Origin of the sequence: Anoxybacillus sp. LAT27 (assembly GCF_022030075.1) — a bacterium.
GTDB lineage: Bacteria > Bacillota > Bacilli > Bacillales > Anoxybacillaceae > Anoxybacillus > Anoxybacillus kestanbolensis.
Genome location: NZ_JAIWYK010000440.1, coordinates 53,641 through 251,138, shown reverse-complemented (window position 1 = coordinate 251,138; position 197,498 = coordinate 53,641). Strand labels below are relative to the sequence as shown.

220 protein-coding genes, 1 tRNA gene, 3 pseudogenes and 2 riboswitches (1 of these 226 running past the window's edge) are annotated in these 197,498 nt (G+C 41.5%); of the genes and pseudogenes, 194 read left to right on the top strand and 30 right to left on the bottom strand.

Annotated elements, in window-relative coordinates:
* Positions 1-95: 95 nt before the first annotated feature.
* The 10 genes from LD028_RS15365 to LD028_RS15320 all read left to right on the top strand — a co-directional run bounded on the left by LD028_RS15365 (position 96) and on the right by LD028_RS15320 (position 7,682).
* Positions 96-1,160, top strand: coding sequence for a type III polyketide synthase (locus tag LD028_RS15365; RefSeq protein WP_237812276.1), 1,065 nt, complete (start codon positions 96-98; stop codon positions 1,158-1,160).
* Positions 1,157-1,663: an isoprenylcysteine carboxyl methyltransferase family protein gene (locus LD028_RS15360; RefSeq protein WP_226373753.1), complete on the top strand. Its 507-nt coding sequence runs from the start codon at positions 1,157-1,159 to the stop codon at positions 1,661-1,663. Before LD028_RS15365 ends, LD028_RS15360 begins: the two co-directional genes overlap by 4 nt.
* 59 nt (positions 1,664-1,722) lie before the next feature.
* Complete coding sequence (locus LD028_RS15355; RefSeq protein WP_237812275.1) at positions 1,723-5,355, top strand: dynamin family protein; 3,633 nt, start codon at positions 1,723-1,725, stop codon at positions 5,353-5,355.
* Positions 5,348-5,620, top strand: coding sequence for a YpbS family protein (locus LD028_RS15350; RefSeq protein WP_006318612.1), 273 nt, complete (start codon positions 5,348-5,350; stop codon positions 5,618-5,620). The genes LD028_RS15355 and LD028_RS15350 overlap by 8 nt, the downstream gene beginning before the upstream one ends.
* Before the next feature lie 60 nt (positions 5,621-5,680).
* Entirely contained in the window at positions 5,681-5,821 is a 141-nt protein-coding gene (locus LD028_RS15345; RefSeq protein WP_006318610.1) for a hypothetical protein, read from the top strand.
* A 50-nt stretch (positions 5,822-5,871) separates the two neighbouring features.
* A complete protein-coding gene (locus LD028_RS15340) occupies positions 5,872-6,393 on the top strand; it encodes a peroxiredoxin family protein (RefSeq protein WP_006318601.1) in 522 nt (173 codons plus the stop codon).
* An 80-nt stretch (positions 6,394-6,473) separates the two neighbouring features.
* The gene (locus tag LD028_RS15335) at positions 6,474-6,605 is read left to right on the top strand and encodes an FbpB family small basic protein (RefSeq protein ID WP_077428929.1); all 132 of its coding nucleotides are present in this window, start codon (positions 6,474-6,476) and stop codon (positions 6,603-6,605) included.
* Positions 6,606-6,639: 34 nt separating this feature from the next.
* Entirely contained in the window at positions 6,640-6,783 is a 144-nt protein-coding gene (locus LD028_RS15330) for an acid-soluble spore protein N (RefSeq protein WP_004890310.1), read from the top strand.
* A gap of 126 nt (positions 6,784-6,909) precedes the next feature.
* The gene (gene tlp, locus LD028_RS15325; RefSeq protein WP_237812274.1) at positions 6,910-7,134 is read left to right on the top strand and encodes a small acid-soluble spore protein Tlp; all 225 of its coding nucleotides are present in this window, start codon (positions 6,910-6,912) and stop codon (positions 7,132-7,134) included.
* Between the two features lie 128 nt (positions 7,135-7,262).
* The gene (locus tag LD028_RS15320; RefSeq protein ID WP_012574986.1) at positions 7,263-7,682 is read left to right on the top strand and encodes an acyl-CoA thioesterase; all 420 of its coding nucleotides are present in this window, start codon (positions 7,263-7,265) and stop codon (positions 7,680-7,682) included.
* Positions 7,683-7,700: 18 nt separating this feature from the next.
* Here the strand turns inward: LD028_RS15320 and LD028_RS15315 are convergent, their stop codons facing one another.
* A complete protein-coding gene (locus LD028_RS15315) occupies positions 7,701-7,988 on the bottom strand; it encodes a HesB/YadR/YfhF family protein (protein ID WP_237812273.1) in 288 nt (95 codons plus the stop codon).
* Between the two features lie 164 nt (positions 7,989-8,152).
* Between LD028_RS15315 and LD028_RS18040 the strand changes: the two genes are divergently transcribed.
* The 34 genes and pseudogenes from LD028_RS18040 to LD028_RS15150 all read left to right on the top strand — a co-directional run bounded on the left by LD028_RS18040 (position 8,153) and on the right by LD028_RS15150 (position 38,924).
* Positions 8,153-8,284 carry a hypothetical protein gene (locus LD028_RS18040; protein WP_255707176.1) on the top strand — a complete coding sequence of 44 codons (132 nt, stop codon included), beginning with the start codon at positions 8,153-8,155 and terminating at the stop codon, positions 8,282-8,284.
* Positions 8,285-8,308: 24 nt separating this feature from the next.
* Complete coding sequence (locus LD028_RS15310) at positions 8,309-9,247, top strand: magnesium transporter CorA family protein (RefSeq protein WP_237812272.1); 939 nt, start codon at positions 8,309-8,311, stop codon at positions 9,245-9,247.
* A 146-nt stretch (positions 9,248-9,393) separates the two neighbouring features.
* Positions 9,394-10,830, top strand: a complete 1,437-nt coding sequence (locus tag LD028_RS15305) for an NAD(P)/FAD-dependent oxidoreductase (RefSeq protein WP_237812271.1) — start codon at positions 9,394-9,396, stop codon at positions 10,828-10,830.
* 107 nt (positions 10,831-10,937) lie between these two features.
* Positions 10,938-11,927, top strand: coding sequence for a biotin synthase BioB (bioB, locus tag LD028_RS15300; protein ID WP_237812270.1), 990 nt, complete (start codon positions 10,938-10,940; stop codon positions 11,925-11,927).
* A gap of 579 nt (positions 11,928-12,506) precedes the next feature.
* Positions 12,507-13,762: pseudogene (ltrA, locus tag LD028_RS15295) on the top strand (group II intron reverse transcriptase/maturase).
* Positions 13,763-13,862: 100 nt separating this feature from the next.
* Entirely contained in the window at positions 13,863-15,005 is a 1,143-nt protein-coding gene (gene hemW, locus LD028_RS15290; protein ID WP_004889451.1) for a radical SAM family heme chaperone HemW, read from the top strand.
* Positions 15,006-15,082: 77 nt separating this feature from the next.
* A complete protein-coding gene (gene hrcA, locus LD028_RS15285) occupies positions 15,083-16,117 on the top strand; it encodes a heat-inducible transcriptional repressor HrcA (protein WP_237812269.1) in 1,035 nt (344 codons plus the stop codon).
* Positions 16,118-16,183: 66 nt separating this feature from the next.
* Positions 16,184-16,765 carry a nucleotide exchange factor GrpE gene (gene grpE, locus LD028_RS15280; protein ID WP_077428820.1) on the top strand — a complete coding sequence of 194 codons (582 nt, stop codon included), beginning with the start codon at positions 16,184-16,186 and terminating at the stop codon, positions 16,763-16,765.
* Positions 16,766-16,778: 13 nt separating this feature from the next.
* Positions 16,779-18,596 carry a molecular chaperone DnaK gene (gene dnaK / locus LD028_RS15275; RefSeq protein ID WP_237812268.1) on the top strand — a complete coding sequence of 606 codons (1,818 nt, stop codon included), beginning with the start codon at positions 16,779-16,781 and terminating at the stop codon, positions 18,594-18,596.
* A gap of 131 nt (positions 18,597-18,727) precedes the next feature.
* Positions 18,728-19,849, top strand: a complete 1,122-nt coding sequence (gene dnaJ / locus LD028_RS15270; RefSeq protein ID WP_237812267.1) for a molecular chaperone DnaJ — start codon at positions 18,728-18,730, stop codon at positions 19,847-19,849.
* A gap of 24 nt (positions 19,850-19,873) precedes the next feature.
* Positions 19,874-20,812: a 50S ribosomal protein L11 methyltransferase gene (prmA, locus tag LD028_RS15265; protein ID WP_237812266.1), complete on the top strand. Its 939-nt coding sequence runs from the start codon at positions 19,874-19,876 to the stop codon at positions 20,810-20,812.
* A gap of 14 nt (positions 20,813-20,826) precedes the next feature.
* Positions 20,827-21,576, top strand: coding sequence for a 16S rRNA (uracil(1498)-N(3))-methyltransferase (locus tag LD028_RS15260; protein WP_237812265.1), 750 nt, complete (start codon positions 20,827-20,829; stop codon positions 21,574-21,576).
* A gap of 10 nt (positions 21,577-21,586) precedes the next feature.
* Entirely contained in the window at positions 21,587-22,939 is a 1,353-nt protein-coding gene (gene mtaB / locus LD028_RS15255; RefSeq protein WP_171699701.1) for a tRNA (N(6)-L-threonylcarbamoyladenosine(37)-C(2))-methylthiotransferase MtaB, read from the top strand.
* A 100-nt stretch (positions 22,940-23,039) separates the two neighbouring features.
* Positions 23,040-23,213, top strand: coding sequence for a 30S ribosomal protein S21 (rpsU, locus tag LD028_RS15250; RefSeq protein ID WP_003393897.1), 174 nt, complete (start codon positions 23,040-23,042; stop codon positions 23,211-23,213).
* Between the two features lie 14 nt (positions 23,214-23,227).
* Positions 23,228-23,671 carry a GatB/YqeY domain-containing protein gene (locus LD028_RS15245; RefSeq protein WP_003393899.1) on the top strand — a complete coding sequence of 148 codons (444 nt, stop codon included), beginning with the start codon at positions 23,228-23,230 and terminating at the stop codon, positions 23,669-23,671.
* Between the two features lie 86 nt (positions 23,672-23,757).
* Positions 23,758-24,420, top strand: a complete 663-nt coding sequence (locus LD028_RS15240; protein WP_237812264.1) for an NfeD family protein — start codon at positions 23,758-23,760, stop codon at positions 24,418-24,420.
* Positions 24,417-25,406 carry a flotillin-like protein FloA gene (gene floA, locus LD028_RS15235; RefSeq protein WP_012574511.1) on the top strand — a complete coding sequence of 330 codons (990 nt, stop codon included), beginning with the start codon at positions 24,417-24,419 and terminating at the stop codon, positions 25,404-25,406. Before LD028_RS15240 ends, floA begins: the two co-directional genes overlap by 4 nt.
* Positions 25,407-25,413: 7 nt before the next feature.
* The gene (locus tag LD028_RS15230; RefSeq protein ID WP_237812263.1) at positions 25,414-25,752 is read left to right on the top strand and encodes a hypothetical protein; all 339 of its coding nucleotides are present in this window, start codon (positions 25,414-25,416) and stop codon (positions 25,750-25,752) included.
* A gap of 53 nt (positions 25,753-25,805) precedes the next feature.
* Positions 25,806-26,090 carry a sporulation protein YqfC gene (gene yqfC, locus LD028_RS15225; RefSeq protein ID WP_004889469.1) on the top strand — a complete coding sequence of 95 codons (285 nt, stop codon included), beginning with the start codon at positions 25,806-25,808 and terminating at the stop codon, positions 26,088-26,090.
* 11 nt (positions 26,091-26,101) lie between these two features.
* Positions 26,102-27,289: a sporulation protein YqfD gene (yqfD, locus tag LD028_RS15220; RefSeq protein ID WP_237812262.1), complete on the top strand. Its 1,188-nt coding sequence runs from the start codon at positions 26,102-26,104 to the stop codon at positions 27,287-27,289.
* Positions 27,290-27,292: 3 nt separating this feature from the next.
* Positions 27,293-28,255, top strand: a complete 963-nt coding sequence (locus LD028_RS15215) for a PhoH family protein (protein WP_237812261.1) — start codon at positions 27,293-27,295, stop codon at positions 28,253-28,255.
* A gap of 56 nt (positions 28,256-28,311) precedes the next feature.
* On the top strand, positions 28,312-28,779 hold the full coding sequence (gene ybeY / locus LD028_RS15210) for an rRNA maturation RNase YbeY (RefSeq protein ID WP_129000576.1): 468 nt from the start codon (positions 28,312-28,314) through the stop codon (positions 28,777-28,779).
* A gap of 6 nt (positions 28,780-28,785) precedes the next feature.
* Positions 28,786-29,172 (top strand): diacylglycerol kinase family protein, encoded by a 387-nt coding sequence (locus tag LD028_RS15205; RefSeq protein WP_237812260.1) that lies wholly within the window; start codon positions 28,786-28,788, stop codon positions 29,170-29,172.
* Between the two features lie 67 nt (positions 29,173-29,239).
* Positions 29,240-30,148: a GTPase Era gene (gene era / locus LD028_RS15200; RefSeq protein ID WP_237812259.1), complete on the top strand. Its 909-nt coding sequence runs from the start codon at positions 29,240-29,242 to the stop codon at positions 30,146-30,148.
* 99 nt (positions 30,149-30,247) lie between these two features.
* Positions 30,248-30,391 carry a YqzL family protein gene (locus tag LD028_RS15195; protein ID WP_237812258.1) on the top strand — a complete coding sequence of 48 codons (144 nt, stop codon included), beginning with the start codon at positions 30,248-30,250 and terminating at the stop codon, positions 30,389-30,391.
* Positions 30,392-30,410: 19 nt separating this feature from the next.
* Positions 30,411-31,172 (top strand): DNA repair protein RecO, encoded by a 762-nt coding sequence (gene recO / locus LD028_RS15190; RefSeq protein WP_237812257.1) that lies wholly within the window; start codon positions 30,411-30,413, stop codon positions 31,170-31,172.
* A gap of 91 nt (positions 31,173-31,263) precedes the next feature.
* Positions 31,264-31,893 (top strand): transcriptional regulator CcpN, encoded by a 630-nt coding sequence (ccpN, locus tag LD028_RS15185; protein ID WP_171699729.1) that lies wholly within the window; start codon positions 31,264-31,266, stop codon positions 31,891-31,893.
* Positions 31,894-31,905: 12 nt separating this feature from the next.
* Positions 31,906-32,712, top strand: a complete 807-nt coding sequence (locus tag LD028_RS15180) for a pyruvate, water dikinase regulatory protein (RefSeq protein WP_237812256.1) — start codon at positions 31,906-31,908, stop codon at positions 32,710-32,712.
* 296 nt (positions 32,713-33,008) lie between these two features.
* On the top strand, positions 33,009-34,823 hold the full coding sequence (gene dnaG, locus LD028_RS15175; protein ID WP_237812255.1) for a DNA primase: 1,815 nt from the start codon (positions 33,009-33,011) through the stop codon (positions 34,821-34,823).
* Positions 34,816-35,934 (top strand): RNA polymerase sigma factor RpoD, encoded by a 1,119-nt coding sequence (gene rpoD, locus LD028_RS15170; RefSeq protein ID WP_077428797.1) that lies wholly within the window; start codon positions 34,816-34,818, stop codon positions 35,932-35,934. The genes dnaG and rpoD overlap by 8 nt, the downstream gene beginning before the upstream one ends.
* A gap of 74 nt (positions 35,935-36,008) precedes the next feature.
* Positions 36,009-36,542, top strand: coding sequence for a hypothetical protein (locus LD028_RS15165; RefSeq protein ID WP_237812254.1), 534 nt, complete (start codon positions 36,009-36,011; stop codon positions 36,540-36,542).
* A gap of 109 nt (positions 36,543-36,651) precedes the next feature.
* A complete protein-coding gene (gene cccA / locus LD028_RS15160; protein WP_237812253.1) occupies positions 36,652-37,014 on the top strand; it encodes a cytochrome c550 in 363 nt (120 codons plus the stop codon).
* Positions 37,015-37,098: 84 nt separating this feature from the next.
* Positions 37,099-37,809 (top strand): tRNA (adenine(22)-N(1))-methyltransferase, encoded by a 711-nt coding sequence (locus LD028_RS15155; RefSeq protein ID WP_255706828.1) that lies wholly within the window; start codon positions 37,099-37,101, stop codon positions 37,807-37,809.
* Positions 37,806-38,924, top strand: a complete 1,119-nt coding sequence (locus tag LD028_RS15150) for a Nif3-like dinuclear metal center hexameric protein (protein ID WP_237812252.1) — start codon at positions 37,806-37,808, stop codon at positions 38,922-38,924. The genes LD028_RS15155 and LD028_RS15150 overlap by 4 nt, the downstream gene beginning before the upstream one ends.
* A 9-nt stretch (positions 38,925-38,933) precedes the next feature.
* Here LD028_RS15150 and LD028_RS15145 read toward each other — a convergent pair whose 3' ends face one another.
* Both LD028_RS15145 and LD028_RS15140 read right to left on the bottom strand, forming a co-directional pair.
* The gene (locus LD028_RS15145) at positions 38,934-39,881 is read right to left on the bottom strand and encodes a 4-hydroxy-3-methylbut-2-enyl diphosphate reductase (RefSeq protein WP_006317874.1); all 948 of its coding nucleotides are present in this window, start codon (positions 39,879-39,881) and stop codon (positions 38,934-38,936) included.
* A 67-nt stretch (positions 39,882-39,948) separates the two neighbouring features.
* Complete coding sequence (locus LD028_RS15140; RefSeq protein WP_237812251.1) at positions 39,949-40,410, bottom strand: YqfQ family protein; 462 nt, start codon at positions 40,408-40,410, stop codon at positions 39,949-39,951.
* Positions 40,411-40,559: 149 nt separating this feature from the next.
* Between LD028_RS15140 and LD028_RS15135 the strand changes: the two genes are divergently transcribed.
* Positions 40,560-41,840, top strand: coding sequence for a DEAD/DEAH box helicase (locus LD028_RS15135; RefSeq protein WP_237812250.1), 1,281 nt, complete (start codon positions 40,560-40,562; stop codon positions 41,838-41,840).
* A 13-nt stretch (positions 41,841-41,853) separates the two neighbouring features.
* Entirely contained in the window at positions 41,854-42,741 is an 888-nt protein-coding gene (locus LD028_RS15130; protein ID WP_006317877.1) for a deoxyribonuclease IV, read from the top strand.
* 22 nt (positions 42,742-42,763) lie between these two features.
* Here LD028_RS15130 and LD028_RS15125 read toward each other — a convergent pair whose 3' ends face one another.
* Positions 42,764-43,018: a DUF2624 domain-containing protein gene (locus LD028_RS15125; RefSeq protein ID WP_237812249.1), complete on the bottom strand. Its 255-nt coding sequence runs from the start codon at positions 43,016-43,018 to the stop codon at positions 42,764-42,766.
* Between the two features lie 84 nt (positions 43,019-43,102).
* Here LD028_RS15125 and LD028_RS15120 point away from each other — a divergent pair, with 84 nt between their 5' ends.
* Genes LD028_RS15120 through LD028_RS15105 form a run of 4 tightly spaced genes read left to right on the top strand, consistent with a single transcriptional unit; the run spans position 43,103 to position 46,072 of the window.
* The gene (locus tag LD028_RS15120; protein WP_237812248.1) at positions 43,103-43,978 is read left to right on the top strand and encodes a YitT family protein; all 876 of its coding nucleotides are present in this window, start codon (positions 43,103-43,105) and stop codon (positions 43,976-43,978) included.
* 58 nt (positions 43,979-44,036) lie between these two features.
* Positions 44,037-44,792 carry a metal ABC transporter ATP-binding protein gene (locus tag LD028_RS15115; RefSeq protein ID WP_237812247.1) on the top strand — a complete coding sequence of 252 codons (756 nt, stop codon included), beginning with the start codon at positions 44,037-44,039 and terminating at the stop codon, positions 44,790-44,792.
* Between the two features lie 14 nt (positions 44,793-44,806).
* Positions 44,807-45,640 carry a metal ABC transporter permease gene (locus LD028_RS15110; RefSeq protein ID WP_237812246.1) on the top strand — a complete coding sequence of 278 codons (834 nt, stop codon included), beginning with the start codon at positions 44,807-44,809 and terminating at the stop codon, positions 45,638-45,640.
* Between the two features lie 6 nt (positions 45,641-45,646).
* The gene (locus LD028_RS15105; protein WP_006317883.1) at positions 45,647-46,072 is read left to right on the top strand and encodes a Fur family transcriptional regulator; all 426 of its coding nucleotides are present in this window, start codon (positions 45,647-45,649) and stop codon (positions 46,070-46,072) included.
* A gap of 2 nt (positions 46,073-46,074) precedes the next feature.
* Here the strand turns inward: LD028_RS15105 and LD028_RS15100 are convergent, their stop codons facing one another.
* Positions 46,075-46,650: a hypothetical protein gene (locus LD028_RS15100; RefSeq protein WP_237812245.1), complete on the bottom strand. Its 576-nt coding sequence runs from the start codon at positions 46,648-46,650 to the stop codon at positions 46,075-46,077.
* A gap of 130 nt (positions 46,651-46,780) precedes the next feature.
* Between LD028_RS15100 and LD028_RS15095 the strand changes: the two genes are divergently transcribed.
* Positions 46,781-47,113, top strand: coding sequence for a DUF4190 domain-containing protein (locus LD028_RS15095; RefSeq protein ID WP_237812244.1), 333 nt, complete (start codon positions 46,781-46,783; stop codon positions 47,111-47,113).
* A gap of 21 nt (positions 47,114-47,134) precedes the next feature.
* On the opposite strand, the gene ispG is transcribed toward LD028_RS15095, so the two are convergent.
* A complete protein-coding gene (gene ispG / locus LD028_RS15090; protein WP_004889502.1) occupies positions 47,135-48,229 on the bottom strand; it encodes a flavodoxin-dependent (E)-4-hydroxy-3-methylbut-2-enyl-diphosphate synthase in 1,095 nt (364 codons plus the stop codon).
* Between the two features lie 79 nt (positions 48,230-48,308).
* Positions 48,309-48,620, bottom strand: coding sequence for a type IV pilus assembly protein FimV (locus LD028_RS15085; RefSeq protein WP_004889503.1), 312 nt, complete (start codon positions 48,618-48,620; stop codon positions 48,309-48,311).
* A 163-nt stretch (positions 48,621-48,783) separates the two neighbouring features.
* Between LD028_RS15085 and LD028_RS15080 the strand changes: the two genes are divergently transcribed.
* Positions 48,784-50,508 carry a methyl-accepting chemotaxis protein gene (locus LD028_RS15080; protein WP_237812243.1) on the top strand — a complete coding sequence of 575 codons (1,725 nt, stop codon included), beginning with the start codon at positions 48,784-48,786 and terminating at the stop codon, positions 50,506-50,508.
* 12 nt (positions 50,509-50,520) lie between these two features.
* Here the strand turns inward: LD028_RS15080 and LD028_RS15075 are convergent, their stop codons facing one another.
* Positions 50,521-51,294 carry a DUF1189 domain-containing protein gene (locus LD028_RS15075; RefSeq protein ID WP_077428780.1) on the bottom strand — a complete coding sequence of 258 codons (774 nt, stop codon included), beginning with the start codon at positions 51,292-51,294 and terminating at the stop codon, positions 50,521-50,523.
* 118 nt (positions 51,295-51,412) lie between these two features.
* On the opposite strand from LD028_RS15075, the gene LD028_RS15070 reads away from it, so the two are divergent.
* From LD028_RS15070 to phoU, 9 genes are all read left to right on the top strand, one after another.
* Positions 51,413-51,486 (top strand) — tRNA-Ile (locus LD028_RS15070).
* Positions 51,487-51,653: 167 nt separating this feature from the next.
* Positions 51,654-52,262: a superoxide dismutase SodA gene (gene sodA / locus LD028_RS15065; protein ID WP_012574541.1), complete on the top strand. Its 609-nt coding sequence runs from the start codon at positions 51,654-51,656 to the stop codon at positions 52,260-52,262.
* A gap of 91 nt (positions 52,263-52,353) precedes the next feature.
* The gene (locus tag LD028_RS15060) at positions 52,354-53,568 is read left to right on the top strand and encodes an MFS transporter (protein ID WP_237812242.1); all 1,215 of its coding nucleotides are present in this window, start codon (positions 52,354-52,356) and stop codon (positions 53,566-53,568) included.
* A 60-nt stretch (positions 53,569-53,628) separates the two neighbouring features.
* On the top strand, positions 53,629-55,782 hold the full coding sequence (locus tag LD028_RS15055) for a peptidoglycan D,D-transpeptidase FtsI family protein (RefSeq protein WP_237812241.1): 2,154 nt from the start codon (positions 53,629-53,631) through the stop codon (positions 55,780-55,782).
* Between the two features lie 113 nt (positions 55,783-55,895).
* Entirely contained in the window at positions 55,896-56,858 is a 963-nt protein-coding gene (locus LD028_RS15050; RefSeq protein ID WP_237812240.1) for a PstS family phosphate ABC transporter substrate-binding protein, read from the top strand.
* Between the two features lie 75 nt (positions 56,859-56,933).
* Positions 56,934-57,884 (top strand): phosphate ABC transporter permease subunit PstC, encoded by a 951-nt coding sequence (pstC, locus tag LD028_RS15045; RefSeq protein ID WP_077428776.1) that lies wholly within the window; start codon positions 56,934-56,936, stop codon positions 57,882-57,884.
* Between the two features lie 2 nt (positions 57,885-57,886).
* On the top strand, positions 57,887-58,768 hold the full coding sequence (gene pstA / locus LD028_RS15040) for a phosphate ABC transporter permease PstA (RefSeq protein WP_237812239.1): 882 nt from the start codon (positions 57,887-57,889) through the stop codon (positions 58,766-58,768).
* Positions 58,769-58,794: 26 nt separating this feature from the next.
* On the top strand, positions 58,795-59,604 hold the full coding sequence (pstB, locus tag LD028_RS15035; protein WP_006317903.1) for a phosphate ABC transporter ATP-binding protein PstB: 810 nt from the start codon (positions 58,795-58,797) through the stop codon (positions 59,602-59,604).
* Positions 59,605-59,657: 53 nt separating this feature from the next.
* Positions 59,658-60,317, top strand: a complete 660-nt coding sequence (gene phoU, locus LD028_RS15030) for a phosphate signaling complex protein PhoU (RefSeq protein WP_006317904.1) — start codon at positions 59,658-59,660, stop codon at positions 60,315-60,317.
* Between the two features lie 29 nt (positions 60,318-60,346).
* Here the strand turns inward: phoU and LD028_RS15025 are convergent, their stop codons facing one another.
* Together LD028_RS15025 and LD028_RS15020 are read right to left on the bottom strand one after the other, a co-directional pair.
* Complete coding sequence (locus tag LD028_RS15025; protein ID WP_237812238.1) at positions 60,347-60,760, bottom strand: endolytic transglycosylase MltG; 414 nt, start codon at positions 60,758-60,760, stop codon at positions 60,347-60,349.
* Entirely contained in the window at positions 60,757-61,074 is a 318-nt protein-coding gene (locus LD028_RS15020) for a hypothetical protein (RefSeq protein ID WP_237812237.1), read from the bottom strand. The genes LD028_RS15025 and LD028_RS15020 overlap by 4 nt, the downstream gene beginning before the upstream one ends.
* A 144-nt stretch (positions 61,075-61,218) precedes the next feature.
* On the opposite strand from LD028_RS15020, the gene LD028_RS15015 reads away from it, so the two are divergent.
* The 6 genes from LD028_RS15015 (at position 61,219) to LD028_RS14990 (ending at position 67,420) form a co-directional block, all read left to right on the top strand.
* Complete coding sequence (locus LD028_RS15015) at positions 61,219-63,603, top strand: sugar phosphate nucleotidyltransferase (protein WP_237812236.1); 2,385 nt, start codon at positions 61,219-61,221, stop codon at positions 63,601-63,603.
* An 80-nt stretch (positions 63,604-63,683) separates the two neighbouring features.
* A complete protein-coding gene (gene rpmG, locus LD028_RS15010) occupies positions 63,684-63,833 on the top strand; it encodes a 50S ribosomal protein L33 (protein ID WP_004889517.1) in 150 nt (49 codons plus the stop codon).
* 54 nt (positions 63,834-63,887) lie between these two features.
* Positions 63,888-64,457, top strand: coding sequence for a 5-formyltetrahydrofolate cyclo-ligase (locus LD028_RS15005; protein ID WP_237812235.1), 570 nt, complete (start codon positions 63,888-63,890; stop codon positions 64,455-64,457).
* A gap of 160 nt (positions 64,458-64,617) precedes the next feature.
* Positions 64,618-65,568 carry an L-lactate dehydrogenase gene (locus LD028_RS15000; RefSeq protein WP_077428769.1) on the top strand — a complete coding sequence of 317 codons (951 nt, stop codon included), beginning with the start codon at positions 64,618-64,620 and terminating at the stop codon, positions 65,566-65,568.
* 77 nt (positions 65,569-65,645) lie between these two features.
* Complete coding sequence (locus LD028_RS14995; RefSeq protein ID WP_255706825.1) at positions 65,646-65,831, top strand: hypothetical protein; 186 nt, start codon at positions 65,646-65,648, stop codon at positions 65,829-65,831.
* A gap of 35 nt (positions 65,832-65,866) precedes the next feature.
* On the top strand, positions 65,867-67,420 hold the full coding sequence (locus LD028_RS14990; protein WP_309240412.1) for a rhomboid family intramembrane serine protease: 1,554 nt from the start codon (positions 65,867-65,869) through the stop codon (positions 67,418-67,420).
* Here LD028_RS14990 and LD028_RS14985 read toward each other — a convergent pair.
* Positions 67,391-68,251 (bottom strand): hypothetical protein, encoded by an 861-nt coding sequence (locus tag LD028_RS14985; protein WP_237812233.1) that lies wholly within the window; start codon positions 68,249-68,251, stop codon positions 67,391-67,393. The two genes, LD028_RS14990 and LD028_RS14985, sit on opposite strands and share 30 nt — an antisense overlap.
* 163 nt (positions 68,252-68,414) lie before the next feature.
* Between LD028_RS14985 and LD028_RS14980 the strand changes: the two genes are divergently transcribed.
* From LD028_RS14980 to LD028_RS14960, 5 genes are all read left to right on the top strand, one after another.
* On the top strand, positions 68,415-69,818 hold the full coding sequence (locus tag LD028_RS14980; protein WP_064221267.1) for a spore germination protein: 1,404 nt from the start codon (positions 68,415-68,417) through the stop codon (positions 69,816-69,818).
* A gap of 109 nt (positions 69,819-69,927) precedes the next feature.
* The gene (locus LD028_RS14975) at positions 69,928-70,161 is read left to right on the top strand and encodes a YqgQ family protein (RefSeq protein ID WP_006317940.1); all 234 of its coding nucleotides are present in this window, start codon (positions 69,928-69,930) and stop codon (positions 70,159-70,161) included.
* On the top strand, positions 70,146-71,111 hold the full coding sequence (locus LD028_RS14970) for an ROK family glucokinase (protein WP_237812232.1): 966 nt from the start codon (positions 70,146-70,148) through the stop codon (positions 71,109-71,111). The genes LD028_RS14975 and LD028_RS14970 overlap by 16 nt, the downstream gene beginning before the upstream one ends.
* A gap of 265 nt (positions 71,112-71,376) precedes the next feature.
* Positions 71,377-73,239: an LTA synthase family protein gene (locus LD028_RS14965; protein ID WP_035019481.1), complete on the top strand. Its 1,863-nt coding sequence runs from the start codon at positions 71,377-71,379 to the stop codon at positions 73,237-73,239.
* An 84-nt stretch (positions 73,240-73,323) separates the two neighbouring features.
* Positions 73,324-74,193, top strand: coding sequence for a M14 family metallopeptidase (locus LD028_RS14960; RefSeq protein WP_237812231.1), 870 nt, complete (start codon positions 73,324-73,326; stop codon positions 74,191-74,193).
* Positions 74,194-74,219: 26 nt separating this feature from the next.
* Here LD028_RS14960 and LD028_RS14955 read toward each other — a convergent pair whose 3' ends face one another.
* Positions 74,220-74,405 (bottom strand): DUF2759 domain-containing protein, encoded by a 186-nt coding sequence (locus tag LD028_RS14955; RefSeq protein ID WP_006317944.1) that lies wholly within the window; start codon positions 74,403-74,405, stop codon positions 74,220-74,222.
* 132 nt (positions 74,406-74,537) lie between these two features.
* On the opposite strand from LD028_RS14955, the gene LD028_RS14950 reads away from it, so the two are divergent.
* Entirely contained in the window at positions 74,538-75,170 is a 633-nt protein-coding gene (locus tag LD028_RS14950; RefSeq protein ID WP_237812230.1) for an MBL fold metallo-hydrolase, read from the top strand.
* A gap of 114 nt (positions 75,171-75,284) precedes the next feature.
* Positions 75,285-76,388: a class I SAM-dependent methyltransferase gene (locus tag LD028_RS14945; protein WP_237812229.1), complete on the top strand. Its 1,104-nt coding sequence runs from the start codon at positions 75,285-75,287 to the stop codon at positions 76,386-76,388.
* 29 nt (positions 76,389-76,417) lie between these two features.
* Here LD028_RS14945 and LD028_RS14940 read toward each other — a convergent pair whose 3' ends face one another.
* Together LD028_RS14940 and LD028_RS14935 are read right to left on the bottom strand one after the other, a co-directional pair.
* Positions 76,418-76,660, bottom strand: coding sequence for a DUF2626 domain-containing protein (locus tag LD028_RS14940; RefSeq protein ID WP_004889537.1), 243 nt, complete (start codon positions 76,658-76,660; stop codon positions 76,418-76,420).
* Between the two features lie 69 nt (positions 76,661-76,729).
* Entirely contained in the window at positions 76,730-77,428 is a 699-nt protein-coding gene (locus LD028_RS14935) for a helix-turn-helix transcriptional regulator (RefSeq protein WP_006317950.1), read from the bottom strand.
* A gap of 188 nt (positions 77,429-77,616) precedes the next feature.
* On the opposite strand from LD028_RS14935, the gene LD028_RS14930 reads away from it, so the two are divergent.
* The 10 genes from LD028_RS14930 (at position 77,617) to LD028_RS14885 (ending at position 82,756) form a co-directional block, all read left to right on the top strand.
* A complete protein-coding gene (locus tag LD028_RS14930; protein ID WP_237812228.1) occupies positions 77,617-77,988 on the top strand; it encodes a Spx/MgsR family RNA polymerase-binding regulatory protein in 372 nt (123 codons plus the stop codon).
* Between the two features lie 108 nt (positions 77,989-78,096).
* Positions 78,097-79,167 carry a competence type IV pilus ATPase ComGA gene (gene comGA, locus LD028_RS14925; RefSeq protein WP_237812227.1) on the top strand — a complete coding sequence of 357 codons (1,071 nt, stop codon included), beginning with the start codon at positions 78,097-78,099 and terminating at the stop codon, positions 79,165-79,167.
* Positions 79,151-80,182: a competence type IV pilus assembly protein ComGB gene (comGB, locus tag LD028_RS14920; protein ID WP_237812226.1), complete on the top strand. Its 1,032-nt coding sequence runs from the start codon at positions 79,151-79,153 to the stop codon at positions 80,180-80,182. The genes comGA and comGB overlap by 17 nt, the downstream gene beginning before the upstream one ends.
* Before the next feature lie 12 nt (positions 80,183-80,194).
* Positions 80,195-80,491, top strand: coding sequence for a competence type IV pilus major pilin ComGC (gene comGC / locus LD028_RS14915; protein ID WP_284693479.1), 297 nt, complete (start codon positions 80,195-80,197; stop codon positions 80,489-80,491).
* Positions 80,484-80,921, top strand: coding sequence for a competence type IV pilus minor pilin ComGD (gene comGD, locus LD028_RS14910; RefSeq protein ID WP_237812224.1), 438 nt, complete (start codon positions 80,484-80,486; stop codon positions 80,919-80,921). The genes comGC and comGD overlap by 8 nt, the downstream gene beginning before the upstream one ends.
* Positions 80,905-81,213: a competence type IV pilus minor pilin ComGE gene (gene comGE / locus LD028_RS14905; protein WP_237812223.1), complete on the top strand. Its 309-nt coding sequence runs from the start codon at positions 80,905-80,907 to the stop codon at positions 81,211-81,213. Before comGD ends, comGE begins: the two co-directional genes overlap by 17 nt.
* A complete protein-coding gene (gene comGF, locus LD028_RS14900; RefSeq protein ID WP_237812222.1) occupies positions 81,210-81,632 on the top strand; it encodes a competence type IV pilus minor pilin ComGF in 423 nt (140 codons plus the stop codon). Before comGE ends, comGF begins: the two co-directional genes overlap by 4 nt.
* Positions 81,604-82,020, top strand: a complete 417-nt coding sequence (comGG, locus tag LD028_RS14895; protein WP_237812221.1) for a competence type IV pilus minor pilin ComGG — start codon at positions 81,604-81,606, stop codon at positions 82,018-82,020. Before comGF ends, comGG begins: the two co-directional genes overlap by 29 nt.
* Positions 82,021-82,034: 14 nt before the next feature.
* Positions 82,035-82,541: a shikimate kinase gene (locus tag LD028_RS14890; protein WP_237812220.1), complete on the top strand. Its 507-nt coding sequence runs from the start codon at positions 82,035-82,037 to the stop codon at positions 82,539-82,541.
* Positions 82,542-82,567: 26 nt separating this feature from the next.
* Entirely contained in the window at positions 82,568-82,756 is a 189-nt protein-coding gene (locus tag LD028_RS14885; protein WP_019416934.1) for a YqzE family protein, read from the top strand.
* A gap of 14 nt (positions 82,757-82,770) precedes the next feature.
* On the opposite strand, the gene LD028_RS14880 is transcribed toward LD028_RS14885, so the two are convergent.
* Positions 82,771-83,541 carry a YqhG family protein gene (locus tag LD028_RS14880; protein ID WP_237812219.1) on the bottom strand — a complete coding sequence of 257 codons (771 nt, stop codon included), beginning with the start codon at positions 83,539-83,541 and terminating at the stop codon, positions 82,771-82,773.
* The gene (locus tag LD028_RS14875) at positions 83,528-85,171 is read right to left on the bottom strand and encodes a DEAD/DEAH box helicase (RefSeq protein WP_237812218.1); all 1,644 of its coding nucleotides are present in this window, start codon (positions 85,169-85,171) and stop codon (positions 83,528-83,530) included. The genes LD028_RS14880 and LD028_RS14875 overlap by 14 nt, the downstream gene beginning before the upstream one ends.
* Before the next feature lie 187 nt (positions 85,172-85,358).
* Positions 85,359-85,447, top strand: a riboswitch (glycine riboswitch).
* Between the two features lie 141 nt (positions 85,448-85,588).
* Here LD028_RS14875 and gcvT point away from each other — a divergent pair.
* The 3 genes from gcvT to gcvPB are packed head-to-tail and all read left to right on the top strand — an operon-like array spanning position 85,589 to position 89,488.
* Positions 85,589-86,683, top strand: coding sequence for a glycine cleavage system aminomethyltransferase GcvT (gene gcvT / locus LD028_RS14870; RefSeq protein ID WP_237812217.1), 1,095 nt, complete (start codon positions 85,589-85,591; stop codon positions 86,681-86,683).
* A 17-nt stretch (positions 86,684-86,700) separates the two neighbouring features.
* A complete protein-coding gene (gcvPA, locus tag LD028_RS14865; RefSeq protein WP_237812216.1) occupies positions 86,701-88,047 on the top strand; it encodes an aminomethyl-transferring glycine dehydrogenase subunit GcvPA in 1,347 nt (448 codons plus the stop codon).
* Entirely contained in the window at positions 88,040-89,488 is a 1,449-nt protein-coding gene (gene gcvPB, locus LD028_RS14860; protein WP_006317984.1) for an aminomethyl-transferring glycine dehydrogenase subunit GcvPB, read from the top strand. The genes gcvPA and gcvPB overlap by 8 nt, the downstream gene beginning before the upstream one ends.
* Positions 89,489-89,732: 244 nt before the next feature.
* Here gcvPB and LD028_RS14855 read toward each other — a convergent pair whose 3' ends face one another.
* On the bottom strand, positions 89,733-90,104 hold the full coding sequence (locus LD028_RS14855; RefSeq protein ID WP_035019487.1) for a rhodanese-like domain-containing protein: 372 nt from the start codon (positions 90,102-90,104) through the stop codon (positions 89,733-89,735).
* A 127-nt stretch (positions 90,105-90,231) separates the two neighbouring features.
* On the opposite strand from LD028_RS14855, the gene LD028_RS14850 reads away from it, so the two are divergent.
* The 7 genes and pseudogenes from LD028_RS14850 (at position 90,232) to LD028_RS14820 (ending at position 97,552) form a co-directional block, all read left to right on the top strand.
* Positions 90,232-91,068 (top strand): lipoate--protein ligase family protein, encoded by an 837-nt coding sequence (locus tag LD028_RS14850; RefSeq protein WP_006317987.1) that lies wholly within the window; start codon positions 90,232-90,234, stop codon positions 91,066-91,068.
* A gap of 160 nt (positions 91,069-91,228) precedes the next feature.
* Positions 91,229-93,181 (top strand): annotated as a pseudogene (locus LD028_RS14845) (vitamin B12-dependent ribonucleotide reductase); the annotation flags it as partial.
* Positions 93,182-93,445: 264 nt separating this feature from the next.
* Positions 93,446-94,273, top strand: a complete 828-nt coding sequence (locus LD028_RS18120; protein ID WP_237812215.1) for an HNH endonuclease — start codon at positions 93,446-93,448, stop codon at positions 94,271-94,273.
* An 86-nt stretch (positions 94,274-94,359) separates the two neighbouring features.
* Positions 94,360-94,968 (top strand): annotated as a pseudogene (locus LD028_RS14835) (vitamin B12-dependent ribonucleotide reductase); the annotation flags it as partial.
* A gap of 107 nt (positions 94,969-95,075) precedes the next feature.
* Positions 95,076-96,101, top strand: a complete 1,026-nt coding sequence (splB, locus tag LD028_RS14830; RefSeq protein WP_237812214.1) for a spore photoproduct lyase — start codon at positions 95,076-95,078, stop codon at positions 96,099-96,101.
* A gap of 69 nt (positions 96,102-96,170) precedes the next feature.
* The gene (gene mntR, locus LD028_RS14825; RefSeq protein ID WP_009373920.1) at positions 96,171-96,599 is read left to right on the top strand and encodes a transcriptional regulator MntR; all 429 of its coding nucleotides are present in this window, start codon (positions 96,171-96,173) and stop codon (positions 96,597-96,599) included.
* Positions 96,600-96,673: 74 nt separating this feature from the next.
* The gene (locus tag LD028_RS14820; RefSeq protein WP_237812213.1) at positions 96,674-97,552 is read left to right on the top strand and encodes a patatin-like phospholipase family protein; all 879 of its coding nucleotides are present in this window, start codon (positions 96,674-96,676) and stop codon (positions 97,550-97,552) included.
* 15 nt (positions 97,553-97,567) lie between these two features.
* Here the strand turns inward: LD028_RS14820 and LD028_RS14815 are convergent, their stop codons facing one another.
* Both LD028_RS14815 and LD028_RS14810 read right to left on the bottom strand, forming a co-directional pair.
* A complete protein-coding gene (locus LD028_RS14815; RefSeq protein ID WP_237812212.1) occupies positions 97,568-97,909 on the bottom strand; it encodes an SA1362 family protein in 342 nt (113 codons plus the stop codon).
* Positions 97,910-97,929: 20 nt separating this feature from the next.
* Positions 97,930-98,859, bottom strand: a complete 930-nt coding sequence (locus LD028_RS14810) for a DUF1385 domain-containing protein (RefSeq protein ID WP_237812211.1) — start codon at positions 98,857-98,859, stop codon at positions 97,930-97,932.
* Between the two features lie 115 nt (positions 98,860-98,974).
* On the opposite strand from LD028_RS14810, the gene LD028_RS14805 reads away from it, so the two are divergent.
* Genes LD028_RS14805 through efp form a run of 4 tightly spaced genes read left to right on the top strand, consistent with a single transcriptional unit; the run spans position 98,975 to position 101,663 of the window.
* Complete coding sequence (locus LD028_RS14805; RefSeq protein ID WP_035019491.1) at positions 98,975-99,538, top strand: YqhR family membrane protein; 564 nt, start codon at positions 98,975-98,977, stop codon at positions 99,536-99,538.
* A 38-nt stretch (positions 99,539-99,576) separates the two neighbouring features.
* Positions 99,577-100,023, top strand: a complete 447-nt coding sequence (aroQ, locus tag LD028_RS14800; RefSeq protein ID WP_237812210.1) for a type II 3-dehydroquinate dehydratase — start codon at positions 99,577-99,579, stop codon at positions 100,021-100,023.
* A gap of 2 nt (positions 100,024-100,025) precedes the next feature.
* Positions 100,026-101,087 (top strand): M24 family metallopeptidase, encoded by a 1,062-nt coding sequence (locus tag LD028_RS14795; protein WP_237812209.1) that lies wholly within the window; start codon positions 100,026-100,028, stop codon positions 101,085-101,087.
* Between the two features lie 18 nt (positions 101,088-101,105).
* Positions 101,106-101,663 (top strand): elongation factor P, encoded by a 558-nt coding sequence (efp, locus tag LD028_RS14790; RefSeq protein WP_237812208.1) that lies wholly within the window; start codon positions 101,106-101,108, stop codon positions 101,661-101,663.
* Positions 101,664-101,705: 42 nt separating this feature from the next.
* Here efp and LD028_RS14785 read toward each other — a convergent pair whose 3' ends face one another.
* Positions 101,706-102,221 (bottom strand): GNAT family N-acetyltransferase, encoded by a 516-nt coding sequence (locus tag LD028_RS14785; RefSeq protein WP_006318003.1) that lies wholly within the window; start codon positions 102,219-102,221, stop codon positions 101,706-101,708.
* Positions 102,222-102,438: 217 nt separating this feature from the next.
* Between LD028_RS14785 and LD028_RS14780 the strand changes: the two genes are divergently transcribed.
* The 23 genes from LD028_RS14780 (at position 102,439) to spo0A (ending at position 121,587) form a co-directional block, all read left to right on the top strand.
* A complete protein-coding gene (locus LD028_RS14780) occupies positions 102,439-102,711 on the top strand; it encodes a YqhV family protein (protein WP_006318004.1) in 273 nt (90 codons plus the stop codon).
* 12 nt (positions 102,712-102,723) lie between these two features.
* Complete coding sequence (gene spoIIIAA, locus LD028_RS14775; protein WP_237812207.1) at positions 102,724-103,647, top strand: stage III sporulation protein AA; 924 nt, start codon at positions 102,724-102,726, stop codon at positions 103,645-103,647.
* Complete coding sequence (gene spoIIIAB / locus LD028_RS14770; protein ID WP_237812206.1) at positions 103,648-104,160, top strand: stage III sporulation protein SpoIIIAB; 513 nt, start codon at positions 103,648-103,650, stop codon at positions 104,158-104,160. It begins immediately after the preceding gene.
* A 15-nt stretch (positions 104,161-104,175) separates the two neighbouring features.
* Entirely contained in the window at positions 104,176-104,382 is a 207-nt protein-coding gene (gene spoIIIAC, locus LD028_RS14765) for a stage III sporulation protein AC (RefSeq protein WP_006318008.1), read from the top strand.
* Between the two features lie 6 nt (positions 104,383-104,388).
* A complete protein-coding gene (gene spoIIIAD / locus LD028_RS14760) occupies positions 104,389-104,790 on the top strand; it encodes a stage III sporulation protein AD (RefSeq protein ID WP_268915724.1) in 402 nt (133 codons plus the stop codon).
* 4 nt (positions 104,791-104,794) lie between these two features.
* Positions 104,795-105,955, top strand: a complete 1,161-nt coding sequence (gene spoIIIAE, locus LD028_RS14755) for a stage III sporulation protein AE (RefSeq protein ID WP_237812205.1) — start codon at positions 104,795-104,797, stop codon at positions 105,953-105,955.
* Positions 105,956-105,962: 7 nt separating this feature from the next.
* Complete coding sequence (gene spoIIIAF, locus LD028_RS14750) at positions 105,963-106,541, top strand: stage III sporulation protein AF (protein ID WP_237812204.1); 579 nt, start codon at positions 105,963-105,965, stop codon at positions 106,539-106,541.
* A gap of 6 nt (positions 106,542-106,547) precedes the next feature.
* The gene (gene spoIIIAG, locus LD028_RS14745) at positions 106,548-107,114 is read left to right on the top strand and encodes a stage III sporulation protein AG (protein ID WP_237812203.1); all 567 of its coding nucleotides are present in this window, start codon (positions 106,548-106,550) and stop codon (positions 107,112-107,114) included.
* A gap of 12 nt (positions 107,115-107,126) precedes the next feature.
* Positions 107,127-107,690, top strand: a complete 564-nt coding sequence (locus tag LD028_RS14740; RefSeq protein WP_004889595.1) for a SpoIIIAH-like family protein — start codon at positions 107,127-107,129, stop codon at positions 107,688-107,690.
* A 190-nt stretch (positions 107,691-107,880) separates the two neighbouring features.
* Complete coding sequence (gene accB, locus LD028_RS14735) at positions 107,881-108,381, top strand: acetyl-CoA carboxylase biotin carboxyl carrier protein (protein WP_077428735.1); 501 nt, start codon at positions 107,881-107,883, stop codon at positions 108,379-108,381.
* 13 nt (positions 108,382-108,394) lie between these two features.
* Positions 108,395-109,747 carry an acetyl-CoA carboxylase biotin carboxylase subunit gene (accC, locus tag LD028_RS14730; RefSeq protein WP_237812202.1) on the top strand — a complete coding sequence of 451 codons (1,353 nt, stop codon included), beginning with the start codon at positions 108,395-108,397 and terminating at the stop codon, positions 109,745-109,747.
* A 21-nt stretch (positions 109,748-109,768) separates the two neighbouring features.
* Positions 109,769-110,164, top strand: a complete 396-nt coding sequence (locus LD028_RS14725; RefSeq protein ID WP_006318015.1) for an Asp23/Gls24 family envelope stress response protein — start codon at positions 109,769-109,771, stop codon at positions 110,162-110,164.
* Between the two features lie 120 nt (positions 110,165-110,284).
* The gene (gene nusB, locus LD028_RS14720; protein WP_004889599.1) at positions 110,285-110,671 is read left to right on the top strand and encodes a transcription antitermination factor NusB; all 387 of its coding nucleotides are present in this window, start codon (positions 110,285-110,287) and stop codon (positions 110,669-110,671) included.
* Positions 110,672-110,694: 23 nt separating this feature from the next.
* Positions 110,695-111,546 carry a bifunctional methylenetetrahydrofolate dehydrogenase/methenyltetrahydrofolate cyclohydrolase FolD gene (gene folD / locus LD028_RS14715; protein ID WP_237812201.1) on the top strand — a complete coding sequence of 284 codons (852 nt, stop codon included), beginning with the start codon at positions 110,695-110,697 and terminating at the stop codon, positions 111,544-111,546.
* A 23-nt stretch (positions 111,547-111,569) separates the two neighbouring features.
* Entirely contained in the window at positions 111,570-112,910 is a 1,341-nt protein-coding gene (gene xseA, locus LD028_RS14710; protein ID WP_237812282.1) for an exodeoxyribonuclease VII large subunit, read from the top strand.
* Positions 112,907-113,119 (top strand): exodeoxyribonuclease VII small subunit, encoded by a 213-nt coding sequence (locus LD028_RS14705; protein ID WP_004889602.1) that lies wholly within the window; start codon positions 112,907-112,909, stop codon positions 113,117-113,119. The genes xseA and LD028_RS14705 overlap by 4 nt, the downstream gene beginning before the upstream one ends.
* Positions 113,120-113,121: 2 nt before the next feature.
* Positions 113,122-113,994 carry a polyprenyl synthetase family protein gene (locus tag LD028_RS14700; RefSeq protein WP_004889604.1) on the top strand — a complete coding sequence of 291 codons (873 nt, stop codon included), beginning with the start codon at positions 113,122-113,124 and terminating at the stop codon, positions 113,992-113,994.
* A gap of 169 nt (positions 113,995-114,163) precedes the next feature.
* Positions 114,164-116,056, top strand: a complete 1,893-nt coding sequence (gene dxs, locus LD028_RS14695; protein ID WP_237812200.1) for a 1-deoxy-D-xylulose-5-phosphate synthase — start codon at positions 114,164-114,166, stop codon at positions 116,054-116,056.
* Positions 116,057-116,059: 3 nt separating this feature from the next.
* Entirely contained in the window at positions 116,060-116,905 is an 846-nt protein-coding gene (locus tag LD028_RS14690) for a TlyA family RNA methyltransferase (protein ID WP_237812199.1), read from the top strand.
* Between the two features lie 93 nt (positions 116,906-116,998).
* Positions 116,999-117,448 carry a transcriptional regulator AhrC/ArgR gene (gene ahrC / locus LD028_RS14685; RefSeq protein ID WP_237812198.1) on the top strand — a complete coding sequence of 150 codons (450 nt, stop codon included), beginning with the start codon at positions 116,999-117,001 and terminating at the stop codon, positions 117,446-117,448.
* Positions 117,449-117,466: 18 nt separating this feature from the next.
* Positions 117,467-119,197, top strand: a complete 1,731-nt coding sequence (gene recN, locus LD028_RS14680) for a DNA repair protein RecN (protein WP_077428729.1) — start codon at positions 117,467-117,469, stop codon at positions 119,195-119,197.
* Positions 119,198-119,312: 115 nt separating this feature from the next.
* Positions 119,313-120,590, top strand: coding sequence for a SpoIVB peptidase (gene spoIVB, locus LD028_RS14675; protein ID WP_237812197.1), 1,278 nt, complete (start codon positions 119,313-119,315; stop codon positions 120,588-120,590).
* 217 nt (positions 120,591-120,807) lie between these two features.
* Positions 120,808-121,587: a sporulation transcription factor Spo0A gene (gene spo0A / locus LD028_RS14670; protein WP_237812196.1), complete on the top strand. Its 780-nt coding sequence runs from the start codon at positions 120,808-120,810 to the stop codon at positions 121,585-121,587.
* A gap of 22 nt (positions 121,588-121,609) precedes the next feature.
* Here spo0A and LD028_RS14665 read toward each other — a convergent pair whose 3' ends face one another.
* Positions 121,610-121,756, bottom strand: coding sequence for a YycC family protein (locus LD028_RS14665; RefSeq protein ID WP_064498956.1), 147 nt, complete (start codon positions 121,754-121,756; stop codon positions 121,610-121,612).
* 55 nt (positions 121,757-121,811) lie between these two features.
* On the opposite strand from LD028_RS14665, the gene LD028_RS14660 reads away from it, so the two are divergent.
* A complete protein-coding gene (locus LD028_RS14660; RefSeq protein ID WP_077428726.1) occupies positions 121,812-122,546 on the top strand; it encodes a glycerophosphodiester phosphodiesterase in 735 nt (244 codons plus the stop codon).
* Here LD028_RS14660 and LD028_RS14655 read toward each other — a convergent pair.
* On the bottom strand, positions 122,538-122,792 hold the full coding sequence (locus LD028_RS14655) for a DUF2627 domain-containing protein (protein WP_012574608.1): 255 nt from the start codon (positions 122,790-122,792) through the stop codon (positions 122,538-122,540). The two genes, LD028_RS14660 and LD028_RS14655, sit on opposite strands and share 9 nt — an antisense overlap.
* A 123-nt stretch (positions 122,793-122,915) precedes the next feature.
* Here LD028_RS14655 and LD028_RS14650 point away from each other — a divergent pair, with 123 nt between their 5' ends.
* The 13 genes from LD028_RS14650 to LD028_RS14590 all read left to right on the top strand — a co-directional run bounded on the left by LD028_RS14650 (position 122,916) and on the right by LD028_RS14590 (position 140,002).
* Entirely contained in the window at positions 122,916-124,982 is a 2,067-nt protein-coding gene (locus LD028_RS14650) for a sigma 54-interacting transcriptional regulator (RefSeq protein ID WP_237812195.1), read from the top strand.
* Positions 124,983-125,110: 128 nt separating this feature from the next.
* Positions 125,111-126,013, top strand: a complete 903-nt coding sequence (yqiS, locus tag LD028_RS14645) for a phosphate butyryltransferase (RefSeq protein WP_237812194.1) — start codon at positions 125,111-125,113, stop codon at positions 126,011-126,013.
* A gap of 16 nt (positions 126,014-126,029) precedes the next feature.
* Positions 126,030-127,133 carry a branched-chain amino acid dehydrogenase gene (gene bcd, locus LD028_RS14640; protein WP_012574611.1) on the top strand — a complete coding sequence of 368 codons (1,104 nt, stop codon included), beginning with the start codon at positions 126,030-126,032 and terminating at the stop codon, positions 127,131-127,133.
* Positions 127,134-127,198: 65 nt separating this feature from the next.
* Positions 127,199-128,299, top strand: coding sequence for a butyrate kinase (buk, locus tag LD028_RS14635; RefSeq protein ID WP_035019500.1), 1,101 nt, complete (start codon positions 127,199-127,201; stop codon positions 128,297-128,299).
* Between the two features lie 12 nt (positions 128,300-128,311).
* Complete coding sequence (lpdA, locus tag LD028_RS14630; RefSeq protein WP_237812193.1) at positions 128,312-129,733, top strand: dihydrolipoyl dehydrogenase; 1,422 nt, start codon at positions 128,312-128,314, stop codon at positions 129,731-129,733.
* Positions 129,734-129,744: 11 nt separating this feature from the next.
* Positions 129,745-130,737, top strand: coding sequence for a thiamine pyrophosphate-dependent dehydrogenase E1 component subunit alpha (locus tag LD028_RS14625; RefSeq protein WP_006318044.1), 993 nt, complete (start codon positions 129,745-129,747; stop codon positions 130,735-130,737).
* A gap of 2 nt (positions 130,738-130,739) precedes the next feature.
* Positions 130,740-131,723 (top strand): alpha-ketoacid dehydrogenase subunit beta, encoded by a 984-nt coding sequence (locus LD028_RS14620; protein WP_003394199.1) that lies wholly within the window; start codon positions 130,740-130,742, stop codon positions 131,721-131,723.
* Positions 131,724-131,735: 12 nt separating this feature from the next.
* Positions 131,736-133,034: a dihydrolipoamide acetyltransferase family protein gene (locus tag LD028_RS14615; RefSeq protein WP_237812192.1), complete on the top strand. Its 1,299-nt coding sequence runs from the start codon at positions 131,736-131,738 to the stop codon at positions 133,032-133,034.
* Positions 133,035-133,189: 155 nt separating this feature from the next.
* Positions 133,190-135,172, top strand: a complete 1,983-nt coding sequence (locus LD028_RS14610; protein WP_237812191.1) for a methylmalonyl-CoA mutase family protein — start codon at positions 133,190-133,192, stop codon at positions 135,170-135,172.
* On the top strand, positions 135,159-137,348 hold the full coding sequence (gene scpA / locus LD028_RS14605; protein WP_237812190.1) for a methylmalonyl-CoA mutase: 2,190 nt from the start codon (positions 135,159-135,161) through the stop codon (positions 137,346-137,348). Before LD028_RS14610 ends, scpA begins: the two co-directional genes overlap by 14 nt.
* Positions 137,345-138,445, top strand: coding sequence for a methylmalonyl Co-A mutase-associated GTPase MeaB (gene meaB, locus LD028_RS14600; RefSeq protein ID WP_237812189.1), 1,101 nt, complete (start codon positions 137,345-137,347; stop codon positions 138,443-138,445). Before scpA ends, meaB begins: the two co-directional genes overlap by 4 nt.
* Positions 138,446-138,503: 58 nt before the next feature.
* Positions 138,504-139,448, top strand: coding sequence for an aromatic acid exporter family protein (locus LD028_RS14595; protein ID WP_237812188.1), 945 nt, complete (start codon positions 138,504-138,506; stop codon positions 139,446-139,448).
* Positions 139,449-139,498: 50 nt separating this feature from the next.
* Entirely contained in the window at positions 139,499-140,002 is a 504-nt protein-coding gene (locus tag LD028_RS14590) for a L,D-transpeptidase (protein ID WP_171699651.1), read from the top strand.
* Positions 140,003-140,032: 30 nt separating this feature from the next.
* Here LD028_RS14590 and prli42 read toward each other — a convergent pair whose 3' ends face one another.
* Positions 140,033-140,128 carry a stressosome-associated protein Prli42 gene (gene prli42, locus LD028_RS14585; RefSeq protein WP_009373849.1) on the bottom strand — a complete coding sequence of 32 codons (96 nt, stop codon included), beginning with the start codon at positions 140,126-140,128 and terminating at the stop codon, positions 140,033-140,035.
* Positions 140,129-140,269: 141 nt separating this feature from the next.
* Between prli42 and mce the strand changes: the two genes are divergently transcribed.
* The 5 genes from mce to gndA all read left to right on the top strand — a co-directional run bounded on the left by mce (position 140,270) and on the right by gndA (position 145,418).
* Positions 140,270-140,683 (top strand): methylmalonyl-CoA epimerase, encoded by a 414-nt coding sequence (mce, locus tag LD028_RS14580; RefSeq protein WP_035019503.1) that lies wholly within the window; start codon positions 140,270-140,272, stop codon positions 140,681-140,683.
* Positions 140,680-142,230, top strand: a complete 1,551-nt coding sequence (locus LD028_RS14575) for an acyl-CoA carboxylase subunit beta (RefSeq protein WP_035019504.1) — start codon at positions 140,680-140,682, stop codon at positions 142,228-142,230. Before mce ends, LD028_RS14575 begins: the two co-directional genes overlap by 4 nt.
* Positions 142,231-142,347: 117 nt before the next feature.
* Positions 142,348-143,472, top strand: a complete 1,125-nt coding sequence (locus LD028_RS14570; protein WP_237812187.1) for a tripeptidase T — start codon at positions 142,348-142,350, stop codon at positions 143,470-143,472.
* Between the two features lie 4 nt (positions 143,473-143,476).
* Positions 143,477-143,944, top strand: a complete 468-nt coding sequence (locus LD028_RS14565) for a chemotaxis protein CheW (protein ID WP_237812186.1) — start codon at positions 143,477-143,479, stop codon at positions 143,942-143,944.
* Between the two features lie 64 nt (positions 143,945-144,008).
* On the top strand, positions 144,009-145,418 hold the full coding sequence (gndA, locus tag LD028_RS14560) for an NADP-dependent phosphogluconate dehydrogenase (RefSeq protein ID WP_129000504.1): 1,410 nt from the start codon (positions 144,009-144,011) through the stop codon (positions 145,416-145,418).
* Positions 145,419-145,455: 37 nt separating this feature from the next.
* Here gndA and LD028_RS14555 read toward each other — a convergent pair whose 3' ends face one another.
* Both LD028_RS14555 and zwf read right to left on the bottom strand, forming a co-directional pair.
* A complete protein-coding gene (locus LD028_RS14555) occupies positions 145,456-146,067 on the bottom strand; it encodes a cyclase family protein (protein ID WP_171699648.1) in 612 nt (203 codons plus the stop codon).
* Positions 146,068-146,080: 13 nt separating this feature from the next.
* On the bottom strand, positions 146,081-147,568 hold the full coding sequence (zwf, locus tag LD028_RS14550; protein WP_237812185.1) for a glucose-6-phosphate dehydrogenase: 1,488 nt from the start codon (positions 147,566-147,568) through the stop codon (positions 146,081-146,083).
* 119 nt (positions 147,569-147,687) lie between these two features.
* Here zwf and rnz point away from each other — a divergent pair, with 119 nt between their 5' ends.
* Complete coding sequence (gene rnz, locus LD028_RS14545; protein WP_237812184.1) at positions 147,688-148,626, top strand: ribonuclease Z; 939 nt, start codon at positions 147,688-147,690, stop codon at positions 148,624-148,626.
* Positions 148,623-148,940, top strand: coding sequence for a CHY zinc finger protein (locus LD028_RS14540; protein WP_237812183.1), 318 nt, complete (start codon positions 148,623-148,625; stop codon positions 148,938-148,940). Before rnz ends, LD028_RS14540 begins: the two co-directional genes overlap by 4 nt.
* 36 nt (positions 148,941-148,976) lie before the next feature.
* Here the strand turns inward: LD028_RS14540 and namA are convergent, their stop codons facing one another.
* Together namA and proI are read right to left on the bottom strand one after the other, a co-directional pair.
* Positions 148,977-149,975, bottom strand: coding sequence for an NADPH dehydrogenase NamA (gene namA, locus LD028_RS14535; RefSeq protein WP_237812182.1), 999 nt, complete (start codon positions 149,973-149,975; stop codon positions 148,977-148,979).
* A 72-nt stretch (positions 149,976-150,047) separates the two neighbouring features.
* Positions 150,048-150,869 (bottom strand): pyrroline-5-carboxylate reductase ProI, encoded by an 822-nt coding sequence (proI, locus tag LD028_RS14530; RefSeq protein WP_237812181.1) that lies wholly within the window; start codon positions 150,867-150,869, stop codon positions 150,048-150,050.
* A gap of 437 nt (positions 150,870-151,306) precedes the next feature.
* Here proI and LD028_RS14525 point away from each other — a divergent pair, with 437 nt between their 5' ends.
* From LD028_RS14525 to LD028_RS14515, 3 genes are read left to right on the top strand one after another with little or no spacing between them, the layout of a single operon-like run.
* A complete protein-coding gene (locus tag LD028_RS14525; protein ID WP_237812180.1) occupies positions 151,307-152,254 on the top strand; it encodes an MBL fold metallo-hydrolase in 948 nt (315 codons plus the stop codon).
* A complete protein-coding gene (locus LD028_RS14520; protein ID WP_237812179.1) occupies positions 152,251-153,036 on the top strand; it encodes an SDR family NAD(P)-dependent oxidoreductase in 786 nt (261 codons plus the stop codon). The genes LD028_RS14525 and LD028_RS14520 overlap by 4 nt, the downstream gene beginning before the upstream one ends.
* A gap of 11 nt (positions 153,037-153,047) precedes the next feature.
* Positions 153,048-153,365, top strand: coding sequence for an iron-sulfur cluster biosynthesis family protein (locus tag LD028_RS14515; protein ID WP_237812178.1), 318 nt, complete (start codon positions 153,048-153,050; stop codon positions 153,363-153,365).
* Positions 153,366-153,397: 32 nt separating this feature from the next.
* Here the strand turns inward: LD028_RS14515 and LD028_RS14510 are convergent, their stop codons facing one another.
* Entirely contained in the window at positions 153,398-153,604 is a 207-nt protein-coding gene (locus LD028_RS14510; protein ID WP_035047823.1) for a CDGSH iron-sulfur domain-containing protein, read from the bottom strand.
* A 187-nt stretch (positions 153,605-153,791) separates the two neighbouring features.
* Here LD028_RS14510 and LD028_RS14505 point away from each other — a divergent pair, with 187 nt between their 5' ends.
* The 23 genes from LD028_RS14505 to LD028_RS14395 all read left to right on the top strand — a co-directional run bounded on the left by LD028_RS14505 (position 153,792) and on the right by LD028_RS14395 (position 175,143).
* On the top strand, positions 153,792-154,907 hold the full coding sequence (locus LD028_RS14505; protein WP_237812177.1) for a TIGR04053 family radical SAM/SPASM domain-containing protein: 1,116 nt from the start codon (positions 153,792-153,794) through the stop codon (positions 154,905-154,907).
* 208 nt (positions 154,908-155,115) lie between these two features.
* Positions 155,116-156,288 carry a nitrate/nitrite transporter gene (locus LD028_RS14500; RefSeq protein ID WP_237812176.1) on the top strand — a complete coding sequence of 391 codons (1,173 nt, stop codon included), beginning with the start codon at positions 155,116-155,118 and terminating at the stop codon, positions 156,286-156,288.
* A gap of 134 nt (positions 156,289-156,422) precedes the next feature.
* Positions 156,423-157,754 carry a NarK family nitrate/nitrite MFS transporter gene (locus tag LD028_RS14495; protein ID WP_237812175.1) on the top strand — a complete coding sequence of 444 codons (1,332 nt, stop codon included), beginning with the start codon at positions 156,423-156,425 and terminating at the stop codon, positions 157,752-157,754.
* Between the two features lie 58 nt (positions 157,755-157,812).
* Positions 157,813-158,574, top strand: a complete 762-nt coding sequence (modA, locus tag LD028_RS14490; protein ID WP_237812174.1) for a molybdate ABC transporter substrate-binding protein — start codon at positions 157,813-157,815, stop codon at positions 158,572-158,574.
* Between the two features lie 2 nt (positions 158,575-158,576).
* Entirely contained in the window at positions 158,577-159,272 is a 696-nt protein-coding gene (gene modB, locus LD028_RS14485; RefSeq protein ID WP_237812173.1) for a molybdate ABC transporter permease subunit, read from the top strand.
* Positions 159,253-160,290 (top strand): sulfate/molybdate ABC transporter ATP-binding protein, encoded by a 1,038-nt coding sequence (locus LD028_RS14480; RefSeq protein ID WP_237812172.1) that lies wholly within the window; start codon positions 159,253-159,255, stop codon positions 160,288-160,290. The genes modB and LD028_RS14480 overlap by 20 nt, the downstream gene beginning before the upstream one ends.
* A gap of 101 nt (positions 160,291-160,391) precedes the next feature.
* The gene (moaA, locus tag LD028_RS14475; protein ID WP_237812171.1) at positions 160,392-161,393 is read left to right on the top strand and encodes a GTP 3',8-cyclase MoaA; all 1,002 of its coding nucleotides are present in this window, start codon (positions 160,392-160,394) and stop codon (positions 161,391-161,393) included.
* A gap of 4 nt (positions 161,394-161,397) precedes the next feature.
* On the top strand, positions 161,398-161,895 hold the full coding sequence (locus LD028_RS14470; RefSeq protein WP_006318146.1) for a MogA/MoaB family molybdenum cofactor biosynthesis protein: 498 nt from the start codon (positions 161,398-161,400) through the stop codon (positions 161,893-161,895).
* Entirely contained in the window at positions 161,892-162,461 is a 570-nt protein-coding gene (gene mobA / locus LD028_RS14465; protein WP_237812170.1) for a molybdenum cofactor guanylyltransferase, read from the top strand. Before LD028_RS14470 ends, mobA begins: the two co-directional genes overlap by 4 nt.
* 154 nt (positions 162,462-162,615) lie before the next feature.
* Positions 162,616-163,869 (top strand): molybdopterin molybdotransferase MoeA, encoded by a 1,254-nt coding sequence (locus tag LD028_RS14460; RefSeq protein WP_237812169.1) that lies wholly within the window; start codon positions 162,616-162,618, stop codon positions 163,867-163,869.
* Positions 163,860-164,363, top strand: a complete 504-nt coding sequence (gene mobB / locus LD028_RS14455; protein WP_370642772.1) for a molybdopterin-guanine dinucleotide biosynthesis protein B — start codon at positions 163,860-163,862, stop codon at positions 164,361-164,363. Before LD028_RS14460 ends, mobB begins: the two co-directional genes overlap by 10 nt.
* On the top strand, positions 164,344-164,799 hold the full coding sequence (locus tag LD028_RS14450) for a molybdenum cofactor biosynthesis protein MoaE (RefSeq protein WP_237812168.1): 456 nt from the start codon (positions 164,344-164,346) through the stop codon (positions 164,797-164,799). The genes mobB and LD028_RS14450 overlap by 20 nt, the downstream gene beginning before the upstream one ends.
* Positions 164,796-165,029 (top strand): molybdopterin converting factor subunit 1, encoded by a 234-nt coding sequence (gene moaD / locus LD028_RS14445; RefSeq protein WP_237812167.1) that lies wholly within the window; start codon positions 164,796-164,798, stop codon positions 165,027-165,029. Before LD028_RS14450 ends, moaD begins: the two co-directional genes overlap by 4 nt.
* A 4-nt stretch (positions 165,030-165,033) precedes the next feature.
* The gene (gene moaC, locus LD028_RS14440) at positions 165,034-165,522 is read left to right on the top strand and encodes a cyclic pyranopterin monophosphate synthase MoaC (protein ID WP_077428686.1); all 489 of its coding nucleotides are present in this window, start codon (positions 165,034-165,036) and stop codon (positions 165,520-165,522) included.
* A complete protein-coding gene (locus tag LD028_RS14435) occupies positions 165,522-166,535 on the top strand; it encodes a ThiF family adenylyltransferase (protein WP_237812280.1) in 1,014 nt (337 codons plus the stop codon). Before moaC ends, LD028_RS14435 begins: the two co-directional genes overlap by 1 nt.
* Positions 166,536-166,550: 15 nt before the next feature.
* Positions 166,551-167,240: a Crp/Fnr family transcriptional regulator gene (locus tag LD028_RS14430; RefSeq protein WP_237812166.1), complete on the top strand. Its 690-nt coding sequence runs from the start codon at positions 166,551-166,553 to the stop codon at positions 167,238-167,240.
* A 108-nt stretch (positions 167,241-167,348) separates the two neighbouring features.
* Entirely contained in the window at positions 167,349-167,876 is a 528-nt protein-coding gene (locus tag LD028_RS14425) for a hemerythrin domain-containing protein (protein ID WP_077428683.1), read from the top strand.
* Positions 167,877-168,019: 143 nt separating this feature from the next.
* Positions 168,020-171,703 (top strand): nitrate reductase subunit alpha, encoded by a 3,684-nt coding sequence (locus LD028_RS14420; RefSeq protein ID WP_237812165.1) that lies wholly within the window; start codon positions 168,020-168,022, stop codon positions 171,701-171,703.
* Positions 171,693-173,168, top strand: coding sequence for a nitrate reductase subunit beta (narH, locus tag LD028_RS14415; protein WP_237812164.1), 1,476 nt, complete (start codon positions 171,693-171,695; stop codon positions 173,166-173,168). The genes LD028_RS14420 and narH overlap by 11 nt, the downstream gene beginning before the upstream one ends.
* Positions 173,169-173,183: 15 nt before the next feature.
* Positions 173,184-173,735 (top strand): nitrate reductase molybdenum cofactor assembly chaperone, encoded by a 552-nt coding sequence (narJ, locus tag LD028_RS14410; RefSeq protein ID WP_237812163.1) that lies wholly within the window; start codon positions 173,184-173,186, stop codon positions 173,733-173,735.
* Complete coding sequence (gene narI, locus LD028_RS14405) at positions 173,736-174,419, top strand: respiratory nitrate reductase subunit gamma (RefSeq protein WP_237812162.1); 684 nt, start codon at positions 173,736-173,738, stop codon at positions 174,417-174,419.
* A 94-nt stretch (positions 174,420-174,513) separates the two neighbouring features.
* A complete protein-coding gene (locus LD028_RS14400; RefSeq protein WP_009373834.1) occupies positions 174,514-174,753 on the top strand; it encodes a YqkC family protein in 240 nt (79 codons plus the stop codon).
* A gap of 189 nt (positions 174,754-174,942) precedes the next feature.
* Positions 174,943-175,143, top strand: coding sequence for a DUF3886 domain-containing protein (locus LD028_RS14395; RefSeq protein WP_006318172.1), 201 nt, complete (start codon positions 174,943-174,945; stop codon positions 175,141-175,143).
* Between the two features lie 19 nt (positions 175,144-175,162).
* Here LD028_RS14395 and LD028_RS14390 read toward each other — a convergent pair whose 3' ends face one another.
* Positions 175,163-176,077, bottom strand: coding sequence for an aldo/keto reductase (locus LD028_RS14390; protein WP_237812161.1), 915 nt, complete (start codon positions 176,075-176,077; stop codon positions 175,163-175,165).
* 98 nt (positions 176,078-176,175) lie between these two features.
* On the opposite strand from LD028_RS14390, the gene LD028_RS14385 reads away from it, so the two are divergent.
* The 20 genes from LD028_RS14385 (at position 176,176) to lysA (ending at position 191,814) form a co-directional block, all read left to right on the top strand.
* Positions 176,176-176,715 carry an NUDIX hydrolase gene (locus LD028_RS14385; RefSeq protein ID WP_237812160.1) on the top strand — a complete coding sequence of 180 codons (540 nt, stop codon included), beginning with the start codon at positions 176,176-176,178 and terminating at the stop codon, positions 176,713-176,715.
* A gap of 83 nt (positions 176,716-176,798) precedes the next feature.
* Entirely contained in the window at positions 176,799-177,443 is a 645-nt protein-coding gene (gene spoIIM, locus LD028_RS14380) for a stage II sporulation protein M (RefSeq protein ID WP_004889696.1), read from the top strand.
* A 104-nt stretch (positions 177,444-177,547) separates the two neighbouring features.
* Positions 177,548-178,000 (top strand): ferric iron uptake transcriptional regulator, encoded by a 453-nt coding sequence (gene fur / locus LD028_RS14375; RefSeq protein ID WP_004889697.1) that lies wholly within the window; start codon positions 177,548-177,550, stop codon positions 177,998-178,000.
* A gap of 96 nt (positions 178,001-178,096) precedes the next feature.
* Positions 178,097-178,309: a YqzK family protein gene (locus LD028_RS14370; protein WP_035019527.1), complete on the top strand. Its 213-nt coding sequence runs from the start codon at positions 178,097-178,099 to the stop codon at positions 178,307-178,309.
* A gap of 7 nt (positions 178,310-178,316) precedes the next feature.
* Positions 178,317-179,213, top strand: coding sequence for a site-specific tyrosine recombinase XerD (gene xerD / locus LD028_RS14365; RefSeq protein WP_237812159.1), 897 nt, complete (start codon positions 178,317-178,319; stop codon positions 179,211-179,213).
* Positions 179,214-179,369: 156 nt separating this feature from the next.
* Complete coding sequence (deoB, locus tag LD028_RS14360; RefSeq protein WP_237812158.1) at positions 179,370-180,551, top strand: phosphopentomutase; 1,182 nt, start codon at positions 179,370-179,372, stop codon at positions 180,549-180,551.
* 13 nt (positions 180,552-180,564) lie between these two features.
* Positions 180,565-181,389 (top strand): purine-nucleoside phosphorylase, encoded by an 825-nt coding sequence (locus LD028_RS14355; protein WP_237812157.1) that lies wholly within the window; start codon positions 180,565-180,567, stop codon positions 181,387-181,389.
* An 18-nt stretch (positions 181,390-181,407) separates the two neighbouring features.
* Entirely contained in the window at positions 181,408-182,709 is a 1,302-nt protein-coding gene (locus tag LD028_RS14350) for a pyrimidine-nucleoside phosphorylase (protein ID WP_094240797.1), read from the top strand.
* 89 nt (positions 182,710-182,798) lie between these two features.
* Positions 182,799-183,956: a D-alanyl-D-alanine carboxypeptidase family protein gene (locus tag LD028_RS14345; protein ID WP_237812156.1), complete on the top strand. Its 1,158-nt coding sequence runs from the start codon at positions 182,799-182,801 to the stop codon at positions 183,954-183,956.
* Between the two features lie 100 nt (positions 183,957-184,056).
* On the top strand, positions 184,057-184,407 hold the full coding sequence (spoIIAA, locus tag LD028_RS14340) for an anti-sigma F factor antagonist (RefSeq protein WP_035018571.1): 351 nt from the start codon (positions 184,057-184,059) through the stop codon (positions 184,405-184,407).
* Positions 184,408-184,848 carry an anti-sigma F factor gene (gene spoIIAB, locus LD028_RS14335; protein WP_004889709.1) on the top strand — a complete coding sequence of 147 codons (441 nt, stop codon included), beginning with the start codon at positions 184,408-184,410 and terminating at the stop codon, positions 184,846-184,848.
* Between the two features lie 13 nt (positions 184,849-184,861).
* Entirely contained in the window at positions 184,862-185,599 is a 738-nt protein-coding gene (gene sigF, locus LD028_RS14330) for an RNA polymerase sporulation sigma factor SigF (protein ID WP_237812155.1), read from the top strand.
* A 78-nt stretch (positions 185,600-185,677) separates the two neighbouring features.
* On the top strand, positions 185,678-186,298 hold the full coding sequence (locus LD028_RS14325; protein ID WP_237812154.1) for a stage V sporulation protein AA: 621 nt from the start codon (positions 185,678-185,680) through the stop codon (positions 186,296-186,298).
* On the top strand, positions 186,288-186,707 hold the full coding sequence (locus LD028_RS14320) for a stage V sporulation protein AB (protein WP_275125268.1): 420 nt from the start codon (positions 186,288-186,290) through the stop codon (positions 186,705-186,707). The genes LD028_RS14325 and LD028_RS14320 overlap by 11 nt, the downstream gene beginning before the upstream one ends.
* 10 nt (positions 186,708-186,717) lie before the next feature.
* Positions 186,718-187,062 (top strand): SpoVA/SpoVAEb family sporulation membrane protein, encoded by a 345-nt coding sequence (locus LD028_RS14315; RefSeq protein ID WP_006318195.1) that lies wholly within the window; start codon positions 186,718-186,720, stop codon positions 187,060-187,062.
* A gap of 11 nt (positions 187,063-187,073) precedes the next feature.
* Complete coding sequence (gene spoVAD, locus LD028_RS14310) at positions 187,074-188,081, top strand: stage V sporulation protein AD (protein WP_237812152.1); 1,008 nt, start codon at positions 187,074-187,076, stop codon at positions 188,079-188,081.
* A gap of 2 nt (positions 188,082-188,083) precedes the next feature.
* Positions 188,084-188,401, top strand: a complete 318-nt coding sequence (locus LD028_RS14305; RefSeq protein ID WP_035019535.1) for a SpoVA/SpoVAEb family sporulation membrane protein — start codon at positions 188,084-188,086, stop codon at positions 188,399-188,401.
* Positions 188,398-189,000, top strand: coding sequence for a stage V sporulation protein SpoVABEA (gene spoVAEA, locus LD028_RS14300; protein WP_237812151.1), 603 nt, complete (start codon positions 188,398-188,400; stop codon positions 188,998-189,000). Before LD028_RS14305 ends, spoVAEA begins: the two co-directional genes overlap by 4 nt.
* Positions 188,957-190,426, top strand: a complete 1,470-nt coding sequence (locus tag LD028_RS14295) for a spore germination protein (RefSeq protein WP_006318204.1) — start codon at positions 188,957-188,959, stop codon at positions 190,424-190,426. Before spoVAEA ends, LD028_RS14295 begins: the two co-directional genes overlap by 44 nt.
* Positions 190,427-190,494: 68 nt before the next feature.
* Positions 190,495-191,814: a diaminopimelate decarboxylase gene (lysA, locus tag LD028_RS14290; RefSeq protein WP_237812279.1), complete on the top strand. Its 1,320-nt coding sequence runs from the start codon at positions 190,495-190,497 to the stop codon at positions 191,812-191,814.
* 25 nt (positions 191,815-191,839) lie between these two features.
* On the opposite strand, the gene LD028_RS14285 is transcribed toward lysA, so the two are convergent.
* A complete protein-coding gene (locus tag LD028_RS14285) occupies positions 191,840-192,703 on the bottom strand; it encodes a DUF1002 domain-containing protein (protein WP_237812150.1) in 864 nt (287 codons plus the stop codon).
* A gap of 118 nt (positions 192,704-192,821) precedes the next feature.
* Here LD028_RS14285 and LD028_RS14280 point away from each other — a divergent pair, with 118 nt between their 5' ends.
* The 6 genes from LD028_RS14280 to LD028_RS14255 all read left to right on the top strand — a co-directional run.
* The gene (locus LD028_RS14280) at positions 192,822-193,262 is read left to right on the top strand and encodes a peptidylprolyl isomerase (RefSeq protein ID WP_009373790.1); all 441 of its coding nucleotides are present in this window, start codon (positions 192,822-192,824) and stop codon (positions 193,260-193,262) included.
* 149 nt (positions 193,263-193,411) lie between these two features.
* Positions 193,412-193,544: riboswitch (FMN riboswitch) on the top strand.
* A 140-nt stretch (positions 193,545-193,684) separates the two neighbouring features.
* Entirely contained in the window at positions 193,685-194,761 is a 1,077-nt protein-coding gene (ribD, locus tag LD028_RS14275; RefSeq protein WP_237812149.1) for a bifunctional diaminohydroxyphosphoribosylaminopyrimidine deaminase/5-amino-6-(5-phosphoribosylamino)uracil reductase RibD, read from the top strand.
* 5 nt (positions 194,762-194,766) lie between these two features.
* Complete coding sequence (gene ribE, locus LD028_RS14270) at positions 194,767-195,405, top strand: riboflavin synthase (RefSeq protein ID WP_035019552.1); 639 nt, start codon at positions 194,767-194,769, stop codon at positions 195,403-195,405.
* 5 nt (positions 195,406-195,410) lie between these two features.
* Positions 195,411-196,604 (top strand): bifunctional 3,4-dihydroxy-2-butanone-4-phosphate synthase/GTP cyclohydrolase II, encoded by a 1,194-nt coding sequence (locus LD028_RS14265; RefSeq protein ID WP_004889735.1) that lies wholly within the window; start codon positions 195,411-195,413, stop codon positions 196,602-196,604.
* Positions 196,605-196,616: 12 nt separating this feature from the next.
* Positions 196,617-197,081: a 6,7-dimethyl-8-ribityllumazine synthase gene (ribH, locus tag LD028_RS14260; protein ID WP_237812148.1), complete on the top strand. Its 465-nt coding sequence runs from the start codon at positions 196,617-196,619 to the stop codon at positions 197,079-197,081.
* 82 nt (positions 197,082-197,163) lie between these two features.
* Positions 197,164-197,498, top strand: partial view of a GNAT family N-acetyltransferase gene (locus LD028_RS14255; protein WP_006318213.1) — the 5' portion only. It continues 10 nt past the right edge of the window; only the first 335 of its 345 coding nucleotides appear in the window; it begins with the start codon at positions 197,164-197,166; the stop codon falls past the right edge of the window.

Sequence of the window (197,498 nt, the reverse complement as noted above, 5' to 3'; positions counted from 1 at the left end):
TTTTTTGTACTCTCTATTTTCTCTATGCACACCGATCTTCAATGATCAAGTACAACTTGTGGTGAAGAGCCTCATTAATGAAAGGAGGGAAATGTATGCCGAGCATCGTTGCAGTGGAATTAGCTGAACTTCCTTACCGTGTTTCACAAAACGAGGTGATGATTGCAATCAAACGTATGTTTCAACACCGTTATGAGCATATCGATCGTCTATTATCGATTTTTGAACATGACCATATTCAATCAAGGTCATTTGTACAACCGTTACATTGGTATATGACAGCTCATTCGTTCGCTGAGAAAAATGAACTGTATATTGAACATGCCGTTCAATATGGAAAAGAAGCAATTGAACGTTGTTTACATCGCGGAAACATCCCGTTCGAAGATATTGAAGCTATTTTTTTTATTTCAACGACGGGGATTGCTACACCGAGCGTTGAGGCAAGAATAATGAACGAGCTGCCTTTTTCGATACATACGAAACGGATTCCTATATGGGGGCTCGGATGTGCAGGGGGAGCAGCTGGCATTGCTCGAGCGGTAGATTACTGTCGAGCATATCCAAAAGCGAAAGTGCTTGTCCTTGCGGTAGAGTTTTGCAGTCTCACTTTTCAGCTTGACGATGTGTCAAAAAGCAATCTTATTGGCACATCACTATTTGCGGATGGAGTAGGTTGTGCGTGTGTTGTAGGGGATGATGTACAGTTACAAAACATAGCTCCACAGGTGATCGATATGCAATCGATATTTATGCGTAACATGGAGGATGTTATGGGGTGGGATATAAAAGATAACGGATTTTATGTGGTGTTCTCTAGGCATATTCCGACTATTATTCGTCAATCGATTGGTGAAATCGTGGAATTGTTTTTAAGAAAAAACGGGATTTGTGTTTCGCAAATTGAACATTTTGTCGTACATCCAGGTGGTAAAAAAGTGCTCGATGCCTATCAAGAGGGATTACATATAGATGAAAATAAGTTAACTCATGCGATTCATGTTTTACGAGAGCATGGAAATATGTCGTCTGTAACTGTGCTTGCTGTTTTACAGCGTTTTTTACAACAGCCTATCACTCAACAACACGGTTTAATGATGGCGATGGGACCGGGATTTAGCTGTGAGCTTTTATTGTTAAAATGGGGAGAGAAATTATGAAATGGAAAGTATTTCTCTTTTTACTTGTTCAACGATTTGTTGAGTTGTACTGGGCAAAAAGAAATGAACGATGGATGAAGGAGAGAGAGGCAAAAGAGTTCGGGCAAAATCACTATAAACATATTGTTTGTATGCATAGTTTATTTTTTGTTTCGCTTTTGCTCGAAGGAAGGAAAAAACACGCATCTGCTTTATGGCCATTTTTGTTTAATATCTTTATCATTCTACAGCTGTTTCGTTTTTGGACCATTGCTTCGCTTGGACGGTATTGGAATACGAAAATTATTGTATTGCCAAATGCAGAACGAATACAAAAAGGACCGTATCGATGGTTTCGTCATCCTAATTATCTTGTTGTTACCCTCGAATTTATTATTATTCCCCTGATGTTTCAAGCATATTGGACAGCTGTCATATTTACAGTATGGAACGTGTACCTCTTATCTATCCGTATTCGTGTAGAGGAACAGGCGCTACGTTTATTAAAATCTCCTCATAAGTAGGGGGGATTTTATTTTTCTGTGAACTACAGTAAAATGAAGGTAGATTTTTTAAAAGGGGTATGGGGAAAATGCATATGACAAAAACACAATCATTGCAACAATGGTTATATCGTCTCATCGCACTTCATGATGAATTTATCAAAAGAGGTGACATGACTCAAGCAAATAAAACAAGACAATTAATTAAAAAAGTGTATCATAAAGAGTTTACGATTGCTCTTTGTGGACACTTTTCTGCAGGAAAATCTAGTTTAATTAATGAGTTGATCGGTGCTCAGCTTTTACCGTCTAGTCCAATTCCGACAAGTGCAAACCTTGTGAAAGTAAAAACAGGGAAACCGTATGCGCGTGTATATTATAAATCTGGCGAACGGATTGAATATACGGCTCCTTATGATTACGACGAAGTGAAAACGTTTTGTCGGGATGGCGACGCCATTGACATGATCGAGATTAGCGATGAAACAGAGGTGATTCCGTCCGGAATAGTACTTATGGATACACCAGGTATTGATTCAACCGATGATGCCCATCGCTTGGCGACAGAGTCGGCACTTCATTTAGCGGACGTCATATTTTATGTGATGGATTACAATCATGTTCAAGCGGAATTGAACTTCGAGTTTACGAAGCGTTTGTCACATTATGGAAAAACGCTATACTTAGTTGTGAATCAAATTGATAAACATCGTGATGAAGAACTTCTATTTTCACAGTTTACTCGTTCTGTCGAGGAATCGTTTCAGCAGTGGGGCATCACATTTGAACGAATATTTTATACGTCGCTGAAACAAAAAGATAATATATACAACGAACTTGAGACATTAAAACAATTATTGCAGTCACTTTTTAATGAAAAAGAGGAACGACTTCATCAAAACATCCGTATCGCTGTCGACCAAATGATCGACGACCATATGCAGATCGTCATCGCTCAACAGGAAGAAGAAAAGCGAAATATACGTCAGTTACTCTCGTTTGATCATGAACATGAGCTTCTTGCAAAACTCGAAGAAATCGAGCGAGCGATTGATCATATTCATACAACGTGGACAAATGCTAAGCAACATATTGAACAACAGTTGGAAACAACGTTACACAACGCATATGTGATGCCTTATGAAACACGAGAGTATGCGCGTGCCTATTTAGAGGCGTGTCAACCTGATTTTAAAGTCGGTTTTTTATTTACAAAGCAAAAAACAGAGGAAGAACGTAAAAAGCGGTTGCATGCGTTTTATGAAGATTTACATCAAAAAATCGAAAGTCAGCTTGAATGGCACATCCGTGACTTATTGAAGCAGTTTTATCAACAATATGATGTTCACGACCATGAATTATTGCATCGTATTCAACAATTAACCGTCCCGTTTTCAGAACAATGGATTGTTGAACGAAAACAAAATCAACCAGTTGTCACAGGCGATTATGTATTAACATATACGAACGACATAGCAAACGAAATGAAACGGTTATATCGCGATGCAGCTATTCAACTTGTCGAACAAATCATTGAGAAGGGAAAAGTACAACAAAAATTGAGTATGTATCAACAACAACTCAATAAGTTGATGGGGGAACGGGCATGCTGGGAGCAATTGAAGCAACTTGCTCGTGAGCGTGAACATACGCGTCAACAATTGCAAAAAGTCGTCGAAAATGCCAATCCGTTAAGCGATGATGCTGTTCATCCATTTGTTCATGAGACGTTTACAATACGAACAATCAGTGAAAATAAGGAAGAAGTTTCACCTGAAAATGAATCAAAGAAAGAAGATGTAATTCCCAAGACGCAAATAGAAAATGAGACGACCGAGCAAATGATCGAAAAATTGCGGACGATTAGTCAAATGATCGCCCCAATTAAAGGAATGAAACAGCTAGCAAATGAAATGGAAGTAAAAGTTCAGCAGCTTCAACGACGGACGTTTACGATTGCTTTGTTTGGCGCCTTTAGCGCAGGAAAATCTTCATTTGCAAACGCGTTAATCGGTGAACATGTCTTACCTGTTTCGCCACATCCGACGACGGCAACCATTAACAAAATTGTTCCACCAACAGGTGATCGTCCGCATGGAACCGTTGTCGTACAAGTAAAAACAGAACAGCAGCTTTTAAACGATTTACAACACTCTTTGCGCTTTTTCGGTATGCAAGTTCATTCATTACAAGAGGCGATCGAAGAAAGTAAAAAAGCTATTCGTAATGAAGCTGTTGATGCTAAGGAACGAGTGCATTGGGCGTTTTTACAAGCCGTTGTGCGCGGGTATGAACAAATGAAAGAAAAGCTTGGACAATTGCTTACGATTTCACTTCAGCAATTTCACGAATATGTAGCGAATGAAACAAAATCGTGTTTTGTTGAATGGATTGAGCTATATTATGATTGTCCATTAACGCGCGAAAACATTATTCTTGTCGATACACCAGGAGCGGACTCTGTTAACGCTCGTCATACAGGAGTTGCATTTAACTACATTAAAAATGCTGATGCGATTTTCTTTGTCACATACTATAACCATGCGTTTTCAAAAGCGGATCGCGAATTTTTAATTCAGCTTGGTCGGGTAAAAGATACGTTTAGTTTAGATAAAATGTTTTTCATCATTAATGCAGCGGATTTAGCACATACAACAGAGGAATTACAAGCTGTCGTTCACTACGTGAAAGATCAGCTTTTACAATTTGGTATTCGTCATCCTCGTCTTTTTTCGCTATCAAGTAAATGGGCGCTCGCAGAAAAGAACGGAGAATTGTGGAAACATGATGTGCTATCCAATTCGGGAATGGACGCATTTGAGCAGGCGTTTTACCCGTTTATTCATCAAGAGCTTAGCTCGCTAGCGCTTGCTTCCGCTCGTTTGCAAATAAAACAAGCGCAAAAGCGACTAGCAGAATATATTGCAGAAGCAAAACAAAGCGATGAAACGAAACGTAAAAAGTTACACATATTGCACCAAGAGCAACAACAGCTTGAGCGGATTATCGAACAATACGAAGCAAATCATGACGTTCATGCGATCGAGCAAGAATTAAATGAATTAGTTTATTATATTCAACAGCGTGTTTTTTTCCGTTTACCAGATTGGTTTAAAGAGTCGTTTAATCCGTCTGTTCTTCATGATCGACAGCCCAACATAAAAAAAGCGTTACAATTATGTTTGGATGAATTTTTATATTCCATTGGATTTGATTTGGCGCAAGAAATGCGTGCAACTAGTTTGCGAATCGAAGCATTTATAAGCAAACGTTATGATCTTCATTTTATGGCGTTAGAAAAACAATGGAAGGAAGTTCATGATCTCATTGTAACAAAAGCGGATCTTCCTGTTTTTCCAACAATGGAATTTCCACTTGCTTTTGAACAACTAGATCGCAACATATTTAAAAAGGCATTAGCGTTGTATAAAAACGCAAAATCATTTTTTGAAAAAGATGAAAAACGATTGATGAAAGAAGAATTGGAACGGCAATTGCATGAACCGGTAAAAGCATATATAACTGAGCAGAAACAGCGTTTGCTTGTTCACTATAAGGAACAATGGAATATAATGATTGAGCAACTTCACCATCATATGCGTGAGCAATTGAATGAACATTTCACCGGTTTAAGTGCTGCTTTAACAGCCCAAGCGTCAATAGATGAATTACAACATATTTATGACACGATTGGAGGAATGAATAATGACTGAAGTTCACCAAGCGATTACAGCGCATTCGCAAAAACAACACGCACTCGTTCGGGCATTTGTCGAGCTAAATACGAAACGGGAAACATATATTGAAGAAGCCATTGCCTTATGTCAACGAGGAGAGTCATTTTCTGTACAAAAAATTAATGAAGTGACAAAACAAATAAATGAACTAGCGAAAAATGGAATTGTACCACAGCGAAAATATGTAACAGTTGACATGGTAAAGGAGTATGTCCAAAAATTAAGTAACAAATCGTCGTAGTGTGAAACGTCCCGTTCGCGCATACTATCTGTGCATCATGTATAAAAGGAGGATAAAGCGATGGGACGAACAAAATTTGGAAATGCTAATGCTCAGCGAAATAATAATGCGAAGCATAAAAACGAATTAAAAACGGAATTTGCTTCATATGCTGAAGTGGAAGTAAAAAAAATGAACAATGAGCATAAAAATATTCGATAAGGAGGCGCACATGCGCCTTTTCTTATGAGATGACAAATAGAAGGGTAGGTATGTTGATGAAAAAGTGGATGGCCATCATCGTTTTATTTAGTTTTTTTGCATATATGCTTTGGGAACATGCGGAGGAGAGACAAACAATCAAAACAGGTATTCATATTGGCATGAAGGCCCCAAACTTTTCTTTAAAAACGATTGATGGGAAAACCGTACAACTTTCACAATTACGCGGAAAAGCAGTTATTGTGAATTTTTGGGCAACATGGTGTCCGCCTTGTCGTGCAGAAATGCCAGATATGCAAACATTTTATGAACAGTATTATAGACAAGTAGAAATTGTAGCCGTAAATGTGATGGTGCGAGATTCGCAAGAAAAAGTACGTGAGTTTATTAAGGATTACCATTTAACGTTTCCAGTTGTGCTAGATGTTGATGGCAATGTGATGAAACAATATGACATTCAACCGATTCCAACATCGTTTATTATCGACCGCCAAGGAATAATTCGCAAAAAACAAATTGGTCCTATGTCATATGAGCAAATGGTACAGTATGCAGAAAAATGGGGAAAATAGCCGAAGAGTCGGCTATTTTTTGTATATTTTTCATTATGTTTGGAAAAGATAGAAAAAAACAAAAAGTAGGTGAATACATCATGCGAAAAATAAGAAAACGTACATTTGCAGAACTCGTCATGGAAAATAAAAGACAACTATTAAATGATGTCAGCGCATTAGAAAAACTGGAAGAAAAAATGGAAACACGTTGGCTTCATAAAGCAGAGTAATATAGCCATACTATGAGGGAGAGGGGGATGAAAAATGGGTAATCCAAAAAGTAATCAACAGCCATTTGTGCCGCAACATATCGGAACGAAACCGCGATCAGCAGGTGGCAATAAAGGAAAGCAAATGCAAGATCAATCTGGTCAACATCCACAAGTCATTCAAACGAAGGGTGAGTAAGGGCGAATATTCGCCCTTATATAGTTTACATAACTAAATTATGATAAACAATAAAATTTGTATAACATGAAGAAAAACGTGCACGATAAAAAATGTACATTTTACTTTCACAAGGAGGATGATAACATGAGACCGAATGAAGATGATCGTCGCGACAATGTAGAAAAATTACAGGACATGGTACAAAATACGCTTGAGAATATTGAAAGAGCGGAAGAAACGATGGCGTTTGCTAGTCCAGAGGAGCGTGAGAAAATTAGGGAAAAAAATCATCGCCGTGAAGAAGCAATTGAGGCGATGCGAGCAGAAATCAAAGATGAAGCGAGAGCCCGTGAGAGGGGATATGAGTGATAAAAAGCCGCATGCGTGCGGCTTTTTTGTATGTTGCTTTTGCTTCGTTATAGGTATGGATTTTCTGCTTTTTTCATGTTTATGTTAAAATAGTGATAAAGTATCGTTATGTTGGAGAGTGAGAAATGATGATTATTTCACAAAAAGAGATTGAAGTGCGTTACGCAGAAACGGATCAAATGGGGGTTGTTTATCACGCGAATTACTTAATTTGGTTAGAAATAGGGCGAGCTCATTTTATTCAACAGCTTGGTTTTCAATATGCTGATATGGAGAAAAGGGGGATTGTGTCCCCAGTTATTGATTTACAAATTTCTTATAAGAAGCCGCTGCGCTACGGGGAAATAGCTACGATTAAAACGTGGGTGGAATCATATGATGGTATTCGAGTTGTTTATGGGTACGAGGTATTGACCCCAACAAATGAAATCGCAGCAACAGCAACTTCAAAACATGTTTGTGTGACAAAAGAAACGTTTCAACCAGTTTTAATCAGAAAATATTTTCCAGATTGGCACGAGGCATACGAGCGGGCAAAAAAAAGATAAAGGCGGGATCCCCCGCTTTTATCTATATGTAAATACCGGCTCGTTCTGTTTTTTATCAAATTCAATATGTAAATCGTGACCGTCAAAATACCACATATCGTTTTGTTCAATAAAAAAGATGACGCCGTTTTTTTCTAGTGTAACCGCAGCATCGATCGGCTCTTCCTTATTTACTCCTAAAGAAAAACCTTTTTGTACATTGCTACATCCGCCATATCGAGCAAAAAAACGAACGTAGTCCCCGCGCTGTAATTGAAGTTCTTCTTTATACCACTGAAATGCCTGATCGCATATGGATATGTTCATGACATTCACCACCTTTCATAAATGATTATAAAAGAATGAGAAATATTTTTCTATTTTGTACATGCCATTCGAGAAAAAATAAAAAATGAACTATACAAATGGTGGCAAAACATGTATCATTAATCCGTAATGATTGTGAAAACGAAAGGAGTGACAGTTCCGTTATGAGCAGGACGAGTAAAAATGAACCAGAACCAGCAATAATAGGGGAAGTAGCTTCGTTTTTTGGCGCTGGAACGTACTGCTCACAAACGAAACAGGCGCTCCAACGACAAAAAAGTGGCGCTTACCTCTAGTAGAGAAGATAGGGGGGTTACGCCATGATGAACATTTATTTATCGAATGATCAAGGAAAATTAGAGGAGATTCACGAACTAAAAAACGGTTGTTGGGTAAACCTCATTTCTCCAACGGAGAGTGAAATTCGCTACATTGCAGAACATCTCAATATTCCCATCGATTCTATTAAAGATGCACTCGATGATGAAGAGCGTTCACGCATCGAAAAAGAAGATAACCATGTACTTATCATCGTAGACATCCCAATTATTACGTACGATGAAGGAAATATTCCAACATATGAAACCATTCCAATTGGAATGATTATTACAAATACATGTTTTATCACCGTTTGCCTTCAAGAAAACCCGATTTTTGAGGAGTTTACAAAAAACAAGGTGAAAAATTTTTATACGTATATGAAAACGCGTTTTGCGTTACAAATGTTATATATGATTTCTACGTATTATTTAAGATATTTAAAGCAAATTAATCGAAAAACGAGCGAAATTGAAAAACAGCTACATCAATCGATGCAAAATAAAGAGTTGTTTTCTTTACTTAGTTTAGAAAAAAGCCTTGTTTATTTTACGACATCGTTAAAAGCGAACAATATTGTGATGGAACGATTGCTTCGTCTAAATTATTTACGGATGTATGAAGACGATCAAGAATTGTTAGAAGATGTCATTATTGAAAACAAGCAAGCCATTGAAATGACAGAAGTATATAGCAGTATTTTAAGTGGAATGATGGATGCCTTCGCTTCTGTTATTTCAAACAACTTAAACATCGTGATGAAATTTTTAGCTGCGATTACAATTGTTATTTCCTTTCCAACAATGGTGACAAGTTTTTATGGAATGAACGTTCCGATCCCATATCAAGATACACCGTATGCATATTTAGTTGCTTTAGGCATTTCTTTCGTACTTTCAAGTATTACGGCGTTTGTTTTTTGGAAGAAGCGTTATTTTTAAAAGAACGGCATGTACCGTTCTTTTTTTTGTTTTAAATAAAAACGAACATTCTATAAAAATTTTTAAAAAAAAGATCGTTTTTTATTGACTGATTATGTGCTATTTAGTATATTAACATTCGGAAAACGGAAGGTGAGGGATGAATGATGAACAATCGTTACGATGTAATTGTTGTTGGAGCAGGTCCGACAGGGATTTTCACTTGTTATGAATTGACATTGAAATTACGAGGGGCACGTGTGCTGTTAATTGATAAAGGGCACGATATTTATAAACGAAATTGTCCGATTTTGCAGAAGAAGATTGAAAAATGTCCGCCACCAGCTGGAAAAAAAGATTACGCAGGTTGTTTACCTGCTTGTTCGATTACAAATGGATTTGGTGGGGCAGGAGCTTATTCCGATGGTAAGTTTAACATTACGAGCGAGTTTGGTGGATGGATGACAGACTATTTACCTGATTCAACGGTGTTACAACTCATTCGTTATGTGGACGAAATTAACTTGAAACATGGTGCAACGCATACGTTGACCGATCCATTGACAGATGAAGTGAGAAAAATTGAAAAGCGTGCTTATGCTGCTGGATTGAAATTGTTGCGCGCACAAGTTCGTCATCTCGGTACAGAGCAAAATTTAGAAATTTTAAAGAGCATATATGAATATTTACGTACCCATATTGATATGATGTTCAAAACGGAAGTAAGCGATATTTTGACGGAAAAAATAAATGGCACGCATCATGTAAAAGGAATTCAATTAAAAAATGGACATATGTTATATGCCGATCGTGTCGTCATCGCTCCAGGACGTGATGGATCTGCTTGGTTAACAAACATATTGAAGCGTCGTGGGTTGAAAATGATCAATAATCAAGTCGATATTGGCGTTCGTGTCGAAACGTCTAACGTCGTTATGGAGGAAATTAATACACATTTGTATGAGGGAAAGTTTATTTTTAACACATCCGTCGGAACACAAGTTCGGACATTTTGTAGTAACCCTTCTGGTCATGTTGTTGTCGAAAATCATTCAGGAATTATGCTTGCAAATGGTCATGCGTATAAAGACCCAAAACTAGGAAGCAACAATACAAACTTTGCTCTTCTTGTTTCTCATAAATTTTCAGATCCGTTCGATCAACCGAACGAATACGCCCATCAAATTTCTCGTTTAGCGAATGCATTATCTAACGGCGGCATTATTGTCCAAAAATACGGAGATATTTTAAAAGGGAGACGCTCAACAGAAAAACGGATTAAAGAAGGATTCATCGAACCAACGTTAAAGGAGGCTGTTCCTGGAGATTTAGGGCTCGTTCTTCCATATAACACAATGAAAAGTTTAATTGAAATGACAGAAGCACTAAACGCTGTAACCCCAGGCGTTGCTTCAGAACATACACTTTTTTACGGAGTAGAGGCAAAGTTTTATTCTGCCCGTCCAAAATTAAATGAACGTTTTGAAACAGAAATCTCAGGGCTATATGTTGGAGGAGACGGCGCAGGAATTACACGCGGTCTGGCGCAAGCGGGGGCATGTGGGGTATGGATTGCCCGAAATATTGTCGAAACGTCTAACTAGCGAAGGTTGTTCGCTAGTTTTTTTGTTAACTAAAATAAAAATAGTGTTGACATATAACTTCTAATCGAATACGATTATTGGTAATTAGAAGTAAAAGGGGGAGAACAATGGATTGGTTACTATTAGCAAATCGTGTGTTAGATGGGGAAGACATTACAGATGATGAGGCGCTTGCAATATTAAATTGTCCCGATGATGAGCTATTGCTATTGTTGCAAGGTGCTTATCGCATCCGTAAAACGTACTACGGAAATAAAGTGAAATTAAATATGATTATGAATGCAAAGTCGGGATTGTGTCCAGAAAATTGCGGATATTGTTCCCAATCTTCTATATCAATAGCCCCGATTCCGACATATAAAATGGTAAACAAAGAGACAATCTTGCAAGGTGCCAAGCGAGCGTATGAGGCCAAAATAGGAACATACTGCATCGTTGCAAGCGGAAGAGGACCGAGCGATAAAGAAATTGATATCGTTGTATCTGCGGTTAAAGAAATTAAAGAAACGTACGGCTTAAAGGTATGTGCCTGTTTAGGAATACTAAAGCCAGAACAAGCGTTGCGCTTAAAAGAAGCAGGTGTGGATCGCTACAATCATAATATTAATACGTCAAAAGAACATCATCCTCATATTACGACTTCCCATACATACGATGATCGGGTACGTACGGTAGAAACGGTCAAGGAAGCAGGGATGTCTCCATGTTCAGGTGTGATTATCGGTATGAAAGAAACAAAACAAGATGTGATCGCAATGGCGAGAAGTTTAAAAGCGTTAGATGCGGATTCAATCCCTGTAAATTTCCTTCATGCGATTGATGGAACGCCGTTAGAGGGGACAAAAGAACTAAATCCACGTTACTGCTTAAAAGTATTAGCATTATTTCGATACATTAACCCTACGAAAGAAATTCGTATTTCTGGAGGGCGAGAAGTAAACTTACGTAGTTTGCAACCACTCGGCTTGTATGCTGCGAACTCCATTTTTGTTGGCGATTACTTAACGACTGCCGGACAAGAAAAACATGCTGATTTTCAAATGCTTGAAGATTTAGGATTTGATATTGATTTTGCCCCAGCATCTTATGCGAGATAAAAAAGCCGACGTTGTGTGTCGGCTTTTTTAGTGTGCTCGGCATGAGTGCAATCTCTAGGGTGAAAGTCCCGAACTGCGAAGGCAGAAGTAGCAGTTAGCTTAACGCAAGGGTGTCCGTGGCGACGCGGAATCTGAAGGAAGCGAGCGGCAAACTTCCGGTCTGAGGAACACGAACTTCATATAAGGCTAGGTATCATTGGATGAGTTTGCTAAACAAAACAAAGTCCTTTCTGCCGAAGGTGATACAGAGTAAATGAAGCAGATAGATGGAAGGAAAGATTGCACTCTTACCCGAGGAGGTCTGATGGATACGTGAAGTACCCTTCACAACCTACTTAGCGATAAGTAGCTGAATCATCAGAAGTCAGCAGAGGTCATAGTACGAATCGGTCTAGAACGATTCGGAAGGACTGAACAATCAAGAGAAAATAGCCCTTGGCATTCAGTCCGTCACGATGAACACAGAAAACATAGAACCTCCCAAGAGAAAGGAAACGGTGAATCCCGTGGGGGATCTTTTGGAGGGTGGAGTGACGACTGGCATAAGAAGAACAGCTATTTACGGAAGGAAGAATAACGATGATTTTGAATCAAATCCTGTCACGAGAGAACATGCTTCTCGCATTGAAACGAGTAGAACAAAATAAGGGGAGCCATGGAGTAGATATGATGCCCGTACAAAACCTGCGAACGCACATCGTCGAAAACTGGCAGTCCATCAAAGAGGCGATTCTCAAAGGTACCTATGAACCGATGCCTGTCCGAAGAGTCGAAATCCCGAAGCCTGATGGCGGTGTTCGGTTACTAGGTATCCCAACCGTGACAGACCGTTTGATTCAACAGGCGATTGCCCAAGTATTGTCGAAGATATATGACCCGATGTTTTCCGAACATAGCTATGGCTTTCGCCCAAATCGAAGTGCCCACGACGCAGTGAGGAAAGCACAAGGATATATCAAAGAAGGATACCGATGGGTTGTAGACATTGATTTGGAAAAGTTCTTTGATCAGGTCAACCACGACAGACTGATGAGCACATTGGCGAAAGGAATCCACGATAAACCGTTATTAAAATTAATCCGCAAGTACCTGCAGTCGGGTGTCATGATTCATGGAGTGGTTTCAAGTACAGAGAAAGGAACGCCACAAGGTGGCCCATTAAGTCCGCTCCTTTCCAACATCGTCCTTGATGAGCTGGATAAAGAATTAGAGAAAAGAGGACATCAATTCGTTCGTTACGCAGACGACTGTAACATTTACGTAAAATCAAAAAGGGCAGGAGAACGAACAATGGCAAGCGTCCAACGATTCATCGAACGTAAACTCCGCCTAAAAGTGAATGAGAAAAGTCGGCAGTAGACCGTCCTTGGAAACGAAAGTTTCTTGGATTCAGTTTTATCGATGCCGAAGAGCCCAAGATTCGAGTGGCAGAAGAAAGTCTCAAACGAATGAAGAAGAAAGTACGAGAAATCACCTCGAGAAAGATGCCATACTCCATGGAATACCGAATTCAGAAACTGAATCAGTATTTATTCGGATGGTGTGGATACTTTGCGCTGGCAGATACGAAATCAATCTTTCGGAAAATGGACGGGTGGATTCGTCGAAGACTTCGTATGTGCTTATGGAAAAATTGGAAAACACCAAAAACGAGGATACGAAACTTGATCAAATTGGGAGTTCCTTCGTGGAAAGCCTATGAATGGGGAAATAGTCGGAAAGGGTACTGGCGTATTTCAAATAGCCCCATCTTACACAGAACCCTTGGAAACTCCTACTGGAATGACCAAGGGCTCAAAAGTCTACAAGAACGTTATGAATTCTTGCGTCATTGATCTTGATTGAACCGCCGTATACGGAACCGTACGTACGGTGGTGTGAGAGGACGGAGGTTAATCACCTCCTCCTACTCGATTATAGAAAAGGGTGAAACGAGTGATTCAAGCAGCATATATTCATATTCCGTTTTGTACGCACATTTGTCATTATTGTGATTTCAATAAAGTGTTTTTACACCAGCAACCGGTCGATGCGTACATTGAAGCATTAATCATCGAAATGGAGCGGACGTTTGAACGTTTTCCGACCTCGCAATTACAAACGGTGTTTATCGGTGGTGGTACACCGACGTCGCTTACTGCTAAACAACTTGATCGATTATTGAGCGCCATTCATCGCACGGTTCCGCTCGCTTCGAATGTTGAGTTTACCGTAGAGGCGAATCCGGATGGAGTAAGCGATGAACAGTTGTATGTGCTCAAGCAATGGGGAGTCAATCGCCTTAGCTTCGGGGTACAAACGTTTGATAATGAACTGCTACGACACATTGGACGTACACATACGAAGGAAACGGCAATCGAAACAATTGAACGGGCGAACGAACTCGGTTTTCATAATATAAATATCGATTTAATGTACGGATTACCGACACAAACAATCGATCAACTGAAAGAAACGTTGCACATAACGTTTTCATTGCCGATTCAACACGTTTCTGCCTACTCGTTAATTATTGAGCCGAAAACGGTTTTTTATAACTTAATGAAAAAGCAGGCGTTACGATTGCCGAGTCAAGAAGAAGAAGCACAGATGTATGAAATCATTATGGAACAAATGGAACAACGCGGATATAAACAGTACGAACTAAGCAATTATGCCCAAAACGGATTTAATAGCCGCCATAATATGACATATTGGAATAACGAGTACTACTACGGATTTGGTGCGGGAGCGCATAGTTATATGAACGGCGTAAGGTACGTAAACGCCGGACCGATTAAAAAATATATCCAACTCATTGAACGAGGTCAATTTCCTTATATCAACACACATGTTGTGTCAAAAGAGGAACAAATGGAAGAGCATATGTTTCTCGGTTTACGAAAAAGCGAAGGAGTAAATAAAGATGAATTTTTCCGACGATATGGAAAAACGGTGCATGACGTCTTTGATGAAGCGATTGCTTTACAAAAACGAAACGGATTGCTTGAAGAGACAGAAGAAGCGATTGTTTTGACGCATCGTGGCAAATTGCTCGGAAACGAAGTATTTCAGTCGTTTCTCGGCGTTTCATCTTGACACGACAAGCTCAATTTGATACCTTAATAGTAGATTTAGCACTCACTTTATTAGAGTGCTAACAGAGGTGATGAGCATTGCTATCCGATCGCCAATTGTTAATTTTAAAAATTATTGTCGATGATTTTATTCGTTCAGGGCAACCGGTTGGTTCGCGAACGTTATCGAAAAAAGAGCAAATTACGTTCAGCTCGGCGACGATTCGCAATGAAATGGCCGATTTAGAGGAGCTCGGTTTTATTGAAAAAACGCATATTTCCTCTGGTCGCGTCCCGTCTCAAAAAGGGTATCGTTATTACGTCGACCATTTATTGCCGCCTGTTCGGTTAACACAAAAGGATGTGCAAACGATTCAGTCGATTTTTCATGAACAAATATACGAATTAGAAAAGCTTATTCAAAAATCGGCGCAAATTTTATCAGACTTAACGAACTATACGACGGTTGTGCTCGGTCCTTCAGTAAAAGAACATAAGTTAAAAACGATTCAAATTATTCCGCTCAATGCGGAAACGGCTGTCGCGATTATTGTGACCGATACAGGTTATGTTGAAAAACATGTTGTGACGCTCCCGCCATCTATTCCACCATCAGATGTTGAAAAAATGGTAAACATTTTAAATGAACGGTTGACGGGTGTCCCTTTAGAAGATTTGACAGATAAAATTCAAACGGAAGTTGCGCACGTTCTTCGTGAACACATCCAAAGCTACGACTACATGTTGCGCATGATTTCGTCTTCTTTAGATTTAAATGCGCCTGCACAAATGTTTTTAAGCGGAAAGATGAACATGCTTCGTCAGCCGGAATTTAGCGACATCGATAAACTTCGTGCTTTATTTAACATCATTGAACAAGAAAAAGAGTTTTATCGTTTACTAAGAAAGCATAATCAACAAGGTATCCAAGTGAAAATCGGTACCGAAAACGATGTCGAAGGGATGGAAAACTGCAGTTTAATTACAGCGACATATTCTGTCGGTGGAGAGAAACTTGGCACAATTGCTGTGCTTGGTCCAACCCGTATGGAATATTCGCGCGTCATTTCGTTGCTAAACCTTGTTGCAACGGATTTGTCGAAGGCGTTAACGATGTGGTATCAAAAATATTAGCGATGTCAATATTATGGATGGGGAATTTCCCCATCCGCTTTTCGAGTGTTTAAGGGAGGTGAGAAGATGGAGAAAGAACAGCGTACATATGATGAAACGATTGAACAACATGAGGATGCACAAAGCGAGCAAGCATCAGAAGAGCAAGTGGAAAATGAAGCAACGCAACAAGAAGAAAAAGATGAGTTAACGCTTGCCTATGAAAAAATTGCTCAATTGGAAGCGAAGTTAGCAGAAACAGAAAATCGTTTCCTTCGTTTACATGCTGATTTTGACAATTATCGTCGCCGTGTGCGTTTAGATATGGAAGCTGCTGAAAAATATCGCGCCCAAAGCTTAGTTTCTGATTTGTTGCCGATTTTAGATAACTTTGAACGCGCATTACAAGTGCAAGTCGAAGATGAAAAAGCAAAATCGTTACTGCAAGGCATGGAAATGGTTTATCGTTCGTTAATCGAAGCGCTGAAAAAAGAAGGCGTTGAAGCGATTGAATCGGTTGGAAAACCGTTCGATCCGCATGTGCACCAAGCGGTGATGCAAGTCGACGATCAAAACTATGAACCAAACACAGTTGTGGAAGAATTTCAAAAAGGTTACAAACTAAAAGATCGTGTCATTCGTCCGGCAATGGTCAAAGTAAATCAATAGGGAGGGATTATGGATGAGCAAAATTATCGGTATTGACTTAGGTACAACAAACTCTTGCGTCGCTGTATTAGAAGGCGGTGAACCAAAAGTTATTCCAAACCCAGAGGGAGGTCGCACGACACCATCTGTCGTTGCGTTTAAAAACGGTGAGCGTTTAGTTGGTGAAGTCGCAAAACGTCAAGCGATCACAAACCCAAATACAATCATTTCAATTAAACGCCATATGGGTACAGATTATAAAGTGCAAATCGAAGGAAAAGAATATACACCGCAACAAATTTCTGCGATGATTTTACAATACTTAAAATCATACGCAGAAGCGTATTTAGGTGAGCCTGTAACACGTGCTGTTATTACTGTTCCTGCATATTTTAACGATGCACAACGTCAAGCGACAAAAGATGCTGGCCGTATCGCTGGTTTAGAAGTTGAGCGCATCATTAACGAGCCGACAGCGGCGGCGTTAGCATACGGATTAGATAAAATGGATGAAGATCAAACGATTCTCGTATACGACCTTGGTGGCGGTACGTTTGACGTCTCCATTCTCGAGCTAGGTGACGGTGTATTCGAAGTAAAAGCTACTGCTGGTGACAACCATCTTGGTGGTGACGACTTTGACCAAGTTATCATCGACTATTTAGTTGAAGAATTTAAAAAAGAACACGGCATCGATTTATCGAAAGACAAAATGGCATTGCAGCGCTTAAAAGATGCAGCGGAAAAAGCGAAAAAAGAACTTTCTGGCGTGATGCAAACGCAAATTTCATTGCCGTTTATTAGTGCAAACGAAAACGGTCCACTTCACTTAGAAATGACGTTAACGCGCGCAAAATTTGAAGAATTATCCGCACACTTAGTTGAACGTACGATGGGTCCTGTTCGTCAAGCGTTAAAAGATGCGGGATTAACGCCTGCGGACATCGATAAAGTTATTCTTGTCGGTGGTTCAACGCGCATTCCAGCTGTTCAAGAAGCAATTAAAAAAGAAATCGGAAAAGAACCGCATAAAGGCGTAAACCCAGATGAAGTGGTCGCAATTGGTGCAGCGATTCAAGGTGGGGTTATCGCTGGTGACGTCAAAGACGTTGTATTGTTAGACGTGACACCACTTTCGCTCGGTATTGAAACGATGGGTGGCGTCTTTACAAAATTAATTGAACGTAACACGACAATTCCAACAAGCAAATCACAAATTTTCACGACGGCAGCAGACAACCAAACAGCGGTAGACATTCACGTTTTACAAGGTGAACGCCCAATGGCTGCCGACAACAAAACGCTCGGTCGCTTCCAATTAACAGACATTCCACCAGCTCCGCGCGGTGTGCCACAAATTGAAGTAACGTTTGACATTGACGCAAACGGTATTGTGCACGTACGTGCGAAAGATTTAGGTACAAATAAAGAGCAATCGATTACAATTAAATCTTCTTCTGGCTTATCTGAAGAAGAAATTCAACGCATGATTAAAGAAGCAGAAGAAAATGCAGAAGCAGACCGGAAGCGAAAAGAAGAAGTGGAAATTCGCAATGAAGCAGATCATCTCATTTTCACAACAGAAAAAACATTAAAAGAATTAGAAGGAAAAGTAGACGAAGCGGATGTGAAAAAAGCGCAAGAAGCAAAAGATGCGTTAAAAGCAGCGCTTGATGGCAAAGATATCGAAGACATTCGCGCGAAGAAAAACGCGCTACAAGAAGTTGTGCAACAGCTTTCTGTTAAGCTATATGAACAAGCGGCTAAACAAGCGCAAGCACAACAAAGCGAAGGCAAAAAAGATGACAACGTCGTCGATGCGGAATTTGAAGAAGTGAAAGAAGATAAGTAAACAAACAAAAAGTCAAAGTCAGGCCTGCCTTGGCTTTGACTTTTTTGCTATGGAAACATCAAATGTATTGCGCAACAAGTTGAGACAATGATAAAATTACGTTCATGTGAACGAGTCGGGAGTGGGTGATCATGAGTAAACGAGACTATTATGAAGTGCTCGGTGTGAGTAAAAACGCGACAAAAGAAGAAATTAAAAAGGCGTATCGAAAGTTATCGAAACAGTATCATCCAGATATTAATAAAGCGCCCGATGCAGCAGAAAAGTTCAAAGAAATAAAAGAAGCATACGAAGTGTTAAGCGATGACCAAAAGCGCGCGCACTATGATCAGTTCGGTCATACCGATCCGAATCAACAGTTTGGTGGATTTGGCGGCGCTGATTTTGATTTTGGTGGATTCGGTGGCTTTGAAGATATTTTTAGTAGCTTTTTTGGCGGAGGGCGCCGACGTGATCCGAACGCGCCACGTGCAGGGGCAGATTTGCAATATACGATGCGTTTGACGTTTGAAGAAGCGGTTTTTGGAAAGGAAACAAATATTGAAATTCCACGTGAAGAAACGTGCGATACGTGCCACGGTTCTGGGGCGAAACCAGGAACGAAAAAAGAAACGTGCGCGCACTGTCACGGTACAGGGCAATTAACGATTGAACAAGCGACACCGTTTGGTCGCATCGTAAATCGTCGCCCTTGTCATCATTGTGGCGGCACAGGACACTTTATTAAAGAAAAATGTTCGACATGTCATGGAACAGGTCGTGTGAAAAAACGAAAAAAAATTCACGTCAAAGTTCCTGCTGGTGTCGATGACGGTCAACAATTGCGTTTAGCAGGTCAAGGTGAGCCAGGAATAAACGGTGGACCATCAGGAGACTTGTACATCGTTTTCCACGTTGAACCACATGAATTTTTCGAACGGGATGGCGATGACATTTATTGTGAAATGCCAATTACATTTACGCAAGCCGCGCTCGGTGCAGAGATTGAAGTGCCGACGCTGTATGGAAAAGTGAAGTTGAAAATTCCAGCTGGTACGCAAACAGGTACAAAATTCCGTTTGAAAGGAAAAGGAGTACCGAATGTGCATGGGTACGGAAGAGGAGATCAACATATTCGCGTTCGTGTTGTCACACCAACGAAATTAACGGAACGTCAAAAACAATTGTTGCGTGAATTTGAACAGCACAGTCAAGGGAATGGACAAGAAGACAGCTTTTTTGCAAAAGTGAAGCGAGCATTTAAAGGGGAGTAACGTGAAGGAGGAGTTGGTAGATTTATGAAATGGTCAGAAATAAGCATTCATACAACACACGAGGCGGTCGAGGCAATTTCAAATATTTTACATGAAGCAGGTGCAGGTGGCGTCGTCATTGAAGATCCGTTTGAGCTAACGAAAGAGCGCGAAACGACTTACGGGGAAATCTACCAACTCAATCCTGACGATTACCCCGAAGAAGGCGTCATTATTAAAGCATATTTACCGGTGAATAGTTTTTTAGGTGAAACGGTCGAAGAAATTAAACAAGCGATTAATAACTTAATGTTATATAACATCGACATTGGACGAAATAAAATTACAATTAGCGAAGTGAATGAAGAGGAATGGGCAACAGCGTGGAAAAAGTATTACAATCCGGTCAAAATTTCTGAGCGATTTACGATCGTTCCGACATGGGAAACGTATGAACCGGTTTCAAGCGATGAATTAATTATTGAATTAGATCCGGGCATGGCGTTTGGTACAGGCACGCATCCGACAACAGTCATGTGTATTCAAGCGCTCGAAAAAACAGTGAAAAAAGGGGATGTAGTGGTTGATGTCGGTACAGGATCAGGCATTTTAAGCATTGCGGCTGCGATGTTAGGGGCAAAGCGTGTCCATGCGCTCGATTTAGATCCTGTGGCAGTAGAAAGTGCAAAATTGAACGTGAAGTTAAATAAAGTGCACGATGTCGTCACCGTTTCGCAAAACAATTTACTTGATCGAATGGATGAACAAGCAGATGTTATCGTGGCAAACATTTTAGCTGAAATTATTCTTCGTTTTGTCGACGATGCGTATCGTCTGTTGCGCTCAGATGGTGTGTTTATTACATCAGGTATCATTCAAACGAAAAAACAAGAAGTGAGGGAAGGGCTTCTTCGTGCTGGTTTTACCATTGAAGAAACGTTAACGATGGAAGACTGGGTTGCGTTTATTGCGAAAAAACAATAAAAAGGGTGTTCGTGTTGCAACGATATTTTGTACGTAACGAGCAAATCGTTGGCGATCACGTCATGATTTCTGGCGATGACGTCCATCATATCGGACGGGTGATGCGCATGAATGAAGGTGATCGCCTTCTTTGTTGTGATGAACGTAGTGAAACGATGCTTTGTGAGATCGAACAAATTTCCAATGATTTTGTTCGCTGCCGTATTATACAATGGATAGAGGCAAACGTTGAACTTCCTGTACACGTATATGTCGCAAGCGGATTGCTAAAAGGAGATAAATACGAACTCGTTTTACAAAAAGGAACAGAGCTTGGAGCAAAAGGGTTTCTTCCGCTTATCACCTCTCGTTCGATCGTGAAATGGGACGAGAAAAAAGGGGATAAAAAAGTGGAACGTTGGCAAAAAATCGTGAAAGAAGCGGCTGAACAGTCGCACAGAGCTTACATGCCATCTGTTTATGCTCCGATGACGATTCGTGAACTTATTGCATGGGCGCGCGACATCAATTATAAATATATTGCGTATGAAGAAGAGGCGAAAGAAGGACGTCACCGTTCGTTTGCTCATCTTCTTCAAACGATGAGCAAGGAGGACTCTCTCCTCATCGTTTTTGGACCAGAAGGAGGCCTCTCTGAACAAGAGGTGGCGTTATTAAAAGAACATGGATTCGTCGCATGCAGTCTTGGGCCACGTATTTTACGGGCAGAGACAGCGCCATTATATGCATTATCCGCTGTATCTTATGAATGGGAACTTAAGTGAGGTGATCTACATGCCAACGGTTGCATTTCATACGTTAGGATGCAAAGTGAATCATTACGAAACAGAAGCGATTTGGCAGTTATTTAAACAAGCAGGATACGAGCGAAAAGACTTTGAAAGCCACGCCGATGTATACGTTATTAATACGTGTACAGTAACGAATACAGGCGATAAAAAAAGCCGTCAAGTCATTCGTCGCGCGGTGCGCCGCAATCCTGATGCGGTCGTTTGTGTAACGGGCTGTTATGCGCAAACGTCTCCAGCGGAAGTTATGGCGATTCCCGGTGTCGATATTGTCATCGGGACACAAGATCGCGGCAAAATTTTAGAGTACATTGAGCAGTTTAAACAACAACGCCAGCCAATTAACGGTGTGCGCAATATTATGAAAACGCGTGTATATGAAGAGCTTGATGTGCCTGCATTTACCGATCGAACGCGGGCGTCGCTAAAAATTCAAGAAGGGTGCAATAACTTTTGTACGTTTTGCATTATTCCATGGGCGCGCGGTTTAATGCGCTCGCGCGATCCGAAAGAAGTTATTCGTCAGGCGCAACAACTCGTTGACGCGGGCTATAAAGAAATTGTATTGACGGGCATTCATACAGGCGGATATGGAGAAGATATGAAAGATTACAATTTCGCCATGTTGTTGCGCGATATTGATGAGCAAGTAAAAGGATTAAAACGTTTGCGCATTTCATCGATTGAAGCGAGCCAAATTACAGATGAAGTGATCGACGTATTGAGACAATCGGATAAGATCGTCCGTCATTTACACATTCCGTTGCAATCTGGTTCAAACGCGGTGTTAAAGCGAATGCGCCGCAAATATACAACTGAATTTTTTGCGGAGAGACTAGCTCGTTTACGTGAAGTATTTCCAGACTTAGCTGTAACATCAGATGTCATCGTCGGTTTCCCTGGGGAGACGGAAGAAGAATTTATGGAAACATATGAATTTATTCGCGAGCAACGCTTCTCCGAACTGCATGTCTTTCCATACTCAAAACGGACAGGCACACCAGCCGCAAGAATGCCAGATCAAGTCGATGAAGAAGTGAAAAACGAGCGCGTGCATCGTTTAATTGCACTTTCCGATCAGCTAGCGAAAGAGTACGCATCAAAGTTTGAAGGACAAGTGCTTGAAGTCATTCCAGAAGAGCTTTACAAAGAAGATCCAGCGAGTGGATTATACGTCGGTTATACGGATAACTATTTAAAAGTGAAATTCCCAGCAACAGAAGAAATGGTCGGTCAACTCGTGAAAGTGAAAATTACAAAAGCAGGCTATCCATATAACGAAGGGGAATTTGTTCGTGTCATTGACGATGCTCATGAAGCCATTCGGCTAAGCTCATAAAAAGAAGTTGACTTATGAGCTTGGTTATATTATACTTTGAAAGTACATGTTTTAACATGTACCAAGGATTAGCGGTTTTGTTCGGAGGGAGGGAAGTAGGATGTCAAAAACGATCGTTCGTAAAAACGAGTCGCTTGAAGATGCTCTTCGTCGCTTCAAACGTGCGGTTTCAAAAACAGGTACGTTGCAAGAAGCAAGAAAGCGCGAATTCTATGAAAAGCCAAGCGTAAGACGTAAGAAAAAGTCTGAAGCGGCTAGAAAGCGCAAATATTAAAAGAGGGTGTATTTATGAGTCTTCTCGAACGTTTGAACAATGATATGAAGCAAGCGATGAAAAACAAAGAGAAGGACAAATTATCGGTCATTCGTATGGTGAAATCCGCTTTACAAAATGAAGCGATTAAACTTGGCAAAACGTTGACCGAGGATGAAGAATTAACCGTACTTTCTCGCGAATTAAAACAGCGTAAAGACTCCCTCCAAGAATTTGAAAAAGCTGGTCGCACAGACCTTGTTGATAAAGTCAAGGAAGAAATTACGGTTCTTGAACTTTACATGCCGAAGCAGTTGAGCGAAGAAGAGCTTGTGCAAATCGTAAAAGAAACGATTGCCGAAGTGGGCGCTTCCTCAAAAGCGGATATGGGTAAAGTGATGGGAGCGATCATGCCGAAAGTGAAAGGAAAAGCTGACGGCTCGCTCGTAAACAAACTTGTTCAACAACATTTAAGCTAAAACACCTTACGAGTTCGTAAGGTGTTTTTTCATTTTTGAAACTTTTTTTCTTTTCATCCGTACTAAAAATGAAGGGAGGAAAAAGGATGGCCAGTCTAATTGTTGCTTTCACGCATCCGTTTCTTGCTGCGCTTTTGCTCATCGCTGGCAGCGTGTTGTTTGTTTGGCAACTGTACGATGCACGTTGGGGATGGAAAGGAACTGTAAGCCTCATTTGCTTTTTGCTTTTTTTCTCATCGCATTTAGCAGCTGGTTTAACCGGCGTTGGGGCGATGATGTTGTTTGCTATTGGTCTTATTTTGTTAGTCATTGAGTTGTTTGTGCCAGGTGGCGTCATTGGTTTTCTCGGGTTCGGTACGCTCGTGTGGAGTTTATTTTTGGCAGCAAAACATTCCCCATTTGTTACGATGTCGTTAGCAGTAGCCATTGTGGGTGCGCTTATGATGGGATTATGGCTTAGCCGAGTAAGCAAAAAGAAGATGGCGCTTTTTGAAAAAATAGTGCTGACCGACGAACAGCGGAATGAAGAAGGATATGTGTCCCATGAGGCACGTATGGATTTAGTCGGGAAACGCGGAGTGGCCATCACTGTATTGCGGCCAGCAGGAACAGCGCTCATTGATGGCGAACGTGTAGATGTTGTCACAGAAGGAGAATATATTGAACGACATCGACCAATTGAAGTTATTCATGTAGATGGGTTAAAAGTCGTCGTTCGAGAATGTAAAAAAGAGGAGGAATTTGTATGACACCTGATCAACTTTTATTTATTATTGCAATTGCGTTAGGGCTTGTGTTATTAGCTGTATTCTTTTCGTTCGTTCCAGTTATGCTTTGGATTTCCGCGCTTGCTTCTGGTGTGCCTATTAGTATTTTTACGCTTATTGGGATGCGTTTACGCCGCGTCATTCCATCACGTGTCATTAATCCACTAATTAAGGCAAAAAAAGCAGGGCTTGATGTCACGACTAACCAGTTAGAAAGCCACTATTTAGCCGGAGGAAATGTTGACCGTGTCGTTAACGCTTTAATTGCTGCACAGCGAGCGAATATTAATTTAACGTTTGAACGTTGTGCGGCAATCGATTTAGCAGGACGAAATGTATTAGAAGCGGTACAAATGAGCGTCAATCCAAAAGTCATTGAAACGCCGTTTATTTCTGGCGTGGCGATGGACGGCATTGAAGTGAAGGCGAAAGCGCGCATTACTGTAAGAGCAAATATTGATCGATTAGTAGGTGGAGCAGGGGAAGAAACGATTATTGCACGCGTAGGAGAAGGTATTGTTTCTACCATCGGCTCCCAAGACGATCATAAAAAAGTGCTTGAAAACCCAGATATGATTTCACAAACCGTTTTAGCAAAAGGGTTAGACTCAGGAACGGCGTTTGAGATTTTATCGATCGATATTGCAGATATTGATATTGGGAAAAATATTGGTGCAGAATTGCAAACAGACCAAGCCGAAGCAGATAAGAAAATTGCACAAGCGAAAGCGGAAGAGCGTCGGGCGATGGCAGTTGCACTTGAACAAGAAATGAAAGCACGCGTGCAAGAAATGCAGGCGAAAGTCGTAGAAGCCGAAGCGCAAGTGCCGCTTGCGATGGCAGAAGCACTCCGTTCGGGTAAGCTTGGTGTCATGGATTACATGAACTTAAAAAACATTATGGCGGACACGAATATGCGTGATTCGATTGGGAAACTTACACAAAACCCAGATGAAGAAAAAAGGTGAGGAATAAATGATGACGCTCATCGAGTGGCTTCTTAATAACATATTTGTCGTCTTTATTTTAGGAGCGTTTATTTCTTGGATCGGAAAACGCATCAAAACTGTGGAGGAAACAGTTGAACGAACACAACAGCAAGAACAAAAAACAACGGTCGTTGTGACAGAAGTAGAACCGAAAGTGACGACGCGTCCAGTTAAGAAGGTGCAAGAGCAAATGACTGTATCACAGCCAGCAGAAGAGCAACATAAAAAGGCGAAACAATTGCCGACACATCCGCTCGTGCAAGGTGTGATCTTTTCAGAGGTACTCGGTTCGCCCCGCGCAAAGCGTCCGTACGGTAGAAAATAAGTGCTATAACCCCCATTTCGCTCATACATATGAGATGAAAGGGGGTTTTGTTTATGATCGGAAAATGGAAAAACAAAATGCGACAATGGTTAACAAATCAAATGGAACTGCCTGCGGACGTTGTCGCTGACCTCCCCCGCATTACGATGATTGGGCATATTCATATTTACATAGAAAACCATCGCGGTTTACTTCTGTTTACAGATCGCGAATTACGCTTGTTGTTAAAAAATGGTCAGCTACTTGTTAAAGGGGAATCGTTTAGCATTAAAACGATTTTGCCAGAAGAAATTTTGCTCGAAGGGAAAATTAGTCAAGTATTATATTTAGAAGAATAGGGGGGGCGGGTGTGAAAAACGAGTGGATGTATCGAATGTCAGGCAACTTGCGCATACGTATTGTTGGAAAAGGATTAGAACGGTTATTAAATGAATTTACACGCCGAGGGATATACGTATGGAACGTGAGGCGAGAGGGAGAACATTCGCTCACGTGTTATATACTTCTTCGCGATATTCGCCACGTGCGAGTAGCGATGCGTAAAAGTGGTTGTAAGCTATATGTGCTTGAGCGACATGGGGTACCGTTTTGGTTGAAAGCGTCATGGAAAAATAGCGGTATCGTTGTCGGACTAGTTGCTTTTATATGCATCGTTTTTTTATTGTCTAATATGATTTGGCGCATTGAAATCACAGGAGCGAATCCAGCAGTAGAACATACGGTGAGGCAACAATTAAAAAAAATAGGGGTTGAACGAGGGGCGCTACAGTTTGTAATCCCGAGTCCTGAAACGATCCAGCGTACGTTAATGAATCATATGGACACAGTAACGTGGATTGGTGTGGAATGGCGTGGGACGACACTTTATTGCCGAGTCGTTGAAAAAAAGCAACCGACAGAAACGAAATCGAATACCCCCCAACATCTTGTTGCAAAGAAAAAAGCGGTTATTACGTATATGTTTGTTGAGCAAGGGCAAGCAGTTGTAGAAATAAATGATCATGTCGTTCCAGGACAACTACTCGTTTCCGGTTTTATTGGCAAAGAAGGGCAAACAGAGATCGTGCCAGCGCGCGGTCAAATTTTAGGTGAGACGTGGTACAAGTCTACAGTCGTCGTTCCGATGAAAACAGAACTTTATATGTTGACAGGGAAAAAACGCGAAACACATTACGTTCATTTTTGGTCGTGGAAAATCCCATTTTTTTGGAATCATAAAGAAAAATTTTCAACATTTGAAAAACAAGTCGATGAAAAAACGTTTCGTTTCTTGACATGGACGTTACCGATTCGCTATGAAAAAGTAGTGTGGCACGAAAAAGAAATCGCTGTTCGTGAATATTCATACGATCAAGCAAGGAAAGTGGCGAAACAAATCGCGCGTGAACAGTTAAAGCGACAGCTGCCTTCGGATGCGACCATCCAAGGTGAAAAAGTTTTGCATGAGACGAAGGAGAATGGTAAAGTAAAAGTAGAAATGCATTACCAAGTCATTGAAAACATTGCGACACCACAACCAATTATTCAAGGAGACTGAGGAATGTCGGAACAGTTTGTCACGATTTATCCTAACGTACAAAATGCAGATGAAGCGCTCGCTTTATTTGGTACGCACGATGTTCATTTAAAGCGCATTGAGCAAGAGCTCGGTGTTTCAATTGTGACGCGCGGAGAAGCGATAAGCGTGTCAGGAAGCAAGCAACATGTTGAGCTTGTTGATGAATTGCTTCGCCATTTGTTACTTGTTATTCGTAAAGGTATTGTGATTAGCGAACGAGATGTGCTTTATGCACTACAAATGGCGAAAAACGGAACAATTTCTTACTTCGTTGAACTGTACAACGAAGAAATTGGAAAAAACGCGAAAGGAAAAGCGATTCGTGTCAAAACGCTCGGTCAGCGTCAATACGTATCGGCTATCCAGCGCCACGACTTAATTTTTGGTATCGGGCCAGCAGGAACAGGAAAGACGTATTTAGCGGTTGTGATGGCTGTACAGGCATTGAAAAACGGACAAGTTAAGCGGATTATTTTAACGCGTCCGGCTGTGGAAGCGGGCGAAAATTTAGGCTTTTTGCCGGGAGATTTAAAGGAGAAAGTTGATCCTTATTTACGTCCGCTTTACGATGCGCTTCATGACGTGCTCGGTCATGAGCATACGCAACGATTGATTGAACGCGGTGCCATTGAAATTGCTCCGCTTGCCTATATGCGCGGTAGAACGTTAGATGATGCGTTCGTCATTTTAGACGAGGCGCAAAATACAACGCCTTCGCAAATGAAAATGTTTTTAACACGTCTTGGTTTTGGTTCAAAAATGGTCATTACCGGCGATATTTCGCAAGTCGATTTGCCAAAAGGTGTTCGTTCTGGGCTTGCGATTGCAAAAGATATCTTAACGAATGTAAACGGAATTTCATTCGTCTTTTTGGAGCAAGCTGATGTTGTACGCCATCCGCTTGTCGGCAAAATTATCGCCGCATATGAAGATGCTGGAATGTAAATGCGACCCGCACTCATGTGGGTCCTTTTTGCACTTTAACGGAGAGAGGGAAGAGTATGTTAATTATTGATTTTATCGATGAAACGAATGAGATGACCGAAGAGCAGATTAATCTCATTGAGCAATTATTGCAACACGCTGCAAAAGAGGAGCATGTGCCAGATGATGCAGAAGTAAGTGTCACATTTGTGGATAATGAAAAAATTCGCGAAATTAATCGCGATTATCGTGGAAAAGATCAGCCGACCGATGTTATTTCGTTCGCCCTTGAAGAGATGGGTGAAGAAGAAATTGAAATTGTCGGTATAGATGTACCACCTGTGCTTGGAGATATTATTATTTCCGTTCCAAAAGCGCGTGAGCAGGCAGAACAATACGGTCATTCGTTTATGCGCGAACTCGGTTTTCTAGCTGTACACGGTTTTTTACATTTACTCGGTTACGATCATGAAACGGAAGAAGAAGAAAAAGTGATGTTTGCAAAACAAGAACAATTATTACAACAGTTCGGTTTAACGAGATGATCGATCGTGCGTTGGAAACGATTTGTCGCTAGCGTATGGTATGCTTTAAATGGGGTTCGTCTTGCGGTTTGTTATGAGCGAAATATGCGCATTCATCTCGTAGCCGCGATTATCGTGATCGTCGCTGCAGCGGTATTTCGCGTTTCGAAAATGGAATGGCTTGTGTTGCTGATAACGATCGGTATCGTTATCAGCTTGGAAATTGTCAATAGCGCAATAGAACGGGCGGTCGATTTAGTGACGGATGAGTATCAACCATTGGCAAAGGAAGCAAAAGACTTAGCAGCTGGTGCCGTACTTGTTTTTGCTTTTCTTTCTATCATCATCGGTATTTCCATTTTTTTGCCTTATTTGCATGTATTTTTTAAAAATTCTTTACATTTTCATAAATAGTAGTGAAATCGCGTTCATATTTTGGTAAAATAAAAATCAAGCATAACTTTATGCGATGGAGGTTTTTATGATTCAGGAAGGATATAAATCAGGATTCGTGGCAATTATCGGACGACCAAATGTAGGGAAATCTACATTTTTAAATCGCGTCATCGGGCAAAAAATTGCGATTATGAGCGATAAACCGCAAACGACGCGCAATAAAATTCAAGGTGTATACACAACAGATGACGCACAAATCATTTTCATTGATACGCCAGGCATTCATAAGCCGAAACATAAGCTTGGCGACTTTATGGTGAAAGTAGCGCAAAGCGCGTTGCAAGAAGTTGATTTAATTTTATTTATGGTGAATGCTGCAGAAGGGCTCGGTCGCGGTGACGAGTTTATTATTGAACGTTTAAAACAAGTACAAACGCCAGTGTTTTTAGTCATTAATAAAATTGATGAAGTGCATCCTGATGATCTATTACCGCTGATTGAGCAATATCGCTCACTCCATTCGTTTGCCGAAGTCATTCCTATTTCAGCGTTGCAAGGAAATAACGTAGAAACATTGTTGCGGCAAATTAAAAACTACTTACCTGAAGGACCGCAGTATTATCCTGCGCATCAAGTGACAGATCACCCGGAGCGATTTATTATCGCCGAATTTATTCGTGAAAAAGCGCTTCATTTAACGCGCGAAGAAGTACCACATTCCATTGCAGTTGTCATCGATTCGATTGAACGTCGGGAAAATAGCGATACTGTATATGTGGCGGCGACAATTATCGTTGAACGCGATTCGCAAAAAGGAATTATTATTGGCAAACGCGGTCAAATGTTAAAGGAAATCGGTCAACGTGCACGTGCTGATATCGAAGCGCTACTCGGTTCGAAAGTGTTTTTAGAGTTATGGGTGAAGGTACAAAAAGATTGGCGTAATAAAATGGCACAGTTGCGAGACCTTGGCTATCGTGAAGATGAATATTAATGCTGTAAAATTTTAAATAACATCGTGACAGCGACAAACGGACAAACTACAGGTGAGCTGCTCAATCACCGTCAACTAACGAGAGAAAGGTGTGATTCGATGCTCGATTTTACCTGGAAGCTATTCAGTCAAACAGGAAATATTGACACGTATCTTTTGTTTAAGGAGCTAGAACGTGAAACGAAAGAGCAGGCGAGCGATTCCATGTATCATTTAAGTGAACGAGATTACCACGTCCTGTAACTTTGGAAGGTTATGTTATATGTTTGAAAAATGCGAAGGAATTGTCATTCGAACAATTGATTATGGAGAGACGAATAAAATCGTTACAATATTTACGCGCGAATGGGGGAAGGTTGCTGCGATGGCACGTGGAGCAAAAAAGCCGAGCAGCCGCCTTTCTTCTGTCACGCAAATATTTACATACGGTATATTTTTAATTCAAAAAAGTCGCGGGGTTGGAAGCTTGCATCAAGGGGAATTGCTTTCAACGATGCGCCATATACGTGAAGATATTTTTTTAACAGCATACGCTTCATACATTGTCGAATTGACGGATAAAGCAACAGAAGAAAGACGTCCGAATCCATATTTATTTGAACTTCTTTTACAAACGCTCACATATATGAACGAAGGACTCGATGCGGAAGTGTTGACGTATATATACGAGATGAAGCTGCTTCCGGTATTCGGGCTATATCCGAAGTTAGACGGCTGTGCCATTTGCGGAGAAAAAGAAGGGACGTTTGCTTTTTCGATTGCACAAGGAGGATTTTTGTGTCACCGCTGTTTTGAGCACGATCCACACCGCATTCCGATGACCCCATCGGTTTTAAAATTACTTCGCCTTTTTTACTACGTCGATTTGTCTCGCATCGGTCAAATCGCTGTCAAATCGGAAACGAAACAACAAATAAAAACGATTATTGCATCTTATTACGACGAATATTCGGGCCTTTCGCTGAAGACGAAACGTTTTTTACAGCAACTACATACGTTAGACGGTAAAAGCGGACAAATATAGCGTTGTCCGCTTCCCACTTTTGTTTGCAAAATACGAAGATGAATTATAATATGATGTTATAATGTAGCCTATTGTAAGGTGGTGAGCGACAATCGAACTCAATAAACGTCAAGAACAAATTTTGCAAATCGTCAAAGACCACGGCCCGATTACTGGGGAGCATATCGCTGAAAAGCTCAACTTAACACGTGCGACGTTACGTCCGGATTTAGCGATTTTAACGATGGCAGGGTATTTAGAAGCGAGACCTCGTGTTGGCTATTTTTATACAGGAAAAACAGGGACACAGTTGCTTGCTGATAAAATTAAGAAAATGAAGGTGAGCGACTATCAATCCATTCCGGTTGTCATTCATGAAAACATGAGCGTTTATGATGCGATTGTTACGATGTTTTTAGAAGATGTCGGAACGTTGTTTGTTGTGGATGAAGAGTCGCTGCTTGTCGGTGTGCTATCCCGAAAAGATTTGCTGCGCGCCAGCATCGGAAAACAAGAGTTGACGTCTATTCCTGTCAATATCATTATGACGCGAATGCCGAATATTACATTTTGTGAAAAAGATGATTTACTGATTGATGTCGCCCAAAAACTAATTGAAAAACAAATTGATGCGATGCCAGTCGTTAAAAAGGTCGACAAAGGGTATGAAGTCATTGGACGTATTACAAAAACAAACATGACAAAGGTGCTTGTCGCGTTAGCAAAAGAAGACGTGCTTTAAAGGGGGAAAAATATGAGTCAAATCGTATACGTCGTATCCGATTCAGCGGGGGAGACGGCCGAACTCGTTGTGAAAGCAGCAGCGAGCCAGTTTCAAGGAGCGCTCGTTCAATTTCGTCGTGTTCCGTACGTAGAAGATGTTGGAACGCTATCAGAGGTTGTCGCTTTAGCAAAAATGAACCGAGGAATTATCGTCTTTACATTAGTTATACCCGAGATGCGTCAATTTTTATTAGCGGAGGCAGCACGTGAAGGAGTTCCTGTATACGATATTATTGGACCGCTCATTGAACAAATGGAACAACTATTTCAAATGGCACCACGTTGTGAACCAGGTCCTGTTCGTGTATTAGATGAAGACTATTTCCGAAAAATTGAAGCGATCGAATTTGCGGTAAAATATGATGATGGACGTGATCCTCGTGGCATTTTGCGAGCTGATATCGTTTTAATTGGGGTATCGCGCACCTCGAAAACACCACTATCGCAATATTTAGCCCATAAGCGTTTTAAAGTCGCGAACGTGCCGATCGTTCCAGAAGTCGATCCGCCTGAAGAACTGTTTCAAGTGCCGCCTAAAAAATGTTTCGGTCTAAAAATTAGTCCAGAAAAGTTAAATGAAATTCGCCGAGAGCGTTTGAAATCGCTTGGATTAGATGATCGTGCCATTTACGCAAACATTGACCGAATTAAAGAAGAATTACAATATTTTGATGAAATTGTAAAGAAAATTGGTTGTGAAGTTATCGATGTAACAAACAAAGCCGTTGAAGAAACAGCGAATGTCATTATGAATATTATGCGCAAAAGAGAAAAATAAACAGGCGAAGCACAGTCACAACGTGTGATATGTGCTTTTCCTTTTTATAAAAACATTTGTATAGCCAACTAACGTTTTTTATATTATAATAAAAAATTGTGATAAAACAGGTTTAGACTGAACATAGGACGAATAAACTATTTATAGCTAATTGTCAAGTGACAATGCATCGGGATTTTCGACAATATTTTTTTCTTAAAAAGAAGGATTGTTTCGCGCGATGGAGAATAAAAACATACAAAACCGTTGGGGCAAAGCCACACGTTTTGTCGAAATATGTTTGGGGTTGTTGGAATATGGGACAACGCATTCCTGAAGAAACGGTTGAGCACATCCGTCGCTCAGTCGATATTGTAGACATCGTTCAACAGTATGTCTCACTAAAAAAACAAGGACGCAACTACTTTGGGTTATGTCCTTTCCACGGAGAGAAAACACCTTCTTTTTCCGTTTCACCTGAAAAGCAAATTTACCATTGTTTCGGTTGTGGGGCAGGCGGAAATGTGTTTTCATTTTTGATGGAAATTGAAGGGGTTTCTTTTATCGAAGCTGTCAAACGGCTAGCACCACGAGCAAATGTGGATTTGTCGCACATCGTTGATGATCATTTGCCAACTGAGCGAACAGAAACAGCTACGATGATTGCTGCGCATGAGTTGCTAAAAAAGTTTTATCATCATTTGCTTATGCATACAAATGAAGGAGAAGAAGCATTAAACTATTTGCTTCAAAGAGGCTTTACGCGCGAAATCATTGAACAGTTTGAAATTGGCTACGCTTTGCCAACTTGGAATGCGGCTGTCACATTTTTAACAAATAAAGGTTTTTCGCTTCCCCTTATGGAACGGGCAGGGTTAATTGTAAAAAGGTCAGGCGAGGACTCATACTTTGATCGTTTTCGACACCGCATTATGTTTCCGATTCACAATCATCACGGAGAGACGGTTGCTTTCTCAGGAAGGGCGATCGGAAACGAAGAGCCGAAATACTTAAATAGTCCTGAAACACTTATTTTCAACAAACGCAACATTTTATATCACTTCCATGAGGCACGGTTACTGATGCGCCAAAAGCAGCAAGTGGTGTTATTTGAAGGATTTGCGGATGTCATTGCTGCTGTGCAAGCTGGCATTTCCCATGCGGTAGCAACGATGGGAACAGCCTTATCAGAAGAACAGGCACGCATGCTTCGGCGCAACGCTTCATCTGTCATTGTGTGCTACGATGGTGATCGAGCTGGAATAGATGCTGCGCTTCGGGCTTCCGAGACGCTTACGGAAGCTGGTTGTTATGTTAAGGTAGCGATGATACCAGACGGGCTCGATCCTGATGAGTACGTGCGTAAATATGGTGCTGACCGCTTTCGTCATCATGTACTTGACGCGAGCTTATCGCTTACCGCATTTAAGCTAGAATATTTGAAGCGCGGACGTCATTTACAAAATGAAAGCGAACGGCTTCGTTATATTGAAGAAGCAGTCAAAGAAATTAGTCGCTTATCTAATGCTATCGAAGCCGATTATTATTTGCGACAACTAGCGGATGAGTTTTCGATCTCTCTCGATGCGTTACGTGAACAAATGACGCTTCATGGGAAAAAGCAACAAATAGGACGTAAACAAGAGCGCCGTGAAACAGTCATCTTACCTGCGAAGGCGAAATTGCTACCAGCTTTTCAAAAAGCGGAGCGAATGTTAATTGCCCATATGTTGCGCGACAAATCGATCGCATTTACGGTACAAGAGGCGATCGAAGGCGCGTTTAACATCGAGGAGCATCGCGCTATTGCCGCTTATGTATATGCGTTTTACGAAGAAGGACACGAACCCGATGTGAGCTCGTTGCTTGAACGCATTCATGATTCGCAGCTAAAACGCATTGTTACGGAATTGTCGATGATGCCAATTAACGAAAATATTTCATCGGCTGAGTTACAAGATTACATCCAATGCGTGCTCAATTATCCGAAAGAGCAGTTGCTTAAACAAAAAGAAGCAGAGCTGCGTGAAGCTGAACGTCAAAAAGATTATGAGCGCGCGAAACGTATTGCTAGCGAAATGATTGCGATGCGAAGGTCTTTGTATTTTGGAAGGAGGGGAATAAATGGCTGAAAAGTCAACGCATTCCGATTTAACGTTAGAACAAGTAAAAGAACAATTAGTTGAACTAGGTAAAAAACGTGGTGTTCTTACCTATGAAGAAATTGCCGAGCGATTATCCCCGTTTGATCTCGATTCCGATCAAATGGATGAATATTATGAGTATTTAAATGAGCAAGGGATCGAAGTCGTTGGAGAGTCCGATCTAGATGATACAGATTTAGATGATCCAGACTTCGATGATTTAAAAGACGAAGAGTTCGATTTAAACGATTTAAGCGTTCCACCAGGTGTAAAAATTAACGACCCTGTTCGTATGTATTTAAAAGAAATTGGCCGCGTTCCGTTATTGTCGGCAGAGGAAGAAATTGAGTTAGCAAAACGCATTGAGCAAGGTGACGAAGAAGCCAAACGTCGCCTAGCTGAAGCAAACCTTCGCCTTGTTGTGAGCATTGCAAAACGGTATGTCGGTCGTGGTATGCTCTTTCTTGACTTAATTCAAGAAGGGAATATGGGCTTAATTAAAGCGGTCGAAAAATTTGATTACCGCAAAGGATATAAATTCAGCACATATGCAACATGGTGGATTCGCCAAGCAATTACGCGGGCGATTGCTGACCAAGCACGCACGATCCGTATTCCTGTTCATATGGTTGAGACAATTAATAAGCTTATTCGCGTTCAGCGCCAGCTTTTACAAGACTTAGGACGCGAGCCATCTCCAGAAGAAATTGCAGAAGAGATGGATTTAACGCCAGAAAAGGTGCGCGAGATTTTAAAAATTGCTCAAGAACCTGTGTCGCTTGAAACGCCAATTGGTGAAGAAGATGATTCACATTTAGGCGATTTTATTGAAGATCAAGATGCGACATCTCCAGCCGAACACGCCGCGTATGAACTATTGAAAGAACAGCTTGAAGACGTATTAGATACGCTAACAGATCGGGAAGAGAATGTGCTTCGTCTTCGCTTTGGCCTTGATGACGGACGCACGCGAACGCTCGAAGAAGTCGGAAAAGTGTTTGGCGTCACGCGCGAACGCATTCGTCAAATTGAAGCAAAAGCGTTGCGGAAACTGCGTCATCCAAGCCGAAGCAAACGTTTAAAAGACTTTTTAGAATAACCGTTTACAAGAAATAGTTTACTTCTTACAATGGAAGTAAGCTATTTCTTTATTTAGGAAGGAATGCGTATTCAATGGAACAAAAACGAAAAGAAATCATTATCAATGAAATTAAATATTGGAAACAAACGCGATTGCTACCAGAACAATATTGCGACTTTTTGCTTGCGCTGTATACAGAAGGGAATCGTGACGATGTTGAACAGCCAACGAAGCAAGTTCCGGCATGGGCCATTCGAGTGACGATGATAATGATCGGTGTCTTTCTGCCGTTTGCCCTTCTTGTCATTTATTTTACTGAATTGTCGTTCGTTTTGCAAACGCTCATTTTGTCACTTTTTGTCATAATTTGTTTTATGACCGTTCGTTTTTTTGTACAACATAAAATGCTCACTCATATCGCTCTCATTGTGGGTGCTTTGTCGCTTCTTCTTCTTTCGATTCGCGTATCAGATATTTTCTTTTCTGAAAGCACGAGTGCGTTAGCGATCACAGTCATGTGTAATTGTTTTGTTTGGTTGTTGATCGGTTGGCGTTTTTCGCTCATGTATTTTGTCATTTCGGGCGTTGTTGGCATCATTCTTCTTTTTTCTTCATTTTTCGTTTAAAAAAATTACATACAGGGCTTTTCCTTTATGGGAATTTAAAGTACAATAAAATTGTTTGTAACGTTTTCATTTTGAAAAACATGCTTTATTACATAAGGGAGGGTAAAGTATGAATCGTAATCCATTAATCCCATTTGTACTCATTATGGTGATGGGAATTGGACTCATTTTCTTTCTGTCTGTGAAAGGCCTCGGAGATATGGAAGAAGTTGCGAAAGAGAAAGAAGACGGCGCAAAGACAGAAGAGACAGCTACTGCGGGTCCAGAAGATATTTACAAAAAAAGCTGTGTAGCATGTCACGGTGCTAACTATGAAGGTGGCGTTGGTCCAGCATTAAAAGGTGTCGGGGATCGTTTATCTGTTGACCAAATTAAAGAAGTCATCACAAACGGTCGCGGAAGCATGCCAGGTGGATTAGTTCCTGCAGACCAAGCGGACGCAATGGCAAAATGGCTTTCTGAATTAAAATAAACGAAGCGAAAAAGTCCCTTTACTTCGGTGAAGGGATTTTTCGTTTTTTGCAAAACATGATAAACTGAAGAAAAAAGTGTGGTGATGTTTGTGAACGAATTACAGCTATCTAAACGGTTACAAACGGTCGCGTCATTTATTCCAAAAGGAAGTGTACTAGCAGATATTGGCTCAGACCATGCATATTTGCCGTGTTATGCGTATTTGCACGGATACATAACAAAAGCAATTGCGGGTGAAGTGGCAGATGGACCGTTTCGTTCTGCAAAGCAACAAGTCGAAAAGAGCGGGCTTTCTCACGTCATTTCCGTTCGCAAAGGAGACGGTCTACAAGTTGTAGCGCCTAATGAAGTAGATTGTATAACAATAGCCGGAATGGGAGGAACGCTCATCTCGAACATTTTAGAAAATGGAAAAGAGAAGTTAGAAGCTGTAAAACGTCTTATTTTACAGCCAAATGTCGGTGCACATATCGTAAGACAATGGCTACTAAATAATGAATGGGAATTAATTGATGAGCGCATCTTGGAAGAGGATGGGCAAATATACGAAGTGCTTGTTGCAGAACGTGGTGATCCTTCTCGTCCGTACACCCAACTTCATGTGGAGCTGTTGCTCGGTCCGTTTTTATTGAAAGAGCGAAATGAAGTGTTTAGGAAAAAATGGGATATGGAAATGAAACATTGGCAGAATGTCATCGAGCAATTGAAGTATGCGAAAACGGACGAGGCGATCAAAAAGAAGCAACAATTTCTCGAAACATTGCAGATGGTAGAGGAGGCTTTAAAACGATGAAAACGCCAAACGGATATGAAATCATCCAGTTGTTTGAGCAGTTTGCTCCAAAACATTTAGTGATGGAAGGCGATAAAATCGGATTACAAATCGGTACGTTAAACAAGCCGATTCATCGTATTATGATTACGTTAGATGTATTAGAACATGTTGTCGATGAAGCGATTGAACATGAGATCGATTTAATTATTGCGCATCATCCACCGATTTTTCGACCGCTCAAACATATTGTGACCGATCAGCCGTATGGGCGCATGATTGAAAAGTGTATTAAACATAATATTGCTATTTATGCTGCACATACAAATTTAGATATTGCCAAAGGTGGTGTAAACGATTGGCTCGCTGAAGCATTGCAATTACAAAACGTAGATGTGCTCGTTCCAACATATGAAGAGCCGTTAAAAAAGCTCGTTGTATATGTGCCACGCACACACGCAGATGCGGTGCGCAAAGCCATTGGTGATGCCGGTGCGGGACATATCGGAAACTATAGCCATTGTACATTCAATAGCGAAGGAATGGGAACGTTTTTACCAGAAGAAGGAGCAAATCCGTTTATTGGTCAACAAGGGAAGTTAGAAACAGTAGAAGAAGTACGTATCGAAACGATTGTTCCTGCACGTTTGCAACGAAAAGTCATTCAAGCGATGTTACAAGCTCATCCGTATGAAGAAGTAGCGTACGACGTATATCCGCTTGACAATAAAGGGACGACATATGGACTTGGTCGAATTGGGACATTAAGTGAAGAGATGACGTTACAGCAATTTGCACAACATGTGAAAACATCGTTGCGCGTGCCGACAGTTCGTGTCGTTGGGGAGTTAACAAATCGCGTTCGGAAAGTAGCTGTTATCGGTGGAGACGGAAATAAATATATTCATCAAGCGAAAATGAGCGGTGCTGATGTGTATGTGACAGGTGACTTATATTATCATGTCGCACATGATGCGTTAATGCTTGGTTTAAACGTTGTTGATCCTGGGCATCACGTCGAAAAGGTGATGAAAGAAGGAGTTGCAAACGTATTAAAAACGATGTGTGCACAACAAAAATTTGATATCGATATATATGTATCACAAGCCAATACAGAGCCGTTTACGTTCATATAAAAAAGAGGCTTATTCGCCTCTTTTTTTCACTTTTGGTAAAATTTTTGTAAGCGGTACTTTTCGTTCGCGTTTCCATGTTTCAGGATTGTTTGGATCGAATTGCTCTAAAAAGTCGATGACTTCTTTTGTAATTGGCGTTGGTGTAGATGCTCCGGCAGTAACCGCTACTTTTTTTGCATCTTTAATCCATTCGATGTCGATTTCGGTTACATCTGCAACACGATACGCTTTCGTTCCGGCAATCTGTTCCGATACTTGTGCGAGTCGATTCGAGTTATTGCTTCTTGGGTCACCGACAACGATCGTCACATCCGCTTCTTTCGCTTGTTCGGCGACCGCCTCTTGCCGCACTTGCGTCGCTAAACAAATTTCACGATGCATCTCGACATGAGGATATTTTTCTTTTACTTTTTCCATAATATGTGCCACGTCCCATTGGCTCATTGTCGTTTGGTTTGTCACAATAATGCGTTTCGATTGAATATCCAGTTGTTCTACATCCTCAGGCGTTTCAATTAAATGGACAGCATGTGGAGCAACGCCAATTGCCCCTTCAGGCTCAGGGTGTCCCTTTTTTCCGATGTATATAACTTCGTATCCGTTCGCTACTTTTTCGCGAATTAAATCATGTGTTTTAGTGACATCTGGGCATGTGGCATCAATGGTGACAAGTCCTTTTTCTCTCGCTCGTTGTTTTACTTCAGGTGAAACGCCGTGAGCGGTGAAAATGACTGTGCCATGATCGATGTTTTCTAAAATTTCAAGTCGATTTGGCCCGTCAAGTGTAATAATTCCTTCTTCTTCAAACGCGTCCGTTACATGTTTATTATGAACGATCATACCTAAAATGTAGATCGGTCTTGGCAACGTCGGATCGAGCGCAGCGTTGCGGGCGATGACCATCGCATCAACGACTCCGTAACAATATCCGCGTGGCGTAATTTTAATGACTTCCATATGGATCGCTCCTTCTTGGCGTGTTTGTCGTCTTCATTATATAAAAGAAGAAGCGAACATACAAAAGTTAAATATATAGTTTCGGAACAGATTTCCCTTTTTCATCCGTTTGTTGTTGTTTTCGTTCCTTTATTGTTGGAACGGGGCGTTGTTTTCTCGGCATTTTTTGCTCCATTTGCTTCTCTGTTGTTGCTGCACTTGTTGCATTGGCTGTTTCAGTTGTTTCGTTTATGTTGTCAGATTGTTTCAATTCACGAAAAATTCGCATCATCGATGGTACGCTTTTAATGAGTGGACCGTATTGTTGCACCATCGGGGTAATCGTTTGGACCATGTTTAACATTTTTTGTACATTTGTTAACATCGAATCAATGCTCGGTAATGCTCCTTGAGCACCGAAAGCTTGTGTAGGCAGTTGGCTGCCGAACAATCGTGAAAACATGCCTCCTTGTGCTTGCCGCATCATTGGTTGTTGCCACATAGATGGCATCGGTGGACGTGAAGGTGGAAACATAAATGGACGTCGCAATGAAGTTCCTCCTCTCTTTATGTGTTGTGCTTATTTATCTATATTACGATATGCAAGAAAGCTCATATAGTTGAATGAACGGTTGATGTTCGTATATAATATGTAACTGGTCTATTTTTTTATTGAACTGAGAAAGGGGATGAGAAACGATGTTCGAGCGTTTTCCGTTTCATCCGTTTATTATAGAGGCGATTCAACATTTAAAATTCCATAAACCGACACCGATTCAAGAGCGTGTCATTCCAGCCGTGTTGCGTGGTGAAAGCGTCATCGGCCAGTCGCAAACGGGAACAGGAAAGACACATGCTTATTTGTTGCCGATCATTCAGCGCATTGATCCGCGTGTAGCTGAAGTACAGGCGGTCATTACTGCACCGACGCGTGAATTGGCAACGCAAATTTATCATGAAGTGTTAAAAATCACAAAGTTTTGTCCGAATGATCACCGCATTACAGCCCGTTGTTTTGTTGGCGGAACAGATAAGTTGCGTTCGATTGAAAAGCTGAAAACACAACCTCATCTTGTCATTGGTACACCGGGGCGCATTGATGATCTTGTTCGCGAACAAGCGTTATTTGTTCATACTGCCCGCATGCTCGTCGTTGACGAAGCGGATGTGATGCTTGATATGGGGTTTATTGCAGATGTCGATCGCGTCGCGGGTCGTATGCCTGAAGATTTACAAATGCTCGTCTTTTCTGCTACTGTTCCAGAGAAGTTGAAGCCGTTTTTGAAAAAGTATATGGAGAACCCGACTCATATTCATATCTCCCCAAAACAGATCGCAGCACCAACGATTGAACATATTTTAATTCCGCTTCGTCATCGCGACCGTTTGCAGCTTTTACATGACGTGTTAGTGAGCTACAACCCATATTTAGCGCTTGTGTTTGTCAATACAAGAAAAACAGCTGACGAGGTGGCGAACGACTTAATTGATAAAGGATTAAAAGTAGGTGTGTTACACGGAGATTTATCACCACGTGAACGGAAAAAAATGATGAAAGCGATTCGTGATTTACAATTTCAATATATTGTTGCAACTGATTTAGCGGCGCGCGGAATTGACATTGAAGGCGTCAGTCACGTCATTAACTATGAATTGCCGTCAGACCTAGATTTTTACGTTCATCGCGCTGGGCGAACAGGACGTGCCGGTTATGAGGGGATTGCTGCAACGATTTATGAAGCATCCGATCAACATGCGTTAGTTAAGTTAGAAAAGAAAGGGATTCATTTTCTCCATCGTGATTTGCGTCAAGGTGAATGGATCGAGCTTGATGCATGGAACGGACGGAAAAAAGAGAAAAAAGTCGATGAAGTGGAACAACTCGTTGAAAAAATAGCGAAAAAACAAAAGAAAGTAAAACCAGGATATAAGAAAAAATTGCGAGAGCAGTTAAAAAAACAAAGAGCGAAAAAGAAATAAGGGAGAGAAGAACGTGTTAAAAATTGGTTCGCACGTATCAATGAGCGGAAAAGAGATGTTGCTAGCCGCGAGTAAAGAGGCGGTATCGTATGGGGCAAATACGTTTATGATTTATACCGGAGCGCCACAAAACACGAGACGGAAACCAATCGAACAGCTAAACATTGAAAAAGGACTTGCCCATATGAAGGAACATGGGATTGATGAAATTGTTGTACATGCCCCGTACATTATTAATATCGGCAATACAATTAACGTTGATACATTTTCTCTAGGTGTTTCTTTTTTGCGTTCAGAAATTGAACGAACGGAAGCGATTGGTGCTAAGCAGCTTGTTCTTCATCCGGGAGCGCACGTTGGCGCAGGTATTGAAGCAGGAATTGAAAAAATTATTGAAGGATTAAACGAAGTAATTACAACTGACCAACAAGTACAAATTGCTTTAGAAACGATGGCGGGAAAAGGGTCAGAATGTGGAAGTCGTTTTGAAGAGTTAGCGAAAATCATTGACGGTGTGACACATAACGACAAATTGTCTGTCTGCTTTGACACGTGCCACACGCACGATGCCGGGTACGATATTGTTCATGATTTTGATGGAGTATTAGATGAATTCGATCGCATTATTGGGCTTGATCGTCTCAAAGTATTGCACATTAATGATAGTAAAAATGCTTGTGGAAGCCGTAAAGACCGTCATGAAAATATCGGCTTTGGTTATATCGGTTTCGATGCGCTCAATTATATAGTGCATCACCCACAGCTTACGCACGTGCCAAAAATTTTAGAAACGCCATATGTCGGTGAGAAAACGTCTGCGAAGCCGCCATATAAATTCGAAATTGCTATGTTGCGTGCACAACAATTCGATCCAAATGTTCGTGAAAAAATTGTTGAGTAGAAGGCTGTCATCGGCAGCCTTCTTACTGTATAAATTGACGAATGAACTCATTGGCTTGCTTGGCGAGTTGTGGTGATGTACGATAAGCGAGTTCGCGAATCCAATTTTTTCTCGCTTGTTCGTTAAACACATCAATCGTTTTCTCGCGCATCATTTGAACAATCGTTTCCGCATCTTTTGGCGAAAGTGAAACGTTATATTCTTTTGCATATGTCATTAACTCGTTTGCGGTGATGGATTTCATTTTATGTTGGACGATTTTATGATATACATTCACGTAACATCCCTCCTTGTTTACGATATGAGCGGGAAAAGGAAGGTGTGCAATGATATAATAAAATAGATGAAGGGGGAGATTTGGATGAAAAGACAACATAAAAAAGAGACGATTAGCCATTTGTTGTATCGTCTTGTGATGATGACGATTGGTGCCACGCTTGCAGCGGTATCCATCGAGCTGTTTTTAGTGCCAAATGAAATTATTGACGGTGGGATAATCGGTATTTCCCTTATTCTTGATCGCATTCTTCCAAATTACGCATGGTTGAACTTTGCGACACTTGTCGTTTTGTTGAATACACCATTTATGTATTTTGGTTATAAACAGATCGGAAAAACGTTCATGCTTTCCTCACTTTATTCCATCGTTGTGTTAGCTGTGATGGAACGATTGTTTCACCATGTATCTCCATTTACAACAGATTCCATTTTAGCTACAGTATTTGGCGGAGCGATTCTTGGTGCGGGTGTGGGACTTGTTATTCGTCATGGAGGTTCGTTAGATGGAACAGAAATTTTAGGTATTTTAATGACGAAAAAATTGCCGTTTTCTGTCGGTGAGTTTGTTATGTTTACAAACATTTTTATTTTTACATGGGCTGCGTTTGTATTCGGACCGAAGCAAGCGATGTACTCTGTTTTAACTTATTATATCGCTTTTAAGACGATTGATACGGTTATTCAAGGGTTAGATGAAACAAAGGCAGTTTTGATCGTATCAGACCGTTATGAAGAAGTGTCGGATGCCATTTTAAATCGACTCGGACGCGGGACGACAAAGTTGATGGGAAAAGGCGGATATACGGACGAGCAAAAAGAAGTCATTTATGCGGTCGTGACACGTTTAGAAGTGACGAAGCTGAAGTCGATTGTATACGAAATTGACGAAAATGCTTTTATTACCATTATGAACACACAAGAAGTACGTGGGGCGAAATTTAAGTCTGCTATTCATTAATGAAAATAAATGCGCTATACTATGAATCGTAATCATTTTGAATTAAGGTGGTCAAACGATGGACGATATTTTGCGTGTTGAAGATGTTTCATTTCGGTATGATGATGAAGATGTATTGCAACATATTAATTTTCGCATTCCAAAAGGCGCGTTCGTCGGTTTAGTTGGTCCGAATGGGTCAGGGAAATCGACATTGTTAAAATGTGTTTTACGATTGTTAAAACCACAAACGGGGCGAATTTTTTTGTTCGGCACGTCGATTGAGCAGTTTAAAGATTGGCATAAAATCGGTTTTGTATCTCAAAAAGCAAACAGTTTTAATACTGGATTTCCTGCAACCGTATATGAAGTTGTCGCAAGCGGTTTAACAGGAAAGCTCGGCTTGTTTCGTCGGTTAAGTAAAAAGGACGAAAAAGCGGTATATGAAGCGATTGATGCAGTTGGCATGAGCCCATTTATCCGGCGTAATATCGGTGAACTGTCGGGCGGTCAACAACAACGTGTGTTTATCGCTCGGGCTATCGTATCGCAACCAGAGTTTTTAATTTTAGATGAACCGACTGTCGGGGTTGATGTACATCATGTGCAAAGTTTTTACGATATGCTTGACCGATTAAATAAACAACATCATATGACGTTGCTTCTTGTTACTCATGATATCGGAACAATTACGGAAAAGGTGACGCATGTTGCATGTTTAAACAAACATTTACATTTTCATGGTAGTGTGCAGCAGTTTGCACAGTTAAAAACAGAAGATGTCGCATCCTTTTATGGACATCATCTTCATTTACTTGCTCACGACCATGCGTAGAAAGGGGGGTGTGTATGTTAGAAGCTTTATTTCAATATGAGTTTTTACAAAACGCGTTTGTTGTCGGTGTATTGATCGGATTTATTGCCCCACTTTTAGGTGTGTTCATTGTCGTCCGAAGGTTATCGCTTATTGCTGATGCGTTAAGCCATGTCACACTAGCAGGAATTGCAGCAAGCTTACTTGTGCAAAAAAAATTTTTTACGTTTGCAACATTAAACCCGATTTATATTGGCATGGCCTTTTCTGTTGTCGGTTCGTTATTTATTGAAAAACTGCGTACGGTATATAAACATTATCAAGAATTGGCGATTCCAATCATTTTATCAGGAGGGATCGGTTTAAGCGTTATTTTCATTTCGCTTGCGGATGGTTTTAATACTGATTTGTTTTCATATTTATTCGGAAGTGTAAGCGCAGTAAGCCGAGCGGACGTATGGACGATTAGCATCATTTTTTTCATTGTGCTTACTGTCATTTTTCTATTTTATAAAGAATGGTTTATTTTGTCATTTGACGAAGAATATGCACAAGCATCGGGAGTAAAAGTAAAGTCGCTCCATTTTGTTTTCATTGTGTTAGTCGCTCTCGTCATTGCTGCGTCGATGCGAATTGTCGGCATTTTGCTCGTTTCGTCACTCATGACGCTTCCTGTTGCCGCAAGTATTCGAATAGCGAAAGGATTTAAACAGGCGTTATGGTTTTCCGTTTTGTTCGGTGAATTTGCTGTCATTGTTGGACTATTTCTTTCCTATTACTTAAACTTAGCTCCCGGTGGAACAATTGTTTTGCTAGCGGTTTGCATATTAATCGCATCAATCATGTGGAAAAAATGGAAGAGAGGATGAAAAAGCGTGAACGTTTCTGAAGCGCTACGATTAATGAAAGAAAAGGGGTTTAAGTATACAGGGAAGCGCGAGGAAATGCTTGAATTGTTTGCGAAAACAGATAAATATTTAACTGCAAAAGATGTGCTTGATGTGATGAAAGATCGGTATCCCGGACTTAGTTTTGATACTGTTTATCGCAACTTGGCACTATTCGTTGAGCTCGGTATTTTAGAAATGACTGAGCTATCTGGAGAAAAGCACTTTCGGTTTACATGCAACATGAGCCATCACCACCACCATTTTATTTGCATGACGTGTGGCAAAACGAAAGAACTTGTCACATGTCCGATGAATGAATTAGCGGAAGACTTGCAAGGATACGCCATTTCAGGACATAAATTTGAAGTGTACGGCACGTGTCCGATGTGTCAACAACAAGCTGACGTGTAATGTCAGCTTGTTGTTGTAAGCAATTTTTCTACTTGTTGTTTTGCTTCGTGCCAGTTGTATACACGAATGACGTTGTTAGGGATAGGACCGCGGTTATACGGAGTATCAAATAAAATGACAGGGATCATGCATTGTTCCGCAATGTCGCACGCGTTATCGTATTTATCTTCAAAAAAAATGTCGATGTTGTATTTTTTCACAGCCTCAATTTTATTGTGCGAACCGATAAGTTCAATATGATGATAATGAACGCCTTGTTGTTGAAACCATTTTTCTGTTATTTCATATAAGTGACGACCTCGTGCACTAATGTAATATAGCTCATATTCATCTTTCCAGCTATTAATGACCTCTAATGCTCCGTTCGCAAGAGGAGCTTCGCTATAAATGATCGGCTCATATCGTTCCATCCATTCGTTCAGTTCTTCTTCTGTCGTATCTAAAAAAGGAACTAAATCGTAGTCAGTAATATCATCGAGCGTTAAATTTTTTCGGAATGATTTGTTTAAATATGGAATAAACGTACTTGGACATGTGACTGTTCCATCAATATCGATTCCAAATCGTCGCTTGATCATTGTTTGTTCATCCTTTCATGTCGGGTGCTTCTTGCCCATTATAACATTGACATAAAGTAACATCTATAATGACGTATCGCTTATTGCATAATAATAGTGCTCCTCATTTTACGAAAGCGAGGGAATTGTCATGGACAATGAGCGTCAAACGTATGACAACGCACGAATAGATACGGTTCCAAACATTGAGCAAGATTTTATGGAAGAAACAGCAGGTGAAATTGCTGAGCCGATTCGATTTTCTGACCGAGAAGTAGAGCGTGAAGAAAACGGTCGGGGGATAGGTTGGCTTGCACTTGCTTTATCGATTGTTTCTCTTTTCCTTATGCCAGTCATTATGGGGGCGGCCGGCATTATTTTCGGATTTATCGCTCGCCGTCGAGGAGCGGAAACGTTAGGAGCGTGGGCGATTGGAATTGGTGCTGTCTCCATCATTTTAAGCTTTTTCGTCCGATTTTGGTAAATAAGAGGGGAATGTCCCCTCTTATTTTTGTTTCCCTTTCGAGGCATATTCTTCCGCCAATTTATCGATTTCTTTTTTCAGCTCTTCCACCATTGTCTCTTCAGGTACTTTACGAACGATTTTCCCGTGGCGGAACAATAATCCTTCTCCACGTGCCCCTGCGATGCCGATGTCAGCTTCGCGCGCTTCTCCGGGCCCATTTACTGCGCAGCCGAGAACTGCTACTTTAATCGGTGCTTTAATTTGGGCAATATACTCTTCAATTTCATTTGCAATGCTAATTAAATCAATTTCGATTCGCCCGCACGTCGGACAAGAAATTAACGTTGCAGCGTTCGCCGCAAGACCGAATGCTTTCAACAACTCGCGAGCCACTTTTACTTCTTCGACAGGATCAGCGCTAAGGGATACCCGTACGGTGTTACCAATTCCTTTACTTAAAATCGCACCAAGTCCCGCAGCACTTTTTACCGTTCCTGCGAATAACGTACCCGATTCCGTAATCCCAAGGTGTAACGGATAGTCAAATGCACGAGCGGCTTTTTCGTATGCTTCAATCGCTAAACGAACGTCGGAAGCTTTTAATGACACGATAATGTCTTGAAAATCGAGGTCTTCTAAAATGCGAATATGATGCAGAGCGCTTTCGACCATCCCATCTGCAGTAGGATAGCCGTATTTTTCTAAAATGCGCTTTTCAAGTGAACCGGCGTTGACCCCGATGCGAATCGGTACGCCACGTTCTTTCGCTGCTTTAACGACCGCTTCAACTTTTTCGCGTTTCCCGATATTTCCTGGATTAATGCGAATTTTATCCGCCCCGTTTTCAATCGCTTTTAAAGCAAGGCGATAATCAAAATGAATATCGACAACGAGTGGAATATTAATGCGCTTTTTTATTTCAGCAATCGCATCTGCTGCTCTTTCATCTGGGCAAGCGACGCGAACAATTTGGCATCCAGCTTCTTCAAGTCGATGAATTTGGGCAACAGTCGCATCGACGTCATGCGTTTTTGTTGTCGTCATGCTTTGAATGACAACCTCATTATTCCCGCCAATTGTAATGTTTCCAACACGAACAGGGCGGGTTTTCGAACGATGAATGATTTCACTCACGCGTCAATCGCTCCTTTAACGTATTAATCAAATCATTTTTTATTGTAGCAATGTTTCTTATTTGTTGACAACGTTTTTGCTATTTCTGTTTATAGAGTGGAATACGATACGTTTTGCCAGCTTGAAGGGAATGCGCATTTACATGTGGATTGAGCGCTTGAAAATCAGTAATGAGTTGATCGATGGGTACGGGCAATTTACCATTCATTTCACGTTCGATAATGGAGAGGAGCGTATCGCCACGTTGGACGGTTATTTCGCGATAAGGTAATTCGTTCGTCCGCTTGTTCGTTTTTTCCGCACGAATCGTATGAATCGTTCCGTCTGTTACATCATGGTAAGCAATCGCACATATAGCAATGAAGATAAGAAGGGTAACTACTTTTTTCATCCTATTTCCCCACCTGTCGTTCTTCTTTCTTCATGCATATGGCTTGTCCTTATCATATATGCACAAAAATTACACTTCTTTTACATCACTTCACATTTGTTTAACATCCCATTCATATTTTTTTAGTATTCTTTGTCTGTATTTGTCGAAGGGGGGATGTGCCGTGCCATTGAAAAATATAAAACCGCATATAAGAATATTTCGTATTCAACCATCACCGAAAGTAAAACAATGGTTATTAAAAATGAGTTTACAAAACCGTCTATTCATTTTATTTTTTAGTGTTCTAATTACTTCGCTTAGCATTGTGGGGATGATTGCTTATCATCAGGCGAAAGAAACGACCGTAAAAGCGATTGAAGACCGTCTTGAAAGAGAAGCGACGATGATGTTTGAAGTGGCACGCAATCTTATGTATATTCATGCCGGAAATGAACAAATGTTTGAAAAAAGTTTGCGTTCTGCAATTAAGCAGCAAAGAGCAGAACTGATGCAAGATGGGTTAAGTGTAGATGTTTTTTTAATAAGTGATGGAAAAGTAAAAACATTTGAGCGAAATGAACAGCTGAATGTAACAAAATCGATCAAAGAAACGATTGTGAAACGAAAAAATGGCGTTTCGCATTTGGAGTGGAACGGACGTACATATACATTTGCATATAAGACGATTCAAGAATTAAAAGGAACATATGTCGTTGCTGTGCCGGATGAACAATTTATGAAGCCGATTCAACAGCTTGCCAAGTTAACAATTGTAACGATTATGATCAGCGTTATCATTTCAACGATCATGATTAAATGGTTAGTTAGTGGATTAACGAAGCCGATTGCTCAACTTCGTCATGCAATGAGTCGATTGTCGCGTGGAGATTTAACAATCAATGAGCAGATTTATTCAACTGCGCCGGAGATTGATTCCCTTGCACGTAGCTTCCAACGGATGTTGACGAGCATGAAACATGTCATTTGCGAAATGAATGAAACGACGAGGCAGTTGGCCATGACAGGAGGAGACTTAAAGCATGTGTCTGAACACGCGATTGAGTCGAACGATCAGCTCATATCAGCCATTGCAACCGTAAAGCAAGGGGCAGAAGAAACAGCAAACGCTTCAGATGAAAGCATTCATCGGGTAGCTGAGATGAAAAAACGAATGCAACATGTGCTAACAAGCGTACAAAACATTTCAACAAGTGCGTTTGATATGAATAAATCTTCGGAAAGTGGTGAAAAGCGTCTGACGCATTTAATTGCTGATATTCACTTATTTGCTCAACAATTCAAAGAAGTAAACGATACGATTCAAAGTGTGAAACATCATTCCACGTCGATTACAAAAGTTGTCGATGTCATTCGCCAAATCGCTGAGCAAACGAAGTTATTAGCGCTGAATGCCACAATTGAAGCTGCCCGTGCTGGTGAAGCAGGAAAAGGGTTCGCGGTTGTCGCTACAGAAGTGAGAAAGTTAGCGGAACATGCTTCGAAAGCAACGGAAGAAATTACATCATCCATTTTTGCGATGGAAGAAGTATCGATTCATGCGACGAATCAATTTGAAGGAATGGTCGAACATTTACAACATCAACTCATGTCTGCAAACGAAGCGAAACATTCATTTGACCATTTGTTGAAAGAAATTCAACGCGTCAATCGTAACGTAGCACAAATGGAAAATGAACTAGAGCAGTTTCAACAATTATTGCCGATGATCGAGACTGTAACGATGGCGTTTGCCTCCGTTGCCCAACAAACGCTTGCAAGTGCGGAAGAAATGATGTCGTTTTCGTATGACCAAACGAAGCAGATGAATGATATGTATCGTGTTGGTGAACGATTAAATGAATTATCGCAATCGTTATCTACAATCACTTCATCATTTAAACTATAAGAAGCAGGCGGATCAGCCTGCTTCTTTCATAGAAGGGAGTTCTTTAATGGAAGCGAACAAAATCGTGACAGAAACGAACCAGTCTAAAGCAACGGCATAAGGAACAACAATTTGCAACGATTCCATTATTGTAAAAAAGATAGTTGATAATGTAATCGAATAAGCGGAGATGCTCCACATATGACGGTACGTTCCACGCTTATTTAATGTGCCGCGAAAAATGAGACCGATGAATGCGAGAACGGTCACGTAAAGAAATTTACTTGTACATGTGAAAAAGTATAAAACAAAAAACGATAGTGAAATGACGATAGGAAGTAATGATTGCAACGTGCGTGTAAATTCATATACGTCTTTGTTTGTAAAGCGATCTACTTGCATGACGGCATACGGATACGATTGAACGTGGCCATTTACAACGAGCGAAAAGTCTTCTTTTAAAAACGCCACTGCATTTGTGTAGCGCGCTACGTCATCGGTAGTTAATGTACCTGTGCTATCTAATAAAATAGTCACGTCAGGATGTATGAGCTCAATTGGTTTTTTTTCGTCCGATGTCAATATGCCATCGACGACTTCAAATGGGGGAAGCTCCTCGCTCAATAGTTCGCGCGTTGAGTCGATCGTTTTGTTTATACTTATTATAAAATAAATAGCAATCGGCAACGTCGCAATAAGCGATAAAAAGAACACGTAACTAATCGCTTTTCCGATCGGATGAAAGCGAAAGCGGGCAATATGTACAGGCGAATAAAGACTTTGTAACAACCGTTTCCACATGATCATTCACATCCTTTAGGCATCATCATTTTTCATTCTACTTCTTTTTCTATTCGCTACACAACCATTTTGTCTCGTATTGACGCCCTTCATCATTTTTGCTAAAATTACCATCGGATATGATGGACCCTTAGCTCAGCTGGTTAGAGCGGACGGCTCATAACCGTCTGGTCGCAGGTTCGAGTCCTGCAGGGTCCATTTTCCTCGCTAAGTGAATTAGCGAGGTTTTTTTGCAAATAATTTGAAACATTCGTTTTATTTTGGTACTCTTAAAGTAGGTTCACTTATGAAACTTTTCTGTTTCTAAATGTGATTGAACGGTTTCATTTGTGACCAATTACATAATAAATGAGGAGGAATGAAGTATGGCATTTGAATTACCACAATTGCCTTATGCTTACGATGCGTTAGAGCCACATATTGATAAGGAAACGATGAACATTCATCACACAAAACATCATAACGCATATGTAACAAACTTAAACGCAGCGCTTGAAGGTCATCCAGAATTACAAAGCAAAACAATCGAAGAGCTAATGGCTCATTTAAACGAGGTGCCGGAAAACATCCGTACAGCTGTTCGTAACAACGGAGGAGGGCATGCAAATCATTCGCTCTTTTGGACAATTCTTTCACCAAATGGTGGCGGTGAGCCTACAGGTGAATTAGCTGAAGCAATTAACAATACATTCGGCAGCTTTGAAAAGTTTAAAGAAGAATTTTCAAAGGCGGCTGCAACACGTTTTGGGTCTGGTTGGGCATGGCTTGTTGTGCACAACGGTCAGCTTGAGGTAACAAGTACACCAAACCAAGATACGCCATTAATGGAAGGTAAAACACCAATTTTAGGATTAGATGTATGGGAGCATGCATACTACTTAAAATACCAAAACCGTCGTCCAGATTATATTTCAGCGTTTTGGAATGTTGTCAACTGGGACGAAGTTGCCAAACGTTACGCAGCAGCAAAATAATGATGAAGAGCTCGGCAAATTTTGTCGAGCTCTTTTTGCATATCGCTACAAAAGAGTAGGCAAACTACTTGTCAAGAAAGGGAGTTTGCCTATGAACAGATGGAAACGAATCATCGCGCACATTCACACACATCGCCAATTGTTTCTTTTACTAGCAATCGGCGGATTGTATTCTCTTAGCATCGCTTTGTCCAATACGTTTGTAAACGTATATGTTTGGAAAAAAGTGAACAGTTTTCATGCCCTAGGTGTGTACAATTTAGCGATTGTCACATGGCAGCCGCTTGCATTTATCGTTGCTGGGAAAATCGCCAAAAAAATTGATCGCGTCATCGTTTTACGAATGGGCGTGACGTTTTTGGCACTCTTTTTTTTAGTCGTATTATTCAGTGGAAATCAAGCGATGAATCATTTGTTTTTCCTTGGTGGTTTGCTTGGTGTTGGTTATGGCTTTTATTGGCTTGCATTTAACGTATTAACATTTGAAATTACTGAGCCAAATACGCGCGATTTATTTAACGGGTTGCTTGGAGCGATGACATCTGTGGCAGGAATGATTGGGCCACCGCTAGCAGGATGGGTTATCGCTTCGAGTGAAAAGTTTACGGGGTACATGGCGATTTTTTTAGCTTCTTTATGTTTGTTTATTGCCGCGGTGATCCTCAGCTTCTTCCTACATCGACGAGGCTCATCAGGGCGATTCGCACTTCGTTCAGCATACGATGAACGAAAGAAAAACAAAAATTGGAAAATGATTACAAACGCCCACTTTTTTCAAGGATTTCGGGAAGGAACATTTGTGTTTATCGTTTCTATTTTTTTATTTATAACAACAGGAACAGAAAAAGCGCTTGGCGTATTTGGTTTTATTAACGCAGTTGTTTCCTTCATGACGTACTCGTTTGCATCCAAATATATAAAGCAACGCTGGCGATTGCGCGCGATTTTATTTGGTGGCGTGTTATTGTATGCTTCTGTTTTTTTACTCGTTTTTGATTTGTCGTACACAAAGCTGATGATATACGGTGCGCTTATTGCTATTGGTTATCCGATTTTGCTTGTCCCATATTTGTCGCTTACATTTGACGTCATTGGACAAAGCAATCATGCAAAGGAGTGGCGCATTGAATATATTGTGATGAGGGAATTATTTTTGAATGGTGGGCGTGCAACGTCTGTTTTATTGTTTTTATTAGCCATTACGTTATTTGATGCAAAAGAGGCGATTCCATTATTAATGTTAATTGTTGGATCTGGTCATTTCATCATTTATTTTTTTGTGCGGCGCATTCGACTTTCCATGTAGAAATTTGCGAGCGTTTCTTTTACAATGAGAAGGAGCAAGTAAAGGAGGTGCTCGCACGTTTTGAAACAAATACAACATGCTCAAAAAGCGAAGAAAAAGAAAAAACGAATGCAGGTGCCATTTCGGTTAAACGTGCTATTTTTTATTGTATTTTTACTCTTTTCTGCGCTTATTTTACGATTAGGTGTCATTCAAATTGTTTACGGTGAACAATATCGGAAAGAAGTTGAGCGCACAGAAAATGTTACAGTTAATACACCAGCACCGCGTGGAAAAATTTATGACCGCAACTATCAAGTCGTCGTCGATAACGAGCCACTTCATGCGATTACGTACACGCGCACCCAAACAACGAAGCCGTCGGAGATGATTGAAGTGGCTAAAAAGTTAGCTGCATATATTGAAAAGCCAACCGACCGAGTGACAGAGCGGGATATAAAAGACTATTGGATTTTAACAAACGGAGAAAAGGCGAAGGAAAAAATTACAGAAAAAGAATGGAAACAGTTTCGCGCTAAAAAGTTGAAAGATAAAGATATTTATCGACTGCAACTTGAGCGCATTACAGAAGAAGATGTAAAAGCAATTAAAGAAAAGGAGCTTGAAGTTGTCGCTATTTTTCGGGAAATGAATAGTGGATATGCGTTGACGCCACAAATGATTAAAAATGAAGGGGTAACGAATGAAGAATATGCGGTTGTTAGCGAGCATTTAGAAGAATTGCCAGGGGTAGATGTAACGACAGATTGGGATCGTCATTATACCTTTAGCGACACGTTTCGTACCGTACTCGGAAACATTACATCATCGGAAGAAGGGTTACCGCGTGAAAAGCTTGACTACTATTTAGCGCGCGATTATAGCCGTAATGACCGTGTAGGGAAAAGTTACATTGAAGCGCAATATGAAGATGTGTTACGTGGGCAAAAGGCAAAAATTAAAAATGTGACAGATAAAGCAGGCAACATTATTGAAACGATTGAAATATCGCAAGGACAGCGTGGCAAAGATATTGTGCTAACGATCGATATGGAATTACAAAAACGTGTCGAGCAAATTATTGAAGAAGAATTGACGACAATGAAACGGCGCGCTGGAACAGAGTTGCTCGATCGTGCTTTCGTTGTCATGATGGATCCGAATACGGGAGAGATTTTATCGCTAGCTGGGAAACTGTATACACGTGATGAGAATGGGAAAGTAGTGTTCAAAGATTATGCCCTTGGAACAATCACATCAGCGTATGCGATGGGGTCAGCAGTCAAGGGAGCAACCGTATTAACAGGATTTCAAACGGGTGTCATTCAACCAGGCACGGTGCTAGTTGACGAACCGCTATATATTAAAGACACGCCGACGAAAAAATCGCATAGCGGTATTCGTCCAGGACCAATGAATGATTTAAAAGCGCTTGAAATGTCGTCAAACGTTTATATGTTTAAAACGGCCATTGCGATTGCAGGTTCTACGTATCGTCCGCATCAACCGCTCCCGATTAAAAAAGAGGCGTTTTCCATTATGCGGCGCTATTTTAATCAGTTTGGCTTAGGGGTGAAAACAGGGATTGATTTACCTGGGGAAATTATCGGATGGCCTGGACAAAGTACGCTTCCGGGGCATTTGCTCGATTTAGCCATTGGACAGTTTGACGTATACACGCCAATTCAAATGGCGCAATACGTTTCAACGATCGCTAACGGTGGATATCGCATTCAACCGCACGTTGTAAAAGAAATTCGTGAACCGATTAGCGAAAAAGATCAAATGGGGAACATCATCTACTCGTTTGAACCGAAAGTGTTAAACCGAATTGATATGAAAACAGAGTATATTGAGCGGGTGCGTGAAGGTTTTTATCGCGTTATGCACGGTTCAAACGGAACAGCACGGGCGTTTTTTGCAAACGCTCCATATGACCCAGCGGGAAAAACAGGGACGGCACAGGCGTTTTACGATGGACCGATTAAATCAAGACGAATGGCACAAACGTACAATTTAACGTTAGTTGGCTTTGCTCCGTACAACAATCCAGAGGTGGCGTTTGCTGTCGTTGTGCCTTGGGTATATCAAAATCCAAGAAACCATTATCCGATCAATAACTATATTGGGAGAAAAATTTTAGATGCGTATTTTGAATTGAAAACAAAGCGTCAATATGGGGAACAACCCTCTACTGAACCGTTGAATAATGAGGAACAAACAATGGAAAGATAAAAGAAAGCGAATTTACAAAAGCTTAACATTTGTTTAAAACGAATTTAATACCTTTCCATTATTCTATAACTCGTGGGACAAAAACTAATGAAAAAGTAGGGGGAAATCAAAAGATGAAGAAAAACAAATGGTTTGCACTCGCAAGTGTAACAAGCGCTGTATTAGCATTTACAACAGCATGTGGTGGCGGCGCTGAGCAAGGCGGCGAAAATGGCGGAGAGCAATTAAGCGGTAACGTTGTTGTAGATGGATCGTCTACTGTTTATCCGATTGTTGAAGCTGCCGCTGAAGCGTATGCGGGTGAACAACCAGATGTCAAAGTATCTGTTGGTTTGTCCGGAACAGGTGGCGGATTTGAAAAGTTTACAAAAGGGGAAACAGACTTTTCAAACGCTTCTCGTCCAATTAAAGAAGAGGAAAAGAAAGCTGCTGAGCAAAACGGCATTCAATTTGAAGAGCTCCAAGTTGCATTCGACGGTCTTTCTGTTTTAGTAAATAAAGATAACGACTGGGTTGATTATTTAACAGTTGATGAACTAAAGAAGATTTTCACATCCGGTGCGGTAAACGGTAATGACAAAGTCAAATGGTCAGACATTCGTCCAGAATGGCCAAATGAAGAAATTAAATTGTTCTCACCGGGACACGACTCTGGTACGTTCGATTACTTCGATGAAGTGATTTTAGATGGACAACCGTTAAACAAAACAGCGCAATTATCTGAAGATGATAACGTACTTGTTCAAGGAATTGCAGGCGATAAAAATGCGCTCGGTTACTTCGGATTTGCATACTACATTGAAAATAAAGATAAGTTGAGAGCTGTACCAATCGATAACGGAAACGGTCCAGTAGAGCCGACGCATGAAACAGTTCAAAGCGGTGAATACGCACCACTTTCTCGCCCATTATTTACGTATGTAAGCGTAAAGGCGTTAAAAGAAAAGCCACAAGTATATGATTTCGCGAAATTTTTATTAGAGAACGGTGCGGAGTTTGCTGAAGAAGTTGGATATGTAGCGCTTCCACAAGAAAAATATGATGAGCAATTGAAAAAGCTTGAAGGATTGAAATAACGAAACGTAAAGATGAGAAGCGACACCACAGTCGCTTCTCATCTTGCCATGAATTTGGAAAGGGGTTTTCACATTATGGCGATGACAGATGGGAATCGTTCATATTCCGTCCGTGAGATGATTAAAGAAAATAAGAAAAAGCAAAGCGGACAACAGTTTATGGAATGGTTCATGCCAAAATTGTTATTATTAACAGCTACCATTTCGGTTTTAACGACAATCGGCATTTTATTTACATTGTTATTTGAAACATTTATTTTCTTTGAACGAGTATCGATCGTTGAATTTTTAACGAGCAAAGAATGGCTTCCATGGGATGAAAAAACAGGTTCGTTCGGCATTGCTCCTCTTGTAACGGGAACGCTTTTAACGACAGCGATTGCGATGGTTGTAGCCATCCCAATCGGTTTAGCTTCAGCGATTTACTTGAGTGAGTATGCGTCTGAAAAGGCACGAAAAGTATTAAAACCGATATTAGAAGTGTTGGCGGGAATTCCGACAATTGTATACGGATTTTTCGCATTAACATTTGTAACACCTCTTTTGCAAAAAATCATCCCAGATTTAGGGATTTTTAACGCGTTAAGCCCGGGCATCGTCATGGGTATTATGATTATTCCGATGGTTGCTTCCTTATCTGAAGATGCGATGAGTTCTGTGCCAAACTCCATTCGTGAAGGAGCGCTTGGCCTCGGTTCAACGAAGTTAGAAGTTGCTTTAAAAGTCGTCCTTCCTGCAGCGACGTCAGGTATTGCGGCATCGTTTATGCTTGCAATTTCTCGTGCTGTTGGTGAGACGATGATTGTAGCTGTAGCGGGTGGTTCATCTCCTGTTTTCACATTTGATGTAACGAAATCGATTCAGACGCTAACTGCCTACATTGTCCAAGTAACAACAGGCGATGCCGGATACGGTACAACGGTTTATTACAGCATTTATGCGGTCGGTATGACGCTGTTTGTATTCACGTTAGCCATGAACTTACTCGCGCAATACATTTCTCGTCGCTTTAGGGAGGAGTATTAATCATGGAAAAGTTAATTGATAAACAACGTGTCGTTCAACATATGAACGGTCGTCTATTGCGCAATAACGTGTTAAAATTTTTGTTTTTCTTAGCGACATTATTCGGATTGATTGTTCTCGTCGTCCTTCTATATCGGATACTCACTCAAGCACTTGGCTGGCTAAACATGGACTTTTTAAATAACTTCCCGTCTCGTCGTCCGGAAAAAGCAGGAATTAAAGCGGGATTAGTTGGTTCGTTATGGTTAATGGTCATCGTTGCTCCTGTTTCGCTTATTCTTGGCGTAGGAACTGCCATTTATTTAGAGGAATATGCGAAAAAAAATCGTTTTACAGATTTTATTCAAACGAATATTTCCAACTTAGCAGGTGTTCCGTCGATCGTATTCGGTTTGCTCGGTTTAACGCTTTTCGTTCGTGAATTGAATTTAGGTCGTAGCATTCTAGCGGCTGGTTTAACGATGAGTTTGCTTGTGCTTCCTGTCATCGTCGTTGCGGCACAAGAGGCGCTTCGTGCCGTGCCGAATCAATTGCGCGAAGCATCATATGGTATGGGAGCGACGAAATGGCAAACGATTTATCGTATCGTTCTTCCAGCAGCGATCCCCGGTATTTTAACAGGTAGCATTCTAGCTTTATCACGTGCGATCGGTGAAACGGCACCACTTGTCGTTTTAGGTATTCCGACGTTTTTAGCCTATTTACCACGCGGTATTTTGGATACATTTACGGTTATGCCGATGCAAATTTACAACTGGACGTCACGTCCGCAAGCTGATTTCCAACATGTCGCGGCAGCGGGAATCGTCGTCTTGCTCGTTGTGTTAATCTTGATGAACTCAATTGCCATTTTTATTCGCAACAAGTTTCAAAAACGTTATTAATCGTGCGTTGAAAGGGGAACTTATTAATGGAATTAACAGTTGTGAAAGAACGTAAAAAACAAGCTGAAGAACGAAGCGAAAAAAATGTTGTGTATCGGACGAAAAACTTAAATTTATGGTATGGAGAACATCATGCGTTAAAAAATATTGACTTAGATATTTACGAAAATGAAGTCACAGCGATTATCGGTCCGTCGGGATGTGGAAAGTCGACGTACATTAAAACGTTAAACCGAATGATTGAGCTTGTGCCAAGCGTTCGCACATCCGGAGAAATTACGTATCGCGGGCGCAACATTTTTGATAAATCGTATCGTGTCGAAGAATTGCGTACGCAAGTCGGCATGGTATTCCAAAAGCCTAACCCGTTCCCGAAATCAATTTATGATAACGTGGCATACGGTCCGCGTATTCACGGTATTCGCGACAAGAAAATTTTAGATGAGATCGTTGAAAGAAGTTTACGCGGTGCGGCGATTTGGGATGAGGTAAAAGACCGTTTGCATACGAATGCATATGGACTGTCTGGTGGACAACAACAACGTCTATGTATTGCCCGCTGTTTAGCGATTGAGCCAGATGTTATCTTAATGGATGAACCGACATCTGCGCTTGACCCAATTTCAACATTGAAAGTAGAAGAGCTTGTGCAAGAGCTAAAGAAAAACTACAGCATTATTATCGTTACACATAATATGCAGCAGGCGGCTCGTATTTCTGATAAAACGGCGTTTTTCTTGAACGGTGAAGTGATCGAATATAGCGACACAGATAAATTATTCTCGAATCCAGACGATAAACGAACAGAAGATTACATTACAGGTCGATTTGGATAAAAAATCGTGCGGGTACGCTCGCACGATTTTTTCAAAATAAAGGGGGAGTAAGCATGTCTGTACGTGAGAAATTTGATTACGATTTGCAAACGTTGCGCGATCAATTACTACAGCTCGGAAGTCTCGCTGAAATCGCATTAACGCAGTCGTTTGAAGCGTTAAAAACAAAAAATAGCGATTTAGCATTGCAAGTGCTCGAGAACGATACCAAAATTGATCTACTTGATGAGGAAATTAACGATTTTGCGATTTTACTAATTGCAAAACAACAACCTGTTGCAATCGATTTGCGCCGCATTATTGTTGCGATTAAAATTGCAACGGACGTTGAAAGAATGGCGGATTTTGCTGTCAACATTGCGAAATCGGCTATTCGAATCGGTGAACAGCCATTTGTTATTTCATTAAATAAATTAGAAAAAATGCATGAAATCGCAGTAAATATGCTTTCGTTAACGTTAAAAGCGTATTACGAAGAAGATGTCGTTACAGCGAAAAAAGTGGCTGACATGGACGATGAAGTTGATCGTTTGTACGGCGAAACGATTCGGGAATTGCTCGAGCGCACAAAAGCACATCCAGATGCGATGTCGCAAATTACTCAGCTTTCGTTTACTGCACGTTACATTGAACGTATTGCAGATCACGCGACAAACATCGCTGAAAATGTCTTTTATTTAGTCAAGGGAAGACATTACGACTTAAACGATTAAAGCAAAAGGATGTCCAACAGCGGACATCCTTATTTTGTGATTTTTTTGGTGATTTGTTCATATGACATGTCACTTGTAACAACATACGTTCCAGGGCGTAGCGCACGCGTTAATTGGTGGGTATCGAGGTATGTTAAAAATGATTGAGCATCATCAATAATGTGCGCTTGTTCAAGTCGGTTAGCAACGTCGCGACTTGCCTCTCCTTTGGCAATCGTTAACGTATAAATGTACACTTTTTCTTTTTGAGATGGTGTTGTTTTTTCAGTTTCTTTTTTTTGTTTTTCGAGTTTTTCAGCGAGTTCATTTCGTTCAGCAACGATTTGTTCATACTGCTGTTCGCTGATGATAGTATACTGCTTGTCATTCATGTAATGAACGATAGCAAGTATCGTTGTGGCAAACAACATTCCAACCGCAAATGCACGTGTTGTCTTTCTCATCGTTCATTCCTCGCGATCATAATATTTACTTCATCTATCGGCATGTTGAGTTTGCGGGCAATTTGTTCTTTTGTCCAACCTTGCTTATGTAGATGACATATTTGTTCTTCAGTTGAAAACAACTCCATTCCGACAAGCAGCTCTTCTTCAAGCGCTTTAACTCGCTTTTTTATTTCGTACAATTGTTGCATCGTCGATAATGTGAGTTGCTCTACTTGCTCTTCTACCTCTTTCGCACGATCTTTTTGAAAGAAAGAAATAAGCAATAGTATGATTGCAAAAGAAATGAGTCCAATCAATGTATATTCGATCATGTCTGTCACCCCACTTTATTATACATAGGAATGTAGCGATCATGCATCATTTTCATGTAAAATCGACAATTTTCGTATATTGTCCGCATAGTATTGTCATGATATGATGGAAAAAAGTGTGCTTTCACTTGGGGGGGATATGTTGTGAAAGCGGTCATTATGGCAGGGGGAAGAGGAACACGGTTACGTCCGTTAACTTGTCATGTTCCGAAACCGATCGTACCAATTATGAATAAACCTGTGATGGCGTATAGTATTGAATGGTTAAAACATCATGGAATTACGGATATTGCTGTAACCGTTCAATATTTAAGTGATGAAATTATTGAATATTTTGGTGATGGACGTCGATTCGGTGTACATCTTCATTACTTTGAAGAGACGACGCCCCTTGGAACGGCAGGGAGCGTAAAACATGCTCAGTCTTTTTTAGACGATACGTTTGTTGTTATTAGTGCAGATACGTTGACGACAATTCATTTACAGCAAGCAATCAATTTCCATTTTTCCAAACAAGCATTAGTTACCGTTCTTATGCACCACGAAGCGACTCCTCTTTCATACGGTGGAATTGTGACAGATCGAAACGGAAAAGTGATTCATTTTGTAGAAAAACCAAAATGGAATGAAGTGTGCAGCGATTTAGTCAATACAGGCATTTACATTTGCGATCCAGCGATTTTTAATTATATGCCTGAACATCCACCTTACGATTTTAGTCAACATATTTTTCCACATCTCATTCAACAAGAGTACCCAATATACGGATATGAGGCGGATGGATATTGGTCTGATATTGGTGTCATCGAACAATATCATCAAACACATGTTGATTTACTAAATCAACGTCTCGTTTCTTCTCATTACAAAGAAATAGCTCCTGATGTATGGATCGGTGAGCGAGTGAACATTGCACAAGAGGTAAAATTAGAAGGACCGATTCTTATTGGGGACGATGTGCGCATTGATGCCTATGCAACACTCGGACCATATACGGTGGTTGGCTCACGTTCAGTTATTAGTAAATACGCATCGTTAAAGCGATCGATTGTTTGGTCCAATGTTTATATTGATGAACATAGTGAATTACGGGGAGCAGTTGTAGCAAATGATGTGTATATCGGTAAAAAAAATGAAATATTTGATTATGCGGTCATTGGGGCAAAATGCAAATTAAAAAATAAAGTGAAAGTGCAGCATGCGGCTAAAATTTGGCCGAATAAAACAATTGCAGAAAAAACGAAAGTGAAAGGTTCAATTGTATGGGGTGAACAACGCCCAAACGTATTGTTTCGCCAAAATGGGATCAGCATGCGCGCTCACGTTGATGCTCATCCGATATTTATTACACAGTTGGCTTCAGCATATAGCAGTCTACATGAAAAAGGAAGTCACATATTAATGGGCTATGACAATCACCCGTTGTCTCAGGCGCTCGGATCGTTGTTTGCTCAATGTTTGCATATGTACGGTATGTACACAAATGTATATGAGGGGGGATATTTGCCTGCTTTTCGTTATATCATTTCTCATAAACAGTATCGCGGTGGCGTATTTGTGACGGTGAACGAACATGATGAAGTAGTTATTGACATACACGATGAACAAGGATTTCCCATTGATTGCACGACGGAACGCGCGATTGAACAACGAATGAAACATGAACATCACATGTCAGTGGCTCAAATTGGCGAAGCAATGAAACAAAAAGAGAGCGATGAAATGTATATTCAAGCATTGCGTCAAGCGATTTCTTTTTCTTCATCGGAGCGATGGAAAGTTGTCGTCGCTAGTTCTCCTTTATTGAAGCATATCATTGAACGCACACTTCTGTTGTTCGCGATAGAAGTTGTTTGGACAAAAGAGCGTGATGATGAACATATTCGAGAGCTAATCGAGCGAGAACAAGCCCAATTTGCTATCGTGTTTGACTATTCAGGGGAACGTTTTCGAATGTTTGATGGGCAAGGAGTTGCATTGACGAAAGAAGAAATGATCTCGTTGCATGTGCTCACATCTCTTTTATTTAGCGAAACGAAAAAAGTAGCCGTTCCTGCTTGGGCACCGTCTGCGTTACACACATTAGCAGAACGGTTATATGGAGATATTGTTTATGTAAAAGATACGAGACGAGATTTTTTGCTTGCACATCATCATGAGCCGTTTCATTTTTATTTCGATGGATTGTATGCATGTGTACAACTATTGCATTTGTTAGCGATTGAACGTTGTTCGCTTCGTACCATTGTGTCGTCTATTCCAACTATTCATTTATCATGCCGTGATGTTCATTGCCCATGGGATGAACGGGCGGCTGTTATGCGTAAATTGTTAGAAGAATCGTATGACAAGCATGTAGATTTTACAGATGGCATGAAAGTATATCATGAAGATGGAGCATGGACACTCATTTTACCGAAAGTAGATGAACCGACGTTAACGATTTATTCACAAGCAGCAAATGCTCAAAAAGCAAAAGAATATACGAAATACTATATAAAGAAAATTCGGCAATATCAAAACGTATAAAATTCATATGGAAATTGTTTAAGAAAAATGATATGATGGAAAGGTGTGATTACAATACTTTTGTTTGGAGGGAAAGAACGATGCGTGTAAATATTACGTTAGCATGCACAGAATGCGGCGAACGCAACTATATTTCAACAAAAAATAAGCGCAACAATCCGGAGCGCCTCGAATTGAAAAAATATTGCCCACGAGACAAAAAAGCAACAGTTCATCGTGAAACGAAGTAAGCAGTAGGATTTTTTTCCTGCTGCTTATTTTTTTATGAAAGAGGGGGAAGGATAATGAATAAGAAACAATTGCGGCAACAAATAAAACAACGTCTCTTACATATGACAAAAGAAGAACGCAAGAAAAAGGAGAACATCATTCACGATATATTATTTCACCAACATCTTTGGCAAACGGCACAAGTGGTCGGTATTACGATCTCACGACAAATCGAAATCGATACAAAATGTATCATTGAACGAGCATGGCAAGAAGGGAAAAAAGTTGCCATTCCAAAATGCGATGTAACAACAAAACAAATGACATTTCGTGAAATTCGTTCGTTTCAAGAAACGGAACGCTCTTTTTTCGATTTATATGAACCGATTGTGGAAGAAACGAGAGAAGTGCAAAAACATGAAATCGAGCTCCTATTTGTTCCAGGTCTTGCTTTTGTTCGTAAAGGATATCGCCTTGGCTATGGTGGGGGATATTATGATCGATATTTAGTTGATTTTCCAAACGATACAATTTCCCTTGCATATGATTGTCAAATCGTCTCTACGTTGCCGGTTGAACAGCACGACATCCCTGTCCAAATGATTATTACAAACGAAGGAATTGTTGTTTGTGAAAACGAATAATAAAACAGCATAAGCGCTTTCATATTGTACAGGAGAAAAAATTAACAAAATGTTAATAATTCATGCCTTATAAACTTTGTGAAACAGTGTACAATGTAAGTGTGAAACAGATAAACAACGCACAGATTGTAAAATGATATAAACGAAAGGTGGAAGAAAGATGTCAAATAAAGTGAATCGTGTTGTTTTAGTTGGAACAGGTTTTGTCGGTTCAAGTTATGCGTTTGCGCTTTTAAACCAAGGAGTGACAGAAGAGCTCGTTTTGATTGATATTAATAAAGAAAAATCGGAAGGGGATGCGATGGACTTAAATCACGGCATGCCGTTTGCGCCATCCCCAACGAAAATTTGGTTTGGCAATTACGAAGATTGCAAAGATGCCGATCTCGTTGTGTTAACTGCGGGAGCGAATCAAAAACCGGGAGAAACGCGATTAGATTTGGTTGAGAAAAACACGAAAATTTTCAAAAACATTATCGATCAAGTGATGGCAAGCGGATTTAACGGTATTTTTCTCGTCGCCACAAACCCGGTTGACATTTTAACATACGCTACATGGAAGTTTTCAGGATTGCCAAAAGAGCGCGTGATCGGTTCAGGAACGATTTTAGACACAGCTCGCTTCCGCTATTTGTTAGGTGAATATTTCGATGTGGATACGCGCAACGTACATGCTTATATTATTGGGGAACATGGTGATACGGAGTTGCCTGTTTGGAGCCATGCATTCATCGGTTGCCGTCCAATTGCCGATATAATGAAAGAAAAGCCACAATATAAACAAGAAGATTTAGATAACATTTTTGTGAATGTACGCGATGCAGCGTATCAAATTATTGAGCGAAAAGGTGCAACATATTACGGCATTGCCATGGGACTTGTTCGTTTAACAAAAGCGATTTTACAAAATGAAAACAGCGTTCTTACTGTTTCAGCTTACTTAGAAGGCCAATATGGCCAAAATGATATGTACATTGGCGTACCAGCGATCGTAAATCGCAACGGTATTCGTGAAGTTGTTGAACTGCAATTGAACGAAGAGGAAAAAGAAAAATTTACTCATTCTGCAACTGTATTAAAAGATGTGATGAAGCGCGTTGGATTGCAATAGGTTGTCTCATGATGAGGCAACCTTTTTTATAAATTTAACGTGAAAAGGGAACGGTAAGCATGAGGAGGGTGATCATCTTGAATGGAAAAACGTTGATCGTTACCATCATTGCAGGGATCGTTCTTTATCAGTTTCGCTATCGGTTATTGAATGAAATATTGAAACGAGAAGCGGTTCAAAAACGAGTGGTACAATGGGGAATGTCCGTTCCGTTTATTCGCCAGCGCCTTGTTCCTACATTATTTTTACAAAAGTACAAATAGTTGCGCTTTGTAAGAGAGTGTGATAAAAGAAGGGTATGATAGCGAAGGGAGAGGGAAGGTTGGGCATTCGCTTCGATTTTGTATATTGGCAAATGATGTTTCAATTGTTACAGATGAACTATGAAATCGTTTATTTGTCACCTGATGAGCGGGAGGTTTGGTTGCAATCTACGAGGGAACGAAAAGCGCCGCTTGTACGCCTTGTTCGTACTGATATGGATTGGGGTGTGTCATTAAAAAATGATATGAATCGGGGGCTAGTCGCTGTTGATGAATGGCGCAAGCGACAATTTCGCCGCCAACTGCAAGTCATCAACATTTATGTCATGATGTATCCCCCTGTTGACGATTGGGAACTGTATGTTGAGCGACCATTCACGACTGAGCGAGTGCACATGCAAACATATGTGATGCATCTTTACAATATGTATGACGTCTTGCATAAGCTAAGCACGCAGTTCCATCAATCATTAAGAGTGTACGTACCTGATGATTCTCCAATGTTGCAACAAGAATTACAAACGTTTAAACAACACGTGTTATCATTTGCAGAGCGCATGTATGAAAATGAACGGCGCATATTTGAACGTGGAAAAGCGAGATTTACATATGTGTTTATTGCTTTACAAATAGTGATGTTTTTTATTTTAGAATGGAACGGTGGAAGTACAAATACGTTGACGCTCATTCAATACGGCGCAAAGTTTAATCCGCTTATTTTGCAAGGAGAATGGTGGCGCTTTTTCACCCCTATTGTTTTGCATATCGGCTTTTTACACTTGTTCATGAATACGTTTGCGCTATATTATTTAGGCCCACTTGTTGAAAAATTGTACGGCTCGTTTCGTTTTTTATTTATTTATCTTTTCGCTGGTTTTGCAGGTTCGCTTGCTAGTTTTTTATTTTCGCCGTCCGTATCTGCTGGGGCGTCTGGTGCCATTTTCGGATGTTTTGGGGCTTTGTTATACTTCGGAAAAGCAAAACCGCACATATTTTTTCGAACAATTGGAATGAACGTCATCACCGTCATCGGCATCAATTTAGCGTTCGGTCTCGTCGTTCCTAATATTGATAATGCAGGTCATATTGGCGGTTTAATTGGTGGGTTTTTAGCGGCAAATATCGTTCATTTCCCAAAGGAACGTGTTCGCTTTGGACAATGGTTTGCTGCTTTGTTCGCAGCGGTCGTTACGCTCATTTGCTTATATATTGGTTTTCAACGACCGCCAGCAGATCAAGCACAACTTATTCTTGCGTTGTCCAAGCAATATATTGATGAACGAGAATACGGCCAAGCAGAGCAAATGTTAACACTCATTCATGAACAAGATGCTGAAGCATATAAGGCAGATTTTTTGCGTGCCTATATTCACATACAACAAAAAGATTACGATGATGCAAAACAATATTTATATGATGCCATCGAAAAAAACAACCGTTTTCATGAAGCGTATTATTATTTAGCGTTATTATATGCGGAAGAAAAAAACTATGAAAAAGCAAAACAAGCTGCAGAGCGTGCGTTGCAGCTTGAACCAAATAATGAGCAATATCAACGATTATTGCTTGAACTCGAGCAGTTGCTTTAATATGACGAGTTCTCCGTCTGCTGTTTCTGTTACGACAAACAGTTTACTGTAATCCTTTTTGATTAAAATAAGCGGAACGGTGCTACCGATTGGAGATTCAATCGAACCGTTCTGTTTTTTTATGCCTAAAAAATAATTTTTGTACAACCCTTCCCATAAGTTTCCGATCATCGTTTCCGTTTCATTTGTTGTCAAATCCATAAACGGTTGCTCATTATATTGAACGAGCTCCGGTAAATACAAATGGTAATAATCGTCTGCTGGCAATATATTCCCCATTTGATTGGCCGTTTTATTTACGATCGTTTGCGTTTGTTTATTTAATGTGTTTGCCCATGTTTTTTGTTCGGCTGTCGTTGGTTTACGAAACGATTGAAGTGGTGCGAAGGATGAGTCGATGACGTATAATACGTCCCCACTCATTTTTTGACTGCTCCGAATATCATTGTCGCTATGCAATTCTCCTTGGTGATACGAAATGGCTTGAAACAATCGACTTCCTTTTTGTTCGATCTGTTTTTGCTGAATGAGACTTTTTCCATTTTCTTTCCATTTCGTTTGTGTAGCAACAAGCCTTCCGTTAGCAAATAACAACGAAACATCTTGTCGAAGATAAGCAGTTCGATCAAGCGATGAAGTAACGATCCAATCGACGACATAGCGTGTCTCCTTCTTTTTGGGCTGTAGTGATAATTTTGTTTCGGCAGTTGTAAAGTGAACGGTCGGATCGATCGGGAAAAACATAATCGCTTCATGCGCCGGTCGTTCAAACGCTTGTATGATGATGACAAATGACAAAAGAAATATGCATATCGATAATAAACGTTTCATCTTATTCCTCCGGTCAAGCTTACATTTATAAAAAATGTATGTGCATATGACAGGAAATATGTATGAATACATTTACATGTGTCAAAGATGAATGGTAATGAATGTAAGGTAGGTGATTGGAGTGGAACGAGTATCTTCACGTCTTTCAGAAAACGTTTCATATATGAAGGAAAAGCTTGGAGTAGGGAAAAGTTTTGACGTCATTTACTTAGACGTGCATTATGCTGGAAAAGACATGGCGTTATTTATGATTGACGGATTTGTGAAAGATGACATTCTTCATTATTTAATGAAATTATTATCTGAGCTACCAAATGGCACATTAGATGAACAACCGTTAGATAAATTATTAAAAACGCATCTTCCGTATGTAGAGTTGGATCAAACAGATGATTTCGAACGGGTAATTGATGGTGTGTTGGCAGGACCGACCGCTTTGTTCGTTGATGGAATGGCAAAAGCGATTTTAATTGATGCACGCACATATCCTGTGCGCGGACCTCAAGAGCCAGATATGGAGCGTGTTGTTCGAGGTGCACGCGATGGATATGTGGAAACGATTGTATTTAACACAGCGCTAACAAGACGGCGCGTGCGAGATCGTTCATTACGAATGGAATATATGCAAATTGGTCGCCGTTCAAAAACCGATGTCTGTGTTTGTTATATTGAAGATATTGCGAATTCACACATTGTTGAAGAAGTGAAACAGTCATTAGCCAAAATTGATACAGACGGCTTGCCAATGGGGGAAAAAACGGTAGAAGAATTTATTTCAGGCAGGCACTTCAACCCATATCCTGTCGTTCGTTATACAGAAAGGCCAGATACGGCCGCAGCTCATTTATATGAAGGACATGTTCTCATTTTTGTTGATGGGTCTCCGAGCGTGTTAATTACACCTGCAACATTTTGGCATCATCTGCAGCATGCGGAAGAATATAGAAATAAACCGATTGTTGGTGCATATTTGCGCTTTGTTCGGTTTCTTGCGGTATGGCTATCGATTTTTTTATTACCGCTTTGGTATATGTGGATGAAAACACCAGAGCTCGTGCCACATGCATTATCGTTTGTCGCAAAATCAACGGAAGGGAATATTCCGTTGTTTGGACAAATTTTACTGATCGAATTTGGATTAGATATGTTGCGAATGGCAGCTATTCACACCCCCTCTGCCTTAGCGACAGCACTTGGGCTTGTTGCAGCATTGATGATTGGTGGAATTGCAGTTGAGGTTGGCTTATTTTCTAACGAAGTCATTTTATATTTTGCGATGGCGACGATCGGGACGTTTGCGACACCGAGTTATGAGCTAGGACTAGCCAATCGGCTCGTTCGCCTCGCTTTGCTCGTTGTTACAGCATTATTTGGTGTCATTGGCTACGTTGTTGGTATTACTGCATGGTTAGTTATGCTTGCTCGCATGCAATCGTTTGGCGTCCCATATTTATGGCCGTTTATTCCATTTTCATATCGCGGGATGCGCGATGTGCTCATCCGTTCCCCAATTCCGTTAAAAAATCGACGACCGACGGTGTTGCATCCGAAAGATCCGGATCGGTAAGATGTGAAAAATGTCGCAAAGTCATTGTTCAGTTCTTGACGCCCTTTTGTTTTCTTTATACATTTAGAATATGTAGATTGAAAACGCTTATACACGATAGGTGAAGAACATGAAATCTGTATACGATGTACAACAATTGCTAAAAAAGTATGGAACGATTATTTACGTCGGTGACCGTCTCGCTGATTTGGAATTGATGGAAGACGAACTGAAAGAATTATTTCAAGCGCAGCTCATTGACGTAAAAGATTATCAAATGGCGCTTCTTATTTTGCGTCATGAAGCACAAATCGAACGAGAAAAAAGAGAAAAAGGGATGAAAGAACAATGGAACAATGGTTAGTTGGAGTGGATTTAGGCGGAACGACAGTCAAATTAGCGTTTGTGAACATGTATGGGGAAATCATTTGTAAATGGGAGATTCCAACGGATAAATCCGAACAAGGGAAACATATTACAACACACATTGCAAAAGCCATTGATGAAAAGTTACGTGAATTAGATGAATCAAAAGAACGGCTTGTCGGTATTGGCATCGGTGCACCAGGACCTGTTAATATGGCGACAGGAGATATTTATGAAGCTGTAAATTTGGGATGGAAAAACTTCCCTTTGAAAGATCGGTTGGAAATGGAAACAGGTCTTCCTGTCGTTGTTGATAACGATGCGAACATTGCAGCGATCGGAGAAATGTGGAAAGGGGCGGGCGATGGCGCGAAAAATTTAATTCTCGTTACGCTTGGCACAGGTGTTGGGGGCGGTGTGATCGTAAATGGTCAAATCGTGCATGGTACAAACGGTGCTGGTGGGGAAATTGGCCATATCACGTCCATTCCAGAAGGAGGGGCATCTTGTAATTGCGGTAAAACAGGATGTTTAGAGACGATCGCTTCAGCGACAGGTATTGCACGCATCGCGACAGAGCGTTTGCAGCAAACCGATGCACCGAGCTCTTTGCGGGACGTATGGAAACAAACAGGAGCTGTTACGGCGAAAGATGTATTTGATGCAGCGAAAGGGAATGATACGTTAGCGCTACAAATTGTTGATGAAGTGACGTTTCATCTTGGTTTAGCGCTTGCTCATTTAGCCAACGGTTTAAATCCAGAGAAAATTGTCATCGGTGGCGGTGTATCGAAGGCAGGGGATATGTTAGCGCAAGCGGTTGCTCGTCATTTCAGACGCTTTGCGTTCCCGCGCGTCGCTGAAGCTGCTGACATTGTCATCGCTACGCTTGGAAATGATGCTGGCGTGATCGGTGGAGCATGGTTAGTGAAAACAAATATGATGTAAAAAACAGACGAAACACTCGTCTGTTTTTTTGTCGAAAATTTGTCGGTAAAAAGCGTCTTGCTTTTTTGTAAGAAAAGGTGTAAAACAGTCATATGTGGACGTGCGACTTGTCTATTATATCGCTTATAGTTTAAGATAACAGTTGCTTTTTTATTAAGAAAGTATTAATATTGTCTTTGGTTAAGATAAAAAAATGTAAAAAAACGGATGTGCCTCATACAACATAGAATAGACAGATGTGGATGGATTAAAGGAGGGAGAGTATATGAAAAACTACCGTTTCGTTTTGTTAACGGTATTGCTTTTATGGTTAAAGACGTATTTAGTCTATAAAAATAGTTTTGATATAAAAATTGAGTCATGGAAGCAGGAGTTTATTTTGTTTATTAGCCCGTTAAGCTTCCTGTTATTTATTTTTGGGCTTGCTTTATTTATGAGTGAGAAGCGACGCAATCGCTATATTGTCATTACGAGCTTCATTATTTCATTTGTTTTGTATGCGAACGTCATGTTTTATCGCTTTTTTAGCGATTTCATTACGATTCCTGTGCTGTTCCAAACGAATAACATGGGTGATTTAGGAAATAGTGTGTTTGAATTGATGAACGTTTCGGATATTTTCTTTTTCCTTGATGTCGCATTGCTGGCTTGGATGGCGTATAAAAAAGTGTCTATTGCGCAATACGTACCAGCGACAAAACGCTTTCGCCGCACTTATTTCCTTGCAACAGTAGCCATTGCTTTATTTAACTTAGGATTAGCGGAGACGGAACGTCCAGAGCTGTTAACGCGCACGTTTGACCGTGAAATGTTAATTAAAAACTTAGGTATATACAACTACCATGTATATGATATTATTTTACAGTCGCGCTCAAAAGCGCAACGTGCATTAGCGGATAGCAGCGAATTGGCGGATATTCAAAACTACGTTAATGCAAATGAAAAAGCGCCGAATAAAGAGTTATTTGGTATTGCCAAAGGCCGTAATGTGATCATTGTTTCGATGGAGTCATTACAAAGCTTCGTTATTAACAATACGGTGAACGGACAAGAAATTACGCCGTTTTTGAATGACTTTATTAAACAAAGTTATTACTTTGATAACTTTTACCATCAAACAGGGCAAGGAAAAACATCAGATGCGGAGTTTATTATTGAAAACTCGTTATATCCTCTTGGACGCGGTGCGGTCTTTTTCACACATGCGACAAACGAGTATAACGCAACGCCAGAAATATTGAAAAACTACGGTTACTATTCAGCTGTATTCCATGCAAATAATAAAAGTTTCTGGAACCGTGATGTGATGTACCAATCGATGAAGTACGATCGTTTCTTCTCGATGACAGACTATAACATTACGGAGGAAAATTCAGTTGGTTGGGGTTTAAAAGACATTCCGTTTTTTGAGCAATCTGTGCAACATTTAAAAACGTTGCCGCAGCCATTTTATACAAAGTTTATTACATTAACGAACCACTTCCCGTTTGAATTAGGGGAAGAGGATAAAATGGTTCCAGAGTACACATCAAATAGCCGGACGTTAAACCGTTATTTCCCGACGGTTCGATATATGGATGAAGCGCTGAAAGTGTTTATTGAGCAGCTGAAAAAAGAAGGATTGTATGAAAATTCTATTATCATCCTTTACGGAGACCATTACGGTATTTCTGAAAATCATAACAAAGCGATGGCTCAATATTTAGGTAAGGATGAAATTACGCCATTTGATCACGTTCAATTGCAACGCGTTCCGTTGATCATCCATATTCCAGGCGTAACAGATAAGCATCCAAAAGTCATTTCAAAAGTATCAGGGCAAATTGATGTGAAACCGACATTGCTTCATTTGCTCGGAATTGATACACGCAACCAAATTCATTTTGGTGAAGATTTATTCTCAAAAGATAAGCTGGACTTCGTTGTTCTTCGTGATGGTAGCTTCGTGACAAAAGATTATGTATATACGAAAAACGCATGCTACGATAAGAAAACAGGGATAGAAGTCGACGCGTCTCATTGCGAACCGTATATGGAAAAAGCACGTCAGGAGCTTGATTACTCCGACAAAATTGTATATGGTGACTTATTGCGTTTCTACAATAAACAACAAGAAAACAAACGATAAAGCTAGCTCTTGTGACAGAGCTAGCTTTTTTACATACATATGTACAAATGTACTGTTCATACGATGAAACAAGGGGGGAGAGCGATGTACGATTTTTCAACTTTAATGCATGATCTCGATCAATTGCGGTGTCATTCGTTCGTCCGCACGCAAGAAATTGGGCAAAGTGTGTTAAAAAAACCGATTGTTGAGTTACAAATTGGAGAAGGTGAAACATATGTGCATATGAATGCCTCGTTTCATGCGAACGAGTGGATTACTTCAGCAGTTGTGATGGCGTTTGTTCGTGAATATGTGGAAGCGCTACAGAACAAACAGCATCTTTGTGGCTATGATGTACAACAATTGTATAAAAGAACGACTTTATCCGTTGTTCCGATGGTAAATCCCGATGGAGTGGATCTTGTATTACACGGAAAAAAAGCGGCACAACATTATGAAGATGAAGTGGTACGCATAAATGGGGGAAGTGAAGATTTCTCACAATGGAAAGCAAATATTCGCGGGGTTGATTTAAACAATCAATTTCCTGCGAAATGGGAAGTAGAGAAAGAAAGAAAAATTCCAAAAGCACCTGCACCGCGTGATTTTCCTGGATTTTCTCCGTTAACCGAACCAGAAGCACAAGCGATAGCAACGTTGACAAAAGAACGTGATTTTTTTAAGGTGCTCGCATTTCATACACAAGGAAAAGAAATTTATTGGGGATATGAACGATGTGAGCCACCCGAAGCAGAAGAAGAAGTGAATGAATTTGCGAAATGGAGCGGTTATGTACCTGTTCGGTATATTGATAGCCATGCTGGATATCGCGATTGGTTTATTTTTAATTGGAAGCGATGTGGGTATACGATTGAACTTGGTGAAGGGGTAAATCCACTTCCATTCTCTCAATTCCATAATATTTATAAAGACAGCATCGGTATTTTTATGACAGCTCTTGCCCGCACGTAAAAAGACGCCACTATATTGGCGTCTTTTTAATGGGCAACTGGATATCCGTGATGAATGACAGTCATAATTGTAAACCAACCGAACACGGCAACTGTTCCTAACCCGAACAATACGCCGAGGAAATTTTTCTCGCGCAACGAACGGATTACGCCGTAAGCGGCAAGCAACGTAACTAATGTAAAGATCACAACCAAAATAACTCCTGTTGGCATAACTTCCCCTCCTTATGTACACCGATTATTCCTTTTTCATTGTAATCGTTTTTGTTACGTTTGTCGAGGTGCAAAACGTATGTTATTCATGTACAATGAGGATAGAATATATACAGAAAGTGAGGGAATGCAATGAAGTGGGAACGAATTCCTTTAGGACCGTTACAAACAAATGCGTATGTGCTTGTTCATGAAAATGGGACATGTTTAATTTTTGATCCCGGTAGCGAAGGAGAAAAACTCATTCATTATATTGAAACGAACGGCTGGACGCCGCTTGCGGTGTTGCTTACACATGCTCATTTTGATCATATTGGAGCGGTTGACGACGTAAAAAACAAGTGGTCCATTCCTGTGTATGTACATAAAAAAGAACAACATTGGCTAACTGATCCAATGAAAAATGGTTCTTTATTATTTATGGGAGAAGCAATTACTACAAACGATGCCGACGTGTTGCTTGAAGGAGAGAAAACGTTGACGATTGGCGATTTCTCACTTCAAGTGTTCGAAACACCAGGGCATTCGCCGGGTAGTGTGTCATACTATATCGAAGACGCTCAAGTGATCGTATCAGGTGATGTGTTGTTTTCAGGGAGTATTGGTCGGACAGATTTGCCTGAAGGGAGTTACGAGCAATTGTTACAAAGTATACATCGTAAGTTGCTTGTTCTTCCTGAAGAAACGATTGTACTATGTGGACATGGACCAGAAACAACGATTGGAGCGGAAATGGATACAAACCCTTTTTTAAATGGATTTTAGACAAAAAAATTCCCTTCTCTATACAGAGAAGGGGGTTTGGGGGATGTTTTATTTCCTATAATGGGAGGGGATATAGTTAAGCTACTACATTAACAATATAACAAATTTAACACTATGTCAATAGTGAAAAAGGGTGCGAATGAAAATATGTTAGAAAAAATGAGAAATAAACGTTTATCGTATGCACAATACATGGAATTAGCATTATACGATGAACAGTATGGATATTATATGAGAAGAAAAGAAAAAATTGGGCGCGAAGGGGATTTTATTACGACGAGTAACGTTGGGCATATCATTGGGCGTGTATTTGCAGATGTGTTTGTTCGCTTGATAGAAACACATCATGTTCCACCGCTCATCTGTGAAATCGGTGGGGGGACAGGACGATTTGCTCATGCTGTTTTAGAACAATGGAAACGTCAATCACCTAAAACGTTTTCACAAGGACAATATATAATGATCGAAGCAAGTCCGTACCATCGGGAAAAACAAGCGGAAACGCTCGCTCCGTTTATTGATTACGTTCGTATCATCTCCAGTTTTGCTGAGCTTTCTGATTCTTTTTCTGGTATTGTATTTAGCAATGAGTTATTTGATGCGTTTCCTGTTCATGTCATTGAGAAACGAGAAGGTCACATATACGAGTGCTTTATTGAAGTAGAAAACGATCAGCTTGTTGAGAAATGTGTTCCGCTTGAAAATGAGCAAATTGCTCAATATATCGTTGAACGGAATATTCAGCTCGTTGACGGACAGCGATTTGAAATTCCGTTAGCGATGAAAAAGTTTATTTTTCAGCTCGATCAAGTAATCGATAAAGCAATTATTTTTACAGTAGATTATGGATATACGGATGAGGAATGGAAACACCCAGCGCGAAAACGTGGGAGCTTGCGCGGTTATTATCGTCATCAGCTCATCGACAATGCGCTTCGTTATCCAGGTGAGATGGATCTCACCACACACATTCAATGGGACGCGTTACGATTTTATGGAGAACAAGCAGGGTGGACATATACTCATTTATGGCGCCAAGATGAATTTTTATTGCAGGCAGGCATTTTAAATCATTTGATTGCCCACCATGATCCAAATCCGTTTTCTGAGCAACAGCGTCATAATCGTGCTATTCGCTCGCTAGTCATGAGCGATATCGGCAGGGCGTTTCATGTGATGGTGCAACAAAAAAACATGAATATTCCTATTTTTACATAAAAAAGCGATGAGGTACACTCATCGCTTTTTTATTCGCCCATACCAGGAACCATCATAAAGGTTGTCCAGTACGTAAATCCGGCAAAAAAGACCGTTAAGTACGCACCGAAAATGTAAATGTACATTCTTTCTGTTAATTTTAAGTAGCTTAACAAAAGAAAGAATCCTGTTTGGCCGAGGAACAATAATGATGTTGTATGCATATGGCCAAGATAGAACATGACAGCAAAAATTCCTGTCCAAAATGACAAGACGCGGAACATACGATCCATATGTATCCCTCCTTTTCTGACCGTTTCCCTTACTTATTATAATGTACTCGAAATGGTTGTGTAAACGTTCTATTTTTTAAGAATGGCTTGATACGTACACGAATTACAGCCTGATGGCATAATTTCTTCAGTCACAAGTTCAGCGTTTGTAAATAATACTTCTAACATTCCTTTTAAAAAGGCGTTATGCATATAACAGACAGAATCTGGATGTGCAAATGCGAGTTCTTTAAACGGGCAGTTGAAAATTTCAAAGTAAATTTTCCCTTGATTTTCACTGTAATGGAATGTCGGATAAAATCCAGCGGCTTCCGCTGCTTTTTGTAAAATGTTCATTTTTTCTTCCACACTTAACTGTTCAAGCGCTTGCATCGATTGGACGTGTTGTTGTACAAGTTCTTGACCAAATAACTTTCCTGTTTCATACAACGCTTGTTTCCCTACTTCTCCAAGTTTCATCATCGCATGGATTGCAATTTTTGATAACAGCTGGTAGTCGCGAAACGGAAAATGAAGCTGAATGACATCATCAGATAGGCGGTATAGTCTGCTCGGTCTGCCTCCTTTTCCTGTTTTTTTCGTTTCGGATACAAGCATATTGACGTCTTCTAGTTTTGTTAAATGAAGACGAGCGACGTTCGGATGAATATGGAACGCATCAGCAATTTCTTGAACGGTTACTTCTTGATGTTTTCTCGCGATATACTGATAAATTTCATAACGAGTCGGATCAGCAAGGACGCTTGTAATTTTCAGTACTTGGTCCATTATGTCTCACTCCTATATGTTCATTCATTTACATTATAATACATGTATTTCCACAATGGAAATGCATATATAGGTCTTTTTCCCTATCTTTTTGTAACGTTCACAAAGTTTTAAAACAAATTTATATACAAATATTAAACAAATATTATACAATATGTATAACTAAGTGGAGAGAGGAGTGTGTTGCTATGCTGACTGTATATATGCATCCGAGTTGTACATCGTGTCGAAAAACAAAAAAGTGGTTATGTGCAAACAATATTGTCTTTCATGAGCGTCATTTATTTCGTGAAACACCGACACATGAGGAGCTATTGCACTTGTTATCATTAACGACGGAAGGGATCGATGAAATTTTAGCTACGCGTAGTCAGTCGTTTAAACAACTTGGCGAAAACGTGGAGGATTGGCCTTTATCAAAAGTTGTTGAGTTGCTTGTAAAAGAACCTCGTCTTCTTCGTCGTCCGATCGTCACAGATGGTAAACGGCTTGTTGTCGGCTATAACCCGTCAGCATTAAAAAACATTGCGAAAAAATATCGTCGTGTTTGTGTCTCATAACGTTCACCCTATGGGTGAATATTTTTTTGAATTTTTTTGCGAATGAAGCAGGAATTTGACGAAAGATGTTGAATAATCAAGGCGAAAAATAAAGAAAGGGGGATCGCATTGCAAACAATCGAGCAATTGGCGGATCGACTTATTGAGGATGCGTATATTCTTCAAGCTTCTGACATTCATATCGTTCCGCGTAAGCAAGATGCACTTGTTCAGTTTCGATTAGGGGGTATGCTCGTTACAAAAAGTGTGTTATCAAAACAGACGTGTGAACGTTTGCTTGCCCACTTTAAGTTTCTTGCCGATATGGATATTGGCGAACGTCGCCGACCGCAAAGTGGAGCAATGGAAATGAACGTTGCCCACACAACTGTCCATCTTCGTTTATCGACATTGCCTACGATTTATGATGAAAGCTTAGTTATCCGTCTGCTTCCGCTACACTCATTTCTTCCGCTCAAACAACTCGCGCTATTTCCTTCGACCGTAAAAAAGTTGCTCGCGCTATTAAATTATTCCCATGGGCTTATTATTTTCACAGGACCAACAGGATCGGGAAAGACAACAACGTTATACAGCTTGTTAAACGTATGTCGCCATCATTTTCAACGAAATGTCATTACATTAGAAGATCCGGTTGAAAAGCGAGCGGAAGATGTGCTACAAGTACAAGTCAATGAAAAAGCTGGGATTACGTATGCTGCAGGGTTAAAAGCGATTTTGCGACACGATCCAGATGTCATTATGGTTGGGGAAATTCGTGATGCTGAGACTGCGCGAATAGCTGTGCGCGCAGCGCTTACGGGACATCTTGTGCTAACAACGATGCATACGAAAGATGCGGTTGGAGCGATTTATCGTCTTCTTGAGTTTGGTGTACCATTTCAAGAAATGGTGCAAACGTTAGTCGCTGTGACAGCCCAACGTCTTGTGCAATTGAAATGTCCGTTTTGTGAAGCAGAGTGCTCACCTTTTTGTCGACAGTATCGACCTGTTCGTCGAGTCGGTGTTTATGAATTATTATACGGAAGTGAACTGGCACAAGCGATGCGGGCAGCGAAAGGGGAGCAAGCGACATACGTGTATACTCGGTTAAAAGATGTGATTAAAAAAGGCATTGCGCTCGGTTTTTTACACGAGCATGTCATTGAAAGTTGGTTGTTAGATGAAGCGACGTCGTAATTGGTCGTTACAAGAGCAAAGTTCGTTTTTCATCCAACTTGGGAAATTGCTCAGTAAAGGGTATTCGCTTGCTCAGGCGATTGAGTTTTTACAAATTCAGCAACCTGTAGCAAAACAAAAAGATTTAGATGATTGCATGCAAGCATTGCGAGCCGGTATACCGATTCATGAAACTTTTTCACGTATGCAATTTCATTCTCATCTTTTAGGATATATATTTTTCGCTGAACAACACGGCCAACTTGCTCACGGGTTTATTGAAGCGGGGGAAATCGGACAAATGCGGGCACATTACGTTGAGCAAGTGAAGCGTATGTTACGCTACCCATTGTTTCTTTTTAGTTTTTGTATCGCCATGTTTTTCATATTTCAGCAAGTATTAGCTCCGCAGTTTTCTCATCTTCTTTCTTCATTTCATGCTCGTTCTGCTTTTTCTACGTTCATTTTTTCTGTTGCTGTATGGCTTCCTCGCATTTTTTCTATTGCGCTCATCGTGTTCATTTTCTTCGTATTGTTTTACTTTTTTGTCGTTCGTTCATGGCCTATTTATAAACAAATGAATCTATTTATGAACATTCCAATTGTTCGCTCGTGGATCGTTTCTTTTCATACGCAAGTATTTTCACTGCAATTAAGCCATTTGTTGAAAGGTGGATTATCGATTTATGAGGCGATCCAAATTTTTGAACATCAATCTCACCTTCCATTGCTGAGAGAGGAAGCGAAATTGATGAAACAACAGCTATGTGCAGGTGAAAAATTAGATGAAATCATCGAACAGCGGAAATATTACGAGAAGGAACTACCTTTCGTCATTCGTCACGGTCAGTCGAATGGGGAATTAGTCCAAGAATTATTTCATTACAGCCAATTTTCATTGCAAAAACTTGAAACCCGGTTGAAAAAATCTGTATATCTCATCCAACCCTTGTTGCTTAGTTTTATTGGTATTTTCGTTATTCTCATGTATATGGCGATGCTGTGGCCCATTTTTCAATTGTTAAATCACATATAATGGGGGATGTATATGCGAAATGAGAAAGGGTTTACATTAATTGAAATGTTAATTGTGCTAATGGTTATCACAATTTTAATTTTAATTACGATCCCAAATGTAACAAAACATAACAGCATGATTAACAACAAAGGATGTTCGGCTTTTATAAAAATGGTTCAGTCTCAAGTGAAAGCGTACGAAATGGAGTACGGAACAATCCCGACTGTGCAACAATTAGTAGATGGAAAATATATTGAGAGCAACCGTTGCCCAAATGGAAAAGAGATCGTTATTACAAATGAAGGAGACGTTTTAGAAGGTGAATGAACGAGGGTTTACGCTTGTAGAAATGTTGATCGTTCTTTTTATTGTCACAACGATCATGGTTTTTACCGTTCCACCGCTTCAACAAACGTTAGCTGAGCGGCAGTTACAATATTTTTTAGAACAGTTTAGTAACGATATGTTATATGCCCAACAATATGCGATTAGTCGAAAGAAAACGGTAGCGATTATGTTTTATTTCGATATATGTCGCTATCAAGTGAAAGAAGGTGGGACGTTTGGGAAGGAATTAATCGCTCGTTCCTTCCCTTCCCCTTTTCAATTTCAAATGGCTACACTATCCCCACCGTTGTTTTATTATCCAAATGGCAATATCAATAAGGCGGGAACATTGCTTGTTGCGTATGGAAACAAAAAATATAAAATCGTTTTTCAATTAGGGAAAGGGCGATTGTATGTACAAAAATTGTAACGGTTTTACATTTTTTGAACTGCTTATTTCGCTTAGTGTGTGGAGCGGGGTAATCGTTATGATCATCGCTCATTGGACAATCATTATGATAGGGCGAGAAAACAAAAAAGCAGAAACGATCGCCAATCAAATTTTATATGAGGTGATGATGAACGAGCAGATTGGAAATGAAACGACCGTGGTGCGAGGTACACATACATTTTCACTATTTATGCGTTCAAATGAGCAATGTGTGCGCTGGGAAGATAGGTTGAAACGAACAAAAGAAAGATGTGAGTCGTTAGGACAATGATTCAAAAAGAGAAAGGATTCACATTAATCGAAATACTCATGTCTCTTATCGTTTTGTTCATCATTTTATCTTTATTGACACCCGCATTTCATCTAGCAGTAAACTATACAGCCAAACGTGGAAACTTTCACTATTTTGAATGGCTTGTTTTTATTCAACAAGCAAAAATGGAACTAAGGGAATCGAAAGATGTTCGTATATACGGAACGACGATTCAATTCGATAAATGGACAGGGGAGCGCGTAACGTATGAAAAGTACGGAACGATCATTCGTCGACGTGTGAATGCTACCGGTCATGAAATTATGCTTCAGTTTATTCAACAAATATCATATGAAAAAGAGGGAGCAGGCATCCGTATTCGTGTATTGACAGACAAGGGGGATGCATATGAAGCGTTCATTCCATCTTTTCATTAGCTTGAAATATGAACGAGGGGTTATTTTTCTCTTTACTGTCATGTGTGCGTTATTCATGAGCGCTCTTTTTTTGCATGCTGTTGCATTGTATCATACAGAAATACAATTTTTTGAGGAAGAAAAGAAAGGATATGAAGCAGATTACTTAATGAAACAAGCGCTTATTTATGTGAAACAAACGCTTGCCAGTACACCAGAAAACGTGTCATCATTAACCCAAACGGTTTCATTTGTTCATGGGCAAGCAACATATCGTGCAACACGTATTGAGCCTGATGTATGGTCTGTAACTGTATCGTGCATAACGAATGCACAATTTCGTTACGACGTCCAATTTCAATTCAATGCTTCAACAAACAACATATCAGTGTGGCGAGAAGTATACTAGAAGGGAGAGGGAACATGAAAGCGATTTATTTAACAGGATTTATGGGGGCAGGAAAGACAACAATTGGAAAACGATTAGGAGAAGTATTACAGCTATCTGTGATAGACACGGATGCATATATTGAACAACAAGTTGGAAAAACGATTACAAAGATTTTCGCAGAAGAGGGGGAAGAGGCGTTTCGAGCGTATGAACGAGACGCATTAAAGAAGCTTCCAAAGGAACATGTGATTATTACAACAGGTGGCGGGATTGTCATTCAAGAAGAAAATCGTCAATTTATGCGCGAGCATGGAATCGTCATTTATTTGCATTGTGAGCTACATGAATTGTTTCGGCGTTTAGCTGATGATGAGACCCGACCGTTACTGATGGGAAATAAACAAAAGCAAATGAAACAGCTATTTGAACATCGTCTTCCGTTTTATCAAGAAGCGCATATGACCATTGATACAACAAATCGCACGATAGATGACATCGTAGAAAACATTGTATCTTTGCTTAAATCACCTCGTTTTTGACGATACTAGCATCGAGGTGATGAACGATGGCAGGAAACGATTATGTTAAATTTATGACTGAGCAAGTTGTAAAATATTTAGACCAACCGAAAGACGAACGGAAAAGACAAAGACAAGAGAAGAAACAGCTAAAAAAACAACAAAAGCAGCCGTTTTTATATCGCTGGTTCGGTGTTATTCCGTATGCCATTATGCTTTTATTTAAGCGGAAATAAGGCTAATGCTAGCCTTATTTCGCCTCCAAATAAAATACACCACCGTTGATAATGGAAATGTGAATTCTCGGTTCATACCTTTGTCGCAACGCTTCTTTTTCTTTTTCATACTCTTCTTGTTTTTCTTCGATCCCCTCGTAAAAATGTTTCAGTAATGCTAAGTCTTCTTCCCAACGCGCGCGCGCCGCATCTGCCCACTCATGCGTTTCGGAGGCGATGAGACGTTCAACAAAAGCTTCAAGACGCGCAAGTCCACTAATTGGCTTAATAAGTGGAGAAATCGTAAAGCAATAATCTGGAACAGTGACTCCCCATTGTTTTTCTTTTAACACGTCGTAAAACGACTCGACGATTGTTCCGCTAATGAGATGAATACCTAACGATAATAAACGATCTTGCTTCCGGTCGCATTCATATGAAAGCAATATGTTTGTATGAAGCCACGGATGAAGAGCGGCAGATCGTTCGAATACTTGCTCATAGAGTCGAACGAACCGTCCGTTCATTTTAGCGATCGAAAAAATTTGATGAAGGCGTGGCGAACCAAAATGAATATGCTCTCCCTTTTCGTGAATCGATCGTTTCGTGATGAGTGATAGTTGCAACGGTTCACCTATAGCACCGATGCGCTCAACATAATGCCAATAAAACGGGCGATTCATGAGTTGTTTATCCATCTCAACGGTGAGTTGAACACGTATATGTCCATCGCTACGTTCGACAATGGGACAATGGGCGGCGGTAAAAAAACGTTCAAGAAAAGATTGTATGTCATCTTGCTGCATGTGTCTGTTCCTCCGTATTCGCTAAAATTTCTACAAGATTTTGCATTTTTATTTTCAGTTCTCCTTCGCTTTTCGACTGAGCAATTATGCGTTCTAAATGGTTTGAAAATGCAGGAGACTGTAGCTTCATTAAAATATCATCTAGTTCACCGACGACCCGTTCGAATAGCTGAATTTTTTCGTACAGTAACGTAAATATATGCTCTTCGACCGTATTGCGCACGACAAAATTATAAATGTGGACATCTTTCGTTTGTCCGAGACGATGGACGCGTCCGATTCGCTGTTCCAAACGCATAGGGTTCCAAGGCAAATCATAGTTAATGACATGATTGCAAAACTGTAAGTTAATCCCTTCCCCCCCTGCCTCGGTTGCAATTAACACTTGGGAACGATGCTGAAACAGCTCTTTCATCCAATCTTTTTTACTACGTTTAAATCCACCGCGAAACGGTACGGAAGAGATGCCGTGCTGTTTAAAAAACCATTGCAAATACAATTGAGTCGCTCGGTATTCTGTAAATACAATGACTTTATCGTTTATTGTTTGAATAAGCTCTAACGCTTTTTTCGCTTTTGTATGTTCGTTGATATCGTTCATTTTTTGTAACAATGCACTAATTGTCGTTTCAAGATGAGGTTTTTGTTCAAGCATGTTTTTTAACGTGCAAAAAAGCGCTTCTTTACTGCTGCATATTTCACGCAATAACGTCATATGTGACAGCGATGTATCTAACAAAGGAGACTTGAACCGCTGAATTGTTTCATATACATTTCGCTCCGCTTCCGAGAACTCAATGAAAATCGTTTCAACGTGCCGTTTCGTCCATTCAATTCCTGTATCGTGGCGACGGTGACGAATCATCACTTTGCGAATAAGCTCTTTTAAATGAGCATCATCGTGTAATGTGCGCAATTTTCCATATCTTTTTTGAAATTGTTCGGCATTTCCTAAATGTCCTGGTTTCAGTAGAGAAACGAGATGAAAAATTTCTTCTACACGATTTTGAATCGGTGTTGCTGTCAATAGTAAACAAAATTTTTTTTTCAGTCCTTGAACAAATTCATAGTTTTTTGTTTTGTTGTTTTTTAACTTATGCGCTTCATCAATAATAACCATATCGTATGTTTGTTCGTAAATGATGTCCCGATGTGGTTGTTTTTTTGCTGTATCAATGGATGAAACGACAATGTCGCATTGTTCCCATACGTAACTTTTCCCTTGGGCAACAGCAGGAATAAAAAATTTCTCGTTCAATTCTTGCACCCATTGTGACACGAGAGAGGCTGGAACGAGAATAAGCGCTTTTTTCACAAGACCACGAATCATATACTCTTTTAAAATCAATCCTGCTTCAATCGTTTTCCCGAGTCCAACTTCATCAGCTAAAATGGCTTTTCCGTTCATTTGTTCAACGACTTGACGAGCAACGTCGTATTGATGGGGTAAAATGGTAACATGTGGTAAATGTTTTGGGGCTTGTAGCCCATCAAACCGAGGAATGGCTAACGATTCCGTCGCTTCAAGCGCTAACTCATATAATTCCCAATTTGACCACGGGCCGTCACGTTCAATACGTTTGGCAAATTCATCTTTCCAGCTTCTCTCCCAATGCATGGTGATGTCCATCAAGTATCCCTCATTTTCCGAACATTTTTGTTTAAAACTAAATAAACTTACGTATTTTATTTATAAAAAGGTATTGCGACAAATGAGAAGTTATAAGATAATAAAAAACGTAAGAAAGTTTGTAAAATTGTTTCATTGGTGTGTTTACACGTAGTGTGGCACAAAAACGACAATTGTATACGGGCGGATGAGAACAAGGGGAGAGACTACAGCACGTAGCGCCGAAGGAGCAAGTGGCAACACGAATCTCTCAGGCAAAAGAACTCTTGTTTGACGCAGCTCTGGAGAGCGTTCACAAACGTGAACCACCCACGAGGACACCTAATTACTTAGGGAAACTTTCAGGTGAAAGGACAGAGACTACCATATGACAATATGGGGGTCGTCTGTCTTTTTTTATGAACAAGGAGGGAGCATATGTTACAAAGAACACCGCTATTTCCTCTGTATGCAGAGTATGGCGCAAAAACGATTGATTTTGGTGGCTGGGAGTTGCCTGTGCAGTTTTCTAGCATTAAAGAAGAACATGAAGCTGTACGAACGCGTGCAGGGTTATTTGATGTGTCCCATATGGGCGAGTTTGAAGTGAAAGGAAAAGATAGTCTTGCTTTTTTACAAAAAATGATGACAAACGACGTTGCGAAGTTAACGGACGGTCGCGCCCAATACACGTTGATGTGTTATGAAGATGGGGGAACCGTTGATGATTTACTTGTTTATAAAAAAGCGGACGATCATTATCTTCTTGTCGTAAACGCTGCCAATATTGAAAAAGATTTTGCTTGGCTTTCTGAGCATGTTGTTGGGGATGTCGAACTTGTCAATATTTCAAACGATATTGCGCAACTTGCGCTACAAGGCCCACTTGCAGAAAAAGTATTACAGCAATTAACGACGGTCGATTTATCTACGATGAAGTTTTTCGCTTTTGCAGATCATGTTGATGTTGCAGGAGTTCAAACGCTTGTGTCCCGAACAGGATATACAGGAGAAGACGGATTTGAGCTATATTGTCGAGCAGAAGATGCCCCAACGCTTTGGCGCGCCATTTTAGAAGCAGGAAAAGAAGAAGGGGTACTTCCATGCGGGCTCGGTGCACGCGACACGCTTCGTTTTGAAGCATGCTTGCCGCTATATGGACAAGAACTGGCCAAAGATATTACCCCAATCGAAGCAGGGCTTGGATTTGCAGTAAAAACGAATAAAGATGTCGACTTTTTCGGAAAAGAAGTATTGAAGAAGCAAAAAGAAGAAGGAACGCCACGGAGACTTGTCGGAATCGAAATGATTGACAAAGGCATTGCGCGTCACGGATATGCGGTGTATGTCAACAATGAGCAAATTGGCTTCGTCACGACCGGAACACAATCGCCAACGCTTAAAAAAAATATCGGACTAGCGCTTATTTCTACTGCGTTTTCGGCACTTGATACGGAAGTAGAAGTAGACGTTCGTGGGAAGCGGTTAAAAGCAAGAGTGGTGGCAACACCGTTTTACAAGCGTACAAAATAATGTGAGGAGAGAGAGTTATGCTTCATCGTTATTTGCCGATGACAGAAGAAGATAAGCAGCAAATGTTACAAACGATCGGGGTACAGTCCATTGATGAACTGTTTTCTGACATCCCGGAAAGCGTCCGTTTTCAAGGAGAGTACAACATTAAGCCGGCAAAATCAGAACCGGAGTTAATGAAAGAATTAATGGCATTAGCGGCAAAAAATGCGGATATGAAGACACACACGTCGTTTTTAGGGGCAGGGGTGTACGATCATTACATTCCGACGATTGTGGATCACGTCATTTCACGTTCCGAGTTTTATACGGCATATACACCGTATCAACCAGAAATTTCGCAAGGGGAATTGCAAGCCATTTTCGAGTTTCAAACGATGATTTGCGAGCTAACAGGCATGGATGTGGCAAATTCATCGATGTACGATGGTGGAACAGCGCTAGCAGAAGCAGCGTTATTAAGCGCGGCGCATACGAAAAAGAAAAAAGTGTTGTTATCAAGCGCGGTGCATCCAGAATACCGCGACGTCGTGAAAACGTATGCGAAAGGTCCTGGGCTAGAGGTAGTAGAAATACCGTACAAAAACGGTGTAACGGATATTGACGCCCTTCAAGCAGAAATGAACGAAGATGTGGCATGTGTCATTGTACAATATCCGAACTTTTTCGGACAAATCGAACCGCTAAAAGACATCGAGCCAATCGCTCATGCGCATAAAGGAATGTTCGTTGTCGCCAGCAATCCGCTTGCATTAGGGGTATTAACGCCGCCAGGCCAATTCGGGGCGGACATCGTCGTTGGCGATGCGCAGCCATTTGGTATTCCAACGCAATTTGGCGGCCCGCATTGCGGCTATTTTGCGGTGAAATCAGCGCTCATGCGCAAAATTCCGGGACGTCTTGTCGGACAAACGACAGACGAAGAAGGTCGCCGAGGTTTCGTCTTGACATTACAAGCGCGCGAGCAACACATTCGCCGCGACAAAGCAACATCGAATATTTGCTCGAACCAAGCGTTAAACGCGCTTGCAGCGTCGGTGGCGATGACTGCGCTTGGTAAAAACGGGGTAAAAGAAATGGCAACGATGAATATTCAAAAAGCACACTATGCAAAAGAGGCGTTTGTTAATCATGGATTTGATGTCGTATTTACAGGACCGTTTTTCAACGAGTTTGTCATTCGCTTGAACAAACCGATAGCAGAAGTAAATAAAAAGCTATTGGAAAAAGGAATCATTGGTGGCTACGATCTCGGGCGTGATTATCCAGAACTACAAAATTGTATGTTAATTGCAGTGACGGAACTACGCACGAAAGAAGAAATCGACACGCTTGTAAAAGAATTGGGGGATTGTCATGCATAAAGACCAACCGCTTATTTTTGAATTAAGTAAGCCAGGGCGAATTGGGTATAGCTTACCGAAGCTAGACGTGCCAGCCATCGATGTTGCACAAGTCATTCCAACCGATTACATTCGTCAAGAAGCACCCGAGCTTCCAGAAGTGTCGGAGCTTGATATTATGCGTCATTATACAGCGTTGTCCAAGCGCAATCATGGGGTCGATTCCGGCTTTTATCCGCTTGGATCTTGTACGATGAAATACAATCCGAAAATAAACGAAAATGTTGCCCGCTTCGCTGGATTTGCTCACATCCATCCGCTTCAGCCGGAAGAAACGGTGCAAGGAGCGCTTGAATTAATGTATGACTTACAAGAGCATTTAAAAGAAATTACTGGAATGGACGCGGTAACGCTACAGCCAGCTGCAGGTGCACATGGGGAATGGACAGGACTCATGATGATTCGCGCTTATCACGAAGCAAACGGCGACTACAATCGAACAAAAGTCATCGTCCCAGATACTGCACACGGCACAAACCCTGCATCAGCAACGGTGGCAGGTTTTGAGACGGTGACGGTAAAATCGACGGAAGAAGGGCTTGTTGACTTAGACGATTTACGCCGCGTTGTCGGTCCAGATACTGCAGCGCTTATGCTTACTAATCCGAATACGCTCGGTCTTTTTGAAGAAAATATTTTAGAAATGGCAGAAATTGTGCATGCTGCAGGCGGAAAGCTGTATTATGACGGGGCTAACTTGAATGCGGTGTTAAGCAAAGCACGCCCTGGCGATATGGGCTTTGACGTTGTGCATTTAAACCTTCATAAAACGTTTACCGGTCCACACGGTGGCGGTGGCCCTGGCTCAGGTCCTGTCGGCGTGAAGGCGGATCTCATTCCGTTTTTACCGAAGCCAACGGTGGAAAAGGGAGAGAACGGCTACTATTTCGACTACGATAGACCACAAGCGATCGGGCGTGTGAAGCCGTTTTATGGCAACTTTGGCATTAACGTTCGTGCGTATACGTATATTCGTTCGATGGGGCCAGATGGCTTAAAAGCAGTGACAGAATATGCGGTATTAAACGCCAACTATATGATGCGCCGATTGGCTGAGTATTACGACTTACCATACAACCGTCATTGCAAACACGAATTTGTTTTGTCAGGAAAGCGACAAAAGAAATTAGGGGTACGTACGCTTGATATTGCGAAGCGTTTGCTTGATTTTGGTTACCACCCGCCGACAATTTATTTCCCGCTCATCGTCGAAGAGTGCATGATGATCGAGCCAACCGAAACTGAGTCAAAAGAGACGCTTGATGCATTTATTGATGCGATGATTCAAATCGCAAAAGAAGCGGAAGAAACGCCAGAAATCGTCCAAGAAGCGCCACATACAACGGTCGTCAAACGCTTAGATGAAACGACGGCTGCTCGCAAACCAATTTTGCGTTATTAAGAAAAGCGCAAAGCGCCCCAATTTCGCCTAAAGGCAGCCCGCTTCCTGCGGGCAACGGCGAAATGTCGCCATCCTTGGCTCCGCGAAGAGCGCACAAGCCCCACCGAGGAGGCTGTCGCCGCCGCAGTGTGGGGCGGAGCGACTCGAGCCGATGGCGCTTGGAGCTAGACAGCTCCCTACCTAATCACGTGTATGCTTTCTTTTTCTTAAATAAACGAGGTGCCAGGCGTGTTGGCTTGGCACCTTATTTTTTCTTTACTTTTCCTGTCCACATTTTAAATCCGCCTTTTAAATGGTATAAATCCCGATAGCCGTTGCGATACAACATTTGTGCCGCGCGACTGCTACGTATTCCGCTTTGGCAATATAAGTAAATTGGTTGATCTTTACGCAATTCTTTCATGCGTAAACGTAATTGAGAAAGCGGAATGTTACGAGCTCCTAAAATATGACCTGCCGCGTATTCATCGGGTTCGCGAACATCGATGAGTTGTGCTTTTCGATAGCCTGCGCGAAACTCTTCTTCCGTCAACGTTTGAACGATTCGCTTTTGGTAAAAGTATGTAATGACCGCATACACAATAATTGCTCCGAGAATAATAAGAGCGATTGTCATGATGCCCCTCCTTTTTTTCATCGTTGCCATGTCTATTATATAAATGTTTTAGGCAAGAAGCAAAGCATTTTCCATTGACTTATTATGTTTGCTACACTATAAAATGATAGAGGAAAGGGTGGAGTAGATGGAAAAAGAAGTATGGCGTTTTATTGACTCGGGCAATTGTTCTCCAGCGTTTAATATGGCGCTTGATGAAGCGCTGCTAGAATGGCATAGCGAAGGAAAAATTCCGCCGACGATTCGGTTTTACGGTTGGAATCCACCGACGCTTTCGATTGGCTATTTTCAAAAAGTCGAAAAAGAAATTGATATGGAAGCGGTCAAAAAGTATGGTCTTGGTTTTGTTAGACGTCCAACCGGGGGACGCGGTGTGCTTCATGACCAAGAGTTGACGTATAGCGTTATCGTGTCTGAATCGCATCCAGCTATGCCACAAACAGTGACGGAAGCGTATCGTGTCATTTCACAAGGCATTTTAGAAGGATTTCGCTTTCTAGGGCTTGATGCGTATTTTGCGGTGCCAAAAACAGAAGAAGAAAAAGCAGATTTAAAAAATCCGCGCTCGGCTGTTTGTTTTGATGCACCGTCTTGGTATGAGCTCGTTGTCGAAGGAAGAAAAGTGGCAGGAAGCGCCCAAACGAGGCAAAAAGGAGTCATTTTACAACACGGATCGATTTTATTAGATTTAGACGAAGACATGCTCTTTAGTCTATTTAAGTATCCGAATGAAAGAGTGAAAGAACGATTAAGGCAAAACTTTAAAAACAAAGCAGTCGCCATTAATGAATTAACGGATCGAAACATTACGATCAATGAGGCGAAAGAAGCGTTTTTCAAAGGATTTGAAAAAGGGTTAAATGTTCAGCTTGAACGATATGAATTAACAGATGATGAGCTTTTCTACGTTCAGCAACTAGCGAAAAACAAATACGAAACAGATGAATGGAATTTTAAACGGTAAATTTTTCTCTTGACAAATAAAAAATGCTTGACTTAATTATCAATATGTAGTATGTGATTTTTAAAAAATCATACTATATATTGATTTTTTTATTGATTATTGTTGTCGATATATGGTAGTTTAATGTAGTAAGATTATGTTGGTAGAGGAGAGGTAAAAAATGACGGTTGCGTTTTCTGAAAAAATGACGGTGAATGTAGATAAGTTGAATGAAGACATTCACCTATTCCCACAAGTGCACCCGATTACTCCTGAGATGCACATTACATATAAGGGTGTGTCGCGTTTAGTGATGCTTGATCGCTATTCGTTTAAAGATACGGAAAAGTTGACGTTAAGCGTTGGAGACTTTGTCGTTTTAACGGTAAAGGAAGATCCGAAATTTCCAGCGCGTGGCCTTGGATTTATCGTTGAGTTGGACTGGGAAAATAAAAAAGCACACGTGCTCGTTGAAGAAGAATATCGTCATGTGTTGGAAGGAGACGAAGCGAAAACAGGTGTTGTTGTTCGCTCGCTCGATGTCATTGAAAAGCCACTTGAAATTTTTTATGAGCAAATTGCAAAGCGGAACGCAACCGGGTTAGCCGCTGTTGAAAAAACAGAAGAAAAACGAAAAGAGTGGTTTGAAAAGTTTTATGAACAGCTCGTCAGCCTGAATTTTGTTCCAGCTGGACGTGTACTGTACGGAGCAGGTTCTGGGACAGAAGTGACGTACTTTAACTGTTACGTCATGCCGTTTGTGAAAGACTCTCGCGAAGGCATTTCTGAACATCGAAAACAAGTGATGGAAATTATGAGCCGCGGTGGCGGTGTCGGAACGAACGGTTCGACCCTTCGTCCACGCAATACACTCGCGCGTGGGGTGAACGGAAAATCGTCCGGATCGGTGTCATGGCTAGACGACATTGCAAAACTAACCCATCTTGTCGAACAAGGTGGCTCGCGCCGTGGCGCTCAAATGATTATGCTAGCCGATTGGCACCCGGACATTATTGAATTTATTATTTCAAAAATGCAAAATCCCCGCATTTTGCGCTACTTGCTTGAAAATACAGAAGATGAAGGCATTCAAAAAGCAGCGAGAGAAAAATTAAAGTTTACGCCACTTACTGAACAAGAGCGCGCGATGTATCAAGGAATCGTCAACTATAAAAACATCCCAGGATACGGGGGTTTTAGCGAAAAAATTATTAAAGACGCGGAAGAAAAGTTGCGGACAGGCGGTACGTATAGCGTGCACAATCCGGACTTTTTAACAGGAGCGAACATTTCTGTTTGCTTAACGAAAGAGTTTATGCAGGCAGTAGAAAACGATGAAGAATACGAATTGCGCTTCCCAGATGTTGAAACGTATTCAGAAGAAGAAATGCGCATCTACAACGAAAAATGGCACGAAGTCGGCGATGTGCGCGAATGGGAGAAAATGGGCTATCGCGTTCGCGTCTATCGAAAAATTCGCGCGCGAGAGCTATGGAAGCTCATTAACATTTGCGCAACGTATTCTGCAGAACCAGGCATTTTCTTTATCGACAACGCCAATGACATGACGAATGCAAGAGCGTACGGACAAAAAGTAGTCGCAACAAATCCGTGTGGTGAACAACCACTCGCACCTTATTCTGTGTGCAATTTAGCTGCAATTAATTTGGCGAATATGGTGGATAAAAAGAAGAAAGTTGTCGATTATGAAAAATTAAAGCGGACGGTTGAAGTCGGTGTCCGTATGCAAGATAACGTTATTGATGCAACCCCATACTTCCTTGAGGAAAATAAAAAGCAAGCGCTTGGGGAGCGCCGCGTCGGTCTTGGCGTGATGGGATTAGCTGATTTGCTCATTTATTGCGAAAAAGAGTACGGTTCGAAAGAAGGAAATCAGTTAGTTGACGAGCTGTTTAAAACAATTGCGACAACGGCATACCGCGCGTCGATTGAGCTTGCGAAAGAAAAAGGAAGCTTTCCGTTTTTAGTTGGCGAAACGGAAGAAGAAACGATGAAATTGCGCGAAGCGTTCATTCACACCGGTTATATGAAAAAAATGCCGGACGATATTCGCCAAGATATTTTAAAATACGGCATTCGCAACTCGCATTTGCTGACCGTGGCTCCGACGGGTAAGTAGTTGCCCCCTGTATTTGTAAAAATACAGTGAAAACTCGGCTATATGCGGGGAAATCTGGCGTATCTCTTGCTACCTGTGCCTTGCCAGCACATGAAAGAGGTAAAAATGCAAGAGTGTTGGATTATCCTACCAGACAATCCGCAGGGAAGTCGTGGCTGACCCCTCAACGACTACACGCCGAGCAACCAAATCTCGTGACAGGAACACCTGTTCTGTTTTATAATAATCATATTAGGACAGAAAAGGAGAGATGTTCCTGTGAAGAAAAAATGTCTTAATTGCGATGAAGAAATTTATGTAAAGCCTAGTCACTTTGAAAGAAAAAAGTTTTGTTCCCGATCTTGCAAAACAGAGTATCAAAAAAAGAATCCACCATTATTTTGGAAAAAGATGAGTAAAAAAGTTAAAGTTTTTTGCTCGTTTTGTGGAAGGGAAATGCTTCGAAAGCCTTCTATTATTCAAAAAAATAATTTTTGTAATAAACAATGTAGGAGAATGTATCTAATACAGAACGCCCATCAAATTAATCAACATTTGAGAAAACGTGTCGAAAAAATTTGTGAAACTTGCGGAAAAACGTTCGATGTCCCAGAAAATCGAAAATTAAGCGCAAAATATTGTTCGAGAACATGTCTAGGCAAAGCGAACGGGGAAAGAGGAAAAGCTCAATATAAAAAGCGAATTATTGTCACATGTAATAATTGTGGCAAAAAAATCGAGAAAAAACCTTCTGTTGTTAGAAAACTTAATTTCTGTTCTGTGCATTGCATGGGTGATTATTATGAAAGAACTAGGATGTTTTCTGGAGAAAACAATGGTGCTTGGGCAGGAGGAGATATAGAATATTATGGGCCAAACTGGAGAGCTCAGCGCAGGAAGGCTAGGGAACGTGATAATTTTACTTGTCAAGATTGTGGAATAACAGAAGCTGAATATGGACGTGAATTATCAGTTCATCACATTATACCATTTAGGGCTTTCAACGGTGATTGGGAAAAGGCGAATGAATTATCTAATTTAATTACCTTATGTGAGTATCCTTGTCATCGCAAAAGACATTCACAGGAGATTTGGTTGAAGATATAGTCTGACCCATATGGCGACATATGGAGCGGGTAGCAATATCGTACCTGCCTTCTGTCCAATATGTATGGATAGAAGTAACATAAGTGAGTACCGGAACCATGATCGGCGTGTCCACAGGACTTGAACCATATTTTTCCTTTTCTTATTATCGAAGCGGCCGTCTAGGCAAGTTTATTGAAGTGAAGGCGGATATCGTTCAAGAATATTTAGATAAACATCCAGAAGCGGATCCGAACAACTTGCCGCATTGGTTTGTAACCGCCATGGACTTATCGCCAGAAGCGCATGCCGATGTCCAGTGCATTATTCAACGTTGGGTGGATTCAAGTCTCTCGAAAACGGTAAATGCCCCGCGCGGCTATACGGTTGAGCAAGTACAAAAAGTGTACGAGCGGTTATGGCGGGGCGGCGCAAAAGGTGGAACAGTCTATGTCGACGGTAGCCGCGATGCGCAAGTATTGACATTAAAAGCGGAAGAACATGCGGTTGAAGAACAACTGGAGCTCCTTCCAGAAGAACCGAAAAAACGGGCTGTTGCGCTTGTTGAAACGATTCCAGATTTACGCGCAACGGACGTCACGATCGGTTCAGAAGTCGGCAACATTTGCCCGGTATGCCGTGAAGGAACGGTCGAAGAAATCGGTGGCTGCAACACGTGCACAAGTTGCGGAGCGCAATTAAAATGTGGTTTATAATGTAAAAAGGGACGGGAAAACCCGTTCCTTATTTTATTATGAATAATAACAAAAATTGTATTTCATCACCTCATACGAATAAACCATACTAACATTGAGGTGATTGTATGAAGCCATTTATTCCTCAGCTTGTTTATTTTGAGCCCGAAGCGCTTCATTATCCGCTCGGCAAAGAGTTATATGAAAAATTTAAACGTATGCATATTGACATACGCGAAACGACATCGCATAACCAAGTGCGTGGAATCCCAGGTGATACGGAACTCCAACAGTACCGAAACGCAAAATCTACGCTCGTTGTTGGTGTCAGACGTACATTAAAGTTTGATACATCTAAGCCATCGGCAGAATATGCGATTCCGCTTGCGACAGGATGCATGGGGCATTGCCATTATTGTTATTTACAAACGACGCTTGGAAGCAAACCTTACATTCGTGTGTACGTCAATCTTGATGATATTTTTACCCAAGCGAAAAAATATATTGATGAACGCGCTCCAGAAATTACGCGTTTTGAGGCTGCTTGTACGTCTGATATTGTCGGCATCGACCATTTAACGCATGCGTTAAAAAAAGCGATTGAATTTATTGGTGAAACGGAATACGGACGGCTTCGCTTTGTTACAAAATATGAACATGTCGACCATTTGCTTGATGCAAAACATAACGGAAAAACCCGCTTTCGTTTTAGTGTCAATTCACGGTATGTTATTCAAAACTTTGAACCGGGGACATCTTCGTTTGATGCACGGTTAGAGGCGGCACGAAAAGTAGCACACGCCGGCTATCCGCTCGGCTTTATCGTCGCGCCAATTTACATGCATGACGGCTGGGAAGAAGGGTATTTTGAGCTATTTGAACGATTACATGCTAATTTGCGAGATGTTGACTTAACGAATTTAACGTTTGAATTAATACAACATCGCTTCACGAAACCAGCAAAAACAGTCATTCAAAAACGGTATCCAAAAACGAAGCTCGATCTAGATGAAACGAAGCGAAAATATAAATGGGGACGATACGGAATTGGAAAATATGTGTATCAAGATGAAGATGCGAACCAGCTGAATGAAACGATTCGCTCCTACATTGCACAATTTTTTCCCGAAGCAACGATTGAATATTTTACGTAAATAGTTGTCATGCTTGGTAAACATGTTATAATCATAATGATTACGGATGTTTGTTTAGGAGGGAAACGTATGCCAACACCAAGCATGGAAGATTATATTGAGCAAATTTATATATTGATTGAAGAAAAAGGATATGCCCGTGTATCAGATATTGCCGAGGCATTGTCCGTTCATCCCTCCTCTGTGACGAAAATGGTGCAAAAACTCGATAAAGACGAATATTTAGTATACGAAAAGTACCGTGGACTTGTCCTTACACCAAAGGGCAAAAAAATCGGCAAGCGGCTTGTGTATCGCCATGAGCTACTGGAACAATTTATGCGTCTCATTGGTGTAGATGAAGAAAATATTTATCGCGATGTTGAGGGAATCGAACATCATTTAAGTTGGAATGCGATTGATCGCATCGGTGACTTAGTACAATATTTTGAAGAAGATCGGTCACGTCTTGAAGCGCTTCGCAACATTCAAAAACAGAACGAGCAAGAACAGGCATAAACGCTTGTTCTTTTTTGTTTTTTTATGCTCAACTCTTCTCGTTGTTCATACATATATGGCGAGGAGGGAAGAGGATGGAGATTGACGGTGTATTTTCAGGCGGAGGGGTCAAAGGTTTTGCGCTCATTGGAGCATATGAGGCGATTGAGGAAAAAGGTTTTCGTTTTAAACGGCTTGCTGGTACGAGTGCAGGGGCACTCATCGCTTCATTTATTGCAGCAGGGTTTACAAGTAAAGAAATATTGAACATCATGGATGATCTCAATTTAATGGATTTTCTCGATGAGCGACGTACGATCATTCCGTATGCATGGTTAAAATGGCTCGTCCTTTATTGGAGAATGGGGCTATATAAAGGGGAAAAGCTCGAACAATGGATAGCTGAACAGCTTAACAAAAAAGGGGTGCGCACATTTGCAGATTTGCCGCACGAACGACTGCGCGTCGTCGCTTCCGATTTAACGAATGGAACGATGCTTATTTTGCCAGATGATTTACCGAAATACGGCATTGATCCGCTTCGGTTTTCAGTCGCAAAGGCAGTAAGAATGAGCGTTGGTATTCCTTATTTTTTTGAGCCTGTGCGGTTAAAGACGGACGAAGGGAAGCATATTGTCGTTGATGGTGGCTTACTAAGCAATTTTCCGATTTTTTTATTTGATGAAGAACGAAAAAAGAGACCTGTTCTTGGTATCAAATTGAGTGCAAAACAGGCACAAAAAGCAAAAAAGCAAATTAATAACGCGATTGAGTTGTATGAAGCGTTGTTTCAAACGATGCGCGAGGCGCACGATGAACGATATATTTCACGTCGTCATGAAAAAAACATTGTTTTTCTTCCTGTTAAACATGTTGTTGCGACCGATTTTTCGATAACAGCTGAAGAAAAAAAGGAGCTTATTTCGTTTGGAAAGGAACGGACAGAACAATTTTTAAAAACATGGACGTATTAAAAGAAAAAAATCGGGTCAAAAAGAGGCCCGATTTTTTTTCTTTCCTTTTTTACCTTCAATGACTGTTAAATGAGTGACGTGCTTTTTCTTTAAAGCGGTTGGGCGCGTTTGTTTTTTCGACGTCGGCTTTGTTTTTTGATGGTGGAGCTTTTTCGATTGTTTTACCGCTTTTTGATATGAGTGACCAGAGCGTTGTCTTTGCATCCATTTATATATGCCGTAAAAGACAGCTACAACAAACACGATAAAAAATACTTGCTTCAACAACTGAATTGGATCGTTCCATAGTCGATAAGAAAACCCGAAAATAGCAAATACAATAAGCAACGTGATAAGCGGGAATGGGCGCCGACGCAATCGATCCACCTCCTTTATCATTACACCACTTCTTCTTGCTGTTTCGTCGCTTCTCCCTCTAACTCAAGCAACCGTTGAAATGATGCGATCGCTACTTCTACTTGATCATTAGTCGGTTCTTTCGTTGTTAATCGTTGTAACCATAAACCAGGGTAGCCAAACCAGCGTAACATTGGAACATGTCGCACCGCGTTTGTAATTTGTAATACTTCAAACGATAGTCCTAATACAACAGGAATGAGCGCTAAGCGATTTAATACGCGCACCCAAAGCGGTTCGGTTGGAACGAACATGTAAACGAATACGCCAATGATGACAGTAAATAAAATGAAGCTGCTCCCGCAACGATAATGAAGACGAGACTGTTGTTGTACGTGTTCAACCGTCAACGGCAATCCATTTTCGTAGGCATTAATTACTTTATGTTCAGCACCATGATATTGAAACAGTCGTTTGACAAGAGGTGTGAGTGAAATAAAGTAAATATATCCCAAAAGCAAAAGAAGTTTAAAAAAGCCTTCAACAAGTATTTGTGCCGTTTTCGACGGGAAAATCGGTCTCGTTAATTCAGCTAAAAATACAGGAATAAGTGTGAAAATAAATTTTCCGAATAAAAACGATAATACCCCAATAAGCGCAACGCCTAAAATCATCGTCCATTTGGACGGAGCTTCAGCGTGCAATGCTTCATCCTCATTTGAATCAAGATCGTATCGTTCGCTCGAAAATTGCAAATGTTTCGAGCCGTTTGCGCTTGCCTGAATAATCGCAAAAATGCCGCGAAGAAACGGGATTTTCTTTAATGAAGCGAGCGTTTTATTTGTTTCGCGTGGAACGTGGAAATACTCAATCGAACCGTCTTTGCGACGAATGGCTGTGACAGAATGATGACATCCAGCAAACATCACACCTTCAATGACCGCCTGCCCACCATATACGTTTTTGCTCATAAGAAGACACCAACCTATTTTCTTTTTTCTTATATTCTACAAGAAAACGATAAAAACCTCTAGGTCGATGTATCGTTTGTATTCGTATTGTTGCCAAAAATGAGAGCTCATACACATGAGATCCAACATTTTGGACAAGATAAAAACGGAGGTGATTGCTGTGCAAACAAAAATGAAACAAGATGCACAACTAGAACAAAATAAAAGAGAAAAACCAATGCCCGTTTTAGCAAAAGTTGCATTAATTGGTTTTATTGGAGGTGTGTTTTGGAGTTTCCTCGCATACTGTGCTTATTTTTTCCATTTTACAGAGGTAGCGCCAAATTTCATTTTGCAACCATGGGCAATCGGTGATTGGAAAAACGGAGCGCTCGGTCAGACGATTGCGATTTTGTTCATTGGGATTGCTTCTGTCGTTGCCGCATTTGTATACTATGCTTTTTTAAAAAATCGTCAAGGTATTTGGCCAGGCGTCGCTTTCGGCATCGGGCTATGGGTGCTTGTTTTTTACGTATTAAATCCGATTTTTCCTCAATTAAAAGCTGTTCCACAACTTGAGCGAAATACGGTTGTCACGATGGTATGCTTTTACATTTTATATGGAATGTTTATCGGTTATTCCATTTCATTCGAAGTAGCAGAGATGAGGCGACAAAAACAGGCCGATGTGGTAAAATAACCATATGTATTTTCATCAGCAAAGGGGGGAGAGGGGGAATGGTTCGATTCCTCCTTTTAAACGGTCCGAACTTAAATCGTCTCGGCATGAGGGAGCCACACATTTATGGCCATACGACACTTGCACAACTAGAAAAACAGCTAACGGAATTTGCTAGTGAATATGAAGTAGAGTTAACGTGCTATCAAAGCAATTATGAAGGCGCGTTAATTGATCAAATTCATCGGGCGGAGTCGTTATATGACGGGATCATTTTCAATCCCGGAGCGTTTACGCATTACAGTTATGCCTTGCGTGATGCAATTGCAAGCATACAAACGCCAGTCATTGAAGTACATATTTCAAATATTCACGCAAGGGAGCCGTTTCGTCATCAATCTGTTCTTGCTCCTGTGACGGCCGGGCAAATTGTCGGTCTTGGTGTAAACGGATATCGATTGGCGATTTTAGCGTTGCTTGATATAGTTGAAGGGAAGGAGAAATAACATTGAATAAAGTACAAAAACTTCGTGCACAATTTGCCGAACATGGCATTGACGGATTTCTTATTACAAATGAATATAACCGTCGCTATATGACGAATTTTACAGGAACGGCAGGTGTTGTTTTAATTAGCGAAACAGACGCCGTATTCATTACAGATTTTCGCTACGTTGAACAAGCGACAAGACAAATTGAAGGATATGAAATTGTGCAACATACGCAAACGCTCATTGAAGAAGTAGCGAAACAAGTCGAACGATTAGGCATTCAAAAGCTTGGATTTGAGCAAGACGATCTTTCATATGCAACGTTTTCAGCATATGAAAAAGCGATCAAAGCGACGCTCGTTCCTGTTTCCGGCGCGGTTGAAAAGTTACGCTTGATTAAGTCAGAAGCAGAGATTAAGATATTAAAGGAAGCAGCCGAAATTGCCGATGCCGCCTTTCATCATATTCTCGATTTTATTCGCCCAGGTGTGCGTGAAATAGACGTGGCAAATGAGTTAGAATTTTTTATGCGCAAACAAGGAGCGACAAGTTCATCGTTTGATATTATCGTTGCATCTGGCGTGCGCTCAGCGTTGCCACATGGAGTGGCGACAGATAAAGTCATTGAAAAAGGTGAGTTCGTCACGCTTGATTTTGGGGCATATTATAAAGGATATTGCTCTGATATTACGAGAACGGTTGCAGTTGGAGATGTAAGTGACGAGTTAAAGCGCATATATGATGTCGTGTTGCAAGCTCAGCTTCGTGGTGTTGAACATATTCGTCCAGGGATGACAGGGCGAGAGGCAGATGCGCTCACACGCGATTACATTTCTGCTTGCGGATTTGGTGAGTATTTTGGGCATTCCACTGGTCATGGTCTCGGCATGGAAGTACACGAAATGCCGGCGCTTTCGATGCGTTCGGATACAGTGCTACAGCCGGGAATGGTTGTGACGGTGGAACCGGGCATTTACATAGCGGGATTAGGCGGTGTTCGCATTGAAGATGACATCGTCATTACAGAAAACGGCAATGAGCGGCTCACTCTTTCACCAAAAGATCTCATTACTTTATAGACGTAGGAGGAAATGAACATGATTTCAGTAAACGATTTTCGTACAGGCTTAACAATTGAAGTCGATGGTGACATTTGGCGCGTCATCGAATTCCAACATGTGAAACCAGGAAAAGGTGCAGCGTTCGTTCGCTCAAAACTTCGTAACTTGCGCACAGGTGCAATTCAAGAAAAAACGTTCCGCGCAGGTGAAAAAGTAAGTAAAGCACAAATCGACAACCGCAAAATGCAATATTTATATGCAAACGGCGATCAACATGTATTCATGGATATGGAATCATATGAGCAAATTGAACTTCCTGCAAAACAAATTGAGCATGAATTAAAGTTTTTAAAAGAAAACATGGAAGTATTCATTATGATGTACCAAGGTGAAACGATCGGTGTTGAATTGCCAAACACCGTTGAGTTAAAAGTTGTTGAAACAGAGCCAGGCATTAAAGGTGATACAGCATCAGGTGGTTCTAAACCAGCAACGTTAGAGACAGGTCTTGTCGTTCAAGTACCGTTCTTCGTTAATGAAGGCGATGTATTAATTATTAACACAATAGACGGCACATACGTATCACGTGCGTAATGGAAAATTGTAAAAATTGAGAAATTCAGCTTGTTGGCTTTGTCAACAAGCTGAATTTTGTATATGGGATTTTTTTAGTTTTAGCACCATTTGAATTGTTTTTAACGTATGACCATTAAATTCCTCAACAAACTCTTTCACAACTTCAAAACCTTTAGCTTCATAAAAGGTCTTTCCGATTTGATTATCTTTTTCTACATTTACATAAATTTTATTTATACCGTCTATGTCTTGTATTCCTTTTTGCAACAAAGCTGAACCGATTCCTTTGCCTTGGTGTTCTGGATGAACATAAATAGCCCATAACTCCACATTTCCATCTTCTCTTACTGAAGAAAAGTTAGCAAACCCCACAATGTTGTTTTCTACTTCAGCTACAAAAAGAGTAGAGTATTGTAATCGTTGTTTCATGCGCTCGTCATTGTAAGCTGATTTTAAAAAATTTTCTTGCACATCCGAAGGGATAACACCCTCATATGTAGCATTCCAAGTTATTTTCGCTATATATTGAACTTGTTTTATATCTTCTCGTTTCATTTTGCGAATGACGTATGCCATCTTGATTATTCCCTTCATTTGTTATTTAGCATATCGCTTGATGCTTCACCATGAATCTTTCCAAATGGTTATGAGCAATCCCCTCTTTTTGTATAAAAATTGTATACATATCCTTCTCATCTGTAAACATCTTTCTCTATAAATTTTCCTCTCTATACTTCTGAATTGTCTCATTTCTGCATACGTTGTACTAGCACTGTTGTACAAGGAGGATGCGATGAAAATTGATGCAACGGTTTGGACGATGGCAGGGTTACGTTTTTTATCTGCAGCGATTGAGTTAAGCGCAGCGATCGTTATGTTGTCGTTCAACGACGTAAAAAAGGCGCTTGCGGTCAACACATTGCTTGCGGTTGTCGGTCCGACGATTTTTTTCGTTGTCATGATGATTGGGCTTGTGGCAGTAGCGAACGAGCTATCATTATTTAAGCTCGCATGGATCGGCGCTGGGGTTGTATGTATATTGATCGGTATTTATGTCGTGAAATGAGGGGGGAAGAGAATGCAAGCAGTGTTGAATATATTGCCTAAAACGCTTGTTGATGCCATTCAATCGTTTTCTATTTTTCCCCAGTCTACGATTGAAGAAATTCGCATTCGTATTCATCGGCCGCTGGAAGTCATTGCTGGTGGGAGGTCGTACATATGTCCGCATGTTGTACAAACGGAAGAAGGTGTCGAACTATTAAATAAACTAAGTCAATATTCTCTTTACACAATCGAGGAAGAGTTAAAAAAAGGCTACATCACGATTCAAGGTGGGCATCGCGTCGGTTTAGCCGGAAAAGTGATTGTAGAAGACGGAAAAGTAAAAGCGATCCGACATATTACGTCATTTAACATTCGGATAGCTCGACAACAAATCGGCATAGCTGAGCCACTTCTTCCTTACTTATACGACGGACGATGGATGAATACGATCATCATTGGCGCACCGCAAACAGGAAAAACAACACTCCTTCGCGATATTGCACGCATCGTCAGTAGTGGAGTGACAGAGCAGCATATTGCTCCTCGAAAAGTTGGCATTGTCGATGAACGATCAGAAATTGCTGGGTGTGTCAAAGGCATTCCGCAATTTACATTCGGATGCCGCGTCGATGTGCTCGATGCATGCCCGAAGGCCGAAGGAATGATGATGATGATCCGTTCCATGAGCCCAGATGTTTTAATTGTTGACGAAATTGGAAGCGAAGCGGATTGTACGGCTATTTTAGAAGCGGTTCATGCAGGAGTTGGCTTATTTATGACAGCGCACGGTCGCCATCTGGACGATTTAATGAAGCGTCCATCGCTGCGTCCGATTATAGAACAAGCTGTATTTGAGCGCTTTGTTGAATTGACGAATATCGGACGTCCTGGAACGATTCAAGCCATTCGCGATTCAAACGGTCGCGACGTATATCGAAAGATGAGTGTGATGTAAATGAAATGGATCGGAGCAGTATGCATCATATTAGCAACGACATGGTCCGGTTTTGAAGCATCGCGACTTTTACGAGAGCGTACAAAACAGTTGCGTCAGTTAAAAATGGCATTGCAGTCGCTTGAAGCAGAAATTATGTACGGGCATACACCGTTAATAGACGCCTCCCTTCGCTTATCCCAGCAACTATCGCGACCGTTATCATGGTTGTTTGAATCGTTTGCGCAAAAGTTGCAAAAAGGAACGATGAACGCTCGGCAAGCTTGGGAAGAAAGTTTGCACGAAGTATGGAAAATGACCGCTTTAAAAGAAGGAGAATTGGAAATTATGAAGCAGTTTGGCGAAACGCTTGGGCAGTACGATCATGAAATTCAGCAAAATTACATTCGCTTAACGATGGTGCATTTAGAGAGAGAAGAAGGGGATGCCATTGAAAAACAACAGCGCTATGAAAAAATGATGAAAAGTTTAGGGGTATTAACCGGCATTCTCATCGTGCTTTTACTCATATAGAGGAGGACATTCAAAATGGGAGTTGACGTAGATTTAATTTTTCGTATTGCTGGTGTAGGTATTATTGTTGCTTTTTTGCATACGGTGTTAGAAGGATTCGGAAAAAAAGAATACGCTCAATGGGTTACATTATTAGGGTTTATTTATATTTTATTTTTAGTTATTTCGATCGTCCAAGACTTATTTCAAAAAATTAAATCCGTTTTTTTGTTTCAAAGTTAGGAGGGAATACCCATTGATATTTTACAAATTGTTGGACTTGGATTGATTGCCACGTTTTTAGTGACGATTTTAAACGAACATAAGTCGAATATTTCGCTTTTACTGACCGTTTTTGTCGGAACAGTTATTTTTTTATTCTTAATTGATCGCATTCAAGACATTTTTCGCATGGTTCAAACGTTAGCGAATGAAGCACACGTTCAAACCGTGTACGTTGAAACGATTTTGAAAATTATTGGCATTGCCTATATTGCGGAGTTTGGTGCACAAATTTCAAAAGATGCAGGACAGGGAGCGATTGCGGGAAAAATTGAACTTGGTGGGAAAATTTTAATTTTAGCGATGGCCATCCCAATTTTAACTGCTCTAATCGAAACCATTTTGAGTTTTCTTCCGATGAAGGGGTGATGACATGAAGCGCGCTCCGATCTTATTTCTCTTTTTTCTTTTTTTCTTGCCTTCTATTGTACAAGCTTCACCGCCAACGAATGAGCTAGTCAAACAACAAGCAGAACAAGTTGGGGTAGAGTCAATTAAGCAATATTGGGATCATATCGTTCAACAATACGGCGGGTTGCTCCCGGAAAGTCAAAAAGGATCGTTTTGGCAGTTTATAAATGGCGAAAAAGAACTATCGATTAGTGAATGGTTACAGGCGTTTATAAAGTTTTTATTGTACGAGCTGATGGCAAATGGAAAATTGCTTGGTATGCTTATTTTACTAACGGTATTTAGTTTATTTTTACAATCGTTACAAAACGCGTTTTCACACCATGCTGTCAGTAAAGTTGCACATGCAGTTGTTTATATGGTGCTGATGATTATTGCACTAAACAGTTTTCATGTTGCCGTCACGTATGCGAAAGAAGCTATTCAGACGATGACAAGCTTTATGATTGCGCTTTTACCCATTTTACTGGCGCTTATGGCGTCATCGGGGGGAGTTGTATCTGTTGCCTTTTTCCATCCGATTGTGCTGTTTTTTATGAATATAACAGGGACGGTCGTTGAGCGTTTTTCATTGCCGCTTTTGTTTTTAGCGACAATTTTAAGCATTGTTAGCTTGTTGAGCGAACATTATAAAGTAACAAAACTAGCAAATTTGTTGCGCAACATTAGCGTCGGTTCACTCGGGATCATGTTGACGATTTTCTTCGGCGTGTTGTCTGTCAAAGGAGCGACAACCGCCATTGCCGATGGAATTGCGATACGGGCGGCTAAATTTGTCGCAGGAAACTTCATTCCCATTATTGGACGAATGTTCACTGACGCTGCTGACACCGTCGTCACTGCCTCTGTCTTATTAAAAAATACAGTTGGGTTGTTCGGAGTCGCTTTATTGCTCTTAATTGCAGCGTTTCCAGCGATCAAAATTTTAGTCATCGCGCTTATTTATCAACTAGCAGCTGCTATATTACAACCGATGGGAGGAGGCATCGTCATTTCCTGTTTAAGCATCATGGGCAAAAGCATTATGTATGTACTCGTTGCTTTGATGATCGTATCGCTTATGTTTTTTTTAAGTATGACCGTCATCATTGCAGCAGGAAATTTAACGATGATGGTTCGCTGAAAGGGGAATGGACGCTGTGGGACTCTTGACAGAATGGATTTCTCATCTCATTACATTTATTTTGCTAGCCGTTGTCATTGAACTGATTTTACCAAACGGTTCGTTTCAAAAGTATGTAAAAATGGTCGTCGGCCTATTGTTTATTTTCATTTTATTTTCTCCGCTTCTTCGTTTGTTTCACGGGAACGTAGATACGTGGTTTGCTTCAGTTCAGCGACAACAAAACGAAACGATTGAAAATGACATTGAAAGAAAGAAAAAAGAAATACAAGCTTCACAACGTGCATATATTTTAGAACAAATGGCTGTCCAGCTAAAGAACACAGTGGCTGAGGAGTTGATGCGCACATATGGGTTAACGGTGACGGACGTTTCATTAACGATTGGGGAATCAGACCAAATCCCACCTCCGATTGAAGCAATTACGGTAGAGTTGGCAGAAGAAGCGACTTCTGTTGTCAAGCCCATTCGCATTCAATCATCGCCATCAACAACGGAACAACATGACGACATTGCCCGCTTTTTAGCGCATATGTGGGAAGTGGATCCAGAGATGATTACGATTCATCTAGAAAGGAGGGAGTAGGGAGGGGTGAAACAATGGGTTGAAAAAAACGGATTGATCGTCATCCTTTTCGTTTTCGGCTTATCGTTTATGATTTTTGGCAACGTGTTCAACTTTTCTTCTTCCAAACAAGTTCAGCAAGAAGCAACTCAAGCTGTATTTCGCCAATCAGATGAAGAAAAAAAATTAAAGCAAATTGCCGACTATGAAGAACGATACGAACAACAACTAAAAGAAGCGCTTGAAGCGATTGTTGGCGTTGGTGAAGTAAAAGTGATCGTAAATGTTGATGCCACAGAGCAAAACGTACTTGAAAAAAATGCAACCGTTCAAAAAAAGCGAACGATGGAAGAAGATAAAGAAGGAGGAAAGCGTGAAATTCAAGATGAATCAACAGACGAAAAAATTGTGATCGTGCGCAAAGGAGACGAAGAAACACCTCTCGTTTTGCAAACGAGAAAGCCGGAAATTCGTGGTGTGCTTGTTGTTGCGAAAGGAGCCGATCAAGTGCAAGTGAAAAAATGGATTGTCGAAGCAGTGACGAGAACGTTGAATGTTCCAAGCCATCGCGTTGCTGTTTTACCAAAAAAGTAAGGGGGAGAACATATGTTGAAAAAACAAACGGTTTGGTTGTTAACCATGTTTAGTTTAGTTGTCGTCTTATCGGTGTATTATGTAACAAGTCCTCAGCTTACAGAGCAAGTAGCGTTTGAACAAAAGGAAGAGGCAAACAATGAAAAAGGTTTAACACCGACGGATGAAGCGATGAAAGAAGAAGTCGCAAATGAGGAAGACGTGACTGTTGAACAAACGAATACAGGAAGCGACGATTTATTTACAGCGCTTCGACTCGAAATTGAGGATGAGCGAAGCAAGTTACGTCAAGAACTCAATGCCATTGTCGCTTCCAATAATGTATCTGCCGAAGAAAAAAGCAAGGCGATTGATCAGTTGCAACAACTATCGAACATTGCAGAAAAAGAAGCAGTGTTAGAAACGTTAATTAAATCGAAAGGATACGACGATGCCCTTGTTCGCGTTCACGAAAATCAAGTGCATATTACAGTAAAAGCAAAAGAACATTCAAAAAAAGCCGCGAATGAAATTATCCAACTCGTGCAAAGTGAACTTGGCCGCGTCCAAGACGTAGCTGTTCGTTTCCAAAAATAACCGGAAATCCGGTTATTTTTTTTCGGTTGAAAACGAAATTTATAATACTATATAATAATAATTGTTTTTATGACCAGATATAAATTTACTAACATTTTCTTATCATTTTATTGAATAATGGAAAAGGTGTGTCGTATCATGGTATTGTATAATCTTTTTCTACAAATGATGGGGCGAGGGGTGTAAGTCAATGTTGAAAATCCAAGAAATTCGCGAATTAATCCGATTAGTAAACGAGTCAAACATTGTCGAGTTTGTATATGAACACGACGGCTCAAAAATTAAAATGAAAAAAGCTGGAGCAACAGAACAAGTTGTTGTTGCCGCACCGAAAGTGGACGTGCCACAAACAGCTGTCGTTCAACAACAAACGCCGGTGACACCAGTTGTTGAAAAGGTGGAAGTGAAAGAAGAAGTGAAGCCTGAAAAACAAGTTGTTGCAACAGAAAACTTACATACGATTACGTCGCCGATGGTCGGTACGTTTTATGCAGCACCGTCACCAGATGCTGCGCCGTACGTAAAAGTTGGCGATAAAGTGAAAAAAGATACGATTGTATGTATTGTTGAAGCAATGAAATTGTTTAACGAAATCGAAGCAGAAGTCGATGGAGAAATTGTAGAAGTGCTTGTGAAAAACGGCCAGCTCGTTGAATACGGACAACCTTTATTCCTTGTGAAGCCTGAATAAAGGAGCGATCGAGATGATAAAAAAATTGTTAATCGCCAATCGTGGGGAAATTGCTGTTCGAATTATTCGGGCGTGCAAAGAACTTGGCATCGAGACGGTTGCTGTATTTTCTGAGGCGGATCGTGAAGCGCTTCATGTTCAATTAGCAGACGAAGCATATTGTATCGGTCCAAAAACGTCTAAAGACAGCTATTTAAATTTCACAAACATCATGAGTGTGGCAACGTTAACCCAATGTGACGCCATTCACCCAGGATATGGTTTTTTAGCTGAAAATGCTGATTTTGCTGAGCTATGCCGTGAGTGTAACGTAACGTTTGTCGGACCAAGTCCGGAAGCGATTACAAAAATGGGAACGAAAGATGTTGCACGTGAGACGATGAGACAAGCTGGGGTTCCGATCGTTCCTGGCTCACAAGGAATTATTGAAAGCATTGACGAGGCAATTGCGCTAGCGAACGAAATCGGGTATCCTGTTATTATTAAGGCAACTGCAGGTGGCGGTGGAAAAGGCATTCGAGTCGCTCGAAATGAGCAAGAGCTCATTAAAGGAATTACGATCACACAACAAGAAGCAGCAACAGCGTTTGGAAATCCAGGGGTATATATTGAAAAATACATTGAAGATTTTCGTCATGTGGAAATTCAAGTGTTAGCCGATTCATATGGAAATGTGATTCATCTTGGTGAGCGCGATTGTACAATTCAACGTCGTTTGCAAAAATTGCTAGAAGAAACACCATCCCCTGTACTTGATGAAGAAATGCGTCAAAAAATGGGGGAAGCAGCTGTCAAAGCAGCGCAAGCCGTTCAATATACGGGAGCAGGAACAGTTGAATTTATTTACGACTATCGTAATCGCCAGTTTTATTTTATGGAGATGAACACGCGCATTCAAGTAGAACATCCTGTAACGGAAATGGTAACAGGTGTCGATTTAATTAAAGAGCAAATTCGCGTTGCCTCTGGTGAAAAATTAACATTGAAACAAGAAGATGTGACGTTTAACGGTTGGTCCATCGAATGCCGTATTAACGCGGAAAACCCTGCGAAAAACTTTATGCCATCAGCCGGGAAAATTCAAATGTACTTGCCTCCAGGGGGATTTGGTGTGCGAGTGGATTCTGCTACTTATCCAGGTTATACGATTCCGCCGTATTACGATTCGATGATTGCCAAACTGATCGTTCATGCACCGACGCGCGAAGAAGCGATCGCACGTATGAAACGCGCTTTGAGTGAGTTTGTTATTGAAGGAGTTCATACAACGATTCCGTTTCATTTGAAATTGCTTGAGCATGAAAAGTTTGTCGAAGGAAACTTTAATACAAAGTTTTTAGAAACATACGATGTAATGAACTCTTAATGATAAAGGAGGGCATTTGTTATGTCTGAACACGTATTAGAAATGGAAAATGGCCATAACGGTTTAGGGAAAGTAGAAATTGCACCGGAAGTGATTGAAGTCATCGCCGGCATTGCGGCATCTGAAATTGAGGGTGTAGCACAAATGCGCGGCAACTTTGCTGCCGGTGTTGTAGAACGGCTAGGGAAAAAAAATCATGGCAAAGGTGTAAAAGTCGACTTAACAGACCGTGGTATTATCATTGATATTTATTGTGTCATGAACTTTGGTGTGTCCATTCCAACCGTCTCACAAAAAATTCAAGAAAACGTTCGTCAAGCATTGTTGACGATGACGGGGCTAGAGACAGCTGAAGTGAACGTTCATATTGTCGGCGTTCAATTCGAGTCATCGAAACCAGAATCGGAAGTCGAATAAAGAAGGGGGGCAATCTCATTGATGAGATCGCCCTTTTTCCATAGGTGAGTGTTTTCTTTCGTCGAAATATGTTATGATCATGATATAATTTTCGACAATATGATAGAAAGGGTTTTGGTCATGAAGCGGCATACAGCAAGAGAAAAAGCGTTACAAGCATTGTTTCAAATTGACGTAGGAGGCATTGAGCCACACGAAGCGGTTGCGAACGTCATTGAAGAAGAAACAGATCCGTTTATGGAGATGCTTGTTTTTGGCGTAGTTAAATACCAAAAAGAAATTGATGACTTATTGCGCCAACATTTAGAAAAATGGACGTTAGAGCGTGTCGCAAACGTCGATCGCTCGATTTTACGTATGGCTGTATTTGAAATGAAATATATGGATGATATCCCGTTGAGTGTAAGTATGGATGAAGCTATTGAGTTAGCCAAAGTATTTGGCGATGAAAAATCAAGTCGCTTTATTAACGGCGTGCTTGCAAAAATAAAAGAAACATTGTCTTAAAAGAATAAGGGGGAGAAGGATTTATGGCAGCACAAATCATTAACGGTTTTGAATTAGCAAAAGAAAAGCGAGCGCAGTTAGCAAAAGAAGTCGAACAGTTAAAACGAGAAGGTATTGAGCCAGCGTTAGCTGTTATTCTTGTTGGAGATCATCCTGCTTCACAATCGTACGTAAAAGCGAAACAAAAGGCATGTGAAGAAATTGGAATTCGTTCTGTTTTGCTGACTTTTCCAAATGACATATCCGAATCGTTTTTGCTAGAGCAAATTGCTCGTCTAAACAAAGATCGCTCAATACACGGCATTTTAGTGCAATTGCCGTTGCCACCGCAAATTAATGAGCTACATGTGATTGAAGCGATTGCGCCCGAAAAAGATGTCGATGGTTTCCATCCGTTAAACGTCGGGCGAATGATGACGGGGCAACAAACGTTTTTGCCTTGTACACCGTATGGTATTTTGTATATGGTTCAATCTTTGCAAGTTGATATTACAGGAAAACATGTCGTCGTCGTTGGGAGAAGTAATATCGTCGGCAAGCCGGTCGGTCAACTATTTTTGCGCGAACATGCGACAGTCACGTATTGCCATTCCCGAACGAACGATTTAGAAGCGATCACACGCCAAGCAGATATTTTAATTGTTGCGGTCGGCAAACCGAAGCTTATTACGTCTTCATATGTGAAAGAAGGAGCAATTGTAATCGACGTCGGTGTGAATCGACTAGAAAACGGAAAGTTATGCGGAGATGTCGATTTTGATGATGTAAAACAAGTAGCAAGCTACATTACTCCTGTGCCAAAAGGTGTCGGACCGATGACGATTACGATGCTGTTGCACAATACAGTGCAAGCAGCGCGTGAACAACATAAGTAAGCGAGGTTATTTTTGTGGCAGAGATGAGGTACGTAACGGTTGCAGCGTTAACGAAGTATATTAAGCGGAAATTTGAAGTCGATCCCCATTTGCAAGATTTATGGATTAAAGGTGAAATTTCCAACTTTACATATCATTCTCGTGGACATATGTACTTTACGTTAAAAGATGAACAAGCGCGCATTCAAGCCGTTATGTTCGCAGGGTATAATCGCCAGCTAACATTTAAACCAGAAAACGGAATGACTGTGCTTGTACGCGGTGAAATTTCCGTATACGAGCCAAGCGGAACGTATCAAGTATACGTAAAAGAGATGCAACCGGATGGTGTCGGTGCGCTTTATTTAGCGTATGAGCAGTTAAAAAAGAAACTAGAGCAGGAAGGGCTATTTGCTAAAGAGCATAAAAAGCCGATTCCGAAATTCCCGCAACATATTGGTGTTGTAACATCGCCAACGGGGGCAGCGATTCGCGATATTTTAACGACGATTCGCCGCCGCTATCCGCTCGCAAAAGTGATTTTATTTCCGACGCTCGTTCAAGGGGAGCAGGCTCCGTTATCGATCGTTCAATCGATTCAAAAAGCAAATGATATTGGATATATTGACGTGCTCATCGTCGGACGCGGTGGAGGTTCGATTGAAGAACTTTGGGTGTTTAACGAAGAAATCGTGGCGCGAGCGATTTTTGCCTCGCGCGTTCCGATTATTTCTGCCGTCGGACATGAAACAGACTATACGATCGCTGATTTTGTTGCGGATTTGCGTGCGCCGACGCCGACAGGGGCAGCGGAACTTGCTGTGCCGCATGTCGCAGATTTGCTTTCGCGTGTATCCGACCAACAAGCTCGTCTCATTCGAGCGACGAAAGAACGGTTAAATGCGGAACAAAAACGGCTTCAATCGTTGCGTTCATCGTATGCGTTTCGCTATCCGAAACGGCTTTACGAACAAAAAGAGCAGCAGTTAGATATGCTTGTTGACCGATTGCAACGACAAATGAACGATATGTTAAAGCAAAAAGAACATAAACTCCAACAGTTGCAACTGACATTGTTTGCACATCATCCACAATCGCGAATCGAAAAAGCGGCTGATTGCGTTCGTACGTTACAACAAACAATTGTTCGTAATATGAACGATGTGATCAAACAAAAAAAATGGTCGCTTGTAACAACGATGACGAAGCTCGATGCGCTCAGCCCATTAAAAATTATGGAGCGTGGCTACAGCCTTGCGTATGATGAGCAAGAAACGCTCATTAAGACAGTAAAACAATTGCAAACAGGGGATCGTGTTCATATCCGCTTTCAAGACGGGCGCGCACATTGTATTGTTTCAAATATTGAGGAGGAGAACGTATGACGTTTGAAGAAGCGATGAACAAACTTGAAGAAATTGTGCAAAAGTTAGAAGAAGGGGACGTTCCGCTTGAAGAAGCGATTCATTTTTTTCAAGAGGGCATGAAATTATCGAAGTTTTGTCACGACAAGCTACAACAAGTGGAAAAACAAATGGAATTTATTTTACGGGAAGATGGACAGCTTGAACCGTTTACAGTGCAGGAGGAATAAACGTGGAACGGTTATTGCGACAATATAAAGAGCAAATCGAACAGCAGCTACCGACGTATATTGAATCGTTGCAAGCACCTCAAACAATTAAAGAAGCGATGCTCTACTCGTTGCGAGCAGGAGGAAAACGGATTCGCCCTCTTTTGTTGCTCTCAACGTTACATGCGTTTCGTAAACCAATTGGCATCGGTATGTCTGTTGCCTGTGCGCTTGAAATGATTCATACGTATTCACTCATTCATGACGATTTGCCGAGCATGGATAACGATGATTTACGGCGGGGTAAACCGACAAATCATAAAGTGTTTGGTGAAGCGAATGCGATTTTAGCAGGCGACGCGTTACTGACATACGCTTTTCAAGTAGTTGCAGATGACAAAACCATTTCATCAGATGTAAAAGTTCGTCTTATTTCTGAATTAGCAAAAGCAGCTGGACCCGAAGGAATGGTTGGCGGACAAGTAGCCGACCTTGAAGGAGAAGGAAAAACAATCAGTTTGCAACAATTAGAATACATTCACCGCCATAAAACTGGAAAGTTGTTGCAATATAGCGTTCGAGCAGGTGCGATATTAGGTGAAGCAACAGAACAACAATTAACGTTGTTAACATTATTTGCCGATCATCTCGGTTTAGCGTTTCAAATTCGCGACGACATTTTAGACATTGAAGGAGACGAACAAAAGATCGGAAAAAAAGTAGGAAGCGATATTGAAAATGATAAATCGACATATCCTTCTCTTTTGACGCTTGATGGAGCAAAGAAAAAACTTTCCGATCATATGAAAGAAGCTCGCAAACTTCTTGATGAAGCAAAAATTGATGCATCGCTATTACATTATATTTGTGATATTGTCGAAACACGCGATCATTAATAGCGTTGAGGAAAGAAGCAACATGTGGTATAGTGGAAAAGAAATGTTAGCCGTTCACACGTTCGTGTAAGCGGCTCTTTTTTGCGTACAAACATGTTTATCTGTATAATTAAAATACATAAAATTGTATGATATCAGGTTTTAGCTTACATGAAAGAGAGTGATCGCGTTGGATGTTACAGCGATTCAAAACCCAAAATTTTTAAAGCAAATGTCAAATGAACAACTCGTTCAATTGAGCGAGCAAATTCGACAATTTTTAATTGAGAAATTATCGAAAACAGGTGGGCATATTGGTCCGAATCTCGGAGTCGTTGAATTGACGATTGCGCTTCATAAAGTGTTTGATAGCCCGAAAGATAAACTCATTTGGGATGTTGGCCATCAGTCGTATGTGCATAAAATTTTAACTGGGCGTGCTAGTCAATTTGATACGTTGCGACAATATAAAGGATTGTGCGGCTTTCCAAAACGTAGCGAAAGCGAACATGACGTATGGGAAACGGGGCATAGCTCGACATCGTTATCTGCTGCAATGGGTATGGCGATTGCGCGCGACTTAAAGGGAACAAACGAATATATCGTTCCGATCATCGGAGACGGCGCGCTCACCGGCGGAATGGCGCTAGAAGCGTTAAACCATATCGGACATGAGAAAAAAGATATGGTTGTCATTTTAAACGATAACGAAATGTCAATTGCTCCAAACGTCGGGGCGCTTCATAATGTACTTGGTCGCCTGCGAACAGCAGGAAAGTATCATTGGGTAAAAGATGAATTAGAAATGTTGTTAAAGAAAATTCCAGCTGTCGGTGGAAAGCTTGCTACAACAGCGGAACGTGTCAAAGATAGCATTAAATATTTGCTTGTTTCAGGCGTATTTTTTGAAGAGTTAGGCTTTACGTACTTTGGGCCGGTAGATGGCCATAACTTTGAAGATTTATTTGAAAACTTACATTATGCGAAAAAGACGAAAGGGCCTGTTCTTGTTCATGTCATAACGAAAAAAGGAAAAGGATATCATCCGGCGGAAAGCGACAAAGTCGGAACGTGGCATGGAACAGGACCGTATAAAATTGAAACGGGTGATTTCATCCAATCAAAGCAATCTGCTCCATCTTGGAGTGCACTCGTGAGTGAAACGGTGCGTAAATTAGCGCGCGAAGATCGTCGCATTGTTGCCATTACGCCTGCGATGCCTGTTGGCTCAAAATTAGAAGGGTTCGCAAGCGAATTCCCTGATCGTATGTACGACGTCGGTATTGCTGAGCAACATGCTGCCACGATGGCTGCTGGTTTAGCAACGCAAGGGATGAAACCGTTTTTAGCAATTTATTCAACATTTTTACAACGGGCGTACGACCAAGTTGTTCACGATATTTGCCGTCAAAACTTAAATGTGTTTCTTGGTATTGACCGTGCAGGTCTCGTCGGTGCGGACGGCGAAACGCATCAAGGCGTGTTTGACATCGCCTTTTTACGCCACATTCCAAACATCGTGTTAATGATGCCAAAAGATGAAAATGAGGGGCAACATATGGTATATACAGCCATTCAATACGATGACGGTCCGATTGCGATGCGTTTTCCGCGTGGTAATGGTCTTGGTGTACCGATGGATAAGCAATTGAAAAAAATTCCGATCGGTACGTGGGAAGTGTTGCGTGAAGGAACAGACGCTGCCATTCTAACGTTCGGTACGACGATTCCGATGGCGCTTCAAGCAGCTGAACGTCTTGCAAATGAAGGCATTTCTGTACAAGTTGTCAACGCTCGTTTTATTAAGCCACTTGATGAAGCGATGTTGCATACGCTACTACAACAAAACATGCCGTTACTTACGATTGAAGAAGCGGTACTTCAAGGTGGATTTGGTAGTGCTGTAATTGAATTTGCTCATGATCACGGGTATCATGGGGCGATTATTGATCGAATGGGCATTCCGGACCGTTTTATTGAACATGGCGGTGTGTCGCAACTTCTTGAAGAAATTGGACTAACGACAGAACATGTAATGGAACGAATTTGTTTATTAACTCCGAAAAAAAGAAAAAGGGCATGAGAGATGAAAGGGAAGAAAGAACGTTTAGATGTATTGCTTGTCGAACGCGGATTGGCTGAAACGCGCGAAAAGGCGAAGCGAACGATTATGGCTGGCCTTGTGTATTCAAACGAAATGCGGCTTGACAAACCAGGGGAAAAAGTTCCCGTGGACATTCCGCTAACGGTGAAAGGAAGTGCGCTACCGTATGTAAGTCGCGGTGGGCTCAAACTTGAAAAAGCATTACAAATGTTCGCGCTTGAAGTAAAAGATAAGATTATGGTTGACATTGGTGCATCGACAGGCGGATTTACGGACTGTGCGTTGCAAAATGGAGTGAAGTTGTCGTACGCTCTTGATGTGGGATACAATCAGCTCGCATGGAAACTGCGTCAAGATGAACGTGTTGTAGTCATGGAGCGGACGAACTTTCGTTATGTGACACCGAGTGATTTTCAACACGGCTTACCAAACTTTGCAACGATCGATGTGTCGTTTATTTCATTAAAATTAATTTTACCCGTCTTAAAAACGATTTTAGTGCCGCATAGCGATATCGTTGCTTTAGTCAAACCGCAATTTGAAGCGGGAAAAGAGTTTGTCGGAAAAAAGGGGATTGTCCGCGATGCACGTGTTCATGTGCACGTACTTGAAACAATTACTGCATTTGCGCAACAAGAAGGGTACGACATTATTGGGCTAACCCACTCGCCGATTACAGGCGGTGACGGAAATATTGAATTTTTGCTTCATTTACGTTGGGAAGGCAAAGAAGAAGTAGGAGAAAATCGCTTGACTGTTTCTCCAGAAGAAGTAGTTGCCAGGGCACACGGCGAGTTGAAAGAAAATAAAGAACATGCGGGGGAATAACGATCGGTTATTCCCTCTTGTTTGCTCGTCTGTCGTTCGGTAACATAGAAGTATAAATATGCATATGTTATACACACGAAAGAGGTGTTTTCGTTGAATAAAGGACAACGTCATATTAAAATTCGTGAAATTATTTCAAATCATGATATTGAAACACAAGATGAGCTTGTTGATATGTTGCGCAAAGAAGGTTTTAACGTCACGCAAGCAACGGTGTCTCGTGACATTAAAGAACTTCATTTAGTAAAAGTGCCGATGATGGATGGGCGATATAAATATAGCTTACCTGCCGATCAACGATTTAATCCGCTCCAAAAGTTAAAACGAGCGCTCATAGATGCATTTGTAAAAATTGATGGAGCAGGTCACCTGCTCGTTATGAAAACGCTGCCGGGAAATGCGCATGCTATCGGTGTACTGCTCGATCATTTAGAATGGGATGAAATTGTTGGCACGATTTGTGGGGATGATACTTGCTTAATTATTTGCCGCACGCCAGAAGATACAGAAGTTATTTCAAAACGATTGTTGGACATGCTGTAATAAAGGTGTGAGCGTAAGATGTTAGCGGAGTTATCTATCAAAAATTTTGCCATTATTGAATCCCTTTCGCTTTCGTTTGAAAAAGGATTAACCGTTTTAACTGGAGAAACGGGAGCGGGAAAATCCATTATTATTGATGCCATTCATTTGTTAATTGGCGGACGCGGCTCAGCAGAATTTGTTCGATACGGCGAAACAAAAGCAGAAATCGAAGGTCTTTTTTTGCTTGAACAAGATGATCACCCGTGTTACAGCAAATGTGCCGAGCTTGGCATCGATATAAGCGATGGGATGATTGTGCTTCGTCGAGAGCTAACGATAAACGGAAAAAGCGTCTGTCGCGTAAACGGAAAATTAGTCACGATCGCGACATTGCGTGAAATTGGCTCCACACTTGTAGATATTCACGGACAACATGAGCATCAAGAATTGCTTGATGAAAATAAGCATTTATATTTATTAGATGAATATGGAGGCGAGCGTATTCGCGACGCATTAGAGGAATATAAAGCTTTATATGCGGCATACGAGCGAGTCAAGCGTCAACTGCAAAAGTTAAATGAAAATGAGCAACAAATGGCGCATCGTTTAGATTTATTAACTTTTCAGTTAGATGAAATTCAAAAAGCAGAGCTACAGTTAGATGAAGATGAACAGCTAATGGAAGAGCGGCGAAAAATCGTTAACTTCCAGAAAATATACGAGGCGTTACAAAGTAGCTATGAAGCGCTTTACGGGGAGCAACGCGGACTTGATTGGATTGGATTAGCGATGAATCATTTAGATCATGTGAGCGAAATCGATTCATCGTTGAAACAAGCCCAAGAAGTTGTATCGAACTGTTATTATTTGTTAGAAGAAGTGGCCCATCAACTGCGTGAGCAATTAGATCAATTAGAATACGATCCGCTTCGACTTGATGAAATTGAAAGTCGCTTAAATGAAATTAACCATTTGAAACGCAAATACGGCCAAACAGTACGTGACATCTTAGAATATGCGGCGAAAGTGGAAGAAGAAATTGAAACGATTCAACACCGCGATGATCATATTCATAAATTGCAGACCGAACTTCAATCCATTACGGCTGATTTATTAGTTGAAGCGAAACATATAAGCGAATTGCGTATGCAATATGCGAAACAACTGATCGACGACATTCATCAAGAACTAAAAGATTTATACATGGAAAAAACGACGTTTGATGTTGTTTTTCGAAAAAGGCAAGGAACGTACGATGATCCATTGCTTGACGGAACGCCTGTAAAGTTGCAAGCAGACGGAATGGACGAAGTGGAGTTTTACATTTCAACGAATCCAGGGGAACCGTTAAAACCGCTTGCCAAAGTTGCATCAGGTGGAGAATTATCGCGCATGATGCTTGCCTTAAAGAGCATTTTCTCTAAACATCAAGGTGTCACATCTATTATTTTTGATGAAGTCGATACCGGTGTAAGCGGTCGCGTCGCTCAAGCCATTGCGGAAAAAATTTATCGCGTGGCACGCCATTCGCAAGTATTATGCATTTCGCACTTACCACAAGTGGCAGCGATGGCGGATACGCATTTATTTATTGCAAAAGAAACGAAAGATGGACGGACAACAACAACGGTGGAAGCGTTAAACGAACAAGAAAAAATTAACGAAATTAGCCGTATGATTTCTGGAGTGGAGATTACAGACTTAACGAAACAGCATGCACGTGAGTTATTGCAATTAGCTAAAAAGATCAAAAACGAAACAACATAAATACCAACATTGACATTGTTTTTTTCATTTTATCCGGTTATATTTCATTCGTTTCAGGCAACATTAAATAGTGTAGGATTCGGTGTGTACGTAGGAACGAGGAGAGTGAAGACATTTGAATTTTGACAAGTTAAGAAAAGGAATAGGTGCATTTCTCCTTGTTTCTTTTATCGTTCTAAGTATGGCAACACCATTTCAAAAGTATGTAAATATTCCAAAACAAATTGTATTATTTCAAGGACAAACGGCTCATGTGCCTGTGTTCGGTTCTGCTCATGCGATAACGACAAACGCTGTTTCTGTTCGACAAAAAGAAAAATTAGCGATTAGTGGAGAACATGTTGGAGAAAGCGATGTCATTTTACAAATGGCAGGATTTCCAATTAAACAAGTAAATGTAAAAGTATTGCCAGATTTCAAAGTTGTTCCCGGTGGTCAATCGATCGGCGTGAAGTTAAATACGATTGGCGTTCTTGTCGTCGGTCACCATTTAGTGGAGACGGAACAAGGAAAACAATCTCCCGGGGAGAAGGCTGGCATTCAAGTAGGGGACGCGATTACCCACATTAACGGACAAAAAATCGAAAAAATGACGGATGTTTCTCCATTCATTGAAGAGGCGGGAAGAACGGGTAAACCTTTACGATTAACCGTTGCTCGTGATCACCATACGTTTGAAACAACACTGACTCCGTTGAAAGATAAGCACGATCAGGCGTATCGTATCGGATTATACATTCGCGACTCAGCAGCAGGAATTGGAACAATGACGTTTTTCGATCCGAAATCAAACATATATGGAGCACTCGGGCATGTCATCTCCGACATGGATACGAAAAAGCCGATTGTCGTTCGGGATGGAACGATTGTTAAGTCGACAGTGACGGCGATCGATAAAGGAAGAAACGGAAGTCCTGGTGAAAAACTGGCGAGATTTTCGGCCGATAAACAAGTGATTGGTGACATTAAAACGAACAGCCCGTTCGGTATTTTTGGTAAACTCTCAAAACCGATTCAAAATGGTATTTTTGACAAACCGATGCCCGTTGCTCTGTCGACAGACGTAAAAAAAGGTTCAGCAAAAATATTAACCGTCGTCGAGCAAGATCGGGTGGAAGCGTTTGATGTTGAAATCGTTAGTGTGACACCGCAAAAATTCCCAGCTACAAAAGGAATGGTCATCAAAGTAACCGATCCACGACTGTTAGAAAAAACGGGTGGAATCGTTCAAGGGATGAGTGGAAGCCCGATTATTCAAGATGGAAAACTTGTTGGGGCTGTGACACACGTGTTTGTTAACGATCCGACATCCGGCTACGGCGTGCACATTGAATGGATGTTGCATGAAGCTGGAATTAACATTTATGATCGAAACGAACAAAAAGCGAGCTGATATTAGCTTGCTTTTTGTTTTTCCACGCAATTTGTCATACTTTATCATGACACGACGTAAACATATAGTGTAAAATGAAAGAAACAGCGTGTACGAATACTTTATGAAAAATATAAATTATTTGACTAATTTTGTGAAGGAAAAAGGATTTTTGTCTATTACGTCGAATTAAGCACGTATGTGACAAAAGATCATTGCTTTAGGGAGGAAGGATTTCGTGAGTACAATCAAAGTGTGCATTGTAGATGATAATCGTGAGTTAGTGCATTTGCTTGAAGAATACATTACAAGCCAAGGGGATATGGAAGTCATTGGCGTTGCATATAACGGACAAGATTGCTTGCAGTTGCTGCGCGATCGCGATCCTGATGTTCTCGTTCTTGACATTATTATGCCGCATTTAGACGGTTTGGCTGTATTAGAAAAGCTGCGCATGATTAAACAGCCATTACCGAACGTAATCATGCTCACGGCATTTGGGCAAGAAGATGTAACGAAAAAAGCAGTTGAACTTGGCGCTTCTTACTTCATTTTAAAACCGTTTGACATTGAGCATTTAGTCAATCAAATTCGCCACGTATGTGGCAAAAAACCAGCCGTATTCAAACGACCGCTTCTTGCGCCAATTCGTGACGGAAAACCGAAAAATTTAGACGCAAGCATTACGAGCATTATTCACGAAATTGGCGTTCCTGCGCACATTAAAGGATATTTATATTTGCGTGAAGCGATTGCGATGGTATACAACGATGTTGAATTGCTTGGATCAATTACAAAAGTGCTTTACCCAGACATTGCGAAAAAATACAATACGACAGCTAGTCGCGTTGAGCGAGCGATTCGTCATGCGATCGAAGTCGCGTGGAGTCGCGGTAATTTAGAATCCATTTCCTCTTTGTTTGGTCATACTGTCAGCATATCAAAAGCGAAACCGACAAACTCGGAATTTATTGCGATGGTCGCAGATCGGTTAAGACTTGAACATAAAGCGAGCTAATAAAAATAAGGTAGTCGAACGGCTACCTTTTTTGTTGTTCCTTTTTTTCGATTTCAAGTAACTTTTGGATTAATATGTGCTGAGGCATGTGCATAATTTGTTCTAGTGGGACATTTAATGCTTTTGCTAGCTTTTGGGCGGTTTCTAACGAAATTTGTAACGGTCGCATACATTTCACTCCTTTCATACGTTAAGTATAAAACATTTTTTAAGGTGGGAAAAGGATGACACATATTTTTGCTCATCGTGGATCAGCAGGAACGCATCCAGAAAATACGATGATTTCGTTTATGGAAGCGGCACGTGTGGAAGCGGACGGAATTGAACTTGATGTACAACTCTCGAGAGACGGTGTGGTTGTCGTCATTCATGATGAAACAGTGAATCGAACGACAGACGGAACAGGATGGGTAGGACAAATGACGTATCGGCAATTACGGAAATTAAATGCTAATTATAAATTTAAAAAATACGGCTTTTGTCCCATTCCATCGTTACAAGAAGTGCTTGAGTGGGCGAAAAACACGTCGTTACTCATCAATATTGAACTAAAAAACAACCTGATCCCTTATGAACGGTTAGAAGAAAAAGTGATTGAACTCGTTGAACGATACGATTTAGCATCGCGTGTCATTTTTTCCTCGTTCAACCACGAAAGTATGGCAACATGTCACCAATTGGCTCCCCATATTGAAACAGCGCTACTATATATGGAAAAGTTGCATCGGCCGTGGAGCTACGCTCATACGTTACAGGCGCTAGCGCTTCATCCGTATCACCCAACTGTAAATCGATCGTTTGTTGAAGCGGCTCACGCTCATCATTTGCTCGTCCGTCCTTTTACGATCAATAAAGAAGAGTTGATGAAAACGATGTTTCAATATGAAGTAGATGGTATATTTACCGATTTTCCAGAAAAAGCGCAAAACGTACGCGAAAAAACGCTTCGATCACTCTGAATCGAAGCGTTTCTTTTTTTGGAAGCGTGGTTGCACTTTATTTCGTTTTCGATCGCGATGCAAAATAAATCCTGCAATAAAGCCAAGACCGACAAGAAAACAAAATAAGCCAAGCAAAAACTGGACAATAAGTGAAGGAATAGGTGCGTGTAAAATACCGAATATTGTATCACGCATCCATTTAATTCCTAATGCTGCTATAAATCCGGGAATAAGTAAAATAAGTAGGGCGATCATTCGTTGCATAAAACAAAACCCTTTCCGTTTGTTCTGTTTTCATCATAAATGTTTTTGATGGTTTGTCAAGAAGAGAAAAACAATGTATGATGAAAGCGTCTGCAAAAAATTGCAAACGAATAGGTGATGGGAATGAAAAAAGTATTAATTGTCGGGGCAGGCAAAGGTGGGAGTGCGCTATTAAAAATGTTTCATGAAACAAAACTGATGGATGTTGTGGCGATTGTCGATCGAAACGACGATGCGCCAGGGATAAAGGCTGCGCGTGACATGGGTATTCAAACGAGCAACCATTGGCGTGATGTGTTAACGGACGACATCGACATCATTGTTGAAGTCACAGGAGACGACGAAGTGTTTACTACGTTGCGTAAAGCAAGCGCTGCGCATACGGTCGTCATTCCGGGTGATATTGCCTATATTATTGCACAACTTGTCGAAGAAAAAGAACAACTTATTGCTACGTTAAAAACAGCAACAACGAAGCATGATTTAATTTTCAACTCTACACATGACGGAATGATTGTTATTGATGAACGTGGTTTCGTGACTCATATGAATCCAAGTGCCGAGAAGATGATTAGGAAAAAGAGAAAGGAAGTTATAGGATCACATATTTTGCATGTCATTCCAGCTAGCGGACTACCACGTGTATTACAAACGAGAGAAGTGGAGTTGAACCAAGAATTACTATTAGAAAACGGAAAAAAAATGATTACGACACGCATTCCACTTATTGATGAAAATGGAAAATTATTCGGTGCTTTTGCTGTGTTTAAAGATATTACAGAAGTTGTCCATTTAGCAGAAGAAGTAACGAATTTAAAAGAAATTCGCACGATGTTAGAAGCGATTATTCACTCTTCAGAGGAAGCGATTTCTGTTGTTGATGAATATGGCAATGGTATTTTAATTAACCCAGCGTATACAAAGCTAACAGGCTTATCGGAAGAAGAAGTGATCGGAAAACCGGCGACAGCGGACATTTCTGAAGGAGAAAGCATGCATATGAAAGTGTTGAAAACACGACGACCGGTCAGGGGGGTGCGCATGAAAGTCGGTCCGAAAAAGCGTGATGTCGTTGTCAATGTTGCGCCAATTATCGTCGACGGCATGTTAAAAGGAAGTGTCGGTGTCATTCACGATGTATCTGAAATTGAACAGTTAACCTCTGAGTTACAACGCGCTCGTCAAATTATTCGTACGTTAGAAGCAAAATATTCATTTGATGACATCGTCGGCACGTCAGAAGAGATGATGTTAGCGATTGAACAGGCAAAATTGGCAGCTAAAACTCCAGCAACCATTTTGCTTCGCGGGGAGTCGGGAACAGGGAAAGAATTGTTTGCTCACGCTATTCATAATGCGAGTGATCGAAAATACCATAAATTCGTTCGTGTCAATTGCGCTGCCATTTCTGAGTCACTACTTGAAAGCGAATTGTTCGGCTACGAGGAAGGGGCGTTCTCAGGTGCAAGACGCGGAGGAAAAAAGGGACTATTTGAAGAGGCAAACAACGGAAGCATTTTTTTAGATGAGATTGGTGAGTTATCCGCTAATATGCAAGCCAAACTATTACGGGTGCTACAAGAAAAAGAAATTGTGCGCGTCGGTGGCACAAAGCCAATTCCGATTAATGTACGTGTCATTGCAGCAACAAATGTTCACCTCGAGAAAGCGATTGCCGATGGGACTTTTCGTGAAGACTTATACTATCGGTTAAATCGCATGCCAATTTACATCCCACCGCTACGTGCTAGAAAGCAAGATATTCCTGCGTTATGTGAACGGCTCATACAAAAACTAAATCAAGACTATGGACGTAATGTGGAAGGGATTACAGATGATGCGCTCGCTTATTTATTCTCTTACGATTGGCCAGGCAATGTGCGTGAGTTAGAAAACGTATTAGGGCGCGCCATGATTTTTATGAAATATAACGAAGTCATCATTGAGCGTAAACATATTTCATTGTTGCACAAGCCGAAGGAGCAAGAACATGTTTCATCACACGAATCATCGGCTGTGCACAAACCGTTAGCGATGCTTGTAGAACAATATGAAGCAAAAGTGATTGAACGTGTTTTGCAATCATGTCAAGGGAATAAAACGGCAGCTGCCAAACAGCTTGGCATTTCTATTCGAAATTTATATTACAAACTTGAAAAGTATGGACTTGATAAAAAAAGCATGCAATAATGTTCATAGTATGCAAAAAGTTGCAATGAAAAAGAAATAAAAGTAAAGCGTTTTCAATCAAAAAGAAGTTGGCACACTTTTTGCAAGAATAAAAGGTGACGAAAAAACAAAGGGGTTGAGCAGATGAGATGAAGCTACAATCGTTGGTCACCAAAGCAACCCAATTTCCTGGAGCAACGGTAGCTGTTGCGGCAGCAGAAGACGAAGAAGTGTTAAAAGCGGTCGCACAAGCGCTACAAGCAGGATTCGGGCGATTTATTTTATATGGCGATGAATCCGCTTTATCACGCCTCGTTGCTGAACACGTCCAAGATGTCGGTCACGACGCTATCCGCATCGTTCACGCTTCGACAAACGAAGAAGCAGCCCATATGGCTGTGAAAGCGGTGCATGAAAAGGAAGCAAGTGTCTTGATGAAAGGGAACGTACCGACAGCAACGATTTTAAAGGCGGTGCTAAATAAAGAATATGGACTTCGTACAGGCCGTGTTTTATCGCATGTTGCTGTATTTGATGTGCCACATTATGAACGTCCTATTCTTGTTACTGACGCAGCGATGAATATCGCACCTGATTTACAACAAAAAGCAGAAATTATTATGAACGCAGTACAAGTGGCAAAAGCAATCGGCATCCATATGCCGAAAGTTGCACCACTCGCCGCTGTTGAAGTTGTCAATCCAGCGATGCCGGCAACGATTGATGCAGCCGCATTGTCCCTTATGAATCAACGCGGACAGTTGAAAGATTGCATCGTCGATGGACCGCTCGCTTTAGATAACGCCATTTCCGTTGAATCAGCCCAACATAAAGGCATTCAAAGTTCGGTAGCAGGACATGCGGATATTTTAGTTGTGCCGAACATTGAAACGGGAAATGTGCTATATAAATCGCTCGTGTACTTTGCCCGCGCGCAAGTAGGGGCGATTATTGCTGGCGCGAAAGCACCCATTGTATTAACATCTCGCGCGGATTCAGCAGAAAGTAAATTATACTCGCTAGCACTAGCTATTTGTGCAACGAACAAATAACAAGGGGGAACGAAAGATGGAGATTTTTAAATACATGGAACAATACGACTATGAGCAATTAGTATTTTGCCAAGATAAAGAATCAGGATTAAAAGCGATCATTGCGATTCACGATACAACGCTTGGACCAGCGTTAGGCGGTACGCGCATGTGGATGTATGAATCAGAAGATGCAGCCATTGAAGATGCGCTTCGTTTAGCGCGTGGGATGACATACAAAAACGCAGCAGCTGGATTAAATCTTGGCGGTGGAAAAGCGGTTATCATTGGGGATCCGCGTAAAGATAAAAACGAAGCGATGTTCCGTGCGTTCGGTCGCTTCATTCAAGGGTTAAATGGCCGTTACATTACAGCGGAAGACGTTGGTACAACGGTTGCTGATATGGACATTATTTACGAAGAAACGGATTATGTGACAGGTATTTCACCAGCGTTCGGTTCATCTGGAAATCCTTCTCCGGTTACTGCATACGGCGTGTATCGCGGTATGAAAGCAGCGGCAAAAGAAGCATTTGGTAGCGATTCGCTTGAAGGAAAAGTGATCGCGGTACAAGGTGTTGGTAATGTTGCTTACAATTTATGCCGTCATCTTCATGAAGAAGGAGCGAAGCTGATCGTTACAGACATTAATAAAGAGGCAGTGCAACGCGTTGTTGAAGAATTTGGGGCGCAAGCGGTAGACCCGAACGATATTTATAGTGTGCAATGCGACATTTTTGCTCCATGTGCGCTTGGAGGAATTATTAACGACCAAACAATTCCACAATTGAAAGCAAAAGTTATTGCCGGTGCTGCGAACAATCAATTGCGTGAAGCAAGACATGGAGATATCATTCATGAAATGGGTATCGTTTATGCGCCAGACTACGTCATTAACGCGGGCGGTGTCATTAACGTAGCGGATGAGTTATATGGATACAACCGCGAACGTGCGATGAAAAAAGTTGAACAAATTTATAACAATATTGAAAAAGTCATCGAAATTGCGAAACGTGACGGCATTCCAACATACCAAGCAGCCGACCGTTTAGCTGAAGAACGCATTGCGAAAATGCGTCAATCACGTAGCCAATTTTTACAAAACGGTCAACACATTTTAAGCCGTCGCCGTACGCGCTAAAAATATGCAATGAAGCGAGGACGTATGTTCTCGCTTCGTCGATGATAAAAATGGAGGGTTACACATTGCAGGAACATTCATTTCGCATCTTAGTCATTAATCCGGGATCGACGTCAACGAAAATTGGCGTCTTTGATAACGAGCGCTCCATTTTAGAAAAAACGATTCGTCATGATACAGAAGCGTTACGAGCGTATAAAAAAATTATTGACCAATACGAATTTCGCAAACAAACGATTTTAGAAACGCTTGACCATGAAGGAATTAATATTTCTAAGCTCGACGCAGTATGCGGACGCGGTGGCTTACTTCGTCCGATTGAAGGTGGCACATATGCTGTCAATGAGGCGATGCTACAAGATTTAAAGCGTGGCTATTCCGGTCAGCACGCTTCGAATCTCGGTGGAATTTTAGCGCATGAAATTGCTTCAGCATTAAACATTCCAGCGTTTATCGTCGATCCAGTCGTTGTAGATGAACTTGACCCGATTGCTCGCGTTTCTGGATTTTCATTAATTGAGCGTCGAAGCATTTTCCACGCATTAAATCAAAAAGCAGTAGCGCGTCGTGTTGCTAAACAAATGGGAAAAACATATGAGGAAGTCAATTTCATCGTCGCGCATATGGGCGGAGGTATTACAGTTGGTGCACATCAACGCGGACGCGTTATTGATGTCAACAACGGATTGGACGGAGAAGGTCCGTTTAGCCCTGAACGTGCCGGTACTGTGCCAGCGGGTGATCTCGTTTCTCTCTGTTTCTCTGGTGAATATTATCGAGAAGAAATTATGCGCATGCTCGTTGGAGGCGGAGGTCTCGTTGGTTACTTAGGGACGAATGATGCGGTGAAAGTCGAAAAAATGATTGAAAATGGCGACGAAAAGGCGAAGCTCATTTACAGTGCGATGGCGTATCAAGTAGCGAAAGAAATTGGAGCTGCAAGCGCAGTATTATCAGGAAAAGTTGATGCCATTATTTTAACGGGCGGTTTAGCATACGGAAAACAGTTTGTAAAAGAAATTGCTGATCGCGTACAATGGATTGCCGACGTCATCGTGCAACCAGGAGAGAATGAACTGCAGGCACTCGCTGAAGGAGCGCTTCGCGTATTGCGTGGAGAAGAAGAAGCAAAACAATATCCACAAGCGGTCAAAACAACGGTTTAAGGGGATGAAATGATGGCAAAAGAATACGATGTAGTCATACTTGGAGGCGGAACAGGCGGATACGTCGCTGCGATTCGTGCTGCTCAGCTCGGTTTAAAAACAGCGGTTGTCGAAAAAGGAAAACTTGGAGGAACGTGTTTGCATGCGGGATGTATTCCAAGCAAAGCATTACTACGGAGCGCGGAAGTGTATGCACAAACGAAAGAAAGTGAAACGTTTGGTGTAGTAGCTAGCGAGGTACGATTAGATTTTTCTAAAGTGCAAGCACGCAAACAAGCCATTATTGATCAACTGCATAAAGGCATCCACATGTTAATGAAAAAAGGAAAAATCGATGTATATGAAGGAACGGGACGCATTTTAGGCCCATCCATTTTTTCGCCAATGCCGGGAACGATTTCGGTCGAGATGAATGACGGAACAGAAAATGAAATGCTTGTACCAAAATACGTTGTTATTGCAACAGGATCTCGTCCGCGCACACTACCGGGGTTAACAATTGACGGTCAATTTGTCATGACTTCAGATGAAGCGTTGCGCATGGAGACGTTGCCATCTTCGATTATTATTGTCGGTGGTGGCGTCATCGGCATCGAATGGGCATCGATGTTGAATGACTTTGGCGTGGATGTTACAGTCATTGAATATGCGGATCGTATTTTGCCAACAGAAGATCGCGATATCTCCAAAGAAATTGAAAAAATATTAAAACAACGTGGTGTACGCATCGTTACAAAAGCAAAAGTATTGCCTGACACGCTCGTTGTTGAAAATGGTGTGCGCATTCAAGCAGAAATCAACGGACAAAATGAAACGTTTACAGCAGACAAAATGCTCGTTTCCGTTGGACGTCAAGCAAATATTGAAGGTATCGGATTAGAAAATACTGACATTGTCATTGAAAAAGGCTTTATTCAAACGAATGAATACTATCAAACAAAAGAAAAACATATTTACGCCATTGGGGATGTGATCGGTGGCTTACAGCTTGCTCATGTCGCTTCACATGAAGGAATCATCGCGATTGAACATCTTGCCGGAAATACTGTTCATCCGCTTGATTATGCGATGGTGCCAAAATGTATTTATAGTCGTCCGGAAGCAGCAAGTGTAGGTTTGACAGAAGAAGAGGCGAAGGCAAAAGGATATGACGTGAAAGTCGGCAAATTCCCTTTCAAAGCGATTGGAAAAGCGCTTGTATACGGAGAAGCTGAAGGGTTTGTAAAAATTGTTGCTGATGCAAAAACAGACGATTTGCTCGGCGTGCATATGGTTGGTCCGCACGTCACAGATATGATTTCCGAAGCTGGATTAGCACGTGTGCTTGATGCGACACCGTGGGAAATTGCTCACACAATTCATCCGCATCCGACGCTGTCAGAGGCGATGATGGAAGCAGCGCTTGCTGTTGATGGAAAAGCGATTCATTTTTAAAGGAGGAATGAATGATGCGTCATAAACAACTCGGTTTGAGTGATGAAACCGTTTTACAAATGTATGAAACGATGGTGTTAGCACGTAAAATTGACGAACGGATGTGGTTATTAAACCGCGCAGGTAAAATTCCATTCGTCATCTCTTGTCAAGGACAAGAAGCGGCGCAAGTAGGAGCGGCATTCGCTTTGGATCGTACGAAAGATTATGTGTTGCCATATTATCGCGATATGGGTGTCGTATTAACGTTTGGGATGACGCCGACAGAATTGATGCTTTCCGCATTTGCGAAAGCGGAAGATCCAAACTCTGGCGGTCGCCAAATGCCAGGGCATTTCGGGAAAAAGAAAAACCGCATCGTCACAGGTTCTTCTCCAGTTACAACACAAGTACCACATGCTGTTGGGATCGCTTTAGCAGCGAAAATGGAGAAAAAAGATTTCGTATCGTTCGTTACATTTGGGGAAGGGTCTTCGAACCAAGGTGACTTCCATGAAGGGGCTAACTTTGCAGGCGTTCATAAGCTGCCGGTCATTTTTATGTGCGAAAACAATAAATATGCGATCTCTGTTCCAATTGAAAAACAATTAGCATGCGAAAAAGTGTCAGATCGTGCCATCGGCTATGGCATGCCAGGGTATACAGTGGACGGTACAGATCCGCTTGAAGTATATCGCGTTGTCAAAGAAGCAGCCGATCGTGCGCGCCGTGGTGAAGGACCAACATTAATTGAAACGGTTGCTTATCGCTTAACAGCGCATTCGTCGGACGATGACGATCGTGCATATCGTACGCCAGAAGAAATTGCAGAGGCAAAGTCAAAAGATCCAATTTATTTATTTGCAAACTACTTAAAAGAAGTAGGCGTATTAACAGATGAGTTGGAAAAAGAAATTCTCGATCGCGTCATGAAACAAGTGAACGAAGCAACAGACTACGCAGAAAAAGCACCATATGCACAACCAGAACATGCGTTGAAATACGTATACGCAGAGGAGGAATAAATATGCCTGTCATTTCATATATCGATGCCGTTACGATGGCGATTCGCGAAGAAATGGAACGTGACCCACGCGTATTCGTACTCGGGGAAGACGTTGGGAAAAAGGGGGGCGTATTTAAAGCAACGCAAGGGCTTTACGATCAATTTGGTGAAGAACGCGTCATTGATACGCCGCTAGCGGAATCTGCAATTGTTGGTGTCGGCATTGGCGCCGCGATGTACGGATTGCGTCCAATTGCAGAAATTCAATTCGCAGACTTTATTATGCCTGCTGTAAACCAAATTATTTCTGAAGCTGCACGCATCCGTTATCGTTCGAATAACGATTGGAACTGTCCGATTGTCATTCGTGCCCCATATGGCGGTGGAGTCCATGGAGCGTTATATCATTCGCAATCGGTCGAAGCGATTTTTGCAAATCAGCCGGGATTAAAAATTGTTATGCCATCTACACCATACGACGTAAAAGGATTATTAAAAGCGGCCATCCGTGACGAAGACCCTGTGCTGTTCTTTGAACATAAACGAGCGTATCGTCTCATTAAAGGGGAAGTACCAACGGATGATTATGTATTACCGATTGGTAAAGCGGATGTAAAACGCGAAGGAGAAGATATTACAGTTATTACGTACGGTTTATGTGTTCATTTCGCATTACAAGCTGCTGAAAAATTAGCGCAAGAAGGCATTTCTGCTCACATTTTAGATTTACGTACTGTATATCCGCTTGATAAAGAAGCGATCATTGAAGCAGCAAGCAAAACAGGAAAAGTATTGCTTGTGACAGAAGACAATAAAGAAGGAAGCGTCATGAGCGAAGTCGCTGCCATTATTGCAGAACATTGTTTATTTGATTTAGATGCTCCAATTATGCGACTTGCTGGTCCAGACGTTCCAGCGATGCCATATGCGCCAACGATGGAAAAATTCTTTATGGTCAACCCAGATAAAGTCGAAAAGGCAATGCGCGAATTGGCGCAGTTTTAAGGAGGAGTTACGATGGCGATTGAAAAAATTACGATGCCACAGCTTGGTGAAAGCGTAACGGAAGGAACGATTAGCCAATGGCTCGTATCTGTTGGCGATCGCGTCAATAAATACGATCCGCTCGCTGAAGTGATGACAGATAAGGTGAATGCGGAAATTCCTTCTTCATTTGCAGGAGTCATTAAGGAAATTATCGCAAAAGAAGGAGAAACATTGCCTGTTGGCGCTGTCATTTGTACGATTGAAACTGAAGGAGAAGGACAAGTAGAAGAAAAACCAACGAATAACGAGAAAGAATTGACGGTAACGAACGAACAAACGAATAAACAAACGGTGAAAAAACAAACTAGTGAGCGAGGACGTTATTCTCCAGCTGTTCTTCGTCTCGCGCAAGAACATAACATTGATTTAACGCAAGTGACAGGAACGGGCATGGGCGGACGCATTACGCGCAAAGATTTACTCAAATTAATTGAGTCTGGTAACGTACCAAAAGCGGATGCGCCAAAACAAGCCGTCGAGCCGATCCAACAAGTAGAAGTATCGAAACAGGAAGTCGCACCAAAAGTGGAATTACCAAAACAGCAAGCACCGAGCGTTTCTGTGCAAGCGGGCGACATCGAAATTCCTGTCACACCAGTGCGTAAAGCCATTGCGACAAACATGCTTCGCAGTAAACATGAAGCACCGCACGCATGGACGATGGTTGAAGTCGATGTGACGAACTTAGTCGCTTATCGCGATTCGATTAAAGACGAGTTTAAAAAGCGCGAAGGGTTTAACTTAACGTATTTTGCGTTTTTTGTAAAAGCGGTGGCTCAAGCGTTAAAAGAATTCCCACAAATGAACTCGATGTGGGCAGGAGACAAAATTGTTCAAAAGAAAGATATTAACATTTCAATTGCCGTAGCGACAGATGACGCACTTTTTGTCCCAGTTATTAAACATGCGGATGAAAAATCGATTAAAGGGATTGCACGTGAGATTGCGGAATTAGCCGCAAAAGTGCGCGCAGGCAAGCTCCGTCCGGAAGATATGCAAGGTGGTACGTTTACGGTTAACAATACAGGTTCGTTTGGCTCCGTTCAATCCATGGGAATCATCAACTATCCACAAGCGGCGATTTTACAAGTGGAATCGATCGTGAAACGACCTGTTGTAAAAGACGGCATGATTGCTGTTCGCGATATGGTTAACCTTTGCTTATCGCTAGATCATCGCGTGCTCGATGGCTTAATTTGCGGCCGCTTTTTAGCGCGTGTGAAAGACATTTTAGAACATGTGACAAAAGAAAACACACCAATTTACTAATGAGGATGAGGAGGGTAACGAGCTGTTATCCTCTTCTTCTTATTATGATTTCTCTTTTCTTCCTTTCATCTATGTACTACAATAAAAAATGTAACGAATATTTTCAAAAATATGAAAAGAAAGCGCTTTAACAACAAAGGGGACGGGGTGTTACGATGAAACAAATATCGTTTCCAATTCCAAGCTATGACGAATGGAAACAAGAAGTGGAGAAATCGTTAAAAGGAAAACCGTTTGATCGATTATATGCCACAACATACGAACAAATTCAATTAAAACCGATTTATACACGCGCTGATTTAGAGGGATTGCCTATCGAACAATATCCAGGTTTTCCTTCATATGTGCGCGGAACAGAAGTAGAAGGGTATATAAAAAAATCGTGGGAAGTCAGTCAACAGTGCGGGGCTTCGACACCTGAACGATGGAACGAGCTCATTCAAAAGCAGTTAGAACGCGGACAAACGGAAATTCACGTTGTGCTACCCAAGTTAGGCTTTTTTATCGAAACGATCGAACAAATCAAAACGATGTTTTCTAACGTTTCTTTAGCCAATTACTCACTTCGTATCGATACGGGCGTAAGTTCTTTACCCTTTTTTCCTCTTTTTGTGACATACCTTGAGGAAAATGGACAGTCACTTCATGAGGTGCATGGAACGATCGGAATGGATCCGCTTGGCACTCTTACGGTAGCAGGAGAGCTCCCGCTTCCGCTTGCTACTTTATATGACGTGATGGCCGATGTGACAAAATGGGCGAAAACACATATGCCACACGTGAAAACGATAACGATACATGCCGACCCATATCATAACGGTGGAGGGCATGTCATTCAACAGCTAGCGTTTGCTTTTGCGACAGCGGTAGAGTATATAAATGAATGTCTCGAACGAGGGTTGACGATTGATGACATAGCAAAACGTATTGATTTTTCTTTTCCAGTCGGTTCACATTTCTTCATGGAAATTGCGAAGCTGCGTGCTGCGCGGCTCATTTGGACAAACATTGTGCAAGCGTACGGTGGAAGCGAACAGGCGCAAAAACTATCCATTCATGCGCGCACATCGTATTTTACGAAAACGATATATGACCCATATGTAAATATGCTTCGCGCAACGACAGAAGCGTTCGCAGCGATCGTCGGTGGGGCAAATAGCCTTCACGTTTCCCTGTTTAACGAACCGTTTGCAACTGAAGATGAATTTGCAGCGCGCATCGCTAGAAACACACAACTTATTTTGTTAGAAGAAGCCCATATCGGAAAAGTGATCGATCCAGCTGGCGGATCGTATTATGTAGAAACGTTGACAGCACAAATAGCAGAAGAAGCTTGGAAATTATTTCAACAGATCGAAGCGCAAGGCGGGATGACAAAAGCACTTCAATGTGGATTTGTGCAAAAGGAAATTGAAAACATAGCAAAACAACGTGAACAATATGTGAAAGCAAGAAAAGAAAAAATTGTTGGAACGAACGTGTATGCTAACATAGCTGAAGCGCCGGCGCCAAAGCATGTACACGCTCCTCATGGAAATCATAATATATATGTAAACGTAAAAACAATGGAAGAAGCCCTTTCGCTTGCTAAACGTCGAGCGTTCGCTCAACATGTTATACGTGAAGAAGGACGTTCGGCGATTACCGTGACACCGATCCGCCAATGGCGTCTTTCCGAGCCGTTTGAGCGGCTTCGCCAAGCTTCTGAACGTCATATGGAAACAAACGGACAACGTCCAACGGTGCATCTTGTCAATCTCGGTTCGATTTCAAAACATAAAACACGCGCTGATTTTATCACAGGCTTTTTTGAAGCGGGTGGGTTTACAGTTGTAAAAAACGATGGGTATATGACGACAGAGGAAGCCGTGAACGGCATACTTGAAACAAACGGTACACATTATATCATTTGTGGAACGGATGATGACTATATACATGCAGTCCCAGCCATTACCCATCAAGTGAAAAAAGAAAAAAGCGATATTCGCATATATGTGGCAGGTAAGCCAGCACCAGACGTGGAGGCAACGTTTATATATGCGGGCGTGGACGGATTTATTCATCTCGGTTCCAATTGTTACGATACGCTGTTGGCGTTTATGAAAGACATGGGAGTGAACGTGAATGGGGAAAATTAATTTTGCCAATCGACCGTTGCAATATGGAAAACAAGTCGATGAACGAGCATGGAAACAAGCCGTTGAACAAAAAGTGCAAGCAACATTAGATGAGCTTGTCTTCCAAACAAACGAACAAATTACGCTTAAACCACTATATACAAAAAAAGATATTGAAGGCTTTGACTTTCTTGACTATATGCCGGGTATTCCACCATATTTACGCGGACCGTACCCATCCATGTACGTCAATCGTCCATGGACGATCCGTCAATACGCTGGTTTTTCTACTGCAGAGGAAAGCAATGCGTTTTATCGCCGCAATTTAGCGATGGGACAAAAGGGCTTGTCTGTTGCGTTTGACCTTGCTACCCACCGTGGTTACGATTCAGACCATCCGCGCGTTGTTGGCGATGTCGGCAAAGCAGGGGTCGCTATCGATTCCGTCCTCGATATGAAGACGTTATTTGATGGCATTCCGCTTGATCAAATGTCGGTATCGATGACGATGAACGGTGCAGTATTGCCAATTATGGCGTTTTACATCGTAACAGCTGAAGAACAAGGGGTAAAGCAAGAGCAGTTATCTGGCACGATCCAAAACGACATTTTAAAAGAATATATGGTGCGTAATACGTACATTTATCCCCCAGATATGTCTATGCGCATCATCGCCGACATTTTTGCGTATACGTCAAAACATATGCCGAAATTCAACAGCATCAGCATCTCAGGTTATCATATGCAAGAAGCGGGAGCACCAGCGGATATTGAACTCGCTTATACACTTGCTGACGGATTAGAGTACGTGCGCACAGGTTTAAAAGCAGGCATTGACATTGATTCATTTGCTCCGCGCCTATCGTTTTTCTGGGCAATCGGCATGAACTATTTTATGGAAGTAGCAAAAATGCGGGCAGCGCGCATCATTTGGGCAAAAATGATGAAGACGTTTCATCCGAAAAATCCAAAATCGCTTGCTCTTCGTACACATTCGCAAACATCAGGATGGAGCTTAACGGAGCAAGATCCGTTTAACAACGTCGTACGGACATGTTTAGAAGCGCATGCTGCAGCGATGGGACATACGCAGTCGCTTCATACGAATGCACTTGATGAGGCGATTGCATTGCCGACTGATTTTTCCGCCCGCATTGCGCGCAATACACAGCTTTATTTACAAGAAGAAACAGGCATTTGCCAAGTCATTGACCCATGGGCAGGCTCGTATTATGTGGAAACGTTAACGAACGAATTAATGAAGCGTGCATGGGCACACATCGAAGAAATCGAAAATCTTGGTGGGATGGCGAAAGCGATTGAAACAGGGTTACCAAAAATGCGCATCGAGGAAGCAGCAGCAAGACGGCAAGCAAAAATTGATTCTGGTGCGGAGACGATTATCGGTGTGAATAAATATCGTCCAGAAAAAGAAGACCCGATCGATATTTTAGAAGTCGATAATACGGCTGTGCGTATGCGACAAATCGAAAAATTAAAACAGTTGCGTGCGTCTCGGGATGAAGCGCGTGTGCAACAAACGTTGCAAGCGATTACGAAAGCGGCAGAAACAGGCGAAGGGAATTTGCTCGAGTTAGCGGTTGAAGCCGCGCGCGCTCGTGCGACGTTAGGTGAAATTTCAGACGCCATTGAAAAAGTGGCAGGTAGACATAAAGCGGTCATTCGTTCCGTTAGCGGTGTATATAGCGCAGAGTTTACGAACGAAGAAGAAATTGTACGTGTGAAAAAAATGACGGACGAATTTTACGAGTTAGAAGGAAGGAGACCGCGCATTTTGATTGCAAAAATGGGACAAGATGGACACGACCGCGGAGCAAAAGTGATCGCCACCGCATTTGCGGATTTAGGTTTTGACGTTGATATCGGTCCGCTCTTTCAAACACCAGAAGAGACAGCACGGCAAGCGGTTGAAAACGATGTTCACGTCGTTGGGATGAGCTCGCTCGCTGCTGGACATAAAACGTTACTGCCACAGCTTGTGGAAGAGTTACGCAAATTAGGGCGAGAAGATATTATTGTTGTCGTCGGTGGCGTCATCCCACCACAAGATTACGAATTTTTATATGAACATGGTGCAGCGGCTATTTTTGGACCAGGTACGATCATCCCGGTCGCAGCTCAAAAAGTGTTGCACGAAATTTATCGACGACTCGGTTACGAGGAAGTGAGCGAATGAGTGAGGAGCGAACATCTCGACCAGAATGGGTGGATGACCACAATATGTTTGCAACGTCGTACGTGAAAGGAAACGATCGTGTTCAGCCGACAAAAGAAAGACGATGGGTAAAAAGAAAAGAGCTTTCGATTGAAGAATATGTCGCAGGTGTATTAAATAATAATCGCACCATTTTAGCACAAGCGATTACACTTATTGAAAGCAATGCAGCAAAACATACAGAAAAGGCACAGCGCATATTGCATGAGCTCCTTCCTTATGTAGGGCGTTCGGTTCGCATTGGCATTACTGGTGTTCCAGGTGCAGGCAAAAGTACATTCATTGAAGCATTCGGACAATTTTTATGCGATAAAGGTCATCGGGTTGCGGTATTAGCCATCGATCCGAGCAGCTCGCTTACAGGTGGAAGCATTCTTGGCGATAAAACGCGCATGGAATATTTAGCTCGCCATCCGCGTGCGTTTATTCGTCCTTCTCCATCGGGTGGCACGCTCGGGGGAGTGCATCGGAAAACACGTGAGACGATGTTGCTTTGTGAAGCAGCAGGATATGATATTATTCTCGTGGAAACGGTCGGTGTTGGTCAAAGTGAAGTGGCAGTACGCGGCATGGTTGATTTTTTTCTATTGCTTGCGCTAACAGGCGCTGGTGATGAACTGCAAGGAATGAAAAAAGGGATGATGGAACTCGTCGATGCGATCGTTATTAATAAAGCAGACGGGGATAATAAACAGAAAGCAGAGTTGGCGAAAGAAGAATATAATCAAATTTTACATTACTTGCGCCATGCCACGAAAGGATGGGAGACGAAAGCATATACATGTTCTTCTCTCTATAAAGAAGGAATTGAACAAATTTGGGACGTGATCGAGCTCTTCGTCCGAACGACAAAACAATCGGGTGTATTTGAGGAGAGAAGAAGAGAACAGATGAAAGATTGGTTGCATGCGATGATTAAAGATTATTTACACATCCGCTTTTTTCATCATCCGACTGTACAGCAACAATTGCCGAACATTGAACAACAGGTGATGGAAGGAAAACAGCCGGTCACAATGGCCGCACAGCAATTGATTCGTTTATACGAGCAAACGTAAAGGTGTCCGTTATGGGCACCTTTTATTGTTGAATATGTTATAATGAGGGCGGAGTGTGATGTTTGTGTTAAAAATTGGTTATCGAACGGTGAAGACAGCCATTGGAACGGCGGGTGCCATTGCACTTGCTCAATCGTTACGTCTTGAAAATTTTGCTTCTGCTGGTATTATTACATTACTTTGCGTTCAAGTGACGAAAAAAAAGTCATTGCAAACAGCGCGCGCTCGCTTTGTTGCTGGTTTAGTTGGCTTATTGTTTTCATTTTTCTTTTTTGAAGGACTTCGCTACCATCCGCTTTCGATCGGTTTATTGCTGCTGTTTTTCATTCCAACGACTGTTGCCTTGAAAGTGACCAAAGGGATTGCGACAAGCGCAGTCATTATTTTACACGTATACATGGCGAAAGCGATGACGTGGTCTCTCGTATATAACGAAGTGATGTTAATGATCATCGGTATCGGTATCGCTTTACTTGTCAATATGTACATGCCAAGCGTGGAAAAAGATTTAAAAGAATATCAACGGATTGTAGAAGATTTATTTCGCATCATTTTTAAAGAAATTGTTCATTATTTACGGACGAACGAAAGCTTGTGGGATGGGAAAGAAATTGCACTAGCGAGCGATACGTTAAAGCGAGCAAAAGCGCTTGCGTTACAAAACATTGAAAACCATTTTTTACGCAATGAAGATTATTATTATCGATATTTTCGTATGCGTGAGCGACAATTTGAAATTATTGAACGCATGCTGCCGCTCATCAGTTCGATGACGTACACAGTTGAGCAACGAAATATGATTGCCGATTTTATTGATGAATTAAGCGATGCGATTCACCCGGGAAATACAGCAGACCGTTTTATTCGACAACTTGAGGAGATGAAAAAACAGTTCCAACAAATGCCTTTGCCAAAAACGCGCGAGGAATTTGAAGAGCGAGCTGCTCTTTTGCATTTTGTAAAAGAGATGGAGCAATATTTAATCATTAAAAGTCAGTTATAACGGTATGATCGCTCTTTTTTGATGCACAATAATGAAAAAAGGGTGAGATCATGCCGCTTTTGTTTGCTTTCTTTCTTTTTCTTTCACCGCTTTGGCCGCTTGGAGATAATCCGCGCGTGGGCGATCCGATGATTATTGTCAATAAACAAACGAACCAACTTGCTTTTATTCGCCATGGGAAAATTGAACGCATATATCGAGTGGCGACAGGAAAAACGAATGTACTCACGCCAGAAGGGATATTTACGGTAACTGTTAAGGCAGTAAATCCTTATTATCGGAAAAAAAACATTCCAGGAGGAGCACCGAACAACCCGCTTGGTACGAGATGGATCGGATTTGATGCACGTGGAACGGACGGTCGAACGTACGGCATTCATGGAACGAATCGACCCGAATCGATTGGACGTTATATAACAGAAGGATGCGTACGCATGCATAATCGCGATGTCGAAGCGCTATATCCGAACGTGCCATTAGGAACGAAAGTAGCGATCGTAAAAACGAACGAATCATTTTATCAGCTCGGGAAAAAGTACGGGGCGCTTAAATAGAACAAGCTGGCCGAATACGGTCAGCTTGTTCTATATCCACATGCTTAATCCAGCAAGCAAAGATGTTAACAGCATCGAACCGAGCATTAAATAAACAACAATTTTTTGCACTTTTTTTGAATGCATCATCTTCACCTCTTCTTCCTATTGTACAAACATGCTGTTCGGCAAACAAGCAGGAAAAATGCAAAAAAAGAAGGAAAAAAGAAAAAAGGTGTCGAAATACATACACGGTTTGCAGCCGAGAACAACAAAGGGGTTGGGGTAATGGAAGTAAAAAAAGTCGATCATATTGGTATTGCTGTGAAATCATTAGATGAGGCGCTTCCGTTTTATACGGATACGCTCGGCTTATCGTGCGTTGGCATGGAAACGGTCGAATCAGAGCAGGTGAGGGTAGCATTTTTAAAAGTCGGCGATGTAAAAATTGAATTGCTTGAGCCGCTTTCTGAACATAGTCCAATTGCTTCTTTTATTGAAAAAAGAGGCGAAGGTATTCATCATGTCGCGCTTGGCGTAGATGATATTGAACTGCGCATTCAGGAGTTAAAAAATAATGGCGTTCGTATGATTCATGAGCAACCGAAACGCGGTGCAGGCGGTGCACGGATCGCTTTTATGCATCCGAAATCAGCGCACGGCGTGTTGTATGAGCTTTGTGAACGGGGCGGTGGGCAATGATGGATATGTACGATAAAATTAACGAGTTATATGACCGCCGACGCGAAATTGAATTAGGTGGCGGTGACGATAAAATTGCTAAACAACATGAAAAAGGGAAATTAACAGCGAGGGAGCGCATTGATCTTTTATTAGATGAAGGGACGTTCGTCGAGTTAAACCCGTTTATTGAACATCGTTGCACCGATTTTGGATTAGCAGGAAAAAAAGGTCCGGGTGACGGAGTTGTCACAGGATACGGGAAAATCGACGGTCGAACAGTGTTCGTATTTTCACAAGATTTTACTGTATTCGGTGGCGCGCTTGGGGAAATGCACGCGAAAAAAATTGCGAATATTATGGACTTAGCGGCAAAAACAGGTGTACCAATCGTTGGTTTAAATGATTCCGGTGGTGCCCGCATTCAAGAAGGAGTATTGTCCCTCGATGGCTACGGCCATATTTTTTACCGTAATTCCATCTATTCCGGTGTTATTCCGCAAATTTCAGTCATTATGGGCCCATGTGCGGGTGGTGCTGTCTATTCGCCTGCGATTACCGATTTTGTTTTTATGGTCGAAAAAACGAGCCAAATGTTTATCACTGGACCGAAAGTGATTGAAACGGTGACAGGAGAAAAAATTAGTGCGGAAGATTTAGGTGGTGCCCGCGTTCATAACACAATTAGCGGAAACGCTCATTTTTCAGGAGCGACAGAAGAAGACGTGCTTGCCCAAGTACGACGGCTGTTAAGCTATTTGCCAGCAAACTGCCAAGAAAAGCCACCGATCAAGCCTGTTGCCAATGAAGATGACTACCGTCCTGATTTAGCGGATGCGATTCCAATTGACGCGGTCAGACCGTACGATGTGCGCAACGTTGTGCTACAAGTCGTTGATGAAGGATCGTTTATGGAAGTGCAAAAAGATTTTGCGAAAAACATTGTCATTGGCTTTGCTCGCATCAAAGGAGAAGTTGTCGGACTTGTATGCAACCAGCCGAAGTTTATGGCGGGAGGACTAGATATTGACTCATCGGATAAAGCAGCCCGCTTTATTCGTTTTTGCGACTCGTTTAACATTCCGATTATTACGTTTGAAGATGTGACGGGCTTTTTCCCGGGAGTCAAACAAGAGCATGGGGGTATCATTCGCCATGGGGCGAAAATTTTATATGCGTATTCGGAAGCGACCGTGCCGAAAATAACGGTCATTTTACGGAAAGCATACGGTGGAGCATATGTTGCATTAAACAGTAAATCGATCGGAGCGGATGTCGTATACGCATGGCCAAATGCAGAAATTGCCGTTATGGGACCACAAGGGGCGGCGAACATTATTTTTGCAGGCGAAATTGAAAACAGCCCGAATCCAGAAGAAACAAGAGCGCAAAAAATTGAAGAATATCGCGATAAATTCGCCAATCCTTATGTTGCAGCGAAATACGGCATGGTTGATGATGTTATCGACCCACGTGACACGAGAATCAAGCTTATTCAAGCACTCGACATGCTTCGTCATAAGCAGGAAGAACGCCCGAAAAAGAAGCATGGAAATATTCCATTGTAAGTATATACCGCCAGTTGTTTGGCGGTATATGTTTTTCGAAAAATAATCGTACGATTTCGCAAACGATGTAAAAATCCGTTATACTTAAAGATGAGTACATACATAGGAGGAAGTATGATGGTCAATAAGCAGCGTCTAGTTGAAGAATTTTTAGAACTTGTACAAATTGATTCGGAAACGAAATATGAGCGCAACATTGCAAATGTGTTGAAAGCGAAATTTGAAGCGCTCGGTTTACACGTCATTGAGGATGATACGACAGCACAAACAGGGCATGGAGCAGGAAATTTAATTTGCACATTGCCTGCGACAAAGGAAGGGGTCGATCCGATTTACTTTACATCACACATGGATACGGTTGTGCCAGGCAAAGGGGTCAAGCCGTCGATTCAAGATGGATATATTGTGACAGATGGGACAACGATTTTAGGAGCGGACGATAAAGCAGGGCTTGCCGCCATGTTTGAAGCGATCCGAGTGTTAAAAGAAAAACAAATCGCGCATGGGACGATTCAATTTATTATTACTGTCGGTGAAGAATCGGGGCTCGTTGGAGCGAAGGCGCTCGATCCATCGCTCATTCAAGCGAAATTCGGATATGCGTTAGATAGTGATGGAAAAGTTGGACAAATTATCGTTGCTGCTCCGACGCAAGCAAAGTTGAAAGTGACTGTTCACGGAAAAACAGCGCATGCGGGTGTTGCACCAGAGCGAGGCGTATCGGCAATTACAATCGCCGCGAAAGCGATTGCGCAAATGCCGCTTGGGCGCATTGACGAAGAAACAACCGCAAACATCGGCCGTTTTGAAGGTGGAACACAAACAAATATCGTTTGCGATCGCGTGGACATTTTAGCAGAGGCGCGTTCGCTCGTTCCAGAAAAAATGGAAGCGCAAGTCGCAAAAATGAAAGAAGCGTTTGAGCGAGTAGCGGAAGAAATGGGTGGTCGTGCAGATGTTCACGTGGAAGTGATGTACCCAGGATTTAAATTTGGAGATGGGGATCATGTTGTTGAAGTAGCGAAGCGAGCGGCTGAAAAAATTGGTCGTCCGCATGAGCTGTTGCGTAGCGGTGGCGGTAGCGATGCGAATGTTATTGCAGGATTTGGTATTCCAACGGTCAATTTAGCAATCGGTTATGAAGACATTCATACAACAAATGAACGGATGCCAATTGAAGAACTTGTCAAAGCAACGGAGATGGTGCTCGCCATTATTGAAGAAGTAGCGACAAGGGGGTGAAACGATGGAGAAAGTCGTCGTTTTTCAACTATGTAATGAGCAATACGCCATTCCGGTTGAACATGTTGTTTCCATCGAAAAAATGAGCCATCCGACGCTCATCCCGAGCATGCCTTCGTATATGCTTGGCGTTGTGCGCATTCGCGGTGAACTTGTTCCCGTGCTTGATACGTCGCAAATCTTATATCGCCGTCCGTATGCAGAAACAGAAAAAACGCGGCTTGTCGTCGTACATACGGGCGATTTACATGTCGCGTTCATCGTAGACGATGCAAAAGAGATTATTGATATTCCACCACATATGATGAAGCAAGTGAATATGCTTGCTTATCAACAGACGCCATATTTCATCGGGATTGCCAACTTGCCTGATCGGCTCATTACTGTTATCGATCCGACGATATTGTTTGACAATTTAGAAGGAGCAAGCTCAATTAAAGAACATATGAGAAATGAGAAACAGAACACTTGAACGAGAAAAGAAGATTATGGTATGTTCTTTGTTGAACAAACAAAAATAGAAAGGAACGTTTACTATGGCGAAACAACAAATTGGTGTGATCGGTTTAGCGGTCATGGGAAAAAACTTGGCGCTTAATATTGAGAGCCGCGGGTATTCGGTAGCCGTATATAACCGTTCGCGTGAAAAAACAGACGAGTTTTTACAAGAAGCGGAAGGAAAAAACATCGTCGGTACATATAGCATCGAACAGTTTGTTAACGCACTTGAAAAACCGCGCAAAATTTTATTAATGGTAAAAGCAGGAGCGGCAACAGACGCAACGATTGAACAATTAAAGCCGTATTTAGAAAAAGGCGATATCGTCATCGATGGCGGCAATACGTATTTTAAAGATACACAACGTCGCAATAAAGAACTTGCGGAACTCGGCATTCATTTTATCGGGACAGGCGTTTCCGGCGGAGAAGAAGGGGCGCTGAAAGGTCCTTCCATCATGCCGGGTGGACAAAAAGAAGCACACGAACTCGTTCGTCCGATTTTTGAAGCGATCGCGGCAAAAGTCGATGGGGAGCCGTGCACGACGTACATCGGTCCAGACGGTGCGGGCCATTACGTAAAAATGGTGCATAACGGCATCGAATATGGCGATATGCAATTAATTGCCGAAGCGTACTTTTTATTAAAACATGTGCTCGGCTTAAACGCACAAGAGCTTCATGAAGTGTTTGCCGAGTGGAATAAAGGGGAATTAGACAGCTATTTAATCGAAATTACGGCAGATATTTTCACGAAAATTGATGAAGAAACAGGAAAGCCGCTTGTCGATGTCATTTTAGACAAAGCAGGGCAAAAAGGAACAGGGAAATGGACGAGCCAAAACGCGCTCGATTTAGGCGTTCCGCTTCCGATTATTACGGAATCGGTATTTGCTCGCTTCATTTCGGCAATGAAAGAAGAGCGCGTGAAAGCAAGCAAGCTATTAGCTGGTCCTGCCGTGAAACCGTATGAAGGAGATCGTGCGCACTTTATTGAAGCGGTACGCCGCGCGCTTTACATGAGCAAAATTTGCTCGTACGCCCAAGGCTTTGCGCAAATGAAAGCCGCATCTGAAGAGTACAACTGGAATTTGCAATACGGTAATATCGCGATGATTTTCCGCGGTGGCTGCATTATTCGTGCACAATTTTTACAAAAAATTAAAGAAGCGTACGACCGTGATCCAGCGTTGCCAAACTTATTGCTTGACCCATACTTTAAAGACATCGTCGAAAACTATCAACAATCGCTCCGTGAAATTGTCGCAACAGCAGCGATGCGCGGCATCCCGGTTCCGGCATTTGCCAGCGCTTTAGCATACTACGACAGCTACCGAATGGAAACATTGCCAGCGAACCTGATCCAAGCACAGCGCGACTACTTCGGTGCGCACACATACGAACGCATCGACAAAGAAGGTGTGTTCCATACGGAATGGTTGAAATAAACGAACCCCCTAGGGCAAATGGCTCTAGGGGGTTCGTTTATTGTTCAAACAACAATACACGCGCTGGGGCGGCGTCGGTGCCGACGAGTTTAAGCGGAGCGGCAACCATCCAATATTCGCCTGCTGGAACGTCTTTTAGGCGAAGTCCTTCGATGACGATAATACCGTGACCGAACAACGTTTTATGCGTTGGGTGTCCCGCTTGGTTGCGTTCGACGCCGAGCGCGTCAATGCCGACGCCGCGAATGCGTTTTTCTGCTAAATATGCCGCTGCATCTTCAGCAACGTAAATAAATTCAAAGTTAAAAGCGTCGTCGAACGAGTTTTTTGTTTTGAATAAGAGAAAATCGTTTTCTTGAATATCAAAATGAATGAGATCTTCTTTTGTAATGCGATCATGGACGTTTGTGACGTCTAATACTTTGCAGTAGCCGACGAGTTTTTCAAGCGGAATCGTTTCAAACGTTTCCCCGTCTTTTACCATATGGAGCGGTGCGTCAATGTGCGTGCCGGTATGTACATCCATGTCGATGCGCGATTCGGTGACGTAATCGTTCGTGACGGTCGTTAGTTTCGGTTGTTTTTCCGGTTTATTTTTATACACAGGCATCCCTTCAAAAATTGGAGCGGTGACATCGTACATTTTCATGTTTCGTTCCTCCTTATATTGTTCCATTTAATGGCCACCAGTGGAAGCCGTCTTTTTGCAATAGTTCATCCGCTTTTTTCGGCCCCATCGAGCCAGCTTCGTAGTTCGGGAAGTCCACCGCTTTCGTATTTGCCCATACTTCAGAAATCGGGTCGACAAAGCTCCATGAGGCAGCGACTTCGTCCCAGTGCGTAAAGTTTGTCGCATCGCCGCGCATGCAGTCATATAACAATTTCTCATACGCTTCTGGCGTATTAATGCCGTCGATGCAATTGTTGCAGTAATCGAGCTTAATCGGCGTCGTTTTCATGCTTTCGCCGCTTTTTTTCGCGTTCAAATGAAGGGTAATACCTTCATCAGGTTGAATATGGATGACGAGTAAATTCGGATGAACGTGTTCGCTTGTGCGATAATATAAGTTCATCGGCACATCTTTAAATTGTACAACAATTTTTGTCGATTTTTCCGTCATTCGTTTTCCTGTTCGTATGTAAAACGGCACACCTGCCCAGCGGAAGTTGTCGATCATCAGTTTCCCTGCGACAAACGTTTCCGTATTGGAGTTTGGATCGACACTATGTTCTTCACGATACCCGACGACTTGTTGCCCGCGCACGATACCACGTCCGTATTGCCCACGTACGAAATATTTGTCGACATCATCATGTGTCATCGGACGAAGCGCACGAAGCACTTTTACCTTTTCGCTGCGGATGTCATCTGTTGTCAGCTTAATTGGCGGTTCCATTGCGAGAAGGGCAACCATTTGCAGCATATGGTTTTGCACCATATCGCGAAGCGCGCCGGAATGGTCGTAGTAACGACCGCGATCTTCCACTCCAAGCGTTTCGCTTGATGTAATTTGAATATTAGCAATAAAGCGGTTGTTCCAAAGTGGTTCAAAAATGGCGTTTGCAAAGCGAATGACTTCAATGTTTTGCACCATTTCTTTGCCGAGATAATGGTCAATCCGGAAAATTTGTTCCTCGGAAAACGATTGTCGAATTTCTTCATTTAATTTTTGTGCGCTTTGCAAATCGTGTCCGAACGGTTTTTCAATGACTAATCGCGTCCAGCCGTTTGTCGCTGTCAGTCCTTCTGATTTTAAATGCGATGTAATCGTTCCGAAAAACTCAGGCGCCATCGCCAAGTAAAAAATGCGGTTGCCCGGAATATGAAATTGCTCTTCCACACGCGTTAATAATTCATTTAATTGTTCGTATGATTGCGTATTTGTTGCATCTAATGAATGATAGTAAAAATGAGAAATAAATTTGTCATCGATCAGTTCTTGTTTCGTTGCTTCCTCAATCGTTTCTTTTACATAGGAACGAAATGACTCGTCAGTATGTGGGCGACGGGCAACACCAACAACCGCAAACTGTTCAGCAAGCTTTCCTTTTTGATAAAGTTTATAAATAGATGGGAATAGTTTACGTTTTGCTAAGTCACCAGTCGCGCCAAAAATAACAATTGTTGCTTTTGGTTGTACGTCATTCACGGACCATATACCTCACTTTTATTCATTTTTTGAAAGGTTCATGATAATGTAATTTTAGAGGTTTATTGTGGTAAACGCAAATGTTTTATTCGACTAAAGAAAAGAGAGGAGATTGTTGTGTGGAATTATTGTTTTTAGGGACGGGTTCTGGTGTCCCATCAAAAGGTAGAAACGTATCAGCCATTGCTCTTCAGTTGTTAGAAGAAAGAGGAGCGACATGGTTATTTGATTGCGGAGAAGCAACACAGCATCAAATTTTACATACGTCTATCCGTCCAAGACGCATTGAGCGCATTTTTATTACGCACTTACATGGCGATCATATTTTTGGCTTGCCTGGATTGCTTGGTAGCCGTTCGTTTCAAGGTGGAGAAACACCGCTTTTTGTTTACGGTCCGGCTGGTATTCGTTCGTTTATCGAAACAGCACTAACGGTAAGCGGTACGCGATTAAAATATGATTTGCATATTTATGAGTTTACAGAAGGTGTCATCTTTGAAGATGAGCAGTTTATTGTTACAGCGAAATTACTTGATCACGGGTTGCCTTCATACGGTTTCCGAATCGTTGAAAAAGATTTACCGGGCACGTTGCTTGTTGACGAGTTGCGCGCCCTCGGGGTGAAGCCAGGTCCCATTTATCAACAAATTAAACGAGGAGAGCTTGTTACGTTAGACGATGGAACGGTGATTGATGGACGCAAATTTGTTGCCCCGCCAAAAAAAGGACGTATGATTGCGATTATGGGAGATACGCGTTATTGTGAGGCAAGTGTGGAACTTGCCGAAGGAGTGGACGTGCTCGTACATGAAGCAACGTTTAGTGCAAACGAAGCCCATTTAGCGCGAGATTACTATCATTCCACAACGGTGCAAGCAGCCGAAGTGGCGAAGCGAGCGGAAGTGAAGCAACTCATTTTGACACATATGAGTTCCCGTTATCAAGGGGAGATGTGCAACCAACTTCTGGAAGAGGCAAAGGCAATTTTTCCGAATGTAGCGATGGCGTCTGATTTTGCCTCGTTTCCGATTATAAGAAAAGGGAATGATGAGAGATGATCGAGGTAAAAGGAAGCGTCATCGACAAACAGACGAGATGCGTACATTACCATAGCGAACGTGATGTCATTGCGATTAAGTTTTATTGTTGTCAAACGTATTTCCCGTGCGTGTACTGTCATGAAGAACATGGTTGTGGCAAGCATGCGGTATGGCCGAAAGAGCGTTTTCACGAAAAAGCGGTTTTATGCGGTGTTTGTCAAACGGAGCTGACGATTGAACAGTATATGACAAGCAATTACCATTGCCCACATTGCGATGCAGCGTTTAATCCGGGGTGTCAACTTCACGCACATTATTATTTTGAAGTATAAAAAGGATGTCCACGATGTGACATCCTTTTTCGTGTTTTACCATCCTCTGACATATGGTTTCGGTGCTTCAAGCTGAATGCCTAGTTCGTTTGCGGCTGTTTTTGGCCAATATGGGTTGCGAAGAAGTTCGCGCCCGATAAAAATCAAATCGGCGCGGCCGTTGCGCAAAATTTCTTCCGCTTGCCGTCCGGAAGTAATAAGTCCAACAGCACCAGTTGCGACATTTGCTTCACGGCGAATTGTTTCCGCAAACGGCACTTGATAACCTGGATATACGTCAATTTTCGCTGGAACGACAGCGCCAGAGCTCACATCAATAAGATCAACACCTTGTGCTTTCATACGTTTGGCATATTCGACGTAGTCGTTCACCGTTAAACCGTCTGGGTGATAGTCAGAAGCAGAAATACGAACAAACAACGGTCCGCTCCATACTTCTTTTACCGCTTCAATCACTTCACTTAAAAAGCGGTAGCGATTTTCCCCGTATTCATCTGTTCGTTTGTTTGTAAGAGGCGATAAAAATTCGTTAATGAGATAGCCGTGAGCAGCATGAATTTCAATGACGTCAAATCCCGCTTTTTTGGCGCGACGTGCACCTTGTTGAAACGCATGAATCGTTTCTTCAATGTCCGCTTTTGTCATCTCTTTTGGCGTGCGCATCGTTTCATCAAATGGAAGTGGTGATGGCGCGATGATTTCTCCGGCAACCATCGCTTTTCGTCCGGCATGGGCAAGTTGGATGCCGATTTTGGCGCCTTGTTCGTGAACAAGTGAGGTAAGTGTACGTAATCCGTCAATATGGTCATCATTCCAAATGCCTAAATCGCGAGCTGAAATTCTTCCTTGTGGTGTCACGGCTGTCGCTTCGACAATAATAAGCCCGACTTGCCCGACAGCACGAGATGCATAATGAATGAGATGCCAATTGTGCACCGTTCCGTCTTCGCGATCGCACGCATACATACACATCGGCGACATAACAATGCGGTTTTTAAAGGTAACATCTCGAATCGTATATGGTGAAAATAACATGGCTAATCCCTCCCACAGTATGTTTCATAACAAATGATACCATGGGTATTTGGAAAAGAAAAACAACTTGCACTATTGAACGGAGGAAAGCAGTGCCTCACCGAGTTCTTTTGAACGTTCAGTCGCTCGTTTAATGCAGGCAATCATCGCTTCTTGATAGCGATAACGTTCAAGTACGCCAATGCCTGCTTCTGTCGTTCCGCCTGGACTTGTCACTTCTTTGCGTAGGATGGAAGGATGCTTATTTGTTGCTTTTAACATATGGGCCGCGCCGATAATCGTTTGTAAAATAAGCTCTTTGGCAATATCACGCTCAAGCCCAATTTCATCCGCTGCTTTTTCCATCGCTTCAACTAAATAGTAAACGTACGCTGGTCCGCTGCCGGATAATGCTGTTACTGCGTGTAAATGCTGCTCATCAACAATCGTAACGATCCCGACTGTTTCAAATAGCTCTTTTGCCATGTGTAAATGTTCAGCTGTTGCATAGGTACCTTTTGCTAGCGCTGTGGCGGATTGCCCGATCGCCGCTGATGTGTTTGGCATGGCGCGAATGACAGGCATTTGTTTTCCAATGAGCGATGCAATTGTATCGGTCGTTACTCCCGCAAGCAATGAAATAATAAGTTGCTGTTCGTTAAATGCATGTTTGATCGACGTCAAGCTATCCGCAACGTCTTTTGGCTTCATCGCTAAAATCACGATATGAGCTTCTTTCACTGCTTTTGCTTTATCTGTGTCGATTCGTACCCCGTATGTTTGTTGCATATATGTCAGTCGTTCCATTCGAGAGCGATTCGTTACGATCATTTGCTCTGGCTTATATAACGTTTGTGTCACCCCAGAAATAAGTGCTTCTGCCATCGATCCTGCACCGAGAAACGTGATTGTCATACTTTCTCCTCCTCGTCTCCAAAATAAAAAAGACCTTTCGTCCGATAAAGGACGGAAAGGTCTTTATTTCCGCGGTACCACCTTTGTTGGCACAATGTGCCCACCTCTTATGCCGGTATCGTCGGCAAGACGGTTAGGTTTGCCTAACAGCTCATAGGGTAGGTTCCATGATAAAGAGGGTAATGAAACCTTTCAGCCAATGGGTTTCACTCTCTTTTACCGTTTATCATGTACTGGCCCTAGTCATCGCTTCGTACATATATGATTTGTTTGCAATTATGCATGAAAAACAAGCGTGTTGTCAATAGGTTTCATGGTTTTGTTTTCTGAATTTTTTAATAAATAAATAAAAATAAATGACAAACAGAGAAAATAAGTGTAAACTGATAAACAGACGAAACGGAAAATTATGATGATATAATGAAGGAGTCAGAAAAATGGAACAGTTACATCGCATTGTCGTTCCTACGCCATTTGCTGTTGGGGATGTGAACATGTATATTATCGAAGGGGATCGTTTAACGCTCATCGATGCGGGTGTAAAAACGGAAGAAGCATGGCATGTGTTCGTTTGTGAATTGCGCGAACTCGGCTACAAACCGGAACATATTGAACAAGTGATCATTACACATCACCATCCGGATCATGTTGGATTACTTGATTATTTACCTTCGACCATTCCCGTCATTGGTCATCGGAAAGCCGCCCCTTGGATTGCAAAAGATGCTGCCTTTTTTGCATGGCATCAACAATATTTTGAGCAGTTTTTAATTGAATGTGGAATTGGTGAAGAAGGAATAGCGAAACTTGGAAACTTTCGACGCTCCCTTCGTTTTTCGTGCGAGCGCTCGCTCGCTCAAGAGGTGAAAGAAGGAGATATGATCGAAGGATGGACAGTGATCGAAACGCCAGGTCATGCGCAAAGTCATATTGTATTATATCGGGAAGCAGACGGCTTGATGATCGGAGGAGATCATTTGTTAGCGACCATTTCATCGAATCCGTTGTTAGAGCCACCTGCGATCGGTGAACAAGAGCGCCCAAAACCACTTTTGCAATATAACGATTCATTGAAAAAGTTGTTGAATTATGACATTACAACAATTGTTACAGGACACGGGGAAAATGTGACAGATGTTGCACCACTTGTCGAAAAGAGGTTAGAAAAACAAAAAGAGCGTGCCGAACACGTATGGAAATTGTTGAGTGAAAAACCGATGACAGCATTTGACGTATGCCGTGCGCTTTTCCCAACCGTATATGAACGTGAATTTTTATTGACGATGTCCGAAACGATCGGTCAACTCGATTATTTAGAAGCAATCGGAGCAGTGAAAAAAGAAAAAGATGGTCAAATATATATGTACGAAGTGGTGAGATCATGAAGCTAAAAGGGAAATACGTTGTTATTACAGGGGCATCGAGCGGCATTGGCGAACAAGTTGCATACGAAGTAGCGAAGCGTGGGGGAATACCGATATTGCTCGCTCGCTCAAAAGAAAAGTTGGCGCAAATCGCGCAACATGTTGAACAAACGTACGGCATTCCTTGCTTATATGAACAGTTAGATGTCAGTAACCAAGAGGAAGTAGATGTTGTATTTGATCGATTACTTGCGTCTGTCGATATCGATATTCTCGTCAATAATGCGGGGTTCGGTGTGTTTCGGTATGTCGAGCATATCGATCTCTCAGAAGCGAAGCAAATGTTTGATGTCAATGTGCTCGGATTGATCGCGTGTACAAAAAAAGTGTACACACATATGATGAAAAAACGATCGGGACACATTATTAATGTCGCATCCCAAGCAGGAAAAATGGCGACACCGAAATCGAGCGTATATGCTGCAACAAAACATGCTGTCCTTGGATTTACAAATAGCTTGCGAATGGAAGCGTCCATGTACGGCATTTATGTGACGGCTATCAACCCTGGACCTATTGAAACAAACTTTTTTACTGTTGCTGATACGTCCGGAGAATATGTGAAAAACGTGAAACGATGGATGCTTCGCCCTGAATTTGTCGCAAAGCGCATCGTTGATGTGATGCTTACTCCGACGCGCGAAGTGAACTTGCCGTTTTGGATGCATATAGGAAGTCGATTGTATCAATTGTTCCCGGCGCTTATCGAAAAAGTCGGAAAACAAGCGTTTTTAAAAAAGTAAGCGAGGTGTAAATGGTGAAAATTACGATCACGGAACGAGCGATCGAACAACTTCGTCGTGTTCGTGGAAACAAGCACGTCAAGCTTACATATGATACAGATGATTGTGGTTGTGCTGTAAATGGAGTGCCTATGTTACTGCTTGTCGAGCAATTAGACGAACATGATGTAGCGATTGAAACAAACGATATGCCGATTTGGATGGAAAAACATCGGCTCATTTTCTTTGATGAACGAATGACGATTGATGTTGTCGATGGGGCAGGATGTTTTCAATTAAAAAGCTCGAATCAAATATTGAATCCGCGCATGTCGCTTATGGAGCGCTAACAAAGTAAAAAGCCCGGAATAAAAGCCGGGCTTTATTCGTTTTTTGGCGCGCGAACGACCGATTCAAATTTTCCTTTATGGGCTGCATCACAAAACGGCATATTTTGTGAGAGCCCGCAACGACAGAGAGAAAATGTTTCTTTCGTTTCAAACTTGTTTCCTTCCATATCAATTAATTCAACATCTCCGGTCACACGAAATGAACCGTTATCCATCACTTTAATTTGCACTTTCGCCATATATTCCACCTCCTTGTATACCTTATATCGTATATACTATCTGTTTTATATAAGAAAAGCAAGAATGTGCATATTTGTCAGAACAGTGACAAGATAAATGGATGTGATTTTTTGTGATCAATGTCACATGATATAAATATTCCTTCTTGTACAATGAGAAGTAGTGAGCGAATCGGAGGGATGAAATATGCGTGATTTTCAACAAAATCCATTTATTGTTATATGGGAGTTAACTAGGGCGTGTCAGCTCAATTGTCTTCATTGTCGGGCCGAAGCACAGTATCATCGCGATCCGCGTGAATTAACGTTTGAAGAAGGGAAGCGATTAATTGATGATATTTATGAAATGGATCAGCCTCTTCTCGTGTTTACAGGTGGAGATCCGCTTATGCGTCCAGATGTGTACGATATTGCTAAATATGCGATTGATAAAGGACTTCGTGTATCGATGACCCCAAGTGCAACACCAAACGTGACAAAAGAAGCGATCCGAAAAGCAAAAGAAGTAGGCCTTGCTCGTTGGGCATTTAGCTTAGATGGTCCGAATGCGGATATTCACGATCACTTTCGTGGAACATCTGGCTCGTTCGACTTAACAATGAAAGCGATTCAATATTTACACGAACTCGACATTCCCATTCAAATAAATACAGTCATCTCTCGTTATAACGTTCATGTGCTTGACGAGATGGTGCAACTTGTTGAAAAGCTCGGCTGCGTGCTTTGGAGCGTATTTTTTCTTGTACCGACGGGCAGGGGAAAAGCGACAGATATGATTTCGCCTGTTGAGCATGAAAAAGTGTTTCGCTGGCTTTACGAAACGAGCAAACGTGTACCGTTTGATATAAAAACAACAGCAGGACAGCATTATCGCCGCGTTGTTTTACAACAAAAAATGCGAGAACGTCAAATTCACGGTGACATTCGTTATGAAGATGTGCTAATGAAAGGATTAACTGGACAAGTAGACGGACTAGGGCGTGCCCCAAAAGGAGTAAACGATGGAAACGGTTTTGTATTTATTTCGCATATTGGTGACGTATATCCAAGTGGACTATTGCCTGTAAAAGCAGGGAATGTACGTGAACAACCGTTATCCCATATTTATCGCCATTCTCCAATTTTCAAACAGTTAAGAAATCCAGACGGATATAAAGGAAAATGTGGCGTATGTGAATTTCGTTACGTTTGTGGTGGATCGCGTTCAAGAGCATATGCGGTTACAGGCGACTACTTAGCAAGCGAACCGTACTGCATCTACATCCCAAAAGCATGGCGTCAAAAAGAAAAGGTCGGCGAATAGCCGGCTTTTTTCTATTCATCCATACAGGCGATAAGTTCCTTATTTGTGTAAATTGGGAACTTGTCTTTTTTCTACAAACATTTTATTCATATGAAAGAACGTATGAAAGTTTTGTGAACATAACAAAAATTGTGAACAATATAACAGTTGCGATCGATAAATTTTTTTACGATAAAATTGTCAAACGATAAAGCGAGGGGGAATAAAGATGGAACGATTAAAACAATTTCTTCGAGTTGGTCATTTACCAACACTTCTTTCGTCTTTTTTGTACTTTGATATTAGTTTTATGATCTGGGTGATTCTTGGGGCAACAGGAACGTTTATTGTGGAAGATTTAAGATTGACCCCTGCACAAAAAGGAATGATGGTAGGAATCCCTGTATTAGGAGGAGCGTTGCTTCGTATTCCAATGGGACTATTAGCAGACCGATTCGGTGGTAAGAAAATGGGAATGATCGGAATGGTTTTGACATCCATTCCTCTTTTATGGGGTTGGTTGTTTGCTGATACATTGACACAAATTTATGCGCTTGGATTGTTATTAGGAGTAGCAGGAGCTAGTTTTGCTGTCGCTCTTCCTTTAGCAAGCCGTTGGTATCCGAAAGAACATCAAGGTTTGGCGATGGGAATTGCAGGCGCGGGAAATAGCGGAACGGTTTTAGCAATGTTGTTTGGTCCTCGTATCGCAGAAGAGTATGGTTGGAATAGTGTATTTGGATTAGCGCTCGTTCCTCTCTTTGTTGCTTTTATTGTATTTATCATCTTCGCAAAAGAATGCCCGACTGCGGTAAAACCAGCAAAAATATCGGAATATATGCGCGTGATGAAAATGAAGGAAACGTGGTTGTTTAGCTTTTTTTATAGCTTATCTTTTGGTGGATTTGTCGGAATGACGAGCTATTTAACACTATTCTTTTTCGATCAATACGGAGTAGATAAAGTGACGGCAGGAGATTTTGTGACGCTTGTCGTATTTGCGGGAAGCCTTGTTCGGCCAATTGGTGGCTATTTAGCTGATAAATATGGTGGAATGAAATTGCTCGTTTGGCTGTTTACAGGCGCTACTGTTACATTGGTGATTGTCGGTATGCTTCCGTCTGTTTATGTTGCATTAGCTCTTTTGTTTACCACACTTATTTTTTTTGGTACAGCGAATGGGGCACTATTTCAAGTCATTCCAAATGTATTCCCGAAAGAAGTCGGATTATTGACAGGTTTTGTCGGTGCAGCAGGTGGATTAGGAGGGTTCTTTTTACCTAATATTTTAGGTTTATTTAAACAATGGACGAATTCATATTCGTATGGCTTTTGGTGGGTAGCAGCAACTATGTTTGTTGCAATGCTTATTATGAGACGATTGCGAAAAACGATCGCTTAAATATCATTTTTTAACATTGTATGAACGTTTCTGAATATGTGATGCACATCACATTCTTATTTATGTGGTTTCTTTATGATGAAAGTACAACAATCATTTTTATAAATCATACTTCAAAAAGGAGAGATAACGTTATGAGTCAACCATTGAAAACGGCTTCAGAAAACGGTGAACGGACAAGTCGAATTGGTTCTTATTGGAACCCAGAAGATCCAGCATTTTGGGAAAAAGAAGGGAAAAAACATGCTCGTCGAAATCTGTGGATCTCTGTTCCAACGTTAATGTTGGCATTTATCGTTTGGCAAATTTGGTCTATTACTGCAGCACGTTTGAATGACATTGGATTCCAGTTGACGCAAAGTCAATTATTTACGTTAGCCGCTGTTCCGGGGTTAGTAGGTGCAACATTTCGTTTTGTTTACACGTTTGCTGTTGGGAAATTTGGCGGAAGAAACTGGACTGTTTTTTCGACAGGAATACTACTTGTTCCCGCAATCGGTGTAGGATTAGCCGTACAAAATCCCAATACACCGTATTGGCTCATGTTGCTGTTAGCGGCATTCTGTGGACTTGGTGGTGCAAATTTTTCCTCAGCATTAGCGAATATTAGCTTTTTCTTCCCGAAAAAAGAAAAAGGGACAGCACTTGGTATCAACGGCGGTCTTGGAAACATGGGAGTGTCTGTCGTTCAATTTGTGACACCCCTAATCGTAACTATTGGTGTATTTGGAGCGATCGGTGGTGAACCACAAGTACTCGCAGACGGCTCAAAAGTTTGGTTACAAAACGCTGCATTTATTTGGGTCATTCCGATTGTGTTTTTTACGATTTTAGCATATTTCGGTATGGATAACTTACCAAACGCAAAGCAATCTGTATCGGAGCAGTTTGTCATCGTCAAACGAAAACATACGTGGGTAATGACATGGCTATATACAGCGACATTCGGTTCGTTTATCGGGTATGCAGCGGCCTTTCCACTTTTATTAAAATCACAATTCCCAGAACACGTATCACTTGCCTTTTTAGGAGCATTTTTAGCGGCGGCATTCCGTCCGGTTGGGGGATGGTTATCTGATAAATTGGGTGGAGCACGTGTAACAAACTATGTCTTAATTATCATGGGTCTTGGTGCTGTAGCAGTCATGTATTTTACAACGGAAAAACACTTTATCGGATTTATCGTATCTTTCTTGATCTTATTTATTGCTGCAGGGATGGGATCTGGGTCAACATTCCAAATGATTCCAATCATCTTCCCGCCAAAAGAAGCGGCACCTGTTCTCGGTTTTACAGCCGCATTTGCAGCGTATGGTTCATTCTTTATTCCGAAATTATTCGGTTGGGCAGCTCAAAATACTGGTACACCAATTACAGCATTTTACTTCTTTATCGCATTTTATGTTGTATCAATTGCATTAAACTGGTATTATTATGCTAGAAAAAATGCGGAAGTGAAATGTTAGAAGAATAAAAGGGGATATCTGTAATAGATATTCCCTTTTGATATATGGAGGGACTAAAGTGAGAAAAATTTGTTTTTTTGTTATGATTTTGTTATTAGTGGCATGTAATCCTCACGCTGCTCAACCAAATGCGACACCATCCATTAAAGTTGCGGCAGCTGCAGATTTAACCCATGCATTTAAAGAAGTTGGGGAGCAGTTTAAAAAAGAAACGGGAATAGACGTTACATTTATTTTCGGTTCGAGTGGTCAGCTAGCAGAACAAATTAAGCAAGGGGCTCCATTTGACATGTTTGCTTCAGCGAATGTAGCGTATGTCGATGAACTTATTCGTGACCGTGTTGCTCTTGAACAAACAAAAAACATATACGCCTTTGGGCGCATTGGGCTTGCCGTAAAAGAAGGAGTAGCTGTAACGTCATTACAAGATTTACTGAAACAAGAGGTAAAAAAAGTGGCAATTGCTAATCCAGATCATGCACCATATGGATTAGCAGCAAAACAAGCGTTAATAAAATCTGATATTTGGGAGCAAGTAAAACCGAAGCTTGTTTATGGCAAAAATATTGCTGATACACTTGCTTATGTGGAATCGGGCAACGTTGAAGTGGCGATCGTGGCACTTGCACTAATGAAGGATCATCATCTTCCATTCTACCTTATTGATGAACATATGCACGAACCGATTCGCCAAGCTGTCGTCGTCGTAAAAACGACGAAACATGAAAAAGAAGCGCGCGAATTTCTCACATTTTTAAAAGGACCAATCGGTACAAGCATCATGAAAAAGTATGGTTTTATCATTCCTGAGGAGGAATAATTGTGGAGGCGGTCAATCTTTTTCCGCTCTTTCTGTCATTAAAAGTAGCAACAATAGCAACGGTTTGTGCGCTTGTTGTCGGATTGCCCATTTCTTACTATTTAAGTCGTTCTAACGATAAAATAAGTGATATACTTGATTCTTTATTTACGTTGCCAATCGTATTGCCCCCAACCGTTCTCGGTTACTATTTACTTGTACTACTTGGTCGCTCAAGTCCAATTGGTCGTTGGTTGGAAGAAGCATTTGGGATTTTGATTGTATTTACACCGACAGGAGCGGTTGTTGCCGCTTTTGTTGTCGCTTTGCCGTTTTTTGTGAAAACGGCACGGGCAGCATTTGCAAGTATTGACGAGCAATTGTTGAATGCGGCGCGCGTACTTGGACGATCGGAGTGGGATATTTTTTTTACTGTCGTCATTCCACTTTCTTGGCGAAATATCGCATCAGCGACTACGCTTGTTTTTGCGCGTGCGCTTGGGGATTTTGGTACGACGCTTATGGTTGCAGGAAGCATTCCGAATGAAACGATGACGATGCCGATCGCTATTTACGATGCATTGCTTGCAGGAAATAAAAAAATGGCAAATATACTTGTCATCATCATGACGAGTGTATCTGTTGTTTTATTGTATACGATGAAACGATTAGAGAAGCGAATGATGCGAGGGGAAAACGATGCTTTACGTCGCCATTAAAAAAACATTTTCGCATTTTCAGTTAGATGTAAATTTTACAATACACAAAGGGGTCATTGGTATTTTAGGACCATCAGGATGTGGAAAAAGTTTAACGTTACAAAGTATTGCGGGGCTGCAACGGCCAGATGAAGGCGTTATTCAATTGAATAATCATTTGTTTTTTCATTCGGACAACCGAATTCACGTCCCCACCCGTCATCGAAATGTCGGGTATATGTTTCAACATTATGCCCTTTTTCCCCATTTGACCGTTTACGAGAATATTGCGTTTGGCTTAAAAAAATGGCCAAGAAAGAAAGTACAACATACGGTTATGAACATGATTGAAAATATCGGATTAAAAGGGTATGAAAATCATTACCCCCACCAATTATCCGGAGGACAGCAACAACGAGTGGCACTTGCGCGAACGCTTGTTACAAAACCGAGTATATTATTGCTTGATGAGCCGTTCTCAGCGTTAGATCACCATACAAAACGGGCGATGGAACAACAATTTTTTTCTTATTTACAACAACATTTTTCAGGAATCGTTCTTTTTGTGACACACCATTTAGAAGAAGCCTATCGGTTGTGCGACGAGCTTATGTTGTATGATCGTGGTTGCATCATACAACAAGGAAAAAAAGAACGTGTATTTCATGAACCAGAAAATGTACAAGCAGCAAAAATTGTTGGATGTAAAAATATATTTCCTTGTACGTTTGTTGAAAAGGGAGACGAGGTGATTGGTTATGTCAACGGTGCACAATTGGTCGTTCCTACACACAAAAAAAAGCACGGAGCGACATATGTGGGCATCCATTCGCATCATATTCGCTTTGTAGATGATGCGACATGCAACGCATTTCCTTTTCGTATCATTCGTGTTGCTTCACATGTATATACGTATGATGTGACGATACAAACAGATCATTTTATGTTGCAAGCCAGTGTGAGTGAAGAAGAGTGGCGACATATGCATAATAAAAAAGTGTATTTGCCACCAGAGCATTTGTTTTTTTTATTTGAATAAATCATGAACATATATGTTTGTGTGACGTACGTCACATTTGTTTACTAGTAAATTTAGTAACATGGACATAGAACCTCGGTAAATGAAATGAGGGATTGAAGATGGTGTATGACGTATATGAACGTCCATTATTAGACTTACGTATGTCGGTAACGGATCGATGTAATTTTCGCTGTACGTATTGTATGCCTAATATAGAGGGACAAACTTATTGTTTCATGAATCGGGAACAACTGATGACATTTGAAGAAATGGAACGTTTTGCTCGATTATTTGTAAAACTTGGCGTAAGAAAAATCCGTTTAACGGGCGGAGAGCCGTTACTAAGAAAAAATATCGATGTGCTTGTGGCGATGTTGACGAACATTGACGGTGTTCACGACGTATCGTTAACGACCAATGGATTTTTTTTAAAAAAGTATGCGCAAAAATTGAAAGATGCAGGGATGAAGCGAGTGAATGTGAGTTTAGATGCACTCGATAATACCATTTTTACAAAAATGAATGGAGTTGGCGTACGTTCTGAGCACATTTTAGAAGGAATTGATGCAGCGCTTGCAGAAGGGCTCCATGTGAAAGTAAATATGGTTGTCAAAAAAGGGCTAAACGATCATGAAATTTTACCGATGGCTTACTTTTTCAAAAAGAAAGGTGTAACGCTTCGTTTTATTGAATTTATGGATGTCGGTTCTTTAAATGGATGGAAATTAGACGACGTTGTGACGAGTAAACAAATTTATAACATCATTTCTGAACATATGCCGCTTGAGCCGATTGCTCCTAGCCATGTTGGTGAGGTAGCCAAACGTTATCGTTACGTAGGAACGAATGTGGAAGTTGGCTTTATTTCTTCTGTATCAGCCGCCTTTTGCTCGGACTGTACACGTAGCCGATTATCTGCTGATGGAAAGTTATATACATGTTTATTTGCGACAAATGGAACAGATTTATTAAGTATGATGCGAGCTGGAGCGAGCGATGAACAGCTCATTTCATGCATTGAACGTGTTTGGCGAAAGCGAGTGGATCGCTACTCAGAAGAGCGCGGAAAACAAACAACGTGGAATGGGAAACGAATTGAAATGTCATATATTGGAGGGTGACGATATGGGCGTTCATGATCATAAAAAGCAAGCGACACTCCCTGTCCGATGTAAAATTGTGACCGTTTCTGATACGCGCACATATGAAACAGATACGAGCGGACAATGGATACGTGATCAATTAGAGCAATCAAACATAGTTGTTGTTGCATATGAAATTGTGAAAGATGATGTATTCGCCATTCGACAAGCCGTTCAAACAGCTGAACAAATAGACGTTATTTTAATCAATGGAGGAACGGGATTTACAAAACGTGATGTGACGATTGAAGCCATTCAGCCGTTACTTGAAAAAGAAATGGTTGGCTTTGGTGAGCTGTTCCGCTTTTTGAGTTATGAGCAAATTGGGAGTGCAGCCATGTTAAGTCGTGCGCTTGCTGGTTCGATGAACGGTACAATCATTTTTTGTATGCCCGGATCGACAAACGCTGTTCGCTTAGCAATGGAAAAGTTAATTTTGCCGGAAATTCGTCATCTCGTCTGGGAGCTTCGTCGCCAATGAAAACGATTGGTATCGTTTTAGCAGGAGGGCAGTCGAAACGTTTTGGAGAACCAAAAGCGCTTGCATTGCGACGTGGAAAACCTTTTCTTTTGTATAGTGTAGAAGCGTTGCATCCGATTGTTGATGAGATCGTTATTGTTGCACAGCAATGCATTCAAAAAAAATTACCGCTTCAAGATGTATTATGGATAGAGGATGAGCCACAGTACAAAGGAAAAGGACCATTAGCGGGAATTTATTCCGCTATCGTACATCATGAAGCGACATGGTATATTGTATTGCCGTGTGATACCCCATTTATTCATAAGAAGATCATAAACAAGCTTAAGGAGCAAGCAGATGACTCATTTGACGTCATTGTGCCACGTGTGAACGGAAGGTTGCAACCGCTCATCGCTATGTATCACTATCGAGTAAAATCACTTATATACAATTGCCTTCAACGAGAAGAGTATCGCATGCATACACTTCTTTCTGCTTGCCGAGCAAAGCATATAGAAATGACAGAAGAGCTACCGTTTATGAATATTAATACAAAAGAACAATTCCATAAGTGGATTGGCTAGAGGCAATACGCCTCTTTTTTTATCAATATTTATGAAAAAAATGTGAACCTCGTCACAACATATCGCATTTTTGTGACATACATCACACGATTTTATAATTAAAAAGCGATATAGTAAAAGTAGGGATAGATTGTTTAAGAAAGGATGAACATATATGCGCAAGCCCATTCCTGTTGATGAAGCAATCGAACGAGTCATGGCTTGGTGTCGTGAGGGGGAAAAAGAATATATTTCGTTAGAACAATGTGATGGGCGCATTTTAGCGGAACATATCGAGGCAACGATGCCAATTCCTTGGTTCGACCGTTCACCATATGACGGTTATGCTCTCTCAGCTGAAGCGACAACAGAAGCATCATCCGATCACCCTATATTATTAGAAGTCGTTGCCACAGTTGGCGCTGGAACTGTTTGGGATGGTTTATTGACGCCAAAGCAAGCGGTAAAAATTATGACCGGTGCAGCCATTCCAAATGGTGCAAATGCTGTCATCATGGTTGAGTTGACGAAGGAAATTGAAAAAGAAGGGAAACGTTTTGTACAAATAAAAAGAAAAGTGGATGAAGGTGAAAATATTTCGCGTGTTGGCGAGGATATGAAACAAGGTGAAATTGTTGTTGAAAAAGGAACGATGATTCATCCGGGTATCGTCGCTGTTTTAGCGACATTTGGATATGATCGCGTACCTGTGATGAAAAAACCGAGAGTCGCCATTATTTCAACTGGAAGTGAACTTCTTCATGTTTATGAGCCGCTTGAAAAAGGGAAAATCCGAAACAGCAACGCTTACATGCTTCAAGCACAAATTCGACGCGCCGGTGGGGAGCCGATTTTATTCGGAAAAGTAGCAGATACATTTGAACATACGTTACAAGTTATACAAAAGGCATTGCGAGAAGCGGATGTTATCATCACAACAGGTGGGGTATCTGTTGGGGATTTCGATTATATGCCTCACGTATATGAACATCTTGGCGCTCAATTGTTATTCAATAAAGTAGCGATGCGACCAGGAAGTGTAACGTCCGCGGCAGTATTTGAAAAGAAAATGTTGTTTGGGTTATCGGGAAATCCATCGGCTTGCTATGTTGGTTTTGAGCTATTTGCACGCCCGTTTATAAAGGCGATGTTAGGGCAGTCGAAACGCTATTTAACAAGAGCGCAAGCGGTTTTACAAAAAGACTTTTTGAAACCAAATCCGTTTACTCGTTTTGTTCGTGCAAGCGTATCTCATCAAGATGGGATGTTACACGTGGAACCTGTTGGAAAAGATAAATCAAATATTGTTTCATCTCTTGCGCAGGCGAACGCTCTTCTCGTTTTACCGGGAGGAACGCGTGGATTTCAAGCAGGTAGTCGCGTCGATGTTCTTTTACTTCATGATGAGGGAGATTGTGTTTGGTCATGATCATTTTGCAAGTCGTAGGTTATCAAAATAGCGGAAAAACAACGCTTATTGAAAAAATAATTAAACGGTTATGTATAAATGGGTATCGTGTCGGAACGTTAAAGCACCATGGACATGGCGGAAAAGTGGCGTTACCGGAAGAAAAAGATACGACACGTCATGCGGAAGCTGGTGCTGTTGTATGTGCAGTTGAGGGGGATGGCACGTTTCTTCTTCATGCGAAAGGACATTGGGAACTTGATGAGCTACTATCCGTATATGAACGATTTTCGCTTGATGTGCTGCTTATTGAAGGCTTTAAACACGCACCTTATCCGAAAATTGTTTGTTTGCGCAGTCGAGAAGATGAGCATTTATTACACTTAAAAAATGTGCTTATTTCAATCAGTTGGCAACGTACGGACGGATCTTTTTTTATTGAAGATGAACAAGCGTATATGGAGCGCATTATTGCTTATGTAAAGGGGGAACAACATGTTTGCGATCGTTCGTGAGCCCATTCATGTAGGAAGTGTTATTGAGGCGGTCGTTGATCGTAACGCTGGTGCAATTGTGACGTTTTTGGGGACAGTGAGAGAATTGACGAACGGAAAAAAGACTGTATATTTGCAATATGAAGCGTATGAGTCGATGGCGCAAAAAAAGTTACAACAAATTGGTCACGAAATTGTTGCGCGCTTTCCACACGCAAAAGTAGCGATTGTACATCGCGTTGGACGGCTCGACATTACTGATATTGCAGTCGCCATTGCTGTTTCAACCCCTCATCGTGCAGATGCATATGAAGCGAATCGCTATGCCATTGAACGAATAAAGGAGATCGTTCCAATTTGGAAAAAAGAATATTGGGAAGATGGAGAAATGTGGGTTGGTGATCAAAAAGAAACCGTTCGCTACGATGGGGGCGCGCCGAGGGAGGAAGAGGTATGATTCGTGTATTATTGTTTGCATATATAAAGGAGCGGCTCGGTACAGAGGAAGTGGTGTTTCATGAGCAACAAATGACTGTTCGACAGCTTCGCGAACGGCTACAACATGAATATGATTTACAAACAGCTTCGTCGCTCATGATTGCGATTAACGAAGAATTCGCAACAAATGATGATATCATACATGCCGGTGACGTTGTTGCGCTCATTCCACCGGTAAGTGGAGGGTGATCACATGGGAACGTTTACACATTTCAATGAACAAGGTCGTGCGAAAATGGTTGATATTTCTGAAAAAGGAGAAACGGTTCGAACCGCCTGTGCTCTGTCTCACGTGATCGTATCAAAAGAGGTATACGAAAAAATTGTGCGCTCGGAAGTGAAAAAAGGAGACGTATTAGCCGTCGCTCAAGTGGCTGGCATTATGGCAGCGAAACGCACAGCCGATTTGATTCCGATGTGTCATCCTCTTTCGTTAACGGGAGTAGACATTTCGTTTACGTGGCAAACGAAAGAAACAAATTATGAGTTGAAAATTGAAGCGTTTGTCAAAACAAAAGGAAGTACAGGAGTAGAAATGGAGGCGCTAACAGCTGCTTCAGTTTGTGCTTTAACCGTTTATGATATGTGTAAAGCAATGGATAAAGGGATTGTCATTGGTCCAACGTATTTAGTAGAGAAAACGGGTGGAAAAAGTGGAAATTTCAAAAGACAAGAGGGATAATCATGGAGCGATATTCACGGCAAATATTATTTTCACCGATTGGCGAAAAAGGACAACGAACTCTTCAATATAAACATGCTCTCATCGTAGGTGCAGGAGCGCTCGGTTCAGCGAATGCAGATATGTTGGCGCGAGCAGGCGTCGGTCGACTGACAATCGTGGATCGCGATTATGTTGATTGGACGAATTTACAGCGTCAAACGTTATATAGTGAAGAGGATGCTGAAAAAGGGTGGCCAAAAGCTGTTGCCGCCAAACGCCGTCTTACTGCTGTGAATCGTGACGTTCATGTTGAAGCGCTTGTCATGGATGTGCAAGATGAATCGTTCACTTCGCTTTTTGAGCAACAAATTGACATCATGATTGATGGAACAGATAATTTCGAAACGCGTTTTCTACTAAATGATTTATCACAAAAATATCGAATTCCATGGATATACGGTGCTTGTGTAGGAAGTTATGGTCTTTCTTTTACGATCATTCCCGAAGAAACGCCATGTTTTCGCTGTTTCGTCAATCATTTGCCTTCTTATCATTTGACTTGCGATAACGTTGGTGTTATTTCTTCTGTTGTACAAATGGTTGCTGCGTATCAAACAACGGAAGCGTTAAAAATATTAGTGGGAGATGTTGCAAAGATCCGACGTTCGCTCGTTATGTTTGATGTTTGGCAAAACGAACATCGGTTTTTACGAGTTGATAAACTAAAAAACGAACATTGTCCGTCTTGCGGGAGAGATCGCACATATCCAGCTTTGCACAGAGAAAAAGCGAGGATGTCCGTCTTATGTGGACGAGATACAGTACAAATTCGTCATGGTCATCCATTTCGTATAACTGAAATGATGGAACACATGAAAACAAGCGGTCAACAAGTACATGGTAACGAATATTTATTGATGACTCAATTGGAAGGGCATCGTGTCGTTTTATTTGCTGACGGTCGCATGCTTGTGCACGGTACAAAAGATGTTACATTTGCTCGTTCGTTATACCAAAAATATTTTTCCTAAAAAGGAGGCATACGGATGTCTCAATTTATTAGCAAAAAAAATTTTGAGCAACTAAAAAAGTTAGCGTACAAAACGATGAAAGTGAAAAAAGGGATGTTTTTATTTCAAGAAGGACAAATTGGCGAAAACTTTTTTGTCGTCTTATCTGGCAAATTTCAAATTAGTAAATTTTCTGGTGATGGAAAAGAGTTATGTTTGCGGTTATGTGGGCCGAATGCTGTCATCGGTGAGTTGATGATTTTTTCAGATAATGGGAGATATTTATTTAACGGTCGTGCTCTCGAGGATAGTGAAGTACTTGTAATTAAAAATGAAGATATTGAAAAAGAGTTGCTTGTCAACTCAGAGTTTGCTGTTGAGTTTTTGAAAATGATGACCGATCATTTCCGCAAACAACATACGAAATTTCGTGATCTCGTTTTATACGGCAAAAAGGGAGCGTTATATTCTACACTCATTCGTATGGCTAATAGTTATGGTATTCAGACGAAAGATGGCATTTTATTAGATGTTCCTGTTACACATCAAGATTTAGCGAATTTTAGTTCTACATCGCGTGAAAGTGTAAATCGTGAATTAAATACATTAAAAAGTAAAGGTATCATTTCTTTCAAGGGAAGAAAAATTATCATTCATAGCTTAGACTATTTAAAAAAGCAAATTAATTGTGAAGGTTGTCCATCGTCATATTGCAACATTGAATAGTCAATAAACGTTCATTTTTTAGACAAAAGGTGTGACGTGCATCACACGAAAAATCGTTTTCCTTCTATACAATAAATGTGTAAGCACATGAAGAAAAGAGGGATGACGATGGATTTTTCACCTTGCAGTCTCATTGGGCATGAACCCGTTTCATTATGTCCGCCATTGCAACGATTAAAAGACGAACACGGTCCATTAAATGAAGAAAAATATGCTCTTTTTGTTGCAGCGAAAGGCATTTACGATGGTAAAGAGGAAGATGTTGTTCAAGCACTTATTCGTTTACGTGAAAAAGTACAGCAATTTTTGCAACATTTAGATCCTCACTCTCGTCGCGAAGAAGATGTATTATTTCCGATGATGGAACGCTATATCGGCAAACAGTTCGGTCCCATTGCAGTTATGGAATACGAACATCAAGAAGCGAAACAAAATATTGCAACATTTTTACAAAAGACAGAAACGATTCGTTCAGAAGAAGCGAAACAATTAGCTTCATACGTAATGAACGCGTATATGATTTTAACTGATCACTTTGCGAAAGAAGAGCAAGTGCTTTTCCCGATGGCTGAAAAGTTACTATCAGCCGAAGAAAAAGAACAATTAGCAAAAAGAATAGATGAGATTAAAGGCTAATCCGTTAAGGGTTAGTCTTTTTTTATATAATATTTCGACATATTTGTGACAATTAAAAAACATGTGAGGTACCTCACATTTATTTATCACGTCCCGTTTTATAGTGAAGATAGAAGGATTTCATACAAAGAGGAGTGAGCGATATGAAAAAAAAATCACCGCTGTTCAAGCGCTTGAATTACGTGAAGCCGATTGAACGGCAAGCGGATGGGCATAGTGAAGTCACATATCAAGATCGCGATTGGGAGCAAATATATCGCAGAAGATGGCAACATGACAAAGTTGTCCGTTCAACACATGGTGTCAACTGTACGGGTTCATGTAGTTGGAATATTTACGTGAAAGACGGCATCGTCACATGGGAAGGTCAAAAACTTGACTACCCAACAACAGGACCGGATATGCCTGATTTTGAACCACGAGGCTGTCCGCGTGGGGCAAGCTTTTCATGGTATATTTATAGTCCGCTTCGTGTCAAATACCCATACGTTCGTGGCGTGTTGTTAAATATGTGGCGCGAAGCGTTGCAGCAACATGCAAATCCGCTTGATGCTTGGAAAAGCATTGTTGAAAATCCAGAAAAGGCAAAGCGTTATAAACAAGCACGTGGCAAAGGTGGGTTTGTTCGTGCAGAGTGGGACGAAGTATTAAAGCTTGTTGCCACTTCCTTACTTTACACAGTAATCAAGTATGGACCGGATCGGAATGTCGGCTTCTCACCAATTCCAGCGATGTCAATGGTAAGTCATGCGGCTGGGGCACGCTTTATGTCGCTTATGGGTGGACCGATTTTAAGCTTTTATGATTGGTATGCTGACTTACCGCCTGCTTCTCCACAAATTTGGGGAGATCAAACGGACGTGCCAGAAAGTAGCGACTGGTACAATGCCGGTTACATTATGACGTGGGGATCAAATGTTCCAATGACGCGTACACCAGACGCTCACTTTTTAGCAGAAGTGCGTTATAAAGGAACGAAAGTCGTTTCCATTAGCCCAGATTTTGCTGAATCGACAAAGCTAGCAGATGAATGGTTAAGTGTGAAACAAGGAACAGACGGTGCTTTAGCAATGGCGATGGGGCACGTCATTTTAAAAGAGTTTTATGTCGACCGTTCAGTTCCATACTTTACGAATTATGCGAAACAATACACCGATTTTCCTTTTTTAATTACGCTCAAAAAGAAAGAAAACGGACAATTTGTTGCTGATCGTTTTTTACACGCATCTGATATTGGTCGAAATACGACAAACGGGGAATGGAAACCAGCGCTTTGGAATGAACGAACAAACGATTTTGCGATTCCGAATGGAACGATTGGTTCGCGTTGGGAAAATAAAGGAAAATGGAATTTGAACATGGTGGATGAAGAAACGGAAGAAGCAATTGAACCACGTTTGACGATGTTAGGGATAGAAGATGAAATTGCAACGGTTCAAATTCCATACTTTTCACATGATGGAAATCGCATTTTAAAACGTGCTGTGCCTGTGAAGCGAATGCAAACAAAACATGAGGAGTTGTATGTTACAACCGTATATGATTTAGTTCTTGCTAACTATGGAGTGGATCGTGGCATTGGTGGGGAAGTGGCGAAAACGTACGATGATCTCGTACCGTTTACACCAGCATGGCAAGAAAACATCACAGGTGTAAAGCGGGATCTTGTCATTCAAATTGCGCGTGAGTTTGCGCAAAATGCGGTAGATACAAAAGGTCGTTCCATGATTATTGTCGGTGCAGGAATTAACCATTGGTTTAACTCTGATACAATTTATCGAGCTGTTTTAAACCTTGTTTTATTCGTTGGAGCGCAAGGAGTGAACGGTGGAGGATGGGCGCATTATGTTGGTCAAGAAAAATTGCGTCCGGTAGAAGGTTGGCAAACGATTGCCATGGCGCGTGACTGGCAAGCACCACCGAAATTACAAAACGGAACATCATTTTACTATTTTGCGACAGACCAATGGCGTTATGAAGATACACCGGTCGGACAGCTCGTATCACCGCTTGCCGAAGAAGCACGTTATCAACATTATGCTGATTACAATGTTCTTGCGGCTCGTTTAGGTTGGTTGCCTTCTTATCCAACTTTCGAAAAAAACGGGATCGATCTTTACAACGAAGCGGTCGCATCAGGGGCAAAAACAGTTGAAGACATTGGAGCATATATAGCGAAGCAGTTAAAAGAGAAAACGCTACGCTTTGCGATTGAAGATCCAGATAACGAGAAAAACTTTCCTCGCAATTTAATCGTTTGGCGTGCGAACTTAATTTCAAGTTCAGGAAAAGGACATGAATACTTTTTAAAACATTTGCTTGGTACATCGCACGGATTAATGAACGATGACAAAGATAGCCTTCGTCCACAAGAAATAACGTGGCGTGAGGAAGCACCAGAAGGAAAATTAGATTTGCTCATTAATCTCGATTTTCGGATGGCTGGAACAGCTTTATATTCTGATGTGGTATTACCTGCAGCAACATGGTATGAGAAACATGATTTAAGTAGCACAGATATGCATCCGTTTATTCATCCATTTAATCCTGCGATTGCGGTACCTTGGGAAGCGCGATCGGATTGGGAAATTTTTAAATCGCTTGCAAAAGCCGTGTCACAAGTAGCGAAAGAAGTAGGAATGGCGCCGGTGAAAGAAGTTGTAGCGACACCGATTCTTCACGATACACCGCAAGAATTAGCGCAACCGTTTGGAAAAATTAAAGATTGGAGTAAAGGGGAATGTGAACCGATTCCAGGAAAAACGATGCCGCAAATTCATGTTGTTGAGCGTGACTACACAAAAATATTTGAAAAAATGACAGCGCTCGGTCCAAACGTTGTCAAAGCACCTTTTGGCGTAAAAGGCATGACGTGGTCGGTAGAAGAAGAATATGAAAAATTAAAACATGTGTTAGGAACGGTTCGAGGCGCCACTGTTGCGAACGGCTGTCCAGATATAAGCGATGCGAAAAAAGTAGCTGAAGCCATTTTAACGCTTTCATCAACAACAAATGGGCATGTGGCGGTAAAAGCATGGGAATCCCTTGAGAAGAAAACGAACTTACAACTAAAAGATTTAGCGGAAGAGCGGGAAGAAGAATGTTTCACATTTGAACAAATTACAGCGCAACCAAAAACAGTCATTACATCGCCGGCATTTAGCGGGTCCGAAAAAGGAGGACGTCGTTACTCGCCATTTACGACAAATGTTGAGCGACTCATTCCTTGGCGGACGTTAACAGGGCGTCAATCGTTTTATGTTGATCATGAGCTAATGCAAGAGTTTGGTGAAACGATGGCAACGTTTAAGCCAATTTTGCAACATAAACCGTTCCAAAAAAATCGTCCGGATGTAGAAGGAAAAGAGATTACGCTCAATTATTTAACGCCGCACAATAAATGGTCTGTCCATAGTATGTATTTCGATTCACAACCGATGTTAACACTATTCCGAGGCGGTCCGACGATTTGGTTAAGTAAAGAAGATGCAGAAGAAGTAGGGATAAAAGACAATGACTGGATCGAATGTTTTAACCGAAATGGTGTTGTTGTTGCGCGTGCAGTCGTTTCGCACCGTCTTCCAAGAGGAATTGCATTTATGCATCATGCACAAGATCGCCACATTAACGTGCCAGGGTCGAAGTTAACGAACAACCGGGGCGGTACGCACAACAGCCCGACGCGTATTCACGTCAAACCGACACATATGATCGGTGGTTATGCGCAATTAAGCTATGGATTTAACTATTACGGACCGACAGGAAATCAACGCGACTTGAATGTCATTATTCGCAAGTTGAAGGAGGTTGATTGGCTTGAAGATTAAAGCGCAAATTGGCATGGTAATGAATTTAGACAAATGTATTGGCTGCCATACGTGCAGCGTCACATGCAAAAACACCTGGACGAATCGTCCAGGTGCCGAATATATGTATTTTAACAACGTAGAAACAAAACCTGGCATCGGTTATCCGAAAAAATGGGAAGATCAAGAGAAATACAAAGGAGGTTGGGAGTTGAAAAACGGGGAGCTTCAACTAAAGTCCGGCTCGAAAGTAAACCGATTACTCAACTTATTTTACAATCCGAACTTGCCAACGATTGATGATTATTATGAACCGTGGAATTACGATTATGAAACGCTAACAAATAGCCCTGAAAAGAAACATCAGCCAGTCGCTCGACCAAAATCCGCATTAACCGGCGAGTTTATGGAGTTAAAATGGGGTCCAAACTGGGAAGATGATTTAGCTGGAGCGCATATTACAGCGCTCGAAGATCCAAACGTAGTAAAAATGGAACAATCGATTCAAGCGGAATTTGAACAAGTGTTTATGATGTATTTGCCGCGTATTTGTGAGCATTGTGTGAATCCCCCTTGCGTATCAAGCTGTCCATCTGGGGCGATGTATAAACGCGAAGAGGATGGTGTCGTTCTCGTTGACCAAAACGCTTGCCGTGCTTGGCGATATTGTGTATCAAGCTGCCCGTACAAAAAAGTATATTTTAACTGGCAAACAAGTAAAGCAGAAAAATGTACATTATGTTTCCCACGATTAGAAGCAGGCTTACCAACAATTTGTTCTGAAACGTGCGTAGGACGGGTGCGTTACCTTGGCGTTATGTTATATGACGCAGATCGAGTAAAAGAAGCAGCGAGCGTCACGAATGAAAAAGATTTATATGAAGCACAACTATCGATTTTCTTAGATCCGCATGATCCAGAAGTAATTGCGAAAGCGAAAGAAGAAGGCATTCCGCAAGCGTGGATTGAGGCGGCACAACAATCACCAATTTATAAAATGATCGTTGATTGGAAAATTGCTTTACCGTTACATCCGGAATATCGAACATTGCCAATGGTATGGTATATTCCGCCATTAAGCCCAATTACAAATATGATTGAAGGAAAAGGAAGCAGAGCAAGTGAATACGACATTTTCCCAGCGATTGATGAGATGCGCATTCCGATCGAATATTTAGCTCATTTATTAACGGCCGGTGATCAAGCACATATTCGTATAGTGCTGAAAAAAATGGCAGCGATGCGTTTATATATGCGTGCGCTACAAACAAATAAACAACCGAATGAACAAATGGTTCAGTCGTTAGGATTAACCGGAGAAGATATTGAAGAAATGTACCGTTTATTAGCGATTGCTAAATACAACGACCGTTTCGTCATTCCAGCATCGCATCGCGAACAAGTCGCTGAACTATATGCAGAACAGGGTACGTGCGGATTGTCGTTTATGGGAGGACCGGGCTCATGCGGTACTATTTCATCATAAAGGGGGAGAATTTGAATGGATTATGCTCATGTACAAACGGTGTTTGAAATCGTTTCGTATTTGTTATCGTACCCAGATCGACAATGGCGCGAACAATTAGATGACTGTGCAACGTTTAGCAAGCAAATTCCGCATCGTCCAATTGTACAAAACATTCAAAAGTTTATCGATTATGTAAAACAAACGGATGAAACGTCATGGATTGAAACGTATGTATATACGTTTGATTTTGGCAAAAAAACAAATTTATACGTCACATATATGAGCATGGGCGAACAAAGAGAACGTGGAATCGAACTGTTACAATTGAAGCAACTGTACAAATCCGCGGGTTTTGACATAACAGAGAGGGAATTGCCAGACTACTTGCCACTTATGCTTGAATTTGCGTCTCAAGCTGAACGTGTTCATGTTCAGTCGCTCATGCAAAAATATTTCAATCATATATCTCACATTCGTGAACAGCTCATTGCAGCTGAAAGTTATTACGCCATTTTATTCGATGTGTTACTTATGGCACTTGAAGAAATCGGTGTGCGTAAACTTGCGGAAGGGAGCGTGTCATAATTGCTCGAACAGTTTCTTTGGGGATACTTCCCTTACATCGTTTTGACGATTTTTATTGGCGGACATATTTATCGCTATCAGCACGATCAGTTTGGTTGGACGACAAAATCGAGCGAGTTTCTTGAAAAAAAATCGTTGCGACTCGGAAGTATTTTATTTCATTGGGGAATCGTCTTCGTTTTTATCGGTCATGTGATGGGTATTCTTATTCCGAAATCGGTCTATGATGCAATTGGCATTTCTGAACATACGTATCATACGATGGCGATTGCGTTCGGGCTTCCGGCAGGGATTGTTTCTATTGTTGGTTTAGCGATTCTTATTCAACGTCGTTTAACGGTGAAGCGCATTCGTCTAACAACCAGTAAAGCAGATTTGCTCGTTCTCATTTTGTTAGCGATTGTCATGTTAACGGGCTTTGCTTCTACATCGCTGAACGTCAATGCTAATGAATTTGATTATCGAACAACGATCGGTCCTTGGTTTCGCAGCGTTTTAACGTTTCGTGCTGATCCGACGTATATGGAAAGCGTACCGATTTGGTTTAAAATTCATATCGTCTCTGCTTTATGTATTTTCATCGTTTGGCCGTTTACACGACTAGTTCATATATTTAGTATGCCGTTTCGTTATTTAGGGCGTAGCTACGTCGTTTATCGTCGTCGTGTTCCGAAGCAACAATGAAAAGAGGTCTCTTTTGCGAGAGCTCTTTTCTTATTTTCCGACATTGAATTAAAATAAGGATGTATATGTAAATGATATAGAAAGAGTGATAGTTGTGAATGATCAAGTGAATCGTCTCCGAAAAATCGTAAAAGAAAAAACATGGGTGTCGTTTTTGTACAACAACCATCCGTATAGTTTACTTCATTGGTCCGTTGCAGGATTTTCAAACGACGAACGCGACGTTTGGCTTTTGCAAGATGAAATGACGTTCGAAACACAGTCGTTCGTTCAACTAGATGAAGCGCTTGCATGGATTGAGCAACATATGCCACATATTACAGATATTTTATAGGGGGACGAATCCCCCTTCTTATTGTGGAGAGTTTTGCCGTTTCGTCGGATGAATTGCTTTTTCTAATTCCTCTTTAGCAATCACAGGACGAACGGTATCGGCTGTTGGTTTTCCTTTTTGGCTTTTATTTGTTCCCATGAGAGCTCACTCCTTTATAGTTGTTCACAGTTAGTTTGAAAAAAGAAGGGGATGTTTATGCTAAAAGATCGATTAAATGAGCAATTGATCGAACAGCTAAAACAAAAACAAAAGCAGCTACAAGAAAAAGAACAAAAGCGAAAAGAAGAAGAGGAAGCAAAGCGTAAAGAAGAAGCTCGTAAACGTGAAAAAAATAAAACGTTTGCCGAATGGTTAGAAGAAAGTGACTTAGATTGGCGAAAATTCAAATAACCGAGGGCGCCCCCCTCGGTTACCGATGATCGGTGAATATCGTTTGTTTTGTTAGCTGTTTTAATAAAGCCACTTGTTCATCGTTCAATGTGACTGATTGAGCAGCGACGTTTTCGATGAGCTGTGTCAATCGGCTTGCGCCTGGAACAACTGTTGCGACGACTTCGTGCGCTAAACAAAAACGAAGAGCAATCGCCGTTAGGGTTTCATTTGGTGCAACGGCTTTTAGTTTTGGAATAAGTGTGACTAATTCATCGAATAAATAATCGACATAGCCGTTTTGTTTTATTTCTTCGCTTGCTTGGTCAAGTGGACGTTCAGTCAATAACCCTTTCGCTAGCGGCCCGCGTGCAATGACGCTAATGTGATGTTGTTTCAAAAGCGGAAACCATTCTTCAGCACGGCGATCGAGCAAACTATATGGCATCATAACAGAAACGATGCGCGAGCGTTTGACGTATTCGCGAATGACGTTTGGGCGCATGGAGGAAATGCCGTAATAACGAATCACGCCTTCTTGTTGCAATTCCTCAAACGCCTCAATTGTTTCATCGATCGGATCATCAATTGTCCCACCATGTAATTGATATACATCAATATAATCGGTTTGTAATCGTCGCAAGCTATGTTTCACAGCTTCTTTTATGTATGCTTTTGACGGGTCCCACGTCCAACGGTTTCCTTGTTCTGTCCAACGATTTCCTACTTTTGTTGCAATGATGACATCGTGGCGCTTTCCTTTTAACGCTTTTCCAACGATTTCTTCATTCACTCCACGATCATATAAATCGGCTGTATCGAAGTAGTTGACCCCTTTGTCGATCGCTTCATGAATGATGCGAATCGCTTCGCCCTCCGAAGTTCCAAGCGACATGCAACCGAAGCCAATTTCACTTACATATAAGTTCGAATGTCCGAGTTTCCGTTTTTTCATGTGCTCCCTCCTTTTTTAACATTATAACGAATAAGTTTTCCATTTGTCTTTGTAGATGTAGTACAATCGATATGAAACGATGACATGGTGGTGAAATAATGGATCATTTATATGAAAAAACGATGAATCAACAGCGTATTTTTTCCGGAAAAGTGATTGATGTGTATGTTGAAGATGTATTATTGCCAAATGGAGAAACGAGCAAGCGTGAAATTGTCAAGCATCCTGGAGCAGTTGCGGTACTTGCGATAACGGAAGAAAATAAAATCGTGCTCGTTCGTCAATATCGAAAAGCGCTAGAGCGGGTGCTGGTGGAAATTCCAGCGGGGAAGCTCGAGAAAGGGGAGGCACCGCTTGAAACAGCCAAGCGTGAGCTAGAAGAAGAAACAGGATATGTATGTGAAAAAATGGAGCCGCTTCACTCTTTTTACACATCGCCTGGGTTTGCAGATGAGTTAGTACATATATTCCTTGCGAAAGGACTGACGAAAAAAAGCGAAAAGCAAATGCTCGATGACGACGAGTTTGTGGATGTGCTTGAAGTGACGTTAGAAGAAGCACTAAACATGGTTGAAGAAAAACAAATTTATGACGCAAAAACCATTTACGCTCTTTTATATTGGCAACTGCATATGTAAAGCGGTCATCGCGACCGCTTTTTGTCATATCACGCCCCTTTTCCCATACAATGTAGTAACAGAGCGTGTAGGGGGATGGAGCGATGAGAAAACGATCATGGACGACAACATGGGGTCAACACGTACAAGAGCATTATACGACATATGTATTTACCGTCGTTCTTTTTGTGATGGGCATTATTTTTGGTGCTATTGTAGTCAATAGCTTAAGCTTTAGCCAAAAAGAAGATTTATATTATTATTTAACGAATTTTTTTGGACAAGTTTCTGCAGGAAACATGGCGAGTGCACATGATGTATGGAAAGAAAGTTTTTTGCAAAATTTGAAATATATCGGCTTGATGTGGATTTTAGCTATGTCGCTTGTGGGGCTACCACTTATTTTAATTTTATTATTTTTAAAAGGCCTCGTTGTTGGATTTACAGTTGGGTTTTTAGTCAGCCAAATGGGTTGGAACGGATTTTTGCTAGCTTTCGTATCTGTCGTTCCGCAAAATATCATTCTCGTTCCGATCTTTATTGTGATGGCGGCTGTATCCATTTCATTTTCTTTAAAAATGATTCGTCACCAATTTGTGAAGCGAACACATGAACCAATTTTTCGTGCGATGCTTCGCTATACGTTTGTTATGTTATCGTTTAGTATCGCTTTAGCGTTAGCCTCTTCTCTTGAGGCATATGTATCCCCGTTGCTCATGAAAGAAGTTGTGCAATGGATAGAAAAATAATTATTATTTAATAATCATTTTATTTATCAATTTATAATCATTTTATTTTGACACGTTCCTTTCTTTTGTTATAATGAGAATGAGTAACGAGGGAGGGAAAGGAAATGGAAAGTCGGCTTGACCGAATAAAAAAACAACTGCATGCAGCAAGCTATAAATTAACGCCGCAACGTGAAGCGACAGTACGAGTGTTGCTCGAACATGAAGAAGATCATTTGAGCGCGGAAGATGTTTACCTCCTCGTGAAAGAAAAAGCGCCTGAGATTGGGTTAGCTACTGTGTATCGCACGTTGGAGTTATTAACAGAGTTGAAAATTGTCGATAAAATTAACTTCGGGGATGGCGTTTCCCGCTACGATCTTCGTAAAGAAGGTGCGGCGCACTTTCACCATCATTTAGTGTGCATTGAATGTGGCGCGGTCGATGAAATTCAAGAAGATTTATTAGAAGATGTCGAGGCGATTGTGGAACGAGATTGGAATTTTAAAATTAAAGACCACCGCTTGACGTTTCACGGCATTTGTCATCGTTGTCAAGATAAGCATGAGGAGCAGTAAAACCTTTTCGTCTATGAAAAGGTTTTTTCACTTATGTATAAAATGCAATGAAACAGGCATATCCTCTTACTATATGACAGTTAACGGAGGTATGCCATGAGAACAATCGTGGATGTATTAAAGGTTTTTCTTTTATTTACGGGATGTACGATTTTATTTTATTATAGTATTGTATGGATGAGTGAAGAATATAACTATTATCGTCGCTACGATGAGCCGATGGGATCAGCAGTGAAAGTATCGACAACGGAGCAGCAAGAAACACATTGGCTCGATCGGCTATTGCTTTTCTATCAAAACGGGGAGTAGGGTGCGCGTGGAAGATCAAGTAAAAGATTTTATTCACTATTTAATTGTTGAGCGCAATTTAGCTCATAACACGATCGTATCGTATGAACGTGACTTAAAAAAATACGTTCAATATTTACAAAAAGTCGAACAACTATGTCGTTGGAATGATGTAACTCGTTTTCATATTATGCAATTTTTAAAGTTTTTAAAAGAAAAAGGAAGATCACCGAAAACGATTGCCCGTCATCTAGCATCTGTTCGATCGTTTCATCAATTTTTATTGCGTGAAAAAGCGGTTGATCAAGATCCGACCGTTCATATCGAGACGCCGCAACTGCCACGAAAATTGCCTAACGTGTTATCGATGGCGGAAGTTGAGGCTTTACTCGAAGCACCGAAACAAAACACACCGTTTAGCATTCGTGATAAGGCGATGTTAGAACTTTTATATGCGACAGGTATTCGTGTAAGCGAGCTCATTCAATTGAACATATCTGACGTTCATTTGACGATGGGATTCATTCGTTGTTACGGAAAAGGTCGAAAAGAGCGCATCGTTCCAATCGGGAAAATGGCGACAGAAGCATTAAAGCGGTATATAGAGCAAGGTCGACCAGAACTGTTACAAAGAAAAAAGGGCACGACAGACGCGTTGTTTTTAAATCATCATGGTGAGCGTTTAACACGACAAGGATGCTGGAAAATTTTAAAGCGGCTCGCTCAAGAAGCGAACATTCAAAAACAATTAACTCCTCATACGTTGCGCCATTCGTTTGCGACGCATTTATTAGAAAATGGGGCCGATTTGCGCGCCGTACAAGAAATGCTCGGACATGCGGATATTTCTACAACGCAAATTTATACGCACGTAACGAAAACGCGTTTAAAAGATGTATACAAACAGTTTCATCCACGAGCGTAACTGTGACGATAATTTGTCACAGTTTTTTTATTGCAATTCATTATGAAAACGTTTTATAATTTAGTTGTCAGACTTCTGACAAATAGAAACAATGCGTGATTTTGTTTCATAGTGGGCATGCTATGAAGCGAATGAAGCGATTGGGGAGGTAAAACGGTGAAACCTACATATAAACGTGTATTTTTAATTGTGATGGACTCAGTTGGAATCGGCGAAGCGCCAGATGCTGAAAAATATAACGATAAAGGTGCGGATACGCTCGGACATATTGCACAACATCGCGGAGGTTTGCATATGCCAAACATGGCGAAGTTAGGCTTAAGCAACATTCGCGAAATCGAAGGGATTCCAAAAGCAGAGAAGCCGCTCGCGTATTTTACGAAAATGCAAGAAGCGTCCGCGGGAAAAGATACGATGACAGGTCATTGGGAGTTGATGGGTCTTCGTATCGATACACCGTTTCAAGTATTTCCTGACGGATTTCCAAACGAGCTAATTGAGGAATTAGAAAAACGAACAGGAAGAAAAGTGATCGGCAATAAACCAGCAAGTGGCACAGCGATTATTGATGAGCTCGGCCCTGAACATATGGAAACAGGTGCGCTTATTGTATATACGTCAGCTGATTCAGTGTTACAAATTGCAGCGCATGAAGAAGTCATTCCATTAGAAGAACTATATCGCATTTGTAAAATTGCGCGTGAATTGACGCTTGATGAAAAATATATGGTCGGTCGCGTCATTGCTCGTCCATTTATCGGGAAGCCGGGAAGCTTCCAACGGACAGCGAATCGTCACGATTATGCGTTAAAACCGTTCGGACGGACAGTGATGAACGAACTGCAAGATGCTGGATACGATGTCATTGCGATCGGAAAAATTGCTGACATTTACGATAACGAAGGTGTGACACAAACGTTGCGCACAAAATCAAACATGGACGGAATGGACAAATTAGTTGATACGTTACAAATGGACTTTACAGGACTCAGCTTTTTGAATCTTGTTGATTTCGATGCACTATACGGTCACCGTCGCGACCCGAAGGGATATGGTGATGCGTTAGAAGAGTTCGATGCACGTTTGCCGGAAGTGTTTGAACGTTTAAAAGAAAACGATTTATTAATCATTACAGCAGACCATGGAAACGACCCTGTTCATCACGGCACAGATCATACGCGCGAATACGTACCGCTTCTTGTGTATAGCCCAAGCATGAACGGAGGTAAACAACTTCCATTGCGTGAAACGTTTGCAGATGTAGGTGCAACGATTGCAGAAAACTTCGGTGTGAAGATGCCAAAATACGGAACAAGTTTTTTACAAGAGTTGAAATAAGGAGCGTGAACAAATGAATCGAACAGCTATTGAACAAGCGGCACAATTTTTAAAAGAAAAGTTTCCAACTCCACCGCAAATCGGCTTAATTCTTGGCTCTGGCTTAGGTGTGTTGGCCGATGAGATTGAACAAGCCATTAAAATTCCGTACAGCGACATTCCGAATTTCCCTGTATCGACGGTTGAAGGGCATGCCGGTCAGCTCGTATACGGTCAGTTAGAAGGGGCAACAGTTGTCGTTATGCAAGGGCGTTTCCATTATTACGAAGGATACAGCTTTGATAAAGTCACGTTTCCTGTCCGCGTGATGAAAGCGCTTGGCGTTGAGCAATTAATTGTGACAAATGCCGCAGGTGGTGTAAATGAATCGTTTGAACCGGGCGATTTAATGATTATTTCAGATCATATTAATAACATGGGCGGCAATCCGCTTATCGGTCCGAATGATTCTGCACTTGGGGTGCGCTTCCCAGACATGTCGGAAGCATATAGTAAACGACTTCGTCAACTCGCCAAAGATGTAGCAAACGACATCGGTTTACGTGTGCGCGAAGGTGTGTATGTCGCCAATACGGGTCCAGCGTATGAAACGCCAGCAGAAATTCGTATGATTCGTGTCATGGGCGGCGATGCTGTTGGTATGTCAACGGTGCCTGAAGTGATCGTTGCTCGCCATGCCGGAATGGAAGTGCTCGGTATTTCGTGTATTTCGAATATGGCTGCAGGCATTTTAGATCAGCCACTCACACATGATGAAGTAATCGAAACGACGGAAAAAGTAAAAGCCGACTTTTTACGATTTGTGAAGGCGATCGTACGCAACATGGCGAAAAATTAAACGAGAAGGTGAACGACGATGAGAATGGTCGATTTAATTGAGAAAAAACGTGATGGTCATGCGTTAACGAAAGAAGAAATTCAGTTTATTATTGAAGGTTACACAAAAGGTGATATTCCTGATTATCAAATGAGTGCATTAGCGATGGCGATTTTTTTCCGCGGCATGAATGAAGAAGAGACAGCGGAATTGACGATGGCGATGGTACATTCCGGTGATACGATCGACCTTTCGCGAATTGAAGGAATTAAAGTAGACAAACATTCAACAGGTGGGGTAGGCGATACGACGACTCTCGTTTTAGGTCCACTTGTTGCTTCTGTTGGCGTTCCGGTTGCGAAAATGTCTGGTCGTGGGCTCGGTCATACGGGCGGCACGATCGATAAGTTAGAATCTGTGCCAGGATTTCATGTTGAAATTAGCAATGATGAATTTATCGATCTTGTTAATAAAAATAAAATTGCGGTTGTCGGTCAGTCGGGGAACTTAACGCCAGCTGATAAAAAATTGTATGCGCTTCGCGATGTGACAGCAACAGTCAATAGCATTCCGTTAATTGCCTCATCGATTATGAGCAAAAAAATTGCCGCAGGGGCAGATGCGATCGTACTTGACGTAAAAACAGGTGCGGGCGCGTTTATGAAAGATTTAAACGATGCAAAAGCATTAGCGAAAGCGATGGTCGATATCGGAAATCGGGTTGGGCGTAAAACGATGGCAATTATTTCTGATATGAGCCAGCCGCTCGGTTATGCGATCGGAAATGCGCTTGAAGTGAAAGAAGCGATTGATACGTTAAAAGGAGAAGGTCCAGAAGATTTACAAGAGCTGTGCTTAGTGCTTGGTAGCCACATGGTATATTTAGCGGAAAAAGCATCTTCGCTTGAAGAAGCTCGTCATATGTTAGAAAAAGCGATGAAAGATGGTTCAGCCCTTCAAACATTTAAAACGTTCTTAGCTGCACAAGGTGGCGATGCATCTGTTGTCGATGACCCAAGCAAATTACCGCAAGCGAAATATGTCATTGAACTTGAAGCAAAAGAAGATGGATACGTATCAGAAATTGTCGCCGATGCGGTCGGAACAGCAGCAATGTGGCTCGGTGCGGGGCGTGCGACGAAAGAATCGACAATCGACTTAGCGGTCGGTTTAGTGCTTCGTAAAAAAGTGGGCGATGCGGTGAAAAAAGGTGAATCGCTCGTTACAATTTACAGCAATCGCGAACAAATTGATGATGTAAAACAAAAACTATATGAAAACATTCGTATTTCAGCAACACCTGTTCAAGCTCCAACATTAATTTACGATAAAATTTCGTAGCCTGAAGGATTTATTCCTTCAGGTTTTTTTATGTATAAAAAAATAAAAAATGGAAAGGATGGCAAGTATAAAGAAATGGAGGGTTGGAGATGAAGCGATTTTTTTACGCACTTGCCATCGTGTTATTATTTCTTCCGATCGTATCCGTGCATGCGGAACAACCGAAAGTTGAGTTAGCAACGGAGGCAAGATCGGCCATTTTAATTGAACGAGATACAGGGGCTATTTTGTATGAAAAAAATGCCCACGAGCCACTTCCACCAGCGAGCATGACGAAAATTATGACGATGCTTCTCATTATGGAAGCGATTGATCAAGGGAAGTTAAAGTTAGACGAACGGGTGCGGGCAAGTGAATACGCTGCATCGATGGGTGGTTCGCAAATTTTTCTTGAACCAGGAGAAGAAATGACGGTTGACGATTTGTTAAAAGGTATTGCGATCGGATCAGGCAATGATGCGTCCGTTGCGTTAGCGGAACGAATTGCAGGATCAGAAGAAGCGTTCGTCCATATGATGAACGAAAAAGCAAGGCAACTTGGTTTAAAGCATACGGCATTTGAAAATACGACGGGTTTACCAGCGAAAAATCATTATAGCACTGCGTACGATATGGCGCTGATGGCAAAGGAACTATTGAAATATGATTTAATTACAAAATACACAGGTACGTATGAAGATTATTTACGAGAAAATACGGACAAAAAGTTTTGGCTTGTCAATACAAATCGCCTCGTGAAATTTTATCCGGGTGTTGACGGATTAAAAACAGGTTATACGAGCGAAGCGAAATATTGTTTAACTGCAACAGCGAAAAAAGGGAATATGCGCGTTATTGCTGTTGTGTTTGGAGCGCCAACACCAAAGGCAAGAAACGCACAAATTACGAAAATGTTAGATTATGCATTTAGTCATTACGAAACGAAACCGCTTTATAAAAAAGGCGAAACGATCACCATGCTTCCCGTCAGCAAAGGAAAGAAAAAGTCGGTCGCCGTTGTGACGTCTGAGCCCATTTCTGTTTTGTTGAAAAAAGGGGAAAAATCTGAAGCAGTAAAAACGACATGGAAGTTGAATAAAAAAGCGAAAGCTCCCGTAAAAAAAGGAGATGTGCTCGGTACGCTCGTTGTGAAAAAAGATGGAGCGGTGATTGCCAAAAGTCCTTTAGTAGCAAAAGAACAAGTGGAAGAAGCAAATATGTGGGAGTTGTTTAAACGAATGTTTAGCTCATTCTCGCGCACATCTTGACGAAACAGGGCGAATGGCGACTAGTTTTGTCGGGAAGAAGGATTGACGCATAAACAAATCGAATTCTTCCTTAACCCAAGAGGATAAGGAGGAAATGATCGTGAGTTTATCGATTCAATTAGAAGTGAAACAACATGTATTGCTCGTACGATTAGCTGGAGAGCTCGATCATCATACAGCAGAACAGTTGCGTGCAGAAATTACGGATGTATTAGAACGAGAACGAATAAAAGCAATCGTTTTAAACTTAAATGAGTTAACGTTTATGGATAGTTCAGGATTAGGTGTTATTTTAGGAAGATATAAACAAATACAACGCATGGGTGGGGAGATGGTTGTTTGTTCCGTTTCTCCTTCCATTAAGCGTTTATTTGATATGTCAGGGTTGTTTAAAATTATTCGTTTAGAAGTGAATGAACAGTACGCATTACAAACGTTGGGGGTGGCGTAAATGAGAAATGAAATGCACCTTCAGTTTTCCGCCCTCAGCCAAAATGAATCGTTTGCTCGTGTGACGGTTGCAGCGTTTGTTGCGCAACTCGATCCGACGCTCGATGAGTTAACTGAAATTAAAACAGTCGTATCCGAAGCTGTAACAAATGCGATTATTCACGGCTACGAAAATGATCCAAGCGGCGTTGTCTACATTTCTGTCATCATTGAAGGACATACGGTTCATTTAACGATTCGCGACCACGGAAAAGGGATTGAAAATGTGGAAGAAGCGCGACAGCCGTTATTTACGACAAAGCCAGAGCTCGAGCGTTCTGGCATGGGGTTTACGATTATGGAAAATTTCATGGATGAAGTAAACATTTACTCAAAAGTGAATGAAGGAACAACGGTGGAGCTGATTAAGCATTTAACGAAAAGCAAAGCGCTATGTAATTAAGGGAGACGTGCCTATGGATGTCGAGGTACAAGCTGTCAAAGACCATGAGATCAAAGAATTGATTCGGAGGAGCCAGCAAGGTGACCAGCAAGCGCGCGATGAGATTATTGAAAAAAATATGCGGCTTGTTTGGTCGGTTGTGCAGCGGTTTTTAAACCGCGGATACGAGCCTGAAGATTTGTTTCAAATCGGTTGCATCGGTTTAATGAAATCGGTCGATAAATTTGATTTATCTTACGACGTCAAATTTTCAACGTATGCGGTACCGATGATTCTTGGGGAAATTCAACGATTCATTCGCGATGATGGGTCCGTCAAAGTGAGCCGTTCATTAAAAGAAATTGGCAATAAAATTAGAAAGGCAAAAGACGAATTGTCGAAACAAAACGGTCGCGTCCCAACGGTGAATGAAATTGCACAGTTTTTGCAAATTTCACCCGAGGATGTTGTGCTAGCTCAAGAAGCTGTCCGTTCACCGACGTCCATTCATGAAACGGTGTACGAAAACGACGGTGATCCGATTACGTTGCTCGATCAAATTGCGGACGAGCAAGACATTTGGTTTGACAAAATCGCATTAAAAAAGGCAATGGAAGAGCTAGATGAACGAGAGCGACTCATCGTCTACTTGCGCTATTATAAAGACCAAACCCAATCAGAAGTGGCAGCTAGATTAGGCATCTCTCAAGTACAAGTGTCTCGTTTAGAGAAGAAAATATTGCAACAAATGAAAGCCCGAATGGATGAATAAGTCCGTTCGGGCTTTTATGCATATACATAGCGATCATATCTCATACTACTAGTACAACGATGGAAGCAAGGTGTCAGTATGAAAGAAACGGTTTTTTTGAAAATGCGTCATCGTATTCAAGTGAAGCCAAATGCAACGATTCGGGTAGGGGATGTGGCACAAGTTGTCGCAACAAAACGAATCGATGATATTGTACAAACTCCTATTTATACGGTGCAGAAAAAAGATCGCAACATTGTCATTATCGATGTGATGCATGTGATGAAAGCGTTAATGAACGTTGTTCCTCAAGACGATATTCAATCACTTGGACCGTCGCAAACGATCGTTGAAGTCGTTTATGAGAAAAAGCGATGGGGGTATTTGTACGTCCCAATCGTATGGCTTCTTCTATTCATTGGCTCCGGTCTTGCGATTATGAACTTTCACGAAGATGTGAGCATGCAGCAAGTACAACAACGGCTGTATCGGGTAATTACAGGGAAAGAAGTAGAAAAACCGTTATGGTTTCAAATTCCGTATTCACTCGGGCTTGGACTTGGCATGATTTTATTTTTTAATCACTTTTTTAAAAAGCGAATTAACGAAGAACCGAGCCCACTTGAAGTTGAGATGTTTCAATACCAACAATCGCTCGATCAATATGTCATTATGCATGAAAATAAAGAGGCGATGAGGCGAATGGATGATGATTCGTGAGTTCGTTGTAGCTTTTGTTGGATTGGCAGGAGGGCTAGCTGTCGGTTCTGGTTTTGTCGCATTTTTAACTGTTCTCGGTGTTATTCCACGCTTGACCCAACTCACAAAAACGATGAAATGGATTGCGACGTATGAATGGGGGGTCGTGCTTGGCACAATAGTGAGCTGTTGGATTAGCTTGCGCGATCCGTTGCTTTCTTTTCCGCCAATTGTGACAAGTGTCATCGGTTTATTGAGCGGTGTGTTCGTCGGCATGCTTGCTGCGGCATTAACGGAAGTGTTAAATGTGTTTCCGATTTTAGCAAAACGGCTTGGTATCGATGAGCAAATTGTCATGTTACTCATGGCGATGGTGTTTGGTAAAGTCGCGGGCTCTCTTTTCCATTGGATATATTTCGTTGATCGCTAGGAGGAGGCGTATGTTGAAAGCTTTTTTAGTCGGTGGATTCATTGCGGTCGTTGCCCAAGCGCTTCGCGATATGTACATCATATTGTTTCATATGGGTGAAGCGGAAGCCGTTCGCTGGATGAACGGGACGTTGATGGTATGTGCTGCGATATTTACGCCAATCCGATTTTATCGCCGATTGACACAATTTGCAGGGGCGGGAATGATTGTACCGATGATGAGTCTAGCAAACATATGGAGTGCTAGCGCTCTTGAGTATCGCAATGAGGGAGTAGCAGAACATATGCTTTCTGTTGGCGGGAGTGTCATTGTCACATTAGTTGTCGCATCATACGTTGCAGCGTTGTTTTTGTAAGGGGGGGTTCGATGAAAAAAATAGGAGAGCAAACGATTGTATTTGAGAAAAACATTTACATCGAATCGAGCGGTACCGTCGTTGGACCGAAAGAGCGTGAAGGTCCGCTCGGCTCATCATTTGATCGTGCTTACGACGATTTATATTGCGGTGAACAAAGTTGGGAGCTCGCGGAACGGCGACTTATGAAAGAAGCGATTATGATTTGTTTAACGAAAGGAAAAGTACAAGCGCACGATGTCGATTTATTTATCGCGGGGGATTTACTGAATCAAACGGTCACCGCGAATTATGTTGCAAGTGAATTACATATTCCATTTTTAGGTGTATTTAGCGCTTGTTCAACGATGACGGAAGCCATGCTTGTGGCTAGTACGTTCATTGATGGTGCATTTGCCCATCGTGTGCTAGTTGCAACAAGCAGTCACTATGGTGCAGCGGAACGTCAATTTCGTTTCCCGACGACAATTGGCGTTCAAAAGGGGGAAAGCGCATCGTGGACTGTAACAGGAGGAGCAGCAGCGCTATTAAGTACGACACGTTCGCCATTTCGGATTCGCACGGCAACGATCGGACGCGTGATCGATAGCGGTGTGACGGATCCGCTCGATATGGGACGAGCGATGGCACCAGCAGCATTTGCAACGATTAGGCAACATTTGATAGACTGTGGGCTTTCGATCGAAGCGTATGATGTGATTATCACAGGGGATTTAGGAAAAGTTGGGAGTAGTGAATTAAAGTCGTTATGCTATGATGCAGGCATGAACTTAAGTGGGAGATACGATGACTGTGGTGTGCTTATTTACGATACGGAACAACAAGCATTTGCAGGTGGAAGCGGATGTGCATGTTGTGCTGTTGTAACGTACAGTTATTTTCTTGAGAAAATGAGAGAGAGAAAAATAAAGACGATGCTCGTTGTTGCGACAGGAGCATTATTTAATAGTACGATGATGAAGCAAAATCAAACGATTCCGGCGATCGCTCATGCGATTGCGATTGAAGCGGTGACGTAAAAATGGAGTACGTATACGCATTTATCATTGGCGGTATGTTATCGCTTATCGGGCAATTATTGCTTATAAAATGGTCACTCACTCGCCTAGTGACAATATTTTTGCTTATTGGCGTGGCGCTCGAAGCAACAAGTTTATACGACCCTATGCAATCACTGGCGCATGCGGGGATCGAGATGACGCTTGTTCACGTTGGTGCTTCTTGTATACAAGCGGTGAAAACAGGGGACTTTACAAATATCGTTTTTTTTCTTTCTTTTCCGATCGCTATAGCTTGGGTGACCGCTGTTGTTTGTAAGCCGAGAGGACGGATGAAATGAAAAAAAGGAAAGTTATTTTAGTGACAGACGGAGATCAACATGTGCAACGTGCACTCGAGAAGCTCGCAAAACAATTTGGCGCTCGTTGCATTAGCCAATCGCAAGGCAACCCGTCGCGGTTGACAGGAAAACAGCTTGTTGAACTTATTTTGCAAACGCCGTATGACCCTGTTTTTGTCATGTTTGATGATAGTGGCATTATCGGTGAAGGGGCGGGAGAACAAGCGCTTCGCTATGTTGCAACACATGAACAAATTGATGTGCTCGGAGCGATAGCGGTGGCGTCTGATACGAACAATCAAGAGTGGACGAAAGTAAATATTTGCATCGATTATGATGGGAACTTCACAACATACGGTGTCGATAAAGAAGGAATTGCTGAGTGGGAATTCGGTCGAGTGAATGGTGATACAGTATATTGTTTAGATGAATTATCTATCCCGATTGTTGTTGGAATTGGAGATATTGGAAAAATGAGACGTCGTGATGATATTCGCCACGGTTGCCCGATTACACGCAAAGCGATTGAATATATTCTTGAAAGGAGTAAACGTGATGAAAACAGAAAGTTACACACCGATTTCTCCGAAGTTGAATGAAAACGAGCAATTTTTCAAAGATGCGATCGGGGTTGGCACGAGCTTCGATTTAGGTGTCCGTAAACTAAACATTTTAAAAACAGATGTTCATTTATATTATTGTAACGGTCTTTGTGATACACAATATATTATCGAGTTACTTGAAATGCTTGTTCAAGTGAACGATCGCGAGAGACAATCAGTAAAGTTGCCTGAAATTATTGAAAACCGTCTCGTTCATCAACAAGTGAATCCAGTAAAAAGTTTAGATGAGGCGGTCGACTTTTTGTTGACGGGTTTAATTTTATTGTTTATTGATGGAGAGACGAAAGCGTTTGCTGTTGATGTCCGCAGTTATCCAGGACGTTCTCCTGAGGAACCAGATACAGAAAAAGTGGTGCGCGGGGCGCGCGATGGGTATGTAGAAAATATTGTCGTCAATACAGCACTCACTCGCCGACGCATTCGTGATGAGCGGCTTCGCTTTGAGATGATGCAAGTGGGTGAGCGTTCAAAAACGGACATTTGTATCGCCTATATTCAAGATGTCGCCGATCCGGGGCTTGTTGAACTCATTAAGAAGGAATTAAACGAAATTAAAATTGATGGGTTAACGATGGCAGATAAAACAATTGAAGAATTTTTAGTGAAACAAGGATACAACCCGTATCCGCTCGTTCGTTATACAGAAAGACCTGACGTTGCAGCGACTCATTTGTTAGAAGGGCATGTGATTATTATGGTTGATACGTCGCCAAGCGTTATTATTACACCAACGACGTATTTCCATCACGTTCAACATGCGGAAGAATATCGGCAATCGCCAGCTGTAGGAACGTTCGTACGATGGGTGCGGTTTTTAGGTATCTTTGCTTCACTTTTCTTACTCCCGCTTTGGTTTGTATTTGTCCTTGACCCGTCGTTATTGCCAGAAAAATTATCATATATCGGTCCGAATGAAAAAACAAATATCCCGATTTTTGTGCAACTTCTCATTGCTGATATTGGTATTGAGTTTTTGCGAATGGCTGCAATCCATACGCCAACACCGCTATCGACAGCGATGGGCTTAATTGCGGCGGCGTTAATTGGACAAATCGCTATTGACGTCGGGCTGTTTGTGCCGGAAGTGATTTTATATGTGTCTATTGCTGCGATCGGTTCTTTTGCGACACCGAGCTATGAACTAAGCATTGCAAATAAAATTTTCCGTCTTTTATTTTTAGTGGTCATTGCGTTGTTTGGCGTCCCAGGATTTATGATTGGCGTTACGGTGTTTTTACTTTTCCTTGCGAACATTCGCTCGTTGAATACTCCATATTTATGGCCGTTTATTCCCTTTGATCCCGGGGCATTTATGCAAATTATTGTACGACGATCTGTGGCTGGTTCATCGATTCGCCCAAGCATCGTACATCCGCAAAATAAACAAAAACAATCGACATAAAAAGGTTGAAACGTACCAAAATTTATGGTACGTTTTCTTTAATTATTTCGGAATCATCAGGAGGATGTATAATTATGCACGGAACGATGGGAATAAACGAACGGGGTCATTTAGAAATTGGCGGCGTAGATACGATTGACTTAGCTCATCTATACGGAACCCCACTCTACATTTATGATGTTGCCCTTATTCGCGAGCGTGCTCGGGCGTTTAAGCGTATGTTTGATAAACATCGTGTACGTGCGCAAGTCGCGTATGCAAGCAAAGCGTTTTCGACAATAGCGATCGTACAATTAATGGAACAAGAAGGATTATCTCTCGATGTCGTCTCGGGCGGTGAGCTGTACACCGCGTTAGCTGCTGGATTTCCGGTCGAACGCATTCATTTTCACGGCAACAATAAAAGTGAAGAAGAGTTACAAATGGCGATTGAAGCAAAAATCGGTTGTGTTGTCGTCGATAATTTTTATGAGTTAGAGATGTTGCAACAACTTTGTCGCACTCATAAATATACGATGCCGATTTTATTACGTGTCACGCCAGGCATTGAGGCCCATACGCACGACTATATTTTAACAGGGCAAGAAGATTCAAAATTTGGATTTGATTTGCATAACGGACAAGCAGATGAAGCGTTACAGCGTGCGCTCGCTTCTTCCTATATTCATGTGCTTGGCATTCATTGTCATATCGGTTCGCAAATTTTTGATGCGACAGGTTTTGTCCTTGCGACGAAAAAATTATTTGAAAAGCTTGCTATATGGCGTGATACGCATCATTTCACTGCGCAAGTTGTCAATCTTGGCGGCGGTTTTGGCATTCGGTACACGAAAGAAGATGATCCGCTCGCACCGGAACAGTACGTCGAACAAATTATTGAAGAAGTGAAACGGAACGTAGCCTCATTTCATTTACCATTCCCAGAAATTTGGATTGAGCCGGGGCGTTCGCTTGTCGGTGATGCTGGAACAACGATTTATACGATTGGCTCGCGTAAAGAGGTGCCAAACGTTCGTCAATATGTTGCGGTAGATGGGGGAATGAGCGACAACATTCGACCTGCGCTATATGAAGCGAAATATGAAGCAGTGCTAGCGAATCGGATGCATGAACATTGTGAAGAGGTCGTGGCGATTGCAGGGAAATGTTGTGAGTCAGGCGATATGCTCATTTGGGATTTACCGCTTCCGAAAGCGCAACCGGGCGATTATTTAGCTGTTTTTTGTACGGGAGCTTACGGCTATGCGATGGCAAATAACTACAATCGCATTCCGCGTCCGGCGGTCGTATTTGTTGAAGACGGTGAAGCACAGCTTGTTGTGAAGCGTGAAACGTATGAAGATTTAATTAGACTCGATTTGCCACTTAAGACGAAAGTAAAAAAATAACCGAGGCGACAACCTCGGTTATTTCTTATGCCCCAAATGCTCCGCGAAGGGCGTTCCATATTTCTCGTAAAATATCAACAATGCGCTGAATAAATGTTCGACCTTCTTCTGTTTGTAAAAAAGCAGATAGCTTGTCTTTCGCTTGAGCAAGCTGTTCGTTCACTTGATTCCAGTCGATGTTCACATTTTTCATTTTGTTAAATAAAGAAAGCAAACTGTTTATTTCGTCTTCTGTTAACGTAATGCCAAGCTCTTGAGCGATCCGCTCAATGAGCGCACGCATATCTGCATCTGTTTGCGGTGGATTTTTCGCTATTTCTTCTTTAATTTTCGCAAGCAACGCGACCGCTTTATCGTTTCCAATTGATTCGCCAAGCTGTGCTGTTTTCACCATTTCCTCGTTCGCTACTTTTTTCACTTCATCCGGGATCGCTTCATTTGATGAAAGTTCGTACGCTTTCATTAACCCTGTTAACGCAGCTGTTCCCGATACAGGAAACGGTGCAGTAATGTAAATGACTGCATCTTTTACTCCAGCAGTAATGAGCGCATTCATATACATCTCTTTTGTTACCCAGTTAATGTTATTCGTTTCGACTTGCAACCCCGAACCAGGTGCCCCAATCGTAATTTTTGAGGATGAAATAGCCTTCGTCCCAATTTGTCCTTTTGGAATAATGCCGCCGAGATATTTATGCTCTTCTTCATTTGTAACCGTAATGATTTCAGCGTTGTCTGGCGCATTCATTTCTTTTAATATTTGTTGTTTTTGCTGTTCTGTTAAATTTTCCCCCAGCGTAATAATGACGTCCCCTTCAATCGCATCAGCGAAACTAACCGATGGGATCATAAACAACAATAAAATAAATATCGTAAACCACTTCTTCATTTCATAACCTCCTTCAACATCTTCCATACTATTGTACAAACATTTGCGTGAACATAGAAGCGAAATATAGTAAAATGAAGTTACGTTTGTTTTTACGATAGAAAGGTGGAAAAGTTTCATGAAGAAAAAAGGATATATCTTAATGGAAAACGGCGGAAAAGTGGAGTTTGAACTATTCCCAAATGAAGCGCCAACAACGGTTGCGAATTTTGAAAAACTAGCGAATGAAGGATTTTATAACGGGCTGACGTTTCATCGCGTCATTAAGCGATTTGTAAGTCAAGGTGGCTGTCCGATTGGAAACGGAACAGGTGATGCAGGTTATACGATTCCGTGTGAAACAGATAACAATCCGCATAAACATATCGAAGGTGCGATATCGATGGCGCATCGCGGACGTGATACAGGAAGTTGCCAGTTTTTCATTTGCCATGAGCCGCAGCCGCATTTAGATGGTGTGCATACTGTATTCGGTCAAGTCACCGCTGGAATGGATGTTGTAAAGGCGATGAAAAATGGTGATGTCATGAAAGAAGTAAAGGTGTGGGACGAACAATAAAAGGGACGATGAAGCGATGAAAAAAAACTGGGTATTATTTTTCATCCTTTTACTCGTTGGTTTCGTTTGGGGAGCAATGTATTGGCTGTTTATTGCAAAGTAATAGACATTTCGTTTTATTGTGCTATAATGAATAAAAATGGAATAAACGCATCCTTCGGGGCAGGGTGAAATTCCCGACCGGCGGTAATGAAACAGATGTTTCTCAGCCCGCGAGCCGTTAAGGCATGATCCGGTGCGATTCCGGAGCCGACAGTATAGTCTGGATGGGAGAAGGATTGCCAAAACTCACGTCACTTATTGAAAAAATAAGCTTGGCGATGGGTTATTTTTGCTATGCAAAAAAGGCGATCTTTACATACATCTTGCCCTAGGACGTCGTTCCTAGGGTTTTTATCTTTTATAAAGAAAGGTGGTGCGAGATGGACGAACAATATATGCGTTTCGCATTACAATTAGCGCAATCAGCTCGCGGACAAACGTCACCGAACCCGCTTGTTGGGGCTGTTGTTGTAAAACATGGTGAAATTGTCGGCTTTGGTGCACACTTAAAAGCAGGAGAGCCACATGCAGAAGTACACGCTTTGCGCATGGCGGGCGAGAAAGCGGAAGGAGCAACCGTTTATGTGACGCTTGAACCATGCAGCCATTACGGAAAAACGCCCCCTTGTGCTGATTTGTTAATTGAAAAAAAGGTGAAGCGCGTCGTTGTGGCGACGACGGACCCAAATCCGCTCGTGGCAGGAAAAGGCATTGAAAAATTAAAGCGAGCAGGAATTGACGTCACCGTCGGAGTGTTGAAAGAAGAGGCGGATGCGTTAAACGAAATGTTTTTTCATTATATTTCAACGAAAACGCCGTATGTGACGTTAAAGTATGCGATGAGCTTAGATGGGAAAATTGCAACAAAAACGGGCGAAAGCAAGTGGATTACGTCGGAAGATGCGCGGCGTGACGTGCATCGCGAGCGACGTATGCACGATGCGATCGTTGTTGGTGTCGGCACAATTTTAGCAGATGATCCAAGCTTAACCGTTCGTTTTGGGTATGAAGGAAAGCAACCAATCCGAATCGTTCTCGATACACATTTACGTACACCGCTTCACGCGAATGTTGTCACAGATCAAAAGGTGCCAACATGGATCGTCGTCGGCCAACATGTGACAGAGGAGCAAATGAAGCCATACGAACATGCCGGCGTACACATCATTCGTATGAATGAAAATAAAATTGATATTCCATCACTTTTACATGAACTTGGCAAACGGAACGTCATGTCCATATTTGTTGAAGGTGGAGCGCATGTGCACGGTAGTTTTCTACATTCTCATTCCGTTCAACAAGTGATTGCGTATATCGCACCGATGTTGATTGGGGGGAATGAAGCTCCTTCTGCCATTGGTGGAGAAGGGTTTGGACGAATGATGGATGCGCTTCGTTTACAAGTGAAACATGTCGAAAGGATCGGACCAGATATAAAAATCGTTGCTAAAGGATGATCGCGATGTTTACAGGAATTATTGAAGAAATCGGCACGATTCAACAAATGAAACAAACAGGGGAAGCGATCGTCTTCACGATCGGGGCACAAAAAGTGTTACAAGACGTGCAGCTCGGTGACAGCATTGCTGTCAATGGCGTTTGTTTAACTGTGACGTCATTTACAGATCGCTTGTTTACTGTCGATGTCATGCCTGAAACGGTGCGAGCAACATCGCTTCGAACGCTTACAGTAGGAGCGAAAGTCAATTTAGAGCGCGCAATGGCAGCAAACGGTCGTTTTGGTGGGCACTTCGTTTCGGGGCATGTCGACGGCATTGGACGCATCGTTCGTAAGCAGCCTGTCGCAAACGCTGTTTATTATGATATTGAGGTGCCAAGCCATTTACGTAAATATATGATTTTAAAAGGCTCTGTTGCTGTCGATGGCACAAGCTTAACGATTTTCGGTTTAACGGACCGAACGTTTACAATTTCGCTCATTCCCCATACGCGTGAAGCGACGATTTTAGGAGCAAAAAAAGTTGGCGATATTGTCAATATTGAATGTGACATCATTGGAAAATATGTTGAACAGTTCGTTGGTGGAAAGCGTGAAGGATTGACGATGCAATTTTTACAAGAGCACGGATATAAGGAGTGAGCGCCATGTTTCATACGATTGAAGAAGCGATTTACGATTTAATGCAAGGAAAAATTATTATCGTTTGCGATGATGAAGATCGTGAAAATGAAGGGGATTTTGTAGCGCTTGCGGAAAAAGCAACGCCGGAAGTCATTAACTTTATGATTACACACGGGCGCGGTCTTGTGTGCGTGCCCATCACGGAAGAGTTGGCTGATCGGCTCGATTTAGCGCCGATGGTTAATCATAATACAGATGCGCATGGTACAGCGTTTACCGTCAGCATTGACCATAAAGCGACAACAACAGGCATTAGCGCATTTGAACGCTCGTTGACTATTCAAGAAATGCTCAACCCTGAAGCGAAAGCAAGCGATTTTAAACGACCAGGTCATATTTTCCCGCTTGTTGCGAAAAAAGGTGGGGTATTGCGTCGCGCCGGACATACGGAAGCTGCGGTCGATTTAGCCCGTCTTTGCGGGGCAAAGCCAGCAGGCGTTATTTGCGAAATTATAAAAGATGACGGAACAATGGCGCGCGTGCCTGATTTAAAGAAAATCGCGGAACAATTCGATATGAAAATGATTACGATTAAAGATTTAATCGCTTATCGCAATCGAAAAGAAAAGCTCGTCAAACGCGAAGTGGAAATTACGTTGCCAACGGACTTTGGTGAATTTAAAGTGATCGGATATTCAAATACGTTAGATGGGAAAGAACATATTGCCATCGTGAAAGGGGAAATCATCCCAGATGAACCTGTGCTCGTACGTGTCCATTCTGAATGTTTAACAGGCGATGTATTCGGCTCTCATCGTTGTGATTGCGGTCCGCAACTTCATGCAGCGCTCGCACAAATTGAAGAAGAAGGTCGAGGGGTATTGTTATATATGCGTCAAGAAGGACGCGGCATCGGCTTGTTAAATAAATTGCGTGCCTATAAACTGCAAGAACAAGGATACGATACGGTGGAAGCGAACGAAAAATTAGGTTTTGCGCCAGACTTGCGCGACTATGGCATTGGGGCGCAAATTTTAAAAGATTTAGGTGTGACAAAAATGCGTTTGTTGACGAACAATCCGCGGAAAATTACCGGACTGAAAGGATACGGCTTAGAAGTGGTAGAGCGTGTGCCGCTACAAATGCCAGCCAAACGCCATAATGAGCGCTATTTGCGCACAAAATACGAAAAACTAGGACATATGTTGCATTTTTAAGGAGGAGAAAAAATGAACGTATACGAAGGAAATTTAGTCGGAACAGGATTAAAAATAGGCATTGTTGTTGCGCGATTTAACGAATTTATTACAAGCAAATTGCTTGGCGGTGCGCTTGATGGATTAAAACGGCACGGAGTAGAGGAGCAACATATTGATGTCGCGTGGGTGCCAGGTGCATTTGAAATTCCGCTTGTCGCAAAAAAAATGGCAGAGTCGAAAAAATACGATGCGGTCATTACCCTCGGTGCCGTGATTCGTGGAGCAACGAGCCATTACGATTACGTATGCAATGAAGTAGCGAAAGGAACATCGCACGCCGCTCTTTCTTCAGGTGTTCCGGTTATTTTTGGCGTGTTGACGACAGATACGATTGAGCAAGCGATTGAACGCGCTGGGACAAAAGCAGGAAATAAAGGATGGGAAGCAGCGCTCAGCGCCATTGAAATGGCGAATGTCATGCGCACATTTTCTTAAAAAATGTTTAAAAAAGCGACAAGACCGTTTATAATAGCAATAGCGAGTAAACAATAAGTCTTGTCGATAATGAGGGATTCATATGCTAGTTCGCTATCGAAAAAACTATGAGAAAATTGCGATGGGTCTTTTGTCGTTTATGCCAAATGAAAAAGACTTAAAGCAGTTGCAACAAACGATGAAAAACTATGAAACGAACGACGATTGGCAGCTGTTTTTATGGAAGGAAGAAGAAGATTTTATTGGCATTATCGGCGCCATTGTGCGTGAACATGCGGTTGAAGTGCAACATATTAGCGTCAATCCGTCCCATCGTCATCAAGGGATTGGAAAGCAAATGGTGAAAGCGTTAAAAGAATTGTATCCAAACAAGTCGTTATGTGCCAATGACATGACCGCTCCATTTTTGGATAAATG

What these genes read in the sequence shown, in the direction of transcription:
- LD028_RS14555 (WP_171699648.1), bottom strand. Translation starts at nt 146,067, where the DNA reads ATGAAAATGTACGATGTCACCGCTCCAATTTTTGAAGGGATGCCTGTG.
- LD028_RS14505 (WP_237812177.1), top strand. Translation starts at nt 153,792, where the DNA reads ATGCGTGATTTTCAACAAAATCCATTTATTGTTATATGGGAGTTAACT.
- LD028_RS14970 (WP_237812232.1), top strand. Translation starts at nt 70,146, where the DNA reads ATGGAACAATGGTTAGTTGGAGTGGATTTAGGCGGAACGACAGTCAAA.
- spoIIIAC (WP_006318008.1), top strand. Translation starts at nt 104,176, where the DNA reads ATGGGAGTTGACGTAGATTTAATTTTTCGTATTGCTGGTGTAGGTATT.
- LD028_RS15050 (WP_237812240.1), top strand. Translation starts at nt 55,896, where the DNA reads ATGAAGAAAAACAAATGGTTTGCACTCGCAAGTGTAACAAGCGCTGTA.
- fur (WP_004889697.1), top strand. Translation starts at nt 177,548, where the DNA reads ATGGAAAGTCGGCTTGACCGAATAAAAAAACAACTGCATGCAGCAAGC.
- LD028_RS14930 (WP_237812228.1), top strand. Translation starts at nt 77,617, where the DNA reads ATGCTGACTGTATATATGCATCCGAGTTGTACATCGTGTCGAAAAACA.
- LD028_RS14265 (WP_004889735.1), top strand. Translation starts at nt 195,411, where the DNA reads ATGTTTCATACGATTGAAGAAGCGATTTACGATTTAATGCAAGGAAAA.
- LD028_RS14820 (WP_237812213.1), top strand. Translation starts at nt 96,674, where the DNA reads ATGGAGATTGACGGTGTATTTTCAGGCGGAGGGGTCAAAGGTTTTGCG.
- spoIIAB (WP_004889709.1), top strand. Translation starts at nt 184,408, where the DNA reads ATGAGAAATGAAATGCACCTTCAGTTTTCCGCCCTCAGCCAAAATGAA.
- LD028_RS15060 (WP_237812242.1), top strand. Translation starts at nt 52,354, where the DNA reads ATGAACAGATGGAAACGAATCATCGCGCACATTCACACACATCGCCAA.
- LD028_RS15240 (WP_237812264.1), top strand. Translation starts at nt 23,758, where the DNA reads ATGGCCAGTCTAATTGTTGCTTTCACGCATCCGTTTCTTGCTGCGCTT.
- mtaB (WP_171699701.1), top strand. Translation starts at nt 21,587, where the DNA reads ATGCCAACGGTTGCATTTCATACGTTAGGATGCAAAGTGAATCATTAC.
- LD028_RS15330 (WP_004890310.1), top strand. Translation starts at nt 6,640, where the DNA reads ATGGGTAATCCAAAAAGTAATCAACAGCCATTTGTGCCGCAACATATC.
- recN (WP_077428729.1), top strand. Translation starts at nt 117,467, where the DNA reads ATGTTAGCGGAGTTATCTATCAAAAATTTTGCCATTATTGAATCCCTT.
- LD028_RS14420 (WP_237812165.1), top strand. Translation starts at nt 168,020, where the DNA reads ATGAAAAAAAAATCACCGCTGTTCAAGCGCTTGAATTACGTGAAGCCG.
- LD028_RS15360 (WP_226373753.1), top strand. Translation starts at nt 1,157, where the DNA reads ATGAAATGGAAAGTATTTCTCTTTTTACTTGTTCAACGATTTGTTGAG.
- LD028_RS14520 (WP_237812179.1), top strand. Translation starts at nt 152,251, where the DNA reads ATGAAGCTAAAAGGGAAATACGTTGTTATTACAGGGGCATCGAGCGGC.
- LD028_RS14385 (WP_237812160.1), top strand. Translation starts at nt 176,176, where the DNA reads ATGGATCATTTATATGAAAAAACGATGAATCAACAGCGTATTTTTTCC.
- LD028_RS14430 (WP_237812166.1), top strand. Translation starts at nt 166,551, where the DNA reads ATGTCTCAATTTATTAGCAAAAAAAATTTTGAGCAACTAAAAAAGTTA.
- ybeY (WP_129000576.1), top strand. Translation starts at nt 28,312, where the DNA reads ATGTTAATTATTGATTTTATCGATGAAACGAATGAGATGACCGAAGAG.
- moaC (WP_077428686.1), top strand. Translation starts at nt 165,034, where the DNA reads ATGGGAACGTTTACACATTTCAATGAACAAGGTCGTGCGAAAATGGTT.
- LD028_RS14950 (WP_237812230.1), top strand. Translation starts at nt 74,538, where the DNA reads ATGAAGTGGGAACGAATTCCTTTAGGACCGTTACAAACAAATGCGTAT.
- comGC (WP_284693479.1), top strand. Translation starts at nt 80,195, where the DNA reads ATGCGAAATGAGAAAGGGTTTACATTAATTGAAATGTTAATTGTGCTA.
- moaA (WP_237812171.1), top strand. Translation starts at nt 160,392, where the DNA reads ATGGTGTATGACGTATATGAACGTCCATTATTAGACTTACGTATGTCG.
- LD028_RS14955 (WP_006317944.1), bottom strand. Translation starts at nt 74,405, where the DNA reads ATGCCAACAGGAGTTATTTTGGTTGTGATCTTTACATTAGTTACGTTG.
- LD028_RS15025 (WP_237812238.1), bottom strand. Translation starts at nt 60,760, where the DNA reads ATGAGAAAGACAACACGTGCATTTGCGGTTGGAATGTTGTTTGCCACA.
- LD028_RS14655 (WP_012574608.1), bottom strand. Translation starts at nt 122,792, where the DNA reads ATGCAACGAATGATCGCCCTACTTATTTTACTTATTCCCGGATTTATA.
- gcvPB (WP_006317984.1), top strand. Translation starts at nt 88,040, where the DNA reads ATGCATAAAGACCAACCGCTTATTTTTGAATTAAGTAAGCCAGGGCGA.
- pstA (WP_237812239.1), top strand. Translation starts at nt 57,887, where the DNA reads ATGGAAAAGTTAATTGATAAACAACGTGTCGTTCAACATATGAACGGT.
- spoVAD (WP_237812152.1), top strand. Translation starts at nt 187,074, where the DNA reads ATGAAAAAAATAGGAGAGCAAACGATTGTATTTGAGAAAAACATTTAC.
- LD028_RS14615 (WP_237812192.1), top strand. Translation starts at nt 131,736, where the DNA reads ATGGCGATTGAAAAAATTACGATGCCACAGCTTGGTGAAAGCGTAACG.
- LD028_RS15340 (WP_006318601.1), top strand. Translation starts at nt 5,872, where the DNA reads ATGTTGATGAAAAAGTGGATGGCCATCATCGTTTTATTTAGTTTTTTT.
- lpdA (WP_237812193.1), top strand. Translation starts at nt 128,312, where the DNA reads ATGGCAAAAGAATACGATGTAGTCATACTTGGAGGCGGAACAGGCGGA.
- ribD (WP_237812149.1), top strand. Translation starts at nt 193,685, where the DNA reads ATGGACGAACAATATATGCGTTTCGCATTACAATTAGCGCAATCAGCT.
- LD028_RS15350 (WP_006318612.1), top strand. Translation starts at nt 5,348, where the DNA reads ATGACTGAAGTTCACCAAGCGATTACAGCGCATTCGCAAAAACAACAC.
- spoIIIAF (WP_237812204.1), top strand. Translation starts at nt 105,963, where the DNA reads ATGGACGCTGTGGGACTCTTGACAGAATGGATTTCTCATCTCATTACA.
- dnaJ (WP_237812267.1), top strand. Translation starts at nt 18,728, where the DNA reads ATGAGTAAACGAGACTATTATGAAGTGCTCGGTGTGAGTAAAAACGCG.
- LD028_RS14665 (WP_064498956.1), bottom strand. Translation starts at nt 121,756, where the DNA reads ATGCGACCGTTACAAATTTCGTTAGAAACCGCCCAAAAGCTAGCAAAA.
- LD028_RS14575 (WP_035019504.1), top strand. Translation starts at nt 140,680, where the DNA reads ATGATGGATATGTACGATAAAATTAACGAGTTATATGACCGCCGACGC.
- LD028_RS14940 (WP_004889537.1), bottom strand. Translation starts at nt 76,660, where the DNA reads ATGGATCGTATGTTCCGCGTCTTGTCATTTTGGACAGGAATTTTTGCT.
- scpA (WP_237812190.1), top strand. Translation starts at nt 135,159, where the DNA reads ATGGGGAAAATTAATTTTGCCAATCGACCGTTGCAATATGGAAAACAA.
- dnaK (WP_237812268.1), top strand. Translation starts at nt 16,779, where the DNA reads ATGAGCAAAATTATCGGTATTGACTTAGGTACAACAAACTCTTGCGTC.
- LD028_RS14320 (WP_275125268.1), top strand. Translation starts at nt 186,288, where the DNA reads ATGATTCGTGAGTTCGTTGTAGCTTTTGTTGGATTGGCAGGAGGGCTA.
- LD028_RS18040 (WP_255707176.1), top strand. Translation starts at nt 8,153, where the DNA reads ATGAGCAGGACGAGTAAAAATGAACCAGAACCAGCAATAATAGGGGAA.
- folD (WP_237812201.1), top strand. Translation starts at nt 110,695, where the DNA reads ATGGCAGCACAAATCATTAACGGTTTTGAATTAGCAAAAGAAAAGCGA.
- LD028_RS14810 (WP_237812211.1), bottom strand. Translation starts at nt 98,859, where the DNA reads ATGAGCAAAAACGTATATGGTGGGCAGGCGGTCATTGAAGGTGTGATG.
- proI (WP_237812181.1), bottom strand. Translation starts at nt 150,869, where the DNA reads ATGACAATCACGTTTCTCGGTGCAGGATCGATGGCAGAAGCACTTATT.
- grpE (WP_077428820.1), top strand. Translation starts at nt 16,184, where the DNA reads ATGGAGAAAGAACAGCGTACATATGATGAAACGATTGAACAACATGAG.
- LD028_RS14395 (WP_006318172.1), top strand. Translation starts at nt 174,943, where the DNA reads ATGTTTATGCTAAAAGATCGATTAAATGAGCAATTGATCGAACAGCTA.
- mntR (WP_009373920.1), top strand. Translation starts at nt 96,171, where the DNA reads ATGCCAACACCAAGCATGGAAGATTATATTGAGCAAATTTATATATTG.
- LD028_RS14345 (WP_237812156.1), top strand. Translation starts at nt 182,799, where the DNA reads ATGAAGCGATTTTTTTACGCACTTGCCATCGTGTTATTATTTCTTCCG.
- gcvT (WP_237812217.1), top strand. Translation starts at nt 85,589, where the DNA reads ATGTTACAAAGAACACCGCTATTTCCTCTGTATGCAGAGTATGGCGCA.
- comGF (WP_237812222.1), top strand. Translation starts at nt 81,210, where the DNA reads ATGATTCAAAAAGAGAAAGGATTCACATTAATCGAAATACTCATGTCT.
- LD028_RS15195 (WP_237812258.1), top strand. Translation starts at nt 30,248, where the DNA reads ATGCTCGATTTTACCTGGAAGCTATTCAGTCAAACAGGAAATATTGAC.
- LD028_RS14315 (WP_006318195.1), top strand. Translation starts at nt 186,718, where the DNA reads ATGTTGAAAGCTTTTTTAGTCGGTGGATTCATTGCGGTCGTTGCCCAA.
- LD028_RS15155 (WP_255706828.1), top strand. Translation starts at nt 37,099, where the DNA reads ATGTTTGTGAACGAATTACAGCTATCTAAACGGTTACAAACGGTCGCG.
- LD028_RS14280 (WP_009373790.1), top strand. Translation starts at nt 192,822, where the DNA reads ATGAAGAAAAAAGGATATATCTTAATGGAAAACGGCGGAAAAGTGGAG.
- LD028_RS15100 (WP_237812245.1), bottom strand. Translation starts at nt 46,650, where the DNA reads ATGATCAAGCGACGATTTGGAATCGATATTGATGGAACAGTCACATGT.
- floA (WP_012574511.1), top strand. Translation starts at nt 24,417, where the DNA reads ATGACACCTGATCAACTTTTATTTATTATTGCAATTGCGTTAGGGCTT.
- rpsU (WP_003393897.1), top strand. Translation starts at nt 23,040, where the DNA reads ATGTCAAAAACGATCGTTCGTAAAAACGAGTCGCTTGAAGATGCTCTT.
- LD028_RS14500 (WP_237812176.1), top strand. Translation starts at nt 155,116, where the DNA reads ATGGAACGATTAAAACAATTTCTTCGAGTTGGTCATTTACCAACACTT.
- LD028_RS15345 (WP_006318610.1), top strand. Translation starts at nt 5,681, where the DNA reads ATGGGACGAACAAAATTTGGAAATGCTAATGCTCAGCGAAATAATAAT.
- LD028_RS15335 (WP_077428929.1), top strand. Translation starts at nt 6,474, where the DNA reads ATGCGAAAAATAAGAAAACGTACATTTGCAGAACTCGTCATGGAAAAT.
- LD028_RS14985 (WP_237812233.1), bottom strand. Translation starts at nt 68,251, where the DNA reads ATGAAACGTTTATTATCGATATGCATATTTCTTTTGTCATTTGTCATC.
- LD028_RS14890 (WP_237812220.1), top strand. Translation starts at nt 82,035, where the DNA reads ATGAAAGCGATTTATTTAACAGGATTTATGGGGGCAGGAAAGACAACA.
- prli42 (WP_009373849.1), bottom strand. Translation starts at nt 140,128, where the DNA reads ATGCATTCAAAAAAAGTGCAAAAAATTGTTGTTTATTTAATGCTCGGT.
- LD028_RS15355 (WP_237812275.1), top strand. Translation starts at nt 1,723, where the DNA reads ATGGGGAAAATGCATATGACAAAAACACAATCATTGCAACAATGGTTA.
- efp (WP_237812208.1), top strand. Translation starts at nt 101,106, where the DNA reads ATGATTTCAGTAAACGATTTTCGTACAGGCTTAACAATTGAAGTCGAT.
- LD028_RS15120 (WP_237812248.1), top strand. Translation starts at nt 43,103, where the DNA reads ATGAAAAGACAACATAAAAAAGAGACGATTAGCCATTTGTTGTATCGT.
- LD028_RS14540 (WP_237812183.1), top strand. Translation starts at nt 148,623, where the DNA reads ATGATCGAGGTAAAAGGAAGCGTCATCGACAAACAGACGAGATGCGTA.
- LD028_RS14740 (WP_004889595.1), top strand. Translation starts at nt 107,127, where the DNA reads ATGTTGAAAAAACAAACGGTTTGGTTGTTAACCATGTTTAGTTTAGTT.
- LD028_RS15310 (WP_237812272.1), top strand. Translation starts at nt 8,309, where the DNA reads ATGATGAACATTTATTTATCGAATGATCAAGGAAAATTAGAGGAGATT.
- accB (WP_077428735.1), top strand. Translation starts at nt 107,881, where the DNA reads ATGTTGAAAATCCAAGAAATTCGCGAATTAATCCGATTAGTAAACGAG.
- comGG (WP_237812221.1), top strand. Translation starts at nt 81,604, where the DNA reads ATGAAGCGTTCATTCCATCTTTTCATTAGCTTGAAATATGAACGAGGG.
- LD028_RS14295 (WP_006318204.1), top strand. Translation starts at nt 188,957, where the DNA reads ATGAAAACAGAAAGTTACACACCGATTTCTCCGAAGTTGAATGAAAAC.
- LD028_RS15315 (WP_237812273.1), bottom strand. Translation starts at nt 7,988, where the DNA reads ATGAACATATCCATATGCGATCAGGCATTTCAGTGGTATAAAGAAGAA.
- LD028_RS14285 (WP_237812150.1), bottom strand. Translation starts at nt 192,703, where the DNA reads ATGAAGAAGTGGTTTACGATATTTATTTTATTGTTGTTTATGATCCCA.
- LD028_RS14480 (WP_237812172.1), top strand. Translation starts at nt 159,253, where the DNA reads ATGCTTTACGTCGCCATTAAAAAAACATTTTCGCATTTTCAGTTAGAT.
- bcd (WP_012574611.1), top strand. Translation starts at nt 126,030, where the DNA reads ATGGAGATTTTTAAATACATGGAACAATACGACTATGAGCAATTAGTA.
- LD028_RS15095 (WP_237812244.1), top strand. Translation starts at nt 46,781, where the DNA reads ATGGACAATGAGCGTCAAACGTATGACAACGCACGAATAGATACGGTT.
- LD028_RS14425 (WP_077428683.1), top strand. Translation starts at nt 167,349, where the DNA reads ATGGATTTTTCACCTTGCAGTCTCATTGGGCATGAACCCGTTTCATTA.
- LD028_RS14705 (WP_004889602.1), top strand. Translation starts at nt 112,907, where the DNA reads ATGACGTTTGAAGAAGCGATGAACAAACTTGAAGAAATTGTGCAAAAG.
- mce (WP_035019503.1), top strand. Translation starts at nt 140,270, where the DNA reads ATGGAAGTAAAAAAAGTCGATCATATTGGTATTGCTGTGAAATCATTA.
- LD028_RS15110 (WP_237812246.1), top strand. Translation starts at nt 44,807, where the DNA reads ATGTTAGAAGCTTTATTTCAATATGAGTTTTTACAAAACGCGTTTGTT.
- gndA (WP_129000504.1), top strand. Translation starts at nt 144,009, where the DNA reads ATGGCGAAACAACAAATTGGTGTGATCGGTTTAGCGGTCATGGGAAAA.
- tlp (WP_237812274.1), top strand. Translation starts at nt 6,910, where the DNA reads ATGAGACCGAATGAAGATGATCGTCGCGACAATGTAGAAAAATTACAG.
- prmA (WP_237812266.1), top strand. Translation starts at nt 19,874, where the DNA reads ATGAAATGGTCAGAAATAAGCATTCATACAACACACGAGGCGGTCGAG.
- LD028_RS14850 (WP_006317987.1), top strand. Translation starts at nt 90,232, where the DNA reads ATGGAAAAAGAAGTATGGCGTTTTATTGACTCGGGCAATTGTTCTCCA.
- era (WP_237812259.1), top strand. Translation starts at nt 29,240, where the DNA reads ATGATTCAGGAAGGATATAAATCAGGATTCGTGGCAATTATCGGACGA.
- comGB (WP_237812226.1), top strand. Translation starts at nt 79,151, where the DNA reads ATGAAGCGACGTCGTAATTGGTCGTTACAAGAGCAAAGTTCGTTTTTC.
- sigF (WP_237812155.1), top strand. Translation starts at nt 184,862, where the DNA reads ATGGATGTCGAGGTACAAGCTGTCAAAGACCATGAGATCAAAGAATTG.
- LD028_RS15085 (WP_004889503.1), bottom strand. Translation starts at nt 48,620, where the DNA reads ATGAAAAAAGTAGTTACCCTTCTTATCTTCATTGCTATATGTGCGATT.
- LD028_RS14390 (WP_237812161.1), bottom strand. Translation starts at nt 176,077, where the DNA reads ATGAAAAAACGGAAACTCGGACATTCGAACTTATATGTAAGTGAAATT.
- LD028_RS15005 (WP_237812235.1), top strand. Translation starts at nt 63,888, where the DNA reads ATGAATAAGAAACAATTGCGGCAACAAATAAAACAACGTCTCTTACAT.
- LD028_RS14965 (WP_035019481.1), top strand. Translation starts at nt 71,377, where the DNA reads ATGAAAAACTACCGTTTCGTTTTGTTAACGGTATTGCTTTTATGGTTA.
- mobA (WP_237812170.1), top strand. Translation starts at nt 161,892, where the DNA reads ATGAAAACGATTGGTATCGTTTTAGCAGGAGGGCAGTCGAAACGTTTT.
- LD028_RS14590 (WP_171699651.1), top strand. Translation starts at nt 139,499, where the DNA reads ATGCCGCTTTTGTTTGCTTTCTTTCTTTTTCTTTCACCGCTTTGGCCG.
- xseA (WP_237812282.1), top strand. Translation starts at nt 111,570, where the DNA reads ATGAGGTACGTAACGGTTGCAGCGTTAACGAAGTATATTAAGCGGAAA.
- ribE (WP_035019552.1), top strand. Translation starts at nt 194,767, where the DNA reads ATGTTTACAGGAATTATTGAAGAAATCGGCACGATTCAACAAATGAAA.
- spoIIIAE (WP_237812205.1), top strand. Translation starts at nt 104,795, where the DNA reads ATGAAGCGCGCTCCGATCTTATTTCTCTTTTTTCTTTTTTTCTTGCCT.
- LD028_RS14625 (WP_006318044.1), top strand. Translation starts at nt 129,745, where the DNA reads ATGATGCGTCATAAACAACTCGGTTTGAGTGATGAAACCGTTTTACAA.
- LD028_RS14875 (WP_237812218.1), bottom strand. Translation starts at nt 85,171, where the DNA reads ATGGACATCACCATGCATTGGGAGAGAAGCTGGAAAGATGAATTTGCC.
- LD028_RS15215 (WP_237812261.1), top strand. Translation starts at nt 27,293, where the DNA reads ATGTCGGAACAGTTTGTCACGATTTATCCTAACGTACAAAATGCAGAT.
- spoVAEA (WP_237812151.1), top strand. Translation starts at nt 188,398, where the DNA reads ATGAAAAAAAGGAAAGTTATTTTAGTGACAGACGGAGATCAACATGTG.
- splB (WP_237812214.1), top strand. Translation starts at nt 95,076, where the DNA reads ATGAAGCCATTTATTCCTCAGCTTGTTTATTTTGAGCCCGAAGCGCTT.
- pstC (WP_077428776.1), top strand. Translation starts at nt 56,934, where the DNA reads ATGGCGATGACAGATGGGAATCGTTCATATTCCGTCCGTGAGATGATT.
- LD028_RS15305 (WP_237812271.1), top strand. Translation starts at nt 9,394, where the DNA reads ATGAACAATCGTTACGATGTAATTGTTGTTGGAGCAGGTCCGACAGGG.
- namA (WP_237812182.1), bottom strand. Translation starts at nt 149,975, where the DNA reads ATGTTATTTTCACCATATACGATTCGAGATGTTACCTTTAAAAACCGC.
- LD028_RS14525 (WP_237812180.1), top strand. Translation starts at nt 151,307, where the DNA reads ATGGAACAGTTACATCGCATTGTCGTTCCTACGCCATTTGCTGTTGGG.
- LD028_RS14460 (WP_237812169.1), top strand. Translation starts at nt 162,616, where the DNA reads ATGCGCAAGCCCATTCCTGTTGATGAAGCAATCGAACGAGTCATGGCT.
- LD028_RS14650 (WP_237812195.1), top strand. Translation starts at nt 122,916, where the DNA reads ATGAAAAAAGTATTAATTGTCGGGGCAGGCAAAGGTGGGAGTGCGCTA.
- LD028_RS14780 (WP_006318004.1), top strand. Translation starts at nt 102,439, where the DNA reads ATGAAAATTGATGCAACGGTTTGGACGATGGCAGGGTTACGTTTTTTA.
- LD028_RS14960 (WP_237812231.1), top strand. Translation starts at nt 73,324, where the DNA reads ATGTACGATTTTTCAACTTTAATGCATGATCTCGATCAATTGCGGTGT.
- LD028_RS15145 (WP_006317874.1), bottom strand. Translation starts at nt 39,881, where the DNA reads ATGGAAGTCATTAAAATTACGCCACGCGGATATTGTTACGGAGTCGTT.
- rpmG (WP_004889517.1), top strand. Translation starts at nt 63,684, where the DNA reads ATGCGTGTAAATATTACGTTAGCATGCACAGAATGCGGCGAACGCAAC.
- LD028_RS14980 (WP_064221267.1), top strand. Translation starts at nt 68,415, where the DNA reads ATGAAGGAAAAGCTTGGAGTAGGGAAAAGTTTTGACGTCATTTACTTA.
- LD028_RS14785 (WP_006318003.1), bottom strand. Translation starts at nt 102,221, where the DNA reads ATGGCATACGTCATTCGCAAAATGAAACGAGAAGATATAAAACAAGTT.
- nusB (WP_004889599.1), top strand. Translation starts at nt 110,285, where the DNA reads ATGAAGCGGCATACAGCAAGAGAAAAAGCGTTACAAGCATTGTTTCAA.
- meaB (WP_237812189.1), top strand. Translation starts at nt 137,345, where the DNA reads ATGAGTGAGGAGCGAACATCTCGACCAGAATGGGTGGATGACCACAAT.
- rpoD (WP_077428797.1), top strand. Translation starts at nt 34,816, where the DNA reads ATGGCTGAAAAGTCAACGCATTCCGATTTAACGTTAGAACAAGTAAAA.
- LD028_RS15150 (WP_237812252.1), top strand. Translation starts at nt 37,806, where the DNA reads ATGAAAACGCCAAACGGATATGAAATCATCCAGTTGTTTGAGCAGTTT.
- gcvPA (WP_237812216.1), top strand. Translation starts at nt 86,701, where the DNA reads ATGCTTCATCGTTATTTGCCGATGACAGAAGAAGATAAGCAGCAAATG.
- LD028_RS14885 (WP_019416934.1), top strand. Translation starts at nt 82,568, where the DNA reads ATGGCAGGAAACGATTATGTTAAATTTATGACTGAGCAAGTTGTAAAA.
- LD028_RS14305 (WP_035019535.1), top strand. Translation starts at nt 188,084, where the DNA reads ATGGAGTACGTATACGCATTTATCATTGGCGGTATGTTATCGCTTATC.
- LD028_RS14620 (WP_003394199.1), top strand. Translation starts at nt 130,740, where the DNA reads ATGCCTGTCATTTCATATATCGATGCCGTTACGATGGCGATTCGCGAA.
- LD028_RS15115 (WP_237812247.1), top strand. Translation starts at nt 44,037, where the DNA reads ATGGACGATATTTTGCGTGTTGAAGATGTTTCATTTCGGTATGATGAT.
- LD028_RS15000 (WP_077428769.1), top strand. Translation starts at nt 64,618, where the DNA reads ATGTCAAATAAAGTGAATCGTGTTGTTTTAGTTGGAACAGGTTTTGTC.
- ribH (WP_237812148.1), top strand. Translation starts at nt 196,617, where the DNA reads ATGAACGTATACGAAGGAAATTTAGTCGGAACAGGATTAAAAATAGGC.
- spoIIM (WP_004889696.1), top strand. Translation starts at nt 176,799, where the DNA reads ATGAGAAAACGATCATGGACGACAACATGGGGTCAACACGTACAAGAG.
- LD028_RS14990 (WP_309240412.1), top strand. Translation starts at nt 65,867, where the DNA reads ATGATAGCGAAGGGAGAGGGAAGGTTGGGCATTCGCTTCGATTTTGTA.
- LD028_RS14855 (WP_035019487.1), bottom strand. Translation starts at nt 90,104, where the DNA reads ATGACAATCGCTCTTATTATTCTCGGAGCAATTATTGTGTATGCGGTC.
- phoU (WP_006317904.1), top strand. Translation starts at nt 59,658, where the DNA reads ATGTCTGTACGTGAGAAATTTGATTACGATTTGCAAACGTTGCGCGAT.
- LD028_RS14610 (WP_237812191.1), top strand. Translation starts at nt 133,190, where the DNA reads ATGAAACAAATATCGTTTCCAATTCCAAGCTATGACGAATGGAAACAA.
- dnaG (WP_237812255.1), top strand. Translation starts at nt 33,009, where the DNA reads ATGGGACAACGCATTCCTGAAGAAACGGTTGAGCACATCCGTCGCTCA.
- pstB (WP_006317903.1), top strand. Translation starts at nt 58,795, where the DNA reads ATGGAATTAACAGTTGTGAAAGAACGTAAAAAACAAGCTGAAGAACGA.
- LD028_RS14690 (WP_237812199.1), top strand. Translation starts at nt 116,060, where the DNA reads ATGAAAGGGAAGAAAGAACGTTTAGATGTATTGCTTGTCGAACGCGGA.
- LD028_RS14470 (WP_006318146.1), top strand. Translation starts at nt 161,398, where the DNA reads ATGGGCGTTCATGATCATAAAAAGCAAGCGACACTCCCTGTCCGATGT.
- LD028_RS15320 (WP_012574986.1), top strand. Translation starts at nt 7,263, where the DNA reads ATGATTATTTCACAAAAAGAGATTGAAGTGCGTTACGCAGAAACGGAT.
- spoIIIAB (WP_237812206.1), top strand. Translation starts at nt 103,648, where the DNA reads ATGAAATGGATCGGAGCAGTATGCATCATATTAGCAACGACATGGTCC.
- sodA (WP_012574541.1), top strand. Translation starts at nt 51,654, where the DNA reads ATGGCATTTGAATTACCACAATTGCCTTATGCTTACGATGCGTTAGAG.
- LD028_RS14945 (WP_237812229.1), top strand. Translation starts at nt 75,285, where the DNA reads ATGTCAATAGTGAAAAAGGGTGCGAATGAAAATATGTTAGAAAAAATG.
- LD028_RS14350 (WP_094240797.1), top strand. Translation starts at nt 181,408, where the DNA reads ATGAGAATGGTCGATTTAATTGAGAAAAAACGTGATGGTCATGCGTTA.
- LD028_RS14355 (WP_237812157.1), top strand. Translation starts at nt 180,565, where the DNA reads ATGAATCGAACAGCTATTGAACAAGCGGCACAATTTTTAAAAGAAAAG.
- LD028_RS14325 (WP_237812154.1), top strand. Translation starts at nt 185,678, where the DNA reads ATGAAAGAAACGGTTTTTTTGAAAATGCGTCATCGTATTCAAGTGAAG.
- LD028_RS14595 (WP_237812188.1), top strand. Translation starts at nt 138,504, where the DNA reads ATGTTTGTGTTAAAAATTGGTTATCGAACGGTGAAGACAGCCATTGGA.
- LD028_RS15135 (WP_237812250.1), top strand. Translation starts at nt 40,560, where the DNA reads ATGTTCGAGCGTTTTCCGTTTCATCCGTTTATTATAGAGGCGATTCAA.
- accC (WP_237812202.1), top strand. Translation starts at nt 108,395, where the DNA reads ATGATAAAAAAATTGTTAATCGCCAATCGTGGGGAAATTGCTGTTCGA.
- LD028_RS15180 (WP_237812256.1), top strand. Translation starts at nt 31,906, where the DNA reads ATGAGTCAAATCGTATACGTCGTATCCGATTCAGCGGGGGAGACGGCC.
- LD028_RS14370 (WP_035019527.1), top strand. Translation starts at nt 178,097, where the DNA reads ATGAGAACAATCGTGGATGTATTAAAGGTTTTTCTTTTATTTACGGGA.
- LD028_RS14660 (WP_077428726.1), top strand. Translation starts at nt 121,812, where the DNA reads ATGACACATATTTTTGCTCATCGTGGATCAGCAGGAACGCATCCAGAA.
- LD028_RS14515 (WP_237812178.1), top strand. Translation starts at nt 153,048, where the DNA reads ATGGTGAAAATTACGATCACGGAACGAGCGATCGAACAACTTCGTCGT.
- aroQ (WP_237812210.1), top strand. Translation starts at nt 99,577, where the DNA reads ATGGTTCGATTCCTCCTTTTAAACGGTCCGAACTTAAATCGTCTCGGC.
- LD028_RS14975 (WP_006317940.1), top strand. Translation starts at nt 69,928, where the DNA reads ATGAAATCTGTATACGATGTACAACAATTGCTAAAAAAGTATGGAACG.
- recO (WP_237812257.1), top strand. Translation starts at nt 30,411, where the DNA reads ATGTTTGAAAAATGCGAAGGAATTGTCATTCGAACAATTGATTATGGA.
- LD028_RS14565 (WP_237812186.1), top strand. Translation starts at nt 143,477, where the DNA reads ATGGAGAAAGTCGTCGTTTTTCAACTATGTAATGAGCAATACGCCATT.
- LD028_RS14880 (WP_237812219.1), bottom strand. Translation starts at nt 83,541, where the DNA reads ATGCAGCAAGATGACATACAATCTTTTCTTGAACGTTTTTTTACCGCC.
- LD028_RS15230 (WP_237812263.1), top strand. Translation starts at nt 25,414, where the DNA reads ATGATGACGCTCATCGAGTGGCTTCTTAATAACATATTTGTCGTCTTT.
- narJ (WP_237812163.1), top strand. Translation starts at nt 173,184, where the DNA reads ATGGATTATGCTCATGTACAAACGGTGTTTGAAATCGTTTCGTATTTG.
- LD028_RS14570 (WP_237812187.1), top strand. Translation starts at nt 142,348, where the DNA reads ATGGTCAATAAGCAGCGTCTAGTTGAAGAATTTTTAGAACTTGTACAA.
- LD028_RS15020 (WP_237812237.1), bottom strand. Translation starts at nt 61,074, where the DNA reads ATGATCGAATATACATTGATTGGACTCATTTCTTTTGCAATCATACTA.
- cccA (WP_237812253.1), top strand. Translation starts at nt 36,652, where the DNA reads ATGAATCGTAATCCATTAATCCCATTTGTACTCATTATGGTGATGGGA.
- LD028_RS14935 (WP_006317950.1), bottom strand. Translation starts at nt 77,428, where the DNA reads ATGGACCAAGTACTGAAAATTACAAGCGTCCTTGCTGATCCGACTCGT.
- yqiS (WP_237812194.1), top strand. Translation starts at nt 125,111, where the DNA reads ATGAAGCTACAATCGTTGGTCACCAAAGCAACCCAATTTCCTGGAGCA.
- LD028_RS14725 (WP_006318015.1), top strand. Translation starts at nt 109,769, where the DNA reads ATGTCTGAACACGTATTAGAAATGGAAAATGGCCATAACGGTTTAGGG.
- LD028_RS15245 (WP_003393899.1), top strand. Translation starts at nt 23,228, where the DNA reads ATGAGTCTTCTCGAACGTTTGAACAATGATATGAAGCAAGCGATGAAA.
- LD028_RS14510 (WP_035047823.1), bottom strand. Translation starts at nt 153,604, where the DNA reads ATGGCGAAAGTGCAAATTAAAGTGATGGATAACGGTTCATTTCGTGTG.
- LD028_RS15075 (WP_077428780.1), bottom strand. Translation starts at nt 51,294, where the DNA reads ATGATCATGTGGAAACGGTTGTTACAAAGTCTTTATTCGCCTGTACAT.
- comGE (WP_237812223.1), top strand. Translation starts at nt 80,905, where the DNA reads ATGTACAAAAATTGTAACGGTTTTACATTTTTTGAACTGCTTATTTCG.
- LD028_RS14805 (WP_035019491.1), top strand. Translation starts at nt 98,975, where the DNA reads ATGAGATCCAACATTTTGGACAAGATAAAAACGGAGGTGATTGCTGTG.
- LD028_RS15165 (WP_237812254.1), top strand. Translation starts at nt 36,009, where the DNA reads ATGGAACAAAAACGAAAAGAAATCATTATCAATGAAATTAAATATTGG.
- LD028_RS15365 (WP_237812276.1), top strand. Translation starts at nt 96, where the DNA reads ATGCCGAGCATCGTTGCAGTGGAATTAGCTGAACTTCCTTACCGTGTT.
- spoIIIAA (WP_237812207.1), top strand. Translation starts at nt 102,724, where the DNA reads ATGCAAGCAGTGTTGAATATATTGCCTAAAACGCTTGTTGATGCCATT.
- bioB (WP_237812270.1), top strand. Translation starts at nt 10,938, where the DNA reads ATGGATTGGTTACTATTAGCAAATCGTGTGTTAGATGGGGAAGACATT.
- LD028_RS14495 (WP_237812175.1), top strand. Translation starts at nt 156,423, where the DNA reads ATGAGTCAACCATTGAAAACGGCTTCAGAAAACGGTGAACGGACAAGT.
- yqfC (WP_004889469.1), top strand. Translation starts at nt 25,806, where the DNA reads ATGATCGGAAAATGGAAAAACAAAATGCGACAATGGTTAACAAATCAA.
- LD028_RS14450 (WP_237812168.1), top strand. Translation starts at nt 164,344, where the DNA reads ATGTTTGCGATCGTTCGTGAGCCCATTCATGTAGGAAGTGTTATTGAG.
- moaD (WP_237812167.1), top strand. Translation starts at nt 164,796, where the DNA reads ATGATTCGTGTATTATTGTTTGCATATATAAAGGAGCGGCTCGGTACA.